The following is a 228480-nucleotide window of genomic DNA, read 5'->3' on the forward strand; positions in this document are numbered from 1 at the left end:
GCTCGTATCCGGTATTAGACCCCGTTTCCAGGGCTTGTCCCAGAGTGAAGGGCAGATTGCCCACGTGTTACTCACCCGTTCGCCACTAATCCCCACCGAAGTGGTTCATCGTTCGACTTGCATGTGTTAAGCACGCCGCCAGCGTTCGTCCTGAGCCAGGATCAAACTCTCCGTGAATGTTTTCCCGTAATCGGGATGAACACCACGAGAGCGGTGCGAGAGGAGGAATAGTCCTCTCGCACACAGCGTCCTCGCTGTGTTTTTTCAAAAGAACCTCGTCCCGGCAGATGCCGGAGACGGGGTATCAACATATCTGGCGTTGATTTTTGGCACGCTGTTGAGTTCTCAAGGAACGGTCGCCTCCTTTGTACTCACCCTCTCGGGCTTTCCTCCGGGCGCTTCCCTTCGGTCTTGCGTTTCCGACTCTATCAGATCTTTTCTCGATCCGATTTCCTCGGTGCTTTCCAGGTTCCCGCTCTCGCGTTTCCCTTTCCGGCGTTTCCGACTTTATCAGAAGTTCTCGACCGTTTTGAACGGCCGCTCATTTCTGAGTAATCGGGAGTGCCTCTCAAGACGTCGTTCACGACCTTCTTGAAGAAGCGATTGGATTCTAACGGCTGCCGGGGGGACGTGTCCAACTCCGGGCAACTGTTTGAATCTACCTCCCCACTCCCTCCGTGTCAACGGCTCTCGCGGGGCGGAGAGGAGACTAGCAGTTCACAGGGGCCGGGTGCACATCCGGCGGGGCGTCAGGCGGCCGTGGGGACGGAGGCGCTGCGGTCCGTCGCTTCGAGATCGCCCGTCTCGCCTGCGCGTGCCGCGCGACCGCCCAGGACGTAGACGTACGTCAGGAAGGCCAGCTCGGCCGCGATCCCGATACCGATGCGTGCCCAGGTGGGCAGGCCGGAGGGGGTGACGAAGCCTTCGATGGCGCCGGAGACGAACAGGACCAGGGCGAGCCCGATCGCCATGCCGACGGCGGCCCGCCCTTCCTCCGCGAGTGCGGTGCGCCGACTGCGGGGGCCGGGGTCGATCAGGGTCCAGCCGAGGCGCAGACCGGTGCCGGCGGCGACGAAGACCGCGGTCAGTTCGAGCAGGCCGTGCGGGAGCACCAGGCCGAGGAAGGTGTCCAGGCGGCCGGCCGAGGACATGAGGCCGAAGCCGACACCCAGGTTGAGCATGTTCTGGAAGAGGATCCACAGGACGGGCAGTCCCAGGAAGACGCCCAGGACCAGGCACATCGCCGCCGCCTGAGCGTTGTTCGTCCACACCTGGGCGGCGAAGGCGGCTGCGGGGTGGCTGGAGTAGTAGGTCTCGTACTCGCCGCCGGGGCGGGTCAGGTCGCGCAGCCGGCCGGAGGCCGCGATGGACGACTGCACCTCCGGGTGCGTGCCGATCCACCAGCCCAGGAGGACGGCGACGGCGGTGGAGACGAGTGCCGTGGGCACCCACCAGTGGCGGGCGCGGTAGACGGCTGCCGGGAAGCCCTGGCTCAGGAAGCGGGTGACGTCACGCCACGAGGCGCGGCGCGTGCCGGCGACGGCGCTCCGCGCGCGTGCCACGAGCGGGCTGAGCCGTCCCGTCAGTTGCGGGTCGGGTGCGCTGGACTGGACGAGGGAAAGGTGGGTGGCGGTGCGCTGGTAGAGGGCGACGAGTTCGTCCGCTTCCGCACCGGTGAGCCGGCGCCGACGGCGGAGCAGCGCGTCGAGCCGGTCCCATTCGGCTCGGTGTACGGAGACGAAGACGTCCAGGTCCATCGGGTCTGCCTGCTCCTCGGCTGCTCCTCCACGGCCCGTCGCGGTCGTCGTGGATGCTCGTCGTTGCTGTCAGCTTGTCGTACTGCGGCGCGATGCGCCGACAGCTTGGCAGACTTGCGGTTCAGGGGACCAGGGAAGGACGGCGGGCGTGAGTGAGCTGGTGACCGGCGAGGCGGTGGCGCTCGAACTGCGGCCCGCGAAGCTGCCGAGCAGGGCGCTGGCCGTGCTGCTCGACCTGGCGGTGGCGGTGGTCGCGTACATCGTTGTGATCGTGGTGCTGGTGGCGTCGACGGCCTCACTGGACGAGGCCGCGCAGGTGGCGCTGTCCATCGCAGCGTTTCTGCTCGTGCTGGTGGGCGGGCCCGTAGCCGTCGAGACGCTCAGTCACGGGCGTTCGCTGGGGAAGCTGGCGTTCGGGCTGCGCGTGGTGCGGGACGACGGGGGGCCGATCCGCTTCCGGCACGCGCTGGTGCGAGGCGCGCTCGGGGTGGTCGAGATCCTGATGACGTTCGGGGTGGTGGCCTGCATCGCTTCCCTGGTCTCGGCGCGGGGTCGGCGGCTCGGGGACGTGTTCGCGGGCACGCTGGTCGTGCGCGAGCGGATACCGGCCGGGCGGACCGGCTTCGTGCCGCCTCCGCCGCCCTGGCTCGCGGGGCGGTTCGCCGAACTGGACCTGTCTGCGGTGCCGGACGGGCTGTGGCTCGCCGTCCGGCAGTACCTGATCCGGATGCAGCAGCTGGATCCGCGGGTCGCGGCGGGGATGGCCCAGCGGCTCGCGGTCGATCTCGCGGGGCGTACGGGGGCGCCGGTGCCCCGGGATCTGCCCCCGGCCGTCTTTCTGGCGGCCGTGGTGCATGAGCGCCAGTCCCGCGACGCCCGGCAGGCCTTCGGTCACGGCGGGGGCGCGTTCGGCGGCTTTGCCCGGGCGGGTCTCGCCTCTCAGGCTCCCGCGTCGGACCAGCCTCCTGCCGCCTCCCAGCCCTCGGCCTTCCACCCTCCCCTGGGTTCCGTTCCGGCGGCTCCCGTCCCCAGCCCACCCCGGGACCGGGCTCCGGGGGCGCCTCTTCCTGCCCCGCCCACGCCGGGTGACGAGCCGCGGGCCGAGCGGCCGGCCACGGGGTTCGCGCCGCCGGCGTAGCGCGGACCGGGGTCAGGGGAGCCCGCGGCGCAGCCGGCCGTGCTCGCGGTCGCGGTGGTGCAGGGTGCCGGCCTGAGCGGGCCGGGGGGCCGAGGAGACCGCAGGGAGCGGGGCGCCGAAGGTGCCCGGCTCAGTCGAACCGGGACGGTGATGACTCCAGGTCCTCCAGCTCGATCCCGGGCGCGGCCAGGACGACGTCCCCGGTGATGTGGACGGTGTGCTGCTCGCCCGTGTCCAGGGCTGTGACCTGGTATTCGTCCACGGTCAGGGGGGCGTTGTCAGTGGCGTGTGCTTCGCTGTTCACCAGAGCCCAGGACTGGTCCACGGTGCGGGGGGCGAGGACGGGGTCGGTGAAGGCCACGAGGCGTACGCGGGTCGCGGAGGAGGGGGTGAGGCGCAGGAGCCGGGCGGTGGCGACGAGGAACGCGGGGGACGTGCCCGTGAAGGCGTGGGCGCGCACATTGCCTTCGGTGGCATGGGTGCCGGTGGGGTCGGTGCGGACCCAGGTGACGCCGTCGAGAGCGGCGCCGCGCACCTGCCAGTCACCCGCGTGGAGTTCGAGGCGGATGGGGCGGCCGAGGTCGTCCAGTGCGAGGTCGACCGAGCCGCGGTGATCGCCGGCGGTGCCGGTCACCCGGGAGACATAGCGCCAGCCGGACGGGCCGGGGGCGCACTGGAAGTGTTCTTCTCCGAGGGGGGTGTGATCGTGCGGATCATGGAGCGAATAGCGGCCGCGGGGCATGGGGGTCCTGGGTCGTGACGGGCTGGTCCGGCCGGAAGCCCCGGGTTCGGGGCCCGATGCCCTGGGTTCGGGACCCACGATCCTGATCGGGGCCGGAAAATCTGGGGCGGAGAGCCGAAGGGGCAGGCCCCCGGCACGGGGGTGCGGGGGCCTGCCTCGGAGGGCCTGCCGCCAGGGGATGCGTCGGTGCACCGGCGCGCTCCCCCGGCAGGCGGGGCTACGGGATCACCGGCTCAGTAGCGGTAGTGATCCGGCTTGAACGGGCCGTCGACCTCCACACCGATGTACGCGGCCTGCTCCGGGCGGAGCTTGGTGAGCTTGACGCCGAGCGCGTCCAGGTGGAGGCGGGCGACCTTCTCGTCGAGGTGCTTGGGCAGCGTGTAGACGCCGATCGGGTACGCGTCGGGCTTGGTGAACAGCTCGATCTGGGCCAGGGTCTGGTCCGCGAAGGAGTTGGACATCACGAACGACGGGTGGCCGGTGGCGTTGCCCAGGTTCAGCAGGCGGCCCTCGGACAGCACGATGATCTTCTTGCCGTCCGGGAAGGTCCAGGTGTGGACCTGCGGCTTGACCTCGTCCTTGACGATGCCGGGCACCTTGGCGAGACCGGCCATGTCGATCTCGTTGTCGAAGTGACCGATGTTGCCGACGATCGCCTGGTGCTTCATCTTGGCCATGTCCGAGGCCATGATGATGTCCTTGTTGCCGGTCGTGGTGATGAAGATGTCGGCCTTGTCGACGACCTCGTCCAGGGTGGTGACCTGGTAGCCGTCCATCGCCGCCTGCAGGGCGCAGATCGGGTCGATCTCGGTGACGATCACCCGGGCGCCCTGGCCGCGAAGGGACTCGGCGCAGCCCTTGCCCACGTCGCCGTAGCCGCAGACGACGGCGGTCTTGCCGCCGATCAGGACGTCGGTGGCGCGGTTGATGCCGTCGATCAGGGAGTGGCGGCAGCCGTACTTGTTGTCGAACTTCGACTTGGTGACGGCGTCGTTGACGTTGATCGCCGGGAAGAGGAGGACGCCGTCGCGCTGCATCTCGTACAGGCGGTGGACACCCGTGGTGGTCTCCTCGGTGACACCGCGGATCTCCGAGGCCAGCTGGGTCCACTTCTGGGGGTTTTCGCCCAGGGTGCGGTGCAGCAGCTGGAGGATGACGCGGTGCTCGTCGGACTCGGCGGTCTCCAGGGCGGGGACCTCACCAGCCTTCTCGTACTCGACGCCCTTGTGGACGAGGAGGGTGGCGTCGCCGCCGTCGTCCAGGATCATGTTGGGGCCGCCGGTGGGGCTGTCCGGCCAGGTCAGCGCCTGCTCGGTGCACCACCAGTACTCCTCCAGGGTCTCGCCCTTCCAGGCGAAGACCGGGATGCCCTGCGGGTTGTCGGGCGTGCCGTTCGGGCCGACCGCGATGGCGGCGGCGGCGTGGTCCTGGGTGGAGAAGATGTTGCAGGAGGCCCAGCGGACCTGAGCGCCGAGGGCGACCAGGGTCTCGATGAGCACGGCGGTCTGCACGGTCATGTGCAGGGAGCCGGTGACGCGGGCGCCGGCGAGGGGCTGGGCCTCGGCGTACTCCTTGCGGATCGCCATGAGGCCGGGCATCTCGTGCTCGGCGAGGGTGATCTCCTTGCGGCCGAACTCGGCCAGCGAGAGGTCGGCGACCTTGAAGTCCTGTCGGTTGTCGACAGTCGTCATTACGAGCTGCTCCTCGGGATTGGGGCGAGGTGGGTACGGCTGGTCTGCGCGGCGGCGGACACAGGGGTGCCCGGAAAGAGGACACAGGCATGCCCACGTACGCGCAGCGCAGTCCGTCGGAGGCCCTCTCTCCCTCGGCCGGTCCGTGTGGGACCGCCCGACCGCCATCAGCAGCGACGTCTGGCTCCGTCCCAAGCTACACCGGACGGCCCGTCGGGCCCCAGTCCGTCTGGGCATTCGCGGGGTCGTATTTCAGGCCGTCCGGGGGTCGGGCTCGGGGCGCGGTGGTTGCGCGGAAACCGTGGAGTCGGTGCCGACGGAACGGGCTGAACAGGGACTTTGCGTCCTTGAGGCGGAGGTGGGGTGGTGCAGGATGCAGGGGGCCGGGAGTTCCGGTTCCGCTCGCGGGGTGTCCGGGACGACACCTCCGGACGACGAAACGTGAGGAGACCGACGTGACCGGTCCGGCCGGGGCCGCCCGCCGCGGGTGGCCCCGGCGGGACTGACGCGCCGCGTCTGCGCGACCGCCTCCGGCACTGACCCGCTGGACCGCCCCTTGGCCGACGGATTCCGTGCGGGCCGCTGGTCAGCCCGCAGGGGCCCCGGGCGACCGCTCCTCCGGGTGGGGGCTGTTCCTCATGGCGGGGCGGGACGCACGGGTCGTCGCGGGCGGCGGATATGCTTCCCGCCGCGGCCGGGCCGCGTGGGGAGGGAGGGGTATGGCGGGCAGAGGGCGGGGACTGGGGATCGCGGCGCTCGTGGTGGGGCTGCTGGGTGTCGTGGCGGCCGGCGGTGCCTTTCTGTACGGGCGCGGCGCGTACGGCACGGGCATTCTGCCGAGCCGGAGCATGGAGCCGACGTACCAGCGGGGTGACCGAATCGTCTGGGAGCGGTCGGACGGGAGCGAGGTGCGGCGCGGTGACGTCGTGATGTTCTCGATGCCGGGGCGCTACCGGTCCGGCGGTGTCCTGATGCAGCGGGTGATCGGCGTGGGCGGCGACCGCGTGGCGTGCTGTACGACCGTCGGCACCGAGGAGCGGGTCACCGTGAACGGCGAGCCGGTCACGGAGCCCTACGTCTACGGCGGCGACCCCGACGGTGTGCACCGGCCGTACGACGTGACGGTGCCGCGGGGCCGGCTCTTCCTGCTGGGCGACCACCGGTCGGACTCGATGGACTCCCGTTTCTTCGCCGGGGACCACGGCGGGACCGTCCCCGTGGGCGCCGTGCGGGGCCGGGTGACGGACGACCGAACGGGCCCGGCGCTGTTGGGTACGGCCATGCTCGCCGGCGGGGTGCTGGTCCTCACCGGCGCCGGCCTGGGGATCGGTTCCCTGGTGGTACGGCGGCGGAGGGCGGCGGCGGTGCCGCCGGTGCCCCGGCCCGTGCACCCTGTCTGAGGCGCCCCGGCCCGTGCACCCTGTCTGAGGCGCCCCGGCCCGTGCCGCCTGCCGGACGTCGACGTCAGTGGCCGGCGGGGTGCGGGGTGGGGCCCCCCGGGGTGGCCTCCGGGTCGGGGCCCTTGGCGGCCTCGGCCTCGCTGTAGATGTCCGGCTCCAGGTAGATGACGCGGGCGATGGGGACAGCCGTGCGGATGCGGGTCTCGGCGGCGTCGATGGCGTTCGCGACCTGGGTGGCCGTGTCGTCGTGCCGGACGGCGATCTTGGCGGCGACCAGCAGTTCCTCCGGGCCGAGGTGCAGCGTGCGCATGTGGATGACGCGGGTGACCGTGTCGCCGTCTACGATCGCGCCCTCGATCTTCCTGACGTCCTCGACGCCGGCGGCCTCGCCGAGCAGCAGCGACTTGGTCTCGGCGGCGAGGACCAGGGCGATCAGGACGAGCAGGACACCGATGCAGAGGGTGCCGATGCCGTCCCAGACGCCGTTGCCGGTGAGCAGGGAGAGGCCGACGCCGCCGAGGGCGAGGACCAGACCGATGAGCGCGCCGAAGTCCTCCAGGAGGACGACGGGCAGCTCGGGGGCCTTGGCGCGGCGGATGAACTCCTTCCAGGAGAGCTTGCCGCGCAGTTCGTTGGACTCCTTGATGGCCGTGCGGAAGGAGAAGCCCTCGGCGAGGATCGCGAAGACGAGGACGCCGACCGGCCAGTACCAGTTGTGCAGGTCGTGCGGGTGGCGGATCTTCTCGTAGCCCTCGTAGACGGCGAACATGCCGCCGATGGAGAAGAGCACGATCGAGACGAGGAAGGCGTAGATGAACCGCTCGCGGCCGTAGCCGAACGGGTGCTGCGGGGTTGCCTGGCGCTGCGCCTTCTTGCCGCCGACGAGCAGCAGGAACTGGTTGCCGGAGTCGGCGAGCGAGTGGACGCCCTCGGCGAGCATCGAGGAGGAGCCGCTGAACGCGAACGCCACGAACTTCGATGCCGCGATCGCGAGATTGGCTCCGAGTGCCGCCACGATCGCCCTGGTACCGCCTGACGCGCTCATGTGTCCGCGTTGTCCCTTCGCCTCTGTCGGCCTGGCCCTGATCCGTCCGTCCAGGCGTGTGCCCGGCTTTGCCCGGCCTTTGCCGGTGGGCCATTCTTGCAGCCCGGCCGGGACTCGCCGTGTCAGGTATCCACAACCCCGGTCATACGATCACGGTGGCGCGGAAGACCGTGCCCGTGCCCGTGATCTCCGCCGTCTCGCCGGCCGGGACGAAGACCGACCGGCCGGGGTCCAGTTCGTGCTCGCCGGCCCGAACGGTGCCGGCCGTGCAGAGCAGGATCTGCGGGGCGTCCCTGGTGAGGTCGTGGGCGGCGCCGCCCTCGGGCAGGACGTACCGGGAGAGCCGGAACTCGTCGACCGGCGTCTCGTAGACCTCCTCGCCCTCCGGGGAGGCCTCGGGGCGCAGTACGCCCGGGTCGCTCGGCTCGAAGCGCACGATGCGCAGGAGCTCGGGGACGTCGACGTGCTTCGGGGTCAGGCCGCAGCGCAGGACGTTGTCGGAGTTGGCCATGATCTCGACGCCGAGACCGCTGAGGTAGGCGTGCGGGATGCCCGCGCCGAGGAACAGGGCCTCGCCGGGCTGAAGCCGGACGTGGTTGAGCAGCATGGCCGCGATGACGCCGGGGTCGCCGGGGTAGTGGTGGGCGATGTCGGCGTAGGGGGCGTAGGCGCCGCCGAGGCGGGTGCAGGCGGCGGTGGCCTCGGCGACCGTGTGGGCCGTCTCCTCGCGGTCGGCGCCGAGGATCGCGGTGAGGACCTCGCGCAGGGCCGCGTCCTCGGGGTGGGCGTGCAGCAGGTCGACGTAGGGCTTGAGGGAGTCCACGCCGAGTCCGTCGAGCAGGCCGGCGGCCTGGACGGGGTCGCGGAAGCCGCACAGGCCGTCGAACTCGGTGAGCGCGCAAATCAGCTCGGGCTTGTGGTTGGCGTCCTTGTAGTTGCGGTGCGGGGCGTCGAGCGGGATGCCGCGCCGCTCCTCGTCGGCGTGGCCCGCCCTGGCCTGCTCCAGGTCGGGGTGGACCTGGAGGGACAGGGGCGCCCCGGCGGCGAGGATCTTGAGCAGGAACGGCAGACGGGGGCCGAACCTGGCGACCGCGCGGGAGCCCAGCTCGCGCTCCGGGTCGGCCTGGATGACCTCGACGAGGGTTCCGCGCGCGGTGCGCGACGGGGCACCGGGGTGGGCGCCCATCCACATCTCCGCCTGGGGTTCGCCGGTCGGCTCCACGCCGAGGAGGTGCGGGATGGCGGTGGGAGAACCCCAGGCGTAGGGGCGGATGGTGTTGTCGAGGAGGTCCATGTGTCTTCTCTGTCTCCGTACGTACGCTGCGCGGCCGGCGCCGGCGGCCGGGCCTCTCGGGGCGCCGGTGGCGGGCCCGGGTGATCCGGCCCGGAGCTGTGGGGCTTCGTGGGGTCAGCCCGGGTCCGCGAGGCCCGGCACGGCGTGTCGCCGCGTTGTCGGACCACCCGGGTGCGCCCGGGTGCGCCGGTGGTCCCCCGCCGTGCGGTGCCCGCACCGGGCGCCGCGGCCTGATCCGGCCTGATCCAAACGAAACCCCCTGGATCAGGACCCGGAGGCGAGCGCCAGGTAAACGGCGGCGAAATCCGTGACGGCGATCAGTTCCGCGAGGGTCTCCAGCTCGCCGCCCTCCTCCGGTTCGAGTTCGCTGACCGGCGTGTCGTGGCTGAGGGCGACGTCCCGGGCGGCCGTGGCGGCGGTGAGGCCGCTGATCGGACGGTCGCGGAGCAGCACCACGCGCGCGTGCAGTGCGGGCGGCTCCTCCACGCGGTCGCGGAAGAAGTCGTCCGGGTCGGCGCTGGCGGCGAGCGGGCCGGCCAGCAGGGCGTTGTGCGCGGCGAGCGCCTCGGGGAGTTCGGCGACCAGGGCGGGGCGGCCGGCGAGTTCGGCGAGGGCGGCGGCGAAGCGGCGGCCCGCCGGCCCGGCCGAGGTGCCCTCCGTCCACACCACGGGGAGCGCGTCGGCGAGTTCGGCGGCGAGGGTCTTCGCCGGGTTGCCGTAGGTGGCGATGGCGGGGCCGCAGCGCTCCGCGATGTGGTCCAGGCGGTCGGCGGCCTTCTCCAGGGCGTCCGGCGGAGCGGTGATCAGGCCGATCCGGTCCAGGAGCGCGAGCAGCGGGGTCAGCAGCGCCCAGAAGACGCCCGGCGAGGACGCTGCGAGCGGTTCCTCCTGGTCGTACGGTGCCGTCGCCATCGGTACGAACAGGCCGTGCGCGCCAGCGACCGCCTCGGCGAGCGGGGTGCGGGGCGGGGCCACGGCGACGACCGTGCAGCCGCGGCGGTAGGCCTGCTCGGCAAGGAGGGACAGGCTCGGTTCGGCGCCGTCCGGGGTGGCGATCAGCAGCAGGTCCACGGAACCGGCCCAGCCCGGAAGCTCCCAGCGCAGGGCGCCCGCGGCCGGGGCGACGCCGGTGGGGGCGAGCCGGACGACGGGGCTGCCGGGGCCGGCCAGGGTGCCGAGGAGGTCGGCGGTGTGGGTGGCGGCGGCACCGGGGCCCGCGATCAGGACCGCGCGGGGGCGGCCGTCGGGCTTCAGGGTGCCGACGCCGGCCTCGGCTGCGTGCCGGACGGCGGTGCGGACGCGGGCGCCGGCCTCCGCCGCGCCGCGCAGCAGACCTCGGCGGTCGGCCTCGGCGAGGCCCTCCGGGGTGTCGAGCAGCGATTCGTCCAGCATGGGCGGGCAGCCTCCGGTCGCCGGGGATCCTGGGGTGCTACGAGGGAGGGCCCGGTCACTCGGGGCGGCGGGCCTCGTCCACCAGCAGGACGGGGATGCCGTCGCGCACCGGGTAGGCGAGGCCGCAGTCCCGGCCCGTGCAGATCAGCTCGGTGTCCTGCTCCTTCAGGGGGGCGTGGCAGGCCGGGCAGGCGAGGATCTCCAGGAGGCCGGCTTCGAGCGCCATGGGGTGTCCCTTCGGAGGGCGGTGGTGTCTTCGTGGATACGCCTGGTCAGGTTACCGCTGATGGGCAGGCCGCTCAGCCCCTGATGATCGCCAGCGCCTCGTCGCGGATCTTCGTCATGGTGGCCTCGTCCCTGGCCTCGGCGTTCAGGCGCAGGAGCGGCTCGGTGTTGGACGGGCGGACGTTGAACCACCAGTCGGCCGCGGCGACCGTGAGGCCGTCGAGGTCGTCCAGGGTGACGTCGGCACGGCCCTCGTACGCGGTGCGGATCGCGGCGAGGCGGGCGGCCTGGTCGGCGACGGTGGAGTTGATCTCGCCGGAGCCGGCGTAGCGGTCGTACTGCGCGACCAGGGCGGACAGCGGGCCCTCCTGGCCGCCGAGGGCGGCGAGGACGTGCAGGGCGGCCAGCATGCCCGTGTCGGCGTTCCAGAAGTCCTTGAAGTAGTAGTGGGCCGAGTGCTCGCCGCCGAAGATGGCGCCGGTGCGGGCCATCTCCGCCTTGATGAAGGAGTGGCCGACTCGGGTGCGGACGGGGGTGCCGCCGTTCTCCTTCACCACCTCCGGGACCGTGCGGGACGTGATCAGGTTGTGGATGACCGTGCCCTTGCCGCCGTGGCGGGCGAGTTCACGGGCGGCGACCAGCGCGGTGATCGCGGACGGGGAGACGGGGTCGCCGTTCTGGTCCACGACGAAGCAGCGGTCGGCGTCGCCGTCGAACGCGATGCCGAGGTCGGCGCCCTCGGCCGGGACCCGCTTGCTCAGGTCCACGAGGTTGGCCGGGTCGAGCGGGTTGGCCTCGTGGTTGGGGAAGGTGCCGTCCAGTTCGAAGTACATCGGGACGAGCGTCAGGGGCAGGCCGGCGAAGACGGACGGGACCGTGTGGCCGCCCATGCCGTTGCCGGCGTCGACCACGACCTTCAGGGGGCGGATGGCGGTGAGGTCGACGAGGGAGCGGAGGTGCGCCGCGTAGTCCTCCAACGTCTCGCGCGCGGAGAGGGTTCCCGGCCGCTCCACGGGTTCCGGGGCGCCCTCCGCCAGCCAGCGCTCGGTGAGCTCGCGGATCTGCGCGAGGCCGGTGTCCTGGCCGACGGGGGCGGCGCCGGCGCGGCACAGCTTGATCCCGTTGTACCGGGCCGGGTTGTGGGAGGCGGTGAACATCGCGCCCGGGAGGTCCAGCGCGCCGGAGGCGTAGTACAGCTGGTCCGTGGAGCACAGGCCGATCTCGGTGACGTCCGCACCGCGGTCGGCGGCGCCGCGCGCGAAGGCGCGGGAGAGGCCGGGGGACGAGGGCCGCATGTCGTGGCCGACGACGATGGCCGACGCTTCCGTCACCTCCGCGAAGGCGGCGCCGAAGAGTCCGGCCAGTGCCTCGTCCCAGTGGTCCGGGACCACTCCGCGCACGTCGTACGCCTTCACGATCTGCGACAGATCAGCAGTCACGGCCAACCCTCCTGAAGTCCTATGGGTGCCCACAAACTACCCGTCCGGGGTAAGCGGGGGTGCGCGGACACCAGCGGACGTCTTCCGCGGACCCGTCTGCCGGCCCCTCGGCTGATGCCTCGGCGGGCCCTCAGCCGTAACGCCCGCGGGAGGCGAATCGTCACGCCTGGCGGGGGTGGTGCGGGGTCGTGGTCAGTTGTCCGGGGAGCGCAGGACCCTCAGGTGGCCGCGGCGGGCGACCTCCATGGGGTCCGCGGCACGGCCACCGCCGCCGCCGGCCTCCGCCGCGCGCTCCTGCGGACGGGCCGCCTCGCGGACGGCGTTGGCGAGCGCTTCCAGGTCGTCCCCGCTGGGCCGTGCGGGCGCGGAGCCGTCGAGGAGGCGTACGACCTCCCAGCCGCGCGGCGCGGTGAGGCGCTCGGAGTGCTCGGCGCACAGGTCGTAGCAGTGGGGTTCGGCGTAGGTGGCGAGCGGGCCGAGGACCGCGGTCGAGTCGGCGTAGACGTACGTCAGCGTCGCGACGGCGGGTCGGCCGCAGGCGGTGCGCGAACAGCGACGTACAGGGCTCACGACGTTGGACGGTACCGCACTCTTGAGCGGGCCGCGACGACTCTCCACCAGGTCACTCCACCGTGTCGGGCTGTGAAACGCCCCACACACCCTTTCGAGTGGCCCCTGCTGACCTGCATGGACGAGGTTGAGGCGGGGGTCGGGCGGCACCGCGTCCGGTCATGAGCCGGTACAAACACCGTCAAATGGCTTGAGTTCGGTGGTCTTGGAGAGTTACGGAAACGAGCCAGACCTTGGCTGGAATGGTCATCCTGCGGCAGGGGGGCGTTGGGCCGGTTGCCGCGTGGAGCCGGACGGGCGAAGGGTGCGAGGACTACGCTTCGTCGGTGATGGACAACCGTGTACCGCCCCGTGCCGCCGGCCCCGGGCCCCGTCGCCGTGACCGCCACGGGCGGGGCATGCGGGGGCCGATCGCACCGCCGCAGGTGCCGCTCGCGGCGAGCCGTGCCGAGGTGTTCGCGGACCTGGTGCAGGACTCCGTGGAACGTCTTGAGCGGCGGTGGCCGCAGCTGGCCGACATCGACTTCCTGGTGCTGGAGGTGCCCCGGCTGGAGGGGCGGGCGGACCAGGTGACGTGGGGGGACGACGCGGTGCCGCTCGGCGGGGTCGTCCCCGCGCGGGACGGACGGCGGGCTCGGGTGGTCGTGTACCGGCGGCCGGTGGAGATCCGGACCAAGGGGCGCGACGAGCGGGCCGCGCTGGTGCATGAGGTGGTGGTGGAGCAGGTGGCCGAGCTGCTCGGGCTGACGCCGGAGACGGTGGATCCTCGGTACGGGGAGGATTAGGCCCGGATCGCGTCCCGGTGGGATCGCGTACTGGTGCCGGGCGCGGGGTGGACCGCCGGTCCGCGCCGGCGGGATGCCGCTGCGCCCGCCCGTGCCGCCGCGGTGGCACGGCTGCCCGCGGCCACGAGGGGGCCGGCCGCTGCCGGGTGGGCACCGTCCCTCGCGGTACGACTGCCCGTGGTCGCGCGGGCCCGGCGGTTGCGTGGGTCGTCGTTGCCGCGGTGCGGGCCGCCGGGGGGTGTGGGTGCGCTAGTTCTGGAGTATCGACAGGTCCTGTTCCGTCCGCGGCACCGACACCGTGCCGTGGTCGTTCGGGAGGGACTGGACGGTGAAGGCGGGGACGCCTCCCTCGGTGGCGGCGAGGGTGCGGGAGGCGTAGACGGGGGCGCCTGAGAGGGGTTCGACGGTGAGGGCGTAGGTGCCCTTCAGGCCTGCCGGGACGGGAGCGTCGATGTTCTGGGTGGTGCCGGACTTGAGGGTGTAGGTCTTCGTGACCGGGGTTCCCCCCTCGCTGCCGGCCGAGGCGGTGACCTTGACCGTGGCCGTGCCGGTGGGGGCGGTCAGGGCGAGTGTGGTGCCCTTGGCGCTGTTGTCGGCCGAGGTCGCGCGCGTACCGACGGCGGCCGTGGCCGGGATGAACGCCGTCTCCTTCTTGTCGCCCTTGCCGCGGACGACCTGGAGGGCCGCGACGACCGGGACCGTCCCGTCGGTGGGCGTCAGGACCAGGGAGCCGGCCTCGCCCCGGGTGACGTCGCCGAGGTCGGCCGTCGTCGACATGCCGGACTTCACGTGCAGGGTCTCGTTCCCGGCCGGGGTGATCAGGCCGTCGGGCGAGGCCAGGCGGATCTTCAGGTCGGCGTCGTCGTCGCCGGGCGTGAAGGCGGTGAGGCGGACGTCGGTGGCGTCCTTCGGGATGCCGGGCAGGACCAGGCTGCCGGCCGGGTCCGCGGCGGCGGCCAGCCAGTCGCCGCCCGCCTTGTCGTCCAGGGCCTGCACGGCCGCGCCGACCCGCCCGCTGCGCACGCTGACGTGCACGGTCAGGCCGGCCTGCCGCTCCTCGGTGAGGGTGGAGAGCAGGATCGGCTCGCTCGCGTGCGCGTCGACGGTGAGGTTCTCGCCCAGCGGGGACTTGATCGCCCCGTCCTTGCCGTACAGCTCGATGTCGACCACGGCGGCGGAGTCGTCGGGGTTGGTCAGATGGACGTAGTCGGTGCTGCCGGCGGCCGTACTGGCGCCCGGGAACCAGAACTCGGTGTCCGCCCCGGTGCAGTTGACGCCCAGCAGGCCACGGCCGGTGCCGGCGGCGACCTCGGTGGTCTCCTGGACGGTCCAGCCCGGCGCGAACCCGCCGTCCGCCGTGCCGATCAGCGCGGGCGTCTCCGCGCCGGAGGTCTCGCCGGTGGCCGGAGTGCCCGGTGCCTTCGGGTCGAGCACCGGTGCGTCGGCCTTCTTCGCGGCGCCCTTGCCGCCCTTGCTCCCCTTGCCGCCGGTGTCGTCCGACTGCCCTGCCGCCGCCTGGAGCCGGGCCTTGCCGCTGCTCGCGGCGCCCTTGGTGGCCGGTGTGAACGACGTGTACGCCGTGTCCGCGATGTCCGACATGCTCGGCGCCGGGCACAGCAGGCCGGTGCGCTCCACGGGCAGGTGGGCGGCTGCCCGGGGGGCGGCGGCGCCGGACGCGGACGGCGGGTCGAACGCGGCGAACGCGGTGACGGCGGCCAGCGCGGTCGTACCGGCGATCAGGGACAGGGTCGTGCGGTTCACTGCTGGCTCCCGTCGGGGCGCTGGCTGCCGGTGCCGTGGGGGTGCTGGGCCGGGTCGTAGCCCTGCTGGTGCTGGTCGTAGCCCTGCTGGGCCGGGTCGTAGCCCTGCTGGGCGGGGTCGTAGCCCTGTCGGCCCTGGTCGTAGGGCTGCTGGGACGGGTCGTAGCCCTGTTGGGTGGCGTCGTAGGCCGGGTCGTAGCCCTGCTGCTGGTAGGCGGCCGGGTCGTACGGCGTCTGGTCGGCGCTGCCGCCGTAGGCGTACGGGTCGTACGGGGCCGGCTGGTAGGGGTCGGGGTGTTGGTACGGCTGCTGGTCGTAGCCGCTCGCGGTCCGGTACGGGTCCGTGTCGTAACCGGCATTCCCGTAGGTGGCCGGGTCCCTCTCCCAGTCCCGGCTCCCCTCGACCGGCGGGGCCCCCGCGTCGTACGACTGCTGGTGCGGTACCGCCGTCGGGGGCTGCCCGGGCTGCGGGGGTGCGGCGGAGGGGTCCTCGGCCGGGGCGTCCGCGGCGGCGGCTTCCTCGGCCTGGGCGCGCAGGCGGCGGGCGCGGCGGCCCTCGCCGGCGGTGGCCTGGGCGGGCACCGGCTGTTCCTCGGGCAGGTCGTCGTCGACGTCGCGGCGGCGGCCGGGCAGGGCGAGGACGACGAGGACGAGGGCGAGCGCGCCCTGCGTCCAGAGCCAGGCGGTACGGGTGACCGGGGGGTCGTAGGTGACGTCCAGCCGGCCGCCCGCGGCGGGGAGTCGGAAGCCCTGGGCCCAGCCGTCGACCGTGGTGCGGGTGAGCGGCTTGCCGTCGAGGGTGGCCGTCCAGCCGTCGGTGGCGCTGTCGGCGAGGCGCAGGAGGCGGCTGCCGGAGCCGGCGGGGATCGTCGTGTGGATCTCCACCGGTCCCGAGGGGACCGTCCGGGCCTTGCCCGAGCCGGAGGCGGGCACGATGGCCGCGCGGGCGACGTCCTGGTCGACGCGCCACAGGGCGTTGCCCTTCTGCTGGCTGAGCCGGGACAGACCGGGGGTGGCGTCGAGGATCCGGGTGATGTCGCGGGGGGCGCCCTTGTGGACGAGGACGTAGCGCACGGCGAAGCCGCCGAGTTCGTCGGCCTGGTCGGCGCCGGAGCCGGCGACCAGGTTGGCGACGGTCTTGTCCAGGCGGGTGTTCTCGCCGTCGGCGGCGGCGAGTTCGGCGTCGCCCATGCGGACGCCCGAGCCGCGGACCAGGGTGTAGCGCACGCGCGCGGCGGAGTCGCTGTCGAGGACCAGGGTGCGGGCCTGGTCGCCGCCGGTGGAGTCCTCGGCGACGAACGCGGGCACCTGGGCCGGGTCGCGGCGCTCCAGGGGGCCGTCGGCGCCGCCGAGCATCCAGCCGGCGGCGATGAGCAGCGGGCCGGCGGCCGAGGCGAAGGCGATCAGGGCGGCGACGGGCTGGCGCCAGCCGAAGCTCTGCTCGGCCACGCGTGCGCGTGCGCCGTCGGCGCCGAGGGCGGCGGCGGCCAGCAGGGCGATGCCGTAGACCAGGGTGGCCGGTCCGGCCCACGCGGACTTGTTGGACAGCACCGCGAAGACGAGGCCGACCAGGGCGACGGCCCACGCGGTGCGGATGCCGAGCTGCCGTTGGGAACGCAGCAGGGCGGCGAGCGCGGCGAGCACGATGCCGAGGAGCATCAGGCCGTCGACGGTGCCGGGGCCGCCCGGGGAGGCGCCGAGCAGGTCGAGCGCGGAGGCGGCCGAGGGGCCGTACTCCAGGCCGGCCTCCTGGAAGAAGCCGGTCGGCAGGAGGGTCAGCGACCAGGGCGCGAGGACCAGCAGCGGGGTGCCGAGCTGGGCGAGGAAGCGCAGGCCGTGGGCGAGGAGGTCGCGGCGGCGCAGCACCAGGACGCCGAGGCCGAGCAGCAGCGCGATGGGCCAGACGACCGGCGTGAACGCGGTGGTGAGGGTCAGCAGCAGTGCGTACGCCCAGGTGGCGCGCCAGCTGCCGCGGGCGCCGGTGCGGCTCGCCAGGCCGCTCGCGGCGATGCCCGCGCGCGCGATGAGCGGCAGCAGCACGGCGAGGACGGCGGTGCCGATGCGGCCGCCGGCGAGGGCGCCGGTGGTGGCGGGCAGGAAGGCGTAGACGACGGCCGCCCACGCGCGCAGCAGCCGGGAGGTGACAAGGGGGCGTGAGGCGAAGTAGGCGGTGAAGCCCGCGAGCGGCACCGAGCAGACCAGCAGGACGGTGACGGCGAGCCCGGTGGAGCCGAACAGGATCGAGGCGAGGGTCGCGACGATCGCCAGGTAGGGCGGCGCGGACGGGGCACCGCCGGCGCCCACCGGATGCCAGGCGTCCAGGTAGCGGGACCACAGGTCGCCGGCGCCGGCCGGGGCGGGCAGCAGGGCGCCGCCGGCGAGCGCGCCGCCGCCGAGCAGGGCGCGGCAGGCGACGACGGAGACGAGCAGCAGCGCGAGGAAGAGCACCGGGCCGGGCCGGCGGGCGATCCGCTTGAGCCGGGCGAACTGCTCGACCTCCAGGAACTCGGCGTCGTCGCCGCCGGGCCCGGACTCCACGGCGCCGCCGTGCCGGCCGGCCGAGGAGGTGTCGGTGTCCGTGCCGCTGCTGAAGCTGCCCGCGACCTGCTCCACGGTGGCCCGGACGGTGGCGCCGGGCGGCGGGAACAGCCGGCGCAGCTCGGCCTTGTCGATCCGGGCGGCGCCGCGACGACGGCGGGCGGCGATGATCCGCTCGGGCCGCAGCAGGGTGCTCAGCAGGCCGCGGATCTCGTCGACGGCCTGTCCGGGGACCTTGCCGACGAGGTAGGCGAGGGTGCGCAGGACGGTGCCGAGGACGAGCCGGACCAGCACCCAGGGCAGAGCGGCCGTACGGGCGTTGACGAGCAGGGTGTAGACGGCGCCGGCCTTGTCGACCTTGTGCGGGGAGGCGGCGGTGCGGCCGGCGCAGTCGACCGTGCGGCGCTCTCGGGAGGCGGCCTCGGCGTGCCGGACGACCGCGTCGGGGGCGACCAGGACACGGTGGCCGGCGGTGTGGGCGCGCCAGCACAGGTCGACGTCGTCGCGCATGAGGGGCAGCCGGCGGTCGAAGCCGCCGAGCTGCTCGAACACGTCGCGGCGCACGAGCATGCCGGCGGTGGAGACGGACAGCACGGTGCGGACGTGGTCGTGCTGGCCCTGGTCCTGTTCGCGACGGTCCAGGCCGGTCCAGCGGCGGCCGGAGTTGGCGATGGAGACGCCGACCTCCAGCAGCTGACGGCGGTCGTACCAGCCGCGCAGCTTGGGGCCGACGACGGCGACGTCGTCGCGGCCGAGTTCGAGCTCGTTGTCGACGACGCGCAGCAGCTGGGCGAGGGCGTCGGGTTCGGGGGCGCAGTCGTCGTGCAGCAGCCACAGCCACTGGACGGGCTCGCCGTGCGGCAGTTCGGGCAGGTCGTAGGCGTCGTCGCGCCAGGTGCGCGTGACGGGGTCCCAGCCGCTGGGGCGCTTGAGGTACGGCAGCTCCTCGGGCGTGAGGAGGGGCGCGGTGCGGCTCGCCTCCTCCACGGCCTGGCCGAAGCCGGTGCGGCGGGCGAGGTGCAGCACGTTCGCGTCGCCGAGGGCGTCGGTGAGCAGCTGGGCGGAGTCGTCCGCGCTGCCGGTGTCGGCGGCCACCGCGTACTGGACGGGGCGTTCCTGGCCGAGCAGCCCGGCGAGCGCGTCGGGCAGCCAGCGGGCACCGTCGTGGGAGACGATGACCGCGGTCACCACATGACGCGGGAACTCGGGCGGGCGGGTCGGGTCAAACCCAGCGGTGGCGGCCCCGGTTCGGGCGGCCGTATGGCTGTGCACGGACATCGAGGTACGGGCCCCGGTTCGATGGACTGCGGTGGACGCCCGCGTCTTCTCGGGGGTCGAGGGGACAGCGGGGCGTCTCGGACGAGCGACCACACTATCGGCAGTCCAAACGGGGCGGCGCGGAGCGCCTCGATGAGGGGTGGTGGCCGGGCGGCGGGCGGGCGCCGACGGCCCGCCGCCTGCGGACGGCCCACGGGCGACGGGCCGTTCGTGACGTTCGCGGCCGTCCGTGCGGTCAGACGGCGGTCAGACGGCGGCCTTCTTCAGACGGCGGCGTTCACGCTCGGACAGTCCGCCCCAGATGCCGAAGCGCTCGTCGTTGGCGAGGGCGTACTCGAGGCACTCGGAGCGGACCTCGCAGGCGAGGCAGACCTTCTTGGCCTCTCTGGTGGAGCCGCCCTTTTCGGGGAAGAAGGACTCGGGGTCGGTCTGGGCGCACAGCGCGCGCTCCTGCCAGCCGAGTTCCTCGTCCGCGTCGTCGACCAGCAGTTGCTGCACCAGCTCGGTCATGTGCGCCCCTCGTCTGTCTTTCGCGTCCCCGTGCGTAAGCCGTTACCGATGGCGGCTGAACGACACGAGTGAAATTACAAGTGTGCTGCTCCGGGCGAGTCAAGCCGAGATCTGCTATTGGGTCCGTTATTCACTCTGCGGAACCAAGGCCGTGCGGAAAGTGTTCAAATCGCCATAAACCTTGACACGCAGCCGGACCCACGGGGACGACCGCAACCCCGTACAGATCTCTGTACGCAGAAGGACGCCTCCGTGTTCGATCCCGTTCCGCGAGCCTCAAGCGCTCGGATGTGCCCCATGTGTCCCGGCTTCCCGGTGAGCAAACCTTTCACCTTCCAGGTGAACCGGATGAGGTGAAACATGTCCCACATACCGGGCACCGAGTTGACAGTGCGGGTGTGAGCCGATGTCCTAGTGGGCATGCTCGCGAACTTGGCGCCCACCTCGACCCGCACCGCCGGGTCCCTCGGTGCCGCCCGCGCGCGCTGTAGCTGTTGTTGCTGTTCCAGCTGTTGAGCCGAGCCCGCTCCGGCTGTTCCCGAGTCCATCCCGGCTCGGCCGCGTCTCCCGCCGCGTGACCCCTCATCCAGGGCACCCCGCCCGCCCGTGACCCGGGCGGACCGTACGCGTCACCCCGGCTCCACGCCCCGTGGCCCCACACCCCCAGCTCCAGCCCCCCACTCTTCACCGAGGACCACCGAACCCCGATGAACAGCGACAACGACCTCCAGATCGCCGGCGACATCCTCGAAGTCCCGCACCTGCTCCAGCCGCCGCGCGAGCACCCGGCCACCGTCTCCGAGTTCGTGGGCCTCGCCCGCTCGATCGCCGCCGACCGCGGCCAGTGGGCGCACCTCGTCCGCTACGACGCCACCACCCGCTGGTACCACCGGCTGCGCACCGGACCCGGCTACGAGGTGTGGCTGCTGTCCTGGGTCCCCGGCCAGGGCAGCGGACCGCACGACCACGGGCCCTCGTCCGGCGTGCTCACCGTCCTGGAGGGCACCCTCACCGAGCGCACCGAGCGCGGCACGCGCGCGCTGGCGGCGGGCGCGCAGCGGGTGTTCGCGCCGGGGTACGTCCACGAGGTGGTGAACGACGCGCTGGAGCCGGCGGTCAGCCTGCACGTGTACCACCCCGGGCTGACCCAGATGCCGATGCACTCCTCCCCGCACTGCGAAGCGCGTCCGGTGGTCGTCTGACGCGTTGTCGGACCCGCCTGCAAGACTGGGCCCATGCGCATTGTGGTTCTGGCAGGCGGCATCGGCGGTGCCCGGTTCCTGCGCGGTCTGAAGCGGGCCGCGCCGGACGCGGACATCACGGTCATCGGCAACACCGGCGACGACATCCACCTCTTCGGGCTGAAGGTCTGCCCGGACCTCGACACGGTGATGTACACGCTGGGCGGCGGCATCAACGAGGAGCAGGGCTGGGGGCGGAGCGACGAGACCTTCCACCTCAAGGAGGAGCTGGCGGCCTACGGCGTGGGCCCGGAGTGGTTCGGGCTGGGGGACCGGGATTTCGCCACGCACATCGTGCGGACGCAGATGCTGGGCGCCGGTTATCCGCTGAGCGCGGTCACCGAGGCGCTGTGCGACCGCTGGAAGCCGGGCGTGCGCCTGATCCCGATGTCCGACGACCGCGTCGAGACGCACGTGGCCGTCGACCTGGACGGTGAGCGCAGGGCGGTCCACTTCCAGGAGTACTGGGTGAGGCTGCGCGCCTCCGTCCCGGCGGAGGCGATCGTCCCGGTCGGCGCCGAGCAGGCCAAGCCGGCCCCGGGCGTGCTGGAGGCCATCGCCGAGGCGGACGTCATCCTCTTCCCGCCGTCCAACCCGGTCGTGTCCATCGGCACCATCCTCGCCGTGCCCGGCATCCGCGAGGCCATCGCCGAGGCGGGCGTGCCGGTGGTCGGCCTCTCCCCGATCGTCGGGGACGCGCCCGTGCGCGGCATGGCCGACAAGGTGCTCGCCGCCGTCGGCGTGGAGTCCACGGCCGCCGCGGTCGCCGAGCACTACGGCTCGGGGCTGCTGGACGGCTGGCTGGTCGACACCGTCGACGCGGGCGCGGTCGGACGGGTCGAGGCGGACGGCATCCGCTGCCGGGCCGTCCCGCTGATGATGACCGACGTGGACGCGACCGCGCAGATGGCACGGGAGGCGCTCGCACTGGCCGAGGAGGTGCGGGGCGCGTGAGCGAAACCGCGTCCGCCGGGCCGGCCGAGCGGCCCGGGTACCGGGTCTGGGCCCTGTCCGGCATCCCGGAGGTGCAGCCGGGCGACGACATCGCCAAGCTGATCGCCGCGGCCGAGCCGGGCCTGGCCGACGGGGACGTGCTGATCGTCACCTCCAAGATCGTCTCGAAGGCGGAGGGCCGGATCATGCAGGCGGCCGACCGGGAGGCCGCGATCGACGCGGAGACGGTCCGCGTGGTGGCCCGGCGCGGCACGCTGCGGATCGTGGAGAACCGGCAGGGTCTGGTCATGGCCGCCGCCGGGGTCGACGCCTCCAACACTCCCGCCGGGACCGTGCTGTTGCTGCCCGAGGACCCGGACGCGTCCGCGCGCGCGATCCGGGCCGGGCTGCGCGACACCCTCGGCGTCGAGGTCGGGGTCGTCGTCACCGACACCTTCGGGCGGCCCTGGCGCGCCGGGCTCACGGACGTGGCGATCGGCGCCGCCGGGGTGCGTGTGCTGGACGATCTGCGCGGGGGCACGGACGCGTACGGCAATCCGCTGAGCGCGACCGTCGTCGCCACGGCGGACGAGCTGGCCGCCGCCGGGGACCTGGTCAAGGGCAAGGCGGAAGGCCGGCCGGTGGCCGTGGTGCGGGGACTGCCCCACGTCGTGGCCGAGGGCGAGGAAGAAGCGGAGGGCGCCCGGGCGCTGGTGCGTACCGCGCAGAACGACATGTTCCGGCTCGGCACCTCCGAGGCGGTACGGGAGGCGGTGACCCAGCGCCGTACCGTGCGGGCGTTCACCGACGATCCCGTGGACCCCGGTGCGGTCCGCCGCGCGGTGGCCGCCGCGCTCACCGCCCCCGCGCCGCACCACACCACACCCTGGCGGTTCGTGCTGCTGGAGTCGGAGGAGTCGCGGGTACGGCTGCTCGACGCGATGCGGGACGCCTGGATCGCCGACCTGCGCCGGGACGGCCGGAGCGAGGAGTCCATCGAGAAGCGGATCCGCCGCGGTGACGTGCTGCGCAACGCGCCGTACCTGATCGTGCCGTGCCTCGTCATGGACGGCTCGCACACCTACGGGGACGCCCGGCGGGACGGTGCCGAGCGGGAGATGTTCGTGGTCGCCATGGGCGCGGGCGTGCAGAACCTGCTGGTCGCGCTGGCCGGGGAGCGGCTGGGCTCGGCGTGGGTGTCGTCCACGATGTTCTGCCGGGACGTGGTGCGCGAGGTGCTGGAGCTGCCGGCGGACTGGGACCCGATGGGCGCGGTGGCGGTCGGCCGTCCGGCTCAGGAGCCGGGGCCGCGGGCCGAGCGGGACGCGGGGGCGTTCGTCGAAGTGCGGTGAAACACCCCGAGTGGGGTGAACCCCACCGGACACCGCCTAGTCTCGTAGGGCGGCACCGGTACCTCCGGGGCCCACCCGCGGAGAACGCGTTCTCCGTACGACGCGTCCTCCTCAGGACGCGGTCACCGTAGAACTGATTCGCGCAGGACTCATTCCCCGTAGGACTCACTCGTGGCAGGTCGATTCCCCCAGCGGCCCACGCGTACGACCGTGCGCGGCGGGCAGGTCGCCGTGCCCTCGGGGGCCGCCGGCGGGATACCGCGTCAGGCCTCGGCGCCGGCGCGGGTGCGGCGGTGGGTACCGGACGGGCCGCTGGACCTCGGACTGACCCTCGGCCCGCTGCGGCGCGGGCCCGGCGACCCGACGTTCCGGGCCACGGCGGACGGGTCCGTGTGGCGGGCCTGCCGTACGCCCGTCGGCCCGGGGACGCTGCGGGTGCGGGCCTACGGCGGCGAGGTGCTCGGGGAGGCGTGGGGGCCGGGGGCGGAGTGGCTGCTGGAGCACATGCCGGAGCTGCTCGGTGCCGCCGACGAGCCCGAGGCGTTCGTGCCGCGGCACCGGGTGGTGGCGCTGGCGCGGCACCGGCGGCCGGGGTTGCGGCTGACCCGGACCGGGCTGGTGCTGGAGTCGCTGATCCCGTCCGTGCTGGAGCAGAAGGTCACCGCCGACGAGGCGTACCGGGCGTGGCGGCGGCTCGTACGGTGGTTCGGGGAGCCGGCGCCGGGGCCCGCGGGGCGGGGCGAGCGGGCGATGTGGGTGATGCCGGCCGTGCGGACCTGGGCGCTGATTCCGTCCTGGGAGTGGCATCGGGCCGGGGTGGACGACAAGCGGGCGTCGACGATTCTGCGGGCCGTGCGGGTCGCCGCGCGGCTGGAGCAGGGGGTGGGGATGCCGGCGGTCGAGGCTCGGGCACGGCTGGAGGTCGTGCCGGGGGTGGGGCCGTGGACGTCGGCGGAAGTGGTGCAGCGCAGTCATGGGGCGGCGGATGCGGTGACCGTCGGGGACCTGCACCTGCCGGGGATCGTGGGGTGGGCGCTCGCGGGGGACCGGGACGCCGACGATGCGGAGATGCTGCGGCTGCTGGAGCCGTATGCCGGGCAGCGGCATCGGGCGGCCCGGCTGATCCTGCTGAGCGGGTCCGTACCGGGGCGGCGGGCGCCGAATATGCGGCGGGTGGACATCGGGTTGCTGTGAGGCACGGGGCGCTGCGGGGCGCTGCGCTGGGCGGGGCTGGGTTCGCTCACCGGTGCCGGCGCTGCGCTGTGCGGGGCTGGGTTCGCTCACCGGTGCCGGCAGGTGCGGGGCGCTGTGCTGGGTTGAGTCCGCTCACCGATGCTGGCAGGTGCGGGGTGTTCCCGCTGGGCGGGGGTCGGACCGCTCGCCCGCGCTGACGGGGTGCCGCCGCGCCCACCCGTGCCGCCCCAGCGGCACGACTGCCCGCGGCTGGGGCGGGAGGTAAGCCCTCAGCGACACCACTACCCACAGCGAGGGCGACTGGGCAGCCGCTACCGGGCGGGCGCCGCCCCAGCGGCACGACCGCCCGCGGCTGGAGCGGGAGGCTGACCCCCAGCGACACCACTGCCCACAGCGAGGGCGGCTGGACAGCCGCTGCCGGGCGGGCGCCGTCCCAGCGGCACGACTGCCCGCGGCTGGGGCGGGACGGCTGGTGGGCGGTCCGGGGCGGGACGACTGCTCGCGGCGGTGGCGGTGCTGTGCAGCCGACGGCGCTGCAGCGCCCCGACAGGGGCGCGGGGAACTGCGCGAGCAACCCTCGACGGCCCGCGGACGGCTGACGGGCCCCGCATGGCAGACGGGGCGACGGGGACTGGGGCGCGGCCCCCGGGTGCAGCCCCCGGGTGCAGCGTCCGAAGTGGGGGCCGGGGCGCAGCCCCTGGGCAGCAGGGTAAGGGGTTACTGGTCGGAGGAGAAGCGCACCGCTCCCGCCGGAATGCGGGCGTCGCACCAGACGCGGGCTCCCTGGAGGAGCTCGTTGTCGGCGCCCACGACCGCGCCGTCGCCGATGACCGTGCCGGTGAGGACGGAGCGCTCGCCGACGCGGGCCCGGGTGCCGATCAGGGAGTCGGTGATGACGGCGCCGGGTTCGATGACGGCGCCGGGGAGGATGGTGGAGCCGTAGATTCGCGCGCCCTCCGCCACGGACGCGCCCTCCCCCACCACCGTGCCGCCCGTCAGCTTGGCGTCCGGCGCCACCGTGGCCGAGGGAAGGACGAGGCGGTCGCCGCAGCGGCCCGGTACCGCCGGGGACGGCGCGCGGCCGAGGACCAGGTCGGCCGAGCCGCGGACGAAGGCGGCCGGGGTGCCGAGGTCCAGCCAGTAGGTGGAGTCGACCATGCCCTGCAGATGCGCGCCGGCGGCCAGCAGACCGGGGAAGGTCTCGCGTTCCACGGAGACGGGACGGCCGGCCGGGATCATGTCGATCAGCGAGCGTCTGAAGACGTACGCGCCCGCGTTGATCTGGTCGGTGACGATCTCCTCCGGCGTCTGCGGCTTCTCCAGGAAGGCGAGGACCCGGCCGGTCTCGTCGGTGGGGACGAGGCCGTAGGCGCGCGGGTCCGTCACCTTCGTCAGGTGGAGCGAGACGTCGGCGCCCGTCGACTCGTGGGTGTCCACCAGGGCCCCGATGTCCAGCCCCGTCAGGATGTCGCCGTTGAAGATCAGCACCGGGTCGTCGGGACCGGAGTGCAGCCGGGAGGCGACGTTGCGGATGGCCCCGCCCGTGCCGAGGGGCTCCTCCTCCGTCACGTACTCGAGGTGCAGGCCCAGCCCGGAGCCGTCCCCGAAGTACGGCTCGAAGACCTCGGCCAGATAACTGGTAGCGAGGACGATGTGGTCGACGCCCGCCGCCCGCGCCCGCGCCAGCTGGTGGGTGAGGAACGGCACCCCGGCGGCCGGGACCATCGGCTTCGGCGTGTGCACCGTGAGCGGTCGCAGCCGGGTTCCTTTGCCGCCGACCAGGAGGATCGCTTCTGTCACCTGTCGTCTCTGCTTCCTGCCGGGACCGGCCGAACTGTTCGTCGCACTCTTTTCGGCCGGTCAGTGTATGCAGACCGTGCGACGAGGCCCTCGACGGCCGCGCGGTGTCCCGCGAGATCGATGCGCGTTTTCCCCCGAGCCGCCGCACCCGTCCCTCCGACGGCGGTGAACGCAGGCCCCGGCCTCAGCGCCCCTGGTACGTCGCCGCGCTGGAACGGACGGTGCCGAGCCTGGCGTAGAGCCGCTTGCCGGGGCACTCGGTGGCGTACCCGTCCCGGTGGCCGGAGACCACGTTCAGCCGTACGTTCTTCCCCTTGGGGTAGAGGTTGCCACCGCCCGACGTGAGATATGTCTTTCCGCGGGGATCGACCCCGTAGAGCCCGAGCTTCCACGCGGTGAGCCGGGCCACGGCCGTCACCGCGCCGGCCGCCGGCTTGGTCGTGGTGTACGTGCCGATCACGGCGATGCCCATGCTGTTCGTGTTGAACCCGAGGGTGTGCGCGCCGAGCACCGCCTTGGCGACGCCCCCGGCACGGCCCTCGTAGAGGGTTCCGCACTTGTCCACGAGGAAGTTGTAGCCGATGTCCCGCCAGCCCATGCTCTTGACGTGGTAGCGGTAGATACTGCGGATGACGGACGGGGCCTGGGCGCAGGTGTACGTGTTGCCGGTGGCGGTGTGGTGGACGAAGGCCGCCTTGATCGTCTTCGTGTAGACGAACCCGTGCTCGCGCAGTGACTCGTCCGCGCCCCAGCCGCGGCGGGTGACGATCCGCGGGCGCGGTCCGACGTACGGCTTGGCCCGCGCGGGGTCCTGGACTCCCGGGACCTGGAGACGGGCCAGCTCGCGTTCGGTGGCCTGCCGGTCCAGTTCGGGGATCGCGTAGGAGCCGAAGTCGGTGATGTCGGCGTTGGCGGCCGAGGCGGCGAGCGCGGCCTCGGTGTCCAGGGCGGTGTGGGGCGGGTCGTCGGCCGGCCGGTTCCCGGGCACCGCCTCCCCGGAGTCCCGCACCGCCTCACCCCCCTCCCCGGAGTCCCGCCCCGCCTCCCCGGCCCCACCGGCCGCCGGCACCCCCTTCACAGCCGCGGTCGGCTTCGTCCCCGCCGTCGCCCCGGTCCGCCCCGTGTCCTCTCCGGGATCCACCAGCTCCAGCCGCAGTCCCGACGGCAGCACGGACCGCAGCCCTCCCGCACGCGCCCCTCGCGCCCCCCGCGCCTCCCCGGCGTCGTCCGCGCGCACCCGTACGTCCACGCCGTCCGCGTCGCCCACCCACAGCGGCGCGGTCCCCCCGCGCACCCGCCCGGAGGAGCGTTCCGCCGTACCCGTGTCGGCACCGTGGTCGGCCTGGTGCGTCTCGACGTCCTGCCAGCCGGACCACTCCCCCGTCGCCGCGGACCGGGTGCGCACCCGCACCCGGCCGTGCAGCTCGGCGGCCGGGTCGTCCCAGACCACGCCGACCAGTGCGAACCGCGCCAGGCCGGTGCGATACAGGCCCTGTTCCGGAGCCGCGCCGAGCGCGCGCTCCCGGGAGACGGGGGCGAGCGGCAGCGACCGGGTGCTCCCGGGGACCGCGGACCCGGCCGGCGTACCGGCGACGGCGGACCGGGGCGGCGTACCGGCGACGGCGGACCCGGCCGGCGTGACGGCGGCGGCCGGACCGGCCGGGGCGAGGGCGAGGGCCGTGGCGAAGGCGACGCCGATCGAGCGGGCGGTGAGCGGGGAGACGCCGGGACAGGAAGTAAGGAATCCACGCATGTGCCTGATCTTGGACATAGTCATACATACATGTCCATCAAGGAACTGACGGTGTGTCGGGAGGCGTTCCGCCGAACCGGTGGCACCGCCATCCGCCGCGCCCGACCGCCCGCGCGTACCCTGTGCCGGGTGAACGCCACCGATCGCACCCCCGCCGACCTGCTGTCTTCCGCGCTCGCCACGGACCCCGGCCGCCCGCTGGTGACCTTCTACGACGACGCCACGGGCGAACGCGTCGAACTGTCCGTGGCCACGTTCGCCAATTGGGTGGCCAAGACCGCGAACCTGCTCCAGGGTGACCTCTCCGCCGGGCCCGGCGACCGGGTCGCGCTGCTGCTGCCCGCGCACTGGCAGACGGCGGTGTGGCTGCTGGCCTGCTCCTCGGTGGGCGCGGTCGCGGACGTCGCCGGCGATCCCGCCGCGGCCGACGTCGTGGTGAGCGGGCCGGACACGCTGGACGCCGCGCGCGCCTGCCGGGGGGAGCGGGTGGCGCTGGCACTGCGGCCGCTGGGCGGGCGGTTCCCGCAGGCACCGGAGGGCTTCCTCGACTACGCCGTGGAAGTGCCGGGACAGGGTGACCGGTTCGCCCCGTTCGCCCCGGTGGACCCGCGGGAGCCGGCGCTGATCGTCGCGGGACGGGAGTTCAGCGGGGCGGAGGTCGTGGAGCGGGCCTCCGCGCAGGCGGCTGCGCTGGACCTGACGGGGCCCGGGTCGAGGCTGCTGTCCGGACTGCCGTACGACACCTGGGAGGGGCTGAGCGCGGGGCTGTTCTCGCCGTTGGCCGTGGGAGGCTCCGTGGTGCTGTGCCGGAACCTGGACCGGCTGGACGAGGACGGCCTCGCCCGGCGGATCGAGAACGAGAGGGTGACGGCGGTACGACGGTAAGCCCGACGGCACGGACACCGGTCCCCCGTTCGGAGTAACAAAGGGCGCTGCCGGCCCCCCTCCCCGCCATCGTCGTAAGTGCAGGACGCGACGTTCGTACGCCATGAGGGGATGGCCCCACCGTGACCGACACCGCAGGCAGACCCCTCGGTCCCGGTCCGGGAGCGGGGGCCTCCGCCACCGGCGACGGGCTGACACGACGCCGCAGGCTGCGTTGGCTGCGCGGCGGCGCGCTGGGGGCGGCCGTACTCCTCGTCGCGGCCGCGGGGGCCGGCTGGGCCGTGTACGCCAAGCTGAGCGGCAACATCACCGCGGACGCCGCGGCCGCGGCCGAACTCGCCCGGTACGACCGGGAGCGGCCCACCGCGCTGGTGAAGGACGCGCAGAACATCCTGCTGATCGGGTCCGACACCCGCGCGGGGGACGGCAACGCCAAGTACGGCAGGGACCTCGGCAGCGAGCGGTCGGACACCACGATCCTGCTGCACCTGGCCGCCGACCGGCACAGCGCCACCGCCGTCTCGCTGCCCCGGGACCTGATGGTGGACATCCCGGGCTGCCGGCAGGCGGACGGCAGGCGCAGCGACCCGGTGTTCGCGATGTTCAACCACGCCTTCCAGATGGGTGGTTCGGCGTGCACGATCCGGACCGTCGAGAAACTGACCGGCATCCGCGTCGACCACCACATGGTCGTGGACTTCCACGGGTTCAAGGAGATGGTGGACGCCGTCGACGGCGTCCAGGTGTGTCTGAAGGAGCCCATCGACGACAAGGCGGCGAAGCTGCGGCTGCCCGCGGGGAAGGTCACGCTCGACGGGGAGCAGGCGCTCGGGTTCGTACGGACCCGCAAGTCGCTCGGGAACGGCAGCGACACCGAGCGGATGGAACGGCAGCAGCGCTTCCTCGGCGCACTCGTCAACAAGGTCCAGAGCGACGACGTCCTGCTGAACCCGGTGAAGCTGTACCCGGTGCTGGACGCGGCGACCTCCGCGCTGACCACCGATCCGGAAATAGCCAGTCTGCGTGGCTTGTACCAGTTGGTGCGCGGGCTGCGCGACATCCCCACGGAACGGACCCAGTTCCTGACCGTGCCGAGGGAGTCGTACGTCTACGACTCCAACCGTGACCAACTCGTGGAGCCGGAGGCCGAGAAGCTGTTCGAGCGGCTGCGGAACGACCAGCCGGTGGCGGTGAGTCCGGAGGATCCACAGAAAATTCCCGGCTCCGACACAGGATCGGGCGGTCCGGACGGCCCCTCGCCCGCGCCGACCTTCCGCGGGAACACCGCCGCCGAACAGACTTGTGCGTAGCCGCGCGGCGCAAAGGGAGAACTTCCGTTCAGAAAATGAGGGGGATTGCCCGGTTGTAGGCAGGTGGAATTTGTCACCGGCGTCGCTCGACGCTGAACTGGGCGGATAGTGTGAGCGATCCGGTGCACCTGGCCGCGAGGTCCGACGGGCTTTGTCGGGGCCGTGCACCGATTCACCGAGACCCGAGCGCCTTGGAGGGGGAAGGCGCCGCGTGGCCCCGACGGAGGATTCGGACAACCGTGGACGCGCAAGGCCGTGGGCGGGCGGACAACATCGATCCCGCAGACCAGTGGGTACTCAATCCGAACACCGGCGAATACGAACTGCGACTGAGCCCTTCCGCAGCGCAGTCGCCGGTGCCCGGACCGCGCAGACCGTCCCCCCGGGACGGTGGTGCGCCGGGCGGGCGCGCGCGACGGCCGGCCGGGGAGACCCGGCAGCCGTCCGGCGGGCGCGGCGCCGAGGTGCCGGCCCCGCGCGCGGCCCGCCGCCGGGCCGCCGAGCCGGAGGCACCGCAGGGGCGGCGCGCGTCCCGGCGGCCGGTGAAGAAGAAGTCGACGGCGAAGAAGATACTGCTGTGGACCGGAGGCTCCATGGCCTTCGTCCTGGTCGCCGTGACGGCCGCCGGCTACCTCTACATCAAGCACCTGAACGACAACATCACGTCCGTGTCCGACGACGGCGCCGGCACCGGCGGCTTCCGCAAGGACGAGGCGATCAACATCCTGCTGATCGGCACGGACAAGCGCACCGGCAAGGGCAACGAGGGCTACGGCGACTCGGGCAGCGTCGGCCACGCGGACACCACGATCCTGCTGCACGTCTCCAAGGACCGGTCCAACGCGACCGCGCTGAGCATCCCGCGCGACCTGATCGTGAACGTCCCGGACTGCCCGACCCAGCAGGAGGACGGCAGCCAGAAGGTCATCCCGGGCTCCGAGGGCGCCCGCTTCAACACGAGCCTCGGGCAGGACGACCGTACGCCGAGCTGCACCATGCGCACGGTGACCGAGCTGACCGGGATCAAGCCGGACGACTTCATGGTGGCCGACTTCAACGCGGTCAAGACGCTGACCGAGGCGGTCGGCGGCGTCGAGGTCTGCCTGGCCAAGGACATCGACGACAAGGACTCGCACCTGAAGCTGTCCGAGGGCACGCACAACATCTCCGGTGAGCAGGCGCTGGCGTTCGTGCGCACCCGGCACTCCGTCGGCTTCGGCGGCGACCTGAGCCGGATCGGGCTCCAGCAGCAGTTCCTGAGCGCGCTGATGCGCAAGCTGAAGGGGAACGACACCCTCAGCAGCCCGACGAAGATGGTGAAGCTGGCGGAGGCGGGCACCAAGGCCCTCACCGTGGACGACAAGCTGGACAGCATCGGCAAGCTGAAGGACCTGGGGCTGGAGCTGGGCAAGCTCAACCCGAAGAACCTGACCTTCACCACGGTGCCGGTGGTGGACAACCCGGCGGAGAAGGTCAAGAGCACGGTCGTCCTCAACGAGTCGAAGGCCCCGGCGGTGTTCGACGCCATCAAGAACGACGTCTCCTTCAGCGACGTGAAGAAGAAGCAGAAGGCGGAGAAGAGCGCCCAGGCCGCCCGCCTCAAGGGCACCAAGGCGCCCGCCTCCGAGGTGCGGGTGCGCATCCTCAACGGCGGGGCCGCGGCCGGGAGCGCGCAGGCGGTGCTGAGCTGGCTGCAGAACGACGAGGGCGTGACCAAGTCGGAGAACGACGGCAACGCGCCCGCCCCGTCGAGCAGGACCACCCTGGAGTACGCGCCCGACCAGGCGGCCCAGGCCCGTCGGCTGGCCGCGATCATGGGCCTGTCCGGGGCCGCGCTGAAGCCGGGCAAGAGCGTGACCAACTCCCAGGGGCTGCCGGCGATGACGCTGACCCTGGGCAAGGACTTCAAGGGTGCGGGGGTCTCCCTCACTCCGTCGGCGAAGGCTCCGGACGTCGACAAGTCCACGGCAGACAAGGTGAAGTGCGCCTCGTAGGTAACCCAAGGGGCCCGTCGTGCGTCTAACCCGACGCGGGACGGGCCCGTTGCTTGGCGCAAGGGTGGGGAGGGCAGGGAGTTGGCGCAGAGCGAGGTGCGCGGGAAGGCTCCGGCGGTCGAGGACACGATGTCGCTCACGTCGAAGACCACGGACGCGCCGGCGCGTTCCGGCCGCCGCGAGCGCGGCGGCGGGGGCGGGCGGCGGGCCGGCGGTCCCAAAGTCGACAGACGCCGGCGCAGACGGCGCGTGCTGCGCTGGTCGGCGACCGTGCTGGCGGTGGTGATACTCGGCACCGCGGGCGCCGGATACCTGTACTACCAGCATCTCAACAGCAACATCCAGAAGGGCAAGCGCGCCAACGGCGACGACTCCAAGGCCCACCGCACGGCGCCCAACGCGGCCGGCCAGACCCCGCTCAACATCCTGCTGATCGGCTCCGACAGCAGGAACTCCAAGGAGAACCTGAAGCTCGGCGGCAGCAGGGACCACGTCGGCGACCCGCCGCTCGGGGACGTTCAGATGCTCATCCACCTCTCGGCGGACCGCAAGAGCGCCTCGATGGTCAGCATCCCGCGGGACACCCGGGTGCACATCCCGGAGTGCAAGGACCCCCAGAGCGGCAAGGTCTACCCCGAGACGACCGACATCATCAACGTCACCCTGGCCCGCGGCGGGGCCGGCTGCACGCTGCTCACCTGGGAGGACCTCACCGGGGTCTACATCGACCACTGGATGACGATCGACTTCGCGGGCGTGGTGCGGATGGCGGACGCCATCGGCGGTGTCGAGGTGTGCGTGAACCAGAACGTCTGGGACCACTCGACCCCCAGTCAGCGCGGCGGCTCCGGCCTGAAGCTGACGAGGGGATCGCACAAGGTGCAGGGCGAGCAGGCCCTGCAGTGGCTGCGCACCCGGCACGCCTGGGGCAGCGACCTGATGCGGGCCCGCGCCCAGCACATGTACCTGAACTCGATGATCCGCACGCTGAAGAAGCAGAGCGTGTTCACCGACACCGGCAGGCTGACGGACCTGGCCGAGGCGGCCACCAAGTCCCTGAAGGTCTCCGAGGAGATCGGCACGGTCAAGAAGCTGTACGACCTGGGCATGGAGATGAAGTCCGTGCCGACGGACCGCGTGACGAGTCTGACGATGCCCAGGATCCCGGACCCGAACGACCCCGACAACCACGTCATACCGGACAAGCCCAAGGCCGACCGGGTGTGGCAGATGCTCCGGGACGACGTGCCGTTCGACAAGAACGGCGGGAAGTCCGGCGGGAAGAAGGACGCGGGCAAGGACAAGCCGGCGAAGAAGCCCTCGCTCGACGCGGCCCGGCTGGGAGTGCTGGTGCAGAACGCCACCCGCACCTCCACCGAGGCACCGGTGCAGCAGCGGGCGTCGGCGATCGGCCAGGAGCTGGTGGGCAAGGGCTACGCCCGGGCGCAGGCCGACGCCTCGGGGAGCCTCTCCGAGGACAAGACGGTGGTGCGGTACCCGAGCGCCGACCTGGAGGGTGACGCGCAGGCCGTCGCGAAGGCGCTGGGCATCCCGATGAGCCAGGTGCAGAAGTCGACGGACGTGTCGGGGGTCACGGTCGTCGTCGGCGCGGACTGGCGCACGGGCAGCGCCTACCCCAAGCAGTCCAAGCCGAAGGCGGGCGACCTGCCCGAGGGCACCGACGCCGTCAACGCCTCGGACAAGGCGGACTGCATGGACGTGTACAAGCCCTACCAGTGGCACTGACGGACCGGCGTACGCGGAAGGGTCCCTCCCCGAGCAGGGGAGGGACCCTTCGCGGCTTCCGGCCTCTGACTCCTGGCTTCCGGCTTCCGCTTTCCGGCTTCCGTCAGACGGTGTCGAGGACCGCGGGCCGCCGGGAGGCGATGACCTTCCTCGCCAGGGACTTCGGGCTGGTCAGGAAGCCCCAGCCCCAGGCCATGTGCATGGTGGCGAGGGCCACCGGGATCTGCAGCCGGGCCTTCAGGGGCAGCCCCTTGCCGGCCGGGACGGAGCCCGCCACGATCGCGGCCAGGTAGCCGCCCGGGATCACGAGTCCCCACGGGGTCAGCGCCGCGCCGACGACCAGGCCCGCCGCTATCGCGCACACCGCCGTCGGCGGGGCGAGGTAGCGCAGGTTGATGGAGCCGGAGTGGTAGCGGGCGACGACGTGCCGCCAGCGGCCGTAGTCCTTGTACTGCTTGGCCAGCGCCCGCACCGACGGCCGAGGCCGGTACGACACCCTCAGCTCGGGCGAGAACCAGATCAGCCCGCCCGCCTCGCGGATCCGGAAGTTCAGCTCCCAGTCCTGGGCGCGGATGAACTCCTCGTTGTAACCGCCCTGCTGCTCCAGCGCCTCACGGCGGAAGACGCCCAGGTAGACCGTCTCGGCGGGGCCGGCCTGGCCGCCGGTGTGGAAGGCAGCGTTACCGACGCCGATCTTCGAGGTCATCGCGGCGGCGACCGCGTGCTCCCAGTCGTTCTCGCCCTCGGCGTGCATGATGCCGCCGACGTTCTGGGCGCCGGTCTCCTCCAGGAGGCGCACGGCGGTCGCGATGTAGTTCGGCGAGAGCATGCCGTGGCCGTCGACCCGGACCACGATCGGATGCCGGGACGCCTTGATCGCCGCGTTCAGCGCGGCCGGGGTGCGGCCGGTCGGGTTCGGGACGGTGTGCACGCGCGCGTCTTCCGCCACGAGCCGGGCCGCGATCTCGTCCGTGCGGTCCGTGGACGGACCGAGGGCGATCACGACCTCCATCTCGCCGGCGTACTCCTGCGCGAGGATCGCTTCGACGGCCCCGCGCAGATGCCGCTCCTCGTTGAGGACGGGCATGATCACTGACACGGCGGGGAGCCGCACGTCGGGCTTGGCGTTCATAGGGGCCTCACGTTACCGCGAACGGGGGACACGGATGCGCGCCGCCGGGTGGCGGCGCGGGCTGGAGATCGTATCGGCCTACTGTGCTCACGGATCCCACGTACGGCCTCGTCCGGAGGTGTCCTCCTTGCCCAGTCCGCCCCGCTCCCCCTCCCCCACCGGCACGAGCGCGGCAGGCGCCCCCAGGCAGCGGCGCCGCCCGCAGCCGCCCCGCCGGGTGCCGCACCAGTCCGAACGGCCGGTGCGGTCCGTCCGTCCGCCGCGGCGGCCGCGCTGGGCCATGCGGGCGGTCACCACGCTGTCGGTGGTGGTGCTCGCCTCCGCGGGGATCGGGCACGCGGTCGTCACCAGTCTGGACGCGGGCATCGCCCGGATCGACGCCTTCAAGGACATGAAGAACCGGCCCCGGGCCGGCCACGGCATGAATCTGCTGCTGGTCGGCACCGACGGCCGCGACAAGGTCAGCGAGCGGGACCGGCGCGCATACCGGCTGGGCGGGCAGCCCTGCCACTGCACCGACACGATGATGATCGTGCACATCTCGGAGGACCGGGAGCGGGCCACGGTGGTGAGCCTGCCGCGTGACTCCTACGCCGAGATGCCCGCGCACGTCGACCAGAACTCCGGGCGGCGGCACGGCCCGCACCCGGTCAAGCTCAACGCGGCCTACGCCGAGGGCGGCCCCCAGCTGACCATCCGCACCGTCGAGAACATGACCCACGTGAAGATCGACCACTACCTGGAGGTCGACTTCACCAGCTTCATGCGGACCGTGGACGTGCTCGGCGGGGTCCGGGTGTGCACGCCGACGCCGCTGAAGGACAGGTACACCGGGCTCGACCTCGCTCCGGGCACCTACACCCTGCGGGGCGGGCAGGCGCTCCAGTACGTGCGCGCCCGGCACCTCGACGGCGCCAGCGACCTGGGCCGGATGAAGCGGCAGCAGCGGTTCCTGGCCGCGCTGCTCGACAAGGCGACCTCCTCCGGGGTGCTGCTGAACCCGATGCGGTTCCGGGACGTGACCCGGGCGGTGCTCGGCTCGGTCCGCGCCGACGCGGGCTTCGGCACCGACGAGCTGCTCGACCTCGGCCGGGCGATGCGGAACTTCGCGCCGTCCTCGTCGGAGTTCACCACCGTCCCCATCGGGCAGATGAACTTCCCGGTCAAGGGCATCGGCTCGACCCTGAAGTGGGACCCGGCCAGGGCGGAGCAGCTGTTCCGGTCGCTGCGCGACGACAAGCCGCTCAGCGTGGACCGGCCGCACCGCGACCCCGGGCGGGCCCCGGTGCCGGTGGAGGTGGCCCCGGACACGATCCGGGTGCAGGTGGCGAACGGCACCGGCACGATCGGGCTGGCCAAGCGGGTCGACACGGCGCTCGCGGCGACCGGCTTCGCCACCACCCGCCGGCCGGTGACCGCGCCCACCCACGTGCCGCGCACGGTGGTCTTCTACGACCCCCGCTGGGACCGCTCCGCCCGCTCCCTGGCGGCGGCCCTGCCGGGCAGCGAGCTGCGGGCGGTGCCCGGGCAGGGGCCGCTGCTGAAGGTGACGGCGGGCGCGGACTTCAAGAACGTACGGAAGGTACGGTTCGAGGACCCGGCGCAGCCGGAGGACAGCGTGGTGCGGGGCAACGAGGTGGTGTGCTGAGGGGCTCGGGTCCCCGCCGCGGGGGCGCGGGTCCCCGCTGAGGAGACTCCAGCCCTCGTTGAGGACTCCGGTCCCCCGCCGAGGAGTCCTAGTCCTCGAACCCCTCCGCCGCCCGCTTCTCCCGCAGTTCCCTGATCGCCCGGCGGCGGGCCAGGCGGTGCGTGCGGCGGATCTGGGCCTCCTGGTAGCGGCGGCGGTCGCGGTCGGTCTCGGGTATGACCGGCGGCACGCGGCGCGGCTTGCCGTCGGCGTCGACGGCCGCGAAGACCAGGTAGGCCGAGCCGACCTGGGTGGCCGGGGCGGACTCGTTCCACCGCTCGGCGAGGACCCGGACACCGATCTCCATGGACGTTCGGCCGGTCCAGTTCACCTGCGCCTTGACGTGGACCAGGTCACCGACGCGGACCGGCTCCAGGAACGCCATCTCGTCCATGGAGGCGGTGACGGCGGGGCCGCCGGAGTGCCGGCCGGCCACCGCGCCCGCCGCGTCGTCGACGAGTTTCATGATCACTCCGCCGTGCACCGTCCCCAGCAGGTTGGTGTCGCTGTGGGTCATGATGTGGCTGAGGGTGGTGCGCGAGGCGGACGTGGGCTTGCCCGGGATGTCCGGTTCCATGTCCGGATCCCTGTCCGTGGCCTGATCTGTCATGCCCTCCACCTTATGCCGACGGGCATTCGCGGAATTTGTGTCGGGTTCGCAACAGCAGCGCCCTGATTTTCCGACATCCCTTGTCGAGCACATATCGGCGCCCTGCACACTGGGGCGCATGAATGACTGGCCCGAGGGATGGTCCGACGACAACCGCGGCCCGCGCTACGGACGCGGCAGCGCCGGCGCACAGCCGGAGGGTGCCCGTGTGATGCGCCAGGTGCGGCGTGGCCCGGCGACGCCGCCGTACACGGCCGGTGTGCCGCAGCAGCCGTCGTACGTCGACGGCCGGGGGCACGAGGAGGGCGCCGGCTACGGCGACTACGACAGCGGCTACAACACGGGCCAGGTCTACGGCGGCCCCGGCGGCCGGGGCCCGGGCGGTACGGCGGGTGCTCCCCCCCGTGCCCCGCGGCCCGCGCCGAACTGGCGGCGCCGGATCAAGTGGACGGCGATCACGCTGGCGAGCCTGCTGGTCGTCACCTCGGTCGCGACCTACTTCTGGGCCGACTCCAAGCTGCGCCGCGAGGTGGACCTGTCCAAGGTCATCGACCGGCCGGAGGCGGGCGAGGGCACGAACTACCTGATCGTCGGCTCGGACAGCCGTGAGGGCATGTCCAAGGAGGACGAGAAGAAGCTGCACACCGGCGGCGCCGAGGGCAAGCGCACGGACTCGATGATGATCCTGCACGTCGGTGACAACGGCGACACGCTGATCTCGCTGCCGCGCGACTCGGACGTGGTGGTGCCGTCGTACCAGGGCTCGACGTCCGGGAAGACCTACCCCGCGCAGGGCCGGCACGCGAAGCTGAACGCGACCTACGCCGAGGACGGGCCGACGCTGCTGGTCCGCGCGATCGAAGCCAACACCGGACTGCACATCGACCACTACGTGGAGATCGGCTTCCAGGGCTTCGCGAGCATCGTGGACGCGGTCGGCGGCGTCGACATCACCATCGACAAGGGCTTCAAGGACAAGTGGTCCGGCGCCGACTTTAAGGCCGGCAAGCAGACCCTGAACGGCCAGCAGGCGCTCGCCTTCGTCCGTACCCGGCACGCGTTCGCCGCGTCCGACCTGCAGCGCACCAAGAACCAGCAGAAGTTCCTGGCCGCGCTGGCCCACCAGGTGGCCACGCCGTCGACGGTGCTGAACCCGTTCAAGTTCTACCCGACCATGGGCGCGGGCCTGGACTCGCTGATCGTCGACAAGGACATGTCGCTGTGGGACCTGGCCTCGATGTTCTGGGCGATGAAGGGCGTCAGCGGCGGCGACGGCACGTCGATGAACATGCCGATCTCCGGTTCCTCCGGCGGCAACCTCGTCTGGGACAAGGCGAAGGTGAAGACGCTGGTGGACGAGTTGAACAAGGACGAGAAGGTCACCGTCTCCGGTAACTGACACCGTCGCGCGCACCGGGCCGGGGGCACCCCGCGTGGGTGCCCCCGGCCGTGTCGCGGTGGGCTCACATGCTGGCGCCCGCCATCGCCCGGCAGGTCTCCGCGCAGCGGCGACACGCCTCGGCACAGCGCATCATCTGCTGGTCGTCCGGCATGGACATACACGCCTCGGCGCACATGTCACAGGCCCGCGCGCAGACCGCGCACATCTCGCCCGCCATGGGAGAGCGCCGCATCATCATGTCGGCGCACATGCGGGTCGTCTCGGAGCAGTCCATGAGCGCGCGCATGACCTGCATCTGCGCCTGACCGCCCTGCTGCATGCAGGAGCTCATGGTCTCCTCGCACATGTTGTGGCAGTTCATGCAGGCCTCGATGCAGTCCTGCATCTGCTGGGTCAGGGCAGGCATCATTCCGGACTGGGTCACGGCTCCTCCTCGGAGGCGGTGGGACCCGGACCGGGTCCCGTGTGCTTCCGTCCTACGACGGGGAGCGGTGTCCCGCATGTCGGGGTACGGCTTCCCGGCCCACGGGAAGCCTGAAGATCTTTCATGCCGGCTCGGGACGTATTCCGGAGTCGGCACGGACGAACGCTACAGCCGGCGTGGACGAGGTCGTGCTCAATTCGGCCGGTGTGGGTCTGGTGCACGGATGGGCCGCCGCGGCGGAGGACCTCGCGGAGCTCTCGACCGAAAGCTTCCTCTCCAACTCCCTTGTGTCTTCAGGGAGAAGCTAGGCTCGCCGGCCGGAGCGGTGCGTGAGAAACCGTCTCGCTTACCTACGGAGCCGATGGCGGTAAGAAGGGAAGAGGCGATGACCGACGAACTCCGGCGGTGGCTGAAAGAGAACGCTTCGCCGCTGAAGAGCCTTGACGTCGAGGCCTCGGACGACGATCTCCAGCCGTTGCTCGACGTACTGAAAGACGTACGCGTCCTAGGCATGGGGGAGGCGACGCACGGAACCGCATAATTCTTCCGGCTGAAACACCGATTACTCCGGTTCCTCGTCCGTGAAATGGGTTTCACCGCACTGGCCATGGAAGCCAGCGCCTCCGCCGCGCAGGCGGTCGACGACTACGTCGTGAACGGCACGGGAAACGTCGCGGACGCACTCGCCCGCCTCGGTTTCTGGACCTGGCGGACCCACGACATGCTCGCCGTCGTGGAATGGATGCGCGAACACAATCGCACGGCATCCCCGGAACGCGTCGTGCGTTTCGTCGGGATCGACCCGCAGCTGTGTGCGCACTCCCTCGTCACCCTCCGCGAACTCCTGCCCACCGTCGCGCCTGAACAGGCAGGAGTCCTGGACGGCCCGGTCGGCGCGCTGGCCGACGTCAAGCCGGGAGCCGGCGGGGCCGCCGTAAGACAAGCTCTCGACGAGGCCCGTGGACTGCTGCGGTTCCTGGAAGAGCACAGGACAAAACTCGTCGGACGCGTGGGCGGGAAGACGGTCGATCGCGTCCTTGGGCACGTGCGCGCCGTCGTGGCCGTGGCCGACGTCGCCCACCGTCCCCTGCGCGCTGACACCCCGGAAGCGGGCGCCCTGGCCACCCGCGACCGCTACATGGCGGAGGCCGTCGTCTCCCTGGAGGAGCGGTCCGCCGGGAGCATCGCCGTATGGGCCCACAACGGCCACGTCTCGACCGATCACTACGCCATGGATGTGCCTGCCATGGGACGGCACCTCCGGACACAGTACGGCGAGGGCTACTACGCCCTGGGCCTCCTCTTCGGCGAGGGTGCCTTCCGCGCGCGTCCGGGGAACTCGGCGACGCGTCGGCCCCGCAAGCACCGGATCAGTGCCGCGGGACCGAGGTCCGTCGAGGGCCGACTCGCCGCGGCCAACCCGGATAACCACCTGGTCGACCTCCGTGCCGGCCAGGCGCTGCCCGCCGTCGAGCAGTGGCTCGGCGACCAGCAGTTCGTACGGTCGTTCGGTGCGGCCGTCCCACGGGTGACCTATCGCTTCCACATGACCCCCACGGTGCTGGGCCGTACCTTCGACGGACTCGCCTACGTGGCCACCTCCACGCCCTCAGAGCCGCTGTCCTGAAGACGTGGAGCCGGCCCCGCAGCACCGGAGAACCACGCGTAGCCCGAAGTCACCTGTCCGAATGCGGTGGATGCGGTGACTCAAGACCCCGTCATGACCGCTCGATCCGGCACAGGCAGAACGGGTGGCCGGCCGGGTCGGCGTACACCTGGAAGTCCTTCTTCTCCCGGTCCTCCGGATCCAGCGGGCGGGCGCCGAGCGCGAGGACGCGTTCGTGGGCCCTGTCGACGTCCGCCCAGGTCGGGCCCGCGTCGAAGTCCAGGTGCAGTTGCTGGCCGTTGTGGTCCGCGCGCGGCCAGTCCGGCGGGGTGTGACCCTCCGCCCGCTGGAACGCCAGCCGCGGCCCGTCCGGGACCTGGAGGACGACCCAGTCGTCGTCCTCCGGCTGCGGCGTCCCCCCGGCCACCGCGGCGTAGAAGGCGGCCAGCGCGTGCGGATCGGGGCAGTCGAGGACGACGTTGCGGAGCCGGGCCACGGACGCCATGGTTTCTCCTCCCGAGCGGGTCAGCATGCGCAGAGGCAGAACGGGTGCCCAGCCGGGTCGGCGTAGACACGGAACGTCCGCTCCCGGTCCTCCGTGTCCAGCGGCCGGGCGCCCAGCTCCAGCACCCCCTTCTCGGCCGTGTCCAGGTCGTCCACCACCAGGTCCAGGTGGAACTGCTGCGAGTGGTCGGCCGCGGGCCACTGCGGCGGCACGAACCCGGGCGCCTTCTGGAAGGCGAGCGCCGGCCCGCCCGGCACCTTCAGGTCGACCCACTCGCTCTCGGGACCTCCCTCCACCGTGCCGCCGAGCACACCGGCGTAGAAGCCGGCCAGCGCGCGGGGGTCGGGACAGTCCAGCACCACGACGTCGAGCTTGGCGAGAGCCATGACTACCTCCTCTGGCGTTACCCACAGAGCCGGGTAACCGGTAACGGTTACTGCATGCTCCCGCATCGGGGGTAACGTCGCAAGCATGAGCGAGAGATCGGCCGCTCCCGGTGGCCTGGCCCTGGTCGAGGCCCTGGTGAACACGCTGGACATCGAGACGGGCGCCGACTCGCTGGACACGCCGGAGGGGCGGGCCCGGCTCGGGGTCGCGGAGGCCGGCCTGGCCGAGGCCCGGGAGCTGCGCGAGTCGCTGCGGGCGGCGCTGCTCGCCCACGCCGGCCACCCGCCGCACCGCGCGGTGACCCCGCTGAACGCCCTGCTGGCGCGGGCCCCGCTGTACGTCGCCGTGGACGAGGAGGACGGTTCGGCGCGCCTGGCGCCCGCCGACACGGGCCCGCTTCCCTCCCGGGTCGCCGCCGCCGTCGCCGAGGCGCTGGTGGCCGGCACCTGGACCCGGCTCAAGGCGTGCGAGGCCCCGACCTGCCACTGGGCGTACTACGACCGCAGCCCGGCAGGACGCGGCCGCTGGTGCTCGATGCAGGTCTGCGGTGCCCGCGTGAAGATGCGGCGGTACCGGGCGAAGGGCGCGTGAGGTCGCACGGTGTGGTGCAGAATGCGGACAGACGCCGGTTCGGCCGACTGAGCCTCGGCCGAACCGGCGTCGCCATGCGGGTCCCGGGTACGGGCCCCTACGCCGTGGGCCGGCCCATCGCCCGGTACGTCCAGCCGGCCCGCCGCCACAGCTCCGGGTCGAGGGTGTTGCGGCCGTCGAGGATCACCCGTGCGGTCGCCGCCTCGCCGAGCGCGGCCGGGTCCAGCTCGCGGAACTCCTGCCACTCGGTCAGGTGCAGCACGATGTCGGCGCCCCGGACGGCCGACAGCGCCGAGTCGGCGTAGCCCAGCGTCGGGAAGACCTTGCGGGCGTTGTCCATGCCCTTCGGGTCGTACACGGTCACCTGGCCGCCCTGGAGGTGGATCTGGCCGGCCACGTTCAGCGCGGGCGAGTCGCGGACGTCGTCCGAGTCGGGCTTGAAGGTGGCACCGAGCACCGCGACCCGCTTGCCGAGGAAGGAGCCGCCGCCGAGCGCCTCCCGGGCCATCTCGACCATCGCGCCGCGCCGGCGCATGTTGATGGAGTCGATCTCGCGCAGGAAGGTCAGTGCCTGGTCGGCGCCCAGCTCGCCGGCGCGGGCCATGAACGCCCGGATGTCCTTGGGCAGGCAGCCGCCGCCGAAGCCGATGCCGGCGCGCAGGAACTTGCGGCCGATCCGGTCGTCGTACCCGATGGCCTCGGCGAGCTTGGCCACGTCACCGCCGCCCGCCTCGCACACCTCGGCCATCGCGTTGATGAAGGAGATCTTGGTGGCGAGGAAGGAGTTCGCGGCCGTCTTCACCAGCTCGGCGGTCGGGAAGTCGGTGACGACGAACGGCGTGCCCTCGCCGACCGGGCCGGCGTACACCTCGCGCAGCAGCTTCTCGGCGCGCTCGCTGCGCACGCCCACGACGATCCGGTCCGGGTGCAGGGTGTCCTGGACGGCGAAGCCCTCGCGCAGGAACTCCGGGTTCCAGGCCAGCTCGGCGTCGGCGCCGGCCGGGGCGTGCTCGGCGAGGTAGGCGGCCAGCCGGTCGGCGGAGCCCACCGGCACCGTCGACTTGCCGACGACCAGGGCGGGGCCGTGCAGATGCGGGGCGAGGGAGGCGATCGCGGAGTCGACGTAACTCATGTCGCACGCGTACTCGCCGTGCTTCTGCGGGGTGTTCACGCAGACGAAGTGCACATCACCGAAGGCACCGGCCTCGGCCCAGTCCACGGTGAACCGCAGCCGGCCGGTGGACCCCGCGATCCCGGCGACGTGCCGGCGCAGCAGTTCCTGGAGCCCCGGCTCGTACATGGGTGTCTCGCCGCGCTCCAGCATGGCGATCTTCTCCGGTACGACGTCCAGGCCCAACACCTCGAAGCCCAGCTCGGCCATGGCCGCGGCGTGGGTGGCGCCGAGGTAGCCGGTGCCGATCACGGTGATCTTCAGGCTCATGGATGCGCTCCAGCTCGGGTACGTCGGTGATGCGGCCCCCGAGCATAGTCGGGCGCTCCGACGGGCAATTTCCCCGCTGTCGCGTAGCTCACGTAGGCGGGGTCGGAGCGGGGCTCTAAAATTTGAGTTACTTAACGGTAATTAGCGTCAGTATCACTGCGTCTTTGGAGCGTGAGAGACCGTGGCCGGATCGGCTGACTTCGACCTGTACCGCCCGTCCGAGGAGCACGACATGCTCCGGGACGCCGTCCGTTCGCTGGTCGAGGCGAAGATCGCGCCGTACGCCGCGGCGGTGGACGAGGAGGCCCGCTTCCCGCAGGAGGCCCTCGACGCCCTCGTCGCAGGCGACCTGCACGCCGTGCACGTACCGGAGGAGTACGGCGGCGCCGGCGCCGACGCGCTCGCCACGGTCATCGTGATCGAGGAGGTCGCCCGCGCCTGCGTCTCCTCCTCCCTCATCCCCGCGGTGAACAAGCTCGGCTCTCTCCCGGTGATCCTCTCCGGCGGCGAGGAGCTGAAGAAGAAGTACCTGACGCCGCTCGCCAAGGGCGACGCGATGTTCTCGTACTGCCTGTCCGAGCCGGAGGCGGGCTCGGACGCGGCCGGCATGAAGACCAAGGCCGTCCGCGACGGCGACCACTGGGTGCTCAACGGCGTCAAGCGCTGGATCACCAACGCGGGCGTCTCCGAGTACTACACGGTCATGGCGGTCACCGACCCCTCCAAGCGCTCCAAGGGCATCTCCGCGTTCGTCGTCGAGAAGTCGGACGAGGGCGTCTCCTTCGGCGCCCCGGAGAAGAAGCTGGGCATCAAGGGCTCCCCGACCCGCGAGGTCTACTTCGACAACGTCCGCATCCCCGCCGACCGCATGATCGGCGAGGAGGGCACCGGCTTCCTGACGGCCATGAAGACCCTGGACCACACCCGCATCACCATCGCCGCCCAGGCCCTCGGCTGCGCCCAGGGCGCCCTCGACTACGCCAAGGGCTACGTCCAGGAGCGCAAGCAGTTCGGCAAGCCGATCGCCGACTTCCAGGGCATCCAGTTCATGCTCGCCGACATGTCGATGAAGATCTCGGCGGCGCGCGCCCTCACCTACCAGGCCGCCGCCGCCTCCGAGCGCGGCGACGCCGACCTCACCTACCTGGGCGCCGCCGCCAAGTGCTTCGCCTCGGACGTCGCCATGGAGGTCACCACCGACGCCGTCCAGCTCCTCGGCGGCTACGGCTACACCCGCGACTACCCGGTGGAGCGCATGATGCGCGACGCCAAGATCACTCAGATTTACGAGGGCACGAACCAGGTCCAGCGGATCGTGATGGCGAGGAACCTGCCCTAGCGGAGACACCACTGCCCTGGCTGCGGAGCGGAGCCTGGGGCCGTTCGTTCCCGGCCGCCGAAGGAGCCGTCATGTCCGGCTAGGTGAGGTCCAGTTCGCTGATCCGGGCGTTGGACGCCTCCCGGCGTTGTTGTGCCGCGCGGGCCGCGAAGTCCGCGCTGCGCAGGACCCGCTGTACGTTCCGCCAGGTCAGGAGGGACAGCTCGGTCTCGGACCAGCCTCGGCGCAGCAGTTCCGCGATCAGGTGCGGGTAGCGGGAGGCGTCGGCGAGGTCGCGGGGGTGGACGGCCCCGGAGTCGTAGGTGCCGGACAGGCCGACGCACTCGGGGCCGGCCACCTCGCGGACGTGGTCGAGGTGGTCGGCGACGTCCGGGACGGTCGGGCCGGTCTGCTCCGCGGTGAGCGGCACCATGCACAGCCCCTTCGCCTCGCCCAGGGCGGCGAGCAGCCCGTCGCCCAGGTTGGCCGGGTGCGGGCGCAGGGCCCTGGCGGCCGAGCGGCTGCACAGGACGGGGGCCTTGGACAGGGCGATGGTCCGCTCGACGGTGTCCGGGGAGGCGCCGGAGACGTCGGCGAGCACGCCGAGCCGGTTCATCTCGCGCACGACCTCCTCCCCGAAGCGGGTCAGTCCGGTCTCTCCCGCCCAGGCGGTGCCGGCGAGGGTGAGCACGCGCAGCCCCAGGGAGTGCAGGATGCGCAGGAGGCCGAGGGAGTCGTCCAGCGCGGCGCCGGGCGCGGGGCCGAGCACCACGGCGACCCGGCCGCAGTTGCGGGCGTCGATGATCTGTCCGGCGGTGCGCACCAGCCGCAGGCCCTCCGGGTGGGACTCGACCACCGTGCGCACCAGGTCCAGCTGCTCCAGGGCCGCCGTCACCGCCCGGTCGGGGCCCGGCTCCCCGGGGAGGTGCAGGGACCAGAAGAGCGCGCCGACGTGCCCCTCGCGCAGCCGGGGCACGTCCGTGTCGATGGCGGCCTCGCCGAGCTCCAGGTCGTACCAGGGCAGATGGCGCAGCGCCCAGGGCAGGCCGCTGTAGCCGTCGGCGACCGGGTGGGTGTCGAGCAGGGCGTGGGCCCGCTCCAGCAGCTCGCCGTCCGGCTGCCACCGGACGAAGGGGTCGTCCGGCAGGCTGTCGTCCTCGCCGACCTCGGTCGTGAAGGGGATGTCGTCCTGGAGGTCGGCCATGGCGGGCTCCGTGCGTCGTCGCGGGCTACGTCGGTCGTGAGCTACGGCGGGCTGTGGGCGGCGTACCGACACGGTCGCACGGGGCGGGGGAGGCCTCCTGGTGAGTGGGGCGTTCGGGGGTACGACGGTCAGCCGCGCCCGTCCGTGCCGTCCAGCGCCTCGATGGTGGCGAGGGAGGCGGCCCGGGTGGACTGCAGGTCCCGGGCGACGTCCTCCGCCGCGCCCAGCACGCGGACCGCGTTCTGCCAGGTCAGCTTGGCCAGGTCGGCCTTGGACCAGCCGCGGTCCAGCAGCTCGGCGAGCAGGTTCGGGTAGCCGGAGACGTCGTTCAGGCCGTCCGGGGTGAACGCGGTGCCGTCGTAGTCGCCGCCGATGCCCAGGTGGTCGATGCCGGCCACCTCGCGCATGTGGTCCAGGTGGTCCGCGACGGTGGACACCGTGGCGACCGGGCGCGGGGTGCGCTCCTCGAAGGCCCGGTGGACCTTCATCGCCTCGGCGCTGGTGTCCAGGTGGTGCAGGCCGTGGGCGCGCAGGTTGGCGTCGGCCGCGGCCGTCCAGTCCACGGCGGCCTGGAGGACGAACTTGGGCACGAACGTCACCATGGCCACGCCGCCGTTGGCGGGCAGGCGCTCCAGGACGTCGTCGGGGATGTTGCGGGGGTGGTCGCACACCGCGCGGGCGGAGGAGTGCGAGAAGATCACCGGCGCGGAGGTGGCGTCCAGCGCGTCCCGCATCGTCGTCGCGGCCACGTGGGAGAGGTCGACCAGCATGCCGAGCCGGTTCATCTCCGCCACGACCTCGCGGCCGAACGCGGACAGGCCGCCCACGTTCGGTTCGTCGGTCGCGGAGTCCGCCCAGTCCACGTTGTCGTTGTGGGTGAGCGTCATGTAGCGCACACCGAGCGCGTGGAGGCCGCGCAGCGTGCCGAGGGAGTTGGCGATGGAGTGGCCGCCCTCGGCTCCCATGAGCGAGGCGATACGGCCGTCCCGGCGGGCCGTCTCCAGGTCCGCGGCGGTCAGCGCGGGCGCCAGCTCGGCCGGGTAGCGGTCCAGCAGCCGGCGGACGCAGTCGATCTGCTCCAGCGTCGCCGCGACCGGATCGGGCTCCTCGCAGGGGACGTACACCGACCAGTACTGGGCGCCGACCCCGCCGGCGCGCAGCCGCGGCAGGTCGGTGTGCAGGCGCGCGCGCTGGTCACCGGCGATGTCCAGGGCGTCCAGGTCGTAGCCGGCCTGCTTGCGCAGGGCCCAGGGCAGGTCGTTGTGCCCGTCGACCACGGGGAACTCGCGCAGCAGCGCGTGTGCTTCGTCCACGGCGGCCACGGCGGTCACTTCCCGAAGCCGAAGCCGCTGCCCGCGCCCTCGACCTTGGCGCGCAGCCGCTTGCCCTTCTCGGTGGCCTGGTCGCGCAGTTCCTGCTGGAAGTCGCGCATCCGGTGCAGCAGGTCCTCGTCGTGCGCGGCGAGCATCCGGGCCGCGAGGAGACCGGCGTTGCGGGCACCGGCGACGGAGACCGTGGCGACCGGGACACCGGCGGGCATCTGCACGATGGAGAGCAGCGAGTCCATGCCGTCCAGGTACTTCAGCGGCACGGGGACGCCGATGACCGGCAGGGGGGTGACGGAGGCGAGCATGCCGGGCAGGTGGGCGGCACCGCCCGCGCCCGCGATGATCGCCTTCAGGCCGCGGTCGGCGGCCTGCTCGCCGTACGAGATCATCTCGCGGGGCATGCGGTGCGCGGAGACGACGTCGACCTCGTAGGGGATCTCGAACTCGTCCAGGGCCTTGGCGGCGGCTTCCATGACGGGCCAGTCGGAGTCCGACCCCATGACGATGCCAACAACGGGGCTCATTCGGTGATGGTGCCTCTCAGGTAGCCGGCTGCGTGACGGGCGCGTTCCAGCACGTCGTCCAGGTCGTCGCCGTAGGTGTTGACGTGTCCGACCTTGCGGCCGGGCTTCACGTCCTTGCCGTACATGTGGATCTTGAGCTTGGGGTCGCGGGCCATGCAGTGCAAGTACGCGGAGTACATGTCCGGGAAGTCGCCGCCCAGGACGTTGACCATCACGGTCCACGGCGCGCGCGGGCGCGGGTCGCCCAGCGGCAGGTCCAGGACCGCGCGGACGTGGTTGGCGAACTGCGAGGTGATCGCGCCGTCCATGGTCCAGTGGCCGGAGTTGTGCGGGCGCATCGCCAGTTCGTTGACGAGGACGCGGCCGTCGCGGGTCTGGAACAGCTCGACGGCGAGGTGCCCGACGACGCCGAGTTCCTTGGCGATGGTCAGGGCCATCCGCTCGGCGTGCAGGGCCAGGTCCTCGTCCAGGCCGGGGGCGGGTGCGATCACGGTGTCGCAGACGCCGGCCACCTGCCGGGACTCGACCACGGGGTAGGCGACGGCCTGGCCGTGCGGGGAGCGTACGACGTTGGCGGCGAGCTCGCGGACGTAGTCGACCTTCTCCTCGGCGAGGACGGGGACGCCCGCCTTGAAGGGGTCGGCGGCCTCCTCGGCGGAGTCCACGACCCACACGCCCTTGCCGTCGTAGCCACCGCGGACCGTCTTGAGGACGACGGGGAAGCCGTCGCCCTCCTCGGCGAACCGGACGACGTCCTCCGGGTCGCCGACGATGCGGTGCCGTGGGCACGGGATGCCGAGCGCGTCGAGTTTCGCGCGCATCACGCCCTTGTCCTGCGCGTGCACGAGCGCGTCGGGCCCGGGGCGGACGGGGATGCCGTCCGCCTCCAGGGCGCGCAGGTGCTCGGTCGGCACGTGTTCGTGATCGAAGGTGATCACGTCACAGCCGCGCGCGAACTCGCGCAGCGTGTCCAGGTCGCGGTAGTCGCCGATGACGACATCGCTCACGACCTGCGCCGCGGAATCCTGAGGGGTGTCACTGAGAAGCTTGAACCTGATGCCCAACGGGATGCCCGCTTCGTGCGTCATACGCGCGAGCTGCCCCCCGCCGACCATGCCGACTACCGGGAACGTCACACCCCTAGCGTATCGGCCATGCGGAGGAGGCCGGATCCCGTCCCTCCCCCGGCCTCTTACCCAGGGCTTCCCCGACTCTTTCCGACCCGTTTCCGAGCCGTGGCCCGGTCCACGGGCACGGGAGGGTCCGCCCGGCTAGCATGGCAAGGTCGACAGAACCTACCGACGGGAGTTGCACAGCCATGGAACCTCGTTCCTCGGGGCTGCAACGGCTCGTACGCGAGGTGGTCAAGTTCGGGGCCGTCGGCGGTGCCGGTGTGCTCGTCAATCTCGGCGTGTTCAACCTGGTCCGGCACGTGTCCGACCTGCCGGTGGTGCGGGCCAGCATCATCGCGACCGTCGTGGCCATCGTCTTCAACTACATCGGCTTCCGCTACTGGACGTACCGGGACCGCGACAAGAGCGGACGCACCAAGGAACTCACGCTGTTCCTGCTGTTCAGCGCGGTCGGCCTGGTGATCGAGAACGGTGTGCTGTACCTGGCGACCTACGGTTTCGGCTGGGACAGCCCGCTGCAGAGCAACATCTTCAAGTTCGTCGGCATCGGCGTCGCGACCCTGTTCCGGTTCTGGTCGTACCGCAGCTGGGTGTTCAAGGCGCTGCCCGCCCGGGAGGCCGTGGCGAGGGCCGAATCGATCCTCGAGCAGGAGTCGGAGCAGCAGCCGCCGAGGCAGCGCGTTCCCTGAGCGAGCCCCTGAGTGATCCCTGAGGGACCGCTCGGGCGGTCGGCGCTCAGCGGACGGTGGGCCGGTCCTCGTCCGGTTTGCGGGCCGGGGGCGTGCGCGACAGGAACAGGCCGAAGACCGGGGGCTGCGCCTGCAGCAGCTCCAGCCGGCCGCCGTCGGCCTCCGCGAGGTCCCGGGCGACGGCCAGGCCGATCCCCGTGGAGTTCCGCCCGCTGATGGTGCGCTCGAAGATCCGCGCGCCGAGGTCCGCCGGGACGCCCGGCCCCTCGTCGGTGACCTCGATGACGGCCTGGTTGCCGGTGACCCGGGTGCGCAGGGCGACGGTGCCGCCGCCGTGCATCAGCGAGTTCTCGATCAGCGCGGCCAGCACCTGGGCGACCGCGCCCGGTGTGCCCACCGCCTTCAGGTGCCGCTTGCCCGAGCTGACGATGGCCCGGCCGACGTTGCGGTAGGCGGGCCGCCACTCGGCGAGCTGCTGCTGGATGACCTCGTCCAGGTCGAAGGTGACGGCGGAGCCGGTCCGCGGGTCGCGGGAGTTCGTCAGCAGCCGCTGGACGACGTCCGTGAGCCGCTCGACCTGGGTCAGCGCGATGGTCGCCTCCTCCTTCACCGTCTCCGGGTCGTCGGTGAGGGTGATCTCCTCCAGCCGCATGGACAGCGCGGTCAGCGGTGTGCGGAGCTGGTGGGAGGCGTCGGCGGCCAGGCGCCGCTCGGCGGTCAGCATGCGCCCGATCCGCTCGGCGGAGGCGTCCAGCACATCGGCGACCCGGTCCAGCTCGGGGACGCCGTACCGCTTGTGCCGGGGGCGCGGGTCGCCGGAGCCGAGGCGTTCGGCGGTCTCGGCGAGGTCGGTCAACGGCGAGGCGAGCCGGTTGGCCTGCCGTACGGCGAGCAGCACGGCCGCCACCACGGCGAGCAGCGCGACCAGCCCGATGATCAGCAGGGTCCTGCCGACCTCGCGGGTCACCGAGGAGCGGGGCTCCTGCACGGTGACCGTCTCGCCCTCCTCGCCGTGCTGCGTGGAGTGGATGGTGTCGCCCTCGGGCCTGCTGCCGATCTCGATGGGCGGCCTGCCGGGCATGCGGATGACGGCGTACTGGTCCTTGCTGACCGGGTTGCGCAGGACGTCCGCGTTGACGTTCTCGGCGGCGAGGATCCGGCTGTCCACGATGCTGGCCAGCCGCACCGCCTCGGACTCCACGCGTTCCTGGGCGCTGTTGCCGATCGTCCGCGTCTCGACGATCACGAGAGAGACGCCGAAGACCGCGATCACCACGAGGACGACGGCGAGGGTGGACTGGATGAGACGTCGGCGCATGGTCCGTTACCTGTGGGGAGTCGCCGGGCCCGGACTCAGCTCTTCTCGAAGCGGAAGCCGACGCCGCGCACCGTCGCGATGTACCGGGGGTTCGCCGCGTCGTCGCCGAGCTTCTTGCGCAGCCAGGAGATGTGCATGTCGAGGGTCTTGGTGGACGACCACCACGTGGTGTCCCAGACCTCGCGCATCAGCTGGTCCCGGGTCACCACCCGGCCGGCGTCCCGCACCAGCACCCGCAGCAGGTCGAACTCCTTCGCGGTGAGCTGGAGTTCCTCCTCGCCCATCCACGCCCGGTGCGACTCGACGTCGATCCGCACCCCGTGCGTGGCCGGCGGCTGCTGCGGCTCGGCGGCGCCGCGCCGGAGCAGGGCCCGCACCCGGGCGAGCAGTTCGGCGAGCCGAAAGGGCTTGGTGACGTAGTCGTCGGCGCCCGCGTCCAGGCCGACGACGGTGTCCACCTCGTCGGCCCGCGCGGTCAGGATGAGGATGGGTACCGTGTGGCCGTCGGCGCGCAGCCGGCGGGCCACCTCCAGGCCGTCCATGCCGGGCAGGCCCAGGTCCAGCACGACCAGATCGACGCCGCCCTGCATTCCGGCGTCGAGCGCGGCGGGTCCGTCCTCGCGCACCTCGACCTCGTAACCTTCCCGGCGCAGGGCGCGGGCCAGCGGCTCCGAGATGGACGCGTCGTCCTCGGCGAGCAGTACACGGGTCATGAGGTGATGGTAGACCGCCCGGACGAGGTGCCGGGGTGTGATCGGTTCCCCCGCTTCTTACCTTCACGCGCTACTGGTACGAACCATTGACCTGGGGATGCGATCGTAGAGGAGACCTTCGAAACGCTTTCCGTGGTTCCCGCGACACCTGTGATCCGCGTCTCAAGTCCTTCCATATCCGGCAGTGTCCTGCCGTATGGTGACCTGAACGCCTGTAGCACACCGGGGACCTTTGGCGGGCAGTGGACGCTGAAGGTCTCTTTTGTGTGCGGGCTGACCAAGGTCACTTGATCAGCCTCGAAAGGAATGACCTCTGGCCGGGCTCCGGACGCAGCTACGCGTCGAGGGGCGTGGATCCCGGTGGTCGCCGTCCGCCACTCCGTGATCCGGAGCGGGCTCCCCCTGGGCGTGGGGGTGGACGACCGACCTGCCGGTGCCGGCCGCCCCCACCGGGCGCGCAACTCCCCCAGGCTCGGCCGCGCCGAGCAGGGGGACCCCGACCGCGCGTCCCGACCAGCAAGGAACGACCATGGCGTCCAGCCTGACGAAGGACTCGGTCCGCCCGGGCACCCCCGGTTCCGAGAAGACCTTCTTCGGCCACCCCCGCGGCCTGGCCACCCTCTTCATGACCGAGATGTGGGAGCGTTTCTCCTACTACGGCATGAGGGCTCTTCTCCCGCTGTACCTGGTGGCCCCGGGTGGCCTGCACCTGAGTGCGGGCACGGCGAGCGCCATCTACGCGGTGTACCTGTCGCTCGTGTACCTGCTCACCCTGCCGGGCGGCTGGTTCGCCGACCGTCTCCTCGGCCCCCGCAAGACGGTCGCCGTCGCGGGCGGGGTCATCATGCTGGGCCACCTGTGCCTGGCGCTGCCGGCCGCAGCGAGCTTCTACGTCGGCCTGGTGCTCGTCGCCATCGGTTCGGGTCTGCTGAAGGCCAACATCTCCACGATGGTCGGCCAGCTCTACAACGGCCCGGAGGACCCGCGCCGCGACGGTGGCTTCACGCTCTTCTACATCGGCATCAACCTCGGTGCCTTCGTCGCCCCGCTGGCCATCGGCACCGTCGGTGAGAACGTCAACTGGCACCTGGGCTTCGCGCTGGCCGCTCTCGGCATGGCGCTGGGTCTCGCCCAGTACCTGCTCGGCGGACGCCACCTGAACCCGAAGAGCAGCGAGGTCCCCACCCCGCTGACGCCCGCCGAGAAGGCGGCCACCCTGCGCAAGGGCCTGATCTGGCTCGCGGTCGCCGTGGTCTTCTACGGCGTCGTCGGCGGCACCGGCCACTTCACCCTGAACTGGGCGCTGATCCCGCTCACCCTCATCGGCCTGATCGTGCCGATCCTGGTCATCTCCCGCATCCTGCGGGACAAGGAACTGGACTCCGCCGAGCGCTCGAAGGTGTCGGCGTACATCTGGTTCTTCGTCGCCGCCGCCGTCTTCTGGATGATCTACGACCAGGGTGGCTCGACCCTGTCGCTGTTCGCCAAGAACAGCGCGAAGAACTCGGTCCTCGGCTGGGACTTCCCGGTCTCCTGGTACCAGTCGGTCAACCCGGTCATGATCATGGCCCTGGCGCCGGTCTTCGCCTGGCTGTGGCTGTGGCTGAACCGCCGCGGCAAGGAGCCGAGCACGATCGTGAAGTTCGCCTCCGGCCTGGTGCTCGTGGGTGCGTCCTTCTTCGTCTTCCTCGCCCCGCTGTCGATCGCCGAGGGCGGTCACAAGGCCGCGGCGATGTGGCTGGTCGCCATCTACTTCGTGCAGACCGTCGGTGAGCTGACGCTCTCCCCGGTCGGTCTGTCCGTGACGACGAAGATGGCGCCGAAGAAGTACGCCTCGCAGATGATGGGCGTCTGGTTCCTCGCGGTGACCGCGGGCGACTCCGTCACCGCCCTGCTGTCCAACCCCGCCGTGGGCGGCGTCAACCTCGACAAGATGGGCTTCGTCGCCCTGGAGGCCGTGCTCGCCGTGGTCGCCGGTGTCGCGGTGTGGATGTACCGCGGCAAGGTGAAGAAGATGATGGGCAGCGTCAACTAGTCGCCGCCGCCCGTCCGGCCCGCGGAGGGCCACCGCGTCCCCGGGACGCGGTGGCCCTCTCGCCGTGTGCGGGGCCGGCTAGCGCGTCCTGCGCCGTGCCGGCAGCACCGTGAAGATCGCGCCGCCCAGCAGGACCGCCGTGCCCGCCACCAGGCCCAGGGCCTTCAGGGCGCCGTGGTCGCTCGCGCCGGTCTCGGCGAGGCCGCCGTCACCGCTGTCGCCGCCGCCCGTCCCGGCCGCGCCCGACGACCCGCCCGACGACCCGCCCGAGGACCCGGTCCCGCCCGTCGTGGACGTGCCGCCCGCGGCGCCGCCCGGCTTCCCGGTGGTGTCCAGGCTGAGCGAGACCTGCGTCTTCACCGGCGTGCACGTCGTGGTCGTCCCGAGCGCCTTGACCGTCAGCACCCCCGGGGACAGCGTCGAGGCGCCGCTCGCGCCGGGCTTGTAGGTGCCGGTGAGGTCGGGGATCTCGATCGGGTCGCCGGCCTTGACCGGGCCCGCGTTCGTCGGCCCCTCCACGTGCACGGTGCCCTTGTCGGCGCCGCCCAGCACCACCTCCATGGACGGCTTCACGGAGTCCTTCGGGATCTCGGCGGGGCTGTCCATCACCGACTTCTCGAACCGCACCGTGAGGGCGTAACTCCCGCCGTCCTTCCTGGCGTCGATCCGCACCGGCGAGGTCGCGCTCCTGTCGCCGATCGGGGTCTTGCAGGCGTACGGGATCCGCACCTCCTTGCCGGGGAAGTCGGTCTGCCCGGTGCCGCCCGTGGAGGTGGCCGTCGCCGTGGCGGTCCTCGTCGGGGTCGCCGTACCGGTCGGGGTCGCCGTTCCGGTCGGGGTCGCCGTTCCGGTCGGGGTCGCGGTCGAGGTGCCGCCGCCCGCCGTCACCCGGATCGTCGCCGCCTTCTGCACGGTCTCCTTCGGCGTGCACCTGGTGTCGGTCGACATCGCGTTGACCGTGTACGCGTCCGGTGTCAGCGTCACCTCGCCGGCCGCCGTCAGCTTCACGCTGCCCTTCATGTCGGACAGCACCATCGCACCGCCCTTGGGGATCGCGGGGTTCTCCCGCGGGCCTCGCATCGCGATGTCGGCGGTCTGCGCGCCGGCCGCCTTCAGCACGCCGGACGGCTGGACCGAGTTCGCGGGCAGGTCGATGATGTCCGGGTTCCTGGACGCGGCCTGGACGAACGTCCACGCGATGTCCACCGTGTCGCCCACCCTGGCCGTGGCCGGCGCGGTGATCTCGACCTTCGTGGTGCCGTCGACGGGGTCGATGCCCGCCGGCGGCACGCAGTGGGTGGCGTACGCGACCTCGGCCGCCTGCGCGGGGGCCACCGCCGCGCCCAGCAGGACGCCCGCCGCACAGAACACCAGCAGGGCGCCCGTGCCCCCGGCCGCTGTGCCTCTCCTTCGCATGCTCACGTGGGTCCCTTCGTGGTGGGAGTCGTCGGACTCGTCGGGCTGTCGTCGTGCGGTGCGGAGGACCGGCCGGCCGGGCCGCCCGGAGCGGAGTCCGGGGTGAACCACGGCAGGGTCGGAGTGGGGGCGGCCGGGTGGGCCACGGGGGCCGTCGCGGGGGTACCGGCGGTGGGTGTGGTGGGTGCCGCGGCGGAGCGGGGGCCGGCCGTGCGGGAGCGTCGGAGCGGCAGGCGCAGGGGTGACGGCAGACGCGGGCGTGACGGAAGACGCCGGAGGGACGGCGGGCGCGGGGGTGACGGGCGCGGGGCGGGCCGGTGGCGGGCACCGCGGGGGCGGCGCGGGCGGACGCGGTCCACCACGGCCATGCCGACGCGGAACAGCGCCGCCGGTACGACCAGGCAGAGCAGGATCCAGAACAGCGTCACACCCCACGGCCGGCCCACGCCCCACGGCTGCTCGGCGAGCACCCGGCCGCCGTACCGCAGCGTCACGGTGTAGTCGCCGTGCGCCCCCGCCGACAGTTCGACCGGGAGCTTGATCCGCGCCTTCTTCCCGGGAGCCAGGGTCCCGTGCCACTGCCGCTCGTCCCACTCCGGGGCGAAGACGCCGTGCGCCGTGCCGACCTGGAACACCGGGTCGCGGATCGGGCTCGTACCGGTGTTGCCGACCGTGAGGACCAGGGTGCGGGCGGCCGGCGCCCCGAACCAGGTCAGGAGCCCGCTCGACCCGGTGAGCCGGGTGTCGGACAGCACCGCGAGCCGGCCGGCGGAGCGCTCGGCGGGCAGCGGGGCCACGGGGTGCCCGGCGACCTCCAGCACGGCGTCCGCCTCGGCCCTGGCGCCGGTGACGGTGGCGACGTGCACCACGCAGGGGCAGGGTACGGGCGGTTCGGCGACCGGCAGCTTCCGGCTGAAGGCACCGTCGGCGTCGGTGGTCACGGCCCGCCCGTCGCCGTTGGCGCAGGAGTTGGTGCCGCCGACGACCCCGCGGGCCGGGGTGGCCCGCCCGCACACCAGCACCATCAGCAGCGTACGAGGCCGCCAGCCGCTGCCGCTGACGGTGACCGACCCGCCGACACCGGCCTGCCCCGCCGACAACCGCACCCCGGGGCCGTCCGCCGCCCGCCCCACCCCGGCGGTCCCGGCCGTCCCGGCCAGGGCCAGCAGCAGGACCGCGACCACCAGCGGCAGGCCCCGCCGCACCCGCCCGAGCCCCCTCACGACACCGCTCCCGTCGCGCCCGGCCGGTGCGCGCGGCGCGCACGCCGTCCGCGCAGGAGTACGGCCGCACCCGCCGTCGCCGCTCCCGCAGCGCCGGCCACCGCGCCCCACGGGACGTACGCGGCCGAGACGCTCGCGGTGTCCCGCGCACCGCCCGCCGCCGTGACCGTCAGCCATACGCGCGCCTCCCCCAGCAGCGGCCGGCCCGGCCACGGCTCGCTGAACGTGCGCCGGGCACCCGGGGGCAGCCGCACGGGCAGGGTGCGCGGGGCACGGTCCAGGTCCCGGCCGAAGACCCCGTCGGCGCGCACCGCGAGCTTCGGCACGAGGACGGTCGTACCCCTGTTGACCAGGTCGTACATGATCCGGTCGGCGTGTACGGCCAGGTGCTCGACGGTCAGCGCGGCGAGCGCGGGACCGCCCACGCGCAACCGGACCCGCACGGTCGCGGTACGGCCGTGCGCGTCCCGCGCGACGATCGCACCGGTACGGTCACCGGGCGCGGCGTCCCGCGGCACCGTCACGGTGAAGGGCACCTCGGCCCGGGTGCGCGCCGGGACGGTGAGGGCGGTACGGGCGAGGGTCGCCGGTACACCGGTGCCGCGCAGCCGGACCGTGACCGGGGTCCGGCCCCGGTTGGTCACGGCCACCGTGTCCTCGAGCACCGCCCCCGGCCCGCCCTCGGCGTAGAACGCGGGGCGCGCGTCTCCCGACGGTGCCACCGACCAGCCACCGGACTCCGCACGAGCGGACGGGGCGACGGCCGGCAGGGCGGGCGGGAGGAGCAGGAACAGGGCGGCGAGGGCCAGCGTCGCGCGTGGGGGTGAGGGAGGGAGCCGGGGTGGTGGCGTCAGGGCTGAGAGGGGCGGTGGGGGTGGGGGTGAGGGTGGCCCGGGGGCGCGGGCTGCGGTCGGCATGGGCGGCTCCAGCGGTGGTGGCCGGACGGTTCGGCGGGGCGGCGCCGGGGCGTCTGGACGGGCTGGCGGTTGAGGCGAGGCTGGTGGGGTGGGGCGTGAGCGGGAGTGGCGGGGTGGTGGGGCGTCGCGCGGGACTGGCCGGGCTGGCGGTTGGTCGAGCAGGACTGGCCGGGCTGGCGGGGCATCGAGCGGGACAGGTGGGGCTGGCGGAGCTGACGAGGCGTCGAGCGGGACTGGCCGGGCTGGCGGGGCGTCGAGCGGGACTGGCCGGGCTGGCGGGGCGTCGAGCGGGACTGGCCGGGCTGGCGGGGCGTCGAGCGGGACAGGTGGGGCTGGTGGGGCGTCGAGCGGGACTGGCGGGGCGGCTGAGCCGGGGCCGCCGGCAGAGCCGGTGAACGGCGGGCCGGCCGGGTTCGGTGAGCGGCGGGCGGTGCGGCTCGGTCCGCGTGCGCGGCGGACGGTGCCGGGTCTGAGCGGGGTCTGTAACGCCTGGGGGCTGGCCAGGGCCGGTGCCCCGAGCGCCTGGGGCCTGTGGCCAGGGCCGGTCTGTGGCCCCGGGCGCCTGGGGCCTGGCCTGGGCCGGTCTGTGGCCCCGGGCGCCCGGGGCCTGATCCGGGACGCGTTCGCGGCTGCCGGGTACCTGCCCCGGGCGAGGCCCCCGGCAGCCGGTCCATCTGGGCCGGGCCCCTGCAGCCGGTCTGCCCGGGGCCGGACCCCCGCAGCCGGCCTGACCTGGCAGGCCCGGCGGCGGGCGGCTTCGGCAGGCCGGCGCCGCAGCGAGCGGTCCGGTCCGGCCCGGTTCCGGGTCGGCCCACGGTGGGCGACCCGCCCGGCCCGGTCAGCGGCGGGCCGGCCGGCCCCGTCGGGCCAGCCACAGCGCGCCCGCCGCTCCGGCGAGGAGGACCGTGCCGCCGAGCGTGCCGAGGGCGACCGCGGAGTCCTCCGGGCCGGTCTGCGGCAGCTGCTGCCCGGCGGACGTACCGCCCGAGGACGACGAGGACCCCGCGGACGAACCCCCGGAGGACGAGCCGCCGGAGGACGACGGGGGCGAACCGCCGGCCGCCCTCACGTCCAGGGTCAGGGACGGCTTCGGGCTGTTGGTCGGCGTGCACGTCGTCGTCGTACCGAGCGCCTTGATGGTGAGCGTGCCCGCCGTGAAGGTCACCTCGCCGCTCTTCTTCGGCGTGTACGTGCCGCTCAAGTCGCTGATCTTGATGGGGGTGTTGGCCGGGATGGCGGCGGAGTTGGCGGGGCCGGTGACGGCGAGCGTGCCGCTGTCGGCGCCGCCCAGCTCGATGGTGGCGCTCGGGCTCATCGCCCCCTTGCCCAGTTCGACGGGGCTGGAGGAGACGCCCTTCTGCCAGGACATGGTGATCGTGTAGCCGCTGCCGCTCCTGGCGCTCTTGATGTCGATGGGCGAGACGGCGCTCTTGACGCCGATCGGCGTCTGGCACCGGTAGTCGACGTCGACGACGTCGGCCCGCGCGGCCGGTGCGGCGAGCAGCACCGCCGAACCGGCCAGGGCCGCGGCGGACGCGAGCGCGGCGGTTCGTTTCGGGTACGACACGTTCGGTCCACCCCAATCATTCCTGACGGCACATCAGATTCGGGCGTCAAGGTACGCCCGGGGTGATGAGGAAGGAAGACGCGGCGCACGCCGGAGTTGTGGCGATCCGGCGTGCGCGAAGGGGCGGCGGAGGGGAGACCATGGCCGGGCGGCGGCCGTGGGGGGCGTCAGGCGGGGGCGCCCAGCTCCGCCCAGACCGTCTTGCCCGGGGCGTCCGGGGCGCGGACGACGCCCCAGTCCAGGCACAGCCGCTGCACGATGAACATGCCGTGCCCGCCGGGCCGGCCGGCGCGGTGCGGGGTGCGTGGGGACGGCTGGCCGGCGCCCCGGTCGGAGACCTCCAGCCGGATCACCTTGTTGTCGCAGGCGAGCCGCAGTTCGTCGGGTCCCTCGGCGTGCAGGCAGGCGTTGGTGACCAGTTCGGAGACGACGAGCAGCACGTCCTCGGCCGCGGCCCGCTGCTCGGCGCCGGCGGCGGGCAACCAGCCCCACGCGTACAGCGCCTGGCGGGTGAAGTCGCGGGCGAGCGGGACGACCCCGCTCTCGCCTTCGAGGCGGAGTCTGCGGACCTGCCGCCCCCGCACCTGTGGCGTGCCGTCGGCCGGCACGGTCGGTACGGACGGCGCGGCTGCCCCCGTGGCTGCGCCGACAGCCGGCGCCTCCCCCTCGGACGCCCCGGAAGCGCCGCTGGGCTCCGGGCCGCGGTCGCCCGGCGAGTAAGGCCGGGTGGTGCTCATCAGCGCTTCACCTCACCGATTCACCAGTTCACGTTTCAATAGTCCGGTCAGTTGTCGCTCGGCAGCCCGGTGAGCGGTCCGGCCGGCCGTCCGGCCGGAGGTCCGTACAGCGTCGGCACCGGCCGGTCGTACACCGTCCGTGGGCCGTACGCGCCGCGTCCGCCGCGGGCCGCCGCCCGGGCGGGGTCCCGTCCCCGCCCGTCCACCGGACGAGCGTTCCGTCCAGGGCGTTCGCTGCGTCCAGGTCGTTCGCCGGCCTCCGTCGGGCTCCGGCGACCGGCCGGGGGCCGGTGGCCGGCAGGAGGCCTCCTGTCTTCTTCTGCCCTCTCCTGCCCGGCCGATCCGGCGGGACACCCCCGTATTGGACGTGACACGCACAACGTCCACGGGAGCCGGTGCGAACCGGTCCGGACGGGGGTGGCCGATCAGTCGGCACCGTCGGCCAGGGCCGCCTCCACAGAGTCGTGGATGGTGAAGACCGCCTCGGCCCCGGTGATCTCGAACACACGGGCAACGACGGGCAGCATCCCGGCGAGGTGGACCCCGCCTCCGGCGGCCTCCGCCTTCAGCCGGGCGCCGAGCAGCACGTTCAGCCCTGTGGAGTCGCAGAACTCCAGCCGTGAGCAGTTCACCACGAGCCGCGAGAAGCCCTTGGCCAGGAGGTCGTCGAGGGGCTCGCGCAAAAGATCGGCGGTGTGGTGATCGAGCTCACCCGCCGGTGTCACAACGGCGCTGGAGCCCTCTTCGCGCACCTCCACCAGAAGCCGGCCCGACTGTGCGCTGCCGACCGTCCCGTGGTCCATGCCGTCTCTCTCTCCCGAGGTCGTGGCTGCTGATGCCCTCGAACATTACGCCTTCTATGCGCACTCCGACACCCGAACATCCGCACACAATCGGACATATCGCCACAGAACGCACTTGCGACCTGCTCGGTGCACCGGGTAGGGCTAGTAAAGACACACATCCCTACACGCCGGCTACGGAGGCGCCGCACACCGCAGTGCACGCACTGGCTTCGGCAGCCATATGCCGAGAACGATGGAGGACACCCATGTCACCCCGGCTCGACGCATCGCCTACCCCGATCGCGACGTCGACACCCCCACCGGATCAGCTGGATCATCCCATCGACACCCTCGACCTCTTCGAGGGACTCCCGGAGATCCCCCCGTACGACGAGATCGGCGCGGTCGACGCGCGGGCCCTGTCCAAGACCCTCTTCGAGCGCCTGGAGTCGCTGGAGGAAGGGACGCACGAACACGCGTACGTCCGTAGCACCCTGGTCGAGCTGAACCTCGCGCTCGTCAAGTTCGCCGCCTCCCGCTTCCGCTCCCGCAGCGAGCCGATGGAGGACATCATCCAGGTCGGCACCATCGGCCTGATCAAGGCGATCGACCGCTTCGAGCTCTCCCGCGGCGTCGAGTTCCCCACCTTCGCGATGCCGACCATCATCGGCGAGATCAAGCGGTTCTTCCGTGACACCTCGTGGTCCGTGCGCGTCCCGCGCCGCCTCCAGGAGCTGCGGCTGGACCTCGCCAAGGCCGGCGACGAGCTGGCGCAGCAGCTGGACCGCGCCCCCACGGTCGCGGAACTCGCCGAGCGCCTCGGCCTCTCCAACGAGGAGGTCGTGGAGGGCATGGCGGCCTCGAACGCCTACACCGCCTCCTCGCTGGACGCCCAGCCGGAGGAGGACGACTCCGAGGGCGCGCTCGCGGACCGCATCGGGTACGAGGACCACGGGCTGGAGGGCATCGAGTACATAGAGTCGCTCAAGCCCCTGATCGCCGAACTCGCGCCCCGGGACCGCAAGATCCTCTCCCTGCGCTTCGTGGCGAACATGACCCAGTCGGAGATCGGCGAGGAACTCGGCATCTCCCAGATGCACGTGTCCCGGCTGCTGTCGCGCACCCTGGGGCGGCTGCGCAAGGGGCTGACGCTGGAGGAGTGACCCTCCGCCCTTCGCGGAGCGGACTCCCACAGGGGAGCGGGCTCCCACCGCGGAGCGGGGATCCCTCCGAGGAGCGGGCTCCCTCTCCCCGCTCGGGAAGCGGCCCGGCCGACGGCGCCGGGCCGCTCCGGCGTACCCGGGGCCTGCCCCACCGGCCACCGGGTGCCCCGCACGCCAACCCTTATGCGGTTGTGGACGGAAACGACGGCGGCGATCCTGGACGGCCGGTGCGGGGCGGACCTGCGACCGCGTTCCCGTACGTCCCCTGAGGAGGGTGCATGCCCGTCACCGCGGCCCGCAGCGGCCGGCTGACCGATCTTCCCGTTCTGCTGGTCGCGGTGGTCTGGGGTTCCAGCTATCTGGCCGCCAAGGGCGTCACCACGGAGCGGACCGTGCTCGCCGTGCTGGTGCTGCGGTTCGCCGTGGTCCTGCCGGTGCTGGCAGCCGCCGGGTGGCGGCGGCTGCGCGCGCTGAGCGCGGTGCAGCTGCGCGGCGCCGGAGTGCTGGGACTGGTCCTCGCCGGGATCTTCCTGCTGGAGACGTACGGGGTGGTGCACACCTCGGCGACGAACGCCGGTCTGATCATCAGCCTGACGATGGTGTTCACCCCGCTCGCCGAGAGCCGGGTGCGCGGCACCCGGCTGCCCGGGGCCTTCATCGGGGCGGCCGGGCTGTCGGTGCTGGGCGTGGCCCTGCTGACCCAGGGCGCGGGTTTCACCGCCCCGACCGGCGGCGACCTGCTGATGCTCGGGGCGGCCGTCGCCCGTACCGTGCACGTCCTCGCCATGTCCCGCATGGAGTCGGTGCGCGGGGCGGACGCGCTGTCGCTGACCACCGTCCAACTGGGCGGGGCGGTCCTCGTGTTCGCCGCTCTGGTGGCACTGCCGGGCACCGGCGCCTCGCCGTGGTCGGCCGCGGCCGCGTTCGACGGCGGGGACTGGCTGGGGCTGGTGTACCTGTCCGCGTTCTGCACGTTGTTCGCGTTCTTCGTGCAGATGTGGGCGGTCCGTCGCACCTCTCCGTCCCGGGTCGGCCTGCTGCTCGGCACGGAGCCGGTGTGGGCCGCGGCCGTCGGCATCGCCGTGGGCGGCGACCGGCCGGGCGTGCCCGGCCTGCTCGGTGCGGTCCTGGTGCTCGCCGGTACGGCGTGGGGGCGGACGGTGGCCGATCACGGGCGCGGAACCGGGGCGCACGGTGCCGCGGACGGCGAGAGGGACGGTCGGAAGGGCGGCGGGAAGGACGGCGAGGCGGACGGTGGTGTGGTGGCCGTCGGGGGCGTCACCGAAGGCACCGCGAGGACGCCTTGACCGCGTCCCCGGAGGCGTGGCGAGGAGCCTTGACCGGCGTCCTCGCCTCCCGCGCCGGCCGACGTCCGGTCAGACGACCCGTACGCCCTTCCGCCACACCCCGCTGACCAGCGGTACGCCCGGGCGGTAGGCCAGGTGGACGTGGCTGGGGGCGTCGAGGAGGGTCAGGTCGGCGCGGGCGCCGGGGGTGAGGCGGCCGATGTCGGTGCGGCGCAGGGCGGCGGCACCGCCTGCCGTGGCCGACCAGACCGCCTCGTCCGGGGTCATCCGCATGTCGCGGACGGCCAGGGCGATGCAGAAGGGCACGGAGGAGGTGAAGGACGAGCCGGGGTTGCAGTCCGTGGAGAGCGCGACCGTCACCCCGGCGTCCAGCAGGCGGCGGGCGTCCGGCCACTCGGCGCGGGTGGAGAACTCGGCGCCCGGCAGGAGCGTGGCCACCGTGTCGCTGTGCGCGAGGGCGTCGACGTCCGCGTCCGTCAGGTGGGTGCAGTGGTCGGCGCTGGCCGCGTCCAGTTCGACGGCGAGCTGGACGCCGGGGCCGTGGGAGAGCTGGTTGGCGTGGATGCGGGGGTGCAGGCCCTTGGCCTTGCCCGCCGTGAGGATCGCGCGGGCCTGGTCGCCGTCGAAGGCGCCCTTCTCGCAGAAGACGTCGATCCAGCGGGCGTGCGGAGCGCAGGCGTCCAGCATCTCGCCGGTGACGAGGGCGACATAGGCCGCCGGGTCGTCGGCGTGGTCGGGGCTGACGATGTGCGCGCCGAGGTACGTCACCTCGTCGGTGTGCTTCGCCGCGAGGCGCAGGGCGCGGGACTCGTCCTCGACGGTCAGGCCGTAGCCCGACTTGGTCTCGAAGGTGGTGGTGCCCTGGCGGAGCGCCTCGGTGAGGTAACGGGTGAGGTTCGCCTCCAGTTCCTCGTCGCTCGCGGCCCGGGTCGCGGCGACCGTGGTGCGGATGCCGCCGGCCGTGTAGGAGCGGCCGGACATGCGGGCGTTGAACTCCTGCGTCCGGTCGCCCGCGAAGACCAGGTGGGAGTGGGAGTCCACGAAGCCCGGCAGCACCGCCCGGCCGCCCGCGTCGACCCGGTTGTCAGTGGCGGGTGCTTTGCTTGACTCACCGGTCCACGCGACACGGTCGCCGTCGATGACGACGGCCGCGTCCTGGATCAGACCGAGAGGGGAGCCTCCCCCAGTCTCGAACTTGCTCGACCGGGGGGACTCCCATCCGAGGGAGGGGTCGTTGGTGACCAGCGTGGCGATGTTGGTGATGACGGTGCTGCTGCTCATGGTGTCCTCGTGGGTGATCGTCAGGCGCGGAGGGCTTCGACCGCCCGCGCGAGGGCGTGCGGCACATCGGGTACGAGCGTGTGCGCCCCGTCGCGTACGACATGCCGGCCGCCCACGACCGTATGCCGTACGTCCGCTGCCGTCGCCGCGAATACGGCCGTCTCGCCTCCCAGCCTGGGCAGCGGCCCGGCCGTCCTGACCGAGTCCAGGGCGACCGTCGTCAGGTCGGCGAGCGCGCCGGCCTCGATGCTGCCGGCCTCGTCCCAGCCGAGGGCGGCATGACCGTCGGCGGTGGCGGCCCGCAGCAGCGCGGCGGCCGTCCAGTGGCCCCGGGTGCGGGTGCGCAGCCGCTCGTCCAGCTCCATCGCGCGCGCCTCTTCGAGCAGGTCGATGACGGCGTGGCTGTCGGAGCCGAGGGAGAGCGGGGAGCCGGCCCGCTGCAGGGCGACGGCCGGGCCGATGCCGTCGGCCAGGTCCCGCTCGGTGGTGGGGCACATGCAGGTTCCGGTGCCCGAGCCGCCGAGCAGCGCGATGTCCTCGTCGGTGAGGTGGGTGTTGTGCACCCCGGTGGTGCGCGGCCCCAGGACACCGTGGTCGGCGAGCAGGCGGGTGGGCGTGCGGCCGTGCGCGGCGAGACAGGCGTCGTTCTCGGCGGTCTGCTCCGACAGGTGCACGTGCAGCGGGGCCCGCCGCTCCTCCGCCCAGCCCGCCACGGTCGCCAGCTGCTCCGCGGGCACGGCCCGCACTGAGTGGATCGCCGCCCCGATCCGAGCGTGGTCCCGCTCCTTGAGAACTGCACAGCGTGTCGCCCAGGCCTCCGCGCTGCCGTCGGAGAACCGCAGCTGGTGGGGGTTGGGGGGCTCGCCGAAGCCGGAGGAGAGGTAGCAGGTGTCGAGGAGGGTGATCCGGATGCCGGCCTCGGCGGCGGCCTCGATCAGCGCCTCGCCCATGGCGTTGGGGTCGGCGTAGGGGGTGCCGCCGGGCGCGTGGTGCACGTAGTGGAACTCGCCGACACAGGTGATGCCGGCGAGGGCCATCTCGGCGTACACCGCGCGGGCCAGGGCGTGGTAGGCCTCCGGGGTGAGGCGGTCGGCGACGGAGTACATCACCTCGCGCCAGGTCCAGAAGGTGCCGCTGCCGACCTGGACGGTGCCGCGCAGCGCCCGGTGGAAGGCGTGGCTGTGGGCGTTGGCGAGTCCGGGCAGCGTGAGTCCGCGCAGCACCTGGGCGCCGGGCGGCGGGGTGGGCACACCGGTGCGGACGGCACCGATCCGCCCGTCCGCGACCTCGACGGCCACGCCCGGCTCGACGTTCGTGCCGAGCCAGGCGTGCTCCAACCAGTAGGTCCCCTTGGTCACCTGCAGGCCAGTCCTTCCAGTACGTCGGCGAGTGCGCGCACCCCGGCCACGCAGTCGTCCTCGGCCGCGAACTCGGCCGGGGAGTGCGAGACACCGGTGGGGTTGCGCACGAACAGCATGGCGGTCGGGATGCTGCCGGACAGGATCCCGGCGTCGTGTCCCGCACCGGTCCCCAGGACCGGCACCGTCAGGCCGGTGTCCGTGCCGAGGATGCGGGCGAGTTCGTCGCGCAGGGCGTGGTCGAACTCGACGACGGGGGTGAAGGACTCCCGGACGACGTCGAGGTCGATGCCGTGGGCGTCGGCGTACTCCCGGGCCGCCTTCTCGATGCCGCCCACCACCGTGTCCAGCGTGGCCTGGTCGGCGGCGCGGGAGTCGAGCCACCCGCGCACGAGGGACGGGATCGCGTTGACCCCGTTGGGCTCCACGGCGATCTTCCCGAAGGTGGCGACGGCTCCGGCGAGTTCGGCCTCGCGGCGGGCCGAGAGCACGGTCTCGGCGTACGACAGCATCGGGTCGCGCCGGTCCGCCAGCCGGGTGGTGCCGGCGTGGTTGGCCTCGCCCCGGAAGTCGAACCGCCACCGGCCGTGCGGCCAGATGGCGCTGGCGATGCCGACCCGGTCGCCGGACAGGTCCAGCGCGCGGCCCTGTTCGACGTGCAGTTCCACGAACGCGCCGATCCGGGCGAGCCGCTCGGGGTCGGGCCCGATGCCGTCGGGGTCGTATCCGGCGGCCTCCATGGCCCGGGGCAGGCTGATCCCGTCCCCGTCGGTGAGCCGGTGCGCCTGCTCGACGGTCAGCTGCCCGGCGGTGAGCCGGGAGCCGACGCAGGCGAGCCCGAACCGGGCGCCCTCCTCGTCCCCGAAGTTGACGATGGCGACCGGCTTGTCGAACTCCACTCCCCGGCCGCGCAGTTCGTCCAGCGCGGCGAAGGAGGACACGACACCGAGGGGCCCGTCGAAGGCACCGCCGTCGGGCACGGAGTCGAGGTGCGACCCCGTGACGACGGCGTCCCCGGCGGCGGGGTCGCCGAGCCACGCCCACTGGTTCCCGTTCCGGTCCACCTCGTACGCCAGCCCGCGGTCCCGGGCCTGCTGCCGGAACCAGTCCCGGCAGTCGGCGTCGGCCCCGGTCCAGGCGTAACGCCGGTAACCACCGGAGTCGGAGTGCCGCCCCACGGGGAGCAGCTCGGCCCACATCTCGTGGAAGGAACGCCCGGGCGCACCCGGACCCGCACCCGGTGACGAGACGTCGGCCCCCGCCGTGGAGCCGCCACCGTGCCCGGTCTCGCCGACCGTCACGCCTCGTCACCCTCACGCATCGGCACCCGGACCCCCCGCTCGCCCGCGACGGACTCCGCGATGTCGTACCCGGCGTCCACGTGCCGGATGACACCCATCCCGGGGTCGTTGGTGAGGACGCGCCGGATCTTCTCGCCGCCCAGCTTCGTGCCGTCGGCCACCGTCACCTGGCCGGCGTGGATGGACCGCCCCATGCCCACGCCGCCACCGTGGTGGAGGGAGACCCAGGACGCACCGGAGGCGACGTTGACCATGGCGTTCAGCAGCGGCCAGTCGGCGATCGCGTCGGAGCCGTCGAGCATGGCCTCGGTCTCGCGGTACGGAGAGGCGACGGACCCGCAGTCGAGGTGGTCGCGGCCGATGGCCAGCGGCGCGGCCAGCTCACCGCTCGCCACCATGTCGTTGAACCGCTCGCCGGCCTTGTCGCGCTCGCCGTAACCGAGCCAGCAGATGCGGGCGGGCAGTCCCTGGAAGTGGACGCGTTCGCCGGCCAGCTTGATCCAGCGGGCGAGGGACTCGTTCTCGGGGAACAGCTCCAGGATCGCCTTGTCGGTCTTGGCGATGTCGGCCGGGTCGCCGGACAGGGCGGCCCAGCGGAAGGGGCCCTTGCCCTCGCAGAAGAGGGGGCGGATGTAGGCGGGGACGAAGCCGGGGAAGGCGAACGCCCGGTCGTAGCCCGCGAGCCGGGCCTCGCCGCGGATGGAGTTACCGTAGTCGAAGACCTCGGCGCCGGCGTCCATGAAGCCGACCATGGCCTCGACGTGCCGGGCCATGGACTCACGCGCGCGCGTGGTGAAGCCGGCCGGGTCCTTCGCGGCCTCGTCGGCCATGTCCTCGAAGGCGACGCCCACCGGGAGGTACGACAGCGGGTCGTGGGCGGAGGTCTGGTCGGTGACGATGTCGATGGGGGCGTTCATCGCGAGCAGCTGCGGGACCAGCTCGGCGGCGTTGCCGAGGACGCCGATGGAGAGCGGGCGCCGGGCGTCGCGGGCCTCGGTGGCCAGCTGGAGCGCGTGGTCGAGGCTGTCGGCCCTGACGTCGAGGTAGCGGTGCTCGATGCGGCGCTCGATGGCGCGCGGGTCGCAGTCGACGCAGATCGCGACGCCGTCGTTCATGGTGACGGCGAGCGGCTGGGCGCCGCCCATGCCGCCGAGGCCTGCGGTGAGGGTGATGGTGCCGGCCAGGGTGCCGCCGAACTTCTTCGCGGCGACGGCGGCGAAGGTCTCGTAGGTGCCCTGGAGGATGCCCTGGGTGCCGATGTAGATCCAGGAGCCGGCGGTCATCTGGCCGTACATGGTCAGGCCGAGGGCCTCCAGACGGCGGAACTCCTCCCAGTTGGCCCAGTCGCCGACCAGGTTGGAGTTGGCGATGAGGACGCGCGGGGCCCACTCGTGGGTCTGCATCACGCCGACCGGGCGGCCGGACTGGACCAGCATGGTCTCGTCCTGCTTGAGCGTCCTCAGCGTGCGGACCATGGCGTCGAAGGAGCGCCAGTCACGGGCGGCCTTGCCGGTGCCGCCGTAGACGACCAGCTTGTCGGGGTGCTCGGCGACCTCCGGGTCGAGGTTGTTCTGCAGCATGCGCAGAGCGGCTTCCTGCTGCCATCCCAGGGCGCTGAGTTCCGTGCCGCGCGGTGCTCGTACGGGGCGGGGTCCCGACATCGTCTGCCTCCTCCTGTGCCTACGTCTATTCACATCCTGTCGCTCTGAATAGAGCTAGTCAATACATCGGCTCGGCCACGTCCCCGCGCGGCAGGTGTTTGGCTGGAAGGACCGGTAGCCGACAGGACGGAGCAGCCGTGGCGGAGATCGAGACGGTCGAGGACATCGGGAGCGAGGCCCGGGGACGGGCGGCGCGGCGGGACCGGGCCGTGCGGGCGGCCGTCGAGCAGGGGCTGCTGGGCCCCGACGCGGCCGTGGCGGGCCTGCTGGACGTCACCGGCATCCGGGAGTCGGCGGCGGCGCTGCGGGCTGCGTTCGAGGCGGTGACGGCGCCCGGCACCCCGGTGCTGCACGCCTTCGCGGTGAAGGCGACCCCGCTGGTGCCGGTGGTGCGGCTGCTGCACGAGGCGGGTGTCGGCGCGGAGGTGGCGAGCCCCGGGGAGCTGGCGCTGGTCCGGGCGGCCGGGGTGCCGTCCGCCCGGACGGTGCTGGACTCGCCGGCGAAGACCCCGGCGGAGCTGCGCGAGGCGCTGGCCCTGGGCATCGCGGTGAACGCCGACAACCCGCAGGAGCTGGACCGGCTCGACGCCCTCGTGGGCTCCGGCCCCGTCCGGTCGCCGCTCGGGCTCCGGGTCAACCCGCAGATCGGCGGGGGCACGATCGGGGCGACCTCCACGGCGACGCGGACCTCGAAGTTCGGGGTGGCGCTGCGGGACGAGGGGGCGCGCGCGTGGGTCGTACGGGCGTACGCGCGGCGGCCGTGGCTGACCCGGCTGCACGCGCACACCGGCTCGCAGGGCATCCCGCTGCCGCTGATGGCGCGGGGCGTGGCGGAGGTGTACGCACTGGCGGAGGAGATCAACGCGGCCGTCGGACGCCGGCAGGTCGACACGGTCGACATCGGCGGCGGGCTGCCGGTGAACACCGCGTCGGAGGCGACGGCACCGACGTACGCGGAGTACGCGCGCGTGCTGGCCGGCCGGGTGCCGGGGCTGTTCGACGGGCGGTACGGGCTGGTGACCGAGTTCGGGCGGTCCCTGCTGGCCAAGCACGGGACGGTGGTGGCCCGGGTGGAGTACGCCAAGAGCGCGGGCGGGCGGCGGATCGCGGTGACGCACGCGGGCGTGCAGGTGGCGGCGCGGACGGTGTACGTGCCGGGGGCGTGGCCGCTGCGGATCGCCGCGTACGACGCCGGCGGGCGGCCGAAGACGGGGCCGGAGGTGGTGCAGGACGTGGCCGGGCCGGCCTGCTTCTCGGGCGACCTGCTCGCCGAGGGGCGCGCGCTGCCGCCGCTGGAGCAGGGCGACTACGCGGCGGCGCTGGACACGGGGGCGTACTACTTCGCCCACCACTACGCCTACAACTCCCTGACCCGGCCGGGCATCTACGGCTACGCGCCGGACGGGGACGGGGGCATCGCCTTCGCGGTCGTACGGGAGCCGCAGAGCCTCGCGGAGGTGCTGGCCGAATCCGGAGGGGCGCACGCGTCCGCGCTCACCACCCTGGGCGCGCCCGGGAGCCGTTGACACACCCCCACAGCCCTCGAACAAATGGATCAACGGACGTGGAACACACGTCAGTTGACCCACACTAGTACGCAGGACGCATGTTCCAGCGGAAAATGCCAAAGGCCTCACCTCCCGCACACACGTTGCGTAGTGTCGGCGTCACTCAACCGGAGTCCCAGGCGGGAGGGGAGCCACGGTGCCCGGAATCGACGAGTGCTTGCTGGAAGCGATGCGGCTGCCCGGTGCCCGGGGGGCCGCGCTGGTGGACTGGACGAGCGGACTGGCCCTCGGCACGGTCGGGGAGGCACCCGGCGGCGACCACGAGACGACCGCGGCCGAGGCCGCCGAACTGGCCCGGATGGCCGCCGAGCACGGCACCTTCGCGGCGCGCGGCGATGAGTCGCCCCCGGTGGAGGACGTGATCATCAGCAACGGGGACAGCTACCACCTGCTGCGCTTCGTGGACACGTCCTTCGACAGCAGCGTGTTCCTGCACCTGTGGCTCGGCCGCGAGGAGGGCAACCTCGCGCTCGCCCGGATACGTCTCGGCGAGATGGCCGCCCGGCTGGTGCTGGGATGACCGTGGTCAGGACCCCTCCGCCCGCCCTGCCGGTACGGGACAGGGGCGCCACCCGCGCCCTGTCCCCGATGCTGACCCGGCTCGCCGAGGAGCGGGCCACCGGTGTCCTGGTCCGCGAACACGGCGTCCTGTACCTGGCCGAGGGCCGGGTGGTGCACGCCGAGAGCCCCCTCGCCCCGGGCCTCGACGTGCTCCTCACGGCCCACGGCACACTCGCGGGCGCCGCCTGGCAGCGGGCCGCCGCGCAGACCCCGGGCCCCCTGCACGCGGCCGAACTGCTGCTGCGCTCCGGGGTGCTGCCCACGGGCGCGCTGGAGCTGTGCCATCTGGACGCGCTGTACGACGCCGGGTACTTCGCGCTGGCACCGAGCAGCACCCCGGGCCGGTTCCGGTACGACGCCGCGCCCCGCCTCGGCCCGCTGCCCTCGGTCCCGGTCGTCGCGCTGGAACGCGAGACGCTGCGCCGCCGCCTGCTGCTGCACCGGCTCTGGCCCGACCCGGCCGCCGACGGCGCCCCCCTGATCCGCGCGGACCCGGCCGCAGGCCGCACCCCGGGCGCGCCCGTCACCCCCCGCCAACGCGCCGTCCTGGACCGCGTGGACGGTGTCCGCACGGCCGTCGACATCGCCCGGAACCTGGGCCGGCAGGCGTTCCACACGCTGGTCGACGTACGCCGGCTCACGGCTGCCGGGCACATCGCGCCCGCGCCCACCGCACCCGCCCCGCCGCCCCCGGCACGGGCACCGGCACCGCCCCCGGCGCCGGCGCCGGTCCACCTGGTCACCACCGACCCCGACATCGCGCTGCTGAAGAGGCTCAGGGATGCGCTGGAGGCGCTTTGAACGGCACCGCCCCGCCGAGAGGAGAGACCTGATGGTGGCCGAAGACGACCTGCGGACCGTCCTGGAGGAGCTGCACCGGCTGCGCACCCGGGTGCCCCAGCTCACCGGCGCCCTCGCGGCCGGCGTGGACGGCCTCGTCGTCGCCCACGACACCCCCGGCGTCGACCCGGAGGGCCTGGCGGCGCTCACCGCCGCCGCGCTCGGTGTCGCCGTGCGGATCAGCGACCACACCGGGCACCGCGGCTTCCGGGAGCTGCTGGTGCGCGGCGAGCGCGGCTACGTCGCCACCTACGCGGCCGGCCGCACCGCCGTCCTGACCCTGCTCGCCCAGGACCGGGTCAACGTCGGCCGGCTGCACCTGGAGGGCCGCCGGGCCGGCGCCCGCATCGGGGAACTGCTGGACGCCGCCGAGGCCGTACGCCCGCTCCCCCGGACCACCGCCGCCGCACGCACCCGCACTCCTCGCCCGCCCCGCACCACCGCCGCAGAGGCGCGCACCGCAACCGACAGCTGAAAGGACCCACCATGGCCAACACCGAGACCGCCCTGAAGGAAGCCCTCACCTCCATCGAGGGCGCCACCGGCGTCGCGCTCGTCGACTACACCAGCGGAATGGCGCTGGGCACGATGGGCGGCAGCAAGACCTTCGACCTGAACGTGGCCGCCGCGGGCAACACCGACGTCATCCGCGCCAAGATGCGCACGATGGAGATGCTGGGCCTCAAGGCCGGCATCGAGGACATCCTGATCACCCTGTCCGACCAGTACCACCTGATCCGCCTGCTGAGCAGCCGCGGCGGCAACGGCCTGTTCCTGTACCTGGTCCTCGACTCCGGCCGGGCCAACCTGGCGATGGCCCGCCACCAGTTGAAGAGGATCGAGGAGGAACTGGAGGTCTGACGGCGGCTCAGACCAGTGCCGCGGTACGGCGGCGGGCCCCGCCCGGGGCCGCGTCGCCGGCCGCGATGCCCGTACCGCGCAGGCCCCTGACGGCCTTGCCGGCCGGACGCCCGCCGCGCCGGTCGAGCCAGTCGACCCGCACCCACAGCAGCGTCTCGCCGGCCCGCTCCAGCCGCCCGAGCCAGGCGGCCTTCAGCCGCAGCCCGGTGCCGAGCCCGGCCAGCAGCATGCCGCCTGCCGCGGGCACCGCGAAGGCGGAGCCGAGCGCGGCCGCCCAGCCCAGCAGCAGCCACCAGCGGTGCCCCCGGCGCCAGGCGCGCACGGTCACCGCCCGGTCCTGCAGCACGTCGTACCGGCCCGCGCGGGCCGCCCCGCGGGCCAGGGCGGTGTACCGGCCGCGCCGGACCAGCGCCACGAGGGCCGCGCCGGCCAGGAACAGCACGGCTCCGGCCAGCACGCCGATCCGGCGACCGGTCACTCCTTCCGGCACGGTCCCGATCCCGGCGGCGGCCACCCCGAGCCACCACAGCGGTGCGGCCCCCGCCCGTACGACGACGGCCAGCCGGGCCAGACCCTGTCCTCCGCGTCCTCCGCGCGCCACGTCAGCCTCCCGTGTCACGTGTCCACAGCGCTTGTGTCCGCAGGGAGGCTACCGGCGGAACGTGAGACGAATCTGAGAGCGGCGGGGCCCGCCGGTCATTCGACGAACAGCCCGCGGGCCGCCGCCTTCGCGTCGAACTCCTCCAGGCGGGCCTGGGCGTCCGGCAGGTCGTCGCAGAGGGCCTCCAGCAGCACCCGGCCGAGCAGCATCGGCGCGCACGCGGTGTCGAAGGCGAGCCCGGTGCCGACGGCGGCGGGCAGCAGCAGGTCGGAGTGCTTGGCGACCGGCGCGAACGCCGAGTCGGCGACGGTGACGACGGTCAGGCCGGCGTCCTTGGCGTAGGCGAGGGTGTCCACGACCTCGCGGGGGTGCCGGGGCAGCGCGAAGCAGAGCAGGGCGGTGGCGCCCGCGCGGACGGCGGCGTCGACGCGGTCCTGGATCATCGTGCCGCCCTCGTGCAGCAGCCGGACGTCCGGGTGGACCTTGGCGGCGAAGTACGCGAAGCCGTACGCCTGGGAGGCGGCGGCGCGCAGGCCGAGCACCGGCAGCGGGCGGGAGGCGGCGAGGATCCGGCCGGCCTTCTGCACCGGGCGCGGGTCCGCGAGCAGCTCGGCGAGGTGCCTGAGGTTCTCGATCTCGGCCTCGACGGCCTGCTGGTACTCGTTGTAGGCGGAGGCCTCGGCGGCCGGCTCGGCCGGGACGACCTCGCGCAGGTGCCTGCGCAGGGCCGGGTAGCCGTCGAAGCCGAGGGCGACCGCGAACCGGGTCACCGACGGCTGGCTGACCCCGGCCAGTTCGGCCAGTTCCACGCTGGACAGAAAGGGCACGTCGGCGGCCCGGCGCACCATGCTGTGCGCGATGCGGCGCTGGGTCGGCGTGAGCCGGTGGCCCTCGAAGAGCGCCTGCAAGCGGTTGGCAGGGCTGTCGGTCACGCTCATCACGTACTCCCCCTCCGGGTTCCTCGACGCCCCGGGAGAGTACAGCGCCGAGGCATTGACAAACACGGGCCGCCTATTCAGACAGTGTGTCGCTGCATACCGTTATACAGCCCAGCGTGGGGAGTACGCATGGCACAGCTCGTGGAACTGCGCTCCATCGACGCCGTCCCGGACGAGGAACGGCACGGCACGGCCTTCAGCCAGTTCACCCTCTGGCTCGGTGCCAACCTCCAGATCACGGCCGTCGTCACGGGCGCCCTGGCGGTCGTCTTCGGCGGGGACGTGGTCTGGTCGGTCGTCGGCCTGCTCCTCGGCAACCTGCTCGGCGGCGCCGTGATGGCCCTGCACTCCGCGCAGGGCCCCAGGCTCGGTCTGCCGCAGATGATCCAGTCGCGGGCGCAGTTCGGGGTGCGCGGGGCGGTCGTACCGCTGCTGCTGGTGATCGTGATGTACGTCGGCTTCTTCGCGTCCGGCAGTGTGCTCGCCGGACAGGCGGTGGGCGAGCTGACGCACACGGACGACACCACCGGGATCATCGTGTTCGCGGCCGTCACGGCGGTCATGGCGACCGCCGGCTACCGGGTCGTCCATGCCCTCGGCCGGGTCGCGAGCGTCGTCTGCGCGCTCGCCTTCGTCTACCTCGCCGTACGCCTCCTGGACCGCGCCGACACCTCCGCGCTGCTGCACGACGCGCACTTCTCGCTGCCGGTGTTCCTGCTGGCGGTGTCCCTGTCGGCGTCCTGGCAGCTGGCGTTCGGCCCGTACGTGGCGGACTACTCGCGCTATCTGCCGCGGACGACGTCCCCGAAGGCCACCTTCTGGTGGACGCTGTCCGGTTCGGCGCTGGGCTCCCAGTGGTCGATGACCTTCGGGGTGCTGGTCGCGGCCACCGCCGGCGAGGAGTTCCTGGACAGCCAGGTCGGCTATGTCGTCGCCCTCGGCGGCACCGGTCTGGCCGCGTCGTTCTTCTCCTTCGTCATCGCGCTCGGCAAGCTCACCGTCAACGTCCTCAACACCTACGGCGGTTTCATGTCGATGGTGACCAGCGTGAGCGGTTTCCGCGGGCAGCGGCGGCTGTCCCGGGCGGGCCGGGCGGCGTACATCGGGCTGGTGATGGCCGCCGGGACCGCGGTGGCCCTGCTCGGCAAGGACGGCTTCCTGTCCTCCTTCAAGGACTTCCTGCTCTTCCTGCTGACGTTCTTCACGCCCTGGTCGGCGATCAACCTGGTCGACTACTACCTGATCTCCAGGGAGCGGTACGACCTCGCGGCCCTCGCCGACCCGCACGGCCGCTACGGCGCCTGGCGCTGGGACGCCCTCGCCGTCTACGCCGCCGGACTCCTCGCCCAGCTGCCGTTCCTCGCCACGAGCTTCTACACCGGCCCGCTGGTGGCCCCGCTGGGCGGCGCGGACATCTCCTGGATCGTCGGCCTGGCCGTCCCCGCGCTGCTGTACCGGCTGGTCGCCCGCCCGAACGCGGACGCCCTTCCGGAGCCGGACCGGGGGGTTAGCCCCAGTGCGGCGGAGCGGACCGCTTCCTAGGCTGGCCGGTATGAGCACACTCGATCCGCGGGACGCCGATCTCAGATCGGACTCCGGCCTCAGGAAGGACCTGGACGCGACCGTGCGGGCCCGCCGGGAACTGGGCGACGACTACGACTCCGCCCTGGTGGAGTCGTTCCTGGAGAAGGTCGAGCAGCGGATCGACGGCGCGGTGGACCGCCGGGTGCGCAGGCGGCTGGCCGAGCGGCAGATGGCGGCGGCCCGCGAGGACCGGCGCCCGAAGCCCGCCGACTCCTGGACCGAGCGCTACGGCTTCGCCCTGATCACCCTGGTGCTGGCGATCCCGCTGTCCGCGATCGCCGGCGCCTTCGCCGGGTTCGCCGGGATGGTGGTCACCTGGCTCGGCATCGTCGGCGTCAACGCGGTCCAGGCGGCACGGCTCCACCCGGACCTGTTCGCCGGCCGCGGCGTCTCCGCGCGGGACGACTGACCACCCCGGACCTCAGGCCTGCCGGGTCGGCAGGACCATGATCTGGCGCAGGTTGACGTGCCGGGGGCGGCTGGTGGCGTAGGCGACGACGTCCGCGACCTCGGCCGCGGAGAGCCCGCCGAGCGCGCCGAACATCTCGTCCAGCTGCCCGGACAGCTCCTCGCTGCCGACGTGCGTCTTCAGCTCCGTCTCCGTCAGTCCCGGCTCGATGTTGGTGACCCGGACGTCCCGCGGGCCCAGCTCGCCACGCAGCGACTGCGACAGGTAGGTGACGGCCGCCTTGGTCGCCCCGTACACCGCGTAGCCGGGGAAGGTCATATGGGCGCCGATGGAGGAGATGTTCACCAGGTCGGCGGCGCGTCCCGCGGCCGCGGCGGCCAGCAGGTCGGCGGTGAAGGCGCGGATCATCCGCAGCACCCCGGCGACGTTGGTGTCGAGCATCCGCTGCCACTCGTCGATCCGGCCGTCGTCGACCGGGTTCGGCAGCATGACGCCGGCGTTGTTGACGACGAGGTCGACGGCGCCGAACGCCTCGTGGATCCGGTCCCGGGCCGCCTCCACGGAGCCGTCGTCGGTGACGTCGGCGGCCACGGCGAGGGCCTCGCCACCCTCCGCGCGGATCTTGTCCACCAGCTCCTGGAGCCGGTCCGCCCGCCGGGCGAGCAGCGCCACCCGGGCACCCTCCGCGGCCAGTTGCCGTGCGACGGCCTCGCCGATGCCGCTGGCGGCTCCGGTGACGACGGCGGTACGGCCGGACAGGTTCTCGTACGACATGGTGTTCCCCTGGGTCGCTGGCCGGGGCGTTTCCCCGGCGGCTGGCACCACTCTCGCCCCGGCCGCCCGTCGTACCCAGGGATGCGCTTTTCCTGGGTCTGCCAGTACCAGGATGGCGCCGGCCCCGCTCCCCTACCATCGGACCCATGGACGGGGACTGGACCGAAGCAGAGGTGGGCGACTTCCTGCGCTCACGCCGCGCCCGCATCCGGCCGGAGGAGGTCGGCCTGCCCGTGTACGGGCGGCGCCGGGTGCCGGGGCTGCGCCGCGAGGAGGTGGCCCAGCTCGCGGGCGTGAGCGTCGACTACTACATCCGGCTGGAACAGGGCCGGGGCACGAGCGTCTCGGACGCCGTCCTCGACGCGGTCGCGCGGGTGCTGCGGCTGGACGAGACCGAGCACGCGTACCTGCGCACGGTGGCCCGCCCCCGCCGGCAGCCCCGGCAGCAGGCCCCCGTGCCCCGCGTCCGCCCCGGCGTCCAGCTCATCCTGGACGGCCTGGAGCGCAACCCGGCGCTGGTGCTGGGCCGCCGCATGGAGGTGCTCGCCTGGAACGCGCTCGGCGACGCGGTGAACGGCTTCAGCCGCATGGCACCAGCCGAGCGGAGCATGCCCCGGCAGGTCTTCCTCACCCCCGGCGCCCGGGACCTCTACCCCGAGTGGGCGGCGGTGGCCGCGCAGACGGTCGCCCATCTGCGCCTGAACGCGGGCCGGTACGCCGACGACCCCGAGCTGTGCGCCCTGGTCGGCGAACTCTCCGTGAAGAGCGAGGACTTCCGCCGACTGTGGGCGGACCACGAGGTCAGGGAGTGCGCGTACGGCGTGAAGAAGGTACGGCACCCGGTCGCGGGCCTGCTGACCCTGCCGTACGAGACCCTGGCCGTCCCGGCGGACCCGGAGCAGACGATCGTGGTGTACACCCCGGAGCCGGGCTCGGAGACGGCGGAGCGGCTTGCGCTGCTGGGGAGTTGGGAGTCGAGCGCCGCTCGCTGAGGAGGGTGTGCGCGGGGACCGCCGCACCCCCGTTTCCGGGGGGCGGGACGACGGCGGTCCCCGCGAGGGACGCGGGCCGGGTCAGGGCCGGGCCGGCGCGTCCGTGGCGTCCAGGGAGGTCCGGGAGCCGCTCCGGAGGTCCTTGGCGCCGTTCGGTGCCGGCCCGGGAGGGAAGCCTCCCCCGGTGCGGAACGCCCGGGTGGTGCCTCCCGCTCCCTGCCGACACCCACCACTGTGCCGGACCCGTGTTAAGCCGGTGCTGCGCGCACGTGACACGCTCGTACACCTTCCGCGAACCCGGGCCCCCGGCGCCTGCCGGTTACTTGTTGCCGCCCTTGGCGAGGAAGGCCAGCAGGTCCTGCCGGCTGACCACGCCGGTGGGCTTGCCCTCGACCAGGACGATCGCCGCGTCCGCCGAGCCCAGCACCTGCATCAGGTCGCCGACCGGCTCACCGGAGCCGACCTGCGGCAGCGGAGCGCACATGTGCTTCTCCAGCGGGTCCTCCAGCGAGGCCCGCTGGCTGAACAGGGCGTCGAGCAGCTCCCGTTCCACGACCGAGCCGACGACCTCGGCGGCCATGACGTCCGGGTGTCCGGCGCCCGGCTTGACGACGGGCATCTGCGAGACGCCGTACTCGCGCAGCACCTCGATGGCCTGGCCGACGGTCTCGTCCGGGTGCATGTGCACCAGGGACGGGATGGTGCCGGCCGCCTTGTCGCTCAGGACGTCACCGACGCGGGCGCTCGGGCCCTCGTCCTCCAGGAAGCCGTAGTCGGCCATCCACTCGTCGTTGAAGATCTTGCTGAGGTAGCCGCGGCCGCTGTCCGGCAGGAGCACCACCACGACGTCGTCCGGGCCGAGCCGCTCGGCGACCTCCAGCGCGGCCACGACGGCCATGCCGCAGGAGCCGCCCACCAGCAGGCCCTCCTCCTTGGCCAGCCGGCGGGTCATCTGGAAGGAGTCCTTGTCGGAGACGGCGACGATCTCGTCCGCCACGGTGCGGTCGTAGGCGGTCGGCCAGAAGTCCTCGCCCACGCCCTCGACCAGGTAGGGCCGGCCGGAGCCGCCGGAGTACACCGAGCCCTCCGGGTCGGCGCCGATCACCTTGACCTTCCCCTGGCTGGCCTCCTTCAGGTAGCGGCCGGTGCCGGAGATGGTGCCGCCGGTGCCGACGCCCGTCACGAAGTGGGTGATCTTCCCCTCGGTCTGCTCCCACAGCTCGGGGCCGGTCGAGTGATAGTGCGAGAGCGGGTTGTTGGGGTTGGAGTACTGGTCGGGCTTCCAGGCGCCCGGCGTCTCACGGACGAGCCGGTCGGAGACGTTGTAGTAGGAGTCCGGGTGCTCCGGCGCCACCGCGGTCGGGCACACGACGACCTCGGCGCCGTACGCGCGCAGGACGTTGATCTTGTCGGTGCTGACCTTGTCGGGGCAGACGAAGATGCACTTGTACCCCTTCTGCTGGGCCACGATGGCGAGCCCCACACCGGTGTTGCCACTGGTCGGCTCGACGATCGTGCCGCCCGGCTTGAGCTCGCCGCTCTGCTCGGCGGCCTCGATCATGCGCAGGGCGATACGGTCCTTCACCGATCCGCCGGGGTTGAAGTACTCCACTTTCGCCAGGACGGTCGCCTGGATGCCCTTGGTCACGCTGTTGAGCTTCACCAGCGGGGTGTTGCCGACGAGGCTGATCATCGAGTCGTGGAACTGCACCGTTGTCTCCGGTCGCTGCAAAAGAAGTGTTCGTAGTGGTGCCGCCAGCCTACGGCCCCGCGTGCGGCGGGGGAGGTCGTTCACTCGTGGTGGAGATTGACGCACGGTCCGTACGGGGCAAGGAACGGGTACGGCTACGAGGAGGTGGCGGCGACGCATGACGAGCATGTCGAGGGCGCGGGTGGCCCGGCGCATCGCGGCCGGGGCGGCGTACGGCGGGGGCGGGGCCGGACTGGTCGGCGCGGCCGTCGTGGGACTGGTGCTGGCGGAGCTGCGGCTCGCCCGGCGCCATGTGGGCAACGGGAGCGGCGGCCGGGTGCCGGTGGCCGACGGGGTGTACGGCCACGCGTACGACCTCCCGGGCGAGCCGCCCCTGCGCCTGACCATGCTCGGCGACTCCACGGCGGCGGGGCAGGGCGTGCACCGGGCGGGGCAGACCCCGGGGGCGCTGCTGGCCTCCGGCCTCGCGGCGGTGGCGGAGCGCCCGGTGGAGCTGCGCAACGTGGCATTGCCGGGGGCCCGGTCCGACGACCTGGACCGCCAGGTGGCCCTCGTGCTGTCCGCCCCCGGTCCCGCCCCGGACATCTGCGTGATCATGGTCGGGGCGAACGACGTGACCCACCGGATGCCGCCGACCCGTTCGGTGCGGCATCTGTCGGCGGCGGTACGGCGGCTGCGCACGGCCGGCGCGGAGGTGGTGGTCGGCACCTGTCCCGACCTCGGCACGATCGAACCCGTGCAGCAGCCGCTGCGGTGGCTGGCCCGGCGGGCGTCCCGGCAGCTGGCGGCGGCGCAGACGATCGGGGTGGTGGAGCAGGGCGGGCGCACGGTGTCGCTGGGCGACCTGCTCGGGCCCGAGTTCGAGGCGAACCCGCGGGAGCTGTTCGGGCCGGACAACTACCACCCCTCGGCCGAGGGCTACGCGACCGCGGCGATGGCGGTCCTGCCGACGGTGTGCGCGGCGCTGGGCCTGTGGCCGGCGGACGAGGAGCGGCCGGACGTGTCGCGCCGCGAGGGCTTCCTGCCGGTGGCGCGGGCGGCGGCGGAGGCCGCGTCGGAGGCGGGCACGGAGGTGACGGCGGCGATGCCGACGGGCCCGCGGGGGCCGTGGGCACTGCTGAAGCGCCGGCGCCGGCGGCGGGTACCCGAGGCGGAGCCGGCCACCCGGCCGCTCTGACCGCCTTGGGGCGGACCGGAGCCAAGCAAGCGCTTAGACAATTGCGGTCAGTGTCACACCGCAACACCGATGACCTGGGCCATACGTACGGGTAACTTCCCAAGCGGCCCTGCCCAACCCCCTTCCACTGGAGCCGTGATGCCCGAAGCCGTCATCGTCTCGACCGCCCGCTCCCCCATCGGCCGCGCGAACAAGGGCTCCCTGAAGGACCTGCGCCCCGACGACCTCACCGCCACGATCATCCAGGCCGCGCTCGCCAAGATCCCCGAGCTGGACCCCAGGGACATCGACGACCTGATGCTCGGCTGCGGCCTCCCCGGCGGCGAGCAGGGCCACAACCTCGGCCGGATCGTCGCCGTGCAGATGGGCATGGACCACCTGCCGGGCTGCACGATCACCCGGTACTGCTCCTCCTCCCTGCAGACCTCCCGCATGGCGCTGCACGCCATCAAGGCCGGCGAGGGAGACGTCTTCATCTCGGCCGGTGTCGAGATGGTCTCCAGCTACCGCAACGGCAGCTCCGACATGCCGGGCACCTACAACCCGCTGTTCGCCGAGGCGCAGGCCCGCACCGAGGCCGTCGCCCGGCAGGAGGGCACCACCTGGCACGACCCGCGCGAGGACGGCCTGCTGCCCGACCCGTACATCGCCATGGGCCAGACCGCCGAGAACCTGGCCCGCGCCAAGGGCGTCACCCGCCAGGAGATGGACGAGTTCGGCGTCCGCTCGCAGAACCTCGCCGAGGAGGCCATCAAGAACGGCTTCTGGGAGCGCGAGATCACCCCGGTCACGCTGCCCGACGGCACGGTGGTCGCCAAGGACGACGGCCCGCGCGCCGGCGTCACCCTGGAGGGTGTGCAGGGCCTGAAGCCGGTGTTCCGCCCCGACGGCCTCGTCACCGCCGGCAACTGCTGCCCGCTGAACGACGGCGCCGCCGCGCTCGTCATCATGTCCGACACCAAGGCCCGCGAACTGGGCCTGACCCCGCTCGCCCGGATCGTCTCCACCGGCGTCTCCGGCCTCTCCCCCGAGATCATGGGCCTCGGCCCGGTCGAGGCGAGCAAGCAGGCCCTCCGGCGCGCCGGCCTGACCATCGACGACATCGACCTGGTCGAGATCAACGAGGCCTTCGCCGCCCAGGTGATCCCGTCGTACCGGGACCTCGGCATCGACCTCGACAAGCTGAACGTCAACGGCGGCGCCATCGCCGTCGGCCACCCCTTCGGCATGACCGGCGCCCGCATCACCGGCACCCTCATCAACTCGCTCCAGTGGCACGACAAGCAGTTCGGCCTGGAGACGATGTGCGTCGGCGGCGGCCAGGGCATGGCGATGGTCATCGAGCGCCTCAGCTGACCCACCGTCCGTAGCGAACCCCGCACGGTACGTCGCAGAAGGGCCCAGAACCCAGGAAACACCACGGTTCTGGGCCTTTTCGTGATCCAATCTCCCCCAGGATGTGACCTATCTCGCTAGCCTGGCGCATCAATGCAGGTCAGCGCGGTGCAGCAGGGCGTACGGCGAGACGGCGGACCCAAAGTCCTGTCCGTTTCGTGACGTTACGCACTGACAGCTGGATAGTCCGCCCTTCAAGCTGATGTAGGAAGTCGGGGGGTCGTCTTGGAACCGGGAGTACGTCAGTGAGCGCCATGCCTATCGCCCTGCTGCTCACCACGGCAGCCACCGGCGCCGTGGGCGTCGCCGTCCTGCGCACCGTCCTGAAGCTGCGCCGCCAGCTCACCGAGCTGCAGCGGCAGCTCGCCGACGACCAGGCGGCCACGGCACGCGCCCTGCTGCCGAACGCCCGCACCACCGCCGACGCCGAGCAGATACGCGCGGCCGTGGCCGCGGCGCTCGCCGAGGAGCGGGAGCGGGAACTGGCCGAGGCCCGTGCCTTCTGGGCCGCGCAGGAGGCCCGCGACGCCTCGGACGCGCCCTCGCTGTTCGGCCTGCCCGAGGCGGACGTCTTCCTGCCCCGGCAGGCGGACTTCGCCGGCCTGGAGCCGCTGGAGCCGGTGTCCGAGCCGAGCGTCGACGCCGAGGACTTCGCCGGGGGCACGCCCTCGGGCGCCCCGGCCGGAGACTCCCCGGAACTGGCCGCGGCCCGCCGCCGGCACCCCTCGCACCCCGACTTCGTCCCGGTGCAGTCGCCCGCCGTGGGCGACCACGAGCGCACGGTGACCGCCCTGGAGGAGCTGGCCGCCGACCGCGTCGAGCTCTCCGACGTCCGCCCGGGCCCGCTCGGCACCCTCGACGTCTACGTCTTCGCCGACGGCACCACCCTCTGCATGACCCCGGGCCACCGCGAGACGGCGGAACGCCTGGCGGCGGCCCTGGAGTCGGGCGAGTCCCCGTACCTCCTGGGCGGCTCGGGCATCTCGGGCGCGTACACGCTGACGTTCGCGTGCGGCGAGGAGACGGTCTACATCCTGGCGGACCGGGTCATCGCGTCCCTGTAGCGCAGCGCCCTCAGACCCCCGCCCGCTGCCGCGCCTCCTCCACCAACCGCACCGCTTCGGCGACCTGGTCCTCGCTGCGCGCCACGACCGCGAGGTCGTGCGCGGCCACGAGGATCTGATCGGCGGCGGCGAACATCCCGGCGTCCGGCATCTCCCGGGGCTCACGCCCCGGCTCCTCCATCAGCTGGGCCCGCCGGGAGAGTTCCCTGGCCACGGCCAAGGCCTCGGCGGCGGCGCCGCGTTGGAGCCGGCTCTGCGGAGCCGCCCGCAACCGGTCGGCGAAGTGATCCACTGCTTGGGTCAGGGGCGTCGTATCAACCACCAGCCGAGCGTAACGCGCCGCACTGTTGCCAATACCCCAACGCTCAGGCACGGTGACGTGAAGGACCGGCTTACATCCCCTTTGCGTTCGGAGGCGCCGATGTCCCACGTCTTCTCCGAGGAGACCCACCGCAATCTGCTCGCCCGCATCCCGCACTGCACCGGTCGTGAGATCTCCGACTGGCTGCGCACCGTCGAAGAAGGCCCGGCACTCTTCCGCTTCGAGGAGAAGGTCAGCTGGCTCCGGCACGAGTACGACCTGGCGTACGGCCACGCGAAGGCGATCGTGCACGAGTACGACCTGAGGAGGGCGGCGCGCAAGCTGCTCTGAACGGCACGGAGCCCCGGGCGGATCGCCCGGGGCTCTTCCTGACGCTGCCGGCCGGTGTCGCTGCCGGCCGGCGTCGCCGCTAGTCGTTGCTGCTGAAGATCGCGACCAGCCGCAGCATCTCCACGTAGATCCACACCAGGGTCATGGTGAGGCCGAACGCGGCCAGCCAGGACTCGTTGCGCGGTGCGCCGTAGGCGATGCCGTCCTCGATCTGCTTGAAGTCCAGGGTGAGGAAGAACGCGCCGAGCAGGATCGCGATGATGCCGACGAGCGCGCCGAGCGGCCCGAAGCTGCGCAGTCCGCCGTCCTCGGCGACACCGAAGGCGACCAGCAGCAGGTTGATCGCCATGACCACCATGAAGGCGATCGCGATGGCGATGCCGATGCGGGCGTAGCGCGCGGTGACGCGGATCCAGCCGGCCTTGTAGACCAGCAGGGTGGCACCGGAGACCGCCATGGTGCCGAGCACCGCCTGGAAGGGCGCGCCGCTCCACCGGCTGTTGAACATCTCGCTGAAGACGCCGAGGAAGACGCCCTCGAAGGCGGCGTACCCAAGGATCAGCGCGGGGGACGGGGTGCGCTTGAAGCTCTGGACCATCGCCAGGACGAACGCGACGAGCGCGGCGCCGACGGCCAGGCCGTAGCTGGTGCCCGAGACCGGCAGGAGCGCCCAGGCGAGGACGGCTCCGACGGCGACCGTGCCGAGCGTGAGGGCCGAGCGGACGACGACGTCGTCCATGGTCATCCGGTCGGTGGTGGCCGGGGCCTGCGGCGGGGCGCCGTGCTGGACGTCACCTTGCGCGTACGGGTTCTGGGCGTAGGGGTTCTGCGCGTAGGGGTTACCCTGGGCGTACCCGGCCTGCGGTGCGGTGTTGAAGCCGGCGTAGCCGTTGTCGCGGCTGAACCCCCGTCGCGAGAAGACCGGGTTGCTGCTCCTCATTTCACTCCTCCATGGCTGCCGAGCGCAGCCTTGGCTCAAGAGTAATGGATTGGCAAAGGATCGACCATGATACTTGAGGAGGATCTTTCTCTGTGGATCTTCCCTCTGTGGCTCTTTCCCCTGCCGTGCTGGGCAACACGCTACGCGGACGGCTGATTCCCGGCTACGGACGGACGGCCGACCGGGCGGAACCGGTGAGCGCGGCCGCCTGCGGGGGGTCCGTGAGGCGAACGTTTGTTCATCGCAGGCGCCCGCGGCCTTGCGCGGTCGGCGTTCAGAGGGGGTGCTCTCAGGCGGCCGACCCCCGATCCGACCGGACCAGCTGGGACGGGACCCGACTGGACCGAGCCGGACAGAGTTGGTGCGCCAGTTGGCGCACGGCCCTGGCGCACTTCCGGACCGCCCTGCGCGGCGGCAGATGACCGGCGACGGCCACCTCCCGGTGTCGGGAGGTGGCCTGCGGGTGATCGGCGGGGACGGCCTTCACGAAGACCGGCCCGGCCTGAGTGGTGAGGACGACCGCCACAGCGAAGTTCCGGTCCGCCCTCCGCAGGCCGATTGGAGCGAACAGGCCCAGTGCGCAGGGGGATGGCCTGGTGGACGGCGGCAGGCAGGGCGGCGCGAGGAGCGGCCGGCGGGCGTCACGCGTCCCTCTGGTTGACGAACCCGAGGGATGCCAGGCCCTCGGCCTGGCATAGCCGGTCGGAGGCGCCACCCACCTCCGTCTGCAGGAGCTGGTAAGCGGCGCTGTGCTGGTGGCCCCAGTACATCGCTGCCCGCCACAGGGCCCGGCCGTAGCCGTGACCGCGGTACTGAGGGAGTACACCGAAGTACTGGGGCAGCAGGCGCGCGGATCCGGTGGCGTCGGCCATGGTCTCCATGGGGCCGATGGCGCCGGCCAAACGGCCGTCGTGGAGGACGGTGAGGACCGGTCCCACGGTCCCGGCCTGCATCTGCTGGTACAGAAAGGAAAACCCGTCCGCGGCCATCTGCTCGGCGAACTCCGCGAACCCGGCCGCCCCGTTGCGTTGTTTGTCCTGGTGGACCGGCACGCCGGGAGCCTCGCCCGGCCCCTGGGTGAAATCCTTGAGCTGGACGCGAGTCCCCACGCCCTGGGCGTACGCCTCGGGCTGCTCGGGGCCCAGGAACCACACCACCCGGGCCTTGCCAGCCCCGTGGACGGCGGCGAGCTTGCGGGCCAGGTCGGCGCCGGCGGTCAGGCTGTCCGGCTCCGCCCCAAACACGTGCACCTTGACGACGCCGGCGCCTCGCTCGGTGAGCGTGGGCACGAGGGTATGGCGTCGGTCATGCTCGACGGCGTCGGCCAGGACGCGCTCCGCCTTGACGGCGGACCAGCGGCGGTCTTTGTCGTACGGGAGGAAACGGCCGGTTCCTGCGACCTCCACGACGGCCTCGAACAGGTCAGGTAGCGGGTCACCCCGGAGGACAGGCCCCAGGGTTGGCACGTACGGCAGGGGCATCACAGGCTCAATCCAGCCCCAGTGGAAGCGCATGACCGCACGCTACCCAGGGACCGCGTACGGCGCAGGCCCCGACCCGAGTTGCCGTCGGGGTCTGCGCGTTCACGACCGGATCAGGAGCAGATCAGGCCGTTAGTGCGGGTTGTCGTCGCCCGCCGCACACGAGCACTTCGCGCTGTCCATCACGGTGTCCATGTCACCGATACCGGTGATCTGGGTCACCGGCTCCACCGGCGCGAGCACCGGCCGCGTGAAGTACGGCGTGCCGTTCGCGTCCGGGCCGTCGCCCGGCAGCGGGCGCCGCGGCGGGATCTCGACTGCTACAGCGGTCATCGTCACCCTGCTTTCTTCTCTCCGTGCTGGCAGTACGCCGCCAGCGGGGCCTTCGCCTCCTGGTAGTGCTTAGCCAGGGGCCTGCACACGCGGCAGGTTCCGGCGAGCGTGCAGCCTGAGCAGCCGCCGGTGCGAAGCATGAGACGGTCCGCGATCTTTCCCAGCCGGGCCAGGCCCTGGATGCCCTCATGGGGCAGGCTGATCTGTTCGTCGCGGCCGATCTTGCAGATGGACACCAAGCCGTGCGGGTCCATGTGGAAGAAGGTGTGTCCGGCGTTGCAGCCGGTGAAGGTCTTGCGCAGCCGCTTGGACTGCGCGGTCAGCACCTCGCCGCCGCCGTAGATCGTCGGCGTCATGTTCGTGAAGACCTCGTACTCCACGCCCCACGACTGGCACATGTCCACCATGGCCTGTTCCTCGTGGCCGTTGTCGTCGGTGACGACGATGCTCATGCGCAACGGCAGGCGGGCGTGGCGGGCGGCGTTCATGCCCTGCACGAACTGGTCCCATGCGCCGTCACGCTGGGTCAGCTCGTCGTAACTGGCCTTTGTCGCACCGTACATGGACACCGTGACGCGGTACGGCGGGCACTCCCGGAACACGCGGAGCAGGTTCTCCCGCCACAGCAGGCTGCCGTTGGTGGAGACCGTGATCATCATGCCGAGTTCCCAGGCGTACCGGTACGCGCGCAGAAAGTCTTTGTCGATGGTCGGCTCGCCGCCGGTGACCTGGAGGAAGAGGACGCCGGCCTCCGCCATGATGTCCAGGCACTGCCGCTTGTCTGCCCAGGGCATTGCAGAGTTGACCTTGAGGCCCAGGTAGCAGTGCTTGCACTTGTAGTTGCAGCCGAGGTTGACCTCCCAGCTCGCTTTGCCGTAGCCCCAGGTGGAGGGCTGGCGGACGAGCAGGAAGTCACCGGTCGGGCGGCCGGTCACGTCCAGGTCTTCCCACTGCTCGTGCACGGCGTCGCAGAGCCAGAGCGGGGCCGGCTCCGCAGCGTCGCGGGCGCACAGTTCCTCATAGCGCTCCTCGGGCAGCAGGGCACCGTCGCGGCTTCCTGGCCGGACCAGCACGTGCTGATCCAGGAACGGACTGACGATCAGGGAATGCATGCACGCTCCAAGAGAGTCGGTCACCCGGGAGGGGGGCGGGAGTCTGTGGGTGCTGGTCCCGGCCGTCGTGTCGGCGGCGGCCGGGACCGGTTCCTGGCTGCCGTCACTCCCCCACGAAGGGCCAGCCGGGACGTGGTGGCCCAACCCGGGCCGGGGACCACGCGGGAGGATGCGGGTCCGGGCATGGGGAGCCGGTCAGCTGCCGCTACCGGCCCGGAGTGGGTGTTCAGGGGTGGTTACAGGAGACGGATGACGGCCGCGGTGGCGATGCCGGCCACCAGAAGGAGGGCGTAGGCGCCGGCCACCAGCACCAGCTGGGGGTACCGCCGGCGGATGATCCGCCACGCCTCCCGTCCGGTCCGTCCGTCAGCGTGTGCCCGGATGCCCAGGGCGGTGAACGCCAGGGACACGAGCTGCACGGGTGCGGCGGTCTCGTGGAGCTGCTGGTTCACGGTGTTCCTCGGAGGGTGGGGACGGCTGGCGATGTGCTTGCGGCCGTGGGCGGGAGGGGAGCCGGGCGGGAGGTTCGGCCCATGACGTGCCGCCAGAACTTGCGCTCCACGGCGCACAGGTTGATGGGGGCGTATCGTCCTTCGGACTGTGCGGGGCCGACCCAGGTCACCGGCACGCCGTCGTCATCGCAGCGCCAGCAGTCGCCGGTGAACCACTCCGCCATCACGGGGTGCGGGAGACGACAGCCACGCCGATCGTCACGCCGAGTACGACGACTATCAGCACGTACAGCAGTTGGGCCCTGTGGCTGGAGTACATCGGGAGAGCGTCGGCCGGCCCCGCTTCGTCGTGCTGGTCAGGCTCCAGGTCCGCCCATACGCGCTTGCCCCACCCCAGGGGTTCCGTTCCCCACTGGCACGCGAGGGCGGCGACCAGGGCCAGGCCACGGCCGCTCTCCGTCTCGGCGTCCATGGGCCGTAGCACCGGCTCGGTGGTGCTCTTGTCCGTGACGGCCACGCGCACGCGGTCGCCGGTACCGCGCCGGAGCGTCACCCGGAACGAGTCGCGCCGCGCGTGCTCGACGGCGTTGGCGCTCAGCTCGGCCACGACCAGCTCAGCCGCGTCGACCAGGTGCGGCAGCCGCCAGTCCGCCAGGGTGTGGCGCACCAGGCGGCGCGCCAGCGGAACCGATGCAGGTTCGCGTGGCAGCACGGTGGTGACGACCGGCGAGCCGTCCTCCGCCTCCAGCCTGGTGCCGCTGCTGGGGTGGCTACTCCGGAGCATGACGTCCCCCACCAAGGAGCCTTTCGCCGCCGGCGAGCCGGTAGCGGCCCGTCTGAACAAGCTGCGAAACGGTGTCCGCCGCGGCCAGGTCTCCGGGGCTGTCCATCTCCACGCACCAGTAGCTGTGGCGGGCCGGGCTGGTGGCGTCCAGTGCTGGAACTCCCAGGAGGTGGCCGCGCCCCATGAACTCCGCGTTGTCCCTGGCCTGCTCCCACTCCGGGCGCAGGCCGGTGGTGTTGCCCACCAGCACGTAATAGCTCGGGGTCGTCAGGTGTGCGAAGACGGGACCGCCGAGCAGGGCACGGCGCAGGTACGCGTCCACCTCCTGCGGGACGTCCGTACCGGCCGCGGCGTGCACCAGGGCGAGGCTGATACGGACAACGCTGAAGACTCCCCCGCAGCGCAGCAGAGCCACCCCTTCCCCCTCCCACTCCAGCCATGCCCGGCCTCGGTCCTCTGTCGCCATGAGGAGCCAGTGCTCGACGGCCAGGCGCCGCTCGGCGCCGCTCACTACGTCTGCTCTGGTACCTGGCGGTGCCACCGACGGGTGGTGAACATGCTGAACGGTGCCCATGTCTCGCGGCCTCCCAAGTAGCCTGATTCAGGGATAGCCACGACCGTATGTAGTCGCGGGCCGCCCCTGAAGTGACCGTGAGTACAGGTGGTGCTGGGCAAACCACCAGGATTGGACTGCTCATGCAGCCAAGGGCTCGACAAACCACGACCGGCAGTACGGGTCAGGCCGCGCGGCCCCGGACGGGCCTGCTCAGCGGGTACGTCCTGCGGGTGATCCGCGAGCAGCAGGGCTACACCCAGGACGAGACGGCCGAGCGGCTGCGGGTGTCCTCAGACACGATCGCCGGGTGGGAAACCGGCCGCCGTCCCCTCACGGCCGTACCGTCGGCCAGATGCTCGCCTTACGGCACCGGCTCATGCAGATGGGCACCTCCCCTGTACTGCTCCAGGCGCTGGAGCGCGCCCTGGAGGCGGACGTGCTGCTGGCCAGCGCCCTGAACGAGGACACCCCTGCCGAGGAGAGTCCACTGGGCGCCATGGTCATGCAGCGGGAGCTCGCGGAGGTCCTGGTCTGGCCGCTCAACGGAGTCGCCCCCGGACCTATCCGCGCCTTGCCCCGGCCGGCCCGCGCCCGCCGAGGCCCCGCCCCGACCGAGCCCCGGCTCACCGCGGCCGAGCGGCGCACCTTCTTCAAGAGCATGCGGGCCACAGCCGAACAGGCGCGCAGACCCGGGCAGTTCCTGCTGCGCAGGCAGGCGCTCTACTTGTCCGGGTACGACCGAGACCCGGACACCGCCGAGTGGCTGGCCCGCCAGCAGCGCACCGAGCGCCCCGACGACTGGCTGACGGCCTGGCTCAACCATCGCTCCGTAGCAGCGATTGCCGCCCGGCACGGTGACCGTGACCTCATGGCTCACTTCATCGACTCTGCCCTGCTGGACGACGACGCCGGCGAGGCCGCCAACCTGGCCTATTGGGCGTACTGGGTGGGCGAGGCGCCCGTGCCGCAACTCTCGGATGACTTCATCGCGGACGGCTCACTGTGCCCCTGGCACGGAGACAAACTGCTGGCCCACCTCGTATCCGGGATCGCCCCCGAACACGGCTACGTGGACCTCAACGTACACAGCGTGTGGGCGCTGCTCCAGGTGCGCCCCAACCTGCTGCGGTCCGGCGAAGCCGCCCGCGCCCTACGCGAGAGGCTGCCGATCATGTTGGATAGCGGAGACTTCTCGCCGCGAGCACGGCGAGAGCTGGAGAGCATCCGGTACGCGATCCGCCTCGCCGAGGCGTGAGAGGAGCCCCACGGTGTCCGAGGACCAGGAGCTGACTGCGGTAGCGCGCTTCCTGTATGAGGCGGGGACGCTCAAGAACACCAGGCGCAGCGGCTGGTGGATGGCCGGCGTCAAGGACCCGGAGTCCGTAGCAGACCACTCCTGGCGCACCGCCCTTATCGCCTCGATCATCGCCCAACTGGAAGGAGCCGACCCAGCTCGGGCCGCCTTCCTCGCGGTGTGGCACGACTCCCAGGAGACCCGCACCGGCGACGTCAATCACCTGGGCAAGAAGTACAGCAAGGGCGAGGCGGACCCGCGCGACATCACCGCCGACCAGGTCGCCGGCATGCCCGAGGACCTGGCCACCGCGATCCGCACGTTGGTCGGCGAGTACGAGGCGAAGGAGAGTCCGGAGGCTGTCTGCGCCCGGGATGCCGACAAGCTGGAGTGCATGATCCAGGGTCTGGAGTACCGGGCCCAGGGCTACACCGACGTACAGCGGTGGATCGACAACAGCCGCGGCCGAATCACTACCAAGAGCGGCCAGGCCCTCGCGGACGCCGTACTGGAAACCGGTTCCCTGGACTGGCTGCGCGCCGCCCTCGGCGAGACACCGCGCTGACGGCCAGCAGGACCATCGCAAGCGGCCCAGTGCGTCGTTTGGGCCCGCGCCTCACGGCACCAGGAACACAACGGGCCGCGCGAGCGTCGGCCGTACCTGTGTGGCACCGCCGGCTGACCCCGGCCATGGGCGTGCCCCACCCTGGTTTTCCGGGGCGGGGCATTTCGCATGCGTCCGAGCGCATCGGCGGCTTGGACACGGCCACCGTACGACCGGGCACTGGCATTGGCCTACGCCATGGAGGCAGGCAGGGGCAGTGTGCGCCAGTTCGAGGTGGGGAGAACGGCGCCGTAAGGCGATCTCCACTGTCACACTGCGTTATTACGAGAGTGCCCGGAGCCGGACTTGAACCGGCACGCCCGCGAAGGGGCAGCGAGGTTTAAGCTCGCCGTGTCTGCATTCCACCATCCGGGCAGGCCATGGGCTCCGCTTCGAGGTTCGACCCTATCGGGACCCCTCCCCCGAACAGCGGGCGGGTGGACCGATGTTGTCTTATTTTATTGAGGTCTGAGGGTGCATCAGCCGCGGGAACTCGCCATCCGCACTTGCCAATAGCGTGGCGTGAGGGCTTTGCGCGCGTACGTGAAATGACGGAATTTCACCGTCCGAACGAGGGCGCTCCACCTGTTCTCCGTCCGGCGGATGTCAGGGTCGCCCGTCCTCCCCAGGTATGACACCGGGCCGCTCCGTCCGACCCGAGTCGCCCCCCGGAACCGGAACAGCGACTGACTCCAGGCGCGCCGCGCGCCGGGACGATGGATCGGTCCCCACGAAAAGACGTCGTACCGACAGGAGCACCCTCCCGTGACCACCACACCCACCGCCGGCCGGTCCACCGCCGTGGCCGCACGCGCCACGGAGCTGTCGAAGATCTACGGGCAGGGTGAGACCCGGGTGGTCGCCCTGGACCGGGTCTCCGTCGACTTCCGGGCGGCCGAGTTCACCGCGATCATGGGGCCGTCCGGCTCCGGCAAGTCCACGCTGATGCACTGCGTGGCCGGGCTGGACACCTTCTCCTCCGGGTCCGTCCGCATCGGGGACACCGAACTGGGGTCCCTGAAGGACAAGCAGCTCACCAAGCTGCGCCGGGACAAGATCGGCTTCATCTTCCAGGCGTTCAACCTGCTGCCCACGCTGACCGCCCTGGAGAACATCACCCTCCCGATGGACATCGCCGGGCGGAAGCCGGACAAGGCGTGGCTGGACCGGGTCATCCAGATGGTCGGGCTGTCCGGGCGGCTCAGCCACCGGCCCGCGCAGCTCTCCGGCGGCCAGCAGCAGCGCGTCGCCGTCGCCCGCGCCCTCGCCTCCCGGCCCGAGATCATCTTCGGTGACGAGCCGACCGGGAACCTGGACTCCCGCTCCGGCGCCGAGGTCCTCGGCTTCCTGCGCAACTCCGTGCGCGAGCTCGGCCAGACCGTCGTCATGGTCACCCACGACCCGGTGGCCGCCGCCTACGCCGACCGCGTGGTCTTCCTGGCCGACGGGCGGATCGTCGACGAGATGTACGGCCCGACCGCCGACTCCGTCCTCGACCTGATGAAGCAGTTCGACGCGAAGGGCCGTACCAGCTGATGTTCCGCACCGCCCTGCGCAACGTCCTCGCGCACAAGGCCCGGCTCCTGATGACCGTGCTCGCCGTCATGCTCGGCGTGGCGTTCGTCTCCGGGACGCTGGTCTTCACCAACACCATCTCCGACGCCTACCAGAAGAGTTCCGCCAAGGGCTTCGACCGCGTCGACGTCGCCGTACAGCCCGAGTACCAGGAGTCCGAGGGCGACAAGGTCGGCACGACGCCCCGGCTGACCCGGGCCCTGCTCGACAAGGCCGCCAAGGTCCCCGGCGCCGCCTCCGCCACCGGTGTCGTCACCGGCTTCACCGCCCTCGCCGACAAGGACGGCAAGCTCGTCGGCGGCGACTGGCAGTCCGCCGGCGGCAACTACTGGGGTGCCAAGGACCCGCGTTACCCGCTGGTCGGCGGCCACGCCCCGCGCAACAGCCACGAGGTGGCGATCGACTCGGCGACCGCGAAGCGGGCCGGCTACCGGGTCGGCGACACCGTGCGCCTCTCCGTCGACGGCCCGGTCCTCACGCCCACCGTCAGCGGCATCTTCACCACCGACGACGGCAACGTCGCCGCGGGCGGCAGCCTCACCCTGTTCGACACCGCGACCGCGCAGTCCCTGTTCGGCAAGAAGGGCACGTACGACGAGATCGACGTGCAGGCCGCGCCCGGCACCAGCCAGGCGGCGCTCAAGACCGAGCTGGACAAGGCCCTGCCCGCGAAGCTGGTGGACACCACCACCGGCGCGCAGCTCGCCGAGGACCAGGCCCAGGCGATCTCCTCCTCCATGAGCAGCCTGAAGCAGGGCCTGCTGGTGTTCGCCGGCATCGCCCTGTTCGTCGGCACGTTCATCATCGCCAACACCTTCACCATGCTGGTCGCCCAGCGCACCCGCGAGCTGGCCCTGCTGCGGGCGGTCGGCGCCTCCCGCCGCCAGGTCACCCGCTCGGTGCTCATCGAGGCGTTCGCGGTCGGCTCGGTCGCCGGTGTGACCGGCCTCGCCGCCGGTGTCGGCATCGGCGCGGGCCTGCGCTCCCTGCTGGGCTCCTTCGGTGCGAGCGTGCCCGACGGACCGCTGGTGATCAGTCCCGGCACGGTGGTCACCGCCCTCGCGGTCGGCGTCCTCATCACCATGCTGGCCGCCTGGCTGCCCGGCCGCCGGGCCGCGAAGATCCCGCCGGTCGCGGCGATGAGCAGCGTCCACGCCAAGGCCACGACCAAGTCGCTGGTGCTGCGCAACACGCTGGGCTCGCTGTTCGCGGCGGCCGGCATCGCGGTGGTCCTCGCCGGCACGCGGATGAACGCCGACACCGGCCAGGGCGCGATGGGCATCGGCGCGGTCCTGCTCATCATCGGCGTGTTCATCCTGACCCCGCTGCTGTCCCGCCCGCTGATCGCCGCCGCCGCGCCGGTGCTGCGCGCCTTCGGGGTGTCGGGCAAGCTGGCCCGGCAGAACTCGGTCCGCAACCCGCGCCGTACCGCGGCCACCGCCTCCGCGCTGATGATCGGCCTGACCCTGATCACCGGAATGACGGTGATGGCGGGCAGCCTGCAGCAGTCCATCGACAAGATGGCCAGCTCGGCGATCCGCGCCGACTACGTCGTCTCGATGGCCAACCGCGGCCCACTCTCCCCCGAGGTGGAGAAGAAGCTCGCCGCCGCCGGTGAGGTCACCACCAGCAGCCCGCTGCGCAACGGCGCGTCCCGCGTCGACGGCGGCACGGAGTACCTGACCGGTGTCGACGGCGCGGCCATCGGCGAGCTGACCGACCTGAAGGTGACCGACGGCTCCTTCACGGTGGGCGGCACGCGGGTCGTCGTGGACGAGGACCGGGCCGAGAAGCACGGCTGGAAGGCCGGCTCCCGGTTCACCGCGCACTTCGAGGACGGCAAGGCGCGGCGGCTGACGGTCGCGGGGGTCTACGAGGGCAACGACATGATCAACGGGATCATCCTCGACAACAAGGTCCTCACCCCGCACCTGAGCGACCCGGCCGACATGCAGGTCATGGTCAAGACCGCGCACGGCGCCTCCGACGCGGTCAAGGACCGGCTGGAGAGGACCCTCGGCACCAACCCGGCGATCAAGGTCCAGGACAAGCAGGACATATCCAACGAGATCGCGCAGATGTTCACGCTGATGCTGAACATGGTCTACGGCCTGCTCGGCATGGCGGTGATCGTCGCGGTGCTCGGTGTGATCAACACGCTGGCCATGTCCGTCTTCGAGCGGGCGCAGGAGATCGGCATGCTGCGCGCGATCGGCCTGGACCGCAGGGCGGTCAAGCGGATGGTCCGCCTGGAGTCCCTCGTGATCTCCCTGTTCGGCGGGGTACTGGGCATCGGTCTGGGCGTGTTCTTCGGCTGGGCGGCCGGCGAACTGCTGGGCACCAAGATGCCGACGTACGAGCTGGTGCTGCCCTGGGGCCGGATGGCGGTCTTCCTGCTGCTGGCGGGCGCGGTCGGCGTCCTGGCCGCCCTGTGGCCGGCCCGCCGCGCGGCCCGGCTGAACATGCTCGCGGCCATCAAGGCCGAGTAGACGGAGCGCGACGAGCGGACGGACGTACGACGATGAAGGGGGCCCCTCGGGAAGGGGCCCCCTCTGCCGTGCCGCCGGTCAGCCGCGCCGCCGGTCAGCCGTGCCAGGTGCGCGGTCGCAGCGGGAGACCGGAGGCGCCGGACTCCGGGGTGCGGATCGCGAGCACCTGGTTGACCCCGATGTTGTTGCGTTCGAAGGCGAGCGCGGAGGCGGCCATGTACAGCCGCCAGACCCGGGCCCGGCCCGGGCCCGTGAGCCGGACCGCGCGGTCCCAGTCGGCCTCCAGGTTGGTGACCCAGCGGCGCAGGGTGCGGGCGTAGTGCTCGCGGATGGACTCCACGTCCCGGACCTCGAAGCCGGCCCGTTCCAACTGGGTGACGGTGGTGCCGATGGGGGCGAGTTCGCCGTCCGGGAAGACGTAGGAGTCGATGAACGCGTCGACCTCGTACGCCGACTCGTCGGACTGGGGGCGGCGGGCGATCTGGTGGTTGAGCAGCCGGCCGCCGGGCTTCAGCAGGTCGTGCAGCCGGCGGGCGTACTCCAGGTACCGTTCGGCGCCGACGTGTTCCGCCATGCCGATGGAGGAGATCGCGTCGAAGGGGCCGTCCGTCACGTCCCGGTAGTCCTGGACCCTGATCTCCACCCGGTCGGTCAGCCCCTCGTCGGCGACGCGCTTGCGGGCGTACGCCGCCTGCTCCTGGGACAGCGTGACGCCGACGACGCTCACGCCGTGCTCACGGGCCGCCTGGATGGCCATGGAGCCCCAGCCGCAGCCGACGTCCAGCAGCCGCCGACCCTCCCTCAGACCGAGCTTGGCGCAGACGAGTTCGAGCTTGTCGCGCTGGGCGGTCTCCAGGGTTCCGGCGTCCTCCCAGTAGGCGCAGGAGTACACCATGGACGGGCCGAGGACGATCTCGTAGAAGTCGTTGCCGACGTCGTAGTGGTGGCTGATGGCCCGCCTGTCCGTGCGGCGCGTGTGCAGATTGCGGCGGGGCCTGCGGATCTCCTCGCGCGGCGGGGCGGGCGGGATCGGCGGGCCGGCCAGTTTCAGCAGCTCGCGGACGGCGGCCCGGACAGCGGGGTCGCGCAGGGCCTGGGCGGGACTGCGGGCGTCCTCGCCGCGCTCCCAGACGAGACCCGCCATCGCGTCGAGGGTGGTGTACAGGTCGCCCTCGATGTCCAGGTCACCGGAGACCCAGGCGCGGGCGAGGCCCAGTTCGCCCGGTTTGAACAGCATGCGGCGCAGGGCGCGGCGGTTGCGCACGACGAGCGCCGGCGCGTCCGGCGGGCCCGCCTGCGAGCCGTCCCAGGCCTTCAGGCGTACCGGGAGCGGGGTCCCCAGCACCTGCTCGGCAAGACTCCTCAGCCGCTGCGCGGCTTCGGCCATGGCGCACACCTCCGTCTTGAGACGTCTGACACCGTCTACCGGCAAACGATCGCCTACGCCGAGCTCATTCCCGTCCGTATGCGGATGGCGACACTCCGCGGCCGTGTCGGCCGGACTTCGCCGCCGGACCACCCGTGCGGCGGGAGCGGACGGGCGGAAGCGAGGGGCGCGGGATTGTGCGCCGAACGCCGGGCCGGGTCAAGTCCCGAATCCGCGTGCCACGGGAAGCCGGGGCATGACCCGCCCCCGGGCCCCGGGTCGTAATGGAGACATCCCCCCTTCCCCTCTCCCAAGGATGTGCATCCCGATGACCCGTCTCTCCCGCCTCCAGCGCCTCACCTTCCTCGCCGCCTCCGCCACGGTGGTCTCCGGTGGTGTCCTGCTGCCCGGCACCGCGTTTGCCGCCCCGGCGTCGCAGCCCGCGGCCGTCACCGACGTCACCGCCCACTGGACGCGGACCACCGACGCCCCGAGCGGCATCTCGGTCCAGCTCCCCGGCAAGGCCGAGGTCGACAAGTCGAAGGAGGACGGTGTGAACACTCACTGCTATACGGTGCGGACCCCGTACGGCGGCATCATCTTCGGCGTGGAGGATGTGCCCGGCACCGATCCGTCCGCTCCGTGGGACCTCAAGGCCACCCTCAAGGCGAACGTCGACGGCTACAACGCCGAAGTCAAGTCCTCCGGCAGTCAGGTGCGCAGCACCGACGTCGAGGAGGGCGTCACCGCGGACGGCCACCGGGAACTGAGTGCGGAGCTGACGGCACCCGACGGCACCGAGGGGCACATCGAATTCGTCGACCACGGCAAGTACCTGGTCACCGTGTTCACCCTTTCCAGGAGCGGCGGTTCGGACCAGATGGACCGCGACCACCAGCGCGCCCTGGACAGCGTCAAGGTGCCGGACGACCACCAGGCGCAGTCCGACGGGGACACCCGGTCCACCGAGGCCCCGCGCTCCCTCTGAGCGGCCGTGGACGACCGCACACAGCCCGAAGGGGCCGCCCGCACCACGGATGGCGGGCGGCCCCTTCGGGCCGGGCTGGTGAACCTGAGGTCAGGAGGCCTTGGCCTTCTCCTCGGACTTGCTCGCGGCGACCGGCGCCGGCTTGGCGGCCTCGTAGAACTCCTCGCGGGGGTTCTCCATGGCGCCCAGCGACACGACCTCGCGCTTGAGGAACATGCCGAGGGTCCAGTCGGCGAAGACGCGGATCTTGCGGTTCCAGGTCGGCATCGCCATGCCGTGGTAGCCACGGTGCATGTACCAGGCGAGGCGGCCCTTGAGCTTGATCTTCATCTTGCCCATGACGATCATCGCCACGCCCTTGTGCAGGCCGAGACCGGCGACCGCACCCTTGTTGGCGTGCTCGTACTCCTTCTGCGGGAAGCCCCGCATACCGGAGACCACGTTGTCGCCGAGCACCCTGGCCTGGCGCAGCGCGTGCTGGGCGTTCGGCGGGCACCAGGCGTTCTCGTTGCCCGCCTTGCGGCCGACGAGGTCCGGGACCTGTGCGTTGTCACCGGCGGCCCAGATGTAGTCCGTGCCCTTGACCTGGAGCGTGGGCTCACAGTCGACGTGGCCGCGGGGGCCGAGGGGCAGACCGAAGCGGGAGAGGGCCGGGTTCGGCTTGACGCCGGCGGTCCACACGATGGTGTTGGAGTCGACCTCAAGGCCGTTCTTCAGCACGACGTGGCCGTCGACGCAGGAGTCCATGGAGGTGGAGAGGTAGATCTCCACACCGCGGCCTTCGAGGTGCTCCTTGCCGTACTGGCCGAGCTTGGGGCCGACCTCGGGAAGGATCTTGTCGGCGGCGTCGACCAGGATGAAGCGCATGTCCTCGCGGGACACGTTCTTGTAGTACTTGGCGGCGTCCCGGGCCATGTCCTCGACCTCGCCGATGGTCTCCGCGCCCGCGAAGCCACCACCGATGAAGACGAAGGTGAGCGCCTTGCGGCGGATCTCCTCGTCGGTCGTGGAGTCGGCCTTGTCCAGCTGCTCCAGCACATGGTTGCGCAGGCCGATGGACTCCTCGATGCCCTTCATGCCGATGCCCTGCTCGGCGAGGCCGGGGATCGGGAAGGTGCGGGAGACCGCGCCCATCGCGATGACCAGGTAGTCGAAGGGCAGCTCGTACGCCTCGCCGACCAGCGGGGCGATCGTGGCTACCTTGCGGTCCTGGTCGATGGTGGTGACCCGGCCGGTGAGGACCTCCGCCTTCGGCAGCACGCGTCGCAGCGGGACGACGACATGGCGAGGGGAGATGTTGCCGGCGGCGGCTTCGGGGAGGAAGGGCTGGTAGGTCATGTACGACCGGGGGTCGACGACCGTGACGGTCGCCTCGCCGTAGCGCATCTTCTTGAGGATGCGCCGAGCTGCGTACAGGCCTACGTACCCACCGCCTACTACGAGGATCCTGGGACGCTCCGTGGTGCTCATGCCATCGAGTATCCACCCGGTTGGAGGGGCTGGCTCGTGCGCCCCTTCACAAGCTTCGACAGTGCCTGTGCTACACTCCGCGGCTCGCGTGACGCAGATCATGGCGGCCGACGGGAACCGGTGCGCGGTACACCCCGTTGTCAATGCCGCGTGAGCTGCCTCTCTGGGCTCGGGAGGGCACGGTGAGCGAGACGAAACACCTCTCGGGACGCGTGGTCCTAAGGGGGCCCGCACTCCTCTCCTGAACATGTTCAAAGGCCAGTTGACCCCTCGGATGGGGGATCTGAAGGCGTTTGGGGCGCCACCGGGACGGAATTCCTTGTGAAGAACTTCACGAACTTTCCCGGCGGGGGAGCGCGGAGTGTGGCCGCAGGGTGTCCGGGACCTGCTCAACCGGGACCACACGCGCTCACCCGAAGGCTGCTGACCAGTGCGGATCGCACGCGGCGGGCACCCGGTCTGGGTGCCCGCCGACACCCGGAACGGCCCCTTGCGGACCGCCCCTACCGGCGCTCCGGCCCCATTCCGCGGCGCTCGCCGCCGGGACGGCCGTCGTCCGCCTCCTCGGCGCTGCTCTCGATGTGCTCCTTGCGGACGCGTCCGCGCACAGTCTCCTGCTCGGCCTGCTCCTCGGCGGTCAGGCGCACCCGCTCCACCGGCACGGCCTCGGTCTCCACGACCGGCCGCTCCTCGTGCAGCACCACCTCGTGCTCGTTCTCGCTGATGTCGGGGCCGGACATCGCGGCATCGCGGTTGGCCTCGGTGATCGGCTCGCGTTCGACGCGCACCTCTTCGTGGCGCAGCGGAACGGTGCGCTCCTCCTCTTCGGTGACCACGTACTTGCGCAGCCGGGCACGGCCCGCCTCACGGCGTTCCACGCCGACGCGCATCTGCTCCTCGGAGCGGGTCATGGCGTCGTCACCCGAGTCCCGGCGCGCCCCGGCGGCCGCACCCGCGGCGCCGGCGGTCCCGGCCGCACCCGTTCCGCCCTGGTGGGCCCAGCCGCCCTCACCGGGCTGGTTGGCGCGCGACCACGATTCGTCCCAGTCGAGGCCGTAGTAGTCGAAGAGCCGGTGTTCCTCGTCCTCCGAGAGATGACCCCCGCCCTCGACGTCGACGTGCGGGGCGTCCTTGACCTGGCTCTTGGAGTACGGGACCTCCGTGTGGTCGTCGACCACACGGGCGTCACGGATGGGCACGAAGGTCTCGTGGCCGCCGAACATCCCGGTCTTGACCGAGATCCACTCCGGGGCGCCCGTCGTGTCGTCGAGGAAGACGTGCTTGGCCTCGCCGATCTTCTTCCCGTCCTCGCCGAGGACCGGATGGTCCAGGACGGTTGGGATCTGCTCTCTGTTGATCATGGTTCGTCTCACCCTTCTGTGAAGCGACTCCCCCGCCGAGTTCACCGTCACCAAAAGGGCGAAACGAACCACCAGCCACAAAAAGCACATAATTCTCGCGGGTGCTCCGCCGCACCTCAGTGCACTGCGGCCACGTCACCGACCGGGCGATGCCGTCGCCGACCCGTTCACCTGACCGCGCCGGCCGAGCTCGCTGACGACCCGTCCCGCGAGGACGCCGACGTCGAGAAACTCACCGGTCCGTCCGGGCTCTGCCGGCTCAACGGATGGCGAGCCGTAGGCGGTCAGGCCAAAGACCACCGATCCCGTCGAGGATCGCCCACGAACGCAACTCGGACAGATACCTGCGTGTACACGAACGCGCGTACACTGGGCTCATGACTGAGAACACCGTGACCGTACGGGAAGCCCGAGCCCACCTCGCCGACCACATCAACCGGGCCGAGGAAGGCGTCCCGACCGTCATCACGCGTAATGGCGCCCCGGTGGCGGCCGTGGTTCCGATTTCGGACTTCGAAGCGCTGGAGGAAGCGGCCGACGTGATGCTGGCGCGCGAGGCCGAAGCGGTGCTGGCCGAGGGCGGCACCACCGTGACCATGGCGGAACTGCTGGCGGACCTGTTCACCGAGCAGGACGGCGAGGCGGCGTGAAGTACGCCTTCCGGTTCACCACGGCGGCGCAGCGGCAGCTCCGGGCCATCAGCCGACCCGACGCCATGCGCATCCTGACCGCGCTGACCGCACTCGGTGACGACCCGTACCGCCAGGACGCCGACGTCAAGAAACTCACCGGCCCGTCCGGGCTCTACCGGCTGCGGGTCGGAAGCTACCGGATCGCTTATCAGATCAACGACGGCGAACTCGTCATCCTGGTCGTCAAGGTGGGCGATCGGCGGGACGTCTACCGCAGCCTGTGACGCCCCGCCCGGCACCCATATCGCCGGGCACCGCCCTTCAACGTGCTCCGCTCGCCGCGTAACGAGCGATGCCGGTCGAGGATCGCTCGCTAACACGCCTCGGAGGCGCAACTCCAAGCGATCCCGTCAAGGATGTCGTGCTCGCTCACCACGACCTCCTCCGCGCCGGTCCGCTCCATGATCGCGAGCAGGACGAGGGCGCCCGCACCGATGACGTCGACCCGGCCCGGGTGCATGGAGGGGACCGCGGCGCGCTCGGCGTGGGTGGAACGCAGCAGCCAGTCGGTGATCTCGCGGACGCGGTCCCGGGAGATCCGGGAGTGGTGGATGCGCGCGGAGTCGTACGCGGGCAGCTCCTGGGCGATCGCGGACACCGTGGTGACGGAGCCCGCCAGGCCCACCAGAGTCCGCGCCTCGCGCAGCGGGACCGTCTGCTCGGCGAGGTCCAGGGCGGCCTCGATGTCGGCCCTTATGGCGGCGATCTGCTCCTCGGTGGGCGGGTCGCTCACCCGGCCCTCGTGCACCAGGTGCCGCTCGGTCATCCGCACGCAGCCGACGTCCACCGACCGGGCGGCGCGCACGTGGTCGTCGCCGACGACGAACTCCGTGGAGCCGCCGCCGATGTCCACGACCAGGTAGGGCCGGGTCAGGTCGGTGCGGCCGGCGAGTTCCTTCGTGGCACCGGTGAAGGAGAACTCCGCCTCCTGGTCACCGGTGATGACCTCCGGCTCGACCCCGAGGATGTCCAGCACGCCCCGCACGAAGTCGTCCCGGTTCTCGGCGTCGCGGGAGGCGGAGGTGGCGACGAAGCGGAGCCGCTCGGCGCCGTACTCCTTGATGACGGCCGCGTACTCGCGGCAGGCCGCGAAGGTGCGCTCCAGCGCCTCGGGGGCGAGCCGGCCGGTGCGGTCGACGCCCTGGCCGAGCCGCACGATGGTCATCCGGCGGTCCAGATCGGTCAGTTCGCCCGTCTCCGGGTCGGCGTCGGCGACCAGCAGGCGGATGGAGTTGGTGCCGCAGTCGACGGCGGCGACACGGGTCACTGCTGCTCCCCCTCGGTCTCGTCGAACGTCACGCACGCGCCCTTGCTCCACCACTGAGGCAGCATCGCCAGGGCCTCGTCGCCGAGCGGGTTCACACCGGGGCCGGCGGCCAGCGAGTGGGCGACGAGCACGTGCAGGCACTTGACCCGGTCCGGCATGCCGCCGGCGCTCGGGAAGCCCTGGAGGACCTCGATCTCGTCCCGGCGCCGGACGTAGTCCTCGTGCGCGGCCCGGTAGGCGGCGGCCAGCTCGGGATCACTCTGCAGCCGCTCGGTCATCTCCTTCATCACGCCGTTCGCCTCCAGCGTGCCGATGGCGGAGGACGCCTTCGGGCACGTCAGGTAGTACAGCGTCGGGAAGGGCGTGCCGTCGGGCAGGCGCGGCGCCGTCTCCACGACGTCCGGCTGACCGCACGGGCAACGGTGCGCGATGGCCCTCAGGCCTCGCGGCGGGCGGCCCAGCTGCTGCTTGAAGGCCTCTACGTCCGCGTCGGTGGGCTCGGTGCGCGGAGTGGGCGGCGGAGGCGTTTCCATGACTGCTTTCAGAGTGGCTTTCTGGTCGTACCGGCCGTGTCGCCGGCTCACTGGTCGGAGGCGTCGGACTTGTCGACGCCGTCCCAGACGTTCGCGTACCAGGGCCGGTGGGCGGCCCCGAGGTCGGCGCGGGACTGCTTGGCCGCGCCCGGGTCGATGACCACGTACCCGGTCTCGCCGGGACGCACGTAGTGCAGCCGGCGGCGGATCTGCTGCTCGGCGTAGGCGTCGTCCTGCCAGCGCGCCTTCAGGTCGCGCAGCTGCCCGACCCGCTCGCGGGCCTGCTCCCGCTGCCGCCGGAGGTCGGCGATCTCCGCGCGCTGGGAGACGTACTGCCGCATCGGATAGGCGAGGGCGACGACCAGGGAGCAGAGCACCAGCGCGAGCAGGGCCGCTCGGCCGGTGAGCCGGGAGCGGCGGGCCTGCCGCTTGGTCTGGGAGCGGTAGACCCGGGCGGCCGTCTGCTCGCCGAGCAGCCGCAGCCTGGTCGCGGTGGAGAACCGGTCACGGTCCTTCACTGCCATCTTCCCCGCCTCCCGTTCACACACACGCGTACGTCCCCGGACACGGTACGGGACCGGGTGCGGGGACGTACGTACGACTGGCTAGGCCTTACGCCAGGTTGGCTCAGCCCTTGGAGATCGCGCCGCGGAAGCGCGGGAACGCGCTGCGGCCGGCGTACACCGCGGCGTCGTCGAGGATCTCCTCGATGCGCAGCAGCTGGTTGTACTTGGCGACGCGCTCGGAGCGGGCCGGGGCGCCGGTCTTGATCTGGCCGCAGTTGGTGGCGACGGCCAGGTCGGCGATGGTGACGTCCTCGGTCTCGCCGGAGCGGTGGGACATCATGCACTTGAAGCCGTTGCGCTGGGCCAGCTCGACGGCGTCCAGCGTCTCGGTCAGCGAGCCGATCTGGTTGACCTTGACCAGCAGGGCGTTGGCGGCGCCCTCCTCGATGCCGCGGGCCAGGCGCTCGGGGTTGGTGACGAACAGGTCGTCGCCGACGAGCTGGACCTTGTCGCCGAGCTTGTCGGTGATGGTCTTCCAGCCGTCCCAGTCGTCCTCGAACAGCGGGTCCTCGATGGAGACCAGCGGGTACGCCTCGACCAGCTCGGCGTAGTACTCGGTCATCTCGGCGGCCGTGCGCTCCTTGCCCTCGAAGAGGTAGGAGCCGTCCTTGTAGAACTCGGACGCGGCGACGTCGAGGGCGAGCGCGATCTGCTCGCCGGGGGCGTAGCCGGCCTCCTTGATCGCCTCCAGGATGAGGTCGAGCGCCTCACGGTTGGAGCCGAGGTTCGGGGCGAAGCCGCCCTCGTCGCCGAGGCCGGTGGACAGGCCCTTGTTCTTCAGGACCTTCTTCAGCGTGTGGTAGACCTCGGTGCCCCAGCGCAGGGCCTCGGAGAAGGACTCCGCGCCGATCGGGGCGATCATGAACTCCTGGATGTCCACGTTGGAGTCGGCGTGCGAGCCGCCGTTCAGGATGTTCATCATCGGCACCGGCAGCAGGTGCGCGTTCGGGCCGCCCAGGTAGCGGAAGAGGGGCAGGTCGCTGGCCTCGGAGGCGGCGTGGGCGACGGCGAGCGAGACGCCGAGGATGGCGTTGGCGCCGAGGGAGCCCTTGTTGTCGGTGGCGTCCAGGTCGAACATGGCCTGGTCGATCAGGCGCTGCTCGGTGGCGTCGTAGCCGACCAGCTCCGGGCCGATCTGCTCGATCACGGCGAGGACGGCCTTCTCGACGCCCTTGCCCTGGTAGCGGTTCGGGTCACCGTCGCGCAGCTCGATGGCCTCGAAGGCGCCGGTCGAGGCGCCGGACGGGACGGCGGCACGACCCGTGCTGCCGTCGTCGAGGCCGACCTCGACCTCGACCGTGGGGTTGCCTCGGGAGTCCAGGATTTCCCGGGCTACGACGACGTCGATGGACGGCACGAGCATCTCCTTCTTGGATGTGACGCTGGAAGTGCGGGGCTGGGTGCCTTACGGCTGTGCCTTGCGACTAGAGCCTAACCGTCCCGGGGGCGTCGGCCACCGACCGACCGTCCCGTGGACATGCCGACGGTACCTTTTGTTTCGCCGCCAAACAAAGGGCTTCGGGAAGCTCGGTGCTCCCGGGGCAGAAAAAAGCCCCGCCCCGGTGCGTACGGGGGAACACGCACCGGGGCGGGGCGCCCGTGGGGACGGGGGGTGGCCCGCACGGGGTCTTGGGGGGCCGGGCGGGCCCTGGGGGACCCGCACGGCGGTGACCGCGGGGTCCGCCGGCCGCTCCTCTTACTTCAGGTGCAGCTGCTGGCCCGGGTAGATGAGGTTGGCGTCCTGGACGATGTCCTTGTTCAGCTCGAACAGCTTGTGCCAGCCGCCCTTGACGCCGTGCTGCTGGGCGATGGCTCCCAGGGTGTCACCCGCGACGACCTTGTACTCGCCGTCACCCTTCTTGACCTTCTTGCCGGTCGGGGTGGTGACGGTCTTCTCCGTCGACGGGGCGGTCCGCGTGGTGGAGCGGGTGGTGGACTGCTGGTCGGTGGAGCGGGCGGCGGTGCCGTCCGAACCGGTGCTGCCGCCCGAGCCGCCGGTGCCGCCCGAGGTCGAGGGGGCGCTCGGGGCGGAGCCGTTGTACGGGGTGCCGGACAGGCCCGTGCCGCAGACCGGCCAGGCGCCCTTGCCCTGCGCGGCCAGGACCTTCTCGGCGACCGAGATCTGCTGGGACTTGGAGGCCTGGTCGGCGCTGGCGGCGTACTGCGTGCCGCCGTAGGCGGCCCAGGTGGAGGCGGAGAACTGCAGACCGCCGTAGTAGCCGTTGCCGGTGTTGATGGACCAGTTGCCGCCGGACTCGCACTGGGCGACCTTGTCCCACTCGGCGGTGGTGGCGGCGGAGGCGTTGCCGGCCGCCATCAGCGGGGCGGCGACGGCCGCGCCGGTGACACCGGCGAGCGCGACGGCTCGGACGGCCTTGGACGGACGGCGGTGCTTGCCCTTGCCGGTAAACAGCATGGATCGATCCCCTCACCGACGCCTGCGAGGTGAGCTGTCGGGTTCGGGCCGGTTGAGTTTGCCCGGCCGCGCTCCCGCTTGCGCGGAAGTCGCGGCTTCACCCCCAGCCGGTTCCAGCTTCAACTGCCGGTCCCGGCGCCTACCTTGGGTCCCCCGCTCCTGCCTACGGCGCTTGACGCGACGACTGTTCCCGGGTGGCCGCTGGCAGGATTCGGCGTTGCGGCCGCCGGGGCTCGTGGTGACGAGCGGCCTCGACCGTAGACACGCGCCGCGCGGAATTTCAAAGACGATCAGGGCTTCTGAGACTCATCCCACACTTTCGCCAAACCGGACATTACGGCGTCAAATGGGGCGTCAACTCCGCCTAGTTCGCGTCTGTTTCACCCGCGACGTCCAGCGCCTGACCGGCGGTGATGTGGTTCGGGTCGGACCCGATGGCCTTCTTGTTGTCCGCGTAGAGCGCGCGCCACCCGCCGTCGACGTCAAGGGAGTCGGCGATGGAGACGAGGGAGTCGCCCTGGCGGACGGTGTACGTGTCCGTTCCGCGGGACGCGTGCCGGCCCGACGCGTCGTCCTGACCGTTTGTCACGCTTTCGTCCGCACTCGCCCCACGGTGACGTCCGCCACCGAGCGCCCCGGTGTCGACCAGGCTCCACGAACCGGCGGCCCGCTGCGGGTCGTTCTCGACGCCCGCCTCCGGGGTGGCGGGGGCGGAGCCGTCACCGGGCCCCCGGGAGTCACCGGCGTCCGGCGAGGCGGACTTGTCGGACTTGGTGGTGTCGGTCCCCGTGGAGTCGGTGTCCGCACCGGCGTCCTTGCCCGTCTTGCCGGTCGGCGTGGCCGTGGGGTCCGCGGAGGAACCGGAGCCGGCGTCGGAGCCGGTACCGGTCGAAGACGGCGAATCCGGCGAACCTGACGCACCGGAGTCGTCGGAGGACCCCGACGGGTCGGACGTACCGGAGGTGTCGGACTTCTCGGTCGATCCGGATGTCCCGCCCGAACCGCCCTTGTCGTCGGAGCCGACGCCCGTGTCGACATCCACGGAGCCCGAGTCGGTGGTCAGGCCGGACAGCAGGGCGCAGGTGGCCCACGGGGTGGTGCCCTTGTCGGCGAGGATCTTCTCGGCGACGGCGATCTGCTGGTTGCGGCTGGCCTGGTCGGGGCTGGCCGCGTACTGCCCGCCGCCGTACGCGTTCCAGTCCTCCTGGGAGATCTGGAGGCCGCCGTAGTACCCGTTGCCGGGGTTCGCGCTCCAGGAGCCGCCGCTCTCGCACTCGGCCACCTTGTCCCAGGTGCCGCCGTCGGCCGCGCTGGCGCTCGCCGCGCCGAGGAGCGGGATGGCGATGGCGGAGCCGGTCACTCCGGCCGCGACGAGGAGAGCCGGGGCCTGACGGGGGCGACGGTGTCGACCGTTCCCGGAGAGCATGCAGAAGCCTTTCGAGCGACAGCAGGGCCGGCGCGGCGGATGGAGCCCGTCGCCGCGCTGATGGGTGAACGTATAGGCAGACGATCACTTGTCACAAGTTCATGCCGCGCAGATCACGTGAAGATCACAGAGTTGAACGTCTGTCATCTTGCCCTGGAGGGCTTGTGGTCAGGCCGTGGGCGTGAACTCGACGGGCAGGGTGCGCAGGCCGCGCATGATGAGTCCGCCGCGCCGGCGCAACTCGGCCGGATCGGCGGCGAGGCGCAGGTCGGGCAGGCGGGTGAGCAGGGTGGCGAGCGCGGTCTGGCCCTCCAGGCGGGCCAGCGGCGCGCCCAGGCAGTAGTGGATGCCGTGGCCGTAACCGAGGTGCTGGTTGTCGCGGCGGCCGAGGTCCAGCACGTCCGGGTCGGCGAACCGCTCCGGGTCCCGGTCGGCGGCGGCGAGGACGACGAGCACCGGGTCGCCCGGCGCGATGTCCTGCCCGCCGACGGTGAGCGGCTCGGTGGCGAACCGCCAGGTCGCCAGCTCCACCGGGCCGTCGTAGCGCAGGAGTTCCTCGACTCCCGTCTCCAGCAGGTCCCGTTCGCCGCGGGCCAGGGAGGTCTGCAGCCGCGCGCGCTGGTCGGGGTGGGTGAGCAGGGCGTAGGTGCCGTTGCCGATGAGGTTGACGGTCGTCTCGAAGCCGGCGAAGAGCAGGATGAAGGCCATGGCGGCGGCCTCGTTCTCGGTGAGGTGCTCACCGTGGTCGGAGGCACGGATGAGGCCGGAGATGAGGTCCTCGCCGGGCGTGGGCGCGGCGGGCAGCGCCTCGCGCTTCCGGTGGATGAGCTCGGCGAGATAGCCGCGCATCTTCTTCACCGACCGGGCGACCCCGCCCCGGGGGCCTCCGCCGTGCCGGATCATCATGCCCGCCCAGTCCCGGAAGTCGTCCTGGTCCTCGCGCGGGACGCCGAGCAGGTCGCAGATGGCGTAGATGGGGAGCGGGAAGGCGAACTCGTGGATGAGGTCGGCGGACCCCGTCTTCGCGAACTGGTCGATGAGGTGGTCGGTCAGCTCCTGCACCCGGGGGGCGAACTCGGCGACCCGGCGGGGGGTGAACGCCTTGCTGACGAGCTTCCTGAGCCGGGTGTGGTCCGGCGGGTCGATGTTCAGCAGATGGGTCATCAGCTCGGCCTTGCGCTCGCCCGGGATGCCCGTCTTGCCCTTGGCGTGCGCGGGCTCGTCGTGGTGCGCCGGGTTCTTGCTCAGCCGCTGGTCGGCCAGGGCCTGCCGGGCATCGGCGTACCGGGTGACCAGCCAGGCCTCGACCCCGCTCGGCAACCGCGTCCGGTGCACGGGGGCGTGCTCGCGCAGCCAGGCGTACGCCGGGTAGGGGTCGGCTGCGAACTCCCACGTGAAGAGGGCGGGCGCGGGCTGGTCGGGGCTGTGCTGCTCGGTCACTCCTCGACGGTATCCGGCCGGCCGGCCTCACCGCGTCCAGGCCTCCGGGGCAGGGGCCGGGCCCGCCCGCGCTCCAGCACCTCCTCGGCCCGCGGCGCCGCGGGCCGTGAGCGGCGGAGCCCGCCCAGCACCGCGCGCCTCGGCTCCCGCGCCTCGGCCGTCACGCCGGCCCCACGCCCCGGGTTCTCAACCTGGCAGCCCCTCAGCGGCCCGTATCGCGTCCCGGTACGCCCGCGCCGCCGCCCGCAGGGCCGCCTCCGGGTCGACGCCGTCCGCCTCGGCGCGGACCGCCAGTGCCAGCAGTTCGTACCCGATGCCCTCGCCCTGGGGCAGGGGGACCGCAAGGCCCGCCGTGCGGGTGCGGGAGGCGAGCTTGGCGGCGAGGGCCAGGCCGGGCTGGCCGAGCGGGACGCCCTCCGTGACCGAGGTGCGCCGCTTCTCCTCGGCCTTGGTGCGCAGCCAGTGCTCCTTGACGTCCTCCGGGGTCTCGGCCTCCTCGTCGCCGAAGACGTGCGGGTGCCGGTGGACGAGCTTGGCGACGATGCCGCCGGCGACGTCGTCGACGGAGAACGGCGCGTCCGGGTCCTCCTCGGCGATCCGGGAGTGGAAGACGACCTGGAGGAGGACGTCGCCCAGCTCCTCGCGCAGTTCCGCGCGGTCGCCGGCCTCGATCGCCTCGACCAGTTCGTAGGCCTCCTCGATGCCGTACTTCGCCAGGCCCTGGTGGGTCTGCCGGGAGGACCAGGGGCACTCGGCGCGGATGCGGTCCATGACCTGCACGAGGTCCAGCAGGCGGGCGCCGGGCAGGTCGTAGGAGGCGGGGAGCAGCTCCAGCTCCGGCATGGCGACCCGGCCGGAGCCGGCCAGCCGGGCGAGGCCGTCGGTGAGCGCCGGCTCGCCCTCGCCCGTCGCCACGACCACCACCGTGCGCCCGCCGGCGCAGGCGTCGACCAGCTCCTGCGCGGTGGGGGACGCCTCCGTCACCGCTGTCCCGGCCTCGCGCAGGTACGGCAGCTGCGGATGGGCGCCGTCCGCACACAGCACGGTGTCGGCGGTGCGCAGGGCCTGCCAGGCGGGCCAGGACAGCAGGCCGGGGGCGACGCGGTGGCTGGTGGTGAGCAGGACGATGCGGCCGGGGGCTCCCTCGCGGGCGTCGGCGCGGGGCTCCGGGCGGCCTTCGGCGCGGGGTTCGGGGCTGGTTTCGTTCACGATTCGAACGTAACCCACGGCGGCGAGGGAGCGGATCTCGTTGTCCACAGGGCCGGGAGATCCTGTGATCACGTGATCGTACGACCGGTCTACGCCGTCACCGGCTGCCCGCCCGCCGTCGTGACCTCCCGCACCCACGGCGTCTCGGCGTCCACCCGGCTGCTCTTCTGCACGTCCCAGGTGCCGTAGCGCGGGTTGAGGTCGACGTGGAGTTCCTCGGACGCCTTGGACAGCGCCTTCCAGAAGGCGGGCCGGCTGGTGTCGGTGCCGAGCTTCTCGGCGAGCTTCTGCGCCTCCAGCTGCAGGCGCAGGTTGTCGTCGAGGCGGGCGGGGGCGATGCCGTACTTCTGGAGCCAGGCCGCCTCCAGGCCCTTGCTGCCGCCGGCCTGCCGCTCCAGGTCCGCGCGCATCTGCTGGATCTCCTTGCGGGTGACCGTGACGGCCCGGTCCTGCGCGGCGCGGTGCAGCACCCGGTCGAGCACCATGTTGTGCAGGGTGTCGCGGGTGAGACCGCTGGTGGAGGAGACGACCTGCTGGTACTGCGTCTCGTCCGGCACCGCGGCCCGCTGGGCCCGCCGCACCTCCTCGACGCGGTTCTCCAGCTGGCCGACGGTGATCCGCTGCCCGCCGACGACGGCCGCGGCGCCCGGATGCGCATCGCTTCCGCAGGCGGTCAGCAGGGGCGCCGCGGCGGCGATCGCGGCGGTGAGGACGAGCGCGGTGCGACGGCGGCGGTGCAAGGAGACCTCCAGGGGAGATTGCAACGACAGGTGCGGCGCGCCAGCGCCTCCGCCAGGGGTGGTGGTCGGGCGACGGGCGGGCGCACAAAGTCTTGCGGTGATCGATGGTAGGCAGTGGGCAGGCCGCGGCCAACCCATTCGACCAACGATTCGCGCGCCCTTCGGGCACCGCCGACCGCCGCGCAGGCGTTATCCGCGCACCTGCCCCAGCCACTGCAGCGTCCGCCGGACCTCGACGGCCAGCGGGTGGCCGGGGCCGTGCAGCCGCTCGACGTCCATGACCAGCCGCGCGAGCGTGTCGTGGGCGGCCGAGCGGTCGCCGAGGGCCAGCAGCAGGTGGCCGATGCGCCGGCGCACGTCATGGGCGAGCTGCGGGTCCCCGGAGACGTACTGGTTCTCGTAGTACGGCAGCAGCGCGCGGTACTCGGCGAGCGCCGCCGCCGGTTCGCCCAGTTGCTCCAGGCACTGCGCGGCCTCGTAGCGGTAGCGCAGCGACTGCGGGTCGGCCTGGCCGGCCTCGGCGGCGCGTTCGTCGGCGAGCCGGCGCAGTTCCGGCAGCGCGCGCCGGTACTGGCCGTCGTCCAGGAGGGTGGCCGCGTACTGCTTGCGCAGCGTACGCACCACCGGGGAGTGCTCGCCGTGCTGCTCGGCGGCAGTCGGCAGGATCGCCCCCAGGATGTCGACGGCCTGCGTGATACGGCCCTCCCCCAGCAGGCGCTTGACCTCGTCCACGGCGGCGGCGACATCGGGCTTCTCGGCCACCGGCGGTGCCGGCGCGACCGGGGCGGGCTGGGGCGCGGGGGTCCGCGCGCGGTCCGGCCAGGGGGCGTGCGGACGCAGGAAGGGGCGTGTGGGATCCAGCGGCGCCCCGGTGGGCGTCCCGCGCGCGGGCAGGAGCAGCGCCAGGTCCTCGTACACCTCCTGCGCGGACGCCGGACGGTGCTGCGGGTCCTTGGCGAGCAGCCGCAGCACCAGGGACTCCAGCGCCTCGGGCACCTCGGGGCGGATCCGGCGCACGGGAAGCGGGGGCTCGTACAGGTGCCGGTGCAGCACACCGAGCGCCGTCGAACCGGCGAACGGCACCTCGCCGCTGAGCAGTTCGTGCAGCAGCACGCCGAGCGCGTACAGGTCGGTGTACGGGCCGACCGCACCGCCCATCGCCTGCTCCGGCGCCATGTAGGCGGGCGAGCCGATCGGGGAGCCGGTGTGGGTCAGGCGCGTGGTGTCGGTGTCCATCACGGAGGCCACGCCCAGGTCGAGGACGGTGACCATGCCGTCCTGCTTCACCATCACGTTGCGCGGCTTCAGGTCGCGGTGCACGATCGGCACGGCGTGCACGGCGCTCAGTACGGCGCACAGCTGCGCGGCCACCGCGACCGCCCACGGCCACGGGTACGGGTCGTGCTCGGCGAGGTGGTCGGAGAGGTCGGCACCGTCGACGTACTGCATGACGAGGAACAGCTCCTCGCCCTCGCTGCCCGCGTCGTGCACCGTCACCAGACCGGGGTGGTCCACCTGCGCGGTCACCCGGCACTCGCGCACGAACCGGCGGCGCAGTTCGTCCGCCTCCTGGCCCGCCACCTTGTCCGGGCGCAGCAGCTTCACCGCCACGCGCCGGTCGAGCCTGCGGTCGTACGCCGTCCAGACCTGGCCCATGCCGCCCTGCCCGATCAGCGTGGACAGCTCGTAACGGCCGGCGACCATGCGCCCCGTCGTCACCGTCACCGTCCGCCCTCGTGGCCGTCCTGCCTGCGCAGGTAGTCGCTCAGCTCGTCCAGCTCGGCCCGCACCTGGTCGATCCGGGCGGGCGCGGGACGCTGGAGCGGCGGGGTGGCCGGCGGGGGCTGGGGCACGGGGGTGTGCGACACCGGGGGCGGCGGGGTGTGCAGTCCGTTGGGGGTGTGCGGTCCGGTCGCCGACGTCGCCGTCGGCAGGGTCGGGACGGTCGTCGCGGCGTACGGGGCCGCGGGCGCCGGGTAGCCGTACGCCGGTGCCTGCGCCCCCTGCGCCGCGTACGCCTGCTGCCGCAGCAGGAAGTACCGGATGTCCGCCGCGAGGTAGTAGGCGATGGCGGCCACGAGCGTGCCGAGCAGGAGCAGGATGCCCACGTAGCCGCCGGTGGTGTGGATCTCGTCACCGGGCTCCATCGCCACCAGCGTGAAGCTCAGGATGTCGGCGGCGAGCACCGCCACGAACACCCCCCAGTCCAGCGACCGGCGGGTGACCGCGGCCAGCCGCAGCGGCATCACCCAGGCCAGGAAGCCGATGGTGAGGATGCCGAGCGCCACGAACAGCACGCGCAGGCAGACCAGCCACGCGGTGTGCGGTGGCTGCTTCACCGGCTGTCCGTAGCCGTGGCCGTGCATGGCTGCTCCCGATCCTGAAGTGGGCGTGCCTGCCCGTCCGGCATGGTCCGCGGGGGCGGACGACGCCGGACGCGCGATGTCGCTTCGAGCATATGGCCCGGCAAGGACAAGCGGTCCGGGTTGTACCGAACCGTTGTCCGGTGACCGGCGACGCAACCGGCGGGGGGCCGGCAGGGCGGGACGAGCAGGGGCAGTGGGATGCCGGTGTGGTGCCAGTGGGACGCCCCTGGGGTGCCCCTGGGGCGCCCTTGAGATGCCCTTGGGATGCTCTCGGGATCAGTCGGGTGCGACCGTGCCGTCCGTCAGGCCGTCGTACATCCCGCGCACGAGGTGCTCCCCCAGCCGGCTCGCGTGCCGCAGCGCCCGCTCGAACTCGTCCAGCGCGCGGAACCGGGCTCCGTAGCGCCGCTGTTCCTCCAGCGGGAGCCGGGGCAGTTGCAGCCGGCGCACGTCCAGGCGGGTCGCCGTGGAGGCGTAGCTGCTGGCCTGCCGGTTGTTGGCCGTCCCGCGCAGGAAGCCGGCGAGGAACCACGGGTCGAGCGCCGTGGCGTCGGGGCGCAGCAGTACGAGGTTGCGCCCCAGGGCGGCGCCCCCCGTCACCTCGTCGATCACGCGCGCCACCGCACCCCCGCCGAGCACGGGTACGACGACATCGCCCGGCTCGGTCAGCACGGCCTCCTCCTCGCTCTCCGGGAGCGTGCCCGAGGGCGCGGTTGCGGCGAGGACGTCGTGGTCGGTGAGGACCGGCACGCGCGCGTGGCCGCCGTTCCCGCCGGTGCGCATCACCAGCGCGCCCCCGCGGGCGAGTTCGCCGACCGTGGTGAGCGGCCAGCGCACGGGCGGTGCCGGGGCGGCGGGGGGCGGGGCGAGGTCGGCGGTCAGGCGCAGGGTCGCGCCGAGCCGTTCGCGCACCTGCGTGAGCTGCTCCGCGCCGTCGGCGACCGCGGCCGGCGGCAGGTGACGGGCGGGAGCGAGGTCCACGTCGTCGTCGAGGAGTTCGATGACCGGCACCGAACGGGCGAGTCCCGGCCGCTCCGCGAGCCGCCCCGCGCGCGTGAAGGCGCGCCAGGCATCCGTCACGGCCTCCCGCACCGCCTCCCAGTCCGGCCCGCCGCGCCCCTCCCCGGCGAACCTCCCGGAGTCCACGAGCAGCACCTCGGGCGTCGTCGGTGTCCGGTCGGGCCGGCGCAGCACCCACAGGTGCAGCGGGATGTTGTACGGCGGTGCCGCGCCGACCGGCAGCGCGACGACGGCCCGCAACGCGCCCCGGCGCAGCAGATCGGCGCGGATCCGGCGCCCGGAACGGCGGGAGGCGGCGGCCGGCGGCATGAGCAGCACCGCGGTGCCGCCGTCGGTCAGCCGGGCCAGCGCGTGCTGCACCCAGGCCAGTTCGGACTCGGTGCGCGCCGGGAAGCCGTACTCCCAGCGAGGGTCGTAGGCGAGCTCGTCGTGGCCCCAGTTGCGCTCGTTGAACGGCGGATGGCACAGGACGGCGTCGGCGTGCAGCCCGGGGTGCGCGTCGGCGCGCAGGGTGTCGCCGGCCGCACCGTGCACGGTGGCCCGGCTGTGCAGCGCGAGCCGCAGCGTGCCGAGCGCGGCGAGTTCGGGGGCGCTGTCCTGGGCGTACAGCTCCTGTCCGGGACGGGGGTCCACGGCGCGCAGCAGGGCGCCGGTGCCGCAGGCGGGGTCCAGGGCGGTACGGGCCGGTCCGGCGAGGTCGGCCATGAGACCGGCGAGTTCGGCGGGTGTGAGCGTGTACTGGCGGGGGTTGGCGTCCAGGTACCGGCCCAGCAGGAACTCGAACGTCTGCCGGGCCCCCATCTCGGCGGCCAGCTCGGCGGCACCGCGCAGGAGCGGGGCGGAGGGGAGGAGTTGGGGGCCGGTGGGGGTGCGGAGGGCGGGGGCCGGGGCTGCGCTGATCGCCGGGGCCGAGGTGAAGGAGGTGGCCGCCGCGGTGGCGCCCGTGCCGGCCATGGCCGAGTCGGCTGCCGTGGCTGCCGCTGTTGCCGGGGCGGCGGGCTCGGGTGCCTTGGACGACGTGCTGTGAACAGCTGGTGCGGGGTTCACAGGCGAGAGGGTGGGTGACGGGTTCACAGGCGGCGCCGTCGGTGGGGCGTTCACAGCCGGAGGCGCGACAAGGGAGTTCGCGTCCCCCGCGCCGCCCCGGAGGTTCACGCCCCCCGCGCCGGCCCCGGAGTTCACACCGCCCGCTCCGACCGCAGCGTTCACGTCGCCGTCGAGGGACGCGTTCACACCGCCGCCGCCGAGCGCGGCGTTCACACCGTCCGCGCGGCTCCCGACGTTCACACCGCCGGCCTCGCCCGCGGAGTTCACACCGCCGCCGCCCCGCACGGCGTTCACACCGCCGGCCTCGCCCGCGGAGTTCACACCGCCGCCGTCAACGGCCCGGTACACACCCCCACCCGGCGCCGCCGAGTTCACCCCCCGCCCGGGCACCCCGGCGAGCCGCGGCGCGAGCACCTCCTCCAGCACCCCCGGCAGCACCGCGGCCAGCCGGGCGTCCGAGCCGGCGCTCGCGTCGAGCCAGACGGTGGGACGCTCCTGGATCAGCAGCAGGACGCACCCGGCGTGCACCAGCGCCGTGAGCGGGCCCTCCGGATGCCCGGCGAGCTGCTGCCAGACGCGTTCGCGCAGCGGGACCTCGGCGAGCTTGCCCTGCTTGCGCAGCCAGGCCTCGACCTCGGCGAGCGCGAAGGACGGGCTGGTCTCGGTGCCGCCGACCGGCTTCGGGAAGTCGGCGTGCCGTCTGCGCCAGTTGCTGACGGCGGCGCGGCCCACTCCGGCGAGCCGCGCGATACCGGCTGCGGTCACCTCTGTCGCGTTGTCCTGCACCGGCCTTGCTCCCCTCGTCCCGTGTGTGCGCCAGCATACCGGCGTACACATGACCCACCGATTCACGATCGTGTACTGATCGCAAGGCGTGAATCGTGTTGACTCGGTTCACAGGCTCTGGTCTTATTGACCCAGCGAACGAGCGGCCACCGAGGGGGAGGCCGCAGCACTCAGGGGAGGGGTTCGCCATGGGTATGAAGGCCAAGGTCGCGTTCGGCGCCGTCGTGGGGATCGTCGTCATCGGCGCCGTGTCCGCCAACGCCGGCGGCGACGGCAAGGACGGCGGTTCGAAGGGCGGCGACAAGGGCTCCTCGGCGTCGGCCGAGCACACGTCGGGCGGCACCACGGGCTCAGGCGGCACGAAGGGCTCGGGTGGCACCAAGGCGGCCGAGGAGAAGAAGGCCGCCATCGGGGGCGACGGCGAGTACCGGGTCGGCTCCGACGTGAAGCCGGGGACGTACCGCACGACCGGCAACACCGACGACATGTGTTACTGGGAGCGCGCCAAGGACGCCTCCGGCGAGCTGGACTCCACGCTCGCCAACGACAACGTCACCGGCACGAGTTACGTGACCGTCAAGCCCACCGACAAGCTGTTCAAGTCCAGCGGCTGCAAGGACTGGGAGGCGGTCGACCCCAAGGCGAAGGGCACGCCCGGCTCCTCGGTGGACGGCGACGGCGGCATGTACAAGGTCGGCACGGACATCGCGCCGGGCACCTACAGGTCGACCGGGAACACCGACGACTCCTGCTACTGGGAGCGCACGAAGGACGCCGGCCAGGGCGTGGACTCGATCATCGCCAACAACAACGTCAGCGGCACGGCCGTCGTCACGATCAGCCCGTCGGACGCCTACTTCAAGACGAACGACTGCGGCGACTGGAAGAAGGTCTGACGATCTGACGGCCGGACGGTCTGACGGCCACCTCCGGTACGGACCCCGCCGTCCCCGCCACCCGCCCTACACACACCCCCGTTCCACACCCCCACACCCCCACACCCCGTTTCACCCCCGCTCATCACCTCTGAAGGACTGTCATGCGTCTCTCGTCCCGTGCCGTAACGCTGCTCGCCGTCGCGGTGCTCCCTCTGGCCCTGTCCGCGTGCACCTCGGACTCGTCCTCCGGCACCGGTGCGAGCGCCGCACCGGCCAAGACGAAGAACCCGAACGCCGGCCTGTTGACCGGTACGCAGCTGAAGAAGGCGTTGGCGCCCGCGTCGGCCTTCCCGGCCGGGTTCACCCTGGAGGCGGACGGCGCCTCGGACAGCGGCGGCAAGTTCCTCGCCCCGTCCGGCCGGAAGACCGCGAAGCCGGACTGCACCCGGCTGGAGGGCACGTCCTGGATCCAGGTGACGGGCTTCGAGGGAGGCGTGGCCTTCGCGCAGGACGACTACGTCAACCAGGACAAGACCCAGGAAGTGGCCCAGGAGCTCGACGCGTTCCAGGGCACCACGGCGAAGACGGTGATGCGGCGGATGCGGTCCGTCGCCGCCGAGTGCGCCACCTTCACGGACACGGACACGCACGCCAAGGTGAAGGTGAAGGGCGCGGCCACGGCCGGGTTCGGCGACGAGGCGTACACGATGACGCTGACGAGCGGCGCCTGGCAGACCGGTACCACGCTCATCGCGGCCCGCTCCGGCAACCACGTGGTCACCGTGCTGTCCACCTCGGGTGAGGACGACGGCGCCGCGGCCGCGAAGAAGGTGACGACCCACCTCCTGGGCTCGCTGAAGGGCAAGTCGGCCGCGTGACCCGCGCGGGCGGCGGGACCGCCCGCCCCGTCCGCCCGACCCGTCCGCCCGTCCCACGTGTGACCTGAACCCCGGGCCCCGCCCCGGGGTTCAGGTGTCACAGCGGGTGCCGCATCCATACGTTGGGCTCGACGTAGACGGCGTACCCGTTCTCCACGTCGCAGCGGACCGGGACCAGTGCGCCGGGCACCTCGACGTCCCCCGCCGTGTCGAAGGGCAGCCCGGTCCAGCGGCGCCACTCCTCCAGCGAGCCGCTCACGGTCATGGAGGCCGGGGCGATGGAGTCGATGGTGGCTCCGGCCCGGGCGTGCACACGCAGCCACGGGTCCTGGGGCAGTCCGTCGGGGCGGACCCGGTGGGCGTACTCGGTGATCGGGGTGCGCGGTTCGCGGTGCTTGGCGTTGGGGCGTACGGGGGCGACGACCTCGCGGAAGCCGTGGGCGCGGGCGTTGTCGCGCATCGCCGCGAGCATGAGGGCCGACAGGCCGTGGCCCTGGGCGTCCGGGGCGATGGTGACCGAGATGGCGCTCACGGTGTCCGGGCGGGTGCCGTGGCGCAGGTCGGCGAAGGCCCACGCGAGGACCTGGTCCCAGCCGCGGGTGGGCAGGGTACGCCGGCCCTCGACGCCGAGGGCGAACGGCACGCTGTAGGCGTGGGCGACGACCCGGCCGTCCGCGTCCTCGGCGAACAGGGCGTACTCGGGGAGTTCGGTGGGGAGGCGGCCGTAGTGGGTGGTGCCCACGAGGTCCTGGGTGACGAACTCGGGCCAGGTGTCGGTCATGCCGAACACCGCCGGCAGCCGGTCGGGCCGCTCGGCGAGGCTGCTCACCTTGATGTCCATGCCGGTCACGGTAGGCGGTGCCCGTCCGGAGGAGACAGTGGATCACCCGGTCGGGACGAAGGTCGCCGGGCGGATCAGCGGGCCTGGAAGCGCTCGGGGGCCTTCGTCGGGTTGCCGCCGGTGGGGAGCTTCTGGCCGGGGCAGGAGGAGAGGACCTTCTTCATGGCGCTCTGTTCGGCGGCGGTGACCCACAGGCCGTACTTCTTCTTGACGGCGACCTGGGCGGCGACATAGGTGCACCGGTAGGCCTTGTTGGGCGGCAGCCAGGTGGCCGCGTCGCCGTCCCCCTTGCCGCGGTTGGTGCTCGCGTCGACGGCGAGGAGGTTGAGGGGGTCGTTGGCCAGCGCTATGCGCTTGCCGGCGTCCCAGTACTTGGCGCCCTTCTGCCAGGCGTCGGACAGGGCGACGACGTGGTCGATGTCGACCTTGCTGCGGCCCCGCCGGTAGGTGATCTCCTTGCCGGAGTAGGGGTCGGGCTCCAGCAGGCCGTAGGAGACCCTGCAGTTGCCGCCGGTGAACCGCACGCCCTTCAGGTCGCGTTTGAGGATGTCGTCGCGGGTGTCACAGGAGTTGGAGTCGGTGTCCGCCCAGGCGGTACCGAACCGGGCCCGCGAGTAACCGGTCTTCGGCGCCCGCCCCTTGACGGTCAGCGAGCGGGCGGCGGCCAGGGCGGCACCTTTGCCGCCGGTCTCCCCGGGTCCGTTCGCTCCGCCGGCCACTCCCCCGGTCTGCTCGGCCGTACAGCCGGTCACGGCGACCAGCACGGCCACGGCGGCGACCGCGGTGGCCGCTCCGCCCCTCGCACGCGTCACGGTACGTCCCCTCGCTCGCGCCGCCCGCCCCCGGTGCGGGACGGATCGTTCCGCACCTTACGGTAACCGCCCGCCGCCGCACAGCAGATGGGGCACAGTGGGACAAGTCGCCTCCGGTGTGGGGTCTTGCCGCTCGCCCGGCTTGACCCTGTCACTGGCGTCAGGGTCCGACGATCCCCGCATGAGCGAGAACAGCAACACCCGGGCCCCCCGTACCGTCCTCGTGACCGGCGCCGGCACCGGTATCGGCCGGGCCACCGCCCGCGCGTTCGCCTCCGAGGGCGCCCGGGTCGTCGTCGTCGGCCGCCGGGCCGCGCCGCTGGCCGAGACGGCCGAGGGTCACCCCGGCATCACGCCGCTGCCCGCCGACCTCACCGCCGAGGACGGGCCCCGGGCCGTCGTGGACGCCGTACTGGAGCGGTACGGCCGCCTCGACGTGCTCGTCAACAACGCGGCCGTCGTCACCACCGACTCCCTGCGCACCTACACCCGCGCGTCGGTACGGCCGCTGCTGGAGACCAACCTCCTCGCGCCCGTGCTGCTCACCCAGGCCGCACTGCCCGCGCTGGAGGAGAGCCGGGGCGTGGTGGTGAACGTGACGACCAGCGGGGCTGGCCCGGCAACTCCCTGTACGCGGCGGGAAAGGCGGCCCTGGAGGTGCTGACCCGCAGCTGGGCGGTGGAACTGGCGCCGCGGGGCGTCCGGGTGGTCGCGGTGGCCCCGGGCGCGATCGAGACGCCGATCGCCGACCACTCCGGCTACACGCCCGAGCAGCGGGCCGCCGTCCGCGAGTGGCAGCTCGACCACACCCCGATCGGCCGGATCGGCCGCCCCGAGGAGGTCGCCTGGGCCATCACCCGCCTCGCGTCGCCCCAGGCCTCGTTCGTGACGGGGGCGGTGCTGCCCGTGGACGGCGGCGCGGTCGTCGCCTGACCCCCACCCCGTCCGGCCACCCCTGACCCGGCGCCCTGAGTCGGTCCGGTCGGTCCACTCGGTTCGTTCGGTTCGTTCGGTTCGGCTCGTTCGGTTCAGCCGGTCTCATCGCCCGCCGCCCGCAGCGCCGACACCAGGCGGTCGCGCAGCGCCGTCTGGGCCGCGATGCGGGCGTCGAGCACGGCCAGCCGCTCCCGGGCGACCTGGAGCGCCTTGGAGGAGACGGGTACCGCGGTGACATCGGCGCCGTCCAGGCAGGGCAGGAAGACCCGTACGTCGTCCAGGGTGAGGCCCGCCTCCAGCAGCCGGCGGATGTTGCGGACGCGCACCGCCGTACCGGAGTCGTACACGCGGTAGCCGTTGGCCGCGCGCACGGACGTGATCAGGCCCTGCTGCTCGTAGTGGCGCAGGGCACGCGGTGTCGTGCCGGTCGCCCCGGCCAGCTCACCGATCCGCACGCGCGCCCCCGCCCCCGTACAGCGCCCCTCACCCCAGGACGGAGGTGAGGAACTCGCCGACCCATGCCAGCAGTTCCCGGCCGACCAGCGGCTTGCCGCCGACCTTCGCGGTCTTCGGGCGCGGGACCAGCACCTGGTGGACGGAGGGCTTGATGACCGTGCCCGGGTAGAGCCGCTTGAGCCGCAGCTCCTGCGACTCGCGCAGCTCCACCGGCGCGAAGCGGATGTTGGTGCCCTGCAGGACGATCTCGCCGACACCGCATGCGCGCGCGAGCATCCGCAGTCCGGCCACCAGCAGCAGGTTCTCCACCGGTTCGGGCAGCTTGCCGTAGCGGTCGGTGAGTTCCTCGCGGACGGCCTTGACGTCCTCCTCGGAGTTGGCCGAGGCGATCGCGCGGTACGCCTGGAGGCGCAGCCGCTCGCCGGGGGCGTAGTCGTGCGGGACGTGCGCGTCGACCGGCAGCTCGATCTTGACCTCGAGCGGAGCCTCTTCCTCGACCTCGCCGGTCTCCAGCTGCCGCCGGTAGTCCGCGACGGCCTCGCCGACCATGCGGACGTACAGGTCGAAGCCGACGCCGGCGATGTGCCCGGACTGCTCGCCGCCGAGCAGGTTGCCGGCGCCGCGGATCTCCAGGTCCTTCATCGCGACGTACATGCCGGCGCCCATCTCGGTGTGCTGGGCGATGGTGGCCAGGCGTTCGTGCGCGGTCTCCGTCAGCGGCTTCTCCGGCGGGTACAGGAAGTACGCGTACCCGCGCTCGCGGCCCCGGCCGACGCGGCCGCGCAGCTGGTGCAGCTGGGACAGGCCGAAGGTGTCGCCACGCTCCACGATCAGCGTGTTGGCGTTGGAGATGTCGATGCCGGACTCCACGATCGTGGTCGACACCAGCACGTCGAACCTCTTCTCCCAGAAGTCGACCACGACCTGTTCCAGCGCCGATTCCGACATCTGGCCGTGGGCCGTCGCGATGCGCGCCTCCGGGACGATGTCGCGGAGCCTGGCCGCCGCGCGGTCGATGGACTCGACGCGGTTGTGGATGTAGAAGACCTGGCCCTCGCGGAGGAGTTCGCGGCGGATGGCGGCGCCGATCTGCTTCTCCTCATAGGGCCCGACGAAGGTGAGGACCGGGTGGCGCTCCTCCGGGGGCGTGGTGATCGTGGACATCTCGCGGATGCCGGTGACCGCCATCTCCAGAGTGCGCGGGATGGGCGTGGCCGACATGGTCAGTACGTCGACGTTGGCGCGGAGCTTCTTCAGCTGCTCCTTGTGCTCGACGCCGAAGCGCTGCTCCTCGTCGACGATGACCAGGCCCAGGTTCTTGAACTTGGTCTCGGAGGAGAACAGGCGGTGGGTGCCGATGACGACGTCCACCGAGCCCTCCTTCAGGCCCTCCAGGACGGCCTTGGCCTCGGTGTCGGTCTGGAAGCGGGAGAGCGCCCGCACGTTCACCGGGAACTGTCCGTACCGCTCGGAGAACGTGCCGAAGTGCTGCTGCACCAGCAGGGTGGTGGGGACGAGGACGGCCACCTGCTTGCCGTCCTGTACGGCCTTGAAGGCGGCCCGCACGGCGATCTCGGTCTTGCCGTAGCCGACGTCGCCGCAGATCAGGCGGTCCATGGGGACCGACTTCTCCATGTCCTCCTTGACCTCGGCGATGGTGGTGAGCTGGTCGGGGGTCTCCGCGTAGGGGAAGGCGTCCTCCAGCTCGCGCTGCCAGGGGGTGTCGGCGCCGAAGGCGTGGCCGGGGGCGGCCATGCGCGCGCTGTACAGCTTGATCAGGTCGGCGGCGATCTCCTTGACGGCCTTCTTCGCGCGGGCCTTGGTCTTCGTCCAGTCGGCGCCGCCGAGGCGGTGCAGGGTGGGTGCCTCGCCGCCGACGTACTTGGTGATCTGCTCCAGCTGGTCGGTCGGGATGTACAGCCGGTCGCCGGGCTGGCCGCGCTTGGCGGGGGCGTACTCCACGACCAGGTACTCGCGGGTGGCGCCCTGGACGGTGCGCTGGACCATCTCGATGTAGCGGCCGACGCCGTGCTGTTCGTGGACGATGTAGTCGCCGGGTTCCAGGGTGAGCGGGTCGATGGTCTTGCGGCGGCGGGCCGGCATGCGGGTTCCGTCGCGGCCGGTGGCGCGCTGGCCGGACAGGTCGGTCTCGGTGAGCACGGCGAGTCCGAGCGCCGGGTCCACGAAGCCGTACTCGATCGAGCCGCAGGAGACGTGCACGAGGGAGGGGCTCAGTTCGCCGAGGTCGGAGTCGAGGCGGGCCGCGATGCCCTCGCCGCCGAGGACCTCCACCGTGCGGGCGGCCGGGCCGTGGCCCTCGGTGACGAACACAGTGCGCCAGCCGTCGGCGAGCCAGCCCTTGGTGTCGGCGAGGGCCCGCGCGGTGTCGCCCCGGTAGCTCTCGGGAGCGTGCATGCCGAGCTTGAGGGTGTCGGCGTCGAGGTCGGCGTCGGCCGCGAACGGGGACACCGACCACCACATCATGTCCAGCTCGCGCGCGCGGTCGCGGACGTCGGCGATGGACCACAGGGAGGCCGCGTCGACGTCGATGGGGGCCTCGCCGCCGCCGGCGGTGGCCGCCCAGGACGCCTGGAGGAACTCCTGGCTGGTGGCGACGAGGTCGGCGGCGCGGGTACGGACCCGCTCCGGGTCGCAGACGACGGCCATCGCGCCCTTGGGCAGGACGTCGAGCAGCAGCTCCATGTCGTCCACCAGGACCGGGGCGAGGGACTCCATGCCCTCGACCGCGATGCCCTCGGCGATCTTGTTCAGCAGCTCGCCCAGCTCCGGGTGGTCCTCGGCGAGGGCACGCGCGCGGGCGCGGACGTCGTCGGTGAGCAGCAGCTCGCGGCACGGGGGTGCCCACAGGCCGTGCTCGGCGACTTCGAGGGAGCGCTGGTCGGCGACCTTGAAGTAGCGGATCTCCTCGACGTCGTCGCCCCAGAACTCGACGCGCAGGGGGTGTTCCTCGGTGGGCGGGAAGACGTCCAGGATGCCGCCGCGCACGGCGAACTCGCCGCGCTTCTCGACCAGCTCCACGCGCGCGTAGGCGGCGGCCGCGAGGGCTTCCACGACGGCGTTCAGATCGGCGCTCTGCCCGGTCCTGAGGGATACCGGCACCAGGTCGCCGAGGCCCTTGACCTGCGGCTGGAGCACGGAGCGCACGGGCGCCACGACGACGGAGACCGGGCCGGTCCCGGGGTCGTCGGCGCTGGGGTGGGCGAGGCGGCGCAGGACGGCGAGGCGGCGGCCGACGGTGTCGCTGCGGGGGCTGAGCCGCTCGTGCGGGAGGGTCTCCCAGGAGGGGTACTCCGCCACGCCCTGCGGGGGCAGCAGGGAGCGCAGGGCGGCGGCCAGGTCCTCGGCCTCGCGGCCGGTCGCGGTGACGGCCAGCACGGGGCGGCCGGCCTCGCGGGCGAGTGCGGCGATCGCGAAGGGGCGGGCGGCCGGGGGACCGACGAGGTCGATGTGCGGGCGGTTGCCGTCCGCCGCCGCCTGAATCGCTTCCGCGAGGGCGGGGTCCTTGACTACGGCGTCGAGCAGACCGTGCAGGCTCATGGAGGGGGCTTTCCGTCCAGGGGGTCGGCAACACGAAGGGCCCGACTCGACTGACGGGCCGGGGCTGTCCAGCGTACGACGGTGCGGGCCGCGGTGCGGGAGGCTGTGGACAACCCCGGGCGGCCGCATGGGGACAACCCGGGCGAGGGCACGCGCGGGAACCCGGTGCCGGCAAGCCCCCCAAGGCTTCCCGGCACCGGGCCTTCCCCCGCAACCCCCGTGTGCGGTGGCCGTGGGTCCGGCCCGCGCGGCCGGTCCGTCTTCCCCCGCAACCCCCGTGTGCGGTGGCCGCCGGTCCGGCCCGCGCGGCCGGTCCGCCAGTCGGTCAGTCCGTCGCGATCGCGTTCAGGACGTTCATCCGGCCCGCCCGGAACGCCGGGACCAGCGCGGCGAACAGGCCCACGAACGCGGAGCCCGCGAAGACGGCGATGATCGTCGGCCAGGGGATCTCCAGCACGGTCAGACCCTCCAGGGCGAGGAGCTTCTGGGCGGTGGCGCCCCAGCCCATGCCGAGACCGAGGCCGAGCAGCGCGCCGAAGACGGCGATCACCACGGACTCCAGGCGGATCATGCGGCGCAGCTGGCGGCGGGAGAGGCCGATGGCCCGCATCAGGCCGATCTCCCGGGTCCGCTCGACCACCGACAGGGCGAGGGTGTTCACGACACCCAGGACCGCGACGATGATCGCGAGGGCGAGCAGGCCGTAGATCATGTTCAGCAGCTGGCCGATCTGGTCCTTCAGCGCCTGCTTGTAGTCGGTCTGGTCGCGCACGGTGTACTGCGGGAACTCGTGCAGGGCCGACTTCAGCGCCGTGTAGGCGGTCTTCTCCTGGCCGTCCTTCGCCGTGGCGAAGAGCAGGTCGTCCAGCGGCATGTCGGCGGCGGGGACGTACTTCGCGGCGGTGGCGATGGACGCGTACATCGCGCCCTTGTCGACGACGGCCTCGTCGCTGGTGATCGCGCGGACGGTCAGCCTGGCCGTGCGGCCGTCCTTGAAGTGGACGGCGACCCTGGAGCCCAGCTTGATGCCGTGGTCCTTGGCGAAGCCCTCGAAGACGGACATCGAGTCGGGCCGGTAGGCGTCGGCGAGGGTGCCGGCGACGGTCTCGGTGCGCACGTCCCGCGCGTACGTCGGGTCGGCCGCGTTGATCGTCTCGTTCTCGGTGGTGCGGCCGTCCGGCGTGGTCAGGGAGGCGTCCAGGACCTTGTACTCGGTGACCCGGGCGAGGCCCGGGGTGTCCTTGACGGCGTCGACCGCCTGCCGGGTGATGACCTGGCCGTTGTCCTCCTGGACGATGAAGTCCGCGCCGACGGTCTGGTCCAGCTGGTCGGTGGCGGAGGCCACCATGGACGAGCCGACCACCGACAGGCAGGCCACCAGGGCGAGGCCGATCATCAGGGCGGCGCCGGTGGCGCCGGTGCGGCGCGGGTTGCGCAGCGCGTTGCGCTCGGCCATGCGTCCCACGGGTCCGAAGATCCGCAGGATGACCGCGCCGAGGACGCGGACCAGTCCGGCGGCGAGCAGCGGGCCGATGACGACGAAGCCGACGAGCGTGGCCACCACGCCCAGGCCCAGCCAGCCCGAGCCGGCCTTGGCCTCGTCGGTGGTGGCGGCGACGTACAGGCTCCAGCCGCCTGCGGCGGTCAGGAGCAGGCCGATCACGGCACGGACGGCACCGGCCCTGGCGTCGGCGGGGGTGCCCGCGTCGCGCAGGGCGGCCATCGGGGAGACCTTGCCGGCGCGCCGGGCGGGCAGGTAGGCGGCGAGGACGGTGACGACGACGCCGAGGAGCAGGCCGATGGCGGGGGTGGTCCAGGCGACCGTGAGGTCGTCGGTGGACAGCTTCATGCCGATCCGGCCCATGAGCTTCATCAGGCCGATCGCGATGCCGACGCCCGCGCCGACGCCGAGCACCGAGCCGAGCACGCCGAGCAGCAGTGCCTCGACCAGCACGGACCGGTTGACCTGTTTGCGGGAGGAGCCGATGGCGCGCAGCAGGCCGATCTCGCGGGTGCGCTGGGCGACCAGCATGGAGAAGGTGTTGATGATCAGGAAGATGCCGACGAGGAAGGCGATCCCGGCAAAGCCGAGCATCGCGTACTTCATGACGTTCAGGGAGTCCTGGACCTCCTTCTGGTTGGCGTCGGCGACCTCCTTGGCGGTCTGCACCCGGTAGTCGTGCCCGAGGGCGGCGGTGACGTTCTTCTTCAGCCGGTCGTCGCTCACGCCCTTGGCGGCCATGACGTTGACGTCGGTGTAGACGCCGGTGCGGCCGACGAGGGTCTGCTGGGCGGTCCTGGTGTCCAGGTAGAAGACGGCCGCGCCGGGGTTGGTGACCCGGAAGGCGGCGATGCCGGACACGCGCGCGTGGTGCGTGCCGACGACCGTGATGAGACCGATCTCGTCGCCGATCCTCAGGCCGTGCCTGTCGGCGGTGTCGGCGTCGACCATCACCTGGTCCGGCCCCTTGGGCGCCGCGCCGGAGGTGATCTCCATGGTGCGGGCGTCGTTGCCGTTCCAGTTGCCGACGATGGTGGGCGCGCCGCTGCTGGGCGACAGCTTGTCCTTGTCGGCGTCGACGACGGTCACCGAGGTGGAGAACACCGTGCCCTCGGCCGATCGGACGCCCTCGGCCCTGCGGATCTCACCGACCACGGAGGCGGGCAGCACGGGCGGTCTGCCGGTGCGGGAGGTGGTCTCGCCGGTGTCGGAGGAGCTGCCCGGGCTGACCTGGACGTCCGAGGAGGTGGCCTGGAAGAGCTGGTCGAAGGTGGTGTTCATGGTGTCGGTGAACACGAGCGTGCCGCACACGAACGCCACCGACAGCAGGACGGCGACCGCCGACAGCGCCATGCGGCCCTTGTGCGCGACGAAGTTGCGCAGGGAGGTCTTCAGGACGGTCATGCCGTACGCCCCCGGGCGTCGAAGTCCTTCATGCGGTCCAGGACCTGGTCGGCCGTCGGGTGGTGCATCTCGTCGACGATCCGGCCGTCGGCGAGGTAGAGCACGCGGTCGGCGTAGGAGGCGGCCACCGGGTCGTGGGTGACCATGACGATGGTCTGGCCGAGTTCGTCCACCGAGCGGCGCAGAAAGCCGAGTACTTCGGCGCCCGCGCGCGAGTCGAGGTTTCCGGTCGGCTCGTCCCCGAAGATGATCTCCGGGCGGGCGGCGAGGGCGCGGGCCACGGCGACGCGCTGCTGCTGGCCGCCGGAGAGCTGGGCGGGGCGGTGCTTGAGGCGCCCGGCGAGGCCGACGGTCTCCACGACCCGGTTTAGCCAGGCCCGGTCGGGCTTGCGGCCGGCGATGTCCATGGGGAGCGTGATGTTCTCGATCGCGTTCAGGGTAGGCAGCAGGTTGAACGCCTGGAAGATGAAGCCGATCCGGTCCCGGCGCAGCTGGGTGAGTTTCTTGTCCTTCAGGCCGGTGATCTCGGTGTCGTCCAGGTGGATGTGTCCGCTGGTCACCGTGTCCAGGCCGGCGAGGCAGTGCATCAGGGTGGACTTGCCGGACCCGGAGGGGCCCATGATCGCGGTGAACTGCCCTCGGGCGATGTCCACGTCGACGTGGTCCAGGGCGACGACCCGGGTCTCGCCGGACCCGTACGCCTTCACGACCTGCCGCGCCCGCGCGGCAACGGCCGTAGGCCCTCCAGTGCCCCCGTGCCTGGGAATGGTCACAGCCGATGTCACGGTATGTCTCCTCTGTCGTTATGCAGGTCGATGAGGGTGCCCCGGTCCGCCGGGGCGTCGTCTCGGGTACGCCGATGAGTCTCGCGGTCGGCGAGGGCGTCGCGCGCTGGTGCGGAGCCCCGTCTTTCCGGGGGGAAAACCCCACCCCCGCCGGTGCGGTCCGCCGCCCCCCAGCGGCGTGAAGCCAGGTTAAGGACGGACCCGGCCCGGTCTCGTCCTCCGCCGGGACGAACCCTCCCCCAGCCGTTGTACGGAGGAACCCCTAGGGGTGCTCCACCGCCGGGTGGAGCCGCATCCGGGGCCGTCTCCACCCTTCGGCGCGGAAAGCCTCCACCCTCCCGCCGCGTCAGGGTCAAGCCCGCCGCCCGTGGGAAGCTGTCGTCCCGGACATGAATGCAGGGGGCATCCGGGCGGCTTCCGGCGGGAAGCACGGGAGGGGTTGCGGTGGGGAGCACGACAGGGGCGATACGCGGCGGAACCGAACGGCGGCCGGACACCCGGCGGCGCGGTGCGGTGGTCGCCGCGCTCATGCTGGCCATGGCACTGGCTGCCCTCGACGCCACCGTGGTCTCCACGGCCGTACCGCAGATCGTCGGCGACCTCGGCGGGTTCTCCGTCTTCTCGTGGCTGTTCTCCGGCTACCTGCTCGCCGTCACCGTCACCCTCCCCGTCTACGGCAAGGTGTCCGACACCTTCGGCCGCAAGCCGGTGCTGGTGGTGGGCGCGGCCGTGTTCCTGCTCGGCTCGCTGCTGTGCGCCGTGGCCTGGAACATGGGGGCGCTGATCGCGTTCCGGATCGTGCAGGGCCTGGGCGGCGGGGCGTTGCAGGGCACGGTGCAGACACTGGCCGCCGACCTGTACCCGCTCGCCGAACGCCCGAAGATCCAGTCCAGGCTCTCCACGGTGTGGGCGGTGTCGGCGGTGGCCGGTCCCGGGCTCGGCGGCGTGCTCGCCGCGTACGCGGACTGGCGCTGGATCTTCCTGGTCAACCTGCCGATCGGCATCGCCGCCCTGTGGCTGGTCGTCCGTCACCTGCACGAGCCCGAACGGCAGGCGGACCGGCACGCGCGCGTGGACTGGGCCGGCGCGCTCGCGGTGTTCGCGTGCGGCGGGGTGCTGCTGACCGCGCTGGTGCAGGGCGGGGTCGCCTGGCCCTGGCTGTCGGCGCCCTCACTGGCCCTCTTCGGCACGGGGCTGGCCCTGGCCGCCGTGGTGGTGTGGGTGGAGCGACGGGCCCCGGAGCCGATCATCCCGGGCTGGGTGTGGCGGCGCCGGACGATCGCGGCCGTCAATCTGGCGCTGGGCGCGCTGGGCCTGCTGATGGTGGCGCCGAGCGTGTTCCTGCCGACGTACGCGCAGTCCGTGCTCGGACTGGCGCCGGTGAGCGCCGGGTTCGTGCTGTCGGTGTGGACGCTCAGCTGGCCGGTGTCGGCCGCGTTCAGCCAGCACGTCTACCGGCGGATCGGCTTCCGGGACACCGCGCTGCTCGGCATCGGCCTGGCGGCGCTGATCCTGTGCGCGTTCCCGTTCCTGCCGTACCCCGGATCGTGGTGGCAGCCGATGCTGCTGATGCTGCTGCTGGGCGGCGCGCTGGGCCTGTTCCAGCTGCCGCTGATCATCGGCGTGCAGTCGACCGTGGGCTGGTCGGAACGGGGGACCACCACCGCCTCGGTGCTGTTCTGCCGGCAGACCGGCCAGACCCTCGGCGCCTCCCTGTTCGGCGCCGTCGCCAACGGGGTGCTGGCCGCCCGGCTCGGCGGAGCGGGCGACCTGGACTCCGTCACGCGCGCGCTGGACGCCGGTACGGCCCCGGAGGCGACCCGGCGGGCCATCGCGGAGGCCGTGCACGCGGTCTACCTCGGAGCGGCGGCCGCGGCGGCCCTGGCGTTCGTCGTGCTGCTGCTGGTGGCGCCCCGGCGGTTCCCGGTGCTCCAGGACTGAACCCGGCCGGGCCACCCGGAGCACACTCTCGGGGTTAACGCGGGTAACACCCCAGGTCGGAGCCGTTCCGGCGGGGAAAGCGCATACCGACCGGCCAGTTCGGTGAAAACGCCGCGCGGGCCGTACCTCGCGAGTAGCGTGCGTGGCCCAGCTCCCCCACCTCCCTGCGGTCCGCCGCCACGGACCCGAGCCACGCAAGGAGCCCCGGGATGTCCTACGACACGCCGCACCCGTCGTACCCGCCGCACGCCACGCCGCCACCGTCCCCCTCGAACCCGCCGCACCCGTCGCACCGGCCGCACTCCCCACAGCCGGCATCCGCGTCGTCGACGCCCTCCGCGTCATCGGCATCGTGGGCATCGTCGGCGTCATCCGCGTCCTACCCGACCTACCCCTGGCAGCCTGCCGAACCCGTCCCTCCGGTCCGCCGGCCGCCCCGCGATGCCCTCGGCCACCACAGCGACCTGCGGCTGCTGCGCGGCGCCTACCGCCGGCAGCGGCGCACCGCCACGCTCACCGCGCTCGGCTACTTCACGCTGTTCCTGGTCCTGTCCGCCGGCGCCCCCGGCGTGATGACGAGCACCGTCGCCGACGGCATCCCCGCCGGCCTGCTCCTCGCCCTCCTCCAACTCCCCGTCACCTGGCTCGCGATCGCCCTGTACGAACACACCGCGCGCCGGCGCGTCGACCCGCTCGCCGACCGGATCCGCCGCCAGGCCGAACTGGACGCACGGCGGGGAGCGGTGCGATGACCGGCGCCGCCGCCCCCGGGTTCACCGGCTTCAGCGACTCCGCGCAGGCCATGGCCCTGGTCGCCTTCTCCACCGCCGCCACCGTCACCCTGCTGCTGTGCGTGATGACCGGCCCCGACCGGGACGACCTGGACGAGTTCTACACCGGCTACGGCTCCCTGTCCCCGTTGCGCAACGGCCTCGCCATCGCCGGCGACTACATCTCCGCCGCCACCGTCCTCGGCACCGGCGGGGTGATCGCCCTGTGCGGCTACGACGGTGTGGTCCTCGCCCTCAGTACGGCGCTGTCGCTGATGCTGATGATGTTCCTGCTGGCCGAACCGCTGCGCAACGCCGGCCGGTTCACCATGGGCGACGCACTCGCCCGCCGGCTGCCGGGCCGCAGCGTCCGCGTCACGGCGTGCGCGGTGACCATCGCCGCGCTGCTGCCGCTGATGCTGGTCCAGCTCGCCGCAACCGGTCAGCTGATGGCCTTCATCCTCGGCTTCACCGGCGAGTCCCTGAAGACCGGGTGCGTCGTGGGACTCGGCATCCTCATGATCGCCTACGCCGCGATCGGCGGAATGAAGGGCACCGCGCTCATCCAGATCGTGAAGATCGTGATGCTGATCGGCTCGGGCACCGTGGTCGCCCTCCTGATCCTGCGCCGCTTCGACTGGGACCCGGGCGCCCTGTTCACCGCCGCCGCCCGGCAGAGCGGCGCCGGACCCGCCTTCCTGCACTCCGGACTCCAGTTCGGCACCACGCCCGCCGCCCGCGTCGACATGATCGCCTCGGAGCTGACCGTCGTCCTCGGCGGCGCCTGTCTGCCGCACGTCACCATGCGCATGTACACCGCCTCCAGCGCCCGCCAGGTGCGCCGCTCGATGTCCTGGGCGGTGTCGCTGGTCGCCCTGTTCGTCCTCGTCATCACCGTGATCGGGTTCGGCGCGACGGCGCTGCTCGGGCGTACGGCGGTCGCGGCGGCCGACCCGCAGGGCAACACGGCCTACCTGCTGGGCTCGCGCGCCGTGTTCGGCACCGAGGTGACGACGGCGGAGACCTTCCTGTTCACCCTGGTCACCACCGCGCTCTTCCTGACCCTGCTGGCCTCGGTGGCCGGGATGATCCTCGCCTGCGCCAACTCCCTCGCGCACGACGTGTTCGCGGCCCGGGTGCAGGAGATGCCGGCCCGCCGCGAGATGACCCTGGCCCGCGTCTCGGCGCTCGCCACCGGGGCGCCGACGATCCTGCTGGCCACCCTGGTCCAGCACCACAGCCTGCAGCCCCTGGTCACGCTCTCCTTCTGCCTGGGCGCCTCCGCCCTCGCCCCCGCCCTGGTCTACGGCCTCTTCTGGCGCCGCTACACCCGCACCGGACTCCTGGCCACACTGATCGGCGGCTCGCTGACCGTGCTGCTGCTCATGCCGGGCACCAAGCTCGTCTCCGGCTCGCCCGTGTCGGCGTTCCCGCACGCCGACTTCGCCTGGTTCCCGTTCACCACCACCGGCATCGTCTCCATCCCGGCCGGCTTCCTCTTCGGCTGGCTGGGCACGGTGCTCTCGGGCCGCGCGACGGCGCAAGCGCAGCGGCACCAGTACGAGGCGGTGGAGGGGTGGATCCTCGCCGGGGCGGTACGGAAGGGGAGGTGACGGGGGTCCGGTCCGCGCTACTCCAGGGCCGCCCGGCCGGTCAGGGTGATGAGGCTGTCGCGTACCGAGTCCATGTGCGCCTGCATGTCGTCCCAGACCTCGCCGTGCTCGCGCAGCACCCGTTCCGTCTCCCGGGCGATGCGCTCCTCACGCAGACGCGCCTCGGCGATGATCTCGGCGGCACGCGCGCGTGCCTCCTCCTGGGAACGGCGCGCGGACTCCTCGGCCTCCGCGAGGGCCTGTTCCGCCTCGGCCAGGTCGGCCTCGGCCCGTCTGATCCGTTCGCCGTAGCGGGCGTCCAGCGCGGCCGTCCGCTCGGCGTCCGCGCGTTCGGCCACGGCCCACTGCTCGGCGTGCTCCCGGGCCTGTTCGGTGAGCACACCGGTGGCGCGTTCCCGCGCCTCGCGCAGCACCGCGAGGGTCTCGGCGCGCCCGGCCTTCACCTCGCGCCGGGCACCGACACGGATCGCGTCGGCCTCGGCCTGCGCGGCCAGGAGGATCCTGCGGGCGAGTTCGTCGGCCTCCGCCCGGAACGCGTCCGCCGCCTGCTGCGTCTCCCGGCGCAGCCGCCCGGCCCGCAGCTCGGCCCGCTCCACCTCCTCCTGACCCTCGCGCCGGGTACGTTCCGGCAGGTCCGCCGCCTCCTCCACCGCCAGCCGGTACAGGCGCCGCGCGCGGTCGCCGAGCGTCTCGTACGTCTGCGGCGCGAGCTCGTCGACGGCCTCGCGCACCTCCTCGAGCTCGGCCTCCATGTCCTTGGCGAGCACGGTCAGCCGGGCGGCGCGCTCCCAGGCGGCGTCCCGGTCGTCGGACAGCGCCTCCAGAAACGCGTCGACCTGGTCGGGGCGGTAGCCGCGCCCCCGGACGGTCTCGAAGCCGTGCGTCGGCATCGATGCACTGCTCACCCTGGGGACCCCTCTCCATCGGGCCAAACGACGGACATACACGACATAATGATTTCGCGCATATCTTGATGGATCGGACGCGGACGGTCATAACGCGACACTCCGCAGGAACGTCACGGCCTCCGCGGAAACACGTCGGGCCCTTCACGCACACGCGTGAAGGGCCCGACCGCGCTCCGGGGAGCACGCCACGGCGGACAGGACTACAGCAACCCGTCCCACATCTGCTCCAGCAGCACCGACCACCAGCTCTCCGGCGAACCGAGCGCCGCCGGATCGAGGGCGGCCAGCTGCGCCTGGAAGTCGACGGTCCAGCGGCCCGCCTGCTCCTGGTTCAACCCGTACCGCAGACGCCACATCCGGCCCAGCAGCGCCAGGCACCGCGCGAACTCCGGCAGCCCGGTGTTCACGAACTGCGGCGGCACCGGCGCACCACCCGGCCCCGCCTCCACCGGCACGGCCACGATGTTCGCCGTCCCGTACTGCACACAGATCGCCTTGCCGAAGTCGGTTCCCATCACGAGGTACGACCCCGCGTCCGCCGCCGGCTGCACCCCCCGCTCCGCCGCCAGCTCCGCCAGCGTCGGCACCGGACGGCCCGGCTGCGCCTGCGCCCAGAAGAACGGCCCCATGTCCAACGGCAGCCCCGCCACGACCAGGGTGTGCGCCACGATCGGCGGCACCCCCTGCCGGGACACCGCCTGCTGGTCGAACCGGAAGATCCCCGGCCCGAACACCGCGGCCAGCTCCTGCGCGACGCCCTCCGGCGGGACGGGCGGCACCGCCTGCACCGGCGGCAGCGGCGCCCGCACCGGCGCCGGCCGCGCGGGACCGTCCGCCACCTGGTGCAGCTCACCCTGGTGCGCCAGCAACTGCTGCATGCCCTGCTGCCGGCTCGCGTGGTCAGTGCCGTACGGCGCGATGCTCGCGATCCGCGCCTGCGGCCACTGCTCGCGGATCATCCGCGCGCAGTAGGCACCCGGCAACGCGCACGACTCCAGCTCCGTGTGCAGCTCCAGCACCTGGTCCGGCGGCACGTTCATGGCCCGCAGCTCGTGGAAGATCTGCCACTCCGGGTGCGGCGTGCCCGGCGCCGAACGCCGGATCAGCTGCTGCTCGGAGCCGTCCTGCGCGCGGTAGCGCAACACGGCCTGGTACCCGGGACCGACCGTCGGCTGACCCTGCTGCGGATACCCGTACGCCGGCCCCGGCCCGGGCACCGGCCCACCCGCCGGCGGCGGCATCGCGCCGGGCGGCGTCGGAGCCGGGGCACCGGGAGCACCCGGGGGCATACCGGGGGCGCCCGGCATACCGAGCGCGCCGGGGGCGGGCGGCGGCGGGGGCGGCGGAACACCGGGGCCGCCCACCGGGGGAGCGGCCAGCACGGTCTCGGCGTGGTGAACGGCACCACGACCACCACCGGGAGCGGCGGGACGCTGCGGCGCACCAGGGGCACCGGGAGCCCCCGGAGACTGCGGGGCACCGGGCGGGACCGGGGGCTGCGGGGCACCCGGCACAGGGGGCGTACCCGGAGCGCCCGGAGCAGCGGGGGCACCGGGAGGCTGAGACGCACCCGGCGCCGGAGGCATTCCAGGCGCACCCGGAACCTGCGGCCCGCCCAACTGGCCCGGGTCGGCCAGCACCGTGGCCGCGTGATGGACGTTGCCCGCAGGCGCGGCAGGCGGCTGAGGGGCACCCGGAGCGTTCGGCGCACCCGGCGCCCGCGCTCCCTCCGCGCTCCCCGGACCGGCCGGCGCACCCGCACCGCCCGGCCCCTCAGGCCCCTCCGGCCCCTGCGCCGGCATGAGCTGCGTCGGCACGTACCCGCCCGCGGGCGCGGGCGGCGGCGTCGCACTCCCCGGACGCACACCCGGCATACCAGGCGCTCCCGGCGGCGGAGGCGGCGCACCCACCCCACCGCGCGCCTTCTTCGGCGGCGGCGCGGCCTTGCTCGTCGCGGCGTCCGCGATGTCCCCGGCGTTCGGCGCGAGCCGACGCCCCGGCGCACCCGAATCCACGGGAGGCGGCGGCGCGCCCGGCACACCACCCGGCCCCTGCGGGGAGCCGTACGACGGGGCACCCGACGGCGGAGGCGGCGTACTGCCCTGCGGAGCACCGTGCGCCGGAGGATACGGCGGCACACCCTGCGCGGGAGTGCCCGGCCCCTGCGGAGAGCCGTACGGAGGCGTACCCGGCACCGGCGGCGGCGTACCGCCCTGACCGGCACCCGGCCCGCCCGGCAGGTCGAGCGCCGGCACGACCGCCGTCGGCGGCAGCCGGCTGCCACCCGACATCAACGCCGTCGGCGCGTCCGCCGACACCGCCGGCGGGCGCGGCGCCGCGTCGTCCACATCACTCAGCGGCGGCGCGAACACCGTCGCGGGCAGCGGGACGGAACGGTCCTCGTCGCCGCCGTCCGCGTTCGTGTCCGTACCCGCCCAGGGCGTCGCCCCCGCGGGCACATCCGCCGGAGCGGCCGCCGCCCCCGACGGACCGGCCTGCGTCGGCGCGAGCCCGCCCCCACCGGAAGAAGCCACCCCACCGGAAGCGGAAGAAACCGCGCCCGATGCCGGCCCCCCATCAGAAACCGAAGCCGCAGCCGCAGCACCCGGAACCGGAGCCGAAACCCCCGAACCCGAAGCCCCCGCCCCCGCGTCCGCGTCCGCGTCCGGCCCCGCGCTCCCCGGCCGCCGCTCCCCGACCCCCAGCTTGTCCGCCGCCTCCTGCAACCACTCCGGCGGAGTCAACAGGAACGACGTCTGGTTCAGATCCAGCCGAGCCGCCGCCGGCGCCGGAACCGCGTCCTGCGCCCCCTCCGCACGGCCGTACTCCTCCTCGTACCGACGGATCACCTCACCCACCGGCAGCGCGGGCCACAGCGTCGCCTCCCCGCTGTCCCGGGCGATGACCAGCCGCTGACCACCCGCGTCCGAACGCGGCCCCTCGGCCCGGTCCTCCCCCCACACCACGAACCCCAGCTCGAACTCCCGCACCCGCACCTCACGATGCTGGTACACGGGCACATCGCCGTTGATCCACTCCTCGGCGCGCTCCTGCGCCTGCGCGTACGTCACCATCGCCAGCTCACTCCCCCACCGCGCCGGAAGACACCGGAACGACCCGCGCGAAACCGCCGTCCACCATCAGATGCGCCACCGTGTCCAACTCCGGCGGACTACCGGCCAATCGCGACAGGAACACATCGAAGTCCTCACCACACGGCAGCAACAGACGCTCCACCCGCTCCGCCGGCGACCACGACGGATCCACGTCCCGCACATCGTCGTACGCGCAGAACCACACCGAACCCAGCCGCTCGCCCTTCACCTTCACCGCGAGCAACCCACCCTGCACGAAGGCGACCCCCAGATAATCCTTCGTCAGATGATCACGCAGACACTTGTTCACATACACCAGGTCGTTGACCGCGGCCTCGTCCCGCACCGTGAAGAACGGCTGGTCCACCAGCAGACCCAACCCGGCGTCCAACGCCGTACCCACCGGCGCACAACCCCCCGCCGCCTTCAAAAACGAACGGTACGCACCCGGCAACCGGTACCCGAGGTCCTCCTCGACCCCCTGCACCTGCGCCTCCGGCACCGCCACACCCGACTTCGGCAACCCGAAATGCGCCGGCCGCGACTCCTGCAACGGCCGCGTCCCCCGCTTGCCATGGTCCACCGGCGCCGTCGCCACCCCACCGTGATGCCGCAACAACGCCTTCACCTCGACCGGAACCAACTCCAGCCGCCGCGTACCCGCCACGTGATGCCACGTCCACCCGTGCGGCGTCGCCACATCCGGCACCGTGTCCCACAACTCGTGCCCCGCCGCCGCCAACGCCGCGTTCGCCGACACGTAATCCGTCAGCCGCAACTCGTCGACACCGAAACCCTCCGGCGGCTCGGCGATCTCCACCGCCACACGCGCGTACGGCGAGAAATCCGGAAAACCCCGCTCATCGACCCGTACCCCTCTCGGGTGACGCGCCGCCCGGACCGGATCCGGAAAGTGCACGACCTGCCCGGCATAGGCCGCGTTCGGCGGCGCGGCCTCTCCCCCAGCGTGGCCGCTGGGCGATGCCCCCAGCCCGAGCCGACCTGTCGTCATGGCGGTTGCCCCCTGCGGCGTTGTCTTGGGCCTGAACGGCGGTGTCGATCGCGGACGGCGACAGCCTATGCGCTCCACGCATCCCGGTCACCGGCCCACCACACCCCCCACCACCACCCCCGTGACCAGCCGTCACCCCACCGTCACAGCACGCCCTGAACGGGCGTGTCGCACCGCCCCAGCTACCACACCAGCCACGGCATTTGGCACCCTGTGTCCTTCAGGGGGACGCCCGGGGAGGGAACAACGATCATGAACGCCTTGCAGACCGGAGGTACCGACGTGCGGGCCGGCGACCCTCGCATCAACTGGAGCGGCACCGACACACCCCCCGCCCCCACCCTCCGCCACCGCCGCGACGGCATCCTGCCCACCATCGCCGCCGCCCTCTCCGTCCGCGGCACCACCCTCACCGGCACCGCCGCCCGCAGCGACCAGCCCCCCGCCCTCCACCCCCTCGTCCAGGACTTCCTCGACACCCTCACCAGCGCCCAACGCGACCGCTTCACCGGACGCTGCGCCGAAACCATCCTCATCTCCCGGCACCTCGCCACCACCGACGCCGCCCGCAGCAAACGCGCCGCCCGCAGACCCATGACCAACGGCGAAGCCCGCAAAGCCCTCAAACACGCCAAACTCACCGCCCGCCGCATACGCGAGGACGGCGACCCCCTCCACGGCAGCTTCGCCACCCCCTGCCGCGCCTGCACCGCCCTCAGCGCCCACTTCGGCGTCCGCATCGTCGACCCCACCGCACCCGACGCCTGAACCATCCCCGTACCACCCCGCCGACACGACGATCGAAGGGCAGATGCACCCCGACCGCACCCCCACCCCCCAGCTCCCCACCCCACCCGAGCAGGGGACACCCCCGCCCCGCTTCCCCGTACCCGTCGACGCCGCCCTCCGCGCCGCCGGCTGGCAACCCGGACGCTGGGACATAAAACAAGCAGAGATCTGGGCCGACACCCTCCGCGACCACACCTCACCCGCAGGACACCGGCACACCGTCTTCCCCGCCGCCGTCGAAGCCTGGGCCGAATTCGGCGGCCTCACCCTCACCCCCGGCGGACCCGGCCGCCAGATCGCCCCCGCCACCCTCCACCTCGACCCCCTCCACGGCCTCCACCTCGCCCGCACCCTCGGCGACCTCGGCCGCGCCCTCGGCACCGAACTCTGCCCCCTCGGCGAAGAGACCCACACCGCCGCCCTCCTCGCCATCGACGCCGAAGGCCGCGTCTACACCATCGACCACACCGGCGACTGGTACCTCGGCCCCGACATCGACCACGCCCTCGCCACCCTGATCACCGGCATCCCCCCGGTACGCCTCACCGCGGGCTGACCCCCGCCCCACCACACCTACACCGCCGGAATCACCGCCGACACCCGGAAACCCCCCGCATCCGTCGGCCCCGACACGAACACACCACCCAGCGCCACCACCCGCTCACGCATCCCCACCAGACCGTTCCCACCCGACGGCAACCCCGCCGCCGACGCCGACGCAGGCTCCGGCGGCGGCCCGTTCTCCACCTGCATCGCGATCTCCGACACCCGATGCGCCAACCGCACACGCGTCTTCGCCCCCGCCGCATGCTTGTGCACGTTCGTCAACGCCTCCTGCACCACCCGGTACGCCGTCTGCTCCACCTCCGCCGCATACGACCGCACCTCCCCCTCCACCGACAGATCCACCACCATCCCCGCGGCAGCCGACTGCCCGATCAACTCCTCCAGCTCCGACAGCCAGGGACCCTCCGCCGCCCCCTCCGCCTCCGCCACCCGCGAAGCCGCCGCGACAGCCGCCTCCCCCACCACCGCCAACGGCGCCGAAGCCGCCCGCCGGCCCGCACCCTCCCCCGCCCGCAACACCCCGAGCATCTCCCGCAACTCGGTCAACGCCTGCCGCCCCATGTCCCCCACCAGGGCCGCGTTCCGCACCGCCTTCTCCGGATCCTTCCGCGCCACCGCCTGCAACGCGGCCGCATGCACCACCATCAGACTCACCCGATGCGCGACCACGTCATGCATCTCCCGGGCGATCCGCGTCCGCTCCTCGTTACGCGCCCACTCCGCCCGCTCCTCCGCCCGCTCAGCGAGCAACTGAAGCTCCCGCTCCAGACTGTCCGCCCGCTCCCGCAAGCTCTCCATCAACCGCCGCCGCGCCCCCACGTACAACCCCAGCAACACCGGCGGAGCCGTCAGCCCCAACGCCGTCGTCACCGCCGCGAACGGCACGAACCAGTCACCCAGCGTCAGATCCCCACGCGCCATGTCCTGCCGGACCCGCACGAACGTCACCACCGCCGTCCCCAGCAACGACATCCCCGACAACGCACCGATGACCCGCCGCGGCAGCTCACAAGCGGCCAGCGTGTACAGGCCGACGATGCCCATCAGGAAGCCCATCTCGGCCGGCGTGATCGCGATCGCCACCAGCACCACGGCGACCGGCCACTTCCGCCGCACCAACAGCACCGAACCGGCGACCAGACCGAACACGATCCCGACCGACACCGGGATCCCCGCCTCCCGGGCGAACGGAACCCCCTCCGCCGCACACTCCACGGCCGACACCAGAGCAAGCGCCCCGTCCAACACCGCACTACGCCGTCTAGGCCACCACCAAGGGCCGGTCAGCGCCCTGGCGTGGTCTTCCCCCGTCGTGGTCATGCCTCCAGCCTACGGGCGTCAGGTACGGCATTTCCGGTGACTTTCGCCTACCTCCACCGACCACGCCCCGTAACCGAACCCCCTCGAAACCACCCCGAATCCCTCGAACAGGTGAACCTCTCCCGTACGACTCCGGAACCCAGCATTCCGGCCGGACGGTATGCATATGGCACATTCACCAGGCAGGTACGCCGACTTCGAGGGGCTCAGGGAACAGGCGATCACCCTCCGCCGGGCCGGATACAGCCTCCGGCAGATCCGCGACGAGCTGAAGATCTACAACAACGACATCCTCAACCAGCTGGTGAAGGGGGAGCCACCGCCGGAGTGGACGAAGCGCCCCAACGCGAAGGACGACCTCCGGGAGCGGGCGCGGGAGCTGCGGCTGCAGGGCTGGACCTACGACCGGATCGAGGCGGAGCTGGGGTGCTCGCGCAGTTCGGTGTCGCTGTGGGTACGGGATCTGCCGAGCCCCGAACACCGACGCACCCCGGAAGAAGCGGCAGCGATCGCCCGCAAGGGCTGGGAGGAGAAGCTGCGCATCCGGGACGAGGCGCGCAGGAGCGCGAAGGAAGAGGCCAAGCAGGCGATCGGCATCCTGTCGGCCCGGGAACTGTTCCTGCTGGGCGTCGGGCTGTACTGGGCGGAGGGCGGCAAGGACAAGCCCTATGACCGTCGGGAGAACGTCACCTTCGTCAACAGCGACCCCGGCATGATCGAGGTCTTCCTCGCCTGGCTGGAACTGCTCGGAGTCGAGCGCGAACGGCTGCGCTTCACGCTGATGATCCACGAGACGGCGGACATCGGTGCCGCTGAGCGGTACTGGGCAGACCTCGTCGGGGCCACCTCGGACGCTTTCTACAAGACCACCGTCAAGAAGCACAACCCCAAGACCATCCGCAAGAACACCGGTGACAACTACCGAGGCTGCCTCGTGGTCAAAGTCCTGAAAGGCGCCGACTTGTACCGTCGCATCGAAGGCTCTTGGTACGGCATAGTGGAGGCCGTACGCGAAGCCGATCAACCGAATCGGACATAGCGTACAAATTATCCCGGATCGTCTAAAGGTAGGACAAACGGTTTTGGTCCGTTGAATGAGGGTTCGAATCCTTCTCCGGGAGCCACAGCACACAAAACCCAGGTTCGGGTCCTGACCGGTAACACCACCGTCAGGGCCCGCTCTCATGTCCCCCGCCAAACACCCCGGTATCCTGCGGCTGTCACCCCCACCCTCCACAGCCGAAGGGCAACCCCGTGAGCGCCATCCGCCCGGCCGCCGTCGTCGTTCTCGCAGCGGGTGAGGGCACCCGTATGAAGTCGGCCACACCCAAGGTCCTGCACGAGATCTGCGGCCGCTCCCTCGTCGGCCATGTGCTGGCCGCCGCCCGAGAACTGGACCCGCGGAACCTTGTCGTCGTCGTCGGCCACGCCCGTGAGCAGGTCACCGCGCACCTGAACCAGATCGACCCGGAGACCAGGACGGCCGTCCAGGCGGAGCAGAACGGCACCGGGCACGCCGTGCGGATGGGTCTGGAGGAGCTGGGCGGGGCCGTGGACGGGACGGTCGTGGTCGTGTGCGGGGACACGCCGCTGCTGACCGGCGACACGCTGAAGCGGCTCGCCGAGACGCATGGTGCCGACGGCAACGCGGTGACAGTGCTGACCGCGGAGGTGCCGGACGCGACCGGTTACGGCCGGATCGTGCGGGACGAGGCGACGGGTGCCGTCACGGCGATCGTGGAGCACAAGGACGCGACGGAGGTCCAGCGGGAGATCCGGGAGATCAATTCCGGGGTGTTCGCGTTCGACGGGCAGTTGCTGGCGGACGCGCTGAAGAGGGTGCGGACGGACAACAGCCAGGGTGAGGAGTACCTCACGGACGTGCTGGGGATCCTGCGGGAGGCCGGGCACCGGGTGGGGGCCTGTGTGGCCGGCGACCACCGTGAGATCGCGGGGATCAACAACCGGGTGCAGCTGGCCGAGGCGCGGCGGATCCTGAACGACCGGCTGTTGGAGCGGGCGATGCTCGACGGGGTGACGGTCGTGGATCCGGCGACGACGTGGGTCGATGTGACGGTGACCTTCGAGCGGGACGCGGTCGTGTTTCCGGGGACGCAGCTGACGGGGTCGACGCATCTGGGTGAGGGTGCGGAGGTCGGGCCGAACAGCCGGCTGAAGGACACGTCGGTGGGTGCGGGGGCCCGGGTGGACAACACGGTGTCGGACGGGGCGGTGGTGGGTGCGCAGGCGTCCGTGGGGCCGTACGCGTATCTGCGGCCGGGGACGCGGCTGGGGACCAAGGGGAAGATCGGGACGTACGTCGAGACGAAGAACGCGTCGATCGGTGAGGGTACGAAGGTGCCGCATCTGTCGTACGTGGGGGACGCGACGATCGGTGATTTCTCGAACATCGGTGCGGCGAGTGTGTTCGTGAACTATGACGGGGAGCACAAGCACCACACCACCGTCGGGTCGCACTGCAAGACGGGTTCGGACAACATGTTTGTGGCTCCTGTCACGGTCGGGGACGGGGCGTACACCGCTGCCGGGTCCGTGATCACGAAGGATGTGCCGCCCGGTTCGCTGGCCGTGGCCCGTGGTCAGCAGCGGAATATCGAGGGTTGGGTGGCTCGGAAGCGTCCGGGGAGTGCGGCGGCGAAGGCGGCCGAGGCGGCGTCCCGGCGGGGTGGGAGCGAGGACTGACGGGAAACGGGTGCGCCAAACACGGCGTACCGTGATAAGTGCACATCCGCACGTGTGCACCCGCACCTTTACCAGCTGATACGGCCTCTCATGCCCAGTCGGGAGGTCGCCGAGCAGCCGGCTGGCTGAGACAACCTCTGAGGAGACAGTGCTGTGACCGGGATCAAGACGACCGGCGAGAAGAAGATGATGTTCTTCTCCGGCCGCGCCCACCCCGAGCTTGCCGAGGAGGTCGCCCAGCAGCTGGGTGTCGGGGTCGTCCCGACGAAGGCCTTCGACTTCGCGAACGGTGAGATCTACGTCCGTTACCAGGAGTCGGCGCGTGGTGCGGACTGCTTCCTGATCCAGAGCCACACGGCTCCGATCAACAAGTGGATCATGGAGCAGCTGATCATGATCGACGCGCTGAAGCGTGCGTCGGCTCGTTCCATCACGGTGATCGTGCCGTTCTACGGTTACGCGCGGCAGGACAAGAAGCACCGGGGTCGTGAACCGATCTCGGCGCGTCTGATCGCGGATCTGATGAAGACGGCGGGTGCGGACCGCATCCTGACGGTGGATCTGCACACGGACCAGATCCAGGGTTTCTTCGACGGTCCGGTGGATCACCTGTTCGCGTTGCCGTTGCTGGCGGACTACGTGGGCAAGAAGGTGTACCGGGAGAAGCTGACGGTGGTGTCGCCGGACGCGGGTCGGGTGCGGGTGGCGGACCGGTGGTGTGACCGTCTGGGTGCGCCGCTGGCGATCGTGCACAAGCGGCGTGACAAGGACGTGGCGAACCAGGTGACGGTCCACGAGGTCGTGGGCGAGGTCAAGGGCCGGGTCTGTGTGCTGGTGGACGACATGATCGACACGGGTGGCACGATCTGTGCGGCGGCGGACGCGTTGTTCGCGCATGGTGCGGAGGACGTCATCGTGACGGCGACGCATGGTGTGCTGTCGGGTCCGGCCGCCGATCGGCTGAAGAACTCGCGGGTGAGTGAGTTCGTGTTCACGAACACGCTGCCGACGCCGTCGGAGCTGGGCCGGGATCTGGACAAGATCACGGTGTTGTCGATTGCTCCGACGATCGCGAGTGCGGTGCGTGAGGTGTTCGAGGATGGTTCGGTGACCAGCCTCTTCGACGAGCAGTGAGGTTTCTGCACCCGCTGCTGAGCCCCTGCCGGGCGATCTGATGTGATCGTTTTGGGTACGGCCTCCCTCTCCGAGTAGACTGCTGCAGTTGCTCGGCGAGGGAGGCCGTACTCGTGTACGGCGGTCCGTTATCGACGCGCTCTTCGTAGCAGGCCGTTCGTGGCCGGGTGACCACGTCCGTTCCCAGTTCTACGAGGAGTGATCCACATGTCCGAGGTGAAGCTCAGCGCCGAGACGCGCACCGAGTTCGGCAAGGGTGCCGCGCGCCGTGTCCGCCGTGACAACAAGGTTCCGGTCGTTCTGTACGGCCACGGCACCGACCCGGTGCACCTGACCCTGCCGGGCCACGACCTGCTGCTGGCGCTGCGTACGCCGAACGTCCTGATCGCCCTGGACATCGACGGCAAGTCCACCGAGCTGGCGATCCCGAAGGCCGTGCAGCGTGACCCGCTGAAGGGCTTCCTGGAGCACGTCGACCTGCTGCTGGTCAAGCGCGGCGAGAAGGTCAACGTCGACATCCCGGTGCACACCGAGGGCGAGCTGGCCCCGGGCGGCAACCTGCTGGAGCACGTCCTGGACGCGCTGCCGGTGGAGACCGAGGCCACGCACATCCCCGAGTCGGTCACCGTCTCCGTCGAGGGCCTGGAGGCCGGCGCCTCCGTCCTCGCCAAGGACATCGCCCTCCCGTCCGGCACCACGCTGGCCGTCGAGGAGGACACGGTCGTCCTGCAGGTCCTGGCCGCGCAGGCCGAGGAGACCGAGGGTGAGTCCGCCGAGGGCGAAGAGGCCGCCGAGGCCTGATCCTCGCCGTCGTCGTCAGCTGATCAGCCGCTGCTTCCCTCGCGGGGAGCGGCGGCTGGCGCGTATCAAGGAGACATGGACGTGACCACCTCCGCCAGTGATCCCTGGCTGATCGTCGGGCTCGGCAATCCCGGGCCGGAGTACGCCATGAACCGGCACAACGTCGGTTTCATGGTGGCCGACCTGCTCGCGGAGCGGATCGGGGGGAAGTTCAAGCGGGCGGGCAAGGCGCAGGCGCAGGTGCTGGAGGGGCGGATCGGTCCGGCGGGGCCGGGGAGCCGTCGGGTGGTGCTGGCGAAGCCGATGTCGTACATGAATCTGTCCGGTGGTCCGGTGAACGCGCTCCGGGACTTCTACAAGGTGCCGGTGGGCAACATCGTGGCGGTCCATGACGAGCTGGACATCGATTACGGCACGCTGCGGGTGAAGTTGGGCGGCGGTGACAACGGGCACAACGGTCTGAAGTCGGTGACGAAGGCGATGGGGCCGGACTACCACCGGGTGCGGTGCGGGATCGGGCGGCCGCCGGGGCGGATGCAGGTGGCGGACTTCGTGCTGAAGGACTTCTCGTCGGCGGAGCGCAAGGAGCTGGACTGGTTCGTGGACCGTGCGGCGGACGCGGTGGAGTCCCTGGTGACGGAGGGGCTGGAGCGGGCGCAGAGCGCGTACAACTCCTGACTTGTCCGGGCTTGGCGCCTGTGGAGTTGACCGGTCGTAGGGGTATGGCCAATGATCCCGGCCATGCCTGCCACAGCCAGTACCGCTCGTCAGGCGTCCGTGTCCGCGTTGCGGTTCGGGCGGGTCGCGGCGATGGGCGCGCTCGCCGCGCTGATCGTCTTCGCCGGGGTGTGGGGGTCCTGGGGGACCGCCCAGCACGTGATGCTGACCAAGGGACGTGAACGGGGCACGGTGCGGGTGACGGGGTGCGCGCAGGGCGTGTGCGGCGGTCCGTTCACGCCCGGGTCCGCGGGGGCGCGGCCGCGGGCTCGGGTGGAGCTCGCGCAGTCGGTGGCGGTGCGGGTGGGGACGACGTACGACGTGGTGCTGAAGCCGGGTTCCGGGGGCGCGGTGCGGTCGGGTCCGGCGGGGGTCCTGTACGCGTGGGTGCCGCTCGGCGGGGCGTTGTTGCTGGCGGCGGTGGTGGTCGCGGGCGGGATGCGGCTGGTCCGGCCGGCGTGGGTGCTGGGGTTGTCGGGGGCGGGGCTGCTGACGGCTGCGTTCGTGGCGTTGCAGTGATGCGGCGGTGATGTGGGGGCCGGTGGTCCGGGAGACGGGGGCGCCCCCGGGGTCGTACGACCTCGGGGGCGCTTTTTTGGTGTGGTGGCGGGTCAGCCGGTGTTGCGCAGGCCGGCTGCCACGCCGTTGACGGTGAGGAGCAGGGCGCGGGAGAGCAGCGGGTCGGGGCTCACGCCGGCGGCGGCGGCGTCGCGCTGCCGCTTGAGCAGGGCGACCTGGAGGTAGGAGATCGGGTCCAGGTAGGCGTCGCGGATGGTGAAGGTCTGCTTGAGGACGGGCTGGGCGTCGAGCAGTTCCTGTTCGCCGGTGACCCGGAGGACCTCGCGGACGGTCAGCTCGTGTTCGGCCTTGATGGTGTCGAAGACGTGCTTGAGGTTGTCGGGGACGAGGGTGTCGACGTAGTGCTGGGCGATCCGCAGGTCGGTCTTGGCGAGGGTCATCTCGACGTTGGAGATGAAGTTGCGGAAGAAGTGCCACTGCTGGTGCATCTCGTCGAGGACGGTGTCCAGGCCGGCTTCGCGCAGGGCCTTGAGGCCGGAGCCGACGCCGAACCAGCCGGGGACGATCTGCCGGGACTGGGTCCAGCCGAAGACCCAGGGGATGGCGCGCAGGCCGTCGAGCGAGACGCCGGAGCCGGGGCGGCGGGAGGGCCGGGAGCCCAGGTGCAGGTCGGCGAGCTGGTCCACCGGTGTCGACGCGAGGAAGTACGTCGGCAGGTCGGGGTCCTCGACCAGGCGGCGGTAGGCGGCGTGGGCTGCGTCGGAGACGACGTCCATGGCCGCGTCCCAGCGGGCGAGGGCCTCGTCGGACTGGCGGGGCGCGGTGTGCAGGGCGGAGGCCTGGAGGGTGGCGGCGACGGTCAGTTCCAGGTTCTCCCGGGCGAGGGAGGGGATGAGGTACTTGTCGGAGATGACCTCGCCCTGCTCGGTGACCTTGATCTCGCCTTCGAGGGTGCCCCAGGGCTGGGCGAGGATGGCGTCGTGGGAGGGGCCGCCGCCGCGGCCGACGGTGCCGCCGCGGCCGTGGAAGAGGCGCAGGCGGACGCCGTAGCGGTGGGCGACGTCGCGCAGCCGGCGCTGGGCGCGGTGGATCTCCCACTGGCTGGTGGTGATGCCGCCGAACTTGGAGGAGTCGGAGTAGCCGAGCATGACCTCCTGGACGTCGCCGCGCAGCGCGACCAGGCGCCGGTAGGACGGGTCGGAGAGCATGTCCTCCAGGATGGTGTCGGCGGCCTTCAGTTCGTCGGTGGTCTCCAGGAGGGGGACGATGCCGATCTTGGCCCAGCCGGCGTGGAGGTCGATGAGTCCGGCCTCGCGGGCGAGGACGGCGGCGGCGAAGACGTCGTCGGCGCCCTGGCACATCGAGATGATGTAGGACTCGATGACTTCGGGGCCGAAGACCTCCAGGGCCTTCTTGACGGTCTCGAAGACGCCGAGGGTCTTTTGTCCGGGGGCGTCGACGGGTGCCGGGGTGGGGGCGAGGGGGCGCCGGGAGCGGAGTTCCTTGGCGAGGAGCCTGGCCCGGTAGTCGCGGGGCATGTCGGCGTAGCGCCAGGACTCCTCGCCGAGCCGGTCGAAGAGCTGGCCGAGGGCGTGGTGGTGGGCGTCGGCGTGTTCGCGGACGTCCATGGTGGCGAGCTGGAGGCCGAAGGCGGCCAGGGTGCGGATGGTGCGGGCGAGGCGGCCGTCGGCGAAGAGGCCGCCGCGGTGTTCGCACAGGGAGGTCTGGATGATCCGCAGGTCGTGGAGGAGTTCGCTGGTGCCGAGGTAGTCGTGGCCGTCCTCGTGCGGGGTGCCCTTGGCGAGGCGCTGCTTGGTGTTCTCCAGCTTCTGCCGGATGCAGGTGGCCTTGAGCCGGTAGGGCTCCTCGGCGTTGAGGCGCTTGTAGCGGGGGCTGATCTCGGGGAGCCGGTCCAGGTCGGCCTGGAGGGAGTCGAGCAGTTCCTGGGTGGCGCCGGCGTAGCGGATGGAGTTGGAGAGCAGGCCGCGCAGCTCGTCGATCGTGTCCAGGGCGTCGTTGATGCCGTGCTCGTGCTGGAGGATGAGGACGTCCCAGGTCACCTGGGGGGTGACGTTGGGGTTGCCGTCGCGGTCGCCGCCGATCCAGGTGCCGAAGGTGAGGGGGCGGGTGTCGTCGGGCAGCTTGACGCCGACGCGCTCCAGTTCCGCGGTGAGGTCCTCCAGGACGTCGCCGACGGCGTCGGCGTGCAGTTCGTCCAGGTAGTAGATGGCGTTGCGGGCCTCGTCGGCGGGTTCGGGGCGTACGACGCGCAGTTCGTCGGTCTGCCAGACGAGGTCGATGTTCTCGGCGAGGCGGACGTCGTGGCGGCGGCGGTCGCTGTCGAGGACGGGGGTGTCCAGGAGCGCGGCGATGCGCCGGAGCTTGTTGAGGACGGACCGGCGGGCGGCCTCGGTGGGGTGTGCGGTGAAGACCGGGCGGACGTTGAGGTTGCGGACGGTCTGCCTCAGGTGCTCGGGGTCGGCGTCCTTGAGCCGGTCGGCGGTGCGGGAGAGCAGGCCGCCCTCGGCGGCGCGACGGGCGCGCAGTTCCCGGCCTCGGTGCACCTGTTCGGTGATGTTGGCGAGGTGGAAGTAGGTGGAGAAGGCGCGGACCAGCTTGGCCGCGGTCTCCAGTTCGGTGCCGCGCAGCAGCTCGGCGGCGGCCTCGCCGTCCTCGCGGGTGAGGCGGCGGACCTTTTCGACCAGTTCGAGGAGCTCGGGGCCTTCCTGCCGGACGAGGGTCTCTCCGAGGAGATCACCCAGCCGGCGGATGTCGGCGCGCAGCTCGCTGCTGGTCGTGGTGGTCTGGTCGTCGGCACTGCTCACAGGTGCGGCTCCTTGCAGTGTTGAAGCTCGTCTGGGAGGGAACCCGGCCGGCTGCCAGGCGGCGTGGCGCCGCATACGGGCCGGTGCGTCCGGGAAGGAAACTTCAGCGGACCGCGCTGTCCGACCGACTCCAAGGATAGGTGGCCATGTGGACGCGCAGGGTCTGGGGCTCTTGCCGCGGCACGTGGCGCTGCCATACTTACGAAGCCGTAGGTTACGGAACCGTAGGGAAGGACCGTCGAGTCCCGCTCGGTCCCGGAGACCCGGCATCTGCCTCGACCATCGACCCCACAGGGGACGCGCATGACCTCAAGTTCCGATGTGATCGAAGAAGCCCGTAAGGCCACCGACACACCCCCTCCCTCCGCCACGCTGGGCGGTGAGCAGAAGCGTTCGATCGAGCAGATCACGTTGCTCCTGTTCATCGTCGTGCCCTTCGTGGCACTCGTGGCGGCCGTGCCGCTGGCCTGGGGCTGGGGGGTGAGCTGGCTCGATCTGGGCCTGCTGGTCTTCTTCTACTTCCTCGGGTGCCACGGCATCACCATCGGTTTCCACCGGTATTTCACCCACGGCTCGTTCAAGGCCAAGCGGCCGCTCAGGATCGCGTTGGCGATCATGGGTTCCATGGCGGTCGAGGGTCCGCTGGTGCGCTGGGTGGCCGACCACCGCAGGCACCACAAGTTCTCCGACGCCGAGGGCGACCCGCATTCCCCCTGGCGGTTCGGGGAGACGCTCCCCGCGCTGGTGAAGGGCCTGTGGTGGGCGCACATCGGCTGGATGTTCGACGAGGAGCAGACTCCGCAGGACAAGTACGCGCCGGACCTGATCAAGGACAAGGCGATCCGGACGATCTCCCGCCAGTTCGTGCTGTGGACCGCGCTGTCCCTGGCCCTGCCCCCGCTGATCGGGGGGCTGGTGACGATGTCCTGGTGGGGCGCGGTCACCGCGTTCTTCTGGGGGTCACTCGTGCGGGTGGCGCTGCTGCACCACGTGACCTGGTCGATCAACTCGATCTGCCACGCGGTCGGCAAGCGGCCGTTCAAGTCGCGGGACCGCTCGGGCAACGTGTGGTGGCTGGCGGTCCTGTCCTGCGGGGAGTCCTGGCACAACCTGCACCACGCCGACCCGACCTCCGCGCGGCACGGTGTGATGCGCGGCCAGATCGACTCCTCGGCGCGGTTCATCCGTATCTTCGAGGCGTTCGGCTGGGCGTACGACGTGCGCTGGCCGTCACGCTCGCGTATCGATTCGCGCCGCAGCGCCGATGAGGGCGGCTCCCGGCGCCGGAAGGAGACCGCGAAGGCGGCATGATTGACGCCGTGGCGACCGACTCCAGCAGCACTTCAGGCAACGACAAGCAGCGGCGGACCCGCCGGACCCGTATGACCGGTGCCGAGCGCCGCCAGCAGTTGCTGGAGATCGGTCGCACCCTCTTCGCGGCGAAGGGCTTCGAGGGCACGTCGGTGGAGGAGATCGCGGCGAAGGCCGGGGTGTCCAAGCCGGTGGTGTACGAGCACTTCGGCGGCAAGGAGGGGCTGTACGCGGTGGTGGTGGACCGTGAGATGCGGCGCCTGCTGGACATGGTGACGAGTTCCCTGACCGCCGGCCACCCCCGCGAGCTGTGCGAGCAGGCGGCGTTCGCGCTGCTGGACTACATCGAGGAGTACACGGACGGCTTCCGCATCCTGGTCCGTGACTCCCCCATCCCCCAGTCCACGGGGTCCTTCGCCTCGCTGATCTCCGACATCGCCACGCAGGTGGAGGACATCCTGGGCCGCGAGTTCAAGTCCCGCGGCTTCGATCCCAAGCTGGCCCCGCTGTACGCCCAGGCCCTGGTCGGCATGGTCGCTCTGACCGGCCAGTGGTGGCTGGACGTGCGCCGTCCGAAGAAGGCGGAGGTGGCGGCCCATCTGGTGAACCTGGCCTGGCACGGCCTGGACGGGCTGGAGCCGAAGCCGCGGCTGATAGGGCACCGGAAGGCGTAGGGCGGGTCAGCGGGGCTGGAGGAACTCCAGGCGGTTGCCGACGGGGTCCTCGGTGTGGAAGCGCCGGTGGCCGGGGAGGCGGTCGTCCCAGGTGACCGGGGCTCCGTGGGCGGCCAGCCGGGCCGCGTAGGCCTCGATGCCGGTGACCCGCAGCCCCGGGTGGGCCTTCTTCGCGGGACGGAAGTCCGTCTCGACGCCCAGGTGGAGCCGGACGAACCCCGCCTCGAACCAGCAGCCGCCGCGTGCGGCGAGCGCGGGGGGCTTGGGCACCTCGGTCATGCCGAGGACATCGACGTAGTACGACCGCAGCGCGGGCTCCGAGCCGGGCGGTGCGGCCAGTTGCACGTGGTCGACGGCGACCAGCACTCCCCTCACTCCCCCTTCACCGCGACGGCGAACAGCCGCCGGAAGGGCAGGACGGTCCCGTACGGTGCGCTCGGGTACGCCTTCCGCAGCAGGTCCCGGTACTCGGTGAGGAACGCGTCGCGGGCCTCGGTGTCGTCGGCGAGGGCGGTCAGGGCGGGGCGCAGGCCGGTGCCCTTGACCCAGTCGAGGACGGGGTCCTCACCGGGCAGGACGTGGAAGTACGTCGTCTGCCACACGTCGGTGGCGCAGCCCAGGCGGGTGAGGCGGTCCAGGTAGGCGCCGGGGGCGGGGACGGAGTCGGTGCGGCGCAGCACTCCTGCGAGGCGGCCGCGCCAGCGGGGGGTGTCGGCGAGGTCCCGCATGAGGGCGTGCAGCGGGGCGTCGATGTTGTCGGGGACCTGGAAGGCGAGGGTGCCGCCGGGGGCGAGGGCGGCGGTCCAGTCGGGGAAGCGGTCGGTGTGGCCCGGCACCCACTGGAGGGTGGCGTTGGAGACGATCAGGTCGTAGGTCTCGGTGGGCGTCCAGGTGCGCAGGTCGGCGGGGGCGAAGTCCAGGCGGCCGCCGGGCGTGGGGCCCTCGTGGTCGACGTGGGCCCTGTCGAGCATCTCGGGTGAGTTGTCGTAGCCGGTGATGTGGGCGGTGGGCCAGCGGTCGGCGAGCAGGGCGGTGACGTTGCCGGGGCCGCAGCCGAGGTCGGCGATGCGGGGGCGGTCGCCGGGGAGTTCCGGGATCCGGGCGAGGAGGTCGGTGAAGGGCCGGGCCCGGTGCCCGGCGTGGCGGAGGTACTGGGCGGGGTCCCAGCGGGGCGTCGTCATGCCTCCCACTCTCCCCGCCCATTTATCTCGCCGTCAAGACACTCGACATCAAGAGACTTCACGTCGACACAACCACTACACTGATCTCCATGGAGGACGAGGTCGATCGGCTGGTCGCAGCGTGGCGCCGGGAGCGCCCGGACCTCGACGTGGAGCCGCTGGAAGTACTGAGCCGGGTCAGCCGACTCGCCCGGCACCTGGACCGCGCCCGCCGGCTCGCCTTCTCCGAGCACCAGCTGGAGCCCTGGGAGTTCGATGTGCTGACCGCGCTCCGGCGCGCGGGAACGCCGTACCAGCTCTCCCCCGGCCAGCTGCTCACCCAGACCCTGGTCACCTCCGGCACCATGACCAACCGCATCGACCGGCTGGCGAAGAAGGGCCTGGTGGAGCGGCTGCCCGACCCGAGCGACCGCAGGGGCGTCCTCGTCCGGCTGACCGACGAGGGCCGCGACCGCGCCGACCAGGCACTGGCGGGCCTGCTGGAGCAGGAGCGGGCCATCCTCGGCGAGCTCTCCCGCGCCCAGCGCGCCGAACTGGCCGGCCTGCTGCGCCAGCTGACCGCCCCGTTCGACAACATCCCCGGCTGAGGGCGCGGAGCGCACCCGGCCGCACCGGGGCCCGCTCTGTGCCCCTCCGCTCACGTGAGCGGGTCAGGCACTGTTCGTCTCCTCCGGCACGACCCGCCCGGCGGACCCCAGCTCCGCCGGGCCGACGCCCGCCCGTCTGGCCAGGGCGACGGCGGCCAGGGTGGAGTGGACGCCCAGTTTGCCGAGGACGTTCTGCATATGGGTGCGGACGGTGTGCGGGGAGAGGAACAGCCGCTCGGCGACGGCCTTGCGGCCGAGCCCGGCGACCATGCAGCGCAGCACCTCCCGTTCCCTCGGGGTGAGGGACTCCACCAGCCGCTCGCTCTCGGTGCGGTGCCTGCGGGCCGCCGTCAGCTCCTTCAGCACCCCGGTGAGCAGCGCGGGCGGCAGATGGGTCTCGTCGCGCAGCACCCCCCGGATCACCGTCAGCAGCCGCGACAGCGAGCAGTCCTTGGCGACCCAGCCGGAGGCCCCGGCCTGCAGCGCGAGGGCCGCGCGGCGCGGGTCGTCCTTCTCGGCGAGGACGACGATCCGTACGGCGGGCTGGGCCGCGCGGACCCCGGTGACCAGCGAGATGCCGTCGACCAGGCCCTCCTCGTCGCCCTCCTGCACGGGTACGGCCGGACGGACACCGGGGAGCCGGCCGCCGAGGTCGGCGTCGACCAGCAGCACGTCGTAACGTCTGCCGTCTCCGGCCGCGCGCTCCAGACAGCGCAGCGCGGCAGGACCGCTGCCGGCCGCGGCGACGTCGACGTCGGGCTCGGCGGCCAGCGCGGCGGCGAGCGACTCGGCGAAGATGCGGTGGTCGTCCACGACCAGGACTCGGGTGCGAATCACGTAACCCCCTTCCCCGGGCTCCGCGCGGAGCAGGGGATACCAAGTCCGGAAGGCTCCGGAAACAGGCCGGCCCGGACGAATCCGGAGGATCCGGAGGACGACGACCAATACGGGTACGACACCCACGGACAAGGACGCGCGCCGCACGGCCGCCGCCGTTGCGGAGACTGCCACCCCTCCGCGGGTGCCGTACCCGCCTGTCTCGCCCCCTGATGCGGCACCGGCCCCCACCGGTGCTGTTCCACAGAGTACGGATGGGAGCACGCAGCGGAAGCAGATTTACAGAACTGGCCGTCCGGCACGTTTATCGTGTGCCGCATGTTTCGTATTGAGGCGGAAGTCGACAAAGCCCGACGTGATCTGCTCCGTTCCCGGCTGCGGGACACCAACACGTCGGCGTCCCCGGTGCTCGCGGCCCTGCGCGGCACGCCCGGCGAACGCGAGGCCCCCCTCCACGTCTGGGCGCTGGACCCCGCCGGCGACCTGGCGGGCGGCCTGGTCGGCCACACCTGGACGACCTGGCTGCACATCACCTACCTGTGGGTCGACACCGCCCACCGCGGCACCGGCCTGGGCACCCGTCTGCTCACCGAGGCCGAACGCCTCGCCACCACCGACCGCGGCTGCACCGCCTCCCGCCTGGAGACCTGGGACTTCCAGGCGCCGGAGTTCTACCGGAAACAGGGCTACGAGGTGGTGTGCGTGATCCCCGACTACCCGCCGGGGATCACGGAGTACACACTGACGAAACGCCTGGCCTGAACGGGTCTCAGACCACCCGGCGGCCCCGGGGCCGTCCGGGCGGGTGCGGAAGTCGTCCTCCGTCAGCGGTCGTAGCGCGGCAGCTGCGCGGGGAAGCCCCCCGGCCCCTTGCACTCGGCCAGGTCAAAGGCGTGGCGGGTGAGCTGATAGGCGAAGTCGGTCAGGGCCTGACGCAGGGCCGCGCCTGAGACCCTGCTTTTCCCGGTGACACTGGCCTCCGCCACCAGGGCACGGGGCCCGGACGTGCCGTCCGCCCCTTCCTTGGGGCCCTTCGGCTCACAGGGCACGTACACGGAAGCGACGCCGTGGTCGGCGTCGACCTGCGCCAGTCCTGCCACCCGGCCCGCCGAGGTCCGCACGACAGCGGTGCCCGCGGAACCGCTGTAGCCGTCCACCCAGTCGGCCTCGGACGACTCCCGTAGGTTCACCCCTCCCGACAGAATCGAGTGATCGCTGGTCGAGACACGACAATCGAACATGAACTCGCGACCGCCGCCACCTTGGTGATCCGCCCATTCGTCCGCTGCGCGCGCCCGCGGCAGAGTGCGGATGACGAGATCTCGCTGGACGGAAGCCTCGCAGACCTTGTCCGGGAGCAGATACAGCCCTTTCACGAAGAACAGGAAGAGACCGCCGCACACCAGCGCGAGGACCGTCACCGCGATAAAGAACGCTCGTACGGAGTAGACCCGCTTCACAGGGCGGCCCTTCCCCGGACGGGCAGATCCTGTCTCAGCCATACTTCACCTTCGAGCGGTTCAGGTAGTAGTCGGCATCCTTCCAGCCGTCATTGACGGCCTGCCCCACGGAGTCGTCGATCTCGTCCTTCGGCAGGTGCACGTGGTTACGCGCCAAGGCGTCGTCCACCGACCAGATCGTCTGCTGGCTGACCGAGTCCCGCATCGCGAACAGATCCTTGCTGGAGTAGTACAGCCCCTGATCCTCGGCACCCTTCATCTGCTGCTCGTCGAGCAGACGGTCGACGGCAGCACCGGCAACGGCCCCGGCTCCACCCCCGATCACGGACCCCATGACATCGCCGCCGTACTGCGCCGGGACCTTGAGGCCGGTCAAGCCGATCGAGACCCAGGTCTTAGCGAAGTCCCCCTTGGCCTTGAGCTCTTCGTTGAACTCCTTCTCGCCGTCGATGGCCTTGCCGACTTCCGAGTTCGCCGCGGAATGCCCGACGATCCCCTCGATGATGCCGGCGTTCCTGCCGATGTCATTGAGAACCTGTTTCTGATCGCCGTCGAACAGATCGGGGTTCGACAGGTGCTCCTGCAAGAGACTTCCGGTGTAGATGCTCTCGCCATAAATGATCCCTGCCCGCCCGGCGGGGTCAGCGGCGGTGGCCGACAGGAAACGCGTGACGTCCGTGAGATTGAGACCTCTTGGGGTCTCACTGTTGGTGAGGAAGACGGCCTCACTCTCCGGTCCCTTGATGGCGCAGCTGATTTCCGGCATGTACGCGGCGGCCATGTCCCCGAAACTCCCACCGAGCCCCTTGGACACCAGGTCCCCGCCACCGTTGGGATCGGCCACCGCCTGCATGATGTTCGCCATGATCTTGACCTGGGCCGCGCTGTGCGGTGGGGCCCCGGAGTAGGTGTCGCCGTCGGCGACCCCGGTGACCGCGCTCTCCAGGGCGCGCCCGAGGGACTCTCCCCGGTCGGTGTACTTGGTCGTGGCGAGCATGTGGTCAAGGTCTGGCTTGGACTCGAAGGCGTGCTCGGCAGCCTCGGGGTTGTGGGAAAGGCCGTCGAACAGTCCCTCCAGCGGGTCCCGGCCGTTGCCGTCACCGAAGATCAGATCCAGGCCGTCGTACCCCTTGACCCACCGGTCGTCCGTGTTCGAGCCCCCCGCTCCCCTGTCCGCCTTGAAGAGGTCCTTGCGGTAGTCGTCGAGGAACTCCGTGTCGTACTGGCCGTCGCGCATGAGGCTGCTGATGACCTGGTAGCCGAGCGCGCCGATCGGGCTGGGTGACTTGGGATCGCGGAAGTTGGTGGTGGTCTCGGCGAGAAGGTCCTTCTTCCACCCCCGCATCGCGTCCGTGTCCGAGAAGGTCGCCGTGGCCAGGGTCAAGCTGAGGTTGGTCTGCAGATCCTTCATCGCCTGGAGTTCCGAGCCCTTGGCACCGGCGTGGGAATGGGCCATGTCGACCCAGAACTGAAGCGTCCCCTTGGCCCCCAGGCGGGTCGCGAACTGTTCCGCGAAAAGGGGGTCGTCGTGGTATTTCGCCATCTCGCGGTTGAAGGCGGCGGTGTCGTCGAGGGACATGTCGTCGGGGTGTTTGGCCATCTTCGCGAGCTTCTCCGCCGCGGCGACGGCCTGGACCGCGTCGTCCCGGTTCTCGTACGAGGCGTCGGAAAAACCGTACTTGGCTTGGTCGACAAGGAGTTTGAGCACCTTCGCCGCGCTGTTGTCGCTCTCCGTCGCCTTGCTCAGAATGCCCTGAATCTCGTTACGGAAGGCGTCGACCACCTTCTGGTCCGTCGCGCCGGTGTTCCCGCTGGGGTCGGACGTCCAGTCCGGGCGGGTGTTGCCCATGACGGAGAACGTGCCGTCATGGTTGTCGATCACAGTCAGGTTCTTGTCATTGGCCCGCTTGATCGCGTCGTTGAGTTGGGTGCGGAAGCTGATGAGTTCGCCATGCGTGTCATTGAGAATCTTGGTGATGGAGTCGGCCTGTGTGTGCGCGTCGGCGAACTCTGCGGCGGTCTTGGCGATGAACTCCCGGCTGACGGACGCGTTGACTCCCGCCCACTTGGCTTTGTCAGCTTTCCCCTTGAGGTTGTCCTCGGCGTCCTTCTTCAGGTCGGCGAGTTTCTTCGTCATCTGTTCCCAGTCGGTGACGGCTTCGCCGAGCTTGGAGAAGTTGCCGTGGCGCAGTGCGTCGAGGTCCATCGGCGTCAGTGGCCCTTCCGGTCGTCGAAGCCCTCGTCGAGCGCCGAGATGCTGCTAACCGAGCCGGCGATGTAGGAGTCGTCGGCATCGTGCCGGTTCTTGGTGTAGCGCAGGTGGTTGGAGATGTGCGCGCAGGCGTCCAGCAGGGTCTTCGTCTGCTCGCTCCATCGCTGCGTCACATGCTCCAGCGCGTCTCCCAGGGCGAAACCCTCGCCCTTGAGTCCGCCCGCCGCCGCCTCGGAGGTGACGCGCGCGTGCCCGCTGTAGGTCGTGAAGTGGTCGAACAGCTCATGGGCCGCCTTACCGACCGCTTCGAGGTCTTTGTGCCCTACGACAAGGTCTCCCTTGCTGCTGCCCCCGCCCTGGTCGGCCGGGTACTGATTGAGCTGCATGCGTGTGGAATGCCGATCGGCCGCCTGGGCCTTCAGCTGGTCCCACTCCTCCCACGCCATTTGTGGCCTCCCCGCCTCTCCTGGTGCACAGCCGGGCACGGCGGTGACGGGCGTGTACATTACCGCCGGGCCGCGGCAAGTCACGCGGCGGGCAGGGACCTTCGCCTTTCGAGCGCGGTGCCGGTGACGACATCGGCCCCGTACACGGTGACCGCGTACGGGGCCGGTAGGGACGACGAGCGTCAGACCACCCGGCAGGCCCCCGCCGACGGCACTGCCTCGAAGACGCGGGGCGGGGTGAAGGCCGCTGCCGCGAAGGCCTCCTCGATCGTCTTGGTGAGGGTGTCGACGTCGGCCGCCTCCGCCAGGACGATCGCCGAGCCGCCGAAGCCGCCGCCCGTCATGCGGGCGCCGAGGGCGCCGTGGGTGAGGGCGGTGTCCACGACCAGGTCCAGCTCCGGGCAGGAGATGCGGAAGTCGTCGCGGAGGGAGGCGTGGCCCTCGGTGAGGACCGGGCCGATGGAGCGGGGGTCGCCGGCGCGGAGCAGGGCCACCGTGCGTTCGACCCGCTGGTCCTCGGTCACCACGTGCCGCACGAGGCGGATCACCTCCTCCTCGTCGCCGAGGCGGGCGAGGGCCGTGTCCAGGCCGTCGTAGGGGATGTCCCGCAGGGCGTCGATGCCGAGCAGGGCCGCGCCCTTCTCGCAGCCGGCCCGGCGCCTGCCGTACTCGCCGCCGCTGTGGGCGTGCTTGACCTGGGTGTCCACGACCAGCAGACGCAGGCCCTCGGCCGCGAGGTCGAACGGGATCTGCTGCTGGGACAGGTCGCGGGTGTCCAGGAACAGGGCGTGGCCCCGCGCGCAGCAGGCCGACGCCGTCTGGTCCATGATCCCGGTCGGCGCGCCGACGTAGACGTTCTCGGCGCGCTGGCACAGGCGGGCCAGTCTCCAGCGCTGGAGGCCCAGGTCGTACAGGTCGTTCAGGGCGAGGGCGGTCACGACCTCCAGGGCGGCCGAGGAGGAGAGGCCGGCGCCCGTCGGGACCGTCGAGGACAGGTGGACGTCCGCGCCGGTGATCTCGTGGCCCGCCTCGCGCAGGGCCCAGACCACGCCCGCCGGGTACGCCGTCCAGTCGTGGTCGGTGCCGGGGGCGAGGGCGTCCAGGCGCAGTTCCGCGATGCCGCCCTCGATGTCCGCCGAGTGCAGGCGCAGGACGCCGTCGGTGCGGCGGGAGACCGCCGCGAGTGCCTGGTGCGGCAGCGCGAACGGCATGACGAAGCCGTCGTTGTAGTCGGTGTGCTCGCCGATCAGGTTGACCCGGCCCGGCGCCGCCCACACCCCCTCCGGCTCCGTCCCGTACAGCTCGGCGAAGCGCTCGGCGACCTGCTGTGCCCCCACTACTGCTCCCTTGCGATGCTCTGCGCGAACTCCCACGCGTCCGCGACGATGCCCGCGAGGTCCGCGCGGGTCGGGTTCCAGCCCAGTTTCTCGCGGGCGGTGTCCGCGGAGGCGACCAGGACGGCGGGGTCGCCGCCCCGGCGCGGGGCGGTCGCTTCCGGGATCGGGTGGCCGGTGACCTCGCGGGCGGTCTCGATGACCTCGCGGACGGAGAAGCCGTTGCCGTTGCCGAGGTTGCAGATCAGGTGTTCGCCCGGCCGGGCGGCCGTCAGCGCCAGCAGGTGGGCCTCGGCCAGGTCGGCGACGTGGATGTAGTCGCGGACGCAGGTGCCGTCGGGGGTCGGGTAGTCGTCGCCGTAGACCGAGATGGCGTCGCGGCGGCCCTGGGCGACCTGGAGGACCAGCGGGATGAGGTGCGACTCGGGGTCGTGGCGCTCGCCGTGCGCGCCGTACGCCCCGGCGACGTTGAAGTAGCGCAGCGACACCGCGGCCAGGCCGTGGGCGACCGCCTCGCTGGTGATCATGTGGTCGACGGCGAGCTTGGAGGCGCCGTAGGGGCTGGTGGGACGGGTCGGGGCGGTCTCCGGGATCGGGGTCTGCTCCGGCTCGCCGTAGGTGGCCGCGGTGGAGGAGAACACCAGCGTGCGGACGCGGGCCTCGCGCATCGCGGCGAGCAGCGCCATGCTGCCGCCGACGTTGTTCTCCCAGTACTTCTCCGGCTTCACCACCGACTCTCCGACCTGCGAGAACGCGGCGAAGTGCAGCACGCCGTCGAAGGAGGGGTCGAGCCACTTGGCGGCGTCGCGGATGTCGCCCTCGACGAACGCGGCACCCGCGGGCACGCCCGCGCGGAAGCCCGTGGAGAGGTTGTCGAGGACGGTGACCTCGTGGCCGGCCTCCAGCAGGTGCTGGGCCACGACACTGCCGACGTATCCTGCCCCACCCGTCACCAGGTACTTCATGAACTCGCTACCTCTCGCAGTCGCTCGGCCGCGCGCTCCGGCGGCACGTCGTTGATGAACACGTTCATGCCGGACTCGGAACCCGCGAGAAACTTCAGCTTGCCGGAAGTGCGGCGGATGGTGAAAAGCTCGAGGTGCAGCGCGAAGTCGTCACGCGTCACGCCGTCGAACTCCTCCAGCGCGCCGAACGGGGCCTGGTGCCAGGCCGCGATGTACGGCGTCGGAGCCTCACCCGTGCCGAAGATCCGGTCGAAGCGCCTCAAGAGTTCCAGATACACCTGGGGGAACTCTGTGCGTGCCGCCTCGTCCAGCGCGAGCAGATCGGGCACGCGGCGCTTCGGGTACAGGTGGACCTCGTAGGGCCAGTGCGCCGCGTACGGCACGAAGGCCGCCCAGTGTTCACCCTCAAGGACGACCCGCTCACCGGCGAGTTCCCGCGCGAGGACCGCGTCGAACAGGTTCTCGCCGCCGGTGGCCTCCTTGTGGGCGGCGAGCGAGCGGAGCATCAGCGCGGTGCGGGGGGTGGTGAAGGGGTAGGCGTAGATCTGTCCGTGCGGGTGGCCGAGGGTCACTCCGATCTCGGCACCGCGGTTCTCGAAACAGAACACCTGCTCGACGGAGGGCAGATGCGACAGCTCCGACGTGCGGTCCGTCCACGCGTCCAGCACCAGCCGCGCCTGGTCCTCGGTGAGGCCGGCGAAGGAGGCGTCGTGGTCGGAGGTGAAGCAGACGACCTCGCAGCGGCCGGAGTCGCCGGCGAGGGAGGGGAACCGGTTCTCGAAGACGACGACGTCGTACGAGGAGTCGGGGATCTCGCTGAGCCGGTCGCCCCGCGTGGGGCACAGGGGGCACTCGTCGGCCGGCGGGTGGTAGGTGCGGCCCTGGCGGTGGGAGGCGACGGCGACGGAGTCGCCGAGCAGCGGGTCGCGGCGGATCTCGGACGTGGTGACCGTACGGTCCAGCGGGCGCCGGTCGACCGCGTCGCGCACGGTGTCGTCCCGCAGGTCGTAGTAGATCAGCTCACGACCGTCGGCCAGCCGGGTCGAGGTCTTCTTCACGCCGGACTCCTTGTTCGGGCCCCACGGGTGCGGCCGCACTGCCCTCACCCCATCACTCAACACAATCAAACATAACAGATCACACTCCGACACCCCCCTGGTCGATCACAATCAAACAAAGAACACCAGCAGGAGTGTTCAAATACTGAACACGACGGCGTAGGTTCCGCTCTGGATCAGTTCGCGCAACGAAGCGAGTTCTCATGCAAACCCCCACAGACGCCCCCGCCTACCTGGCGGCGGAGCTACGGCTCCCCACCAACTGGCTGGACTACACGATCCTGGCGATCTACTTCGTCGTCGTCCTCGGCATCGGCTTCGCCGCCCGGCGCTCGGTGAAGACCAGCCTCGACTTCTTCCTGTCCGGACGCTCGCTGCCCGCGTGGATCACCGGTCTGGCCTTCATCTCGGCGAACCTGGCCGCCACCGAGATCCTCGGCATGGCCGCCAACAGCGCCCAGTACGGCGCCTACACCGTCCACTGGTACTGGGTCGGCGCCATCCCCGCCATGGTCTTCCTCGGCCTGGTGATGATGCCCTTCTACTACGGCAGCAAGGTCCGCTCGGTCCCCGAGTTCCTGCTGCTGCGCTTCGACCGGGCCGCCCACCTGCTCAGTTCGGTCCTGTTCGCGTTCGCCGCCATCCTCATCGCGGGCGTCAACCTCTACGCCCTCGCGATCGTCGTCGAGGCCCTGCTCGGCTGGCCGCAGTGGGTCGCCATCGTGGTCGCCGGCGCCTTCGTCCTCGCGTACATCACCCTGGGCGGCCTGTCCTCGGCGATCTACAACGAGGTCCTCCAGTTCTTCGTGATCCTCGCCGCGCTCATCCCGATCACGATCCTCGGCCTGAAGAAGGTCGGCGGCTGGGGCGGGCTGACCGACAAGCTCACCGCGACCCACGGTGCCGACTTCACCACGGCCTGGGGAGGCACCGGCATCGGCCAGGCCAACCCGCTCGGCGCCAACTGGCTCACCATCGTCCTCGGCCTCGGCTTCGTGCTCTCCTTCGGCTACTGGACCACCAACTTCGCCGAGGTGCAGCGCGCCCTGTCCGCGAAGAACCTCTCGGCGGGTCAGCGCACGCCGCTCATCGCGGCCTACCCCAAGATCTTCATCGTCTTCCTGGTCATGATCCCGGGCCTGGTCGCCGCCGCGCTGATCCCGAAGTTCGGAACCGCCGGCTCCGGCTACCAGTACAACGACGCCATCCCCTACCTGATGCAGGAACTGCTGCCCAACGGTGTGCTCGGCATCGCCGTCACCGGTCTGCTGGCGGCCTTCATGGCCGGTATGGCGGCGAACGTGTCGTCGTTCAACACGGTGTTCACCAACGACATCTGGGCCAAGTACGTGGTGCGCGGCCGGGAGGACGCCTACTACGTGCGGTTCGGCCGGCTGATCACCGCGATCGGCGTCGCCGCCTCGGTCGGCACGGCGTTCCTGGCGTCCTCGTTCTCCAACATCATGAGCTACCTGCAGACGCTGTTCTCCTTCTTCAACGTGCCGATGTTCGTCGTGTTCATCGTCGGCATGTTCTGGAAGCGGGCGTCCGCGAAGTCCGGGTTCTGGGGCCTGCTCGCCGGCACCGTCACCGCGATGGTCAACTACTTCGTGCTGTACAAGAAGGGCATCATCTCGATCCCCACCGACCAGGGCGCCAACTTCGTCTCCGCGATCGCGGGCTTCGTCGCCGGCGCGGTGGTGATGGTCGCGGTGTCCCTGTTCACCAAGCCGAAGCCGGCGGAGGAACTGCAGGGCCTCGTCTACGGCACCCGCTCCCCCGGCATGTCCGAGCCGCCCGCCGAGGGCGACGACGCGTGGTACCGCAAGCCGGCCCTGCTGGGCTGGGGCGCGGTCGTTCTCGCCGCCGCCTGCTACATCCCGTTCTCGTTCTGACGCGGGAGGATCGAGGAAACCATGACCGAGCACCCTGAGCGCCCCGACCGTCACCGCTACACCGAGGAGGAGGTGGCGCGGCAGGTCTCCGAGCTGGAGACCAAGTCCGCGACGGCGGCACGGATCTTCGACCTGCGCCGCATCATCGGCGGACTGTTCGTCGTCTACGGCGTCATCGTCACGATCACCGGGATCACCGACTCCCAGGCCGCGATCGACAAGGCCGAGGGCGTCAACATCAACCTGTGGACCGGGATCGGCATGCTGCTCCTGGGCATCTTCTTCCTGGCCTGGCTGAAGCTCCGGCCCACGCCTCCGCCGCTGCCTCCGGAGGGGCTGCCGGAGGAGCGGGCGGAGTAACACGCCGGCTGCGGGGGGCGCGGGGCTGGACGTCCGCGCCTCCTGCGGGACGCCTAGGGCGAGCCGGAGTCCAACGGACCCGCGCGGTCCAGCAGGCCCGTCCTGGCGGCCAGCGCCGCCGCCTCCAGCCTGGACCCCACCCCCAGCTTCATCAGGACCCGCTGGACATGCGTACGGGCCGTGCTCGGGGCGATGCCCATGCCCGCCGCGATCCGCCGTGTGTCCTCGCCGTCGGCCACCCGGACCAGCACCTCCACCTCCCGCGGCGTGAGCATCTCCAGCAGCCGTTGCGCCTCGTCGTCGGGCTGCGCGGCCGGGTTCAGCAGTTCACCGAAGGCGCCCTGCAGCAGCAGCGGGGCCACCGCCGCCTCCCCGGCCCGGGCCTTCATGATGGCCCGCTCGACCCCCTCGATCCGCTCGTCGTGCCGCACGTACCCCGACGCCCCCGCGGCGAAGGCCGCCGCGATCCCGCGCGGCGACGGCACCGGGCCCAGCACCAGCACCGCCACCTGCGGACGCTCCCGCTTGATCTTCACGACCGGGTCGAAGGCCCCGGGCTCGGCCGGTGCCGCCGTACCCAGCAGGCACACCTCGGGCGCCCGCGCGATCACCAGGTCCGCCGCCCCCGCCGCCGGCGCCGCCGAGGCGACCACCCGGTGCCCGCGCAGCTTGAGCGCCGACGCCAGCGCCTCCGCCAGCAGCCGATGGTCGTCCACGACCATGAGCCGCACTCCCATACACCAACCCCCCAGTCCCCCCGGCACCCCCGCCCTTCATGCCCCCGGAAGCTACACGCTTGTTCGACGTGGCGCTGCCCCTCTTCATGAGAAGTGCCCCGGATCGATGAAATCCGGGGCACTCCTCGGCAAGTCACCCATTCGGGCGAGTCCGGCGAACGGTGGGGCGCGGGCGTCAGCCGCCGGTGCCGAACGCCATCACCAGGTACTCCTTGCTGGAGGACGACATGTCCCGCTCCTTGGCCCACACGGCGGACATGTACAGCCGCCCCTTGCCGAAGAGCAGCTCGGAGTACTCCGGCAGCAGGTTGGCCTCCGAGTCCCGCACGCTCTTCACCGACGGGTTCTCCAGCAGCTTGGTCGCCTTGAACGAACCGCCGTCGAGGCTGACGACCTGGCCGCCCTTGTTGTAGGGCGGCGCCTTGTAGGCGAGCAGGTTGCGGCCGTCCAGGCGCAGCGGGGAGAGGGTGTAGCCGTCACCGGCCTCGGCGCGCTGGCCGGTGGGCTTGCCGGTCTTCAGGTCGAAGGAGACGATCTCGTTGGTCCGGGTGTAGTCGCCCGAGCCGTCGTGCGGCTCGGTCATCAGGTACAGCCTGCCGTTGCCCGCCACGACCTGCTTGCAGTCCTCGATCCGGGTGATGCCGTCGCAGCGGCCGCCGTAGGTGTCGCCGGGTGCGGGGATGCGGGCGAGCAGCTTGCCGGTCTTGTCGTCGATGGAGAAGTAGTCCGAGACACCGCTGCCGTCGCCCGCGCTCTGTCCGACGTCCGCCGCGACCACCAGCGGGTCGGTGGAGACGATGGAGGGGTAGTCGACGCCGGCCGGCATCCGGTACTCGGAGATCACCTCGCCGCCGGCCGGGTCGATGGTCTGGATGTTCAGCTGCGGGTTGTCGTACTCGCCGCACTTGCGCACCGCGACCAGCCGGGTGCCGCCGGCGTACCCCACGTCACGGCAGGTGTCGTCCGGCTTCGGCTGCCACAGCGCCTTGCCGGAACCGATGTCGAACGCGGCGCCGCCGTCGGAGCTGCCGACCGCGACGGTGTGCTGGGCGACCGTCACGTTCTGGAAGGTGATCGGGAAGTCACCGGACTCGACGGTCTTCGTCCACAGCTTCTTGCCCGCGGCGAGGTCGATCGCCGCGATCTGGCTGCAGCCCGCGGTGGAGCCCTTCGCGGGCATCTTCGGCTGGAAGGTGATCGCGGTCAGGCCGTCGGAGGTGACGTGGTGGCTGCCCGCGCAGATCGGGCCGGGCAGCTTGATCGTCCACCGCTCGGTGCCCTTGGCCGGGTCGTAGCCGACGATCTCGGCGATGCCGCTCTTGGCGTAGACGGTGTCCGTCAGCCAGGAGCCCACGGTGCTGGTCGTGTCGTCCGCCTTGGGCAGCGGCACCTTGAAGAGCACCTTGGCGGCCGGGTCGGCCGGCGCCTTCTCCTTGCCGCCACCGCCGCCGGTGCCACCGGAGCCGTCCTTGCCGCCAGAGCCGCCGCTGGAGGAGGCGGTGTCGTGCTGCTTGCCGTCGTCACCGGAGGACTTGGCGTACCAGATGCCGCCGCCGACGATCAGCGCGATGGCGACGACCGCCGCGACGACGATGAGCAGTACGGCGTTGTTCCGGCCGCCGCCGCCCGGCACCGGCTGCGGCTGCATCGGCACGCTCGGCGGCAGGCCCTGGCCCGGATGGCCGTACCCCGGCTGCCCGCCCGGCATGGGCTGCGTGGGCTGCGCGTAGGGGTTGTGCGGCTGGGCGCCGTAGCCCGGGGGCGGCGCCGCGGGCTGGGTCGGGGGCTGCTGGGCGTACGGGTTCGGCTGCGCGCCCGGGTAGCCGTAGCCGGGCTGCGGCTGGGTGGGCGGCTGCGGGGGCGGGGCCTGCGGGTAGCCGTACCCCGGCTGCGGCGGCGGGCCGGCCGGCGGGTTCGGCGGCTGGCTCGGGGGCTGGTGGGGCGGCTGACTCGGGGGTTGCTGGGGCGGCGGGGGCGGCTGGGTCATGGTCCGGGTACCTCGGGGACGCTCGGGAGGCCGTACGGCGACGGCGGGCTCGGGAGGAACGGGCTGGGGCCGGGCGGGCGGGCCGGGCTCAGTCGCCGAAGGCCATCATGAGCTTCTCCTTGGAGTCGTCGTCGCCGGACAGCCGGCCGGAGGAGATGAACAGCCGCCCGCCGCTCCAGTCGACGACGCCGTCGTAGAAGGCGTTCTCCGCGCCGGCGGCGCCCTGCGGGTTCTGCAGCAGCCGGGTCGTCTTGTGGGAGGAGCCGGCGACCGGCACCGACACCACCTGGCCGCCCGTGTCGTACGACGGCTGCACATACGCGACGAGCTTGCCGTCCTCGACCTTCACCGGCGCCATCGGCCGGTCCGTCGGGGAGCCGACGCGCCACTTCGCCTTGCCGTCGGCGAGGCTGATCGCGACGATCTCGTTGGCGCTGACGGTGGAGTCGGTGGGCAGGTACAAGGTGTCCTTGTCGACCGCGACACCCTGGCAGCCCTGCAACTCCCGCTCCAGGACGGCCCAGCCGCAGCGGGGCGCGAACTTCTCGTTCACCTTGACCTCGGAACGGAACTTGCCGTTCTTGTCGAAGGTGGAGATGTTCCAGGCCTTCTTGTCCCGGTTGGTCAGGTAGACCACGAGCGGGTCGACCGAGTACGTCCGGGTCACCTCCCAGCCCTTCTTGACGGTCTGGGTCCAGCGCACCTTGCCGGTGGCCGGGTCGAGCTCCTGGATCTCCTCGTGCTCCTTGCCGGTGCCGGCGCCGCAGGAGGCCACCTGGATCAGCCGGCCGGTGCTGCCGGCGAAGGCGGCCGGGAAGCAGGCCGCGCCGTACTTCTTCTTGTCGTACAGCTTCTTGCCGGTGCCGATGTCGTACGCCGTGCCCGACTGCGAACGGCCCACCATCAGCGTCTTCCCGCTGACCGTGAGTTCGACGGACATCGCGCTGTCGAACAGCCCGCCGTCGGCGACCTCGGCGGTCCAGCCCTTCTCGCCGGTGCGCAGGTCCAGCTGCTGGAGCTGGTTGCACTTGGCGCGGTCGCCGCCGCCGTTCATGTACGCCACGACGACCTTGTCGTCGGCCGACTTCTGCGGGGTGGCCGCGCAGATCTTCTGCGGGAAGGACAGCGGGCCCCAGGCGGTGCCGCCGTCTGCGGTGCGGAAGGCGAAGACCTGCTTGTACGCCGCCTTCACCGCCGTGTCGCCGGTGATCCACGTGCCGGGTGCGTCGGCACCGGAGGCCGGGGCGTCCGGTGCCGGCTTGTACCAGAGCACCTTCGCCTCGCCGGCCTGGCGGTCCTTGTTGAGGTTCTCCGGGTCCTCGCCGCCGGACGCCGTCGGCGAGGAGGTGGCGGAGTGCTTGGAGTCGTCGCTGTGCCGGGCGACGGGCTTCTTCTCGCCGCCGCCGTCGTCGCCGCCTCCGGACACCGCGAACACCGTGCCGCCGATGACGAGCAGCGCGGCCACCGCGGCACCGATGATCAGCGCCGTCTTCTTCCGGGAGCCCTGCGGGCCGGGGACGGGACCGCCGGGCGCACCGCCGGGCATGCCCGGGTACGGCGGCTGCTGCGGGTGGCCGTAACCGGGCTGCGGGGCGCCGTACGGGCCCGGCTGCTGCGGATGGCCGTAGGGACCGGGGGCGGCGCCGTACGGACCCGGCTGCTGCGGGTAGCCGTAACCCGGCTGCGGCGGCTGCGGGGGCGTGGCGGGCGGCTGGGGAGCGCCGAAACCGCCCTGCGCGGGCGGGGTCTGCGGGGCCGGGCCGAAACCGCTCTGCGCGGGTGGCGTCTGCGGGGGCGGACCGAAACCACCGCCCTGCGGCGGCTGGTCCTGCGGCGCTCCGAACCCGCCCTGCGGCGGCTGGTTGGGCGGCTGAGTCATCAGCGCTCTTCCCCCTCGTTCACTGATTTTTAGCCACGCCCTGAGGTTCGTGACGGACCCAAGGTCGCTTTACAGACAGTTCTCAGACGGCTCTTTCTATCACCCGGCACAGACAGCACACGGGGCCGCGTCCTCCCCTGTTCCCAAGGGAGGACCGGCCCGTGATGCCGTTGTTATGCGCCTTCACGCCCCCTTCACGCGACGGGCGTCAGGCGTCCTCCGCCAGTTCCAGCCAGCGCAGTTCCAGTTCCTCGCGCTCCCCGGCCAGGTCCCGCAGCCGGGCGTCGAGTTCGGCCACCTTCGCGAAGTCGGTCGCGTTGTCGGCGATCTGGGCGTGCAGCGCGGACTCCTTCTCGGAGATCTTGTCCAACTGCCGCTCGATCTTCTGGAGTTCCTTCTTCGCGGCCCGCTGGTCGGCGGCGCTCTTCTCCGCGGTGGCCGGCTTCGGTGCCACGGCGGCGGTCTGCGCGGAGACCGCCTCCTCCATGCGCCGGCGCCGCTCCAGGTACTCGTCGATGCCGCGCGGCAGCATCCGCAGGGTGCCGTCGCCGAGGAGGGCGAACACCCGGTCCGTGGTGCGCTCCACGAAGAACCGGTCGTGGGAGATGACGATCATCGAGCCGGGCCAGCCGTCGAGGACGTCCTCCAGCTGGGTGAGGGTCTCGATGTCGAGGTCGTTGGTGGGCTCGTCCAGGAAGAGGACGTTGGGCTCGTCCATGAGCAGCCGCAGCAGCTGCAGCCGGCGCCGCTCACCACCGGACAGGTCGCCGACCGGCGTCCACTGCTTCTCCTTGGTGAAGCCGAACGTCTCGCACAGCTGCCCGGCCGTCATCTCACGCCCCTTGCCGAGGTCGACGCGCTCGCGGACCTGCTGTACGGCCTCCAGCACCCGCAGGGCCGGGTCGAGTTCGGCGACCTCCTGGGACAGGTAGGCCAGCTTGACGGTCTTGCCCACGGCGATACGGCCACCGGCGGGCTGCTCCTCGCCCTCGCTGCGGGCCGCGGCGGCCATGGCCCGCAGCAGCGAGGTCTTCCCGGCGCCGTTGACCCCGACGAGACCGATCCGGTCGCCCGGTCCGAGCTGCCAGGTGACGTGCTTCAGCAGCACCTTCGGACCGGCCTGGACGGTCACGTCCTCCAGGTCGAAGACGGTCCTGCCGAGCCGCGAGGAGGCGAACTTCATCAGCTCGCTGCTGTCCCGGGGCGGCGGCACGTCGGCGATCAGCTCGTTGGCGGCCTCGACCCGGAAGCGCGGCTTCGACGTCCGCGCGGGGGCGCCGCGCCGCAGCCAGGCCAGCTCCTTGCGGATCAGGTTCTGCCGCTTGGCCTCCTCGGTCGCGGCGATCCGCTCGCGCTCCGCGCGCGCGAAGACGTAGTCGGAGTAGCCGCCCTCGTACTCGTACACGTCACCGCGTTGCACGTCCCACATGCGCGTGCACACCTGGTCCAGGAACCACCGGTCGTGGGTCACGCACACCAGCGCCGAGCGCCGGTTGCGCAGGTGCTCGGCGAGCCAGGAGATGCCCTCGACGTCGAGGTGGTTGGTGGGCTCGTCCAGGACGATCAGGTCCTGCTCCTCGATGAGCAGCTTGGCCAGCGCGATACGGCGCCGCTCGCCGCCGGAGAGCGGCCCGATGACGGTGTCGAGGCCCTTCGGGAAGCCCGGCAGGTCCAGCCCGCCGAACAGCCCGGTCAGCACGTCCCGCACCTTGGCGTTCCCGGCCCACTCGTGGTCGGCCATGTCGCCGATGACCTCGTGACGCACGGTGGCGGCCGGGTCGAGGGAGTCGTGCTGCGTCAGCACGCCGAGGCGCAGCCCGCCGGAGTGCGTGATCCGCCCGGTGTCGGCCTCCTCCAGCTTGGCGAGCATCCGGACGAGGGTGGTCTTGCCGTCGCCGTTGCGTCCGACGACCCCGATCCGGTCCCCTTCCGACACGCCGAGCGAGACGCCGTCCAGCAGGGCACGGGTGCCGTACACCTTGCTGACGTTCTCGACATTGACCAGGTTGACGGCCATTTCACTCCTGTGCGCGGGGCTGGACTCGATATGCGGCTCCGCCGCGGGGGTCAGCCTTCTAGCGTAGGGCTTCGGGGCAGGGGGTCGGGGGGTGAGGGGGTGGTCACTCTTTGTGGTGACTCGATCGGGACACGGCCGCTACCGTGGAGGGCAGGCAGCAGGATCCCGTCCACGGGAGGAACCATGACCGCCGCCGAGTCCCTAGAGCACCGCGTCCAGTGGCCGGTGCCGCCGCAGGACGGCTACACCGTGGACGACCTGTTCACGCTGCCGGATCTCCCGCCGCACACCGAGCTGATCGACGGGAGCCTGGTTTTCGTTAGTCCGCAGCGCCGCTTTCATTTCCTTGTGATCGACCTGCTGGTCAACGGGCTGCACGGCTCTCTCGCCGCGGGGTTCAGTGTCGAACGGGAGATGACCGTCGTCCTGGATGACCGCAACGGCCCCGAACCCGATGTCAGCGTCGTCCGAGCAGACGCGGTCACCGGGCTGGAGCAGACCAGGTTCCAGGCCGAAGATGTCCTGCTCGCCGTGGAGGTCGTCTCGCCTGACTCCGAATCCCGCGACCGTACGACCAAACCGCAGAAATACGCGGCCGCGGGGATTCCCGGTTTCTGGCGCGTCGAGCAGGACCGAAGCACCGGCGGGCCCGTCATTCACGTCTACGAGCTCGACCCGCTCACCAGGTCCTACGTGCACATGGGCGTGCACCGTGACCGGATCAAGGTCGACCATCCCTACCCCATCGACATCGATCTGACCACCATCGGCAAGCGCTGAGCCCCTCAGAGCACCGTCGCCCCCGCCACCGGCCCCGCCGCCACGCGCACAGCCCCACACGTCCCCGACGCCCGCAGCGCCCCGGCCACCTGCTCCGCCGCCTCCGCGTCCCGCGTGAGGAAGGCCGTCGTCGGCCCGGATCCCGAGACCAGCGCGGCGAGCGCACCCGCCCCGCGCCCCGCCGCCAGTGTGTCCGCCAGCTCGGGGAAGAGGGACAGCGCGGCCGGCTGGAGGTCATTGGAGACGGTCGCGGCCAGCGCCTCGGCGTCCCCCTTCGCCAGCGCCTGGAGCAGTTCCCGCGAAGCCACCGGCTCCGGGATCCGGCGTCCCTCCGCCAGCCGGTCGAACTCCCGGAACACCGCCGGGGTCGACAGCCCCCGCCCGGCCATCGCGAACACCCAGTGGAAGGTGCCGCCGACCTCCAACGCGGTCAGCCGCTCACCGCGCCCGACGCCGAGGGCCGCCCCGCCGACCAGGCTGAACGGCACGTCGCTGCCCAGCTCGGCGCAGATCGCGAGCAGCTCGGCCCGCGAGGCCCCCGTGCCCCACAGCCGGTCGCAGGCGAGCAGCGCGCCCGCGCCGTCCGCGCTGCCGCCCGCCATGCCGCCGGCGACCGGGATGTCCTTGGCGATGTGGAGGTGGACGTTCGGCTCGATGCCCCGGCGCCCGGCGAGGGCGATCGCGGCGCGCGCGGCGAGGTTGGCGCGGTCCAGGGGGACCTGGTCGGCGTCCGGTCCCTCGCAGGTGATCCGGAGGCCGTCGGCCGGGGTCGCGGTGACCTCGTCGTACAGGCCGACCGCGAGGAAGACGTTGGCGAGGTCGTGGAAACCGTCGGGGCGGGCGGCCCCGACCGCGAGCTGGACGTTGACCTTGGCCGGCACCCGTACCGTGACGCTCACTCGCCGCTCTCCTTGTGCTCCGCGATCCGCGCGAACTCCTCCACCGTCAGCGCCTCCCCGCGGGCCTGCGGGGAGACACCGGCCGCGACCAGCGCGGCCTCGGCCGCCGCCGCGGACCCGGCCCAGCCGGCGAGCGCGGCCCGCAGGGTCTTGCGGCGCTGGGCGAAGGCCGCGTCGACCACGGCGAAGACCTCGGCCTTGGAAGCGGTGGTCTTGATCGGCTCGGCCCGGCGGACCAGGGACACCAGGCCGCTGTCGACGTTCGGGGCGGGCCAGAAGACGTTGCGCCCGATGGCCCCGGCCCGCTTCACGTCGGCGTACCAGTTGGCCTTCACGGACGGGACGCCGTACACCTTGTTGCCCGGTGCGGCGGCGAGCCGGTCGGCGACCTCGGACTGCACCATGACCAGCGTCCGCTCGATGCTCGGGAAGGTGTCGAGCATGTGCAGCAGGACGGGGACGGCGACGTTGTAGGGGAGGTTCGCGACCAGGGCCGTCGGGGCCGGGCCGGGCAGTTCGGTGACGTGCATCGCGTCGCGGTGGACCAGTGCGAAGCGGTCGGCGCGGTCGGGCATGCGCGCGGTGACGGTGCCGGGGAGGGCCGCGGCGAGCACGTCGTCGATCTCGACGGCGGTGACCCGGTCGGCGACCTCCAGCAGCGCGAGGGTGAGCGAGCCGAGGCCGGGGCCCACCTCCACGACGACGTCGTCCGGGCGGACCTCGGCGGTGCGGACGATACGGCGGACCGTGTTCGCGTCGATCACGAAGTTCTGGCCGCGCTGCTTGGTGGGGCGGACACCGAGCGCTGCCGCGAGCTCACGGATGTCGGCGGGACCGAGGAGGGCGTCGGGGGTGGGGCTGCTCACGGGGACAAGGGTACGGGGGCGGAAGGGGCCGGATCGCCAGGCGTCCGGTGCCGGGGCCGCGGGCGGCGGGCACGCCGGGCGGGTGCCGCACCGCGCGGCCCGCCGCACCGGGGCTCCTCCCTAGCCGCGCAGCCGCGCTCCGCAGTGCGGCCAGGGGCTCGCCCCCTGCCGTACGTACAGCTTCTTCGCGCGGTACGTCTGTTCCTCCGCCGACGCGTCCTGGGGGCGGCCCGTGCCGCCGAGGCTGTGCCAGGTGCGGGTGTCGAACTGGTAGAGCCCGCCGTACGTGCCGGAGGGGTCCACGGCGTGCGGCCGGCCGCCGGACTCGCACGCGGCGAGCGCCTGCCAGTTCAGGTGGTCCGCGCCGGACACGGAGTCGGGCCGCGGCCTGGTGCCCACCCGCACCACCTGCTTGCGCGGCAGGCGCACCATCTCGGACCGCTCCAGGCGCGGCTTCTGCCGGACGCCGTTGACGGTGCGCAGCAGGTACGTGATGCGCCGCAGCCCGGGCTGTCCGGGCTGCGCGACGACCTCGGTGCCCTTGAAGAGCGAGGGATCGTCGGTGCGTTCGACCCGGAACGGGATCTGCTCCTCGCGGACCTCGCGGCTGCCGGTCACGCGCAGCACGGTCACCGTCTGCCCGTCGCGCGGGAAGCTGTCCTGCGGGACCGATGTGGTGTCCTGGCCGTGCAGGGTGATCCCGGCCTCCTCGACCGCTTCCCGGACGGTGGCCGCGTTGGTGCGGATGGTGCGGGTCCGGCCGTCCGCCATGACCGTGACCGCGCGCTCGGTGCGCACGTCGAGGGCGAGCCCGGCGCGTCCGATGCGCTGGGAGCGCGAGGTCGACAGGTACGCGCCCTCGGCGCGCACCCCCAGCTCGTCCAGCGCCCCTTCCACCGTGTGCGCCGTCGTCCACACCTCGTGCCGCCGGCCGTCCAGCGTGAGCCGCACGGGGCGGCCGTACCGCACCGCGACCTCGTCGCCGCTGGCGAGCGCCGTGCCGGGGGCGGGCGCGATCATGTCGTGGGCCCCGACGCGCACGCCCTCCTCGGCGAGCAGTTCGCTCACGTCGTCGGCGAAGGTGTGCAGGCTGCGCTGCCTGCCGTCGACGCTCAGCTCGATCGCCTTGTCCTCGGCGACGAAGGCGGTGGTGCCGCCGGCCAGGAAGGCCACGACCAGCGCCTGCGGCAGCAGCCGGCGCATGGCGGACTCCGGCCGGTCGGAGTCGCGCGCCCGGCGCCGGCGCGCGGCCCGCCCGCGGGTCTCCTCGGCCGGCTCGGTCTCCGGGCTCACCGGCTCCCGGACCACGGCCTCGGGGAGCACGGCGTCCGGGACCAGCGTCTCCCGGATCAGCGTCTGCGCGGCGCCGGCCGTCTGCCGGGGCAGCGGCGGCGCCGGTTCCGTGACGAAGTACGCCTCGGCCTCGTAGGCGGGCCGGTAGGTGTCCCTGCCGAGGCCGTAGGGGAGGGTCTCCGCCGTGTACACGGAGGCCTCATGGCCGTAGGGGTCGTACGTCCCGTAACTCGACTTGCTCACGCCGACACGCTCCAGGGGGCCACAGGGGTCCGGTTCGGGCCCCCAGAACCTAGCGGAGGGTCGGTCACTCTCCAAAGCGACTCGGCTACGTACTGTTGCGCTCCGAACGGGTGGTCAGTAGTCGAAGGCCCGGGCGGTGTTCGCCGCCAGGGCCGTGGCCAGCGTGTCCTCGTCGATGCCGCGCACGCCGGCCATCGCACGCACCGTGACGGGGATCAGGTACGGCGCGTTGGGGCGCCCGCGGTACGGCGCCGGGGTCAGGAACGGCGCGTCGGTCTCCACGAGGACCAGCTCCAGCGGGGCGACGGCGAGGGCGTCGCGCAGGTTCTGGGCGTTCTTGAAGGTGACGTTGCCGGCGAAGGACATGAAGTAGCCCTCGCGGGCGCAGATCCCGGCCATCTCGGCGTCGCCGGAGTAGCAGTGGAAGACGGTGCGCTCGGGGGCGCCCTCCTCCTTCAGGATCCTCAGGACGTCGGCGTGGGCGTCCCGGTCGTGGATGACGAGCGCCTTGCCGTGCCGCTTGGCGATCTCGATGTGGGCGCGGAAGGACCGCTCCTGGGCGGCCTTGCCCTCCGGGCCGGTGCGGAAGTGGTCGAGGCCGGTCTCGCCGACGCCCTTGACCTGCGGAAGTGCGGCGAGCCGGTCGATCTCGGCGAGGGCCTCGTCCAGCGCCGCGTCGCCGCCCGCCGGCCGGGCGCCCTGCCGGGACCAGCCGTCGGGATCGCCGTGGACGATGCGCGGGGCCTCGTTGGGGTGAAGGGCGACGGCGGCGTGGACGCTCGCGTGGGCGGCGGCGACCTCGGCGGCCCACTGCGAGCCCTTGATGTCGCAGCCGACCTGCACGACGGTCGTCACGCCCACCGAGGCGGCCTTCGCCAGGCCCTCCTCCACCGTGCCGGACTGCATGTCGAGGTGGGTGTGGGAGTCGGCGACGGGCACCTGGAGGGGCGCCGGAAGGGGCGGGGCCGCCTTCTTGTCGTCGTCTGCGGAGCTGTGGCCGGCGTTCGAGGGCATGCCCCGATCCTACGAAAGGGGCATGCCCGCGCGGTCCGGTGACCGGTTCAGCTCGCCCCGCGCTGGAAGGGGTGCAGGAGGTCGGAGAGGTGCCAGTGGTGCGGTTTTCCGGCGGCCTGCCCCGGCACCGGGGGCACCTCGACCGGGCCCGCCGCCGGCACCCGGTGGTGCTGCCGGGGGGCCGCGCCGCGCACCGAGGAGACCTGGCCCGCGCGCATGATCCGCACGACGTGACCGTCACAGTTCTGGCAGGCCGGCCGGCTGAGGGGCGACGGCACCACCCGGCCGTCGGCCACGTACAGCACGAACTGCTCCCCCTCGGCGTTCGTGTGGTGCTCTATCTCGTACGACTGCTCCCAGCCGTGCCCGCAGCGCATGCAGGCGAACGAATACGACTCGTGAACGACGGCCGAGGCCGTACCGCGGAGACCGGTCTGCCCTGCTATGTCACTCATGCCAGCTCCCTCTTGCACGGGTGCGTCCCTGTTGGACGGGTGCGTCCCTTCGACCAGTGGACGCCTCCGCGGGCCCGAATGCAGCAGGCCTGTCGAGTATTGGAGCCGTTTTGGACATCGCTTGCCGAACCGACTCGAATGAGACGGCTGGGCTTTGCCATCGACGCCGGCCTTTTGCCCTCCCATGGGGCGTGCGCTCAGCCGAGATGAGCCCTGCTCAGGAGGGTGCCGCGCGTCAGCTCGGATCCGTCTTCTTGGCCTGGACCACGGCGTCGAACACGACCCGCTTGGGCAGCCCCGCCTCCACCGCCACGGCCGCGATCGCCTCCTTGCGGCGCTCTCCGGCCTCCTCCCTCACCCGCACCCGGCGGACCAGCTCCGCGGCGTCGAGTTCCTCCGGCCCGGCCTCGGGCGCGCCCTCGACCACGACGGTGATCTCCCCGCGCACGCCCTCGGCGGCCCACCGCGCCAGCTCGGCCAGCGGACCTCGCCGTACCTCCTCGTAGGTCTTGGTCAGCTCGCGGCAGACGGCGGCGCGCCGGTCCGCGCCGAAGACCTCGGCCATCGCGGCGAGGGTGTCGTCGAGCCGGTGCGGGGCCTCGAAGTAGACGAGGGTGCGCCGCTCGCCCGCGACCTCGCGCAGCCGGGACAGCCGCTCGCCGGCCTTGCGGGGCAGGAACCCCTCGAAGCAGAACCGGTCGACGGGCAGCCCGGACAGGGCGAGCGCGGTGAGCACGGCGGACGGCCCCGGCACGGCGGTGACCTTGACGTCCCGTTCCACGGCGGCGGCGACCAGCCGGTAGCCGGGGTCGGAGACGGAGGGCATGCCGGCGTCGGTCACCAGCAGCACGCGCGCACCGCCGAGCAGCTCCTCGACCAGTTCCGGCGTCCGGGCGGACTCGTTGCCCTCGAAGTACGACACCACGCGGCCCTTGGGGGTGACGCCCAGCGCCTGGGTGAGCCGGCGCAGCCGCCGGGTGTCCTCGGCGGCGACGACGTCGGCGCCGGCCAGTTCCTCGGCGAGCCGGGGCGGCGCGTCCGCGATGTCACCGATGGGGGTACCTGCCAGGACAAGGGTTCCAGTCACCCCCCCATCCTCCCAGGAGTCCCGGCCCCGGTTCCGGCCGCCCGCGAACCAGGACCCCGGCCGGCCCGCACGAGCGGGGGGAATCCGACCGTCTCCCGACCGGTACCGCACATGCGCGGGACTCGCACAGGCCGGTTCCCTACCATGGCGCGGTGACCAGTACCGCGTCCTCCATGGACCTCCGGCAGGACCAGGCACCGCACGACCGGCGGCCGTCGTGGCAGCAGCGGCTGCGCCGATTCGGGTACGCGCCGGCCTCGGACGCGCCCGAGGGTGACGTACGCGACCGGCTGGTGCCGCCGTACGCCGAGCCGAGCCCCCGGCTGTGGCGGGTGCTCGGCGTGCCGCCGGTCCTCGCCGAGCGGCTCACCCGCTGGTCGGGCTGGGGCGGGCCGCTGCTGGTGACGCTGCTGGCGGGTGTGCTGCGGTTCTGGAACCTGGGCAGCCCGCGCGCGGTGATATTCGACGAGACGTACTACGCCAAGGACGCGTGGGCGCTGGTCCACCGCGGTTTCGAGGTGAGCTGGGACCAGTACGGCAAGAACGCCAACGACATGGTGCTCCAGCAGGGCGGGCACCTGGGGATCCCGACGGACCCGGCGTACGTGGTGCACCCGCCGGTCGGCAAGTACGTGATCGGGCTCGGCGAGCTGGTCTTCGGGTTCGACCCGTTCGGCTGGCGGTTCATGACGGCGCTGCTCGGCACGCTGAGCGTGCTGCTGGTGTGCCGGATCGGCCGGCGGATGTTCCGCTCGACGTTCCTGGGCTGCCTCGCGGGCGCGCTGATGGCGGTGGACGGCCTGCACTTCGTGATGAGCCGGACCTCGCTGCTCGACGGCGTGCTGATGTTCTTCGTGGTGGCCGCGTTCGGCTGCCTGGTGGTGGACCGGGACCGGGCGCGGGAGCGGCTCGCCGCCGCGCTGCCGGTGGGGCCGGACGGGCGGGTACGGCCGGACGGGCAGGCCGCGGACACCTTCCGCTTCGGGTGGCGGCCCTGGCGCTGGACGGCCGGGGTGATGCTGGGACTGGCCGTGGGCACGAAGTGGAACGGCCTGTACGTCCTGGCCGCGTTCTGTGTGATGACGGTCCTGTGGGACGTCGGCACCCGCCGGGTGGCCGGCGCGTACCGCCCGTACCTCGCGGTCCTGAAGTACGACACGGGTGCCGCGTTCGTGGCGACGATCCCGGTGGCGCTGGTGGTCTACGTGGTCTCGTGGACCGGCTGGATCCTCTCCCCGACCGACGGCACGGGCGGCTACTACCGCACCTGGGCGGCCACCGACGGCAAGGGCGGCACCTGGGCGTTCCTGCCGGACTGGCTGCGCAGCCTGTGGCACTACGAGCACGAGGTGTACAAGTTCCACGTCCACCTCGACCAGCCGCACACGTACCAGTCCAACCCGTGGAGCTGGATCGTGCTGGGGCGTCCCGTCTCGTACTTCTACGAGTCCCCCTCCCCCGGCGCCGACGGCTGCCCGGCGGACGCGGGCCAGAAGTGCGCCCGGGAGGTGCTGGCGATCGGCACGCCGCTGCTGTGGTGGGCGGCCTGCTTCGCGATCGGCTACGTGCTGTGGCGCTGGGCGTTCCGCCGCGACTGGCGGGCCGGCGCCATCGCCTGCGGCATCGCGGCGGGGTACCTGCCCTGGTTCCACTACCAGGAGCGCACGATCTTCCTCTTCTACGCGGTCGTCTTCCTGCCGTTCCTGTGCCTGGCGGTGGCGATGATGGTCGGCGCGATCGTGGGCCCACCGAGATCCACCGACACCCGCCGCGTGGTCGGCGCGACGGCGGCGGGCGTACTGGTCCTGCTGATCGCCTGGAACTTCATCTACTTCTGGCCCATCTACACGGGCCAGGCCATCCCGATCGACTCGTGGCGGTCGCGGATGTGGCTGGACACCTGGGTGTAGCGGGCGGTCGATCGTCCGGTCGGGGCCCGTCACGGCACATCTCCGTTCGGACAACAATCGGCAACTCCGGTCACAAGCGCTCCACAACCGCTTACAGTGCTCCCGGTACCTGTTTTGAACATGTTCAACAGGTCGAACGGGAGGGGAATCCGCGTCATGCGCAACGGGGTCAAGGCGGCCGTCGTCGGAGGCGTGTGCGTCACGGTGCTGGGCGGGGCCGGTTACGGCGTCTACAACATCGCGTCCGCGCTGAACGGTGACGGCGGCACGGGGGGCGCGGCGGCCGTGAAGACCGGTCCGCCCAGCGGTTCCGAGGTGAGGGAGGCGACCGGCGCGTTCTTCGCCGCCTGGGAGAAGGGCGACGCGATCTCCGCCGCCTCGTGGACGAACTACCCCCAGGCCGCACAGGAGCTGCTGACGGCCTTCGCCGACGACGCGCACATCGGCAAGGTGCGGATCACCCCCGGCCGGGCGAGCGGCGACACGGTGCCGTTCAGGGTGCGGGCGACGGTGTCGTACCACGGGGTGTCGCGACCGCTGTCGTACCGCAGCACGCTGACCGTCGTCCGCGGCGAGACCTCCCACCGCCCGCTGGTCGACTGGCAGCCCTCGGTCGTGCACCCCCGCCTGCGCAAGGGGGACACGCTCAGCACGGGTGAGTCGAGCGCGCCGGAGATCGAGGCCGTGGACCGCGACGGAAAGGTGCTCACCCGGGTGACGTACCCGTCCCTCGGCCCGATCCTGGACGAGCTGCGCCGACGGTATGGCGACAAGACCGGCGGCCGGTCCGGAGTCGAACTCGTCGTCCGGCACCAGGCGGCGGCCGACGGCAGCCAGGCCGCGGACACCCCGCTGCTCACCCTCGCCAAGGGCAGGCCCGGCAAGCTCCCGACGACGCTCAGCGCGAGCGCCCAGGCGGCGGCCGAGGCGGCCGTGGCGAAGTACCCCGAGTCCTCCGTCGTGGCCGTCAAGCCCAGCACCGGGGAGATCCTGGCCGTCGCCAACAACCGCACGGACGGCTTCGACGCGGCCCTCCTCGGCGAACGCGCCCCCGGCTCCACCATGAAGATCATCAGTGCGGCCACCCTCATCGACAACGGCCTGACCACGGCGAACGGCCCGGCGCCCTGCCCGCCGTCGGCCGTCTGGCAGAGCCAGACCTTCCAGAACCTCAAGGGTCTGACACCGAACGAGCACGCCACCCTCGCCGACAGCTTCGCCCGCTCCTGCAACACGGCGTTCGTGAAGTTCGCGGACGAGGTGAAGGTCGACTCCCTCACCCGGGAGGCCGAGGACCGGTTCGGGCTCGGGCGGAACGACTGGCAGGCCGGCGTGCCGACCTTCGACGGCCGGGTCCCCGCCTCCGGCGGCCCGGACACCGCGGCCAACCTGATCGGCCAGGGCCAGGTCCAGATGAGCCCGCTGAACATGGCGTCCGTGACGGCGACCGCGCAGACCGGCACCTTCCGCCAGCCGGTGATCGTGCCGCTGAAGCTGGACGGCCGGACCCCCGCACGCGCGCGTGGCCTGGCCCCGGGCACGACCCGGCAGCTGCGTGCCCTGATGAGCCGCACCGCGCGCAGCGGCACCGCGGCGGGCGTGCTGGGCTCGATGCGCGGGGACGTCGGCGCGAAGACGGGATCCGCCGAGGTCGACGGGGAGGCGAAGTCGGACAGCTGGTTCGCCGGATACCGCAACGACGTGGCGGCGGCGGCCATGGTCCAGGACGGCGGGCACGGTGTCGACGCCGCCGGGCCGATTGTCGCAAGCCTGCTACGGATCGCCGGCTGAGATCACCCGCGGAGGCGGGGACCTTAAGGTGAGTGCCGTCGTTGGGGAAGTGTGAGGGCTTGCGGGGACCCTGGGGAAAGGTGCGGAGGAACTGAGGCTGTGGGGAAGAGAAGGCGCGTCGCCGAGCGACGGAAGAACCGTCCCGCCGTACTCGGCGGGATGATCGCCGTGGTCGTCGGCGGCGCCGGGTTCGGCGTCTACGCGCTGTACGGCGGGGCCGCGGCCGACGAGCGGCCCGGCGGCACGCCCGGCCACAAGACCGTCCGCACCGGCCCGCTCACCGCCGCCGAGGTCCGCACCGCCTCCACCCGCTTCCTCACCGCCTGGCAGCACGGCCGGGTCACCGAGGCGGCCGCCGCCACCGACGACCCGTCCACCGCCGGCAAGCTCCTCACCGGCTACGCCAAGGACGCCCGCCTGAAGGACGTCACGCTCTCCCCGGGCACGGCCAAGGGCACCACGGTCCCCTTCTCCGTGAAGGCGACCGTGTCCTACCGCGGCCTGAGCAAGCCGCTGGCCTACCGCAGCTCCCTCACCGTCGTGCGCCGGGCGAGCGACGGCAGGCCGCTGGTCGACTGGCACTCCGCCGTGGTCCACCCGGACCTGCGCGACGGCGACAGGCTCGTGACCGGCGAGTCCGGCACCCCGCCGGTGAAGGCGCTGGACCGGTCCGGCGGGGAGATCACGGCCGCCAAGTACCCGTCCCTGGGCACCGTGCTGGACGGTCTGCGGGAGAAGTACGGCAAGAAGGCCGGCGGCACGGCGGGCGTCGAGCTGCGTGTGGTGCGCGGCAAGGCGGCCAAGGCGGCGAAGCTCTCCGACAAGACGCTGGTGGAGCTGAGCAAGGGCACGCCGGGCACGGTGAAGACGACGCTCAGCCCCGGCCTCCAGGCCGCCGCCGAGCAGCAGGTGGACAAGCGCGCGCGTGCCTCGGTGGTCGTGCTGCGGCCCTCGACCGGTGAGATCCTCGCGGTCGCCAACAGCGGGCACGGCTTCAACACCGCCTTCCAGGGCTCCCTCGCGCCCGGCTCCACGATGAAGGTGATCACCTCCTCGCTGCTGATCGAGAAGGGCCTGGCCTCGGCGGACAAGGAACATCCCTGCCCGAAGACCGTCAAGTACGGCGGCTGGACGTTCCACAACGACGACGACTTCGAGATCAAGGGCGGCACGTTCAAGGCGAGCTTCGCCCGGTCCTGCAACACCGCCTTCATCAGCCAGGCGAAGAAGCTGGAGAACGACGACCTGACCAAGCAGGCCCAGCAGGTCTTCGGGCTGTCCATGAACAACTGGGCGATCGGTGTGCCCACCGTCGACGGCTCGGTGCCGGTGCAGTCGGCGGCCCAGATGGCGGCCTCGCTGATCGGACAGGGCGGGGTGCGCATGAACCCGCTGAACATGGCCTCGGTCGCGGCGACCGTGCGGTCCGGCAGCTTCCACCAGCCGTACCTGGTCGCCCCGTCCGTGGACCACCGCACGCTGGCCACCGCCTCGCGCACCATGTCGGCGAAGACGCTGTCCCAGCTGCGCGAGCTGATGAACTACACGGCCGCGTACGGCACGGCCGCCGAGGCGATGTCGGGGCTCGGCCCGGACTTCGGCGCGAAGACCGGCTCGGCGGAGGTCGACGGGCAGAAGAAGCCGAACGGCTGGTTCACCGCCTACAAGGGCGACCTGGCCGCCGCCGGCGTGGTCCAGGCGGGCGGGCACGGCGGTGACACGGCCGGACCGATCGTGGCGAGCCTGCTGAAGCTCGGGAGCTGACCGGCTCCCGGCTCAGCCTCGTACGGGTTCGGCGGTGTAGGTGCGGCGCAGGAACCGGAGCAGCGTCTTCGACTCGAACTGCACCACTTCGACGCCGTGGTCGGTGTGGAACTCGACGACGGCCTGGACGCGCCCGCAGGGCCACACGCGGACGTCGCCGCTCTCGGCCGGCCCCCGCAGCCCCTGCTCCAGGAGCGCCCGGGAGAACGTCCACTCGTGCGGTCCGGGCAGGCCCACGCGGACCGACCGGGGATCGTTGTCGGGGTCGTACCGCAACACGACGGGTACGGCCCCCGGGTCCTCCTCGTCCGTGACGATATGAGCGCGCGCGTACTGCTCGACTACAGACATCGGACCGCCCTCTCACGCACCGTGACGCATACGAAAGCCGTGCATCCGCTTTCTACCCAGCGTCGCACATTTTCCCGTGCGCGCCCTGAGAGGAGACGAGACCTGGTCCTTCTTGCGGCCGCTCTCTCCTGCGAGCGTTCTCTCTTGCGTGCGGTCTCTCTTGCAAGGAGTTCGCAACAAGGGCCTAAAATCGTCGGGTGCATGTACCTGACGGATTCATCGACGCCCCGACCTCGGCGGTCACCGGAGTAGTCGCGGCCGGCGCCCTCGCGGTGAGCCTGCGCGGCGCCCGCCGCGAACTCGACGAGCGGACGGCCCCCCTGGCGGGCCTGGTGGCGGCGTTCATCTTCGCCGTCCAGATGCTCAACTTCCCGGTCGCGGCCGGCACCAGCGGCCACCTCCTCGGCGGAGCCCTGGCCGCGATACTCGTCGGCCCCTACACGGCCGTGCTGTGCGTGTCGGTCGTGCTGCTCATGCAGGGCGTGCTGTTCGCCGACGGCGGGCTGACCGCGCTCGGCGTGAACATCACCGACATGGCGATCGTCACCACGGTCGTGTCGTACGCCGTCTTCCGCGGCCTGCTCGCCGTGCTGCCCCGCAAGCGGCGCTCGGTGACCGTCGCCTCCTTCGTCGCCGCGCTGGTGTCCGTGCCGGCCGCCGCGGTCGCGTTCACCCTGATCTACGCGGTCGGCGGAACCACCGACGTCTCCCTCGGCAAGGTCGCGACCGCCATGATCGGCGTGCATGTGCTGATCGGCATCGGCGAGGCGGTCATCACCGCGCTCACCGTCGGCGCCGTCGTCGCCGTCCGCCCGGACCTGGTGCACGGCGCGCGCGGGCTGCGACAGCGGCTCCGGCTGCGGGTGAACGGCGCACTGGTGGACGCCCCGGCCCCCACGGCGCCCGTGGCGGCGCGCACCTCGCGGCGCACGCTGTGGGTGACCGGCCTGGTCACCTCGCTCGTCCTCGCCGGGTTCGTCAGCTTCTACGCCTCCGCGAACCCCGACGGCCTGGAGAAGGTCGCGCACGACAAGGGGATCGACAAGAAGGAGGAGAAGCACGCCGCCTCCGGCTCGCCGCTGGCCGACTACGGCGTCAAGGACATCTCCGACGCCCGGCTGTCCGGCGGTCTCGCGGGCGTGATCGGCGTCGGCGTCACGGTCGTCGCGGGCAGCGCGGTGTTCTGGGTGCTGCGCCGGCGCCGCGGCGACGACGTCTCCCCCGTGAACACCGGCGTCTGAGGTGGGAGCGGGACACGCGCACCGGCTCTACCGGCACGGGCACTCGCCCGTGCACGGTCTGCCGCCGCACACCAAGCTCGCCGCCGCGTTCCTGTTCGTGGTGGTCGTGGTGTCCACCCCGCGCGAGGCGATGTGGGCGTTCGCGGTCTACGCGGTGCTGCTGGCCGGTGTGGCGTACCAGGCGCGCGTGCCCGCCGGCTTCGTGCTCGGGCGGCTGCTGATCGAGGTGCCGTTCGTCGCGTTCGCGGTCCTCATGCCGTTCGTGGCGGAGGGCGAGCGGGTGGACGTCCTGGGCCTCTCGCTGAGCGTGAACGGGCTGTGGGGCGCCTGGAACGTGCTCGCCAAGGGCACCCTCGGCGTCGCCGCCTCCGTGCTGCTGGCCGCCACGACCGAGCTGCGCGAGCTCCTGCTCGGGCTGCAGCGGCTGAAGCTGCCGCCGCTGCTCGTACAGATCGCCTCCTTCATGATCCGCTACGGCGACGTCATCACCGACGAGATGCGCCGGATGCGGATCGCCCGCGAGTCGCGTGGCTTCGAGGCGAAGGGCGTACGGCACTGGGGCGTGCTCGCCAAGTCCGCCGGCGCGCTGTTCATCCGCTCCTACGAACGCGGGGAGCGGGTGCACCTGGCCATGGTGAGCCGGGGGTACGCCGGTGCGATGCCCGTCATCGACGAGGTGACCGCCTCCGGCGCGCAGTGGCGGCACGCCCTCACCCTCCCCTGCGCCGCCCTCGTCGTCTGTCTGCTGGGATGGTTCCTGTGACACCTTCTGCGGTTCCCGCGACGCCTTCGCTGGAAGTGGCCGGTCTGGCCTTCGCCTACCCCGACGGGCACCAGGCCCTGTTCGGCGTGGACTTCTCCATCGGACGCGGCGAGCGGGTCGCCCTCCTCGGCCCCAACGGCGCCGGCAAGACCACCCTGGTGCTGCACCTCAACGGCATCCTCGGCGGCGGCACGGGCACGGTGACGGTGGCCGGGCTGCCGGTCGGCAGGCAGCACATGGCCGCGATCCGGCAGAAGGTCGGCATCGTCTTCCAGGACCCCGACGACCAGCTGTTCATGCCGACCGTGCGGGAGGACGTGGCGTTCGGACCGGCCGCCGCCGGGATCAAGGGGGCCGCGCTGGAGGCCCGCGTGCGCACCGCGCTGGAGCGGGTCGGGATGGGGGACTTCGCCGACCGGCCGCCGCACCACCTGTCCTTCGGGCAGCGCCGCCGGGTCGCGGTGGCCACCGTGCTCGCCATGGAGCCGGAGATCCTCGTCCTGGACGAGCCGTCCTCCAACCTGGACCCGGCCTCCCGCCGGGAACTCGCCGACATCCTGCGCTCCCTGGACGTCACGGTCCTCATGGTCACGCACGACCTGCCGTACGCCCTGGAGCTGTGCCCGCGCTCGCTGATCCTGAGCGACGGGGTGATCGCGGCGGACGGCCCGACCGGCGCGCTGCTCTCCGACGAGGAGCTGATGCGGGCGCACCGGCTGGAGCTGCCGTTCGGCTTCGACCCGAAGTCCGTGACAATGGGCGCGTGACGAACGAGGACCCGGCCGTCGAGGGCTCGCTGCTGCTGGACGACCAGCTGTGCTTCGCGCTGTACGCGGCCCAGCGCGCCGTGACCGCCGCGTACCGGCCTCTCCTGGACGACCTGGGGCTCACGTATCCGCAGTACCTGGTGCTGCTCGTGCTGTGGGAGCGGGGGGAGACCGGCGTGAAGGAGCTGACGGGTGCGCTGCGGCTGGACTACGGCACCGTCTCGCCGCTGCTGAAGCGGCTGGAGGCGGCGGGTCTGGTGCGCAGGGAGCGCGCGCCGGGCGACGAACGCTCGGTGCGGGTGGCGTGCACCGGGCGCGGTGAGGAACTGAGGGAGCGCGCGGCGCGGGTGCCCCGCGCGTTGCTCACCACCACGGGGCTCGGCGCCCAGGAGATCGCGCGGTTGCGCGAGGAGCTGTGGAGCCTGACCGAGCGCGCCGACGCGGCGGCCGACCGGCGCTGATCCGCGTACCCGAGGGTCGCGCACCCCACCGCGGCTACGGCCTCGCGGTCGCCCTCGGCGTCTCCTTGCCGGTCCTCGCCCCGGAGGCGGCGGCCGGGGCGGTGGAGGCGGCGCACGAGGTCTGCCCGTACTCGGACGCGACGCGCCGCACCTCGACGTCTCGTGCTGCTGGGCCAGGGGCACTGAGGAATCCAAGGCCGCGCCCCCGTGTTTCACTCATGGTCGTAAGCGAGTGAAGGGACCCGGCGTGGATGTGAACGTGAACGGCACGGTGGCCGAGGGCTTCGAGCCGGTCAGGGAGGCGTTCGCCGTCAACTTCGCGCGGCTCGGCGAGCGCGGCGCGGCCGTCGCCGTCTACCGCGACGGGCACCGGGTCGTTGACCTGTGGGCCGGCACGAGAGACGTGGACGGCACAGCCGGCACAGCCGGCACAGCCGGCACGGTGCCCTGGGAGCACGGCACCGCGCAGGTCGTGCGCTCGGCGACCAAGGGCGTCGCCGCCGCCGCGCTCCTGCTCCTGCACCAGCGCGGCGAACTGGACCTGGACGCCCCGGTCGGCACCTACTGGCCGGAGTACAAGGCGGCCGGCAAGGAGCGCACGCGCGTGCGGGACCTGCTGGCGCACCGCGCGGGCGTACCCGTACTGGACCGCCCGCTGACGCCCGCCGAGGCCGCCGATCCCGACCGGGGCGCCGCGGCCGTCGCCGCGCAGGCGCCGGTGTGGGAGCCGGGCACGGACCACGGCTACCACGCCCAGACCTACAGCTGGCTCACCGGCGAGCTGCTCCGCCGGGTCACCGGCCGCCCGGCCGGCGACTGGATAGCGGACGAGATCGCCCGGCCCGCCGGCGCGGACCTGTGGCTCGGCCTGCCGGGGACGGAGCACGCGCGCGTGGGCCGCGTCGGCCCGGTGGACGCGCCCGAGACCGCGGGCGGCCTGAAGACCCGCCCCAAGCGCGCGGTCGCCGAGGCCTACGCCGACCCGGAGTCGCTGACCCGCCGCGCGTTCGCCGCGATCACCCCGCTCCCCGACGAGAACGACCCCGCCTACCGCGCCGCCGCCCTGCCCGCCTCCAACGGCATCGCCACGGCCGACGGACTGGCCCGCTTCTACGCCTCGCTCATCGGGGAGGTGGACGGCGGGACACGGCTGTTCACCCCGGAGACCATGGAACTGGCCCGGGCGGAGCGGTCCGCCGGACCGGACCGGGTGCTGGTGGTCGGCACCCGGTTCGGCCTCGGCTACATGCTGCACGGCGCCGCGTCCCCGCTGCTCTCCCCCGCCTCCTTCGGCCACCCCGGCCGGGGCGGCGCGCTCGGCTTCGCCGACCCGGAGGCCGGGATCGCCTTCGGCTACGTCACCAACGGCTTCCGGAGCGGCGTGACGGCGGATCCGAGGGCGCAGGCGCTGGTCCGAGCGGTCCGCACGGCACTCGCCTGACCAACGGGCGCCCGGGGGACGCGCGGGGCCTGCGGGGCGCGCCGGGCGCGTGTCACACGTGGATGGGGTGCGAGGTCCGCCCGGACGCCTGGTCGATCTCCTCGTGGGCCTTGGTCAGCAGCTGCATGGCCAGTTCGTTCAGGGCCCGGGCGCCGGCGATCTCCTCGCCGACCCGGGGCTGGTTCGAGTCCACGCGGTGCCGGCTGGCGCGGCCGTGGGCCCGCACCTCACTGCCGTCGGGCAAGCGCACCAGAGCCGCCGCGCGGGTGTGCTGGTCGTCCTCCTCGAACTCGAGCTCGACGTGCCATCCCACAGTGGTGTGCATCATGACGACCACCTCCGAGAAATCGCTGATTCCAGGGTGCGCCACCGCCCCCGGCCCGTCATGTCGGGCCGGGGCCGCCGCTAACCGGCGCGCAGCATCAGCCCGATCCCGACGACCACCAGGCCCGCCGCCACGATCCGGGGCGCGCCGAAGCGCTCCTTGAAGAACAGGGCGCCGATGGCCGCGCCGACGATGATGGAGGACTCGCGCAGGGCGGCGACCGGGGCGAGCGCGGCGCGGGTCTGGGCCCACAGCACCAGTGCGTAGGCGGCGACGGACATGGCGGCGCCGAGCAGGCCGAGGGCGGCGTACGGACGGAGCAGCCGTACCGTGCCGCCCCGCGCGCGGGCGTACAGGTACGCGGGCAGGACCCAGCCCTGGACGACCATGAGCCAGGCGATGTACCCGAGCGGGGTGTGCGCGGCCCGGACGCCCATACCGTCGACGACCGTGTACACGGCGATCGTCAGACCGGTGGCGAGGGCCGCGCCGATCGCCGCCCGGTCCGGCCGCCTGCCGCGCATCCCCCACAGCGCGACTCCGCCGAGCCCCAGGCAGGACACGGCGATTCCGGCGGCCGCCCAGGCGCCGGGCATCTCGTGCGCGAAGACGGCGGCGAGCAGCGTGACGACGAGCGGGGCGCTGCCGCGCGCGATGGGGTACGCCTGCCCGAAGTCACCGAGCCGGAACGAGGTCATCAGCAGGGCGTAGTAGGCGATGTGCACGGCCGCCGACGCGAACAGGTACGGCCACGCGGCCCCCGCCGGGAACCCGGCGAACGGTGTGAGCGCGAGCCCGATGAGCAGCCCGCCCCCGGAGATGAGGGCGAACCCGGCCCGCTTGTCGGTGATGCGGTGCGCGAGGGCGTTCCAGCCGGCGTGGGTGACGGCGGCGACCAGCACGGCCGCCGCGACGACCGGTGTCACGCGCGCTGCTCGCGCACGTCCACCAGTGTCGCGCCCGCGCGGGCGACGAGTTCCCCGGGCTCGATCGGGAAGACGGTGTGCGGCGTTCCGGCCGCCGCCCACACCACGTCGTGGGCGATCAGCGACCGGTCGGCCAGGACCCGCGTCCGCGTACGGTGCCCGAAGGGCGGCACCCCGCCGATGGCGTACCCGGTGGTCTCCCGCACCACCCCCGCATCGGCCCGGCCGACCTCCCCGGCCCCCAGTTCCCGGCGCACCCGCTCCACGTCCACCCGCGAGGCCCCGTCCATCAGCACCAGCACGGGCACCCCGTCGGCGGCGAAGACCAGCGACTTGCAGATCTGGCTCAACCCGCACCCGATGGCGGCGGCGGCCTCGGCGGCGGTCCGGGTCGCCTCGGGGAAGCCGCGGACCAGGGGCAGCAGCTCCCCCAGGCCCAACTCCTCCACGGCGGCGGCGAAACGAGGGTGAGCGGTCGTCGTCATACGCGCACGCTAACGGGTCACCGTGCGGCGGACGAAACGCGTTCCGCCCGGGACGCATCCCGTCCGGGTGCGGACGCGTTCCGCCGGGGTGCGGACGGCGGAAAGCCGGTGAGGGTGCGGCCCCGTCCCCACGGGCACCCCCACCGGCCGCTCCTCACAGGAGGTCTGGTGCGTCAGGCGCGTACCAGCTCCCGTTCGCCCTCCCTGCCGTCCGCCGAGGACCGCGTGCGCAGGCCCTCGCCCTCCACGTCCACCTTGGGCAGGGCGCGGTCGAGCCACTTCGGCAGCCACCAGGCTCGCCTGCCCAGCAGGGCGAGGACCGCCGGGACGATGGCCATGCGGACGAGGAACGCGTCGAAGAAGACGGCGATCGCGAGACCGAAGCCGATCATCTTGACCATCGACTCGCTGGAGCCGATGAAGCCGGAGAAGACGGCCATCATGATGACGGCGGCGGCGGTGACGACCCGGGCGCCGTGCCGGAAACCGGTCACGACGGCCTGGCTGGGCTTCTCGCCGTGGACGTAGGCCTCCCGCATGCGGGTCACGAGGAACACCTCGTAGTCCATGGCGAGGCCGAAGACGACGCCGACCATGAAGATCGGCATCATCGACATGACCGGTCCGGTCTGCTCGACGTTCATCAGGCCGGACAGCCAGCCCCACTGGAAGACCGCGACGACGGCGCCGAGCGCGGCCATCACCGACAGCAGGAAGCCGAGGGCCGCCTTCAGCGGGACCAGGATCGAGCGGAAGACCACGATCAGCAGCAGGAACGCCAGGCCCACCACCAGTGCCAGGTACGGCAGCAGCGCGTCGTTCAGCTTCTGCGAGACGTCGATGTTCATCGCCGTCGAGCCGGTGACCAGGACCGTGGAGTCGGTGTCCCGGGCGATGTCCGCGCCCTTGTGGCGGATGGCGTGCACCAGGTCCTCGGTGGTGGCCGAGGACGGCTTGGAGTTCGGCACCACGGTGATCGTCGCGGTGTCGCCGGTCTTGTTGGGCGCGGCCGGGGTGACCGTGACGACGTCCTTCAGCCCCTTGATCTCCTCGCCGACCTTGTGGAAGGCGGCCTTCGGGTCGTCGCTGTCCTTGGCGTCGACCACGACCATCAGCGGGCCGTTGAAGCCGGGTCCGAAGCCCTCGGACAGCAGGTCGTAGGCGCGGCGCTGGGTGGTGGAGGTCGGCTGGGAGCCGTCGTCGGGCAGGCCCAGTTCCAGGGAGGCGGCCGGGACCGCCGCCGCGCCGAGGCCGAGCACGCCGAGCAGGAGGACGGCGATCGGGCGGCGGACGACGAAGCCGGCCCAGCGGGTGCCCATGTTCGGACGGCCGGGGTTCTTCGGCGCCCGGCCGCCGCCGAGCAGCCTGCTCTTCTCGCCCGCCGGCTTGATCCTTCGGCCGGCGTAGCCGAGCAGCGCCGGGATCATGGTGAGGGCGATGAGGACGGCGATGGCGACCGTGCCCGCCGCCGCGATGCCCATCTTCGTCAGCATCGGGATGTTGACGACGGACAGGCCGACCAGGGCGATGACGACGGTGAGGCCGGCGAAGACGACCGCCGAGCCCGCCGTGCCGACGGCCCGCCCGGCCGCGTCCTCGCGCTCGCGGCCCTCGGCCAGTTCGGCGCGGTAGCGGGAGACGATGAAGAGGGCGTAGTCGATGCCGACGGCGAGGCCGATCATCGAGGCCAGGGTGGAGGTGGTGGAGCCCAGGTCCAGGGCGCTGGCGAGCGCGGTGATCGTGGAGACGCCGATGCCGACCCCGATGATGGCGGTGAGCAGCGGGAATCCGGCCGCGAGCAGCGAGCCGAAGGTGATGACCAGGACGACGGCGGCGACCGCGATGCCGATGACCTCGCTGGAGCCGGTCTCGGGGGTCGCGGTCAGCGCGTCACCGCCGACCTCGACGGTGAGGCCCGCGTCCCGGGCGTCCTGCGCGGCCTCCTTCAGGGCGTCCTTGGAGGAGTCCTCCAGCTCCATGCCGGAGACCTTGTACTTCACCGAGGCGTAGGCGATGGTGCCGTTCCTGCTGACGGCGTGCCCGGTGTAGGGGTCGGCGACGGAGGCGACCTCGGAGCCGCTCGCCAGCTCCTCGACGGTCTTGCGCACGGCCGCCTTGTTGGCGGCGTCGGTCATCTTCTCGCCCTCGGGGGCCTTGAAGACGACCCGGGCGGTGGCGCCGTCGGCGCTCATCCCGGGGAAGCGCTGTTCCAGCAGGTCGAAGGCCTTCTGGGCCTCGGTACCGGGGATGGAGAAGGACGTGTTGCCGGCGGCCGGCGCGGAGGCGGCGCCCACCCCGGCGAGGGTGAGCAACGCGACCCATATGAGGGCGACGAAGTGCCGTCGCCTGAAGGCGAGGCGGCCGAGTTTGTAGAGGAACGTGGCCACGGAGGCGTACTCCCGGTCAGGTCGTGGGGTTCAACAGGGCAGGGGTGATCAGCCCGACGACGAGAGCGGTGACGTCAGGTGGTGGGCTTGCTGGGGAGGGGGGTCAGCTCGCGGGAACGCCGAGGGCGGGGAGGACCACGGCGTCGATGTACGAAAGGAGGAAGGCCTGGGTCGGCGGCTGTTCGTCGATCATGGTGCGGGCGGCGAACGCGCCGACCATCATGTGCATCACGAACCCGATCGCCGGGTTGTCCGCACGGATCTCGCCCCGGTCGACCGCCCGTTGCAGCACGCGGCGCAAGTCGGCCATCTCCGGCTCGATGAGGTGTTCCCGGAACGCCTTGAGCAGATCCGGGTTGCCGTGCATCGCCATGGCCAGGCCCCGCATCAGCGCGGAATTCTGCTCCATCTCGCAGTCGTCCGCACGCTGGGTGAGCGCGTGCAGATCGCCCTTGAGCGAGCCGGTGTCGACGTCATCGGCCTGACCCGGCTTGTTGTGCCGCACGGCTTTGGCGACCAGTTCGGCCTTGCCGCCCCACTGGCGGTAGAGCGTGGCCTTGCTGGACCGGGTGCGGGCGGCCACGGCGTCCATGGTGAGGGCGTCGTAGCCGACCTCGCGGAGCAGGTCGAGCACGGCCTCGTACAGCTCGGCCTCGCGCTCGGGCGTGATCCGGCTGCGGCGTGTCGCCGCCACGGCTTCCGTCATGCCCGTCACCTTCCCGCTCCGTCGGTCCTCGTCTTCGTACAGTGACGAAGATACCCTGCCCGCCAAACGAAACGAAACCGTTTCGTACGTGTGTTGGGTCACGAAGGTGAAGGCCCCATAAGTTGCCGGCGCCGGTGCGGCGGAAAAGCATGGGGAGGGTGAGCTATCTGCGCCTTCCCCACCTCAGCGGCGACCTGCTCTGCTTCGTCGCCGAGGACGACCTCTGGCTGGCCCCCCTCGACGCCCCGGGCCGCGCCTGGCGACTCACCGCGGACCGCACCAAGGCCGGGCACCCGCGCTTCTGCCCCGACGGCCGCCGGATCGCCTACACGAACTGGCGCAGCCTCGTCCCCGAGATCCACCTCGTCGACGTCGAGGGCGGACCCGCCCGGCAGCTGACGTACTGGGGCAGCGCCGACACCCAGGTGTGCGGCTGGACCCCGGACGGGGACATCCTCGCCGTGGCCTCCCACGGCCAGCCCTTCTCGCACTTCACCTGGGCCTACAAGGTGCCGGCCGACGGCGACCCGGGCGGCCGGCTGCCCTGGGGGCCGGTCGCCGACATCCAGGTCGCCGACGTCGACGGCGTCCACAAGACCCTGCTGCTCACCGGCACCCCGCCGCACGAACCGGCCTCCTGGAAGCGGTACCGCGGCGGTGCCATGGGCCGACTGTGGCTGCACGGGCAGCGGCTGCTGCCGGACCTCGACGGCCATCTCGCCTCCCCCCTGTTCGTCGCCGGCCGGATCGCCTTCCTCTCCGACCACGAGGGCGTCGGCAACCTCTACTCCTGCGCCCAGGACGGCACCGACCTGCGCCGCCACACCGACCACGACGCCTTCTACGCCCGGCACGCCTCCAGCGACGGCGAGCGGGTGGTCTACCAGTGCGCGGGCGACCTGTGGCTGGTGGACGACCTCTCCCCGGACGGCGTACCGCGCAGGCTCGACATCCGGCTCGGCGGGCCGCGCACCGGCCGCCGCCGCCACCAGGTGCCGGCCGCGCAGAACATCGACGGCATCTCCGTGGACGAGACCGGACGGGCCAGCGCGGTCGTCGTCCGCGGCAGCCTGTACTGGCTCACCCACCGCGACGGCCCCGCCCGTACGATCACCGAGACGCCCGGCGTCCGGGTACGGCTGCCGGAGATGCTGGGCTCCACCGGCCAGATCGCCTACGTCACCGACGCCGAGGGCGAGGACGCCGTCGAGGTCGTCCACCTGCCCCGCGCCACCGGCGGCCGCGCCCCCCGCCGGCCGGCCTCCGGCTCCCTGGGCCGCGTCCTGGAGCTGGTCTCCGACCCCCTGGGCGAACGCCTGGCCGTGGCCTCGCACGACGGCCGGCTGCTGCTGATCGACGTGCCGGAGGAGGAGACGGAGGGCGGGACGGGGGCGGGGGGCGAGACGCGGACAGAGGCGGGGACGGAGGCCGGGACGGGGGCCGTGAGGGAGACGGGGGCGGGGACGGAGACGGGGGCGGGGACGGAGGAGCAGGCGAAGGAGCGGCAGGGCGGGGCCGAGGAGACCGGTGCCGCTGCCGCTGCCGCCGGGCCGCGCGGAACCGTCACCGAGCTGACCCGGTCCGTCAACGGCCCGGTCCGCGACCTCGCCTTCTCCCCCGACGGCTCCTGGATCACCTGGTCGCACCCCGTCATCGGCCGTTCCCTGCGCCAGATCAAGCTGGCCCGCATCAAGGACCGGCTGATCGTGGACGTGACCAACGGCCGCTTCGAGGACGAGAACCCGGTCTTCACCCGCGACGGCCGCTACCTCGCCTTCCTCTCCTGGCGCGGCTTCGACCCGGTCTACGACGTGCACACCGGGGACCTGTCCTTCCCGCTCGGCTGCCGCCCGTACCTCGTCCCGCTCTCCTCCGCGACCCCCTCCCCCTTCGCCCTCAACCCCGAGGGCCGGCCGGCCGCCGGCGGACTCGACCCGCTGGAGGACGAGGAGAGCGGCGAGGCCGGGACGGTGACGGTCGAGGTGGAGGGACTGGCGAACCGGGTCACACCGTTCCCGGTGATCGCCTCCAAGTACTCCGGGCTGCACCCCGTCGCCGGCGGCGGCCTGGTCTGGCTGCGCTGGCCGATCTCGGGCGCGCTCGGCGAGACCTTCGTCAACCCGGCCGACACCAGCGGTCGCCCCACCCTGGAGTACTTCAACATCACCAAGGCGAAGAAGTCCGAACTGGTCGACCACCTCGACTGGTTCACGGTGAGCGGCGACGGCACCCGGCTGGTCGTGGTGGACGAGGGCGACCTGCGGGCGGTGCCGTCGACCGAGACCGGCGACGCCGACTCGACCGTCTGGATCGACGTACGCCGCATCCTGCACGAGGCCGACCCGCCCGCCGAGTGGCGCCAGGCCTACGACGAGGCGGGGCGGCTGATCCGCGCCTACTTCTGGGACCCGGGCATGTGCGGCATCGACTGGGACGCGGTGCTCGACCAGTACCGTCCGCTGGTCGAACGGGTCGCGTCCCCCGACGAGTTCGCCGACCTGCTGCGCGAGGTCCTCGGCGAACTGGGCACCTCCCACGCCTACGTCACCGCCGCCCGCCGCAACGAGGGCCCGCCCCACTACCAGCGCTGGCAAGGCCTGCTCGGCGCCAACTTCGTGCGCCGCGACGGCCGCTGGACGGTCAAGCGGATCCTGCTCGGCGACTCCTCCGACTCCAGGGCCCGCTCCCCGCTGGCCGGCACGGGCATCCGCGAGGGCGCCGTCCTCACCCATGTCGACGGCCGCCCGGTCGACCCGGTGGCGGGCCCGTACCCGCTGCTGGCCGGCTCCGGCGGCACGACGGTGGAGCTGACCTTCCTCACGGGCGAGGGCGACACCGGGCACGCACGACGGGTGGCCGTCGTCCCGCTCATCGACGAACGCCCGCTGCGCTACCAGGACTGGGTGGCCAAACGCCGTGCCGTGGTACGGGAGTTGAGCGGTGGCCGTTGCGGCTATCTGCACATCCCGGACATGGGCGGCTCCGGCTGGGCCCAGTTCAACCGCGACCTGCGGATGGAGGTGTCCCGGCCCGCGCTCATCGTGGACGTGCGGGGCAACGCGGGCGGCCACATCAGCGAACTCGTCATCGAGAAGCTGACCCGGACGATCGTGGGCTGGGACCTGACCCGGGACGCGCAGCCGGTGTCGTACACCTCCAACGCCCCGCGCGGTCCGGTGGTGGCGCTGGCCGACGAGGCGACCTCGTCCGACGGCGACATGATCACCGCCGCCTTCAAGCTGCTGAAGCTCGGCCCGGTCGTCGGCCAGCGCACCTGGGGCGGAGTCGTCGGCATGACCGGCCGGCACCGGCTCGGCGACGGCACCGTCATCACCGTCCCCATGAACGCGGCCTGGTTCGACGCCTACGGCTGGTCCGTGGAGAACCACGGCGTCGCCCCCGACCTGGAGATCGTGCGCACCCCCCTCGACTGGGCCGAGGGCCGCCACGCCCAGCTGGCCGACGCGGTGGAACTGGCGCTGAGCCTGCTGGAGACCAACCCGGCGGCGGTCCCCCCGGACCACAGCGCCGTACCCGACCGCTCCCGCCCGAAGCTGCCGCCGAGGACCGGCGCATGACGTTGCCGCCGGGCACCGGCGCACGACGCGCCGTGGGGCACCCTTCCGAGAAGGGCACCCCACGGCGACCGAAGCTCAGTGCCTAGGACTCGTAGTCCTGGCCGAGCCGGTCCTCGACCTGCTGCTCCGTGTCCTCGATGTCACGGAAGTTCTTGCCGCCGCGCTGCGGCTGCTGGCCCTCCCGGCCGCTCTGCTGACCGCGCTGGCCGGCCTTCTCGCGGCCCTGGCCCATCTTCTCCTTGGCCTGGTCCTTGGCCTGACGCGACTTGTCCTGGAACTGGTCCTTCATACCCATGTGGGTTCACTCCCGTGGTGGGTGGGTTCAGACCCCCTCTGTGGGGCCTCGACCAGATTCACACGACTGAACACGCCCTGCATGTCGATCAGTTACGGTGCGTAGCGCGAGCGGTCTCGTCCGCGGCCCCACCTGCGCCGACGAGCCCCGAGCGCATGCCCTGCAGGCGCGGCGCGAACCGCTTCATCTCGCGCTGCCCGACCGTCCCGATGAGCGCCGGCAGGTACCCGCGCACGCCCTGCATGCCGCGCAGCCACCACTGCCCGTACACATGCGCCGAGCGTCGCTCGATCCCGGCGACGAGCCGGTCCACCGCGGGCCCCAGCGGGTACGTCTTGTTCGACGGCCACGGCAGCCGCTGCCGCAGCTCCCGCATGACCTCGTCCTGGTCGGCGCCGCGCACCATGTCGGTGTCGGTCCAGGACAGGTAGCCGACGCCGACGCGCACACCCTGGTAGCCGACCTCGGCGCGCAGACTGTGCGCGTACGCCTCCACGCCCGACTTCGACGCGCAGTACGCCGTCATCATCGGGGCCGGGGTGATCGCGGCGAGCGAGGCGATCTGCAGCAGATAGCCGCGGCTCTCGACCAGCACCGGCAGGAACGCGCGCGCGGTCACCGCCGAACCGATCAGGTTCACCTCGATCACCCGGCGCCAGGCCTGCGGATCGGAGTCGGCGAAGGGACCGCCGGTCGCCACGCCGGCGTTGGCGACGACGATGTCGACCTTCCCGAACCGGGCCTTCACCTCCTGCGCGACCCGGCTCATCGTCTCGTGGTCGGTGACATCGGCGTACCAGTGGGCGCTGTCGCTGTGCAGCCGCCCGGAGACCTCCTTGAGGGCCTCCTCCTCCAGTCCGACCAGCGCGACCTTCGCCCCGCGCGCGGACAGTTTCCGCGCCAGCAGCTCACCGACGCCGCGGGCCGCCCCGGTGACGACCGCGACCTGCCCTTCGAGGCTGACCCTGCTCATGCGCTCTCCTTGGTCTGCGTGGGAGTCCGCGGGGGGTTCCGCGGGGAAGTCAGCGGGGCGTTCCGCGGGGGAGTCTCCGCCGTTTCCGGCCCGGGAGTCCCCGCCGCCTTCTGCGCGGGGATCCCCGCGGGAATCTCCGCGGGAATCTCCGTGGGAGCCTCCGCGGAGATCTCCGCGGGGACGGAACCGTGCCCGGGGCCGGCCCCCGTGACATACGTGCCGACGAGTTCCCGGATCCGGCCGGTCACCGGCTCGGGCGCCTCGATCGGGGTCATGTGGCCGATGCCGGGCAGCTCGGTGACGCCGACGCAGTGCGGCAGCGCGGCCGCCAGCGCACGGGCGTGCACCGGGGGCGTGAGCCGGTCGTCCGTGCCCTGGATCACCGCGGTCGGCTGCCGCAACTCCCGTACGCCGTGGTCGAGATCGAGCCCGGCGAGGACGACCGACCAGGCGTGGCGCGCGGCGCGCGGACAGGCGTGCACGATCCGCGCGCACGCCTCCACGCGGTCCGGGGTGGAACCGGCGCCCATGGTGGCGTACTTCAGGACGCGCATCGCGAGCGGGGTGACCGGGCCGAGGGGGGCGCGGGAACCGAGGACGCGCCCGGTGAGCCAGGTGCGCACCCGCCCGGCGCGCAACGGCACCACACGCGCCTCGGCGGCCAGCCGCGAACTGCCCGTGCTGCACAGCAGGACGGCGGCGGCGTGCTCCCGGAAGCGGGGCCGGCCGGCCGCGGCCATGACCGTCATGCCGCCCATGGAGTGGCCGACGACGAGCGCCTTCTCCCCGGGCGCGAGGGCCGCCGCGAGGACCGCCTCCAGATCGTCCGCCAGCGCCTCTGTGGTGCACGCGGGGCTCGCGGGGCTGCGACCGTGCCCCCTCTGGTCGTAGGCGATCACCCGGTGGTCGACGGCCAGTTCCCGTATCTGCGCCGCCCAGAACGCCGTCGAGCAGGTCCAGCCGTGGGAGAGGACGACCGGGGGCGCGTTCTCCGGGCCGTGCACCTCCACGTGCAGCCGGGCGCCGTCGGCGGAGACGGCGGTGAGGGTGCGGGCCGGGACGGGCGGGGCGTAGGGGCCGCTCGTGACGGAGGCGGCGCGGCTCATGCGACGGCCTCGCTCTTCCGCCCGGAGACCGCGGCGGGTTCGCGGATCACCTCGTACTCCGCGAGGTCCACCCGCCGGGTCGCGCGCCGGAACTCGGTGGTCGTACCGGGCCAGATGGTGGTGTTGCGGCCGCTCGCGTCCAGGTACCAGCTGGTGCAGCCGCCGGTGTTCCACACCGTCCGCTTCATCCGTTCCTGGACGCGGTGGTTCCAGTCCTCGACGGCCGCGGGCCGGGCGTCGAGGGCCGCACGGCCTCCGAGGACGTCCAGTTGCCGCAGGTAGTCCGCCATGTAGTTCAGCTGGGACTCGATCATGAGGATCATGGAGGAGTTCCCGAGGCCGGTGTTGGGGCCGATGATCGTCATCCAGTTCGGGAACCCGGCCGCCGAGGCGCCGCGCAGCGCCTGCATGCCGTTCTTCCAGGACTCGGCGAGCGTGATGCCCTCCGCGCCGACCACCCGCTCGGCGATGGGCATGTCCGTGACGTGGAAGCCCGTGCCGAAGACGATCGCGTCGACCTCGGCCTCGGTCCCGTCGGCGGCCACGACCGTGGACCCGCGGATTGCGCCGAGCCCGCTGGCCACGACGTCCACGTTGGGCTCGGCCAGGGCCGGGTAGTACGTGCTGGACAGCAGGATCCGCTTGCAGCCGATGCGGTAGTCCGGGGTGAGCTTGGCGCGCAGGGCCGGGTCCTTGACGGCCCGGGCCATGTTCCGCTTGGCGAGCTGCTCCACGAGGCCGAGTTCGTCCGGACGCTTGGTGAAGGCCTGCACCTGCAGCTCCCGGATGCCCCACAGCAGGCCGCGCCGGGCCTGGGCGGTGACGGGCAGCCGCCGGTGCAGCCACCGCTCGGCGCCGCTGATCGCCCGGTCGACGCGGGGCATCACCCACGGCGGGGTGCGCTGGAAAAGGGTGAGCCGGCCGACCCGGGGCTGGATGGCGGGCACGATCTGGATCGCGGAGGCGCCGGTGCCGACCATGGCGACCCGCTTGCCGCGCAGGTCGTAGTCGTGGTCCCAGCGGGCGGAGTGGAAGACCTTGCCGGGGAAGGAGTCCAGGCCCGGGATCTCCGGGATCTTCGGGTCGGACAGCGGCCCGGTGGCCGAGACCACGACGTCGGCGGTCAGCGCGCCCCGGGTGGTCTCGATGTTCCACCGCAGCGTGTCGTTGTCCCAGGTCATGAGCTTGACCTCGGAGCCGAGGCGGAGGTGGGGGCGCAGTCCGAAGAGGTCGGTGACGTACTCCAGGTAGGCACGGATGTGGCGCTGCCCGGAGAAGGTGCGCGGCCAGTCGGGGTTGGGCGCGAAGGAGAAGGAGTAGAGGTGCGAGGGCACGTCGCAGGCGCACCCGGGGTAGCTGTTGTCCCGCCAGGTGCCGCCGACGCTGTCGGCGCGCTCCAGGACGACGAAGTCGGTGATCCCCTCGCGGCGCAGCCGGACGGCGGCCCCCAGACCGCCGAACCCGGATCCGATCACCGCCACCCGTACATGCTCGTGCTCGGCCATCCCGAAGCCTCCACGCATCACCTAGGACTCTGCCAGTGATTACTGGCGCAATGGGACTGTAGAGCAGTCGCGTACTGAGCGGTAGGGGGCGGAGGAGGGAAAGTTACCCGCGGTACGCCATAGGCTGCGGGCGTGGCAGAGGACGCAGAACACCCCGCAGCCAGGCGCGAGTACCGCATGGAGGAGCTCGCCCGGATGGCCGGCATCACCGTGCGCACCCTGCGCTTCTACCGCGAACGCAAGCTGATACCGCCGCCCCGCCGCGAGGGCCGTATCGCCTGGTACGACGACCACCACCTGGCCCGGCTGCGCACCATCGCCACCCTGCTGGAGCGCGGCCACACCCTGAACGGCATCGCGGAACTCGCGGACGCCCTCGACCAGGGCCGCGACGTCGCCGACCTGCTCGGCGTCGGCGCCCCCACCGAGGAGGAACCGGTCCGCCTCACCCCCGAGGAACTCGCCGCCCGCTTCGAGGGCGAGGTCACCCCGGAGAACCTCGCCGCCGCCATGGAGCTGGGCTACCTCGGCACCGACGGCGACACGATCGTCCACATCAGCCGGCGCCTGCTGGACGTCTCCTCCGCACTGGTCCGCGAGGGCATCCCGCTCGCCGAGGTGCTGACGGCCGGCGCCCGCGTCCGCGAACACGCCGACGCCCTGGCCGAACTCTTCGCCGACCTCATCCTGCGCCACGCCCCCGAGGAGGACCTGCACCGACTGCGCCCCCTGGCCCGCAGCGTCGTGGAGGCGGAACTCTCACTGGCCCTGGACCGCCGGCTGAACAAGCCCGGCTGAGGCTCCCCGGACCGTGGGCGGCGACCGGGTCTAGAGGTCGAAGACCACCGTCACCGGCGCGTGGTCCGACCAGCGCTCCGCGTGGCTGGCCGCTCGCTCCACCACCGCCTTGACCGCACGCCGCGCGAGCCCGGGCGTCGCCACGGCGAGATCGATGCGCCAACCGGAATCGTTGTCGAAAGCCCGCCCCCGGTACGACCACCAGGTGTACGGCCCCTCGGCCTCCGGGTGCAGGGCGCGGACCACGTCGACGTATCCGCCCTCGGCAGCCGCGAACACCCGACCGAGCCACTCCCGCTCCTCCGGCAGGAAGCCGGAGTTCTTGGTGTTGCCGCGCCAGTTCTTCAGGTCGGCCTGCCGGTGGGCGATGTTCCAGTCGCCGCAGACGAGGACCTCGCGCCCGTCGGCGGCGGCGCGCTCGCGCAGCTCCTGCAGGTGGACGAGGAACTCGCCCATGAAGCGGATCTTCTCGTCCTGCCGTTCGGTGCCGACCTCGCCGGAGGGGAGGTAGAGGGAGGCGACGGTGACGCCGGGCAGGTCGGCCTCGACGTAGCGGCCGCTGCCGTCGAACTCCGACGAGCCGAAGCCGACGCGGACCCGGTCGGGCTCGCGGCGCGTGTAGAGGGAGACGCCCGCGCGGCCCTTGGCGGCGGCCGGGGCGTGCACCACGTGCCAGCCGTCGGGCTGCCGGACCTCCTCCGGCAGCTGGTGCGGCTCGGCGCGCACCTCCTGCAGGCAGACCACGTCCGCCTCGGTCCCGGCGAGCCACTCCACGAAGCCCTTCTTCGCGGCGGCCCGCAGTCCGTTCACGTTCACCGAGGTCACAGTCAGCACCAGGGCACGATACCGGCACACTGGTCGGGGTCCGCAAAATCACGGACCCCCACCGATTGCATAGAAGTACGATGCTCAGTATGAATATACGCCGTGTTCGCTTCGACCACCCCGACGCAGTGAAGCTCAACGACGAGGTCCAGGCCGAGTACCACCTGCGCTACGGCGACGGGGGCGACGCCACGGCCCTGGACGCCGCGGACTTCGACCCGCCCCGGGGCGTGTACCTGATCGCGTACGACGCGTACGACCGCCCCGTGGCCACCGGCGGCTGGCGCAGCCAGGACCGCAACGAGGAGGGCAACGAGGACGGCGACGCGGAACTGAAGCGGATGTTCGTCATCGAGGAGATGCGCGGCCGGGGCCTGGCCCGCCGGATCCTCGCGGCCCTGGAGGAGGACGCCCGCATGGCCGGCCGGGTCCGCATGGTCCTGGAGACCGGCACCAAGCAGCCGGAGGCCGTAGCCCTGTACACCTCCAGCGGTTACGAGCCGTGCACCAAGTTCGGCTACTACCGCCACCACGAGGAGAGCCTCTGCTACGCCAAGCGGCTCTGAGCGGAGTCGGGCCGGTGAACCGTGGACCCGTCCGGGTGCCCGCTCACGGCGTCTTCCGGCCTCGGCCGCGCACGGCGGCCGGCGGCCCTGCCGCTGCCCGGGCGCGCCGTTCCACGGCCCCCGGAAACGACGAAGATCCCGACCGGTCGTGATGACCGACGGGATCTTGTCGTGCAGTGGACCTGAGGGGATTTGAACCCCTGGCCCCCTCGATGCGAACGAGGTGCGCTACCGGACTGCGCCACAGGCCCTTGCAACGAGTGAAACTCTAGCATCCCGATCGGGGTGCTTGGAAATCCGCTCCCTGACTGGTCAGGACGGGGATTTCCGGTGGTGACCCGGGTCACTCGTTGGCGGCCCGGGGGCGGTCGCCGTCCTCGAACTGGTCGAAGAGAGGGGTGCGTCCGCGTTCTCGTGCCCGGCGGGCGGAAGCGGCGCGGCGGGCGTCGCCGTGGCCGCCCGCGGGCTTCTCCCCGGTCCCGGGCGCCGCCGCCCCGGTCTCGGCCTGCGGCGCGTCCTCCTGCTCCGGGACGACCGTGCTGGAGCGTGCCGAACTCCAGGTGTCGGGCGCGCCCAGATCGACGTCGGAGGTGGCGCGCGGGGCGACCGGCGCGGTGACGTACGTCGGCAGGGGCACCGGGACCGGGTCCCAGCGGTCCCCGTGGCCGGGCCGGCGCTGCCGCTCGCGCTGCTGGTCGACCCACTCGGCGTGATCGGTCTGCTCGACGAGGGCGCGCCGGTCGGCGGCGAGCGCGGACAGGCCGGTGTCCGTGCCGGTGTCCGGTGCCTCCTCCGGCGCGTCGGCGTCGGGGGCCGCGTCGAGTGGCGCGCGGCGGTGCGGCTGGCGCTCGCGCAGTCGCTGGGCCGCGGCCTCGGCGTGCCGGCGGTCCATCTGGTAGGCGAAGCGGCGGCGCTCCTGCGTCCGCAGGTGGGCGATGTACCCGCTCAGCAGGAGGGCGGGCACACCGGGCGCCCAGAGGAAGGCGAGACCGCCGACGGCGGCCACGATCGCGCCGAGGGTGAAGGCGAGGAAGAGCATCACGGTGGTGCGCCGGCGCCTGGCGAGCACCTTCGAGCGCCGGGCGCGCGCCGCGGCTGTCTGCGCCGCGGAGGCCTGGGCTGCGGAGACCTGCGCCGCGGAAGGCTGGGCCGCGGGGGCCTGGGCCGAGGGCGCGTGCTTCTGCGCCGGTACGGACGCGGGGGTGCGCCTGGGTGCCGGCTCGGGGGCGGGGTCGCGTGCCGGGTCGGCGACGTCGGCCGCCTCCGGCTCGGCCTCCGGCACCGCGTGACGGCGGGTCGGGGGCACGGCGAAGGCCCGGACGTCCACCGCGTCGGTGACGGCGTCCGGATCGACGGCGTCGGGCTCCCCCTCCTGGGCGGAGCGCGCCTTCAGGTCCCTGGCGTACCGGCGCTCCATACCCGCTCGTCCGGACAGCAGCCGGATGGCGGTGCTGAAGCGTTCCGTCGGACGGGCCTCGTTCAGCTCGTCCTGCCTACGGAGCCACATCGGCACCAAGTAGGCGGCCCAGGCCCCGACAATGACTGCGTAGATGAGGCCGCTGCTGCTCACGCTCACACGGTAGAGGGGTTTGCGCGAGGCCATCCGCCAATTGGGCCGGTGTGTCGCACGATCTGGCTGATATTTCCAGCATTTTTTGCGACCGATGCGATCACAGGGCCGCCGGAGTAGCGAATTTCGGCGGCCGAGACGGTCAACAGCCGATCAATTTCGAACACATTTTCAATTACGGACTCTCGGTGCGCTGGGTGCCGTGAGAGCGTGCCCGCTTCCACCGCGCGAGCAAACCGTCGGGCACCTCTTCCGCGGTGAGCGCGAAGACCAGATGGTCCCGCCAGGCGCCGTCGATGTGCAGATAACGCGGCCGGAGCCCCTCCTCACGGAATCCGAGTTTCTCCACCACCCGTCGGCTCGGCCGGTTCTCGGGGCGAATGCAGACCTCGATCCGGTGCAGACCGACGGTACGGAAACAGTGGTCCACGGCGAGCGCGACGGCCGTCGGCATCACCCCGCGTCCGGCCACCGCCTCGTCCACCCAGTAGCCCACGTGCCCCGAGCACATCGACCCCCAGGTGATCCCGGCGACCGTCAGCTGCCCGACCAGCCGGCCCTCGAACTCGATGACGAACGGCAGCATCCGGCCCGCCCCGGCCTCCGAGCGCAGGTGCCGGACCATCTGGCGGTAGGTCGGCCGGTGCGCGATCGGCCCGCTCTGTGTGGGCGGCGGGATCGTCGCCTCCCAGGGGCGCAGCCACTCGCGGTTGCGCCGGTTCACCTCGCGCCAGGCCCGCTGGTCACGCAGCTTTATCGGCCGGAGGACGACATCGCCGTCCGCCAGCACGACGGGCCAGGAGGGGCTGTTCAGCTCGCACCCCCACCGCTGCCGGGGCCGGGGTGGTCACCGCCGCGGATCTGGTCGACGGCGTGGAGCAGCAGGGGCTCCAGTACGGCGAGCCCGTCCCGCACCCCACCGGTCGAGCCGGGCAGGTTGACGATCAGCGTCCGCCCGGCGACCCCGGCCAGGCCCCGGGACAGGGCTGCGGTCGGGACCTTGTCCCGCCCGTGGGCGCGGATGGCCTCCGCGATGCCCGGCACCTCGTGGTCGATGACCGCGCGGGTCGCCTCGGGGGTGCGGTCGGTGGGCGACAGGCCGGTGCCGCCGGTGGTGACGACGACGTCGTACCCGGCCGCCAGGGCCGCCCGCAGCGCCGCTTCCACCGGATCCCCGTCGGGCACCACCTGCGGCCCGTCCACGGCGAACCCCAGACCCTGAAGACCCTTCACGACGAGCGGACCGCCCCTGTCCTCGTAGACACCGGCGGCGGCCCGGTTCGAGGCGGTGACGACCAGCGCGGCGTACGGCGCCGGCCGGGCGCCCCCCGTGCCGTCGCCGGACGTCATGCCCGGCTCCAGTCGCCCGACTTGCCGCCCGTCTTCTCCTCCACCCGTACGTCCGTGATGACCGCTCCCTTGTCGACCGCCTTGACCATGTCGATCACGGTGAGCGCGGCGACCGTCACCGCGGTGAGGGCCTCCATCTCGACGCCCGTGCGGTCCGTCGTCTTCACGGTGGCCCGGATCTCCACGGCGTCGTCCGCGACCGACAGGTCCAGTGTCACACCGGACACCGACAACGGGTGGCACAGCGGGATCAGGTCCGGGGTGCGTTTGGCCCCCATGATCCCGGCGATGCGCGCGGTGGCCAGGGCGTCGCCCTTGGGCACCCCCTCGCCGCGCAGCAGCTCGACCACGCGGGGGGACACGAGGACCCGGCCACTGGCACGGGCGGTGCGCGCGGTCACGTCCTTTCCGGATACGTCGACCATGCGGGCCGCGCCCGCGTCGTCGATGTGGGTCAGTCGGTCCTGCGACGTCATGGTGTGCTGCGCTCCCGGTCCGGGCCCGTCGCAGTGCGGTGCACGGGCCTGCTGTCCGCGACACCGTACCGCCAACCAGCAGGGCTCAGCCGAGCAGGACCACCTCGACCTCGGTGCCGGGCTCGGCGGACTCCACGTCCTCGGGCAGGACGATCAGCGCGTCGGCCTGCGCCAGCGCCGCGATCAGGTGGGAGCCGGAGCCGCCCACGGGGGTCACCTCGCCGTCGGCGTACGCGCCGCGCAGGAACTGCCGGCGGCCCTGGGGCGAGCGCAGCGCCCGGTCCGTCTTCAGGGTGGCCCGGACGCGGGGCCGGTGGACGTCCTCCAGACCCATCAGGGTGCGGATGGCGGGGCGGACGAACAGCTCGAAGGAGACGTACGACGAAACCGGGTTGCCGGGCAGCGCCAGCAGCGGGGTGTGGTCGGGGCCGATGGAGCCGAAGCCCTGCGGCTTGCCGGGCTGCATGGCGAGCTTGCGGAACTCCACACCGCTGCCCGGCTCCTCCGCGAACCCCGCGTACGCCAGCGCCTCCTTGACGACGTCGTACGCCCCGACGCTGACCCCGCCCGTGGTCACCAGCAGGTCCGCGCGGATGAGCTGGTCCTCGATGGTGTCGCGGAGGGTCTCGGCGTCGTCGGCGACGGCGCCCACGCGGTAGGCGATGGCGCCCGCGTCCCGCGCGGCGGCGGTCAGGGCGAAGCTGTTGGAGTCGTAGATCTGGCCGGTGGCCAGCGGCTCGCCGGGCTGGACGAGTTCGCTGCCGGTGGACAGCACGACCACGCGCGGGCGCGGGCGCACCCGGACCGTGCCGCGGCCGATCGCGGCGAGCAGCGCGATCTGCGGCGGGCCGAGGATCGTGCCGGCCGCCAGGGCGAGGTCTCCCGCCTTCACGTCGCCGCCCTTGGCCCGCACGTGCGCGCGTGCCTCGGCGGGCCGGTACACCTGCACCTGCCCCTCGGCGCCCTCCGGGGCCAGGCTGCGCGCCCGCATGCCGCTCACCGGGCCCTCGCCGAGCCCGCCGTCGGTCCACTCGACGGGGACGACGGCCTCGGCGCCGGGCGGCAGCGGCGCGCCCGTCATGATGCGCGCGGCCTGTCCGGGGCCGACCCGGACCAGGTCGGCCGCGCCGGCCGCGACGTCCCCGACGACCTCCAGGACGGCCGGGAACTCCTCGCCGGCGCCCGCCACGTCCGCGACCCGTACCGCGTACCCGTCCATGGAGCTGTTGTCGAACGGGGGCAGGGACACCGGCACCGTGACGTCCTCGACCAGGACGCAGCCCTGGGCGTCGAGCAGTTGCAGCTCGATGGGTTCCAGGGGGCGGACGGTCGAGAGGATGTCCTCCAGGTGCTCGTCCACCGACCACAGGTCGTCCGGGCCGGCGGGGCGGATCGCGGCGCTGCTCAAGACTGCTGCATCTCCTCGGCTACGTAACTGCGAAGCCAGGTCCGGAAGTCCGGGCCCAGGTCCTCACGTTCGCACGCGAGTCTGACAATGGCACGCAGGTAGTCGCCGCGGTCCCCGGTGTCGTAGCGGCGGCCCTGGAAGACGACGCCGTGCACGGGGCCGCCGACCTTCTCGTCCTGCGCGAGCTGCTGGAGGGCGTCGGTGAGCTGGATCTCGCCGCCCCGGCCCGGCTCGGTCTTGCGCAGTATGTCGAAGATGTGCGGGTCGAGGACGTAGCGGCCGATGACCGCGTAGTTCGACGGGGCGTCCGCCGGGTCCGGCTTCTCGACCAGTCCGGTGACCTTCACGACGTCGCCGTCGGCGGTGGCCTCCACGGCCGCGCAGCCGTAGAGGTGGATCTGCTCGGGCGCGACCTCCATGAGGGCGATCACGCTGCCGCCGTGCCGCTCCTGGACGTCGATCATGCGGCGCAGCAGCGGGTCCCGCGGGTCGATCAGGTCGTCACCGAGGAGGACGGCGAAGGGCTCGTGGCCGACATGCGGGGCGGCGCACAGCACGGCGTGGCCGAGACCCCTGGGGTCGCCCTGGCGCACGTAGTGCATGGTGGCCAGGTCGCTGGACTCCTGCACCTTGGCGAGCCGCTCGGCGTCGCCCTTCTTCTCCAGCGCCGATTCCAGCTCGTAGTTGCGGTCGAAGTGGTCCTCCAGGGGGCGCTTGTTGCGCCCGGTGACCATGAGGACGTCGTCGAGCCCCGCCGACACGGCCTCCTCGACCACGTACTGGATCGCCGGCTTGTCCACGACCGGCAGCATCTCCTTGGGAGTGGCTTTGGTGGCCGGCAGGAACCGGGTGCCGAGGCCTGCTGCGGGGATGACAGCCTTGCTGATCCTGGGGTGGGACTGAGTCATGCCCGCCACCCTATCCGGTGCCTTTGTTGGGAATCTGTGGCTCCGGTTGCTTGACCCTCATATGACCTGCATTAAGAAGGGCGCGCGACGAGCAGTGGAACACGACGGACGTACGGCCGAGCCTGACAAGCGTGTATTGCGGCGGGTCTTCCTCTCGGTGAGGAACAGGTTGACGGCGGATGACGTGCGGGAAGCGGGCCGTGCGCTGGCGGAGCGCGCCCTGGAGCTGCCCGAGCTGGTGCACGGTCGCACGGTGGCGGCGTACGTCTCCGTGGGGAGCGAGCCCGGCACGCTCGCGCTGCTCGACGCGCTGCGCGCGCGGGGCGTGCGCGTCCTGCTCCCCGCCCTCCTGCCGGACAACGACCTCGACTGGGGCGAGTACACCGGTCCCGACTCCCTCGCGCGCGTCCAACACGGCGGAAGAATGGCGCTTTTCGAGCCCTCCGGAACGCGGCTCGGCCCGGACGCCGTGACGGCCGCGGACGTCGTCCTGCTGCCCGGTCTCGCGGTGGACGCGCGCGGGATGCGGCTGGGGCGCGGCGGAGGATCGTACGACCGCGTGCTCGCCCGGCTGGAGCGGGCGGGCGCCCACCCCCGGCTGGTGGTGCTGCTGTACGACGCGGAGGTCGTCGCGCGCGTCCCGGCGGAGGCGCACGACAAGCCGGTGCACGCGGTGGTGACCCCGTCGGGGGTACGCCGCTTCCCGAGCCCCTGACCGAGCTCCGCCCGGGCCGCCCCGCATCGCGCGGGACGCCCGCCCGCGCGAAACGGAACGGCCCTCCACGCGCGCGTGGAGGGCCGTTCCGCGGTGTGTCGCCTAGGGGGCGGTCACGGTTTGAGGACGAGGGTGTCGCTCGTGCTCCGGTCCACCGCCTTGCCCGAGAACGACCAGGGCAGCAGCTCGCCCTTGGCCCACTTGCCCGTCTGGTCCGTGTAGTGCGCGTTGAACGCGTGCCCGGACGCGCCGCTCAGGTTGATCCACTTGGACTTGTCGAGGTCGGCGAGGTTGACCACCATCCGCATGGACGGCACCCAGACCACGTTGTAGCCGCCGGCGGCGTTCCAGCCGGACGCGTTCACCGTGGACTCGCCGCCGCTGAGCTTCCAGGGGCCGCGGTTCAGCAGGTACTGCAGCGCCTTGGGGCCCTCGGTGCCGAGCGTCTGGTTCTTCAGGAACAGCCGGTGCAGGCGGCCCCAGCTCCAGGTGTCGATGTCCTTGCCGAGCTTGGCGGTCAGCTCCCAGCGGGCGTCGATCATCGCCCGGCGGAAGAGCTCGTCGCGGTTGTCGGCGGCGGGGCGGGTGCCCGACTTGGGCGTCTTCCACCAGTCGCTGTCCGGCTTGTCCATCAGGGTGCGCACGACCTCGAACCAGCGGTCGCCGCCGTCCGGCTGCGCCTGGTCGGCGTCGCGCTGACCGCACTCGCGCACCTTGGTGTCGTCGTCCACCGGGCCGGTGCTGTCGATCTTGTCGACCCACAGGCACTGGCCCTTGACGCGGACCTCCTTGGGGAGCTTGTTGCCGAAGGCGAGCTTGAGGATGTTGCGCCAGACGGCGTTGAAGTACGCGGCCGCCGCCGAGTCGGCCTCCTGGGTGTAGTCCCAGCCCTCCAGCAGCTTCTGCGCCTCGCGGACGTCCGGGTCGTCCAGGTTGATCTTCAGCAGCTTGGGCACCAGCAGCTTGGCGATCTCGCTGCTGTTGTCCAGCTGCATCTGGCGCATGTCGTCGGTGGAGATCCTGCCGCCGTCCTTGATCTTGGATTCGATCAGGTCGGAGATGCGCTGGCTGCGGGTGCCGTAGCCCCAGTCGGTGGTGAGGGTGTACGGGTACTTCTCCGGGTCGACCACGGCCTGGTTGGCGGTGACGATGTAGCCGCGCTTGGGGTCGTACTCGTAGGGCAGCTCGTCCTGCTTGATGAAGCCCGTCCAGCGGTACTTCGAGTCCCAGCCCGGTGCCGGGATGGCGCCGGTGTCCTTGGCGGAGCGGGTGGGGATCCTGCCGGGCAGCGTGTAACCGATGTGGTTGTCCGTGCTGGCGAAGACCAGGTTCTGCGAGGGCACGTCGAACAGGGCCGCCGCCGCGCGGAAGTCGTTCCAGTCCCCGGCCCTGTCGAGGGCGAACACGGCGTCCATCGTCGTGCCCGGGTCGAGCGCGGTCCACCTGAGGGCGATGCCGTAGCCGTCGCCCCGGTCGGGCGCGGCGGTGTTCACCGAGGCCTTCCTGCCGACCTGGACGAGTTCGTCGTCGCGGTCGGACAGCAGCGGCATCCCGTCCTGGGTCTGGCGGACGACGATCGTCTTGGCCTTGCCGCCGGCGACCTTGATGGTCTCCTCGCGGGTCTTGAACGGGCGGACCTTGCCGTCGTAGAGGTAGCCGTTCGCGCTGACCTTCTCCAGGTAGAGGTCGGTGACGTCGACACCGGAGTTGGTCAGGCCCCAGGCGATCTTCGCGTTGTGGCCGATGACCACACCGGGCATGCCGGCGAACGTGTAGCCCGTGACGTCGTACCGGCACTTGCTGGAGACGGTCCGGCAGTGCAGGCCCATCTGGTACCAGACGGACGGCAGGGACGCCGACAGGTGCGGGTCGTTGGCGAGCAGCGGCTTGCCCTTGACGGTGTACTTCCCGGCGACCACCCAGGAGTTGGAGCCGATGCCGTGGCCGTTCACCCCGACGGCCGTCGGCAGGTCGTCCAGGACGCTGTGGAGGCCGCCCAGCTGGCTCGTGAGGCCCGAACCGGTCCCGGTCGGCCCCGCGGTGCCCGTCCCGCCCGCGGAGGAACCCGTGCCGCCCGTGGTGCCGGTGGTGCCGGTGGTGCCGGTGGTCCCCGTCGTACCCGTGGCGCCCGTCGTGCCCTGGGAACCGGTGGTGCCGCCCGTCGTGCCCTGGGCGGAACCGGTGCCGGCGCTCTGCTGGAAGGCACTGGTCAGCTCGTCGTACTGGCCTTCCTGGACGATCGGCTTGTTGCGGCCGTACGGGTAGGCCGGATACAGGTCCTGGATCTGCTGCGGGCCGAGGCGGCTGGTCATCAGGGCGCGGTCGATCTCGTCCTGCATGTTGCCGCGCAGGTCCCAGGCCATCGCCTTCAGCCACGCGACGGAGTCGACCGGGGTCCACTCCTGCGGCTGGTAGTCGTTGGTGAGGCCCAGGGCCGCGTACTCCAGCGAGATGTCCTTGCCGCTCTTGCCCTGGAGGTAGGCGTTGACCCCCTTGGCGTAGGCCTGGAGGTACTTCTTCGTGGAGGCCGACAGCTTGGTGTCGTACTCCTGCCGGGCGACCCGGTCCCAGCCGAGGGTGCGCAGGAACGCGTCGTTGTCGACCTGGCTCTTGCCGAACATCTCCGACAGGCGCCCGGAGGTCATGTGCCGGCGCACGTCCATCTCGTAGAACCGGTCCTGCGCCTGGACGAAGCCCTGCGCCATGAACAGGTCCTCGTCCGAGGAGGCGTAGATCTGCGGGATGCCGTAACCGTCCCGCTTGACGTCGACCGGTCCCGACAGGCCGTCGAGCCTGATCGTTCCCGTGGTCTGCGGGAAGGAGGCGCGGACCGTGCTGATCGACCAGTACGCCCCGAAGGCGACGCCGCCGATGATGGCCAGGACCAGCACAAGCACGATCAGTCGGGCTTTGCGCCCCTTTTTCCTGCCGGACTTGCCGGGCGTGGCACTCGCACCCGTGGTGGCGGTGTCACCCGTTGTGGCGGTGGTGTTGGGGGGCATCGCTGTCCTTGCTGTCCTAACGCGAGCGGCAGGTCGGGCTGTGACTTTGAATGAGCGCTGGAGCAACCATAGGCGCAGGGCCCTGTCCCGCTTGACGCGGAGTCGGGAACCAGCGCGCACGAGCGTTCGATCTTGCCTCGCGAACGTCAAGAAAGCGTCAAGACTTAGGTAAGCTAACGAAGTAAACCGGAGATCACCTGTCCGATCCGAGGGGGAACGCCCGCTGACTGTCCACCACCTCAACCAGCTCCTGCTCGTCTGCTCCGTCGTGCTGCTCGTCGCCGTCGCGGCCGTCCGGATCTCCTCGCGCAGCGGGCTCCCCAGCCTGCTCGTCTACCTGGGGATCGGCGTCCTCATGGGCCAGGACGGGATCGGCGACGTCCACTTCAACAGCGCCGCGGTGACCCAGGTCATGGGATACGCGGCCCTGGTCGTGATCCTCGCCGAGGGCGGTCTGGGCACGAAGTGGAAAGAGATCCGGCCGGTTCTGTCCTCCGCCGCCGTCCTGGCGACCGTGGGCGTCGCGATCAGCGTCGGCGTCACCGCGGCGGGCGCGCACTACCTGGTCGGGCTGGAGTGGCGGCAGGCGCTCATCATCGGCGCGGTGGTCTCGTCGACGGACGCGGCGGCGGTCTTCTCGGTCCTGCGGAGAATCCCCCTCCCCGCGCGCGTGACGGGCACGCTGGAGGCGGAGTCCGGCTTCAACGACGCCCCGGTGGTCATCCTGGTCGTGGCCTTCTCCACGGCCGGCCCGGTCGAGCACTGGTACGTCCTGCTCGGCGAGATCGCCCTGGAGCTGGCCATCGGCGCGGCCCTGGGGCTCGCGGTGGGCTGCTTCGGCGCCTGGGGACTCCGGCACGTCGCCCTGCCCGCCTCCGGCCTCTACCCGATCGCCGTGATGGCCATCGCCGTCACCGCGTACGCCGCCGGCGCCCTGGCCCACGGCAGCGGCTTCCTCGCCGTCTACCTGGCCTCGATGCTGCTCGGCAACGCCAAGCTGCCCCACTGGCCCGCCACCCGCGGCTTCGCCGAGGGGCTCGGCTGGATCGCGCAGATCGGCATGTTCGTCGTCCTCGGCCTGCTGGTCACCCCGCACGAGCTGGGCGACGACGTCTGGCCCGCCCTCGTCATCGGGCTGGTGCTGACCATGGTGGCCCGCCCGCTGAGCGTGATCGGCAGCCTGGCGCCGTTCCGGGTGCCCTGGCGCGAGCAGGCCCTGATGTCCTGGGCGGGACTGCGCGGCGCCGTGCCCATCATCCTGGCGACCATTCCCATGGTGAACGGCGTCGACGCCAGCCGCCGCATCTTCAACATCGTCTTCGTCCTGGTCGTCGCCTACACCCTCGTCCAGGGGCCGACCCTCCCCTGGCTGGCCCGCACCCTGCGGCTCGGCGAGAAGGGCGAGGCGGCCGACCTCGGCATCGAGTCGGCGCCCCTGGAACGGCTGCGGGGGCACCTGCTGTCCGTGTCCATCCCCGAGGGCTCCCGGATGCACGGCGTCGAGGTCAACGAGCTGCGGCTGCCGCCGGGGGCGGCCGTCACCCTGGTCGTGCGCGAGGCGAAGTCGTTCGTCCCGCTGCCCACCACGGTGCTCCGGCACGGCGACGAACTGCTGGTGGTGGCCACCGACCCGGTCCGCGACGCGGCGGAACGGCGCCTGCGCGCGGTCGCGCACGGCGGCAAGCTGGCGGGCTGGCTGGGCGCCGACGGGGCCGGCCGCACGCGGTGAGCGGGCAGCAGGCGTGCCGTCCCGTTCACAGCCACGGCGCGCGTCGAGCGGTCGTTCCGCGCCCGTCCCACACCCCATGGAAATGCCAGGTGGCCGCGCGCGTGGTGCTCGTTTTCACAGCCGCGCAAGCGGTGATCCCTGTACGATGAAGGCGCACCCTGATCGAACCAACTCTGCCTGACGCAGAGCTGGCGCGACCGTATGGCGGCCGTGTCGCCCCCCACACCCCCGTGGGCGCCGGTATCTACCGCAGTCCGCGCAAGAGGACAGCTCTCGGCGCCCGGCCCGCACGGGGCCGGCGCTACCAGGCGGCAGAAAGGCACGGGCCGTGGGATCCACGGTCACCACCACCGAACCGGAGAAGACCTCGCCGGCGTCCTCCCGCCCCGGATACGGACAGCTGCTGCGCACCCGCGGCGCCTGGACCTTCCTGCTCCCCGGCTTCGCGGCACGCCAGCCGTTCGCGATGCTCACCCTCTCCATCGTGCTGCTCGTCCAGCACACCACCGGCTCGTACGGCGCCGCCGGCGCCGTGGCGGCCGCCACCGGCGTCTCCATGGCGCTGTTCGCGCCCTACAGCGGGCGCCTCGCCGACCGCTACGGCCAGCGCGCCGTCCTGGTCCCCGGCATCCTGGTGCACACCCTCGCCGGCCTCACCCTGACGGTGCTCGCGCTGGCGCACGCGCCCCTGTGGGCGCTGTTCCTGGCCGCCGTCCCGACCGGCGCCTCGGTGCCGCAGGTCGGCCCGATGGTGCGCGCCCGCTGGGGCGTGAAGCTCCAGGGCTCGCCCCTGATGACCACCGCGGCCGCCTTCGAATCCGTCACCGACGAGCTGACCTTCGTCTTCGGCCCCCTGCTGGCGACCGCGCTGTGCACCACCGTGGCACCGGCGGCCGGCCTGGTCACGGAGGCCGCGCTGACCCTCGTCGGCGGTCTGCTGTTCGCCGCGCAGAAGAGCACGCAGCCCTCGGTCTCCGCCGACAGCGGCCACGCGCGCGTGCAGCACGCCTCCGCGCTGCGCGTCCCGGGCGTGCGCGTGCTGGTCGTCACCTTCCTGGGCATCGGCTCGGTCTTCGGCGGCATGCAGGTCTCGCTCGCGGCCTTCACGGAGTCCATCGGCGAGCCCGGTCTCAACGGCGTCCTCTACGGAATCTTCGCCGCCGGCAACATGCTGTCCGGCATCGCCTGCGGCGCGATCGCCTGGAAGGCGGCCCCCCACAAGCGCATCGTGATCGGCTACGCGGCGCTCGCGCTGGCGGCGTCCGCGCTGTGGACGGCGCACTCCGTGCCGCTGCTCGCCGCGCTCGGCCTGCTGGTCGGCATGTGCATCGCACCGTCGCTGATCACGGGCTACACGCTGGTCGACAACCTGGTCCCGGCCGGTGCCCGCACCGAGGCCTTCACCTGGCTTACCGGCGCGGTCGCGCTCGGCCAGGCCGCCGCCGTGACGGTCGCCGGACAGCTGGAGGACCGGCTGTGGGACGGCGCCGGGTTCCTGGTGCCGATGGCCGGCACCGTGCTCGCGCTGGTGACCCTGGTCACGCTGCGGTCCCGGCTGGTTCCGCGGCACGGGAACCGCACGGTCGCGCGTGGCGTCGGTCACCGCGTGCCGGTCACGGTGGACTGATCCCCGGGAATACGTCACTATGGACCGTCGTTAGCACTCATTGAGTGAGAGTGCCAGGAGGAAGACAGTGCCGACCTACCAGTACCAGTGCACCGAGTGCGGCGAGGGCCTTGAGGCGGTGCAGAAGTTCACCGACGACGCCCTGACGGAGTGCCCCAGCTGCAAGGGCCGCCTGAAGAAGGTGTTCTCCGCGGTCGGCATCGTCTTCAAGGGCTCCGGGTTCTACCGCAACGATTCCCGCGGCTCCACGTCGAGCAGCACCCCGGCGTCGAAGCCGGGCGGCTCCTCGTCCGACTCGAAGACGTCCGACTCGAAGACATCCTCGTCGTCCTCGACGTCGTCGTCCTCGACGTCGTCGTCCGGCTCCGCCAGCAGCTCCGCCGCCTGAGAACTCTCTTCCGGACCCCGCCGTCGCCCGACGGCGGGGCCTTCGGCGTTCTCCGGCACCCGCTCCCCCGCGCCCTCCCGGGCCGCTAGTGTGCTGGTCATGGCGAACGCAGAGATCGGCGTGATCGGCGGATCGGGTTTCTACTCCTTCCTCGACCACGTGACCGAGGTCCAGGTGGACACCCCCTACGGAGCGCCCAGCGACTCCCTCTTCCTCGGCGAGCTCGCCGGCCGGAGGGTCGCCTTCCTGCCCCGGCACGGCCGCGCCCACCACCTGCCGCCCCACCGCATCAACTACCGCGCCAACCTGTGGGCCCTGCGCTCGGTCGGCGTCCGGCAGGTGCTCGGCCCCTGCGCGGTGGGCGGGCTGCGCCCCGAGCACGGCCCGGGCACCCTGCTCGTACCGGACCAGTTCGTGGACCGTACGAAGTCCCGGGCACAGACCTACTTCGACGGGCTGCCGCTGCCCGACGGCACCGTGCCGAACGTCGTGCACGTCTCCATGGCCGACCCCTACTGCCCCACCGGGCGGTCCGCCGCGCTGAAGGCGGCCCGCGGCCGGGACTGGGAACCGGTGGACGGCGGCACCCTGGTCGTGGTCGAGGGCCCGCGCTTCTCCACCCGCGCCGAGTCGCTGTGGCACCGGGCCCAGGGCTGGTCGGTGGTGGGCATGACCGGCCACCCCGAGGCCGCGCTCGCCCGGGAGCTGGAGCTGTGCTACACGTCCCTGACCCTGGTCACCGACCTCGACGCGGGCGCCGAGAGCGGTGAGGGCGTCTCGCACGAGGAGGTGCTGGAGGTCTTCGCCGCCAACGTGGACCGGCTGCGGGGCGTCCTGTTCGACGCGGTGACGGCCCTGCCGGCGACCGAGGACCGTGACTGCCTGTGCGTGAACGCGCTGGGCGGGATGAACCCGGGGTTCGAGCTGCCGTAGGGCGGCGGTGTTGCCGTAGCTGCTGTTATAGGGAGGCGGGGCTGCCGTAGGGCGGCGGGGCTGCCGTAGTTGCTGTTGTGCGGAGGCGGGGCTGCCGTCGGGCGGCGGGGGCGGAGGCTGCTTGGCGGGGGCCTCCGGGGGACGGCGGGCGAGTGCGGGGGACGGGCCTGTCCGGCTGCGGAGGCCACCCGGCGGCGGGGACGGGGCCCGTCTGACGGCGGAGGCTGGCCCCTGGGCCGGCGGGCGGCTACCGGGGGACGGCGGGCGGATGCCATGGGACGGCGGCCGGGCGGAACTTCTCGTTCGGGCGGGCGAGTTATCCACAACCAGCCGGTGATCCACCGGCTCCGACGGGATCCGGCGCGAGGCCCCATCGTGGGAGGGCAAGCCGAACTCCTCGTCGCAGGCGGTGATTCCCGTGCCCTCGCTCTCCCCCATCCCGTCCCCGTCCCCGCTCTCCCCCACCACGCCCCCGCTCCCGCGGTCTCCCTCCGCCCGCTCCCCGTACCCGACTCCCCTCCGGCTCCCGCGCCCGCCGGGCACGGACGCCCCGCCGACCCGTGAGGTGCCCCCGTTCGACCCGGTGCGGGTGCGCGGTGGCCGGTACCGGCTGCACCGGCTGGTACGGCATCGCCGGCGGGCGGTCGCGGCCGGCCTCGCGGTGACCGCGGCGGCGCTCGTGGCGGCGGGTCCCCGGGCCGGACTGCCCGGCGGCACCGGTACGGAACCGCACGGCACCGCCAGGCCCCGCGGCCACCCGGTCGTCGAGCCTGCCCGAGGTCACCCGGGCGCGGGGCCCGACCCCGGGCAGACGGTCACGGCACCGCTACGACGGCACCCGGCGACCGACGTCGTGTCGGCACCGGTGCGGATCGCCGACGCGGCGACGGTGCGGCTGCTCCGGCCCGGTGACCGCGTCGACGTGGTCGCCGCACCGGACCCGTCGGCCGGGGGCGGCGGGGAGGTGCGGGTGCTCGCACGCGGGGTCCGGGTGACGACGGTGCCGGAGCCGGCGCAGTTGCCGGAGGGGTCCGAGGGGCCGGTCGCGCCGGGGACGTCGGCCGGTGCGGCGGAGAGCGGCGCGCTGGTCGTGCTGGCGGTACCGCGGGCCACGGCGGCCCGGCTGGTCGGCGCGGGCACCACCGCGCGCCTGGCGGTGACGCTGTGCTGAACCTGTTCCTACGCGCCCTCGGCGGCCTGCTGACGAGTCTTTCGATCGAGCGGGGGAGGTGGACACACCGACCGCACCGTGCCGTAAGTTGCGGAACGTTTCGTTCCACAGCCTGTGCATACAAGGAGAGTCCCCGAGGTGAGCGCGAAGCAGCAACCGAGCGTCTGGCACGGCTTCAAGGCCTTCCTGATGCGCGGCAACGTCGTCGATCTGGCAGTGGCGGTGGTCATCGGCGCGGCCTTCACGAACATCGTCAACTCGGTGGTGAAGGGGATCATCAACCCGCTGGTCGGAGCGATCGGCACGCAGAACCTCGACAGCTACAGCACCTGTCTGAAGGACCCGTGCAAGGTGGCCGCGGACGGCACGGTCAAGAGCGGGGTGCCGATCATGTGGGGCTCCGTCCTGGGCGCCACGCTCAGCTTCGTGATCACCGCGGCGGTGGTGTACTTCCTGATGGTGCTGCCGATGTCGAAGTACCTGGCCCGGCAGGCGGCCCGGAAGGCGGCGCGGGAGGGCACGAAGGAGGTCATCGACGTGACCGAGCTGGAGGTGCTCAAGGAGATCCGCGACGCGCTGGTCGCGCAGCGCGGGGCCGGGCGCGACGGGCGCTAGCGGCGCCGCGGCGGGCCGCTCAGAGGTGGTGGGGCGGCTTCTCGTCCAGGAAGCGCCTCAGGTCGGCGGCGCTGTCGCCGGCCGGGCGTTCGCCCCAGCCGCGGTCGGTGTCGTCCGAGGACTGCTGGTCCAGCGGGTCGTCGAAGACCAGCGCGGGCTTCGGATCGCGGGGCTCGGGCTCGGGGGCGGTGCTCATGCCACCAGGGTACGGCGCCCTCGGCTCCGTCCCGACGCCCCGAGCCCTCGGCTCCGTCCCTATGCCCCGAGCCCTCGGCTCCGTCCCGACGGTCCGCTCCCTGTCACCGCCGGCCCTGCCGCCGCGGACCCCGTCCCCGCCGACCGCCCCCGCCACCCCTCCCCCGGCGCTCGGGAACGCGCTCACAAGATTTCGGCCCGGTTTTCTGCTGTGCTGGGACCATGACGTCGAGTTCCGCCCCGGTGCCCGCCCCCTCGGGCGCACCGCAGCCTTCCCACCCCCTGCGACGGCTCACCGCGCGCGGGCGCGACGAGGAGCACCGCGTCGCGTCCCCGCTGGAGCTGTTCTTCGACCTGTGCTTCGTCGTGGCGATCGCGCAGGCGGGTGTGCAACTGGTGCACGCCGTAGCGGAAGGGCACGCGGGCAGGGGCATCCTCGACTACGTGATGGTGTTCTTCGCCATCTGGTGGGCGTGGATGAACTTCAGCTGGTTCGCCTCGGCGTACGACAACGACGACGCGCTCTACCGGGTCGTCACCCTGGTGCAGATCGCCGGTGTCCTGGTGCTGGCCGCCGGCGTCTCCCGGGCCGCCGCGCACCACGACTTCCTGCTGGTCTGGCTCGGCTATGTGATCATGCGGCTGGCGATGGTCTGGCAGTGGCTGAGGGCCGCGAGATCGGCCGCGGGAGCGGAGCGGACCACCGCGTTGCGGTACGCGTACGGCGTGCTGCTGTGCCAGGTCGGCTGGCTGGGTCTGGTGCTGCTGCCCGAGCCGTCCCGGCCGTGGGTGTTCCTCGTGATGGTGGTCGCGGAACTGTGTGTGCCGCTGTACGCCGAGAAGGTCCAGGAGACCTCCTGGCACCCGCATCACATCGCCGAACGGTACGGCCTGTTCACGATCATCGTGCTCGGCGAGACGATCGCCGCGGCCACGGTCGCCGTGAAGTCGGGCGTGGACGAGCACAGCGCGCTGGGCGAGCTGCTCCCCATCGCGGCGGGCGGCCTGCTGATCGTCTTCGCCGCCTGGTGGATCTACTTCGTGGTGCCCATCCACGGGCACCTGCGCTCCACCCGGCGTGCGTTCGTCTGGGGTTACGGGCACTATCTGGTCTTCGCCTCGGCGGCGGCGATCGGCGCCGGTCTGGAGGTGGCCGTGGAACAGGCGGTCGGCAAGGCGCACATCTCCGTCCTGTCCGCCTCGGCCGCCGTCACCCTGCCGACCGCGCTGTACCTGCTGACCGTGTGGGCGCTGCACTCCCGCCACTTCAAGGTCGGCCTCGCCCAGCAGCTCGTCCTGCCGGTCACGGCCCTGCTGGTGATCTGCTGCACCTTCCTGGGCGAATGGGCAGTACTCGCGGCGGGGCTGGTGTCCTCGGCCGCGGTGGCGACGGGGGTGGCCCTGACCGCGCGCACGGCCGCCCGGGAGCGCGCGGCGGAGGCCGCCGCCGAGACCGGCTGATTCCTTCGGCCCGGGGCGCCCGCTGGGCCAGACTGGCGTCCATGACAGCTGACGCTCTGACGGATGTCGCCGGGCTGCGGGTCGGGCACGCCACCCGACGCGGTGGCGGCCGACTCACCGGCACCACGGTCGTCCTCACCCCGGAGGGCGGTGCCGTCGCCGCCGTGGACGTGCGGGGCGGCGGCCCCGGCACCAAGGAGACCGACGCCCTCGACCCGCGCAACGTGGTGCAGAAGGTCGATGCCGTGGTGCTGACCGGGGGCAGCGCGTACGGGCTCGACGCGGCCTCCGGGGTGATGGCCTGGCTGGAGGAGCAGGGCCGCGGGGTTCCGGTGGGCGTGGATCCGGCGCACGTCGTGCCGGTGGTGCCGGCCGCGTGCGTCTTCGACCTGGGGCGCGGTGGCGACTTCCGGGCGCGTCCGGACGCGGCGACCGGACGCGCGGCGGTCGAGGCCGCGGCGGCCACGGTGCCGGGTGCGCGGGTGCCGGAGGGGTGCGTCGGCGCCGGCACGGGCGCCGTCGTCGGGCGGCTCAAGGGCGGGGTGGGCACCGCGAGCACGGTGCTCGGCTCGGGCGTCACCGTGGCGGCGCTGGTGGTCGCGAACGCCGCGGGGGCGGTGCTGAATCCCGGGACGGGCGTGTTGTACGGGGAGGTGTTCCAGGGCCGGGTGGAGTACCCGGAGGAGCGTGTGCACGCAGCCGCGCTGCGGCGCCTGGACGAGGCCGCCGCCGGGAACGCGCCGGCGCCGCTCAACACGACGCTGGCGGTGGTCGCGACGGACGCGGACCTCTCCAAGGCGCAGGCGCAGAAGCTGGCGGGCACGGCCCACGACGGGATCGCGCGCGCCGTCCGGCCGGTGCACCTCCTGCACGACGGCGACACGGTGTTCGCGCTGGCGACCGGCGCCCGTCCCCTCGACCCGCACCCGCTCGCGCTCAACGACATCCTGGCCGCCGGCGCGGATCTGGTGACCCGCGCGATCGTACGGGCCGTGCGCACCGCCGAGTCGGTCGCCGGGCCGGGCGGAGTGTGGCCGTCGTACACGGAGTTGTACGGCCGACAGGGGGCTGCGCGGCCGTAGAGGAGTTGCACGGCCGAAAGGGAGCTGTACGGCCGTAGGGGAAGTACACGGCCGTAGGGGGCCGCGCCGCCGGTGGGAAGCTGCACCGCCGAAGGGAAGTCGCATCGTCGACTGGGGAGGCGCGCGGCCGCCGTCGGTGTTCGTGGCCGTCAAGGGCCGGGGTTGAGCCGAGGATTGTCGCGGTTCTGTCACGTGATGGCGTTCACGGGAGTGGAAGGGAACCTTCCGCAGTGCCGGAGCCCTCTTTCTCCACGCACTGGAACGGACCACGCACATCACACGAACCTGGAGCAGCCCGTGACAACGCCGGACATTACAGCGCGGCGCGCACTCGGGGCCTGTGCCGCCCTGATGGTCGGCGCCCTCACCCTGACCGCGTGCGGCGGCAGCGCCAACGCGAACAACGACGACGGCAAGGGCGGCAAGGACTCCCCGAAGACGTCGACGGCGAAGATAGCGATCTCGGCCAAGGACGGTTCGACCGGGGCGTCCATCAACGCCACCGGAGTGAAGGTCAGCGACGGCAAGCTGACCGACGTGAAGATGACGGTGGCGGGCTCCGGGCAGACCGTGCCGGGGGCGATATCGGCGGACGGCCACACCTGGAAGCCGAAGGAGCAGCTGGAACGCGGCACCAAGTACCAGATAGCCGCGACCGCGAAGGACACCGACGGGCGCACGGCGGCGGCCAACTCCATCTTCACCACGGTCAGCTCGTCGAACAGCTTCATCGGCACCTACACCCCGGACGACGGCTCGACGGTCGGCGCGGGCATGCCGGTGTCGTTCACCTTCGACAAGTCCATCTCCGACAAGAAGGCCGTGCAGTCCCACATCACGGTCAACTCCACCAGCGGCCAGCAGGTGGTCGGGCACTGGTTCGGCGACCGGCGCCTCGACTTCCGGCCGCAGGAGTACTGGAAGGCCGGGTCCAAGGTCACGCTCTCCATCGACCTGGACGGCGTCGAGGGCGCGAAGGGCGTCTACGGCGTGCAGAAGAAGACCGTCACCTTCACGATCGGCCGCTCGCAGGTCTCCACGGTCGACGTGAACACGCAGACGATGACGGTCGTGCGCGACGGCAAGACGATCAAGACGGTGCCGATCTCGGCGGGCAGCCCGCAGCACACCACGTACAACGGGCAGATGGTGATCTCCGAGAAGTTCGTGCAGACCCGCATGAACGGCTCGACGGTCGGCTTCGGCGGGGAGTACGACATCCCGGACGTGCCGCACGCGATGCGGCTGACGACGTCGGGGACGTTCATCCACGGCAACTACTGGTACAACCGGGGCAACCCGCCCTTCGGCAGCACGGGCACCAGCCACGGCTGCGTCGGCCTCGCGGACGTGCAGGGCGCCCAGGGTGCCACCGAGGCCAAGTGGTTCTTCGACAACTCCCTCGTCGGCGACGTCGTGATCGTGAAGAACTCCCCCGACACGACGGTCTCCCCCGACAACGGGCTCAACGGCTGGAACATGTCCTGGAGCGCCTGGACCGCGGGAAGCGCCGCCTGAGCGGCGGCTTTTGACGGAACGACGGGCCGCGCGGGAACTTTTCGCGCGGCCCCGGCGTTTTCCCGGCGTACGTTTTCTCGGTTCCCGGACATGATGTCCGACCGAGGGGCTACGGTATGCACCCACAAGGTGACATGCAGCAACGCCGGGAGAAACCTTGAGCGTTCCGTACGAGACGGCAGCGTACGAACCAGCCGAGTCGCCCGAGTCTCCTGAGGAGCATCTCGCGCGACTTCTCGGCCGTGCCCTGAACTCGTTCGAGCTGCCCGACGAGGTGATACGGCTCCTCGACTGCGCGCTGGCGCACGACAGCTCGCTGCACTCCGCGTACCACAGCGCGGGGCTGCACCGGGAGACGTACCGGCACACCTGGCTGCTCGCCGACGGCACGGCGGTCACGCTGTGGGAGCTGGTGCACAACCCCACGCCGGGCAGCGCCCCGGAGCACGCGGTGTACGTCGACGAGGAGGAGCTGCAGGCCGCCACCGCCCGGCTCGGCCTGCCGCCGGAGACCCAGGACTTCGAACTGCCCGCGCTGATGCGGCTGTGGGCGATCCCGGAACCCCGGCACGTGTTCGTCTCCGACGACTCCGCGGACCACGCCCGCCGGCTGCTGCGCCGCGCGGAGAACCCCGACCGGCCCGGCGCCGAGACGGGGGCGCTGCTGGCGACGGCGACCGCCCACCACATCACCCAGGCCTTCGGCCGCCCCGGCCGGGCCGGCCGGACGGGGCTGAGCTACGCGCTGTACGAGCACGCCTTCCTGCTGCCCGACGGGACCGAGATCTCCCTGTGGGAGGTCGAGCACACGGCGACGCCCGACGGGCGGCACATGTGCGAGGTGTACATGTCGGAGGACGCGGCGCGTGACGCGATGGAGCGGCGCGCGGCACGGCGGGGATAAGGCGCCCGCCGTACAGGCGGATCAGGGCCCGGGACTCCCGTCCCGGACCCTGAGTGTCCCGCCGTGGCCCGCGCCGGTAGCCCGCTGCCTCGGCCCGTGACCGGCAGCCGTGGCCAGGGTCAGGCGGCTATCGGCTGCTTGGTCCCCTCGGGAGCGGCGGTCTCCTGTGCGGCCGGGTCGGTGGCCGGGGACTCGGGGCTCGGCTTGCGCAGGCCCTTGAGGAGGACCACCAGGGCCGTGGTGGCGCCGACGCCGGCCGCGATGGCCACCAGGTACAGCAGCGGGTTGCCGATGAGCGGGACCACGAAGATGCCGCCGTGCGGGGCGCGCAGGGTGGCGCCGAAGCCCATCGACAAGGCCCCCGTGAGCGCGCCGCCGACCATCGCGGAGGGGATGACCCGCAGCGGGTCGGCCGCCGCGAACGGGATCGCGCCCTCGGAGATGAAGGACGCGCCCAGCACCCAGGCGGCCTTGCCGTTCTCCCGCTCGGCCGCCGTGAACAGCCGAGCGCGAACGGTGGTGGCCAAGGCCATCGCCAGCGGCGGGACCATGCCGGCCGCCATCACCGCGGCCATGATCTTCATGGCGGAGTCGCTGGGGGTGGCGACGGCGATGCCGGCGGTGGCGAAGGTGTAGGCGACCTTGTTGACCGGGCCGCCCAGGTCGAAGCACATCATCAGGCCGAGCAGGGCGCCGAGCAGGATGGCGTTGGTGCCGGTGAGGCCGTTCAGCCAGCCGGTCAGGCCCTTCTGGGCGCTCGCGATGGGTTTGCCGATGACGACGAACATCAGGAAGCCGACGATCGCCGAGGAGATCAGCGGGATCACCACCACGGGCATGATGCCCCGCAACGCCGCCGGGATCCGCACCCGCTGGACGGCCAGCACCACGCCGCCGGCGATCAGACCGGCCGCCAGGCCGCCGAGGAAGCCCGCGTTGATGGTCACCGAGATCGCCCCGCCGACGAAGCCGGGGACCAGGCCGGGGCGGTCGGCCATGCCGTAGGCGATGTAGCCGGCCAGGACCGGGACCAGGAAGCCGAAGGACACCACACCGATCTGGAACAGCAGGGCGCCCCAGCTGTCGGCCTGGGTCCAGACGAAGTGGTCCATCACCGACGGCGCCTTGTTGATCTTGTAGCCGCCGATCGCGAAGCCCAGCGCGATGAGCAGACCGCCCGCGGCGACGAACGGGACCATGTAGCTGACGCCGGACATCAGCCACTTGCGGAGCTTGGTGCCGTAGCCCTCGGTGGAGTCGCCCGCGCGCTCCACGGGCGTGCCGGACGGCGCCTGCGCGCTCGCCTCACCGCGCGCCGCCTTCCCGCGGACCTCCGCGAGGAGTTCGGCGGGGCGGTTGATGCCCGCCTTCACGCCCACGTCGACGGTCGGCTTGCCCGCGAAGCGGTCCTTGTCGCGTACGGGGACGTCGTGCGCGAAGATCACGCCGTCCGCCGCCGCGATCACCGCCGGGTCCAGCCGGGTGAAGCCGGCCGAGCCCTGCGTCTCGACGACCACCTCGATGCCCGCCTCACGGCCGGCGTTCTCCAGCGACTCGGCCGCCATGTAGGTGTGGGCGATGCCGGTCGGGCAGGAGGTGACGGCGACGACACGGAAGGGGCGCCCGCCGGGGGCGGGGGTCGCGCCCGGCACCGGGGCGGATCCGTCCGCGACGGTCGCGTCCGGAGCCGGGGCCGTACTGCCCGCCGCGGCGTCGGCGGAGGCCGCCACCGACGCCGCGGCGGTGTCTTGGGAGGCAGCCCCCGCACCCTGGGGAGTACCTACGGTGCCCTGAGGAGTGCCCACGACGCCCGGCGCGGAGCCGGCGCCCCGCGCGGAGCCCGCGGCGCCCTGCGCGGAGCCCGCGTCCGCCGTACCACCGGCACCCTCGCCCTCGCCCGCGGCCGTCGGCGCCTCGTCCCCGCGGATCAGCGCCGCCGCGGCGGCCGCGTCCCCGGCCGACCGCAGGGCGTCGGTGAACTCCGCGTTCATCAGCTGGCGGGCGAGGGAGGAGAGGATCGTGAGGTGGGCGTCGTCGGCGCCGGCGGGGGCCGCGATCAGGAAGACGAGGTCGGCCGGGCCGTCCGCGGCACCGAAGTCGATGCCGTCGGCACTGCGGCCGAAGGCGAGGGTCGGCTCGGTGACATGGGCGCTGCGGCAGTGCGGAATGCCGATGCCGCCGTCGAGGCCGGTCGGCATCTGGGCCTCGCGGGCGGCGACGTCGGCGAGGAAGCCCTCCAGGTCGGTCACCCGGCCCTGGGCCACCATGCGCTGGGCGAGGGCACGCGCCGCCGCTTCCTTGGTGTCGGCGGACAGGTCGAGATCGACCAGGTCCGCCGTGATCATTTCGCTCATCGCGGGCTCCTATGCACGCGTACCGCCCGAGGGGAGGGGCGGGCGGGAGTGGGGACGGGGGTGCGGTGGGGGGACGGGGTGGTGCGGGAGGCGGGGCCGGGGGAAACCCCGCCTCCCGGGGGCGGTACGGCGGCTCAGCCGGCGTGCCACCCGGTGGCCGCGGCGAGTAACGGGGAGCCTCGCCGCTCGGAGGCCGGTGGGGTCGGCGGGTTCGGCGTCGCGGACCCGGCGCGTCCGCCCAGCCGGCGGAATCCGGGCCGGGTGCCGCAGCGCGCGAGCGAGGTCATGACACCGGCTCCGTCAGTTCGCGGTCCAGCGGGATGTCGGCCGTGACCGTCACCGCCGCCGGATCCAGGTCGGCCGGGGTCGGCATCACGCTGCCGGGAAGCCGGACGGCGGCGGCGCCGTGGGCGACGGCGGAGGCGAGGGCCTCGGGGCCGGTGCCGCCGGCGATGAGGAAGCCGGCCAGGGAGGCGTCGCCGGCGCCGACGTTGCTGCGGACGGCGCGGACGTGGGCGCTGCCGAACCACGCGCCGGTGTCCGACACCAGGAGCTGCCCGTCGGCCCCTAGACTCGCGAGCACGGCGCGCGCACCCATCGCGCGCACCTCCTCGGCCGCCTTGAGCGCGTCGCCCACGGTCGCGAGGGGCCGACCGACGGCTTCCGCCAGTTCCTCGGCGTTCGGCTTCACCACGTCGGGCCGGACGCTCAGCGCCTCCAGGAGCGCACGCCCCGAGGTGTCCAGCGCGATACGCGCGCCCCCGGCGTGCGCCCGGGTGACGACATCGGCGTACCAGGAGGGTGCGAGCCCCCCGGGCAGGCTCCCGCAGCAGGCGATCCAGTCGGCGTCGGCGGACTGGGCGCGGATGGTGTCCAGGAGCAGTTCCTGTTCCGCCGCGGACAGCTCCGGGCCCGGCGCGTTGATCTTCGTGAGCACCCCGTCGGCTTCCGCGAGCGCGATGTTGGAGCGGGTGGCACCGGCGACCGGGACCGGCGCGACCTCGATGCCCTGCGCGTCGAGCAGATCGGCGACGAGCGCACCCGGCGCACCGCCCAGGGGCAGGACGGCGACCGTGCGCCGGCCGGCGGCGGCGACGGCGCGCGAGACGTTCACACCTTTGCCGCCGGGGTCCATGCGCTCGCCGGTGGCGCGGACGACCTCGCCGCGCTCCAGGGCGGGGACCTCGTAGGTGCGGTCGAGGGAGGGGTTGGGGGTGACGGTGAGGATCATGCGCGCACTACTTCCGTGCCGCCACGCTCGATGGCGGCGGCGTCTTCCGGGCTCAGCCCGCTGTCGGTGATCAGCAGGTCCACATCGCTCAGGTCACCGAAGCGGGCGAAGTGCTCCTGGCCGTGCTTGGAGGAGTCGGCCAGCAGCACCACGCGACGCGCGGCGGCGACGGCGGCCCGCTTGACCGCGGCCTCGGCGAGGTCGGGCGTGGTCAGACCGTGCTCGGCGGAGAAGCCGTTGGCGGCGACGAACAGCACGTCGGCGCGGATCTCGCCGTACGCGCGGAGCGCCCAGGCGTCCACGGCGGCGCGCGTACGGTGCCGTACGCGCCCCCCGACCAGGTGGAGCTGGATGCCCGGGTGGTCGGCGAGGCGGGCGGCGATCGGCAGGGAGTGCGTGACGACGGTGAGCCGGGCCTCCAGCGGGATGGCCGCGGCCAGGCGGGCGACCGTCGTACCTGCGTCGAGGACCAGCGTGCCCTCGGCGGGCAGCTCGGTGAGGGCGGCCTTGGCGACGCGGTCCTTCTCGTCGGCGGCGGTGGACTCGCGCTCGGCGAGGTCCGGCTCGAAGTCGAGACGGCCGGCCGGGATGGCGCCGCCGTGCACCCGGCGGACGAGACCGGCGCGGTCGAGGGCCTTCAGATCACGGCGGATGGTCTCCGCGGTGACCTGGAACTCCTCGGCCAGTGACAGCACGTCCACCCGGCCGCCGTCACGGGCGAGCCGGAGGATCTCCTGCTGCCGTTCCGGTGCGTACATGTCCGTTCGCCTCCGCCTCATGCCCGAACGTGTGGTTTCACTGCGAGAGTACGTCCGGTTTTGCGGAATGTAAACAAGTTCGGGCCGCATCCGGGCATGAACGGGCTTTGCTCGCTGTCCGCACAGCGGTGGGGCCCGGCACCTGATCGGTGCCGGGCCCCACGTCGTGCCTGGTCAGGAAGGCGGTCGGGCTCCGCGAGAAAGCGAGTACGGGCTCCGTCAGGGAACCAGTTCCGGCTCCCGCACCGCTGCCGGAGCCTCCTGCTCCGCACCCTCGGCGTGCTGGACCGGACGCCTCGGCAGAGCGGACATCAGCAGGAAGATCGCCCCCATGATCCCGGCGACCCACCACAGCGCGTACTGGAAGGCGTGGACGAACGCCGGGCCGACCTGCTCGGACGTCAGCCGGTCGCCGATCCGCCCGAAGAAGACCACCGACACCAGACCCAGCCCCAGCGCGTTGCCCATCTGCTGGACCGTGTTGATCAGCCCGGACGCGGATCCGGCATGCTCACGCGGCACCTCCGAGAGCACCGCGTCGGTCAGCGGCGCGACGATCAGCCCCATGCCGGCCCCCATCACGACCAGCGGCAGCGCCATCTGCCAGGAGGCGATGGACTGGCCGTAGCGGTGCGCCTCCCACAGGTAGAGCAGTACACCGGCCCCCATGCCCAGCGCGCCCGCCTGGAGCACCCGGCGACCGAACCGCGGGACCAGCTGCTGCACCGACAGCCCGGCCGCCGTGGACACCGCCAGCGAGAACGGCACCCCGGTCAGCCCGGCCCGCAGCGGACTCCAGCCCAGGCCGATCTGCATGTACAGCGTCCAGACCAGGAAGAAGATGCCGAGCGCGACACCGAAGACGGTTTGCACGGCGATGCCCGCGGCGAAGCTCTTCACCCGGAAGAGGGAGAGTTCGATGAGCGGGGAACCGTCCCTGGCGGCCTTCCGTTTCTCGTACGACACCAGCGCCGCGAAGACGACGAACGCACCGGCCATGCAGACGTCCCCCCACAGCGGCCAGCCCAGCTCACGCCCCCGGGTGAGCGGATACAGCAGCATCAGCAGGCCCAGCGTCACCAGGGCGACACCGACGAGGTCCAGCTTCAGTGCCCGGGGGGCCTTCGACTCCGTGATGTAGCGACGGCCCAGCAGCCAGGCGACGACACCCACCGGAAGGTTGATGAGGAAGATGGGACGCCACTCGAGTCCGAACAGGTTCCACTCCGTCAGCAGCGCGCCCAGCAGCGGGCCGGAGACCGCGCCGAGGCCGACGATCGCACCGAACAGGCCGAACACCTTGCCCCGTTCATGGGCCGGGAAAGTGGCGTGCACGATCGACAGCACCTGCGGCACCATCAACGCGGCCATCCCGCCCTGGAGGATGCGGGAGGCGACCAGCATCTCCGGATTCGCGGCGAAACCGCACAGGGCGGAGGCGAGCGTGAAACCACCGACCCCGAGAAGGAACAGCCGCTTACGGCCGTGGATGTCACCGAGCCGGCCACCCGTGATCAGACCGGCGGCGAACGCGAGGGCGTATCCGGCGGTTATCCACTGGATCTGACTGACCGTCGCGTGGGCGCTTCGCTCGATGGACGGGATGGCGATGTTGACGATCGTCACGTCGACCAGGTCCATGAAGGCCGCGGTCATGACGATGGCCAGGGCCAGCCATCGGGTCCGGTCGGGCGTCCCGCGCCCTTGGGCGGTGTTGCTGTCGTTCGGCGTCATGAGAGGACAGTAGAACCGCACTAGGCCAGATCGTGTCCTATATCTGCGGCATGCTCAGCGGTATGACAACCG

199 protein-coding genes, 3 tRNA genes, 1 rRNA gene, 3 pseudogenes and 1 riboswitch (1 of these 207 only partly in view) are annotated in these 228480 nt (G+C 72.2%); of the genes and pseudogenes, 87 read left to right on the forward strand and 119 right to left on the reverse strand.

The annotated features are described in order from the left end of the window. Both ACZ7N4_RS10620 and ACZ7N4_RS10625 read right to left on the reverse strand, forming a co-directional pair. Positions 1-177: ribosomal RNA gene (locus ACZ7N4_RS10620) — 16S ribosomal RNA — on the reverse strand; the annotation flags it as partial. A 572-nt stretch (positions 178-749) separates the two neighbouring features. Beyond that, entirely contained in the window at positions 750-1757 is a 1008-nt protein-coding gene (locus ACZ7N4_RS10625) for a stage II sporulation protein M (RefSeq protein WP_471356215.1), read from the reverse strand. Positions 1758-1905: 148 nt separating this feature from the next. Between ACZ7N4_RS10625 and ACZ7N4_RS10630 the strand changes: the two genes are divergently transcribed. Further along, the gene (locus ACZ7N4_RS10630) at positions 1906-2895 is read left to right on the forward strand and encodes an RDD family protein (protein WP_471356217.1); all 990 of its coding nucleotides are present in this window, start codon (positions 1906-1908) and stop codon (positions 2893-2895) included. A 130-nt stretch (positions 2896-3025) separates the two neighbouring features. On the opposite strand, the gene ACZ7N4_RS10635 is transcribed toward ACZ7N4_RS10630, so the two are convergent. Together ACZ7N4_RS10635 and ahcY are read right to left on the reverse strand one after the other, a co-directional pair. Continuing rightward, positions 3026-3637, reverse strand: a complete 612-nt coding sequence (locus tag ACZ7N4_RS10635; protein ID WP_471356218.1) for a hypothetical protein — start codon at positions 3635-3637, stop codon at positions 3026-3028. 233 nt (positions 3638-3870) lie between these two features. Further along, on the reverse strand, positions 3871-5328 hold the full coding sequence (ahcY, locus tag ACZ7N4_RS10640; RefSeq protein WP_471356221.1) for an adenosylhomocysteinase: 1458 nt from the start codon (positions 5326-5328) through the stop codon (positions 3871-3873). Positions 5329-6047: 719 nt separating this feature from the next. Between ahcY and lepB the strand changes: the two genes are divergently transcribed. Then, complete coding sequence (gene lepB / locus ACZ7N4_RS10645; RefSeq protein ID WP_471356223.1) at positions 6048-6728, forward strand: signal peptidase I; 681 nt, start codon at positions 6048-6050, stop codon at positions 6726-6728. A 64-nt stretch (positions 6729-6792) separates the two neighbouring features. Here lepB and ACZ7N4_RS10650 read toward each other — a convergent pair whose 3' ends face one another. From ACZ7N4_RS10650 to ACZ7N4_RS10675, 6 genes are all read right to left on the reverse strand, one after another. Then, a complete protein-coding gene (locus ACZ7N4_RS10650) occupies positions 6793-7773 on the reverse strand; it encodes a cation diffusion facilitator family transporter (RefSeq protein ID WP_471356225.1) in 981 nt (326 codons plus the stop codon). Between the two features lie 142 nt (positions 7774-7915). Then, complete coding sequence (gene manA / locus ACZ7N4_RS10655; protein ID WP_471356226.1) at positions 7916-9067, reverse strand: mannose-6-phosphate isomerase, class I; 1152 nt, start codon at positions 9065-9067, stop codon at positions 7916-7918. Positions 9068-9331: 264 nt separating this feature from the next. Continuing rightward, a complete protein-coding gene (locus ACZ7N4_RS10660; protein ID WP_471356228.1) occupies positions 9332-10459 on the reverse strand; it encodes an SIS domain-containing protein in 1128 nt (375 codons plus the stop codon). Between the two features lie 55 nt (positions 10460-10514). After that, positions 10515-10685 (reverse strand): Trm112 family protein, encoded by a 171-nt coding sequence (locus ACZ7N4_RS10665; protein WP_361696554.1) that lies wholly within the window; start codon positions 10683-10685, stop codon positions 10515-10517. Between the two features lie 73 nt (positions 10686-10758). Beyond that, complete coding sequence (locus ACZ7N4_RS10670) at positions 10759-12123, reverse strand: phosphomannomutase/phosphoglucomutase (RefSeq protein ID WP_471356232.1); 1365 nt, start codon at positions 12121-12123, stop codon at positions 10759-10761. Positions 12124-12315: 192 nt separating this feature from the next. Next, entirely contained in the window at positions 12316-12741 is a 426-nt protein-coding gene (locus tag ACZ7N4_RS10675; protein WP_467928027.1) for a DUF3499 domain-containing protein, read from the reverse strand. Between the two features lie 350 nt (positions 12742-13091). Here ACZ7N4_RS10675 and ACZ7N4_RS10680 point away from each other — a divergent pair, with 350 nt between their 5' ends. Continuing rightward, positions 13092-13478, forward strand: a complete 387-nt coding sequence (locus ACZ7N4_RS10680) for a metallopeptidase family protein (RefSeq protein WP_471356235.1) — start codon at positions 13092-13094, stop codon at positions 13476-13478. Between the two features lie 249 nt (positions 13479-13727). On the opposite strand, the gene ACZ7N4_RS10685 is transcribed toward ACZ7N4_RS10680, so the two are convergent. From ACZ7N4_RS10685 to ACZ7N4_RS10695, 3 genes are all read right to left on the reverse strand, one after another. Next, a complete protein-coding gene (locus tag ACZ7N4_RS10685) occupies positions 13728-15239 on the reverse strand; it encodes a DUF5719 family protein (protein WP_471356237.1) in 1512 nt (503 codons plus the stop codon). Continuing rightward, positions 15236-19054, reverse strand: a complete 3819-nt coding sequence (locus ACZ7N4_RS10690) for a glycosyltransferase family 2 protein (RefSeq protein WP_471356239.1) — start codon at positions 19052-19054, stop codon at positions 15236-15238. The genes ACZ7N4_RS10685 and ACZ7N4_RS10690 overlap by 4 nt, the downstream gene beginning before the upstream one ends. A gap of 246 nt (positions 19055-19300) precedes the next feature. Then, positions 19301-19564 (reverse strand): WhiB family transcriptional regulator, encoded by a 264-nt coding sequence (locus ACZ7N4_RS10695; RefSeq protein WP_003975777.1) that lies wholly within the window; start codon positions 19562-19564, stop codon positions 19301-19303. A 707-nt stretch (positions 19565-20271) separates the two neighbouring features. On the opposite strand from ACZ7N4_RS10695, the gene ACZ7N4_RS10700 reads away from it, so the two are divergent. The 4 genes from ACZ7N4_RS10700 (at position 20272) to ACZ7N4_RS10715 (ending at position 24284) form a co-directional block, all read left to right on the forward strand. Further along, positions 20272-20766 carry a cysteine dioxygenase gene (locus tag ACZ7N4_RS10700; protein WP_471356241.1) on the forward strand — a complete coding sequence of 165 codons (495 nt, stop codon included), beginning with the start codon at positions 20272-20274 and terminating at the stop codon, positions 20764-20766. Between the two features lie 33 nt (positions 20767-20799). Then, positions 20800-21759 (forward strand): 2-phospho-L-lactate transferase, encoded by a 960-nt coding sequence (gene cofD / locus ACZ7N4_RS10705; protein WP_471356243.1) that lies wholly within the window; start codon positions 20800-20802, stop codon positions 21757-21759. Further along, positions 21756-23090, forward strand: a complete 1335-nt coding sequence (locus ACZ7N4_RS10710) for a coenzyme F420-0:L-glutamate ligase (RefSeq protein WP_471356246.1) — start codon at positions 21756-21758, stop codon at positions 23088-23090. The genes cofD and ACZ7N4_RS10710 overlap by 4 nt, the downstream gene beginning before the upstream one ends. A gap of 171 nt (positions 23091-23261) precedes the next feature. Further along, positions 23262-24284, forward strand: coding sequence for a DNA-3-methyladenine glycosylase family protein (locus ACZ7N4_RS10715; protein ID WP_471356248.1), 1023 nt, complete (start codon positions 23262-23264; stop codon positions 24282-24284). A 717-nt stretch (positions 24285-25001) separates the two neighbouring features. Here ACZ7N4_RS10715 and manB read toward each other — a convergent pair. Further along, positions 25002-26084: a mannose-1-phosphate guanylyltransferase gene (gene manB, locus ACZ7N4_RS10720; RefSeq protein WP_471356250.1), complete on the reverse strand. Its 1083-nt coding sequence runs from the start codon at positions 26082-26084 to the stop codon at positions 25002-25004. Between the two features lie 184 nt (positions 26085-26268). Continuing rightward, positions 26269-27855: a peptidoglycan recognition protein family protein gene (locus ACZ7N4_RS10725; protein WP_471357108.1), complete on the reverse strand. Its 1587-nt coding sequence runs from the start codon at positions 27853-27855 to the stop codon at positions 26269-26271. A gap of 111 nt (positions 27856-27966) precedes the next feature. Between ACZ7N4_RS10725 and ACZ7N4_RS10730 the strand changes: the two genes are divergently transcribed. The 4 genes from ACZ7N4_RS10730 to ACZ7N4_RS10745 all read left to right on the forward strand — a co-directional run bounded on the left by ACZ7N4_RS10730 (position 27967) and on the right by ACZ7N4_RS10745 (position 33772). Beyond that, entirely contained in the window at positions 27967-28722 is a 756-nt protein-coding gene (locus ACZ7N4_RS10730; RefSeq protein WP_471356253.1) for a TIGR03089 family protein, read from the forward strand. 122 nt (positions 28723-28844) lie between these two features. Continuing rightward, complete coding sequence (locus ACZ7N4_RS10735) at positions 28845-30032, forward strand: LCP family protein (RefSeq protein ID WP_471356255.1); 1188 nt, start codon at positions 28845-28847, stop codon at positions 30030-30032. Positions 30033-30271: 239 nt separating this feature from the next. Beyond that, positions 30272-32026: an LCP family protein gene (locus ACZ7N4_RS10740; RefSeq protein WP_471356257.1), complete on the forward strand. Its 1755-nt coding sequence runs from the start codon at positions 30272-30274 to the stop codon at positions 32024-32026. A gap of 129 nt (positions 32027-32155) precedes the next feature. Beyond that, positions 32156-33772, forward strand: coding sequence for an LCP family protein (locus ACZ7N4_RS10745; protein ID WP_471357111.1), 1617 nt, complete (start codon positions 32156-32158; stop codon positions 33770-33772). A gap of 103 nt (positions 33773-33875) precedes the next feature. Here ACZ7N4_RS10745 and ACZ7N4_RS10750 read toward each other — a convergent pair whose 3' ends face one another. Then, the gene (locus ACZ7N4_RS10750) at positions 33876-34904 is read right to left on the reverse strand and encodes a glycosyltransferase family 2 protein (protein WP_471356259.1); all 1029 of its coding nucleotides are present in this window, start codon (positions 34902-34904) and stop codon (positions 33876-33878) included. A gap of 127 nt (positions 34905-35031) precedes the next feature. Between ACZ7N4_RS10750 and ACZ7N4_RS10755 the strand changes: the two genes are divergently transcribed. Next, positions 35032-36552, forward strand: coding sequence for an LCP family protein (locus tag ACZ7N4_RS10755; RefSeq protein WP_471356262.1), 1521 nt, complete (start codon positions 35032-35034; stop codon positions 36550-36552). A gap of 88 nt (positions 36553-36640) precedes the next feature. Here the strand turns inward: ACZ7N4_RS10755 and ACZ7N4_RS10760 are convergent, their stop codons facing one another. After that, positions 36641-37201, reverse strand: a complete 561-nt coding sequence (locus tag ACZ7N4_RS10760; protein WP_471356265.1) for an acyl-CoA thioesterase — start codon at positions 37199-37201, stop codon at positions 36641-36643. A 118-nt stretch (positions 37202-37319) separates the two neighbouring features. Here ACZ7N4_RS10760 and ACZ7N4_RS10765 point away from each other — a divergent pair, with 118 nt between their 5' ends. Further along, a complete protein-coding gene (locus tag ACZ7N4_RS10765; RefSeq protein WP_471356269.1) occupies positions 37320-38600 on the forward strand; it encodes an LCP family protein in 1281 nt (426 codons plus the stop codon). A gap of 64 nt (positions 38601-38664) precedes the next feature. Here ACZ7N4_RS10765 and ACZ7N4_RS10770 read toward each other — a convergent pair whose 3' ends face one another. After that, positions 38665-39012 carry a four-helix bundle copper-binding protein gene (locus ACZ7N4_RS10770; RefSeq protein ID WP_471357113.1) on the reverse strand — a complete coding sequence of 116 codons (348 nt, stop codon included), beginning with the start codon at positions 39010-39012 and terminating at the stop codon, positions 38665-38667. A 400-nt stretch (positions 39013-39412) separates the two neighbouring features. Between ACZ7N4_RS10770 and ACZ7N4_RS10775 the strand changes: the two genes are divergently transcribed. Both ACZ7N4_RS10775 and ACZ7N4_RS10780 read left to right on the forward strand, forming a co-directional pair. After that, a complete protein-coding gene (locus ACZ7N4_RS10775) occupies positions 39413-39568 on the forward strand; it encodes a hypothetical protein (protein WP_471356271.1) in 156 nt (51 codons plus the stop codon). 45 nt (positions 39569-39613) lie between these two features. Next, positions 39614-40654 carry an erythromycin esterase family protein gene (locus ACZ7N4_RS10780; protein WP_471356274.1) on the forward strand — a complete coding sequence of 347 codons (1041 nt, stop codon included), beginning with the start codon at positions 39614-39616 and terminating at the stop codon, positions 40652-40654. A gap of 91 nt (positions 40655-40745) precedes the next feature. On the opposite strand, the gene ACZ7N4_RS10785 is transcribed toward ACZ7N4_RS10780, so the two are convergent. Together ACZ7N4_RS10785 and ACZ7N4_RS10790 are read right to left on the reverse strand one after the other, a co-directional pair. Then, on the reverse strand, positions 40746-41138 hold the full coding sequence (locus ACZ7N4_RS10785) for a VOC family protein (protein ID WP_471356276.1): 393 nt from the start codon (positions 41136-41138) through the stop codon (positions 40746-40748). A gap of 20 nt (positions 41139-41158) precedes the next feature. Further along, positions 41159-41524 (reverse strand): VOC family protein, encoded by a 366-nt coding sequence (locus ACZ7N4_RS10790; RefSeq protein ID WP_471356278.1) that lies wholly within the window; start codon positions 41522-41524, stop codon positions 41159-41161. An 85-nt stretch (positions 41525-41609) separates the two neighbouring features. Here ACZ7N4_RS10790 and ACZ7N4_RS10795 point away from each other — a divergent pair, with 85 nt between their 5' ends. Continuing rightward, positions 41610-42116, forward strand: coding sequence for a CGNR zinc finger domain-containing protein (locus tag ACZ7N4_RS10795; RefSeq protein ID WP_471356281.1), 507 nt, complete (start codon positions 41610-41612; stop codon positions 42114-42116). 97 nt (positions 42117-42213) lie between these two features. Here ACZ7N4_RS10795 and ACZ7N4_RS10800 read toward each other — a convergent pair whose 3' ends face one another. Beyond that, positions 42214-43557 (reverse strand): UDP-glucose dehydrogenase family protein, encoded by a 1344-nt coding sequence (locus ACZ7N4_RS10800; RefSeq protein WP_471356284.1) that lies wholly within the window; start codon positions 43555-43557, stop codon positions 42214-42216. Between the two features lie 181 nt (positions 43558-43738). Between ACZ7N4_RS10800 and ACZ7N4_RS10805 the strand changes: the two genes are divergently transcribed. Beyond that, on the forward strand, positions 43739-44896 hold the full coding sequence (locus tag ACZ7N4_RS10805) for an acyl-CoA dehydrogenase family protein (RefSeq protein WP_471356287.1): 1158 nt from the start codon (positions 43739-43741) through the stop codon (positions 44894-44896). Positions 44897-44975: 79 nt separating this feature from the next. Here the strand turns inward: ACZ7N4_RS10805 and ACZ7N4_RS10810 are convergent, their stop codons facing one another. The 4 genes from ACZ7N4_RS10810 to ACZ7N4_RS10825 form a co-directional block, all read right to left on the reverse strand. Continuing rightward, positions 44976-46079 (reverse strand): dipeptidase, encoded by a 1104-nt coding sequence (locus ACZ7N4_RS10810; protein ID WP_471356289.1) that lies wholly within the window; start codon positions 46077-46079, stop codon positions 44976-44978. 128 nt (positions 46080-46207) lie between these two features. Further along, a complete protein-coding gene (locus ACZ7N4_RS10815) occupies positions 46208-47401 on the reverse strand; it encodes a dipeptidase (RefSeq protein ID WP_471357116.1) in 1194 nt (397 codons plus the stop codon). A gap of 5 nt (positions 47402-47406) precedes the next feature. Further along, positions 47407-47931, reverse strand: a complete 525-nt coding sequence (gene purE, locus ACZ7N4_RS10820; protein ID WP_471356292.1) for a 5-(carboxyamino)imidazole ribonucleotide mutase — start codon at positions 47929-47931, stop codon at positions 47407-47409. Continuing rightward, positions 47928-49067 (reverse strand): 5-(carboxyamino)imidazole ribonucleotide synthase, encoded by a 1140-nt coding sequence (locus ACZ7N4_RS10825; RefSeq protein ID WP_471356295.1) that lies wholly within the window; start codon positions 49065-49067, stop codon positions 47928-47930. Before ACZ7N4_RS10825 ends, purE begins: the two co-directional genes overlap by 4 nt. Positions 49068-49249: 182 nt before the next feature. Between ACZ7N4_RS10825 and ACZ7N4_RS10830 the strand changes: the two genes are divergently transcribed. Further along, positions 49250-49753, forward strand: a complete 504-nt coding sequence (locus tag ACZ7N4_RS10830; RefSeq protein ID WP_471356297.1) for a GtrA family protein — start codon at positions 49250-49252, stop codon at positions 49751-49753. 46 nt (positions 49754-49799) lie between these two features. Here the strand turns inward: ACZ7N4_RS10830 and ACZ7N4_RS10835 are convergent, their stop codons facing one another. Beyond that, entirely contained in the window at positions 49800-51071 is a 1272-nt protein-coding gene (locus ACZ7N4_RS10835; RefSeq protein WP_471356299.1) for an ATP-binding protein, read from the reverse strand. Positions 51072-51106: 35 nt separating this feature from the next. Continuing rightward, on the reverse strand, positions 51107-51784 hold the full coding sequence (locus ACZ7N4_RS10840) for a response regulator transcription factor (RefSeq protein ID WP_189294696.1): 678 nt from the start codon (positions 51782-51784) through the stop codon (positions 51107-51109). Between the two features lie 529 nt (positions 51785-52313). On the opposite strand from ACZ7N4_RS10840, the gene ACZ7N4_RS10845 reads away from it, so the two are divergent. Then, positions 52314-53819 carry a peptide MFS transporter gene (locus ACZ7N4_RS10845; protein WP_471356303.1) on the forward strand — a complete coding sequence of 502 codons (1506 nt, stop codon included), beginning with the start codon at positions 52314-52316 and terminating at the stop codon, positions 53817-53819. Positions 53820-53897: 78 nt separating this feature from the next. Here the strand turns inward: ACZ7N4_RS10845 and ACZ7N4_RS10850 are convergent, their stop codons facing one another. The 6 genes from ACZ7N4_RS10850 to ACZ7N4_RS10875 form a co-directional block, all read right to left on the reverse strand. Next, positions 53898-55235 (reverse strand): hypothetical protein, encoded by a 1338-nt coding sequence (locus tag ACZ7N4_RS10850; protein WP_471356306.1) that lies wholly within the window; start codon positions 55233-55235, stop codon positions 53898-53900. Between the two features lie 2 nt (positions 55236-55237). Further along, complete coding sequence (locus tag ACZ7N4_RS10855) at positions 55238-56458, reverse strand: hypothetical protein (RefSeq protein ID WP_471356309.1); 1221 nt, start codon at positions 56456-56458, stop codon at positions 55238-55240. Beyond that, the gene (locus tag ACZ7N4_RS10860; RefSeq protein ID WP_471356311.1) at positions 56455-57375 is read right to left on the reverse strand and encodes a COG1470 family protein; all 921 of its coding nucleotides are present in this window, start codon (positions 57373-57375) and stop codon (positions 56455-56457) included. Before ACZ7N4_RS10860 ends, ACZ7N4_RS10855 begins: the two co-directional genes overlap by 4 nt. Positions 57376-58213: 838 nt before the next feature. Then, entirely contained in the window at positions 58214-58942 is a 729-nt protein-coding gene (locus ACZ7N4_RS10865) for an LPXTG cell wall anchor domain-containing protein (RefSeq protein WP_471356313.1), read from the reverse strand. Between the two features lie 167 nt (positions 58943-59109). Then, the gene (locus tag ACZ7N4_RS10870; RefSeq protein ID WP_471356316.1) at positions 59110-59679 is read right to left on the reverse strand and encodes an ATP-binding protein; all 570 of its coding nucleotides are present in this window, start codon (positions 59677-59679) and stop codon (positions 59110-59112) included. A 425-nt stretch (positions 59680-60104) separates the two neighbouring features. After that, positions 60105-60482, reverse strand: coding sequence for an STAS domain-containing protein (locus ACZ7N4_RS10875; protein ID WP_471356318.1), 378 nt, complete (start codon positions 60480-60482; stop codon positions 60105-60107). A gap of 248 nt (positions 60483-60730) precedes the next feature. On the opposite strand from ACZ7N4_RS10875, the gene ACZ7N4_RS10880 reads away from it, so the two are divergent. Both ACZ7N4_RS10880 and ACZ7N4_RS10885 read left to right on the forward strand, forming a co-directional pair. Further along, complete coding sequence (locus ACZ7N4_RS10880) at positions 60731-61627, forward strand: RNA polymerase sigma factor SigF (RefSeq protein WP_471356320.1); 897 nt, start codon at positions 60731-60733, stop codon at positions 61625-61627. Between the two features lie 278 nt (positions 61628-61905). Next, positions 61906-62934, forward strand: coding sequence for a DMT family transporter (locus tag ACZ7N4_RS10885; protein WP_471356323.1), 1029 nt, complete (start codon positions 61906-61908; stop codon positions 62932-62934). Between the two features lie 69 nt (positions 62935-63003). On the opposite strand, the gene hutI is transcribed toward ACZ7N4_RS10885, so the two are convergent. From hutI to hutU, 4 genes are read right to left on the reverse strand one after another with little or no spacing between them, the layout of a single operon-like run. Next, the gene (gene hutI, locus ACZ7N4_RS10890) at positions 63004-64215 is read right to left on the reverse strand and encodes an imidazolonepropionase (RefSeq protein WP_471356325.1); all 1212 of its coding nucleotides are present in this window, start codon (positions 64213-64215) and stop codon (positions 63004-63006) included. Between the two features lie 20 nt (positions 64216-64235). Continuing rightward, complete coding sequence (locus ACZ7N4_RS10895; protein ID WP_471356329.1) at positions 64236-65573, reverse strand: formimidoylglutamate deiminase; 1338 nt, start codon at positions 65571-65573, stop codon at positions 64236-64238. Continuing rightward, on the reverse strand, positions 65570-66874 hold the full coding sequence (locus ACZ7N4_RS10900; RefSeq protein ID WP_471356331.1) for an allantoate amidohydrolase: 1305 nt from the start codon (positions 66872-66874) through the stop codon (positions 65570-65572). The genes ACZ7N4_RS10895 and ACZ7N4_RS10900 overlap by 4 nt, the downstream gene beginning before the upstream one ends. Further along, a complete protein-coding gene (gene hutU, locus ACZ7N4_RS10905) occupies positions 66871-68535 on the reverse strand; it encodes a urocanate hydratase (RefSeq protein WP_471356332.1) in 1665 nt (554 codons plus the stop codon). The genes ACZ7N4_RS10900 and hutU overlap by 4 nt, the downstream gene beginning before the upstream one ends. Between hutU and ACZ7N4_RS10910 the strand changes: the two genes are divergently transcribed. The 5 genes from ACZ7N4_RS10910 (at position 68508) to ACZ7N4_RS10930 (ending at position 72365) form a co-directional block, all read left to right on the forward strand. Then, entirely contained in the window at positions 68508-70061 is a 1554-nt protein-coding gene (locus tag ACZ7N4_RS10910; RefSeq protein ID WP_471356333.1) for a type III PLP-dependent enzyme domain-containing protein, read from the forward strand. The genes hutU and ACZ7N4_RS10910 overlap by 28 nt on opposite strands. A gap of 178 nt (positions 70062-70239) precedes the next feature. Beyond that, a complete protein-coding gene (locus tag ACZ7N4_RS10915) occupies positions 70240-70623 on the forward strand; it encodes a hypothetical protein (protein WP_356156187.1) in 384 nt (127 codons plus the stop codon). Further along, a complete protein-coding gene (locus ACZ7N4_RS10920; protein WP_471356335.1) occupies positions 70620-71465 on the forward strand; it encodes a transcriptional regulator in 846 nt (281 codons plus the stop codon). The genes ACZ7N4_RS10915 and ACZ7N4_RS10920 overlap by 4 nt, the downstream gene beginning before the upstream one ends. 31 nt (positions 71466-71496) lie before the next feature. Then, entirely contained in the window at positions 71497-71979 is a 483-nt protein-coding gene (locus ACZ7N4_RS10925; protein ID WP_471356337.1) for a roadblock/LC7 domain-containing protein, read from the forward strand. Between the two features lie 11 nt (positions 71980-71990). After that, complete coding sequence (locus ACZ7N4_RS10930; RefSeq protein ID WP_467928083.1) at positions 71991-72365, forward strand: roadblock/LC7 domain-containing protein; 375 nt, start codon at positions 71991-71993, stop codon at positions 72363-72365. A 7-nt stretch (positions 72366-72372) separates the two neighbouring features. Here ACZ7N4_RS10930 and ACZ7N4_RS10935 read toward each other — a convergent pair whose 3' ends face one another. After that, entirely contained in the window at positions 72373-72966 is a 594-nt protein-coding gene (locus tag ACZ7N4_RS10935) for a hypothetical protein (protein WP_471356340.1), read from the reverse strand. Between the two features lie 95 nt (positions 72967-73061). Next, positions 73062-73904, reverse strand: coding sequence for a MurR/RpiR family transcriptional regulator (locus ACZ7N4_RS10940; protein ID WP_471356342.1), 843 nt, complete (start codon positions 73902-73904; stop codon positions 73062-73064). A 129-nt stretch (positions 73905-74033) separates the two neighbouring features. On the opposite strand from ACZ7N4_RS10940, the gene ACZ7N4_RS10945 reads away from it, so the two are divergent. Continuing rightward, positions 74034-75446, forward strand: a complete 1413-nt coding sequence (locus tag ACZ7N4_RS10945; RefSeq protein WP_471356345.1) for a purine-cytosine permease family protein — start codon at positions 74034-74036, stop codon at positions 75444-75446. Between the two features lie 10 nt (positions 75447-75456). Beyond that, positions 75457-75897 (forward strand): hypothetical protein, encoded by a 441-nt coding sequence (locus tag ACZ7N4_RS10950; RefSeq protein ID WP_471356347.1) that lies wholly within the window; start codon positions 75457-75459, stop codon positions 75895-75897. Positions 75898-75909: 12 nt separating this feature from the next. Here the strand turns inward: ACZ7N4_RS10950 and ACZ7N4_RS10955 are convergent, their stop codons facing one another. Continuing rightward, positions 75910-76671, reverse strand: coding sequence for an SDR family oxidoreductase (locus ACZ7N4_RS10955; protein WP_471356349.1), 762 nt, complete (start codon positions 76669-76671; stop codon positions 75910-75912). Positions 76672-76817: 146 nt separating this feature from the next. Between ACZ7N4_RS10955 and ACZ7N4_RS10960 the strand changes: the two genes are divergently transcribed. Then, positions 76818-77663 carry a helix-turn-helix transcriptional regulator gene (locus ACZ7N4_RS10960; RefSeq protein WP_471356351.1) on the forward strand — a complete coding sequence of 282 codons (846 nt, stop codon included), beginning with the start codon at positions 76818-76820 and terminating at the stop codon, positions 77661-77663. Positions 77664-77982: 319 nt separating this feature from the next. On the opposite strand, the gene ACZ7N4_RS10965 is transcribed toward ACZ7N4_RS10960, so the two are convergent. After that, positions 77983-79374 (reverse strand): cystathionine beta-synthase, encoded by a 1392-nt coding sequence (locus ACZ7N4_RS10965; protein ID WP_471356354.1) that lies wholly within the window; start codon positions 79372-79374, stop codon positions 77983-77985. Positions 79375-79531: 157 nt separating this feature from the next. Between ACZ7N4_RS10965 and ACZ7N4_RS10970 the strand changes: the two genes are divergently transcribed. The 3 genes from ACZ7N4_RS10970 to ACZ7N4_RS10980 all read left to right on the forward strand — a co-directional run bounded on the left by ACZ7N4_RS10970 (position 79532) and on the right by ACZ7N4_RS10980 (position 83010). Next, positions 79532-80551 (forward strand): SGNH/GDSL hydrolase family protein, encoded by a 1020-nt coding sequence (locus ACZ7N4_RS10970; RefSeq protein ID WP_471356356.1) that lies wholly within the window; start codon positions 79532-79534, stop codon positions 80549-80551. Positions 80552-80689: 138 nt separating this feature from the next. Next, entirely contained in the window at positions 80690-81907 is a 1218-nt protein-coding gene (locus tag ACZ7N4_RS10975; RefSeq protein ID WP_471356358.1) for an acetyl-CoA C-acetyltransferase, read from the forward strand. A gap of 284 nt (positions 81908-82191) precedes the next feature. Beyond that, a complete protein-coding gene (locus tag ACZ7N4_RS10980) occupies positions 82192-83010 on the forward strand; it encodes a hypothetical protein (RefSeq protein ID WP_471356361.1) in 819 nt (272 codons plus the stop codon). A gap of 10 nt (positions 83011-83020) precedes the next feature. On the opposite strand, the gene ACZ7N4_RS10985 is transcribed toward ACZ7N4_RS10980, so the two are convergent. After that, positions 83021-83332, reverse strand: a complete 312-nt coding sequence (locus tag ACZ7N4_RS10985; protein WP_471356364.1) for a hypothetical protein — start codon at positions 83330-83332, stop codon at positions 83021-83023. 99 nt (positions 83333-83431) lie between these two features. Here ACZ7N4_RS10985 and ACZ7N4_RS10990 point away from each other — a divergent pair, with 99 nt between their 5' ends. Next, positions 83432-83662, forward strand: coding sequence for a DUF4287 domain-containing protein (locus ACZ7N4_RS10990; RefSeq protein ID WP_189294721.1), 231 nt, complete (start codon positions 83432-83434; stop codon positions 83660-83662). A 79-nt stretch (positions 83663-83741) separates the two neighbouring features. Here ACZ7N4_RS10990 and ACZ7N4_RS10995 read toward each other — a convergent pair whose 3' ends face one another. The 7 genes from ACZ7N4_RS10995 to ACZ7N4_RS11025 form a co-directional block, all read right to left on the reverse strand. Continuing rightward, on the reverse strand, positions 83742-84602 hold the full coding sequence (locus ACZ7N4_RS10995) for a Bax inhibitor-1/YccA family protein (RefSeq protein ID WP_471356367.1): 861 nt from the start codon (positions 84600-84602) through the stop codon (positions 83742-83744). Between the two features lie 641 nt (positions 84603-85243). Next, positions 85244-86008, reverse strand: coding sequence for a GNAT family N-acetyltransferase (locus ACZ7N4_RS11000; RefSeq protein ID WP_471356370.1), 765 nt, complete (start codon positions 86006-86008; stop codon positions 85244-85246). A 207-nt stretch (positions 86009-86215) separates the two neighbouring features. Beyond that, positions 86216-86416, reverse strand: coding sequence for a hypothetical protein (locus ACZ7N4_RS11005; RefSeq protein WP_471356372.1), 201 nt, complete (start codon positions 86414-86416; stop codon positions 86216-86218). A 2-nt stretch (positions 86417-86418) separates the two neighbouring features. Then, the gene (locus ACZ7N4_RS11010) at positions 86419-87528 is read right to left on the reverse strand and encodes a radical SAM protein (RefSeq protein WP_471356375.1); all 1110 of its coding nucleotides are present in this window, start codon (positions 87526-87528) and stop codon (positions 86419-86421) included. Between the two features lie 236 nt (positions 87529-87764). Next, entirely contained in the window at positions 87765-87980 is a 216-nt protein-coding gene (locus tag ACZ7N4_RS11015; RefSeq protein ID WP_471356378.1) for a hypothetical protein, read from the reverse strand. Positions 87981-88203: 223 nt separating this feature from the next. After that, positions 88204-88764, reverse strand: coding sequence for an ATP-binding protein (locus ACZ7N4_RS11020; RefSeq protein ID WP_471356381.1), 561 nt, complete (start codon positions 88762-88764; stop codon positions 88204-88206). Beyond that, the gene (locus ACZ7N4_RS11025; RefSeq protein WP_471356384.1) at positions 88751-89275 is read right to left on the reverse strand and encodes a hypothetical protein; all 525 of its coding nucleotides are present in this window, start codon (positions 89273-89275) and stop codon (positions 88751-88753) included. Before ACZ7N4_RS11025 ends, ACZ7N4_RS11020 begins: the two co-directional genes overlap by 14 nt. 173 nt (positions 89276-89448) lie before the next feature. Here ACZ7N4_RS11025 and ACZ7N4_RS11030 point away from each other — a divergent pair. Together ACZ7N4_RS11030 and ACZ7N4_RS11035 are read left to right on the forward strand one after the other, a co-directional pair. After that, positions 89449-90575: pseudogene (locus tag ACZ7N4_RS11030) on the forward strand (helix-turn-helix domain-containing protein). A 13-nt stretch (positions 90576-90588) separates the two neighbouring features. Continuing rightward, positions 90589-91179, forward strand: a complete 591-nt coding sequence (locus ACZ7N4_RS11035; protein ID WP_471356386.1) for an HD domain-containing protein — start codon at positions 90589-90591, stop codon at positions 91177-91179. 330 nt (positions 91180-91509) lie between these two features. On the opposite strand, the gene ACZ7N4_RS11040 is transcribed toward ACZ7N4_RS11035, so the two are convergent. Beyond that, a tRNA-Leu gene (locus ACZ7N4_RS11040) sits at positions 91510-91593 on the reverse strand. 390 nt (positions 91594-91983) lie between these two features. Between ACZ7N4_RS11040 and ACZ7N4_RS11045 the strand changes: the two genes are divergently transcribed. Then, complete coding sequence (locus ACZ7N4_RS11045; RefSeq protein WP_471356389.1) at positions 91984-92754, forward strand: ABC transporter ATP-binding protein; 771 nt, start codon at positions 91984-91986, stop codon at positions 92752-92754. Next, a complete protein-coding gene (locus tag ACZ7N4_RS11050; RefSeq protein ID WP_471356392.1) occupies positions 92754-95282 on the forward strand; it encodes an ABC transporter permease in 2529 nt (842 codons plus the stop codon). The genes ACZ7N4_RS11045 and ACZ7N4_RS11050 overlap by 1 nt, the downstream gene beginning before the upstream one ends. A 94-nt stretch (positions 95283-95376) precedes the next feature. Here ACZ7N4_RS11050 and ACZ7N4_RS11055 read toward each other — a convergent pair whose 3' ends face one another. After that, on the reverse strand, positions 95377-96669 hold the full coding sequence (locus ACZ7N4_RS11055) for a class I SAM-dependent methyltransferase (protein ID WP_471356394.1): 1293 nt from the start codon (positions 96667-96669) through the stop codon (positions 95377-95379). A 307-nt stretch (positions 96670-96976) separates the two neighbouring features. Between ACZ7N4_RS11055 and ACZ7N4_RS11060 the strand changes: the two genes are divergently transcribed. Then, entirely contained in the window at positions 96977-97636 is a 660-nt protein-coding gene (locus ACZ7N4_RS11060) for a hypothetical protein (protein WP_471356397.1), read from the forward strand. A 90-nt stretch (positions 97637-97726) separates the two neighbouring features. On the opposite strand, the gene ACZ7N4_RS11065 is transcribed toward ACZ7N4_RS11060, so the two are convergent. Both ACZ7N4_RS11065 and ACZ7N4_RS11070 read right to left on the reverse strand, forming a co-directional pair. Beyond that, on the reverse strand, positions 97727-99106 hold the full coding sequence (locus tag ACZ7N4_RS11065) for an NAD(P)/FAD-dependent oxidoreductase (protein ID WP_471356399.1): 1380 nt from the start codon (positions 99104-99106) through the stop codon (positions 97727-97729). 503 nt (positions 99107-99609) lie between these two features. After that, the gene (locus tag ACZ7N4_RS11070; protein ID WP_471356401.1) at positions 99610-100467 is read right to left on the reverse strand and encodes a DUF2382 domain-containing protein; all 858 of its coding nucleotides are present in this window, start codon (positions 100465-100467) and stop codon (positions 99610-99612) included. A 171-nt stretch (positions 100468-100638) separates the two neighbouring features. On the opposite strand from ACZ7N4_RS11070, the gene ACZ7N4_RS11075 reads away from it, so the two are divergent. Genes ACZ7N4_RS11075 through ACZ7N4_RS11085 form a run of 3 tightly spaced genes read left to right on the forward strand, consistent with a single transcriptional unit; the run spans position 100639 to position 101383 of the window. Further along, the gene (locus ACZ7N4_RS11075; RefSeq protein ID WP_471357118.1) at positions 100639-100848 is read left to right on the forward strand and encodes a hypothetical protein; all 210 of its coding nucleotides are present in this window, start codon (positions 100639-100641) and stop codon (positions 100846-100848) included. After that, positions 100845-101117 (forward strand): type II toxin-antitoxin system Phd/YefM family antitoxin, encoded by a 273-nt coding sequence (locus ACZ7N4_RS11080; protein WP_048457331.1) that lies wholly within the window; start codon positions 100845-100847, stop codon positions 101115-101117. Before ACZ7N4_RS11075 ends, ACZ7N4_RS11080 begins: the two co-directional genes overlap by 4 nt. Further along, positions 101114-101383: a type II toxin-antitoxin system RelE family toxin gene (locus ACZ7N4_RS11085; RefSeq protein ID WP_401564910.1), complete on the forward strand. Its 270-nt coding sequence runs from the start codon at positions 101114-101116 to the stop codon at positions 101381-101383. The genes ACZ7N4_RS11080 and ACZ7N4_RS11085 overlap by 4 nt, the downstream gene beginning before the upstream one ends. Positions 101384-101472: 89 nt before the next feature. Here the strand turns inward: ACZ7N4_RS11085 and ACZ7N4_RS11090 are convergent, their stop codons facing one another. From ACZ7N4_RS11090 to ACZ7N4_RS11145, 12 genes are all read right to left on the reverse strand, one after another. Beyond that, positions 101473-102426 carry a Ppx/GppA phosphatase family protein gene (locus ACZ7N4_RS11090; RefSeq protein ID WP_471356405.1) on the reverse strand — a complete coding sequence of 318 codons (954 nt, stop codon included), beginning with the start codon at positions 102424-102426 and terminating at the stop codon, positions 101473-101475. Continuing rightward, positions 102423-102959: a DUF501 domain-containing protein gene (locus ACZ7N4_RS11095; protein WP_471356408.1), complete on the reverse strand. Its 537-nt coding sequence runs from the start codon at positions 102957-102959 to the stop codon at positions 102423-102425. Before ACZ7N4_RS11095 ends, ACZ7N4_RS11090 begins: the two co-directional genes overlap by 4 nt. Positions 102960-103006: 47 nt before the next feature. Then, positions 103007-103483 carry an FtsB family cell division protein gene (locus ACZ7N4_RS11100; RefSeq protein ID WP_471356411.1) on the reverse strand — a complete coding sequence of 159 codons (477 nt, stop codon included), beginning with the start codon at positions 103481-103483 and terminating at the stop codon, positions 103007-103009. A 103-nt stretch (positions 103484-103586) separates the two neighbouring features. Beyond that, a complete protein-coding gene (eno, locus tag ACZ7N4_RS11105; RefSeq protein ID WP_471356414.1) occupies positions 103587-104882 on the reverse strand; it encodes a phosphopyruvate hydratase in 1296 nt (431 codons plus the stop codon). 339 nt (positions 104883-105221) lie between these two features. Continuing rightward, a complete protein-coding gene (locus tag ACZ7N4_RS11110; RefSeq protein ID WP_471356417.1) occupies positions 105222-105941 on the reverse strand; it encodes a transglycosylase family protein in 720 nt (239 codons plus the stop codon). A 4-nt stretch (positions 105942-105945) separates the two neighbouring features. Beyond that, positions 105946-106122, reverse strand: a riboswitch (cyclic di-AMP (ydaO/yuaA leader). A 183-nt stretch (positions 106123-106305) separates the two neighbouring features. Continuing rightward, positions 106306-107367 carry a transglycosylase family protein gene (locus ACZ7N4_RS11115; protein ID WP_471356420.1) on the reverse strand — a complete coding sequence of 354 codons (1062 nt, stop codon included), beginning with the start codon at positions 107365-107367 and terminating at the stop codon, positions 106306-106308. Between the two features lie 168 nt (positions 107368-107535). Then, complete coding sequence (locus tag ACZ7N4_RS11120) at positions 107536-108807, reverse strand: cytochrome P450 family protein (RefSeq protein WP_471356422.1); 1272 nt, start codon at positions 108805-108807, stop codon at positions 107536-107538. Positions 108808-108993: 186 nt separating this feature from the next. Further along, the gene (locus ACZ7N4_RS11125; RefSeq protein ID WP_471356425.1) at positions 108994-110016 is read right to left on the reverse strand and encodes a nucleoside triphosphate pyrophosphohydrolase; all 1023 of its coding nucleotides are present in this window, start codon (positions 110014-110016) and stop codon (positions 108994-108996) included. A gap of 89 nt (positions 110017-110105) precedes the next feature. Then, positions 110106-110756 (reverse strand): SurA N-terminal domain-containing protein, encoded by a 651-nt coding sequence (locus tag ACZ7N4_RS11130; protein ID WP_471356428.1) that lies wholly within the window; start codon positions 110754-110756, stop codon positions 110106-110108. A 189-nt stretch (positions 110757-110945) separates the two neighbouring features. After that, positions 110946-112460: a protein kinase domain-containing protein gene (locus ACZ7N4_RS11135; RefSeq protein ID WP_471357119.1), complete on the reverse strand. Its 1515-nt coding sequence runs from the start codon at positions 112458-112460 to the stop codon at positions 110946-110948. A 17-nt stretch (positions 112461-112477) separates the two neighbouring features. Continuing rightward, positions 112478-113122 (reverse strand): hypothetical protein, encoded by a 645-nt coding sequence (locus ACZ7N4_RS11140; protein ID WP_471356431.1) that lies wholly within the window; start codon positions 113120-113122, stop codon positions 112478-112480. Positions 113123-113398: 276 nt separating this feature from the next. Continuing rightward, a complete protein-coding gene (locus tag ACZ7N4_RS11145; RefSeq protein WP_471356433.1) occupies positions 113399-115975 on the reverse strand; it encodes an N-6 DNA methylase in 2577 nt (858 codons plus the stop codon). Between the two features lie 188 nt (positions 115976-116163). On the opposite strand from ACZ7N4_RS11145, the gene ACZ7N4_RS11150 reads away from it, so the two are divergent. Both ACZ7N4_RS11150 and ACZ7N4_RS11155 read left to right on the forward strand, forming a co-directional pair. Next, on the forward strand, positions 116164-116871 hold the full coding sequence (locus ACZ7N4_RS11150) for a hypothetical protein (RefSeq protein WP_471356436.1): 708 nt from the start codon (positions 116164-116166) through the stop codon (positions 116869-116871). 143 nt (positions 116872-117014) lie between these two features. Continuing rightward, entirely contained in the window at positions 117015-117731 is a 717-nt protein-coding gene (locus ACZ7N4_RS11155) for a hypothetical protein (protein ID WP_471356439.1), read from the forward strand. Between the two features lie 97 nt (positions 117732-117828). Here ACZ7N4_RS11155 and ACZ7N4_RS11160 read toward each other — a convergent pair whose 3' ends face one another. Then, positions 117829-118572 (reverse strand): GNAT family N-acetyltransferase, encoded by a 744-nt coding sequence (locus ACZ7N4_RS11160; RefSeq protein ID WP_471356441.1) that lies wholly within the window; start codon positions 118570-118572, stop codon positions 117829-117831. A 74-nt stretch (positions 118573-118646) separates the two neighbouring features. After that, positions 118647-119384, reverse strand: a complete 738-nt coding sequence (locus tag ACZ7N4_RS11165; RefSeq protein WP_471356444.1) for an HNH endonuclease family protein — start codon at positions 119382-119384, stop codon at positions 118647-118649. 181 nt (positions 119385-119565) lie between these two features. Between ACZ7N4_RS11165 and ACZ7N4_RS11170 the strand changes: the two are divergent. Further along, positions 119566-120317 (forward strand): annotated as a pseudogene (locus ACZ7N4_RS11170) (SDR family NAD(P)-dependent oxidoreductase). A gap of 95 nt (positions 120318-120412) precedes the next feature. Here ACZ7N4_RS11170 and ACZ7N4_RS11175 read toward each other — a convergent pair. From ACZ7N4_RS11175 to ACZ7N4_RS11190, 4 genes are all read right to left on the reverse strand, one after another. Continuing rightward, complete coding sequence (locus ACZ7N4_RS11175; RefSeq protein ID WP_471356446.1) at positions 120413-120775, reverse strand: MerR family transcriptional regulator; 363 nt, start codon at positions 120773-120775, stop codon at positions 120413-120415. 28 nt (positions 120776-120803) lie between these two features. Next, positions 120804-124334 carry a transcription-repair coupling factor gene (mfd, locus tag ACZ7N4_RS11180; protein ID WP_471356449.1) on the reverse strand — a complete coding sequence of 1177 codons (3531 nt, stop codon included), beginning with the start codon at positions 124332-124334 and terminating at the stop codon, positions 120804-120806. Between the two features lie 325 nt (positions 124335-124659). Beyond that, the gene (locus tag ACZ7N4_RS11185; RefSeq protein ID WP_471356453.1) at positions 124660-127239 is read right to left on the reverse strand and encodes an ABC transporter permease; all 2580 of its coding nucleotides are present in this window, start codon (positions 127237-127239) and stop codon (positions 124660-124662) included. Continuing rightward, a complete protein-coding gene (locus ACZ7N4_RS11190) occupies positions 127236-128024 on the reverse strand; it encodes an ABC transporter ATP-binding protein (protein ID WP_471356455.1) in 789 nt (262 codons plus the stop codon). The genes ACZ7N4_RS11185 and ACZ7N4_RS11190 overlap by 4 nt, the downstream gene beginning before the upstream one ends. A gap of 444 nt (positions 128025-128468) precedes the next feature. Here ACZ7N4_RS11190 and ACZ7N4_RS11195 point away from each other — a divergent pair, with 444 nt between their 5' ends. The 3 genes from ACZ7N4_RS11195 (at position 128469) to ACZ7N4_RS11205 (ending at position 132348) form a co-directional block, all read left to right on the forward strand. Beyond that, positions 128469-129965 (forward strand): MFS transporter, encoded by a 1497-nt coding sequence (locus tag ACZ7N4_RS11195; RefSeq protein WP_471356458.1) that lies wholly within the window; start codon positions 128469-128471, stop codon positions 129963-129965. Positions 129966-130174: 209 nt separating this feature from the next. Then, the gene (locus ACZ7N4_RS11200; RefSeq protein ID WP_471356461.1) at positions 130175-130717 is read left to right on the forward strand and encodes a DUF485 domain-containing protein; all 543 of its coding nucleotides are present in this window, start codon (positions 130175-130177) and stop codon (positions 130715-130717) included. Continuing rightward, the gene (locus ACZ7N4_RS11205) at positions 130714-132348 is read left to right on the forward strand and encodes a sodium/solute symporter (protein ID WP_471356463.1); all 1635 of its coding nucleotides are present in this window, start codon (positions 130714-130716) and stop codon (positions 132346-132348) included. Before ACZ7N4_RS11200 ends, ACZ7N4_RS11205 begins: the two co-directional genes overlap by 4 nt. 17 nt (positions 132349-132365) lie before the next feature. On the opposite strand, the gene ACZ7N4_RS11210 is transcribed toward ACZ7N4_RS11205, so the two are convergent. The 3 genes from ACZ7N4_RS11210 to ACZ7N4_RS11220 form a co-directional block, all read right to left on the reverse strand. Next, entirely contained in the window at positions 132366-133253 is an 888-nt protein-coding gene (locus ACZ7N4_RS11210; protein WP_471356465.1) for a DivIVA domain-containing protein, read from the reverse strand. A gap of 203 nt (positions 133254-133456) precedes the next feature. Next, the gene (locus tag ACZ7N4_RS11215; protein WP_471356468.1) at positions 133457-136330 is read right to left on the reverse strand and encodes an SUKH-4 family immunity protein; all 2874 of its coding nucleotides are present in this window, start codon (positions 136328-136330) and stop codon (positions 133457-133459) included. Between the two features lie 7 nt (positions 136331-136337). Beyond that, positions 136338-137363, reverse strand: coding sequence for an SMI1/KNR4 family protein (locus ACZ7N4_RS11220; RefSeq protein ID WP_471356471.1), 1026 nt, complete (start codon positions 137361-137363; stop codon positions 136338-136340). Between the two features lie 252 nt (positions 137364-137615). Here ACZ7N4_RS11220 and ACZ7N4_RS11225 point away from each other — a divergent pair, with 252 nt between their 5' ends. Both ACZ7N4_RS11225 and ACZ7N4_RS11230 read left to right on the forward strand, forming a co-directional pair. Further along, positions 137616-138131, forward strand: a complete 516-nt coding sequence (locus ACZ7N4_RS11225) for a YwqJ-related putative deaminase (RefSeq protein WP_471356474.1) — start codon at positions 137616-137618, stop codon at positions 138129-138131. 43 nt (positions 138132-138174) lie between these two features. Then, a complete protein-coding gene (locus ACZ7N4_RS11230) occupies positions 138175-138708 on the forward strand; it encodes an SUKH-3 domain-containing protein (RefSeq protein ID WP_471356477.1) in 534 nt (177 codons plus the stop codon). Positions 138709-138725: 17 nt separating this feature from the next. Here the strand turns inward: ACZ7N4_RS11230 and ACZ7N4_RS11235 are convergent, their stop codons facing one another. Further along, positions 138726-140039: a sensor histidine kinase gene (locus tag ACZ7N4_RS11235; protein WP_471356479.1), complete on the reverse strand. Its 1314-nt coding sequence runs from the start codon at positions 140037-140039 to the stop codon at positions 138726-138728. Positions 140040-140205: 166 nt separating this feature from the next. On the opposite strand from ACZ7N4_RS11235, the gene ACZ7N4_RS11240 reads away from it, so the two are divergent. The 7 genes from ACZ7N4_RS11240 to ACZ7N4_RS11270 all read left to right on the forward strand — a co-directional run bounded on the left by ACZ7N4_RS11240 (position 140206) and on the right by ACZ7N4_RS11270 (position 145913). Then, positions 140206-141078 carry a terminase gpP N-terminus-related DNA-binding protein gene (locus ACZ7N4_RS11240; RefSeq protein WP_471356482.1) on the forward strand — a complete coding sequence of 291 codons (873 nt, stop codon included), beginning with the start codon at positions 140206-140208 and terminating at the stop codon, positions 141076-141078. A gap of 11 nt (positions 141079-141089) precedes the next feature. After that, positions 141090-141163, forward strand: a tRNA-Gln gene (locus ACZ7N4_RS11245). A gap of 130 nt (positions 141164-141293) precedes the next feature. Next, a complete protein-coding gene (gene glmU / locus ACZ7N4_RS11250) occupies positions 141294-142742 on the forward strand; it encodes a bifunctional UDP-N-acetylglucosamine diphosphorylase/glucosamine-1-phosphate N-acetyltransferase GlmU (protein ID WP_471356484.1) in 1449 nt (482 codons plus the stop codon). 153 nt (positions 142743-142895) lie between these two features. Then, positions 142896-143876, forward strand: a complete 981-nt coding sequence (locus tag ACZ7N4_RS11255; RefSeq protein ID WP_471356487.1) for a ribose-phosphate diphosphokinase — start codon at positions 142896-142898, stop codon at positions 143874-143876. A gap of 207 nt (positions 143877-144083) precedes the next feature. Then, positions 144084-144677: a 50S ribosomal protein L25/general stress protein Ctc gene (locus ACZ7N4_RS11260; RefSeq protein ID WP_471356489.1), complete on the forward strand. Its 594-nt coding sequence runs from the start codon at positions 144084-144086 to the stop codon at positions 144675-144677. Positions 144678-144752: 75 nt separating this feature from the next. Then, entirely contained in the window at positions 144753-145355 is a 603-nt protein-coding gene (gene pth / locus ACZ7N4_RS11265) for an aminoacyl-tRNA hydrolase (RefSeq protein ID WP_471356492.1), read from the forward strand. 51 nt (positions 145356-145406) lie between these two features. Next, a complete protein-coding gene (locus tag ACZ7N4_RS11270; RefSeq protein ID WP_471356494.1) occupies positions 145407-145913 on the forward strand; it encodes a hypothetical protein in 507 nt (168 codons plus the stop codon). A gap of 92 nt (positions 145914-146005) precedes the next feature. On the opposite strand, the gene ppc is transcribed toward ACZ7N4_RS11270, so the two are convergent. Then, a complete protein-coding gene (ppc, locus tag ACZ7N4_RS11275) occupies positions 146006-148738 on the reverse strand; it encodes a phosphoenolpyruvate carboxylase (protein WP_471356497.1) in 2733 nt (910 codons plus the stop codon). A 303-nt stretch (positions 148739-149041) separates the two neighbouring features. On the opposite strand from ppc, the gene ACZ7N4_RS11280 reads away from it, so the two are divergent. Beyond that, a complete protein-coding gene (locus ACZ7N4_RS11280) occupies positions 149042-150049 on the forward strand; it encodes an acyl-CoA desaturase (RefSeq protein WP_471356499.1) in 1008 nt (335 codons plus the stop codon). Then, a complete protein-coding gene (locus ACZ7N4_RS11285; RefSeq protein WP_030778996.1) occupies positions 150046-150723 on the forward strand; it encodes a TetR/AcrR family transcriptional regulator in 678 nt (225 codons plus the stop codon). The genes ACZ7N4_RS11280 and ACZ7N4_RS11285 overlap by 4 nt, the downstream gene beginning before the upstream one ends. 6 nt (positions 150724-150729) lie before the next feature. Here ACZ7N4_RS11285 and ACZ7N4_RS11290 read toward each other — a convergent pair whose 3' ends face one another. Both ACZ7N4_RS11290 and ACZ7N4_RS11295 read right to left on the reverse strand, forming a co-directional pair. Next, positions 150730-151089, reverse strand: coding sequence for a VOC family protein (locus ACZ7N4_RS11290; RefSeq protein WP_471357122.1), 360 nt, complete (start codon positions 151087-151089; stop codon positions 150730-150732). A gap of 5 nt (positions 151090-151094) precedes the next feature. Then, positions 151095-151904: a trans-aconitate 2-methyltransferase gene (locus ACZ7N4_RS11295; protein ID WP_471356502.1), complete on the reverse strand. Its 810-nt coding sequence runs from the start codon at positions 151902-151904 to the stop codon at positions 151095-151097. Positions 151905-151993: 89 nt separating this feature from the next. Between ACZ7N4_RS11295 and tamR the strand changes: the two genes are divergently transcribed. Next, the gene (tamR, locus tag ACZ7N4_RS11300; protein WP_189294766.1) at positions 151994-152491 is read left to right on the forward strand and encodes a MarR family transcriptional regulator TamR; all 498 of its coding nucleotides are present in this window, start codon (positions 151994-151996) and stop codon (positions 152489-152491) included. A gap of 63 nt (positions 152492-152554) precedes the next feature. On the opposite strand, the gene ACZ7N4_RS11305 is transcribed toward tamR, so the two are convergent. Beyond that, positions 152555-153328 (reverse strand): LuxR C-terminal-related transcriptional regulator, encoded by a 774-nt coding sequence (locus tag ACZ7N4_RS11305; RefSeq protein WP_471356505.1) that lies wholly within the window; start codon positions 153326-153328, stop codon positions 152555-152557. A 318-nt stretch (positions 153329-153646) separates the two neighbouring features. On the opposite strand from ACZ7N4_RS11305, the gene ACZ7N4_RS11310 reads away from it, so the two are divergent. After that, complete coding sequence (locus ACZ7N4_RS11310; protein ID WP_471356507.1) at positions 153647-154090, forward strand: GNAT family N-acetyltransferase; 444 nt, start codon at positions 153647-153649, stop codon at positions 154088-154090. Positions 154091-154152: 62 nt separating this feature from the next. On the opposite strand, the gene ACZ7N4_RS11315 is transcribed toward ACZ7N4_RS11310, so the two are convergent. From ACZ7N4_RS11315 to galT, 6 genes are all read right to left on the reverse strand, one after another. After that, positions 154153-154788: a hypothetical protein gene (locus tag ACZ7N4_RS11315; RefSeq protein ID WP_471356509.1), complete on the reverse strand. Its 636-nt coding sequence runs from the start codon at positions 154786-154788 to the stop codon at positions 154153-154155. 34 nt (positions 154789-154822) lie between these two features. Further along, the gene (locus ACZ7N4_RS11320) at positions 154823-156994 is read right to left on the reverse strand and encodes a hypothetical protein (protein WP_471356511.1); all 2172 of its coding nucleotides are present in this window, start codon (positions 156992-156994) and stop codon (positions 154823-154825) included. A 5-nt stretch (positions 156995-156999) separates the two neighbouring features. Beyond that, entirely contained in the window at positions 157000-157446 is a 447-nt protein-coding gene (locus tag ACZ7N4_RS11325) for a hypothetical protein (RefSeq protein WP_471356513.1), read from the reverse strand. 182 nt (positions 157447-157628) lie between these two features. Continuing rightward, positions 157629-158783, reverse strand: coding sequence for a galactokinase (gene galK / locus ACZ7N4_RS11330; protein WP_471356515.1), 1155 nt, complete (start codon positions 158781-158783; stop codon positions 157629-157631). Further along, positions 158783-159745, reverse strand: coding sequence for a UDP-glucose 4-epimerase GalE (gene galE / locus ACZ7N4_RS11335; protein WP_471356517.1), 963 nt, complete (start codon positions 159743-159745; stop codon positions 158783-158785). The genes galK and galE overlap by 1 nt, the downstream gene beginning before the upstream one ends. Then, positions 159742-160803: a galactose-1-phosphate uridylyltransferase gene (gene galT / locus ACZ7N4_RS11340; protein ID WP_471356519.1), complete on the reverse strand. Its 1062-nt coding sequence runs from the start codon at positions 160801-160803 to the stop codon at positions 159742-159744. The genes galE and galT overlap by 4 nt, the downstream gene beginning before the upstream one ends. A 203-nt stretch (positions 160804-161006) precedes the next feature. Here galT and ACZ7N4_RS11345 point away from each other — a divergent pair, with 203 nt between their 5' ends. Next, positions 161007-162698, forward strand: coding sequence for a sodium:solute symporter family protein (locus tag ACZ7N4_RS11345; protein WP_471356521.1), 1692 nt, complete (start codon positions 161007-161009; stop codon positions 162696-162698). Between the two features lie 21 nt (positions 162699-162719). Further along, positions 162720-163058, forward strand: coding sequence for a hypothetical protein (locus ACZ7N4_RS11350; RefSeq protein WP_471356523.1), 339 nt, complete (start codon positions 162720-162722; stop codon positions 163056-163058). Between the two features lie 53 nt (positions 163059-163111). Here the strand turns inward: ACZ7N4_RS11350 and ACZ7N4_RS11355 are convergent, their stop codons facing one another. The 4 genes from ACZ7N4_RS11355 to ACZ7N4_RS11370 form a co-directional block, all read right to left on the reverse strand. Beyond that, positions 163112-163795 carry a helix-turn-helix transcriptional regulator gene (locus ACZ7N4_RS11355; protein WP_471356525.1) on the reverse strand — a complete coding sequence of 228 codons (684 nt, stop codon included), beginning with the start codon at positions 163793-163795 and terminating at the stop codon, positions 163112-163114. A 175-nt stretch (positions 163796-163970) separates the two neighbouring features. After that, a complete protein-coding gene (locus ACZ7N4_RS11360; RefSeq protein WP_471356527.1) occupies positions 163971-165782 on the reverse strand; it encodes an outer membrane protein assembly factor BamB family protein in 1812 nt (603 codons plus the stop codon). Positions 165783-165870: 88 nt separating this feature from the next. After that, positions 165871-167661: an outer membrane protein assembly factor BamB family protein gene (locus ACZ7N4_RS11365; RefSeq protein WP_471356531.1), complete on the reverse strand. Its 1791-nt coding sequence runs from the start codon at positions 167659-167661 to the stop codon at positions 165871-165873. Between the two features lie 208 nt (positions 167662-167869). After that, on the reverse strand, positions 167870-169678 hold the full coding sequence (locus ACZ7N4_RS11370) for an ABC-F family ATP-binding cassette domain-containing protein (protein WP_471356534.1): 1809 nt from the start codon (positions 169676-169678) through the stop codon (positions 167870-167872). Positions 169679-169861: 183 nt separating this feature from the next. Here ACZ7N4_RS11370 and ACZ7N4_RS11375 point away from each other — a divergent pair, with 183 nt between their 5' ends. After that, on the forward strand, positions 169862-170458 hold the full coding sequence (locus ACZ7N4_RS11375; RefSeq protein ID WP_471356536.1) for a Uma2 family endonuclease: 597 nt from the start codon (positions 169862-169864) through the stop codon (positions 170456-170458). Between the two features lie 5 nt (positions 170459-170463). On the opposite strand, the gene ACZ7N4_RS11380 is transcribed toward ACZ7N4_RS11375, so the two are convergent. The 6 genes from ACZ7N4_RS11380 to rsmI all read right to left on the reverse strand — a co-directional run bounded on the left by ACZ7N4_RS11380 (position 170464) and on the right by rsmI (position 176315). After that, positions 170464-171357 (reverse strand): 4-(cytidine 5'-diphospho)-2-C-methyl-D-erythritol kinase, encoded by an 894-nt coding sequence (locus tag ACZ7N4_RS11380; RefSeq protein WP_471356538.1) that lies wholly within the window; start codon positions 171355-171357, stop codon positions 170464-170466. Further along, positions 171354-172223 (reverse strand): 16S rRNA (adenine(1518)-N(6)/adenine(1519)-N(6))-dimethyltransferase RsmA, encoded by an 870-nt coding sequence (rsmA, locus tag ACZ7N4_RS11385; protein WP_471356541.1) that lies wholly within the window; start codon positions 172221-172223, stop codon positions 171354-171356. The genes ACZ7N4_RS11380 and rsmA overlap by 4 nt, the downstream gene beginning before the upstream one ends. A gap of 120 nt (positions 172224-172343) precedes the next feature. Beyond that, on the reverse strand, positions 172344-173759 hold the full coding sequence (locus ACZ7N4_RS11390) for a ubiquitin-like domain-containing protein (RefSeq protein ID WP_471356544.1): 1416 nt from the start codon (positions 173757-173759) through the stop codon (positions 172344-172346). A 114-nt stretch (positions 173760-173873) separates the two neighbouring features. After that, positions 173874-174773, reverse strand: a complete 900-nt coding sequence (locus ACZ7N4_RS11395; protein ID WP_471356547.1) for a TatD family hydrolase — start codon at positions 174771-174773, stop codon at positions 173874-173876. Positions 174774-174820: 47 nt separating this feature from the next. Then, complete coding sequence (locus tag ACZ7N4_RS11400; RefSeq protein ID WP_471356550.1) at positions 174821-175228, reverse strand: hypothetical protein; 408 nt, start codon at positions 175226-175228, stop codon at positions 174821-174823. Between the two features lie 235 nt (positions 175229-175463). Then, positions 175464-176315 carry a 16S rRNA (cytidine(1402)-2'-O)-methyltransferase gene (gene rsmI, locus ACZ7N4_RS11405; protein ID WP_471356552.1) on the reverse strand — a complete coding sequence of 284 codons (852 nt, stop codon included), beginning with the start codon at positions 176313-176315 and terminating at the stop codon, positions 175464-175466. Between the two features lie 152 nt (positions 176316-176467). Between rsmI and ACZ7N4_RS11410 the strand changes: the two genes are divergently transcribed. From ACZ7N4_RS11410 to ACZ7N4_RS11420, 3 genes are all read left to right on the forward strand, one after another. Beyond that, on the forward strand, positions 176468-178225 hold the full coding sequence (locus tag ACZ7N4_RS11410; RefSeq protein ID WP_471356555.1) for a dolichyl-phosphate-mannose--protein mannosyltransferase: 1758 nt from the start codon (positions 176468-176470) through the stop codon (positions 178223-178225). Between the two features lie 156 nt (positions 178226-178381). Then, complete coding sequence (locus ACZ7N4_RS11415) at positions 178382-180016, forward strand: penicillin-binding transpeptidase domain-containing protein (protein WP_471356558.1); 1635 nt, start codon at positions 178382-178384, stop codon at positions 180014-180016. A gap of 99 nt (positions 180017-180115) precedes the next feature. After that, on the forward strand, positions 180116-181780 hold the full coding sequence (locus ACZ7N4_RS11420) for a penicillin-binding transpeptidase domain-containing protein (RefSeq protein ID WP_471356561.1): 1665 nt from the start codon (positions 180116-180118) through the stop codon (positions 181778-181780). A gap of 12 nt (positions 181781-181792) precedes the next feature. Here ACZ7N4_RS11420 and ACZ7N4_RS11425 read toward each other — a convergent pair whose 3' ends face one another. After that, complete coding sequence (locus ACZ7N4_RS11425; RefSeq protein WP_471356564.1) at positions 181793-182131, reverse strand: SsgA family sporulation/cell division regulator; 339 nt, start codon at positions 182129-182131, stop codon at positions 181793-181795. Positions 182132-182328: 197 nt separating this feature from the next. Here ACZ7N4_RS11425 and ACZ7N4_RS11430 point away from each other — a divergent pair, with 197 nt between their 5' ends. From ACZ7N4_RS11430 to ACZ7N4_RS11455, 6 genes and pseudogenes are all read left to right on the forward strand, one after another. Next, a complete protein-coding gene (locus tag ACZ7N4_RS11430; protein WP_471356566.1) occupies positions 182329-183372 on the forward strand; it encodes an energy-coupling factor ABC transporter permease in 1044 nt (347 codons plus the stop codon). A 1-nt stretch (position 183373) separates the two neighbouring features. Beyond that, positions 183374-184135, forward strand: a complete 762-nt coding sequence (cbiQ, locus tag ACZ7N4_RS11435; RefSeq protein WP_471356569.1) for a cobalt ECF transporter T component CbiQ — start codon at positions 183374-183376, stop codon at positions 184133-184135. Further along, complete coding sequence (locus ACZ7N4_RS11440) at positions 184123-184902, forward strand: energy-coupling factor ABC transporter ATP-binding protein (protein WP_471356571.1); 780 nt, start codon at positions 184123-184125, stop codon at positions 184900-184902. The genes cbiQ and ACZ7N4_RS11440 overlap by 13 nt, the downstream gene beginning before the upstream one ends. Beyond that, on the forward strand, positions 184899-185363 hold the full coding sequence (locus ACZ7N4_RS11445) for a MarR family winged helix-turn-helix transcriptional regulator (protein WP_471356574.1): 465 nt from the start codon (positions 184899-184901) through the stop codon (positions 185361-185363). Before ACZ7N4_RS11440 ends, ACZ7N4_RS11445 begins: the two co-directional genes overlap by 4 nt. Positions 185364-185383: 20 nt before the next feature. Further along, a pseudogene (locus tag ACZ7N4_RS11450) lies at positions 185384-185509 on the forward strand (organic hydroperoxide resistance protein); the annotation flags it as partial. A gap of 107 nt (positions 185510-185616) precedes the next feature. Then, positions 185617-186804, forward strand: a complete 1188-nt coding sequence (locus tag ACZ7N4_RS11455; RefSeq protein ID WP_471357126.1) for a serine hydrolase domain-containing protein — start codon at positions 185617-185619, stop codon at positions 186802-186804. Positions 186805-186856: 52 nt separating this feature from the next. Here ACZ7N4_RS11455 and ACZ7N4_RS11460 read toward each other — a convergent pair whose 3' ends face one another. The 5 genes from ACZ7N4_RS11460 to ACZ7N4_RS11480 all read right to left on the reverse strand — a co-directional run bounded on the left by ACZ7N4_RS11460 (position 186857) and on the right by ACZ7N4_RS11480 (position 191633). After that, positions 186857-187132, reverse strand: coding sequence for a DUF1876 domain-containing protein (locus tag ACZ7N4_RS11460; protein ID WP_471356578.1), 276 nt, complete (start codon positions 187130-187132; stop codon positions 186857-186859). Between the two features lie 77 nt (positions 187133-187209). Continuing rightward, a complete protein-coding gene (locus ACZ7N4_RS11465) occupies positions 187210-188055 on the reverse strand; it encodes an EamA family transporter (RefSeq protein WP_471356581.1) in 846 nt (281 codons plus the stop codon). Further along, positions 188052-188540, reverse strand: a complete 489-nt coding sequence (locus ACZ7N4_RS11470) for a YbaK/EbsC family protein (protein ID WP_471356584.1) — start codon at positions 188538-188540, stop codon at positions 188052-188054. The genes ACZ7N4_RS11465 and ACZ7N4_RS11470 overlap by 4 nt, the downstream gene beginning before the upstream one ends. Before the next feature lie 173 nt (positions 188541-188713). After that, positions 188714-190927, reverse strand: a complete 2214-nt coding sequence (locus ACZ7N4_RS11475) for an MMPL family transporter (protein WP_471356586.1) — start codon at positions 190925-190927, stop codon at positions 188714-188716. A gap of 103 nt (positions 190928-191030) precedes the next feature. Further along, positions 191031-191633: a TetR/AcrR family transcriptional regulator gene (locus ACZ7N4_RS11480; protein ID WP_471356589.1), complete on the reverse strand. Its 603-nt coding sequence runs from the start codon at positions 191631-191633 to the stop codon at positions 191031-191033. 149 nt (positions 191634-191782) lie between these two features. On the opposite strand from ACZ7N4_RS11480, the gene ACZ7N4_RS11485 reads away from it, so the two are divergent. Next, entirely contained in the window at positions 191783-195211 is a 3429-nt protein-coding gene (locus ACZ7N4_RS11485) for a S41 family peptidase (protein ID WP_471356592.1), read from the forward strand. A gap of 82 nt (positions 195212-195293) precedes the next feature. Here ACZ7N4_RS11485 and ACZ7N4_RS11490 read toward each other — a convergent pair whose 3' ends face one another. The 4 genes from ACZ7N4_RS11490 to ACZ7N4_RS11505 all read right to left on the reverse strand — a co-directional run bounded on the left by ACZ7N4_RS11490 (position 195294) and on the right by ACZ7N4_RS11505 (position 199090). Next, positions 195294-195506 carry a hypothetical protein gene (locus ACZ7N4_RS11490; RefSeq protein WP_471356595.1) on the reverse strand — a complete coding sequence of 71 codons (213 nt, stop codon included), beginning with the start codon at positions 195504-195506 and terminating at the stop codon, positions 195294-195296. 88 nt (positions 195507-195594) lie between these two features. After that, complete coding sequence (locus tag ACZ7N4_RS11495; RefSeq protein ID WP_471356597.1) at positions 195595-196479, reverse strand: SDR family oxidoreductase; 885 nt, start codon at positions 196477-196479, stop codon at positions 195595-195597. Further along, positions 196476-197585 (reverse strand): alpha/beta fold hydrolase, encoded by a 1110-nt coding sequence (locus tag ACZ7N4_RS11500; RefSeq protein WP_471356600.1) that lies wholly within the window; start codon positions 197583-197585, stop codon positions 196476-196478. The genes ACZ7N4_RS11495 and ACZ7N4_RS11500 overlap by 4 nt, the downstream gene beginning before the upstream one ends. Then, on the reverse strand, positions 197582-199090 hold the full coding sequence (locus tag ACZ7N4_RS11505; protein WP_471356603.1) for a flavin-containing monooxygenase: 1509 nt from the start codon (positions 199088-199090) through the stop codon (positions 197582-197584). Before ACZ7N4_RS11505 ends, ACZ7N4_RS11500 begins: the two co-directional genes overlap by 4 nt. Before the next feature lie 177 nt (positions 199091-199267). Between ACZ7N4_RS11505 and ACZ7N4_RS11510 the strand changes: the two genes are divergently transcribed. After that, entirely contained in the window at positions 199268-199888 is a 621-nt protein-coding gene (locus tag ACZ7N4_RS11510) for a MerR family transcriptional regulator (protein ID WP_471357129.1), read from the forward strand. A gap of 30 nt (positions 199889-199918) precedes the next feature. On the opposite strand, the gene ACZ7N4_RS11515 is transcribed toward ACZ7N4_RS11510, so the two are convergent. Further along, positions 199919-200713, reverse strand: coding sequence for an exodeoxyribonuclease III (locus ACZ7N4_RS11515; RefSeq protein ID WP_471357132.1), 795 nt, complete (start codon positions 200711-200713; stop codon positions 199919-199921). 89 nt (positions 200714-200802) lie between these two features. Between ACZ7N4_RS11515 and ACZ7N4_RS11520 the strand changes: the two genes are divergently transcribed. Beyond that, a complete protein-coding gene (locus ACZ7N4_RS11520) occupies positions 200803-201279 on the forward strand; it encodes a GNAT family N-acetyltransferase (protein WP_471356606.1) in 477 nt (158 codons plus the stop codon). A 177-nt stretch (positions 201280-201456) separates the two neighbouring features. On the opposite strand, the gene ACZ7N4_RS11525 is transcribed toward ACZ7N4_RS11520, so the two are convergent. The 7 genes from ACZ7N4_RS11525 to galU all read right to left on the reverse strand — a co-directional run bounded on the left by ACZ7N4_RS11525 (position 201457) and on the right by galU (position 206991). Continuing rightward, positions 201457-201530, reverse strand: a tRNA-Ala gene (locus ACZ7N4_RS11525). A 92-nt stretch (positions 201531-201622) separates the two neighbouring features. After that, positions 201623-202849, reverse strand: a complete 1227-nt coding sequence (sepX, locus tag ACZ7N4_RS11530) for a divisome protein SepX/GlpR (RefSeq protein ID WP_471356610.1) — start codon at positions 202847-202849, stop codon at positions 201623-201625. 175 nt (positions 202850-203024) lie between these two features. After that, entirely contained in the window at positions 203025-203639 is a 615-nt protein-coding gene (locus ACZ7N4_RS11535; protein WP_471356613.1) for a GNAT family N-acetyltransferase, read from the reverse strand. 20 nt (positions 203640-203659) lie between these two features. Beyond that, positions 203660-204199 (reverse strand): MogA/MoaB family molybdenum cofactor biosynthesis protein, encoded by a 540-nt coding sequence (locus ACZ7N4_RS11540; protein ID WP_471356615.1) that lies wholly within the window; start codon positions 204197-204199, stop codon positions 203660-203662. Next, on the reverse strand, positions 204196-204675 hold the full coding sequence (gene moaC / locus ACZ7N4_RS11545) for a cyclic pyranopterin monophosphate synthase MoaC (RefSeq protein WP_189294807.1): 480 nt from the start codon (positions 204673-204675) through the stop codon (positions 204196-204198). Before moaC ends, ACZ7N4_RS11540 begins: the two co-directional genes overlap by 4 nt. An 85-nt stretch (positions 204676-204760) precedes the next feature. Then, positions 204761-206083, reverse strand: a complete 1323-nt coding sequence (glp, locus tag ACZ7N4_RS11550; protein ID WP_471356618.1) for a molybdotransferase-like divisome protein Glp — start codon at positions 206081-206083, stop codon at positions 204761-204763. After that, the gene (gene galU, locus ACZ7N4_RS11555; RefSeq protein ID WP_470597090.1) at positions 206080-206991 is read right to left on the reverse strand and encodes a UTP--glucose-1-phosphate uridylyltransferase GalU; all 912 of its coding nucleotides are present in this window, start codon (positions 206989-206991) and stop codon (positions 206080-206082) included. Before galU ends, glp begins: the two co-directional genes overlap by 4 nt. 94 nt (positions 206992-207085) lie before the next feature. On the opposite strand from galU, the gene ACZ7N4_RS11560 reads away from it, so the two are divergent. After that, on the forward strand, positions 207086-207706 hold the full coding sequence (locus tag ACZ7N4_RS11560) for a 5-formyltetrahydrofolate cyclo-ligase (RefSeq protein WP_471356621.1): 621 nt from the start codon (positions 207086-207088) through the stop codon (positions 207704-207706). Between the two features lie 113 nt (positions 207707-207819). On the opposite strand, the gene ACZ7N4_RS11565 is transcribed toward ACZ7N4_RS11560, so the two are convergent. Next, complete coding sequence (locus tag ACZ7N4_RS11565) at positions 207820-210708, reverse strand: penicillin acylase family protein (RefSeq protein ID WP_471356623.1); 2889 nt, start codon at positions 210706-210708, stop codon at positions 207820-207822. Between the two features lie 223 nt (positions 210709-210931). On the opposite strand from ACZ7N4_RS11565, the gene ACZ7N4_RS11570 reads away from it, so the two are divergent. The 6 genes from ACZ7N4_RS11570 (at position 210932) to mscL (ending at position 217171) form a co-directional block, all read left to right on the forward strand. Beyond that, positions 210932-212437 (forward strand): potassium/proton antiporter, encoded by a 1506-nt coding sequence (locus ACZ7N4_RS11570; RefSeq protein WP_471357135.1) that lies wholly within the window; start codon positions 210932-210934, stop codon positions 212435-212437. Between the two features lie 328 nt (positions 212438-212765). After that, positions 212766-214064, forward strand: a complete 1299-nt coding sequence (locus tag ACZ7N4_RS11575; RefSeq protein ID WP_471356626.1) for an MFS transporter — start codon at positions 212766-212768, stop codon at positions 214062-214064. A 67-nt stretch (positions 214065-214131) separates the two neighbouring features. Continuing rightward, a complete protein-coding gene (locus ACZ7N4_RS11580) occupies positions 214132-214452 on the forward strand; it encodes an FmdB family zinc ribbon protein (RefSeq protein ID WP_471356629.1) in 321 nt (106 codons plus the stop codon). Between the two features lie 99 nt (positions 214453-214551). Beyond that, the gene (locus ACZ7N4_RS11585; protein WP_471356631.1) at positions 214552-215385 is read left to right on the forward strand and encodes an S-methyl-5'-thioadenosine phosphorylase; all 834 of its coding nucleotides are present in this window, start codon (positions 214552-214554) and stop codon (positions 215383-215385) included. 565 nt (positions 215386-215950) lie between these two features. Beyond that, positions 215951-216556, forward strand: coding sequence for an RcpC/CpaB family pilus assembly protein (locus ACZ7N4_RS11590; protein ID WP_471357137.1), 606 nt, complete (start codon positions 215951-215953; stop codon positions 216554-216556). 138 nt (positions 216557-216694) lie between these two features. Continuing rightward, the gene (gene mscL, locus ACZ7N4_RS11595) at positions 216695-217171 is read left to right on the forward strand and encodes a large conductance mechanosensitive channel protein MscL (protein WP_471356633.1); all 477 of its coding nucleotides are present in this window, start codon (positions 216695-216697) and stop codon (positions 217169-217171) included. A gap of 19 nt (positions 217172-217190) precedes the next feature. On the opposite strand, the gene ACZ7N4_RS11600 is transcribed toward mscL, so the two are convergent. After that, complete coding sequence (locus ACZ7N4_RS11600; RefSeq protein ID WP_208032721.1) at positions 217191-217367, reverse strand: hypothetical protein; 177 nt, start codon at positions 217365-217367, stop codon at positions 217191-217193. 221 nt (positions 217368-217588) lie between these two features. Here ACZ7N4_RS11600 and ACZ7N4_RS11605 point away from each other — a divergent pair, with 221 nt between their 5' ends. From ACZ7N4_RS11605 to ACZ7N4_RS11620, 4 genes are all read left to right on the forward strand, one after another. Beyond that, entirely contained in the window at positions 217589-218827 is a 1239-nt protein-coding gene (locus ACZ7N4_RS11605) for a low temperature requirement protein A (protein WP_471356635.1), read from the forward strand. A 41-nt stretch (positions 218828-218868) separates the two neighbouring features. Continuing rightward, on the forward strand, positions 218869-219909 hold the full coding sequence (locus ACZ7N4_RS11610; RefSeq protein ID WP_471356637.1) for a P1 family peptidase: 1041 nt from the start codon (positions 218869-218871) through the stop codon (positions 219907-219909). A 297-nt stretch (positions 219910-220206) separates the two neighbouring features. After that, positions 220207-221427, forward strand: a complete 1221-nt coding sequence (locus ACZ7N4_RS11615) for a L,D-transpeptidase (RefSeq protein ID WP_471356640.1) — start codon at positions 220207-220209, stop codon at positions 221425-221427. Positions 221428-221584: 157 nt separating this feature from the next. After that, a complete protein-coding gene (locus ACZ7N4_RS11620) occupies positions 221585-222331 on the forward strand; it encodes a DUF6227 family protein (protein WP_471356644.1) in 747 nt (248 codons plus the stop codon). A gap of 119 nt (positions 222332-222450) precedes the next feature. On the opposite strand, the gene ACZ7N4_RS11625 is transcribed toward ACZ7N4_RS11620, so the two are convergent. The 4 genes from ACZ7N4_RS11625 to ACZ7N4_RS11640 all read right to left on the reverse strand — a co-directional run bounded on the left by ACZ7N4_RS11625 (position 222451) and on the right by ACZ7N4_RS11640 (position 228408). Then, positions 222451-224685 carry a PTS fructose transporter subunit IIABC gene (locus tag ACZ7N4_RS11625; protein WP_471356647.1) on the reverse strand — a complete coding sequence of 745 codons (2235 nt, stop codon included), beginning with the start codon at positions 224683-224685 and terminating at the stop codon, positions 222451-222453. Positions 224686-224968: 283 nt separating this feature from the next. Then, complete coding sequence (gene pfkB, locus ACZ7N4_RS11630) at positions 224969-225916, reverse strand: 1-phosphofructokinase (RefSeq protein WP_471356649.1); 948 nt, start codon at positions 225914-225916, stop codon at positions 224969-224971. Continuing rightward, a complete protein-coding gene (locus tag ACZ7N4_RS11635) occupies positions 225913-226674 on the reverse strand; it encodes a DeoR/GlpR family DNA-binding transcription regulator (protein WP_471356652.1) in 762 nt (253 codons plus the stop codon). Before ACZ7N4_RS11635 ends, pfkB begins: the two co-directional genes overlap by 4 nt. Before the next feature lie 219 nt (positions 226675-226893). After that, complete coding sequence (locus ACZ7N4_RS11640) at positions 226894-228408, reverse strand: MFS transporter (RefSeq protein WP_471356654.1); 1515 nt, start codon at positions 228406-228408, stop codon at positions 226894-226896. 62 nt (positions 228409-228470) lie between these two features. Between ACZ7N4_RS11640 and ACZ7N4_RS11645 the strand changes: the two genes are divergently transcribed. Beyond that, positions 228471-228480, forward strand: partial view of a helix-turn-helix transcriptional regulator gene (locus tag ACZ7N4_RS11645; protein ID WP_471356657.1) — the 5' end (the start) only. 968 nt of this gene lie beyond the right edge of the window; only the first 10 of its 978 coding nucleotides appear in the window; its start codon is at positions 228471-228473; its stop codon lies beyond the right edge, outside the window.

The sequence above is a fragment of the Streptomyces sp. NPDC107654 genome (assembly GCF_055639035.1).

Coding starts and splice junctions, on each gene's coding strand:
- purE (WP_471356292.1), bottom strand. CDS start 47,931: ATGAGCCCCGTTGTTGGCATCGTCATGGGGTCGGACTCCGACTGGCCC.
- ACZ7N4_RS10830 (WP_471356297.1), top strand. CDS start 49,250: ATGGAACCTCGTTCCTCGGGGCTGCAACGGCTCGTACGCGAGGTGGTC.
- ACZ7N4_RS10920 (WP_471356335.1), top strand. CDS start 70,620: ATGACCGTGGTCAGGACCCCTCCGCCCGCCCTGCCGGTACGGGACAGG.
- ACZ7N4_RS11635 (WP_471356652.1), bottom strand. CDS start 226,674: ATGTACGCACCGGAACGGCAGCAGGAGATCCTCCGGCTCGCCCGTGAC.
- ACZ7N4_RS11050 (WP_471356392.1), top strand. CDS start 92,754: ATGTTCCGCACCGCCCTGCGCAACGTCCTCGCGCACAAGGCCCGGCTC.
- ACZ7N4_RS11060 (WP_471356397.1), top strand. CDS start 96,977: ATGACCCGTCTCTCCCGCCTCCAGCGCCTCACCTTCCTCGCCGCCTCC.
- ACZ7N4_RS11470 (WP_471356584.1), bottom strand. CDS start 188,540: ATGACGACGACCGCTCACCCTCGTTTCGCCGCCGCCGTGGAGGAGTTG.
- pfkB (WP_471356649.1), bottom strand. CDS start 225,916: ATGATCCTCACCGTCACCCCCAACCCCTCCCTCGACCGCACCTACGAG.
- ACZ7N4_RS10945 (WP_471356345.1), top strand. CDS start 74,034: ATGGCACAGCTCGTGGAACTGCGCTCCATCGACGCCGTCCCGGACGAG.
- ACZ7N4_RS11185 (WP_471356453.1), bottom strand. CDS start 127,239: ATGACCGTCCTGAAGACCTCCCTGCGCAACTTCGTCGCGCACAAGGGC.
- ACZ7N4_RS11070 (WP_471356401.1), bottom strand. CDS start 100,467: ATGATCAACAGAGAGCAGATCCCAACCGTCCTGGACCATCCGGTCCTC.
- ACZ7N4_RS11415 (WP_471356558.1), top strand. CDS start 178,382: ATGCGCAACGGGGTCAAGGCGGCCGTCGTCGGAGGCGTGTGCGTCACG.
- ACZ7N4_RS11375 (WP_471356536.1), top strand. CDS start 169,862: ATGACCGCCGCCGAGTCCCTAGAGCACCGCGTCCAGTGGCCGGTGCCG.
- ACZ7N4_RS11490 (WP_471356595.1), bottom strand. CDS start 195,506: ATGGGTATGAAGGACCAGTTCCAGGACAAGTCGCGTCAGGCCAAGGAC.
- ACZ7N4_RS10970 (WP_471356356.1), top strand. CDS start 79,532: ATGACGAGCATGTCGAGGGCGCGGGTGGCCCGGCGCATCGCGGCCGGG.
- ACZ7N4_RS11150 (WP_471356436.1), top strand. CDS start 116,164: ATGGGTATGAAGGCCAAGGTCGCGTTCGGCGCCGTCGTGGGGATCGTC.
- ACZ7N4_RS11320 (WP_471356511.1), bottom strand. CDS start 156,994: ATGGACCTCGACGCACTGCGCCACGGCAACTTCTCCAAGCTCGGCGAA.
- ACZ7N4_RS11200 (WP_471356461.1), top strand. CDS start 130,175: ATGTCCTACGACACGCCGCACCCGTCGTACCCGCCGCACGCCACGCCG.
- ACZ7N4_RS11480 (WP_471356589.1), bottom strand. CDS start 191,633: ATGACGGAAGCCGTGGCGGCGACACGCCGCAGCCGGATCACGCCCGAG.
- hutI (WP_471356325.1), bottom strand. CDS start 64,215: ATGAGCAGCAGCACCGTCATCACCAACATCGCCACGCTGGTCACCAAC.
- ACZ7N4_RS11230 (WP_471356477.1), top strand. CDS start 138,175: ATGCACCCCGACCGCACCCCCACCCCCCAGCTCCCCACCCCACCCGAG.
- ACZ7N4_RS11500 (WP_471356600.1), bottom strand. CDS start 197,585: ATGAGCCGCGCCGCCTCCGTCACGAGCGGCCCCTACGCCCCGCCCGTC.
- ACZ7N4_RS11270 (WP_471356494.1), top strand. CDS start 145,407: ATGATCCCGGCCATGCCTGCCACAGCCAGTACCGCTCGTCAGGCGTCC.
- ACZ7N4_RS10680 (WP_471356235.1), top strand. CDS start 13,092: ATGCGGGGGCCGATCGCACCGCCGCAGGTGCCGCTCGCGGCGAGCCGT.
- ACZ7N4_RS11640 (WP_471356654.1), bottom strand. CDS start 228,408: ATGACGCCGAACGACAGCAACACCGCCCAAGGGCGCGGGACGCCCGAC.
- cofD (WP_471356243.1), top strand. CDS start 20,800: ATGCGCATTGTGGTTCTGGCAGGCGGCATCGGCGGTGCCCGGTTCCTG.
- ACZ7N4_RS11370 (WP_471356534.1), bottom strand. CDS start 169,678: ATGGCCGTCAACCTGGTCAATGTCGAGAACGTCAGCAAGGTGTACGGC.
- ACZ7N4_RS11360 (WP_471356527.1), bottom strand. CDS start 165,782: ATGACCCAGCCGCCCCCGCCGCCCCAGCAACCCCCGAGTCAGCCGCCC.
- ACZ7N4_RS10800 (WP_471356284.1), bottom strand. CDS start 43,557: ATGAGCCTGAAGATCACCGTGATCGGCACCGGCTACCTCGGCGCCACC.
- ACZ7N4_RS10880 (WP_471356320.1), top strand. CDS start 60,731: ATGTCACCCCGGCTCGACGCATCGCCTACCCCGATCGCGACGTCGACA.
- ACZ7N4_RS10995 (WP_471356367.1), bottom strand. CDS start 84,602: ATGAGGAGCAGCAACCCGGTCTTCTCGCGACGGGGGTTCAGCCGCGAC.
- ACZ7N4_RS11600 (WP_208032721.1), bottom strand. CDS start 217,367: ATGAGCACCGCCCCCGAGCCCGAGCCCCGCGATCCGAAGCCCGCGCTG.
- ACZ7N4_RS10845 (WP_471356303.1), top strand. CDS start 52,314: ATGGCGTCCAGCCTGACGAAGGACTCGGTCCGCCCGGGCACCCCCGGT.
- ACZ7N4_RS10700 (WP_471356241.1), top strand. CDS start 20,272: ATGAACAGCGACAACGACCTCCAGATCGCCGGCGACATCCTCGAAGTC.
- ACZ7N4_RS10690 (WP_471356239.1), bottom strand. CDS start 19,054: ATGTCCGTGCACAGCCATACGGCCGCCCGAACCGGGGCCGCCACCGCT.
- ACZ7N4_RS10750 (WP_471356259.1), bottom strand. CDS start 34,904: ATGAACGCCAAGCCCGACGTGCGGCTCCCCGCCGTGTCAGTGATCATG.
- hutU (WP_471356332.1), bottom strand. CDS start 68,535: ATGTCGGGACCCCGCCCCGTACGAGCACCGCGCGGCACGGAACTCAGC.
- ACZ7N4_RS11220 (WP_471356471.1), bottom strand. CDS start 137,363: ATGACGACAGGTCGGCTCGGGCTGGGGGCATCGCCCAGCGGCCACGCT.
- ACZ7N4_RS11345 (WP_471356521.1), top strand. CDS start 161,007: ATGCAAACCCCCACAGACGCCCCCGCCTACCTGGCGGCGGAGCTACGG.
- ACZ7N4_RS10795 (WP_471356281.1), top strand. CDS start 41,610: ATGAGCGAGAGATCGGCCGCTCCCGGTGGCCTGGCCCTGGTCGAGGCC.
- ACZ7N4_RS11235 (WP_471356479.1), bottom strand. CDS start 140,039: ATGACCACGACGGGGGAAGACCACGCCAGGGCGCTGACCGGCCCTTGG.
- ACZ7N4_RS10950 (WP_471356347.1), top strand. CDS start 75,457: ATGAGCACACTCGATCCGCGGGACGCCGATCTCAGATCGGACTCCGGC.
- ACZ7N4_RS11010 (WP_471356375.1), bottom strand. CDS start 87,528: ATGCATTCCCTGATCGTCAGTCCGTTCCTGGATCAGCACGTGCTGGTC.
- ACZ7N4_RS11350 (WP_471356523.1), top strand. CDS start 162,720: ATGACCGAGCACCCTGAGCGCCCCGACCGTCACCGCTACACCGAGGAG.
- ACZ7N4_RS11100 (WP_471356411.1), bottom strand. CDS start 103,483: ATGGCAGTGAAGGACCGTGACCGGTTCTCCACCGCGACCAGGCTGCGG.
- ACZ7N4_RS11160 (WP_471356441.1), bottom strand. CDS start 118,572: ATGGACATCAAGGTGAGCAGCCTCGCCGAGCGGCCCGACCGGCTGCCG.
- ACZ7N4_RS10790 (WP_471356278.1), bottom strand. CDS start 41,524: ATGGCTCTCGCCAAGCTCGACGTCGTGGTGCTGGACTGTCCCGACCCC.
- ACZ7N4_RS11460 (WP_471356578.1), bottom strand. CDS start 187,132: ATGATGCACACCACTGTGGGATGGCACGTCGAGCTCGAGTTCGAGGAG.
- ACZ7N4_RS10840 (WP_189294696.1), bottom strand. CDS start 51,784: ATGACCCGTGTACTGCTCGCCGAGGACGACGCGTCCATCTCGGAGCCG.
- manA (WP_471356226.1), bottom strand. CDS start 9,067: ATGGACCTCCTCGACAACACCATCCGCCCCTACGCCTGGGGTTCTCCC.
- ACZ7N4_RS11510 (WP_471357129.1), top strand. CDS start 199,268: ATGGAGGAGCTCGCCCGGATGGCCGGCATCACCGTGCGCACCCTGCGC.
- ACZ7N4_RS11485 (WP_471356592.1), top strand. CDS start 191,783: ATGGGGAGGGTGAGCTATCTGCGCCTTCCCCACCTCAGCGGCGACCTG.
- mfd (WP_471356449.1), bottom strand. CDS start 124,334: ATGAGCCTGCACGGTCTGCTCGACGCCGTAGTCAAGGACCCCGCCCTC.
- ACZ7N4_RS11365 (WP_471356531.1), bottom strand. CDS start 167,661: ATGACTCAGCCGCCCAACCAGCCGCCGCAGGGCGGGTTCGGAGCGCCG.
- ACZ7N4_RS10695 (WP_003975777.1), bottom strand. CDS start 19,564: ATGACCGAGCTGGTGCAGCAACTGCTGGTCGACGACGCGGACGAGGAA.
- ACZ7N4_RS11095 (WP_471356408.1), bottom strand. CDS start 102,959: ATGGAAACGCCTCCGCCGCCCACTCCGCGCACCGAGCCCACCGACGCG.
- ACZ7N4_RS11005 (WP_471356372.1), bottom strand. CDS start 86,416: ATGACCGCTGTAGCAGTCGAGATCCCGCCGCGGCGCCCGCTGCCGGGC.
- ACZ7N4_RS10780 (WP_471356274.1), top strand. CDS start 39,614: ATGGGTTTCACCGCACTGGCCATGGAAGCCAGCGCCTCCGCCGCGCAG.
- ACZ7N4_RS11285 (WP_030778996.1), top strand. CDS start 150,046: ATGATTGACGCCGTGGCGACCGACTCCAGCAGCACTTCAGGCAACGAC.
- ACZ7N4_RS10665 (WP_361696554.1), bottom strand. CDS start 10,685: ATGGCGCTCGAAGCCGGCCTCCTGGAGATCCTCGCCTGCCCGGCCTGC.
- ACZ7N4_RS10850 (WP_471356306.1), bottom strand. CDS start 55,235: ATGCGAAGGAGAGGCACAGCGGCCGGGGGCACGGGCGCCCTGCTGGTG.
- ACZ7N4_RS11610 (WP_471356637.1), top strand. CDS start 218,869: ATGACAGCTGACGCTCTGACGGATGTCGCCGGGCTGCGGGTCGGGCAC.
- ACZ7N4_RS10635 (WP_471356218.1), bottom strand. CDS start 3,637: ATGCCCCGCGGCCGCTATTCGCTCCATGATCCGCACGATCACACCCCC.
- ACZ7N4_RS10625 (WP_471356215.1), bottom strand. CDS start 1,757: ATGGACCTGGACGTCTTCGTCTCCGTACACCGAGCCGAATGGGACCGG.
- ACZ7N4_RS11310 (WP_471356507.1), top strand. CDS start 153,647: ATGTTTCGTATTGAGGCGGAAGTCGACAAAGCCCGACGTGATCTGCTC.
- ACZ7N4_RS11215 (WP_471356468.1), bottom strand. CDS start 136,330: ATGGTGACGTACGCGCAGGCGCAGGAGCGCGCCGAGGAGTGGATCAAC.
- ACZ7N4_RS10760 (WP_471356265.1), bottom strand. CDS start 37,201: ATGACAGATCAGGCCACGGACAGGGATCCGGACATGGAACCGGACATC.
- ACZ7N4_RS11355 (WP_471356525.1), bottom strand. CDS start 163,795: ATGGGAGTGCGGCTCATGGTCGTGGACGACCATCGGCTGCTGGCGGAG.
- galE (WP_471356517.1), bottom strand. CDS start 159,745: ATGAAGTACCTGGTGACGGGTGGGGCAGGATACGTCGGCAGTGTCGTG.
- ahcY (WP_471356221.1), bottom strand. CDS start 5,328: ATGACGACTGTCGACAACCGACAGGACTTCAAGGTCGCCGACCTCTCG.
- ACZ7N4_RS10960 (WP_471356351.1), top strand. CDS start 76,818: ATGGACGGGGACTGGACCGAAGCAGAGGTGGGCGACTTCCTGCGCTCA.
- ACZ7N4_RS10745 (WP_471357111.1), top strand. CDS start 32,156: ATGTCGCTCACGTCGAAGACCACGGACGCGCCGGCGCGTTCCGGCCGC.
- ACZ7N4_RS10940 (WP_471356342.1), bottom strand. CDS start 73,904: ATGAGCGTGACCGACAGCCCTGCCAACCGCTTGCAGGCGCTCTTCGAG.
- ACZ7N4_RS10990 (WP_189294721.1), top strand. CDS start 83,432: ATGTCCCACGTCTTCTCCGAGGAGACCCACCGCAATCTGCTCGCCCGC.
- pth (WP_471356492.1), top strand. CDS start 144,753: ATGGACGTGACCACCTCCGCCAGTGATCCCTGGCTGATCGTCGGGCTC.
- ACZ7N4_RS11520 (WP_471356606.1), top strand. CDS start 200,803: ATGAATATACGCCGTGTTCGCTTCGACCACCCCGACGCAGTGAAGCTC.
- ACZ7N4_RS10955 (WP_471356349.1), bottom strand. CDS start 76,671: ATGTCGTACGAGAACCTGTCCGGCCGTACCGCCGTCGTCACCGGAGCC.
- ACZ7N4_RS10885 (WP_471356323.1), top strand. CDS start 61,906: ATGCCCGTCACCGCGGCCCGCAGCGGCCGGCTGACCGATCTTCCCGTT.
- ACZ7N4_RS11240 (WP_471356482.1), top strand. CDS start 140,206: ATGGCACATTCACCAGGCAGGTACGCCGACTTCGAGGGGCTCAGGGAA.
- ACZ7N4_RS10775 (WP_471356271.1), top strand. CDS start 39,413: ATGACCGACGAACTCCGGCGGTGGCTGAAAGAGAACGCTTCGCCGCTG.
- ACZ7N4_RS11425 (WP_471356564.1), bottom strand. CDS start 182,131: ATGTCTGTAGTCGAGCAGTACGCGCGCGCTCATATCGTCACGGACGAG.
- moaC (WP_189294807.1), bottom strand. CDS start 204,675: ATGACGTCGCAGGACCGACTGACCCACATCGACGACGCGGGCGCGGCC.
- ACZ7N4_RS11495 (WP_471356597.1), bottom strand. CDS start 196,479: ATGAGCAGGGTCAGCCTCGAAGGGCAGGTCGCGGTCGTCACCGGGGCG.
- ACZ7N4_RS10770 (WP_471357113.1), bottom strand. CDS start 39,012: ATGATGCCTGCCCTGACCCAGCAGATGCAGGACTGCATCGAGGCCTGC.
- ACZ7N4_RS10725 (WP_471357108.1), bottom strand. CDS start 27,855: ATGTCCAAGATCAGGCACATGCGTGGATTCCTTACTTCCTGTCCCGGC.
- ACZ7N4_RS10765 (WP_471356269.1), top strand. CDS start 37,320: ATGAATGACTGGCCCGAGGGATGGTCCGACGACAACCGCGGCCCGCGC.
- ACZ7N4_RS11540 (WP_471356615.1), bottom strand. CDS start 204,199: ATGACGTCCGGCGACGGCACGGGGGGCGCCCGGCCGGCGCCGTACGCC.
- ACZ7N4_RS10870 (WP_471356316.1), bottom strand. CDS start 59,679: ATGAGCACCACCCGGCCTTACTCGCCGGGCGACCGCGGCCCGGAGCCC.
- ACZ7N4_RS11625 (WP_471356647.1), bottom strand. CDS start 224,685: ATGAGCGAAATGATCACGGCGGACCTGGTCGATCTCGACCTGTCCGCC.
- ACZ7N4_RS11440 (WP_471356571.1), top strand. CDS start 184,123: ATGGTTCCTGTGACACCTTCTGCGGTTCCCGCGACGCCTTCGCTGGAA.
- ACZ7N4_RS10810 (WP_471356289.1), bottom strand. CDS start 46,079: ATGGCCGACCTCCAGGACGACATCCCCTTCACGACCGAGGTCGGCGAG.
- ACZ7N4_RS11020 (WP_471356381.1), bottom strand. CDS start 88,764: ATGCTCCGGAGTAGCCACCCCAGCAGCGGCACCAGGCTGGAGGCGGAG.
- ACZ7N4_RS11055 (WP_471356394.1), bottom strand. CDS start 96,669: ATGGCCGAAGCCGCGCAGCGGCTGAGGAGTCTTGCCGAGCAGGTGCTG.
- ACZ7N4_RS10925 (WP_471356337.1), top strand. CDS start 71,497: ATGGTGGCCGAAGACGACCTGCGGACCGTCCTGGAGGAGCTGCACCGG.
- ACZ7N4_RS11505 (WP_471356603.1), bottom strand. CDS start 199,090: ATGGCCGAGCACGAGCATGTACGGGTGGCGGTGATCGGATCCGGGTTC.
- ACZ7N4_RS10835 (WP_471356299.1), bottom strand. CDS start 51,071: ATGCGCCGACGTCTCATCCAGTCCACCCTCGCCGTCGTCCTCGTGGTG.
- ACZ7N4_RS10975 (WP_471356358.1), top strand. CDS start 80,690: ATGCCCGAAGCCGTCATCGTCTCGACCGCCCGCTCCCCCATCGGCCGC.
- ACZ7N4_RS11110 (WP_471356417.1), bottom strand. CDS start 105,941: ATGCTGTTTACCGGCAAGGGCAAGCACCGCCGTCCGTCCAAGGCCGTC.
- ACZ7N4_RS11400 (WP_471356550.1), bottom strand. CDS start 175,228: ATGAGTGACATAGCAGGGCAGACCGGTCTCCGCGGTACGGCCTCGGCC.
- ACZ7N4_RS11065 (WP_471356399.1), bottom strand. CDS start 99,106: ATGAGCACCACGGAGCGTCCCAGGATCCTCGTAGTAGGCGGTGGGTAC.
- ACZ7N4_RS10650 (WP_471356225.1), bottom strand. CDS start 7,773: ATGAGCGCGTCAGGCGGTACCAGGGCGATCGTGGCGGCACTCGGAGCC.
- ACZ7N4_RS11280 (WP_471356499.1), top strand. CDS start 149,042: ATGACCTCAAGTTCCGATGTGATCGAAGAAGCCCGTAAGGCCACCGAC.
- ACZ7N4_RS11565 (WP_471356623.1), bottom strand. CDS start 210,708: ATGCCCCCCAACACCACCGCCACAACGGGTGACACCGCCACCACGGGT.
- ACZ7N4_RS11205 (WP_471356463.1), top strand. CDS start 130,714: ATGACCGGCGCCGCCGCCCCCGGGTTCACCGGCTTCAGCGACTCCGCG.
- ACZ7N4_RS11155 (WP_471356439.1), top strand. CDS start 117,015: ATGCGTCTCTCGTCCCGTGCCGTAACGCTGCTCGCCGTCGCGGTGCTC.
- ACZ7N4_RS11395 (WP_471356547.1), bottom strand. CDS start 174,773: ATGCCCTCGAACGCCGGCCACAGCTCCGCAGACGACGACAAGAAGGCG.
- ACZ7N4_RS11295 (WP_471356502.1), bottom strand. CDS start 151,904: ATGACGACGCCCCGCTGGGACCCCGCCCAGTACCTCCGCCACGCCGGG.
- ACZ7N4_RS11135 (WP_471357119.1), bottom strand. CDS start 112,460: ATGGTCGCCGGCCGTTACGAGCTGTCCACGCTGATCGGGCAGGGCGGC.
- ACZ7N4_RS10860 (WP_471356311.1), bottom strand. CDS start 57,375: ATGCCGACCGCAGCCCGCGCCCCCGGGCCACCCTCACCCCCACCCCCA.
- tamR (WP_189294766.1), top strand. CDS start 151,994: ATGGAGGACGAGGTCGATCGGCTGGTCGCAGCGTGGCGCCGGGAGCGC.
- ACZ7N4_RS11140 (WP_471356431.1), bottom strand. CDS start 113,122: ATGCACGGCCACGGCTACGGACAGCCGGTGAAGCAGCCACCGCACACC.
- galU (WP_470597090.1), bottom strand. CDS start 206,991: ATGACTCAGTCCCACCCCAGGATCAGCAAGGCTGTCATCCCCGCAGCA.
- ACZ7N4_RS10785 (WP_471356276.1), bottom strand. CDS start 41,138: ATGGCGTCCGTGGCCCGGCTCCGCAACGTCGTCCTCGACTGCCCCGAT.
- ACZ7N4_RS11260 (WP_471356489.1), top strand. CDS start 144,084: ATGTCCGAGGTGAAGCTCAGCGCCGAGACGCGCACCGAGTTCGGCAAG.
- ACZ7N4_RS11225 (WP_471356474.1), top strand. CDS start 137,616: ATGAACGCCTTGCAGACCGGAGGTACCGACGTGCGGGCCGGCGACCCT.
- ACZ7N4_RS10930 (WP_467928083.1), top strand. CDS start 71,991: ATGGCCAACACCGAGACCGCCCTGAAGGAAGCCCTCACCTCCATCGAG.
- ACZ7N4_RS11115 (WP_471356420.1), bottom strand. CDS start 107,367: ATGCTCTCCGGGAACGGTCGACACCGTCGCCCCCGTCAGGCCCCGGCT.
- ACZ7N4_RS11605 (WP_471356635.1), top strand. CDS start 217,589: ATGACGTCGAGTTCCGCCCCGGTGCCCGCCCCCTCGGGCGCACCGCAG.
- ACZ7N4_RS10875 (WP_471356318.1), bottom strand. CDS start 60,482: ATGGACCACGGGACGGTCGGCAGCGCACAGTCGGGCCGGCTTCTGGTG.
- ACZ7N4_RS11585 (WP_471356631.1), top strand. CDS start 214,552: ATGGCGAACGCAGAGATCGGCGTGATCGGCGGATCGGGTTTCTACTCC.
- lepB (WP_471356223.1), top strand. CDS start 6,048: ATGGCGGGCAGAGGGCGGGGACTGGGGATCGCGGCGCTCGTGGTGGGG.
- ACZ7N4_RS10660 (WP_471356228.1), bottom strand. CDS start 10,459: ATGCTGGACGAATCGCTGCTCGACACCCCGGAGGGCCTCGCCGAGGCC.
- ACZ7N4_RS11325 (WP_471356513.1), bottom strand. CDS start 157,446: ATGGCGTGGGAGGAGTGGGACCAGCTGAAGGCCCAGGCGGCCGATCGG.
- ACZ7N4_RS11080 (WP_048457331.1), top strand. CDS start 100,845: ATGACTGAGAACACCGTGACCGTACGGGAAGCCCGAGCCCACCTCGCC.